The 228,591-nt window shown below is 66.1% G+C and carries 219 protein-coding genes, 3 tRNA genes and 2 pseudogenes (2 of these 224 cut by a window edge); 133 read left to right on the top strand and 91 right to left on the bottom strand.

Features of this window, described 5'->3' with window-relative positions:
* On the top strand, positions 1–915 hold the 3' portion of the coding sequence (hpxO, locus tag ACT9TC_RS09230) for an FAD-dependent urate hydroxylase HpxO (protein WP_458040234.1). It extends 279 nt beyond the left edge of the window; only the last 915 of its 1,194 coding nucleotides appear in the window; its start codon lies beyond the left edge, outside the window; its stop codon occupies positions 913–915.
* Positions 916–1,119: 204 nt separating this feature from the next.
* Here hpxO and ACT9TC_RS09225 read toward each other — a convergent pair whose 3' ends face one another.
* The gene (locus ACT9TC_RS09225; protein WP_458040233.1) at positions 1,120–1,650 is read right to left on the bottom strand and encodes an adenine phosphoribosyltransferase; all 531 of its coding nucleotides are present in this window, start codon (positions 1,648–1,650) and stop codon (positions 1,120–1,122) included.
* Positions 1,651–1,740: 90 nt separating this feature from the next.
* Here ACT9TC_RS09225 and ACT9TC_RS09220 point away from each other — a divergent pair, with 90 nt between their 5' ends.
* The 8 genes from ACT9TC_RS09220 (at position 1,741) to ACT9TC_RS09185 (ending at position 10,876) form a co-directional block, all read left to right on the top strand.
* Positions 1,741–3,432 carry a glycoside hydrolase family 13 protein gene (locus tag ACT9TC_RS09220; protein ID WP_458040232.1) on the top strand — a complete coding sequence of 564 codons (1,692 nt, stop codon included), beginning with the start codon at positions 1,741–1,743 and terminating at the stop codon, positions 3,430–3,432.
* Positions 3,433–3,440: 8 nt separating this feature from the next.
* Positions 3,441–4,481, top strand: coding sequence for a LacI family DNA-binding transcriptional regulator (locus ACT9TC_RS09215; RefSeq protein WP_458040231.1), 1,041 nt, complete (start codon positions 3,441–3,443; stop codon positions 4,479–4,481).
* Positions 4,478–5,692, top strand: a complete 1,215-nt coding sequence (locus ACT9TC_RS09210) for an amidohydrolase (RefSeq protein ID WP_458040230.1) — start codon at positions 4,478–4,480, stop codon at positions 5,690–5,692. Before ACT9TC_RS09215 ends, ACT9TC_RS09210 begins: the two co-directional genes overlap by 4 nt.
* A 265-nt stretch (positions 5,693–5,957) precedes the next feature.
* A complete protein-coding gene (locus tag ACT9TC_RS09205; RefSeq protein WP_458040229.1) occupies positions 5,958–6,458 on the top strand; it encodes a hypothetical protein in 501 nt (166 codons plus the stop codon).
* A 77-nt stretch (positions 6,459–6,535) separates the two neighbouring features.
* Positions 6,536–8,569 (top strand): APC family permease, encoded by a 2,034-nt coding sequence (locus ACT9TC_RS09200; protein WP_458040228.1) that lies wholly within the window; start codon positions 6,536–6,538, stop codon positions 8,567–8,569.
* Positions 8,566–9,885, top strand: coding sequence for an aminotransferase class V-fold PLP-dependent enzyme (locus ACT9TC_RS09195; protein ID WP_458040227.1), 1,320 nt, complete (start codon positions 8,566–8,568; stop codon positions 9,883–9,885). Before ACT9TC_RS09200 ends, ACT9TC_RS09195 begins: the two co-directional genes overlap by 4 nt.
* Positions 9,882–10,325 (top strand): Fe-S cluster assembly sulfur transfer protein SufU, encoded by a 444-nt coding sequence (gene sufU / locus ACT9TC_RS09190; RefSeq protein ID WP_458040226.1) that lies wholly within the window; start codon positions 9,882–9,884, stop codon positions 10,323–10,325. Before ACT9TC_RS09195 ends, sufU begins: the two co-directional genes overlap by 4 nt.
* A 104-nt stretch (positions 10,326–10,429) precedes the next feature.
* A complete protein-coding gene (locus tag ACT9TC_RS09185; RefSeq protein ID WP_458040225.1) occupies positions 10,430–10,876 on the top strand; it encodes a hypothetical protein in 447 nt (148 codons plus the stop codon).
* Positions 10,877–10,964: 88 nt separating this feature from the next.
* Here the strand turns inward: ACT9TC_RS09185 and ACT9TC_RS09180 are convergent, their stop codons facing one another.
* From ACT9TC_RS09180 to ACT9TC_RS09165, 4 genes are all read right to left on the bottom strand, one after another.
* Positions 10,965–11,942 (bottom strand): SRPBCC family protein, encoded by a 978-nt coding sequence (locus ACT9TC_RS09180; protein ID WP_458040224.1) that lies wholly within the window; start codon positions 11,940–11,942, stop codon positions 10,965–10,967.
* A gap of 1 nt (position 11,943) precedes the next feature.
* Complete coding sequence (locus tag ACT9TC_RS09175) at positions 11,944–12,327, bottom strand: ArsR/SmtB family transcription factor (RefSeq protein ID WP_458040223.1); 384 nt, start codon at positions 12,325–12,327, stop codon at positions 11,944–11,946.
* Positions 12,328–12,483: 156 nt separating this feature from the next.
* Positions 12,484–12,951 carry a MarR family winged helix-turn-helix transcriptional regulator gene (locus ACT9TC_RS09170; RefSeq protein ID WP_458040222.1) on the bottom strand — a complete coding sequence of 156 codons (468 nt, stop codon included), beginning with the start codon at positions 12,949–12,951 and terminating at the stop codon, positions 12,484–12,486.
* Positions 12,948–13,589: an alpha/beta fold hydrolase gene (locus ACT9TC_RS09165; RefSeq protein WP_458040221.1), complete on the bottom strand. Its 642-nt coding sequence runs from the start codon at positions 13,587–13,589 to the stop codon at positions 12,948–12,950. The genes ACT9TC_RS09170 and ACT9TC_RS09165 overlap by 4 nt, the downstream gene beginning before the upstream one ends.
* Positions 13,590–13,884: 295 nt before the next feature.
* On the opposite strand from ACT9TC_RS09165, the gene purL reads away from it, so the two are divergent.
* The 6 genes from purL to ACT9TC_RS09135 all read left to right on the top strand — a co-directional run bounded on the left by purL (position 13,885) and on the right by ACT9TC_RS09135 (position 20,797).
* Positions 13,885–16,272, top strand: coding sequence for a phosphoribosylformylglycinamidine synthase subunit PurL (gene purL, locus ACT9TC_RS09160; RefSeq protein WP_458040220.1), 2,388 nt, complete (start codon positions 13,885–13,887; stop codon positions 16,270–16,272).
* Between the two features lie 7 nt (positions 16,273–16,279).
* Complete coding sequence (locus ACT9TC_RS09155) at positions 16,280–16,411, top strand: hypothetical protein (protein ID WP_458040219.1); 132 nt, start codon at positions 16,280–16,282, stop codon at positions 16,409–16,411.
* Between the two features lie 38 nt (positions 16,412–16,449).
* The gene (locus tag ACT9TC_RS09150) at positions 16,450–17,454 is read left to right on the top strand and encodes a hypothetical protein (RefSeq protein ID WP_458040218.1); all 1,005 of its coding nucleotides are present in this window, start codon (positions 16,450–16,452) and stop codon (positions 17,452–17,454) included.
* 37 nt (positions 17,455–17,491) lie between these two features.
* The gene (locus ACT9TC_RS09145; protein WP_458040217.1) at positions 17,492–18,415 is read left to right on the top strand and encodes a hypothetical protein; all 924 of its coding nucleotides are present in this window, start codon (positions 17,492–17,494) and stop codon (positions 18,413–18,415) included.
* Positions 18,412–19,491: a hypothetical protein gene (locus ACT9TC_RS09140; protein WP_458040216.1), complete on the top strand. Its 1,080-nt coding sequence runs from the start codon at positions 18,412–18,414 to the stop codon at positions 19,489–19,491. The genes ACT9TC_RS09145 and ACT9TC_RS09140 overlap by 4 nt, the downstream gene beginning before the upstream one ends.
* Positions 19,492–19,705: 214 nt before the next feature.
* A complete protein-coding gene (locus ACT9TC_RS09135; RefSeq protein ID WP_458040215.1) occupies positions 19,706–20,797 on the top strand; it encodes an IS630 family transposase in 1,092 nt (363 codons plus the stop codon).
* A gap of 7 nt (positions 20,798–20,804) precedes the next feature.
* Here ACT9TC_RS09135 and ACT9TC_RS09130 read toward each other — a convergent pair whose 3' ends face one another.
* Positions 20,805–21,371, bottom strand: a complete 567-nt coding sequence (locus ACT9TC_RS09130; protein WP_458040214.1) for an AAA family ATPase — start codon at positions 21,369–21,371, stop codon at positions 20,805–20,807.
* A 72-nt stretch (positions 21,372–21,443) separates the two neighbouring features.
* Between ACT9TC_RS09130 and ACT9TC_RS09125 the strand changes: the two genes are divergently transcribed.
* The 4 genes from ACT9TC_RS09125 to ACT9TC_RS09110 all read left to right on the top strand — a co-directional run bounded on the left by ACT9TC_RS09125 (position 21,444) and on the right by ACT9TC_RS09110 (position 23,031).
* Positions 21,444–21,689, top strand: coding sequence for a CopG family transcriptional regulator (locus ACT9TC_RS09125; RefSeq protein WP_458040213.1), 246 nt, complete (start codon positions 21,444–21,446; stop codon positions 21,687–21,689).
* Complete coding sequence (locus tag ACT9TC_RS09120) at positions 21,683–22,030, top strand: type II toxin-antitoxin system PemK/MazF family toxin (protein WP_458040212.1); 348 nt, start codon at positions 21,683–21,685, stop codon at positions 22,028–22,030. Before ACT9TC_RS09125 ends, ACT9TC_RS09120 begins: the two co-directional genes overlap by 7 nt.
* Complete coding sequence (locus ACT9TC_RS09115) at positions 22,030–22,458, top strand: hypothetical protein (RefSeq protein ID WP_458040211.1); 429 nt, start codon at positions 22,030–22,032, stop codon at positions 22,456–22,458. The genes ACT9TC_RS09120 and ACT9TC_RS09115 overlap by 1 nt, the downstream gene beginning before the upstream one ends.
* Positions 22,459–22,566: 108 nt before the next feature.
* Positions 22,567–23,031, top strand: coding sequence for a phage tail protein (locus ACT9TC_RS09110; RefSeq protein ID WP_458040210.1), 465 nt, complete (start codon positions 22,567–22,569; stop codon positions 23,029–23,031).
* A gap of 15 nt (positions 23,032–23,046) precedes the next feature.
* On the opposite strand, the gene arfB is transcribed toward ACT9TC_RS09110, so the two are convergent.
* Positions 23,047–23,484: an alternative ribosome rescue aminoacyl-tRNA hydrolase ArfB gene (gene arfB, locus ACT9TC_RS09105; protein WP_458040209.1), complete on the bottom strand. Its 438-nt coding sequence runs from the start codon at positions 23,482–23,484 to the stop codon at positions 23,047–23,049.
* Positions 23,485–23,645: 161 nt separating this feature from the next.
* Between arfB and ACT9TC_RS09100 the strand changes: the two genes are divergently transcribed.
* A complete protein-coding gene (locus ACT9TC_RS09100) occupies positions 23,646–23,963 on the top strand; it encodes a YbjQ family protein (protein WP_458040208.1) in 318 nt (105 codons plus the stop codon).
* On the top strand, positions 23,963–24,628 hold the full coding sequence (locus ACT9TC_RS09095) for an SDR family oxidoreductase (protein ID WP_458040207.1): 666 nt from the start codon (positions 23,963–23,965) through the stop codon (positions 24,626–24,628). Before ACT9TC_RS09100 ends, ACT9TC_RS09095 begins: the two co-directional genes overlap by 1 nt.
* A gap of 154 nt (positions 24,629–24,782) precedes the next feature.
* On the opposite strand, the gene ACT9TC_RS09090 is transcribed toward ACT9TC_RS09095, so the two are convergent.
* The 3 genes from ACT9TC_RS09090 to ACT9TC_RS09080 are packed head-to-tail and all read right to left on the bottom strand — an operon-like array spanning position 24,783 to position 28,087.
* Positions 24,783–25,694: a glycine betaine ABC transporter substrate-binding protein gene (locus ACT9TC_RS09090; RefSeq protein ID WP_458040206.1), complete on the bottom strand. Its 912-nt coding sequence runs from the start codon at positions 25,692–25,694 to the stop codon at positions 24,783–24,785.
* Positions 25,695–25,754: 60 nt separating this feature from the next.
* Complete coding sequence (locus ACT9TC_RS09085) at positions 25,755–26,756, bottom strand: ABC transporter permease (RefSeq protein WP_458040205.1); 1,002 nt, start codon at positions 26,754–26,756, stop codon at positions 25,755–25,757.
* Complete coding sequence (locus ACT9TC_RS09080; protein ID WP_458040204.1) at positions 26,756–28,087, bottom strand: quaternary amine ABC transporter ATP-binding protein; 1,332 nt, start codon at positions 28,085–28,087, stop codon at positions 26,756–26,758. The genes ACT9TC_RS09085 and ACT9TC_RS09080 overlap by 1 nt, the downstream gene beginning before the upstream one ends.
* 315 nt (positions 28,088–28,402) lie before the next feature.
* Here ACT9TC_RS09080 and ACT9TC_RS09075 point away from each other — a divergent pair, with 315 nt between their 5' ends.
* Positions 28,403–28,795, top strand: coding sequence for a GntR family transcriptional regulator (locus ACT9TC_RS09075; protein ID WP_458040203.1), 393 nt, complete (start codon positions 28,403–28,405; stop codon positions 28,793–28,795).
* A pseudogene (locus ACT9TC_RS09070) lies at positions 28,792–29,025 on the top strand (ATP-binding cassette domain-containing protein); the annotation flags it as partial. The gene ACT9TC_RS09075 and the pseudogene ACT9TC_RS09070, both read left to right, overlap by 4 nt.
* Positions 29,026–29,050: 25 nt before the next feature.
* On the opposite strand, the gene ACT9TC_RS09065 reads toward ACT9TC_RS09070, so the two are convergent.
* Positions 29,051–29,350 carry a chorismate mutase gene (locus tag ACT9TC_RS09065; protein WP_036296758.1) on the bottom strand — a complete coding sequence of 100 codons (300 nt, stop codon included), beginning with the start codon at positions 29,348–29,350 and terminating at the stop codon, positions 29,051–29,053.
* 81 nt (positions 29,351–29,431) lie between these two features.
* Between ACT9TC_RS09065 and ACT9TC_RS09060 the strand changes: the two genes are divergently transcribed.
* Positions 29,432–30,547, top strand: coding sequence for an AI-2E family transporter (locus ACT9TC_RS09060; RefSeq protein WP_458040202.1), 1,116 nt, complete (start codon positions 29,432–29,434; stop codon positions 30,545–30,547).
* A gap of 139 nt (positions 30,548–30,686) precedes the next feature.
* On the opposite strand, the gene ACT9TC_RS09055 is transcribed toward ACT9TC_RS09060, so the two are convergent.
* Together ACT9TC_RS09055 and ACT9TC_RS09050 are read right to left on the bottom strand one after the other, a co-directional pair.
* The gene (locus tag ACT9TC_RS09055) at positions 30,687–32,012 is read right to left on the bottom strand and encodes a lactonase family protein (RefSeq protein WP_458040201.1); all 1,326 of its coding nucleotides are present in this window, start codon (positions 32,010–32,012) and stop codon (positions 30,687–30,689) included.
* A 1-nt stretch (position 32,013) separates the two neighbouring features.
* The gene (locus tag ACT9TC_RS09050) at positions 32,014–33,300 is read right to left on the bottom strand and encodes an adenylosuccinate synthase (RefSeq protein WP_458040200.1); all 1,287 of its coding nucleotides are present in this window, start codon (positions 33,298–33,300) and stop codon (positions 32,014–32,016) included.
* A gap of 89 nt (positions 33,301–33,389) precedes the next feature.
* Between ACT9TC_RS09050 and ACT9TC_RS09045 the strand changes: the two genes are divergently transcribed.
* From ACT9TC_RS09045 to argG, 3 genes are all read left to right on the top strand, one after another.
* Entirely contained in the window at positions 33,390–34,112 is a 723-nt protein-coding gene (locus ACT9TC_RS09045; RefSeq protein ID WP_458040199.1) for a Pr6Pr family membrane protein, read from the top strand.
* A gap of 43 nt (positions 34,113–34,155) precedes the next feature.
* Positions 34,156–34,797: a peptidylprolyl isomerase gene (locus ACT9TC_RS09040; protein ID WP_458040198.1), complete on the top strand. Its 642-nt coding sequence runs from the start codon at positions 34,156–34,158 to the stop codon at positions 34,795–34,797.
* Between the two features lie 75 nt (positions 34,798–34,872).
* The gene (argG, locus tag ACT9TC_RS09035) at positions 34,873–36,315 is read left to right on the top strand and encodes an argininosuccinate synthase (RefSeq protein ID WP_458040197.1); all 1,443 of its coding nucleotides are present in this window, start codon (positions 34,873–34,875) and stop codon (positions 36,313–36,315) included.
* A 17-nt stretch (positions 36,316–36,332) separates the two neighbouring features.
* On the opposite strand, the gene mnhG is transcribed toward argG, so the two are convergent.
* The 7 genes from mnhG to ACT9TC_RS09000 form a co-directional block, all read right to left on the bottom strand.
* Complete coding sequence (gene mnhG, locus ACT9TC_RS09030; RefSeq protein WP_458040196.1) at positions 36,333–36,704, bottom strand: monovalent cation/H(+) antiporter subunit G; 372 nt, start codon at positions 36,702–36,704, stop codon at positions 36,333–36,335.
* Positions 36,701–36,967 carry a monovalent cation/H+ antiporter complex subunit F gene (locus tag ACT9TC_RS09025; RefSeq protein WP_458040195.1) on the bottom strand — a complete coding sequence of 89 codons (267 nt, stop codon included), beginning with the start codon at positions 36,965–36,967 and terminating at the stop codon, positions 36,701–36,703. The genes mnhG and ACT9TC_RS09025 overlap by 4 nt, the downstream gene beginning before the upstream one ends.
* Positions 36,964–37,566: a Na+/H+ antiporter subunit E gene (locus tag ACT9TC_RS09020; protein ID WP_458040194.1), complete on the bottom strand. Its 603-nt coding sequence runs from the start codon at positions 37,564–37,566 to the stop codon at positions 36,964–36,966. Before ACT9TC_RS09020 ends, ACT9TC_RS09025 begins: the two co-directional genes overlap by 4 nt.
* Complete coding sequence (locus ACT9TC_RS09015; protein ID WP_458040193.1) at positions 37,563–39,116, bottom strand: Na+/H+ antiporter subunit D; 1,554 nt, start codon at positions 39,114–39,116, stop codon at positions 37,563–37,565. The genes ACT9TC_RS09020 and ACT9TC_RS09015 overlap by 4 nt, the downstream gene beginning before the upstream one ends.
* Positions 39,113–39,652: a Na(+)/H(+) antiporter subunit C gene (locus tag ACT9TC_RS09010; RefSeq protein WP_458040192.1), complete on the bottom strand. Its 540-nt coding sequence runs from the start codon at positions 39,650–39,652 to the stop codon at positions 39,113–39,115. The genes ACT9TC_RS09015 and ACT9TC_RS09010 overlap by 4 nt, the downstream gene beginning before the upstream one ends.
* Complete coding sequence (locus ACT9TC_RS09005) at positions 39,652–42,576, bottom strand: Na+/H+ antiporter subunit A (RefSeq protein ID WP_458040191.1); 2,925 nt, start codon at positions 42,574–42,576, stop codon at positions 39,652–39,654. The genes ACT9TC_RS09010 and ACT9TC_RS09005 overlap by 1 nt, the downstream gene beginning before the upstream one ends.
* Before the next feature lie 107 nt (positions 42,577–42,683).
* Positions 42,684–43,769 carry a LacI family DNA-binding transcriptional regulator gene (locus ACT9TC_RS09000; RefSeq protein WP_458040190.1) on the bottom strand — a complete coding sequence of 362 codons (1,086 nt, stop codon included), beginning with the start codon at positions 43,767–43,769 and terminating at the stop codon, positions 42,684–42,686.
* An 83-nt stretch (positions 43,770–43,852) separates the two neighbouring features.
* Between ACT9TC_RS09000 and ACT9TC_RS08995 the strand changes: the two genes are divergently transcribed.
* Positions 43,853–45,133 (top strand): MFS transporter, encoded by a 1,281-nt coding sequence (locus tag ACT9TC_RS08995; protein WP_458040189.1) that lies wholly within the window; start codon positions 43,853–43,855, stop codon positions 45,131–45,133.
* 21 nt (positions 45,134–45,154) lie between these two features.
* Here ACT9TC_RS08995 and ACT9TC_RS08990 read toward each other — a convergent pair whose 3' ends face one another.
* Positions 45,155–46,537, bottom strand: a complete 1,383-nt coding sequence (locus ACT9TC_RS08990; RefSeq protein ID WP_458040188.1) for an LLM class flavin-dependent oxidoreductase — start codon at positions 46,535–46,537, stop codon at positions 45,155–45,157.
* A 176-nt stretch (positions 46,538–46,713) separates the two neighbouring features.
* Between ACT9TC_RS08990 and ACT9TC_RS08985 the strand changes: the two genes are divergently transcribed.
* From ACT9TC_RS08985 to ACT9TC_RS08960, 6 genes are all read left to right on the top strand, one after another.
* Positions 46,714–47,751 carry a methionine ABC transporter ATP-binding protein gene (locus ACT9TC_RS08985; RefSeq protein WP_458040187.1) on the top strand — a complete coding sequence of 346 codons (1,038 nt, stop codon included), beginning with the start codon at positions 46,714–46,716 and terminating at the stop codon, positions 47,749–47,751.
* Positions 47,748–48,485 carry a methionine ABC transporter permease gene (locus ACT9TC_RS08980; RefSeq protein WP_458040186.1) on the top strand — a complete coding sequence of 246 codons (738 nt, stop codon included), beginning with the start codon at positions 47,748–47,750 and terminating at the stop codon, positions 48,483–48,485. The genes ACT9TC_RS08985 and ACT9TC_RS08980 overlap by 4 nt, the downstream gene beginning before the upstream one ends.
* Positions 48,486–48,521: 36 nt before the next feature.
* Positions 48,522–49,439, top strand: coding sequence for a MetQ/NlpA family ABC transporter substrate-binding protein (locus ACT9TC_RS08975; RefSeq protein ID WP_458040185.1), 918 nt, complete (start codon positions 48,522–48,524; stop codon positions 49,437–49,439).
* Positions 49,440–49,527: 88 nt separating this feature from the next.
* The gene (gene nucS, locus ACT9TC_RS08970; protein WP_458040184.1) at positions 49,528–50,223 is read left to right on the top strand and encodes an endonuclease NucS; all 696 of its coding nucleotides are present in this window, start codon (positions 49,528–49,530) and stop codon (positions 50,221–50,223) included.
* A gap of 75 nt (positions 50,224–50,298) precedes the next feature.
* Positions 50,299–50,973, top strand: a complete 675-nt coding sequence (locus ACT9TC_RS08965) for an HAD hydrolase-like protein (RefSeq protein ID WP_458040183.1) — start codon at positions 50,299–50,301, stop codon at positions 50,971–50,973.
* A gap of 93 nt (positions 50,974–51,066) precedes the next feature.
* Positions 51,067–53,076, top strand: coding sequence for a bifunctional lysylphosphatidylglycerol flippase/synthetase MprF (locus ACT9TC_RS08960; RefSeq protein ID WP_458042906.1), 2,010 nt, complete (start codon positions 51,067–51,069; stop codon positions 53,074–53,076).
* A 69-nt stretch (positions 53,077–53,145) separates the two neighbouring features.
* On the opposite strand, the gene ACT9TC_RS08955 is transcribed toward ACT9TC_RS08960, so the two are convergent.
* Positions 53,146–53,352 carry a cold-shock protein gene (locus tag ACT9TC_RS08955; protein WP_036296657.1) on the bottom strand — a complete coding sequence of 69 codons (207 nt, stop codon included), beginning with the start codon at positions 53,350–53,352 and terminating at the stop codon, positions 53,146–53,148.
* Positions 53,353–53,648: 296 nt separating this feature from the next.
* Here ACT9TC_RS08955 and ACT9TC_RS08950 point away from each other — a divergent pair, with 296 nt between their 5' ends.
* The gene (locus ACT9TC_RS08950) at positions 53,649–54,293 is read left to right on the top strand and encodes a GntR family transcriptional regulator (protein ID WP_458040182.1); all 645 of its coding nucleotides are present in this window, start codon (positions 53,649–53,651) and stop codon (positions 54,291–54,293) included.
* Between the two features lie 76 nt (positions 54,294–54,369).
* Here ACT9TC_RS08950 and ACT9TC_RS08945 read toward each other — a convergent pair.
* Positions 54,370–54,456: transfer RNA gene (locus ACT9TC_RS08945), tRNA-Leu, on the bottom strand.
* Between the two features lie 234 nt (positions 54,457–54,690).
* Here ACT9TC_RS08945 and ACT9TC_RS08940 point away from each other — a divergent pair.
* From ACT9TC_RS08940 to pknB, 7 genes are all read left to right on the top strand, one after another.
* Positions 54,691–55,434, top strand: coding sequence for an FhaA domain-containing protein (locus ACT9TC_RS08940; RefSeq protein ID WP_458040181.1), 744 nt, complete (start codon positions 54,691–54,693; stop codon positions 55,432–55,434).
* Positions 55,431–56,003, top strand: coding sequence for an FHA domain-containing protein FhaB/FipA (locus ACT9TC_RS08935; RefSeq protein WP_458040180.1), 573 nt, complete (start codon positions 55,431–55,433; stop codon positions 56,001–56,003). Before ACT9TC_RS08940 ends, ACT9TC_RS08935 begins: the two co-directional genes overlap by 4 nt.
* Positions 56,004–56,006: 3 nt before the next feature.
* Positions 56,007–57,254 carry a PP2C family protein-serine/threonine phosphatase gene (locus ACT9TC_RS08930; RefSeq protein WP_458040179.1) on the top strand — a complete coding sequence of 416 codons (1,248 nt, stop codon included), beginning with the start codon at positions 56,007–56,009 and terminating at the stop codon, positions 57,252–57,254.
* Positions 57,255–57,304: 50 nt separating this feature from the next.
* Positions 57,305–58,657, top strand: a complete 1,353-nt coding sequence (locus ACT9TC_RS08925; RefSeq protein WP_458042905.1) for an FtsW/RodA/SpoVE family cell cycle protein — start codon at positions 57,305–57,307, stop codon at positions 58,655–58,657.
* On the top strand, positions 58,654–60,111 hold the full coding sequence (locus tag ACT9TC_RS08920; protein WP_458040178.1) for a peptidoglycan D,D-transpeptidase FtsI family protein: 1,458 nt from the start codon (positions 58,654–58,656) through the stop codon (positions 60,109–60,111). Before ACT9TC_RS08925 ends, ACT9TC_RS08920 begins: the two co-directional genes overlap by 4 nt.
* On the top strand, positions 60,108–61,862 hold the full coding sequence (locus ACT9TC_RS08915) for a serine/threonine-protein kinase (protein WP_458040177.1): 1,755 nt from the start codon (positions 60,108–60,110) through the stop codon (positions 61,860–61,862). The genes ACT9TC_RS08920 and ACT9TC_RS08915 overlap by 4 nt, the downstream gene beginning before the upstream one ends.
* 79 nt (positions 61,863–61,941) lie before the next feature.
* Positions 61,942–63,648, top strand: a complete 1,707-nt coding sequence (gene pknB, locus ACT9TC_RS08910) for a Stk1 family PASTA domain-containing Ser/Thr kinase (RefSeq protein WP_458040176.1) — start codon at positions 61,942–61,944, stop codon at positions 63,646–63,648.
* 31 nt (positions 63,649–63,679) lie between these two features.
* On the opposite strand, the gene ACT9TC_RS08905 is transcribed toward pknB, so the two are convergent.
* Genes ACT9TC_RS08905 through ACT9TC_RS08895 form a run of 3 tightly spaced genes read right to left on the bottom strand, consistent with a single transcriptional unit; the run spans position 63,680 to position 65,342 of the window.
* A complete protein-coding gene (locus ACT9TC_RS08905) occupies positions 63,680–64,321 on the bottom strand; it encodes an anthranilate synthase component II (RefSeq protein ID WP_458040175.1) in 642 nt (213 codons plus the stop codon).
* Positions 64,318–64,473 carry a hypothetical protein gene (locus ACT9TC_RS08900; RefSeq protein WP_036296682.1) on the bottom strand — a complete coding sequence of 52 codons (156 nt, stop codon included), beginning with the start codon at positions 64,471–64,473 and terminating at the stop codon, positions 64,318–64,320. The genes ACT9TC_RS08905 and ACT9TC_RS08900 overlap by 4 nt, the downstream gene beginning before the upstream one ends.
* On the bottom strand, positions 64,473–65,342 hold the full coding sequence (locus tag ACT9TC_RS08895; protein ID WP_458042904.1) for a class E sortase: 870 nt from the start codon (positions 65,340–65,342) through the stop codon (positions 64,473–64,475). Before ACT9TC_RS08895 ends, ACT9TC_RS08900 begins: the two co-directional genes overlap by 1 nt.
* A 60-nt stretch (positions 65,343–65,402) precedes the next feature.
* On the opposite strand from ACT9TC_RS08895, the gene ACT9TC_RS08890 reads away from it, so the two are divergent.
* Positions 65,403–65,636 (top strand): cell division protein CrgA, encoded by a 234-nt coding sequence (locus ACT9TC_RS08890; RefSeq protein ID WP_458040174.1) that lies wholly within the window; start codon positions 65,403–65,405, stop codon positions 65,634–65,636.
* A 61-nt stretch (positions 65,637–65,697) separates the two neighbouring features.
* Here the strand turns inward: ACT9TC_RS08890 and ACT9TC_RS08885 are convergent, their stop codons facing one another.
* Entirely contained in the window at positions 65,698–66,294 is a 597-nt protein-coding gene (locus tag ACT9TC_RS08885) for a rhomboid family intramembrane serine protease (protein ID WP_458040173.1), read from the bottom strand.
* A gap of 258 nt (positions 66,295–66,552) precedes the next feature.
* Positions 66,553–67,110, bottom strand: coding sequence for a peptidylprolyl isomerase (locus ACT9TC_RS08880; protein WP_458040172.1), 558 nt, complete (start codon positions 67,108–67,110; stop codon positions 66,553–66,555).
* 107 nt (positions 67,111–67,217) lie between these two features.
* On the opposite strand from ACT9TC_RS08880, the gene ACT9TC_RS08875 reads away from it, so the two are divergent.
* The 4 genes from ACT9TC_RS08875 (at position 67,218) to ACT9TC_RS08860 (ending at position 70,654) form a co-directional block, all read left to right on the top strand.
* Positions 67,218–67,802 carry a DNA helicase gene (locus ACT9TC_RS08875; RefSeq protein ID WP_458040171.1) on the top strand — a complete coding sequence of 195 codons (585 nt, stop codon included), beginning with the start codon at positions 67,218–67,220 and terminating at the stop codon, positions 67,800–67,802.
* Positions 67,795–68,274 (top strand): aminoacyl-tRNA deacylase, encoded by a 480-nt coding sequence (locus ACT9TC_RS08870; protein WP_458040170.1) that lies wholly within the window; start codon positions 67,795–67,797, stop codon positions 68,272–68,274. The genes ACT9TC_RS08875 and ACT9TC_RS08870 overlap by 8 nt, the downstream gene beginning before the upstream one ends.
* A gap of 237 nt (positions 68,275–68,511) precedes the next feature.
* Positions 68,512–69,717 (top strand): DNA cytosine methyltransferase, encoded by a 1,206-nt coding sequence (locus ACT9TC_RS08865; RefSeq protein ID WP_458040169.1) that lies wholly within the window; start codon positions 68,512–68,514, stop codon positions 69,715–69,717.
* Position 69,718: 1 nt separating this feature from the next.
* Positions 69,719–70,654, top strand: a complete 936-nt coding sequence (locus tag ACT9TC_RS08860) for a NotI family restriction endonuclease (protein WP_458040168.1) — start codon at positions 69,719–69,721, stop codon at positions 70,652–70,654.
* Between the two features lie 85 nt (positions 70,655–70,739).
* Here the strand turns inward: ACT9TC_RS08860 and ACT9TC_RS08855 are convergent.
* A tRNA-Ala gene (locus ACT9TC_RS08855) sits at positions 70,740–70,812 on the bottom strand.
* Between the two features lie 11 nt (positions 70,813–70,823).
* Positions 70,824–70,900 (bottom strand) — tRNA-Ile (locus ACT9TC_RS08850).
* Positions 70,901–70,989: 89 nt separating this feature from the next.
* On the opposite strand from ACT9TC_RS08850, the gene ACT9TC_RS08845 reads away from it, so the two are divergent.
* On the top strand, positions 70,990–71,712 hold the full coding sequence (locus ACT9TC_RS08845; RefSeq protein WP_458040167.1) for a VIT1/CCC1 transporter family protein: 723 nt from the start codon (positions 70,990–70,992) through the stop codon (positions 71,710–71,712).
* 1 nt (position 71,713) lies between these two features.
* Here ACT9TC_RS08845 and ACT9TC_RS08840 read toward each other — a convergent pair whose 3' ends face one another.
* From ACT9TC_RS08840 to dnaA, 7 genes are all read right to left on the bottom strand, one after another.
* A complete protein-coding gene (locus tag ACT9TC_RS08840) occupies positions 71,714–72,118 on the bottom strand; it encodes a DUF3566 domain-containing protein (protein WP_458040166.1) in 405 nt (134 codons plus the stop codon).
* A complete protein-coding gene (gene gyrA, locus ACT9TC_RS08835) occupies positions 72,115–74,694 on the bottom strand; it encodes a DNA gyrase subunit A (RefSeq protein ID WP_458040165.1) in 2,580 nt (859 codons plus the stop codon). The genes ACT9TC_RS08840 and gyrA overlap by 4 nt, the downstream gene beginning before the upstream one ends.
* Before the next feature lie 49 nt (positions 74,695–74,743).
* Positions 74,744–76,771 (bottom strand): DNA topoisomerase (ATP-hydrolyzing) subunit B, encoded by a 2,028-nt coding sequence (gyrB, locus tag ACT9TC_RS08830; RefSeq protein WP_458040164.1) that lies wholly within the window; start codon positions 76,769–76,771, stop codon positions 74,744–74,746.
* A gap of 122 nt (positions 76,772–76,893) precedes the next feature.
* Positions 76,894–77,385 (bottom strand): DUF721 domain-containing protein, encoded by a 492-nt coding sequence (locus tag ACT9TC_RS08825; RefSeq protein WP_458040163.1) that lies wholly within the window; start codon positions 77,383–77,385, stop codon positions 76,894–76,896.
* 16 nt (positions 77,386–77,401) lie between these two features.
* The gene (gene recF / locus ACT9TC_RS08820) at positions 77,402–78,580 is read right to left on the bottom strand and encodes a DNA replication/repair protein RecF (protein ID WP_458040162.1); all 1,179 of its coding nucleotides are present in this window, start codon (positions 78,578–78,580) and stop codon (positions 77,402–77,404) included.
* 1 nt (position 78,581) lies between these two features.
* On the bottom strand, positions 78,582–79,730 hold the full coding sequence (gene dnaN / locus ACT9TC_RS08815; protein WP_458040161.1) for a DNA polymerase III subunit beta: 1,149 nt from the start codon (positions 79,728–79,730) through the stop codon (positions 78,582–78,584).
* Positions 79,731–80,234: 504 nt separating this feature from the next.
* Positions 80,235–81,677 (bottom strand): chromosomal replication initiator protein DnaA, encoded by a 1,443-nt coding sequence (dnaA, locus tag ACT9TC_RS08810; protein WP_458040160.1) that lies wholly within the window; start codon positions 81,675–81,677, stop codon positions 80,235–80,237.
* A 322-nt stretch (positions 81,678–81,999) separates the two neighbouring features.
* Between dnaA and rpmH the strand changes: the two genes are divergently transcribed.
* The 8 genes and pseudogenes from rpmH (at position 82,000) to ACT9TC_RS08770 (ending at position 87,694) form a co-directional block, all read left to right on the top strand.
* Positions 82,000–82,137, top strand: a complete 138-nt coding sequence (gene rpmH / locus ACT9TC_RS08805) for a 50S ribosomal protein L34 (protein WP_081766188.1) — start codon at positions 82,000–82,002, stop codon at positions 82,135–82,137.
* A gap of 9 nt (positions 82,138–82,146) precedes the next feature.
* Positions 82,147–82,479, top strand: coding sequence for a ribonuclease P protein component (gene rnpA, locus ACT9TC_RS08800; protein ID WP_458040159.1), 333 nt, complete (start codon positions 82,147–82,149; stop codon positions 82,477–82,479).
* Between the two features lie 20 nt (positions 82,480–82,499).
* Positions 82,500–82,835 (top strand): membrane protein insertion efficiency factor YidD, encoded by a 336-nt coding sequence (gene yidD / locus ACT9TC_RS08795; RefSeq protein WP_458040158.1) that lies wholly within the window; start codon positions 82,500–82,502, stop codon positions 82,833–82,835.
* A 3-nt stretch (positions 82,836–82,838) separates the two neighbouring features.
* A pseudogene (yidC, locus tag ACT9TC_RS08790) lies at positions 82,839–83,846 on the top strand (membrane protein insertase YidC); the annotation flags it as partial.
* 245 nt (positions 83,847–84,091) lie between these two features.
* Complete coding sequence (locus ACT9TC_RS08785; protein ID WP_458040157.1) at positions 84,092–84,613, top strand: Jag family protein; 522 nt, start codon at positions 84,092–84,094, stop codon at positions 84,611–84,613.
* 18 nt (positions 84,614–84,631) lie between these two features.
* A complete protein-coding gene (rsmG, locus tag ACT9TC_RS08780; protein WP_458040156.1) occupies positions 84,632–85,273 on the top strand; it encodes a 16S rRNA (guanine(527)-N(7))-methyltransferase RsmG in 642 nt (213 codons plus the stop codon).
* Positions 85,274–85,751: 478 nt separating this feature from the next.
* Positions 85,752–86,705, top strand: a complete 954-nt coding sequence (locus ACT9TC_RS08775) for a ParA family protein (protein WP_458040155.1) — start codon at positions 85,752–85,754, stop codon at positions 86,703–86,705.
* Entirely contained in the window at positions 86,705–87,694 is a 990-nt protein-coding gene (locus tag ACT9TC_RS08770) for a ParB/RepB/Spo0J family partition protein (protein ID WP_458040154.1), read from the top strand. Before ACT9TC_RS08775 ends, ACT9TC_RS08770 begins: the two co-directional genes overlap by 1 nt.
* Before the next feature lie 97 nt (positions 87,695–87,791).
* Here ACT9TC_RS08770 and trxA read toward each other — a convergent pair whose 3' ends face one another.
* The 4 genes from trxA to ACT9TC_RS08750 all read right to left on the bottom strand — a co-directional run bounded on the left by trxA (position 87,792) and on the right by ACT9TC_RS08750 (position 93,165).
* Positions 87,792–88,115: a thioredoxin gene (gene trxA / locus ACT9TC_RS08765; protein WP_458040153.1), complete on the bottom strand. Its 324-nt coding sequence runs from the start codon at positions 88,113–88,115 to the stop codon at positions 87,792–87,794.
* Between the two features lie 71 nt (positions 88,116–88,186).
* Complete coding sequence (gene trxB, locus ACT9TC_RS08760; RefSeq protein WP_458040152.1) at positions 88,187–89,182, bottom strand: thioredoxin-disulfide reductase; 996 nt, start codon at positions 89,180–89,182, stop codon at positions 88,187–88,189.
* Positions 89,183–89,315: 133 nt separating this feature from the next.
* Complete coding sequence (gene murJ, locus ACT9TC_RS08755; RefSeq protein ID WP_458040151.1) at positions 89,316–90,911, bottom strand: murein biosynthesis integral membrane protein MurJ; 1,596 nt, start codon at positions 90,909–90,911, stop codon at positions 89,316–89,318.
* Complete coding sequence (locus tag ACT9TC_RS08750) at positions 90,904–93,165, bottom strand: DUF6049 family protein (RefSeq protein ID WP_458040150.1); 2,262 nt, start codon at positions 93,163–93,165, stop codon at positions 90,904–90,906. The genes murJ and ACT9TC_RS08750 overlap by 8 nt, the downstream gene beginning before the upstream one ends.
* Before the next feature lie 183 nt (positions 93,166–93,348).
* Between ACT9TC_RS08750 and ACT9TC_RS08745 the strand changes: the two genes are divergently transcribed.
* Entirely contained in the window at positions 93,349–94,896 is a 1,548-nt protein-coding gene (locus ACT9TC_RS08745) for a DUF7059 domain-containing protein (RefSeq protein WP_458040149.1), read from the top strand.
* Between the two features lie 31 nt (positions 94,897–94,927).
* Positions 94,928–96,355 (top strand): CCA tRNA nucleotidyltransferase, encoded by a 1,428-nt coding sequence (locus ACT9TC_RS08740; protein ID WP_458040148.1) that lies wholly within the window; start codon positions 94,928–94,930, stop codon positions 96,353–96,355.
* Positions 96,356–96,459: 104 nt separating this feature from the next.
* Here ACT9TC_RS08740 and ACT9TC_RS08735 read toward each other — a convergent pair whose 3' ends face one another.
* The gene (locus ACT9TC_RS08735) at positions 96,460–97,119 is read right to left on the bottom strand and encodes an FMN-dependent NADH-azoreductase (RefSeq protein WP_458040147.1); all 660 of its coding nucleotides are present in this window, start codon (positions 97,117–97,119) and stop codon (positions 96,460–96,462) included.
* A gap of 79 nt (positions 97,120–97,198) precedes the next feature.
* Between ACT9TC_RS08735 and ACT9TC_RS08730 the strand changes: the two genes are divergently transcribed.
* From ACT9TC_RS08730 to ACT9TC_RS08710, 5 genes are all read left to right on the top strand, one after another.
* The gene (locus ACT9TC_RS08730; protein ID WP_458040146.1) at positions 97,199–97,540 is read left to right on the top strand and encodes a winged helix-turn-helix transcriptional regulator; all 342 of its coding nucleotides are present in this window, start codon (positions 97,199–97,201) and stop codon (positions 97,538–97,540) included.
* Positions 97,541–97,596: 56 nt separating this feature from the next.
* On the top strand, positions 97,597–98,937 hold the full coding sequence (locus tag ACT9TC_RS08725) for a GAF domain-containing protein (RefSeq protein WP_458040145.1): 1,341 nt from the start codon (positions 97,597–97,599) through the stop codon (positions 98,935–98,937).
* Between the two features lie 189 nt (positions 98,938–99,126).
* Complete coding sequence (exaC, locus tag ACT9TC_RS08720) at positions 99,127–100,674, top strand: acetaldehyde dehydrogenase ExaC (protein WP_458040144.1); 1,548 nt, start codon at positions 99,127–99,129, stop codon at positions 100,672–100,674.
* Between the two features lie 126 nt (positions 100,675–100,800).
* Positions 100,801–101,190, top strand: a complete 390-nt coding sequence (locus ACT9TC_RS08715) for a DUF779 domain-containing protein (RefSeq protein WP_458040143.1) — start codon at positions 100,801–100,803, stop codon at positions 101,188–101,190.
* Between the two features lie 58 nt (positions 101,191–101,248).
* A complete protein-coding gene (locus ACT9TC_RS08710) occupies positions 101,249–101,695 on the top strand; it encodes a cupin domain-containing protein (RefSeq protein ID WP_458040142.1) in 447 nt (148 codons plus the stop codon).
* 25 nt (positions 101,696–101,720) lie between these two features.
* Here the strand turns inward: ACT9TC_RS08710 and ACT9TC_RS08705 are convergent, their stop codons facing one another.
* Positions 101,721–102,491: a hypothetical protein gene (locus ACT9TC_RS08705; RefSeq protein WP_458040141.1), complete on the bottom strand. Its 771-nt coding sequence runs from the start codon at positions 102,489–102,491 to the stop codon at positions 101,721–101,723.
* Positions 102,492–102,866: 375 nt separating this feature from the next.
* Positions 102,867–103,868: a hypothetical protein gene (locus ACT9TC_RS08700; protein ID WP_458040140.1), complete on the bottom strand. Its 1,002-nt coding sequence runs from the start codon at positions 103,866–103,868 to the stop codon at positions 102,867–102,869.
* Positions 103,869–104,028: 160 nt separating this feature from the next.
* Here ACT9TC_RS08700 and rpsF point away from each other — a divergent pair, with 160 nt between their 5' ends.
* Genes rpsF through rplI form a run of 4 tightly spaced genes read left to right on the top strand, consistent with a single transcriptional unit; the run spans position 104,029 to position 105,697 of the window.
* On the top strand, positions 104,029–104,409 hold the full coding sequence (gene rpsF, locus ACT9TC_RS08695) for a 30S ribosomal protein S6 (RefSeq protein ID WP_458040139.1): 381 nt from the start codon (positions 104,029–104,031) through the stop codon (positions 104,407–104,409).
* 5 nt (positions 104,410–104,414) lie between these two features.
* On the top strand, positions 104,415–104,927 hold the full coding sequence (locus ACT9TC_RS08690; protein WP_036294260.1) for a single-stranded DNA-binding protein: 513 nt from the start codon (positions 104,415–104,417) through the stop codon (positions 104,925–104,927).
* Positions 104,928–104,981: 54 nt separating this feature from the next.
* Positions 104,982–105,236 carry a 30S ribosomal protein S18 gene (gene rpsR, locus ACT9TC_RS08685; protein ID WP_036294263.1) on the top strand — a complete coding sequence of 85 codons (255 nt, stop codon included), beginning with the start codon at positions 104,982–104,984 and terminating at the stop codon, positions 105,234–105,236.
* Between the two features lie 8 nt (positions 105,237–105,244).
* Positions 105,245–105,697, top strand: a complete 453-nt coding sequence (gene rplI, locus ACT9TC_RS08680; protein ID WP_036294267.1) for a 50S ribosomal protein L9 — start codon at positions 105,245–105,247, stop codon at positions 105,695–105,697.
* 108 nt (positions 105,698–105,805) lie between these two features.
* On the opposite strand, the gene ACT9TC_RS08675 is transcribed toward rplI, so the two are convergent.
* Both ACT9TC_RS08675 and ACT9TC_RS08670 read right to left on the bottom strand, forming a co-directional pair.
* Positions 105,806–107,299: a chaplin family protein gene (locus ACT9TC_RS08675; protein WP_458040138.1), complete on the bottom strand. Its 1,494-nt coding sequence runs from the start codon at positions 107,297–107,299 to the stop codon at positions 105,806–105,808.
* Between the two features lie 88 nt (positions 107,300–107,387).
* The gene (locus ACT9TC_RS08670; protein ID WP_458040137.1) at positions 107,388–108,467 is read right to left on the bottom strand and encodes a hypothetical protein; all 1,080 of its coding nucleotides are present in this window, start codon (positions 108,465–108,467) and stop codon (positions 107,388–107,390) included.
* Between the two features lie 573 nt (positions 108,468–109,040).
* Between ACT9TC_RS08670 and dnaB the strand changes: the two genes are divergently transcribed.
* The 20 genes from dnaB (at position 109,041) to ACT9TC_RS08570 (ending at position 128,317) form a co-directional block, all read left to right on the top strand.
* Positions 109,041–110,411, top strand: a complete 1,371-nt coding sequence (dnaB, locus tag ACT9TC_RS08665) for a replicative DNA helicase (protein ID WP_458040136.1) — start codon at positions 109,041–109,043, stop codon at positions 110,409–110,411.
* A gap of 320 nt (positions 110,412–110,731) precedes the next feature.
* Positions 110,732–111,715, top strand: coding sequence for a bile acid:sodium symporter (locus ACT9TC_RS08660; RefSeq protein WP_204947467.1), 984 nt, complete (start codon positions 110,732–110,734; stop codon positions 111,713–111,715).
* A 7-nt stretch (positions 111,716–111,722) separates the two neighbouring features.
* Positions 111,723–112,058, top strand: a complete 336-nt coding sequence (gene cmtR, locus ACT9TC_RS08655; RefSeq protein WP_067165134.1) for a Cd(II)/Pb(II)-sensing metalloregulatory transcriptional regulator CmtR — start codon at positions 111,723–111,725, stop codon at positions 112,056–112,058.
* Complete coding sequence (locus ACT9TC_RS08650) at positions 112,055–112,399, top strand: hypothetical protein (protein ID WP_048809235.1); 345 nt, start codon at positions 112,055–112,057, stop codon at positions 112,397–112,399. The genes cmtR and ACT9TC_RS08650 overlap by 4 nt, the downstream gene beginning before the upstream one ends.
* Positions 112,396–114,501, top strand: coding sequence for a heavy metal translocating P-type ATPase (locus tag ACT9TC_RS08645; RefSeq protein ID WP_458040135.1), 2,106 nt, complete (start codon positions 112,396–112,398; stop codon positions 114,499–114,501). The genes ACT9TC_RS08650 and ACT9TC_RS08645 overlap by 4 nt, the downstream gene beginning before the upstream one ends.
* Before the next feature lie 215 nt (positions 114,502–114,716).
* A complete protein-coding gene (locus ACT9TC_RS08640) occupies positions 114,717–115,169 on the top strand; it encodes a hypothetical protein (protein ID WP_045246905.1) in 453 nt (150 codons plus the stop codon).
* Between the two features lie 92 nt (positions 115,170–115,261).
* The gene (locus ACT9TC_RS08635) at positions 115,262–115,930 is read left to right on the top strand and encodes a DsbA family protein (RefSeq protein WP_045246904.1); all 669 of its coding nucleotides are present in this window, start codon (positions 115,262–115,264) and stop codon (positions 115,928–115,930) included.
* A gap of 11 nt (positions 115,931–115,941) precedes the next feature.
* Positions 115,942–116,949, top strand: a complete 1,008-nt coding sequence (locus ACT9TC_RS08630; protein ID WP_231902747.1) for an NAD(P)-binding domain-containing protein — start codon at positions 115,942–115,944, stop codon at positions 116,947–116,949.
* A gap of 13 nt (positions 116,950–116,962) precedes the next feature.
* Positions 116,963–117,679 (top strand): copper resistance CopC family protein, encoded by a 717-nt coding sequence (locus tag ACT9TC_RS08625; protein WP_048809232.1) that lies wholly within the window; start codon positions 116,963–116,965, stop codon positions 117,677–117,679.
* A complete protein-coding gene (locus tag ACT9TC_RS08620; RefSeq protein ID WP_045246902.1) occupies positions 117,676–117,951 on the top strand; it encodes a TFIIB-type zinc ribbon-containing protein in 276 nt (91 codons plus the stop codon). Before ACT9TC_RS08625 ends, ACT9TC_RS08620 begins: the two co-directional genes overlap by 4 nt.
* Positions 117,952–118,028: 77 nt before the next feature.
* The gene (locus ACT9TC_RS08615) at positions 118,029–118,562 is read left to right on the top strand and encodes a signal peptidase II (RefSeq protein WP_045246901.1); all 534 of its coding nucleotides are present in this window, start codon (positions 118,029–118,031) and stop codon (positions 118,560–118,562) included.
* Positions 118,559–118,894 carry a DUF6804 family protein gene (locus tag ACT9TC_RS08610; protein WP_045246900.1) on the top strand — a complete coding sequence of 112 codons (336 nt, stop codon included), beginning with the start codon at positions 118,559–118,561 and terminating at the stop codon, positions 118,892–118,894. Before ACT9TC_RS08615 ends, ACT9TC_RS08610 begins: the two co-directional genes overlap by 4 nt.
* Positions 118,891–119,490 (top strand): TlpA family protein disulfide reductase, encoded by a 600-nt coding sequence (locus tag ACT9TC_RS08605; protein WP_045246899.1) that lies wholly within the window; start codon positions 118,891–118,893, stop codon positions 119,488–119,490. Before ACT9TC_RS08610 ends, ACT9TC_RS08605 begins: the two co-directional genes overlap by 4 nt.
* Entirely contained in the window at positions 119,487–120,242 is a 756-nt protein-coding gene (locus ACT9TC_RS08600; RefSeq protein WP_458040134.1) for a cytochrome c biogenesis CcdA family protein, read from the top strand. The genes ACT9TC_RS08605 and ACT9TC_RS08600 overlap by 4 nt, the downstream gene beginning before the upstream one ends.
* Positions 120,223–121,911, top strand: a complete 1,689-nt coding sequence (gene resB / locus ACT9TC_RS08595; protein WP_045246897.1) for a cytochrome c biogenesis protein ResB — start codon at positions 120,223–120,225, stop codon at positions 121,909–121,911. Before ACT9TC_RS08600 ends, resB begins: the two co-directional genes overlap by 20 nt.
* Positions 121,908–122,849, top strand: a complete 942-nt coding sequence (locus ACT9TC_RS08590) for a cytochrome c oxidase assembly protein (RefSeq protein ID WP_045246896.1) — start codon at positions 121,908–121,910, stop codon at positions 122,847–122,849. Before resB ends, ACT9TC_RS08590 begins: the two co-directional genes overlap by 4 nt.
* Before the next feature lie 3 nt (positions 122,850–122,852).
* The gene (gene lnt, locus ACT9TC_RS08585) at positions 122,853–124,472 is read left to right on the top strand and encodes an apolipoprotein N-acyltransferase (protein ID WP_101305216.1); all 1,620 of its coding nucleotides are present in this window, start codon (positions 122,853–122,855) and stop codon (positions 124,470–124,472) included.
* A gap of 313 nt (positions 124,473–124,785) precedes the next feature.
* A complete protein-coding gene (ccsB, locus tag ACT9TC_RS08580; protein WP_045246027.1) occupies positions 124,786–125,802 on the top strand; it encodes a c-type cytochrome biogenesis protein CcsB in 1,017 nt (338 codons plus the stop codon).
* 129 nt (positions 125,803–125,931) lie between these two features.
* Positions 125,932–127,911 carry a cytochrome c oxidase assembly protein gene (locus tag ACT9TC_RS08575; RefSeq protein WP_045246025.1) on the top strand — a complete coding sequence of 660 codons (1,980 nt, stop codon included), beginning with the start codon at positions 125,932–125,934 and terminating at the stop codon, positions 127,909–127,911.
* A gap of 10 nt (positions 127,912–127,921) precedes the next feature.
* A complete protein-coding gene (locus tag ACT9TC_RS08570) occupies positions 127,922–128,317 on the top strand; it encodes a DUF4307 domain-containing protein (protein ID WP_045246023.1) in 396 nt (131 codons plus the stop codon).
* Positions 128,318–128,356: 39 nt separating this feature from the next.
* On the opposite strand, the gene ACT9TC_RS08565 is transcribed toward ACT9TC_RS08570, so the two are convergent.
* Positions 128,357–130,393 carry a heavy metal translocating P-type ATPase gene (locus ACT9TC_RS08565; protein ID WP_048809453.1) on the bottom strand — a complete coding sequence of 679 codons (2,037 nt, stop codon included), beginning with the start codon at positions 130,391–130,393 and terminating at the stop codon, positions 128,357–128,359.
* A 78-nt stretch (positions 130,394–130,471) separates the two neighbouring features.
* On the opposite strand from ACT9TC_RS08565, the gene ACT9TC_RS08560 reads away from it, so the two are divergent.
* Complete coding sequence (locus ACT9TC_RS08560; RefSeq protein ID WP_045246029.1) at positions 130,472–130,804, top strand: ArsR/SmtB family transcription factor; 333 nt, start codon at positions 130,472–130,474, stop codon at positions 130,802–130,804.
* Between the two features lie 274 nt (positions 130,805–131,078).
* On the opposite strand, the gene drmC is transcribed toward ACT9TC_RS08560, so the two are convergent.
* The 3 genes from drmC to ACT9TC_RS08545 all read right to left on the bottom strand — a co-directional run bounded on the left by drmC (position 131,079) and on the right by ACT9TC_RS08545 (position 134,349).
* Positions 131,079–131,789, bottom strand: coding sequence for a DISARM system phospholipase D-like protein DrmC (gene drmC / locus ACT9TC_RS08555; RefSeq protein WP_330170736.1), 711 nt, complete (start codon positions 131,787–131,789; stop codon positions 131,079–131,081).
* Positions 131,779–133,743 carry a DrmB family protein gene (gene drmB, locus ACT9TC_RS08550; protein WP_458040133.1) on the bottom strand — a complete coding sequence of 655 codons (1,965 nt, stop codon included), beginning with the start codon at positions 133,741–133,743 and terminating at the stop codon, positions 131,779–131,781. Before drmB ends, drmC begins: the two co-directional genes overlap by 11 nt.
* 261 nt (positions 133,744–134,004) lie before the next feature.
* Positions 134,005–134,349 carry a MarR family transcriptional regulator gene (locus ACT9TC_RS08545; protein WP_330172064.1) on the bottom strand — a complete coding sequence of 115 codons (345 nt, stop codon included), beginning with the start codon at positions 134,347–134,349 and terminating at the stop codon, positions 134,005–134,007.
* Between the two features lie 259 nt (positions 134,350–134,608).
* Between ACT9TC_RS08545 and ACT9TC_RS08540 the strand changes: the two genes are divergently transcribed.
* From ACT9TC_RS08540 to ACT9TC_RS08525, 4 genes are read left to right on the top strand one after another with little or no spacing between them, the layout of a single operon-like run.
* Complete coding sequence (locus ACT9TC_RS08540; RefSeq protein WP_330170735.1) at positions 134,609–135,331, top strand: TnsA-like heteromeric transposase endonuclease subunit; 723 nt, start codon at positions 134,609–134,611, stop codon at positions 135,329–135,331.
* Positions 135,328–137,445, top strand: coding sequence for a hypothetical protein (locus ACT9TC_RS08535; protein WP_330170734.1), 2,118 nt, complete (start codon positions 135,328–135,330; stop codon positions 137,443–137,445). Before ACT9TC_RS08540 ends, ACT9TC_RS08535 begins: the two co-directional genes overlap by 4 nt.
* A complete protein-coding gene (locus ACT9TC_RS08530) occupies positions 137,442–138,560 on the top strand; it encodes an ATP-binding protein (protein WP_330170733.1) in 1,119 nt (372 codons plus the stop codon). Before ACT9TC_RS08535 ends, ACT9TC_RS08530 begins: the two co-directional genes overlap by 4 nt.
* On the top strand, positions 138,557–140,950 hold the full coding sequence (locus tag ACT9TC_RS08525; RefSeq protein WP_458040132.1) for a TniQ family protein: 2,394 nt from the start codon (positions 138,557–138,559) through the stop codon (positions 140,948–140,950). Before ACT9TC_RS08530 ends, ACT9TC_RS08525 begins: the two co-directional genes overlap by 4 nt.
* On the opposite strand, the gene ACT9TC_RS08520 is transcribed toward ACT9TC_RS08525, so the two are convergent.
* The gene (locus tag ACT9TC_RS08520) at positions 140,904–141,188 is read right to left on the bottom strand and encodes a helix-turn-helix transcriptional regulator (protein ID WP_458040131.1); all 285 of its coding nucleotides are present in this window, start codon (positions 141,186–141,188) and stop codon (positions 140,904–140,906) included. The genes ACT9TC_RS08525 and ACT9TC_RS08520 overlap by 47 nt on opposite strands.
* A gap of 144 nt (positions 141,189–141,332) precedes the next feature.
* Here ACT9TC_RS08520 and ACT9TC_RS08515 point away from each other — a divergent pair, with 144 nt between their 5' ends.
* From ACT9TC_RS08515 to ACT9TC_RS08500, 4 genes are all read left to right on the top strand, one after another.
* A complete protein-coding gene (locus ACT9TC_RS08515) occupies positions 141,333–143,111 on the top strand; it encodes a DUF4209 domain-containing protein (protein ID WP_330170730.1) in 1,779 nt (592 codons plus the stop codon).
* A 141-nt stretch (positions 143,112–143,252) separates the two neighbouring features.
* Positions 143,253–144,035: a TIGR04255 family protein gene (locus ACT9TC_RS08510; RefSeq protein ID WP_330170729.1), complete on the top strand. Its 783-nt coding sequence runs from the start codon at positions 143,253–143,255 to the stop codon at positions 144,033–144,035.
* Positions 144,032–144,661, top strand: a complete 630-nt coding sequence (locus ACT9TC_RS08505; protein ID WP_458040130.1) for a hypothetical protein — start codon at positions 144,032–144,034, stop codon at positions 144,659–144,661. The genes ACT9TC_RS08510 and ACT9TC_RS08505 overlap by 4 nt, the downstream gene beginning before the upstream one ends.
* A gap of 6 nt (positions 144,662–144,667) precedes the next feature.
* A complete protein-coding gene (locus ACT9TC_RS08500; protein WP_330170727.1) occupies positions 144,668–145,345 on the top strand; it encodes a hypothetical protein in 678 nt (225 codons plus the stop codon).
* Positions 145,346–145,952: 607 nt separating this feature from the next.
* On the opposite strand, the gene ACT9TC_RS08495 is transcribed toward ACT9TC_RS08500, so the two are convergent.
* From ACT9TC_RS08495 to ACT9TC_RS08475, 5 genes are all read right to left on the bottom strand, one after another.
* Positions 145,953–147,050: a glycoside hydrolase family 172 protein gene (locus ACT9TC_RS08495; RefSeq protein WP_242087622.1), complete on the bottom strand. Its 1,098-nt coding sequence runs from the start codon at positions 147,048–147,050 to the stop codon at positions 145,953–145,955.
* A 28-nt stretch (positions 147,051–147,078) separates the two neighbouring features.
* A complete protein-coding gene (locus ACT9TC_RS08490; protein WP_251454956.1) occupies positions 147,079–147,942 on the bottom strand; it encodes a carbohydrate ABC transporter permease in 864 nt (287 codons plus the stop codon).
* Entirely contained in the window at positions 147,942–148,868 is a 927-nt protein-coding gene (locus ACT9TC_RS08485; protein WP_458040129.1) for a carbohydrate ABC transporter permease, read from the bottom strand. Before ACT9TC_RS08485 ends, ACT9TC_RS08490 begins: the two co-directional genes overlap by 1 nt.
* 53 nt (positions 148,869–148,921) lie before the next feature.
* Positions 148,922–150,247: an ABC transporter substrate-binding protein gene (locus ACT9TC_RS08480; RefSeq protein ID WP_458040128.1), complete on the bottom strand. Its 1,326-nt coding sequence runs from the start codon at positions 150,245–150,247 to the stop codon at positions 148,922–148,924.
* Positions 150,248–150,341: 94 nt separating this feature from the next.
* Positions 150,342–151,370, bottom strand: a complete 1,029-nt coding sequence (locus ACT9TC_RS08475; protein ID WP_458040127.1) for a LacI family DNA-binding transcriptional regulator — start codon at positions 151,368–151,370, stop codon at positions 150,342–150,344.
* 317 nt (positions 151,371–151,687) lie between these two features.
* Between ACT9TC_RS08475 and ACT9TC_RS08470 the strand changes: the two genes are divergently transcribed.
* Positions 151,688–152,899, top strand: a complete 1,212-nt coding sequence (locus tag ACT9TC_RS08470; RefSeq protein ID WP_168914865.1) for an IS4 family transposase — start codon at positions 151,688–151,690, stop codon at positions 152,897–152,899.
* Between the two features lie 174 nt (positions 152,900–153,073).
* Here ACT9TC_RS08470 and ACT9TC_RS08465 read toward each other — a convergent pair whose 3' ends face one another.
* From ACT9TC_RS08465 to ACT9TC_RS08455, 3 genes are read right to left on the bottom strand one after another with little or no spacing between them, the layout of a single operon-like run.
* Complete coding sequence (locus tag ACT9TC_RS08465) at positions 153,074–153,340, bottom strand: putative quinol monooxygenase (protein ID WP_458040126.1); 267 nt, start codon at positions 153,338–153,340, stop codon at positions 153,074–153,076.
* Positions 153,337–154,275: a carbohydrate kinase family protein gene (locus ACT9TC_RS08460; RefSeq protein ID WP_458040125.1), complete on the bottom strand. Its 939-nt coding sequence runs from the start codon at positions 154,273–154,275 to the stop codon at positions 153,337–153,339. Before ACT9TC_RS08460 ends, ACT9TC_RS08465 begins: the two co-directional genes overlap by 4 nt.
* Positions 154,276–154,324: 49 nt before the next feature.
* Positions 154,325–155,323 carry a LacI family DNA-binding transcriptional regulator gene (locus ACT9TC_RS08455; RefSeq protein ID WP_458040124.1) on the bottom strand — a complete coding sequence of 333 codons (999 nt, stop codon included), beginning with the start codon at positions 155,321–155,323 and terminating at the stop codon, positions 154,325–154,327.
* 129 nt (positions 155,324–155,452) lie between these two features.
* Between ACT9TC_RS08455 and ACT9TC_RS08450 the strand changes: the two genes are divergently transcribed.
* From ACT9TC_RS08450 to ACT9TC_RS08435, 4 genes are all read left to right on the top strand, one after another.
* The gene (locus ACT9TC_RS08450) at positions 155,453–156,694 is read left to right on the top strand and encodes an ABC transporter substrate-binding protein (protein ID WP_458040123.1); all 1,242 of its coding nucleotides are present in this window, start codon (positions 155,453–155,455) and stop codon (positions 156,692–156,694) included.
* Between the two features lie 65 nt (positions 156,695–156,759).
* The gene (locus ACT9TC_RS08445) at positions 156,760–157,701 is read left to right on the top strand and encodes a carbohydrate ABC transporter permease (protein WP_458040122.1); all 942 of its coding nucleotides are present in this window, start codon (positions 156,760–156,762) and stop codon (positions 157,699–157,701) included.
* The gene (locus ACT9TC_RS08440) at positions 157,698–158,552 is read left to right on the top strand and encodes a carbohydrate ABC transporter permease (protein ID WP_458040121.1); all 855 of its coding nucleotides are present in this window, start codon (positions 157,698–157,700) and stop codon (positions 158,550–158,552) included. The genes ACT9TC_RS08445 and ACT9TC_RS08440 overlap by 4 nt, the downstream gene beginning before the upstream one ends.
* Positions 158,553–158,589: 37 nt before the next feature.
* Positions 158,590–159,972, top strand: coding sequence for a family 43 glycosylhydrolase (locus ACT9TC_RS08435; protein ID WP_458040120.1), 1,383 nt, complete (start codon positions 158,590–158,592; stop codon positions 159,970–159,972).
* 250 nt (positions 159,973–160,222) lie between these two features.
* Here the strand turns inward: ACT9TC_RS08435 and ACT9TC_RS08430 are convergent, their stop codons facing one another.
* From ACT9TC_RS08430 to ACT9TC_RS08385, 10 genes are all read right to left on the bottom strand, one after another.
* Positions 160,223–161,845 (bottom strand): hypothetical protein, encoded by a 1,623-nt coding sequence (locus ACT9TC_RS08430; protein WP_458040119.1) that lies wholly within the window; start codon positions 161,843–161,845, stop codon positions 160,223–160,225.
* A gap of 130 nt (positions 161,846–161,975) precedes the next feature.
* The gene (locus tag ACT9TC_RS08425) at positions 161,976–165,056 is read right to left on the bottom strand and encodes a type III restriction-modification system endonuclease (protein WP_458040118.1); all 3,081 of its coding nucleotides are present in this window, start codon (positions 165,054–165,056) and stop codon (positions 161,976–161,978) included.
* 5 nt (positions 165,057–165,061) lie between these two features.
* Positions 165,062–167,002, bottom strand: coding sequence for a site-specific DNA-methyltransferase (locus tag ACT9TC_RS08420; protein WP_458040117.1), 1,941 nt, complete (start codon positions 167,000–167,002; stop codon positions 165,062–165,064).
* Between the two features lie 18 nt (positions 167,003–167,020).
* Positions 167,021–167,686 carry a DUF4391 domain-containing protein gene (locus tag ACT9TC_RS08415; protein WP_458040116.1) on the bottom strand — a complete coding sequence of 222 codons (666 nt, stop codon included), beginning with the start codon at positions 167,684–167,686 and terminating at the stop codon, positions 167,021–167,023.
* Complete coding sequence (locus ACT9TC_RS08410; RefSeq protein ID WP_458040115.1) at positions 167,683–170,922, bottom strand: helicase-related protein; 3,240 nt, start codon at positions 170,920–170,922, stop codon at positions 167,683–167,685. The genes ACT9TC_RS08415 and ACT9TC_RS08410 overlap by 4 nt, the downstream gene beginning before the upstream one ends.
* Before the next feature lie 20 nt (positions 170,923–170,942).
* Positions 170,943–171,128, bottom strand: coding sequence for a helix-turn-helix domain-containing protein (locus ACT9TC_RS08405; protein ID WP_458040114.1), 186 nt, complete (start codon positions 171,126–171,128; stop codon positions 170,943–170,945).
* Between the two features lie 28 nt (positions 171,129–171,156).
* A complete protein-coding gene (locus ACT9TC_RS08400) occupies positions 171,157–171,987 on the bottom strand; it encodes a hypothetical protein (protein ID WP_458040113.1) in 831 nt (276 codons plus the stop codon).
* Positions 171,980–172,384: a hypothetical protein gene (locus ACT9TC_RS08395; RefSeq protein WP_458040112.1), complete on the bottom strand. Its 405-nt coding sequence runs from the start codon at positions 172,382–172,384 to the stop codon at positions 171,980–171,982. The genes ACT9TC_RS08400 and ACT9TC_RS08395 overlap by 8 nt, the downstream gene beginning before the upstream one ends.
* A gap of 28 nt (positions 172,385–172,412) precedes the next feature.
* Positions 172,413–172,808 (bottom strand): hypothetical protein, encoded by a 396-nt coding sequence (locus ACT9TC_RS08390; protein ID WP_458040111.1) that lies wholly within the window; start codon positions 172,806–172,808, stop codon positions 172,413–172,415.
* 52 nt (positions 172,809–172,860) lie between these two features.
* Positions 172,861–173,214 (bottom strand): MarR family transcriptional regulator, encoded by a 354-nt coding sequence (locus tag ACT9TC_RS08385; RefSeq protein WP_458040110.1) that lies wholly within the window; start codon positions 173,212–173,214, stop codon positions 172,861–172,863.
* A gap of 252 nt (positions 173,215–173,466) precedes the next feature.
* Here ACT9TC_RS08385 and ACT9TC_RS08380 point away from each other — a divergent pair, with 252 nt between their 5' ends.
* From ACT9TC_RS08380 to ACT9TC_RS08365, 4 genes are read left to right on the top strand one after another with little or no spacing between them, the layout of a single operon-like run.
* Positions 173,467–174,189, top strand: a complete 723-nt coding sequence (locus tag ACT9TC_RS08380) for a TnsA-like heteromeric transposase endonuclease subunit (RefSeq protein ID WP_458040109.1) — start codon at positions 173,467–173,469, stop codon at positions 174,187–174,189.
* Positions 174,186–176,303, top strand: a complete 2,118-nt coding sequence (locus ACT9TC_RS08375; protein WP_458040108.1) for a hypothetical protein — start codon at positions 174,186–174,188, stop codon at positions 176,301–176,303. Before ACT9TC_RS08380 ends, ACT9TC_RS08375 begins: the two co-directional genes overlap by 4 nt.
* Positions 176,300–177,421: an AAA family ATPase gene (locus ACT9TC_RS08370; RefSeq protein WP_458040107.1), complete on the top strand. Its 1,122-nt coding sequence runs from the start codon at positions 176,300–176,302 to the stop codon at positions 177,419–177,421. The genes ACT9TC_RS08375 and ACT9TC_RS08370 overlap by 4 nt, the downstream gene beginning before the upstream one ends.
* A gap of 37 nt (positions 177,422–177,458) precedes the next feature.
* The gene (locus ACT9TC_RS08365; protein ID WP_458040106.1) at positions 177,459–179,813 is read left to right on the top strand and encodes a TniQ family protein; all 2,355 of its coding nucleotides are present in this window, start codon (positions 177,459–177,461) and stop codon (positions 179,811–179,813) included.
* 8 nt (positions 179,814–179,821) lie between these two features.
* Here ACT9TC_RS08365 and ACT9TC_RS08360 read toward each other — a convergent pair whose 3' ends face one another.
* The 3 genes from ACT9TC_RS08360 to ACT9TC_RS08350 form a co-directional block, all read right to left on the bottom strand.
* Positions 179,822–180,106, bottom strand: a complete 285-nt coding sequence (locus ACT9TC_RS08360; protein WP_458040105.1) for a helix-turn-helix domain-containing protein — start codon at positions 180,104–180,106, stop codon at positions 179,822–179,824.
* Between the two features lie 78 nt (positions 180,107–180,184).
* Positions 180,185–181,378 carry a hypothetical protein gene (locus tag ACT9TC_RS08355; RefSeq protein WP_458040104.1) on the bottom strand — a complete coding sequence of 398 codons (1,194 nt, stop codon included), beginning with the start codon at positions 181,376–181,378 and terminating at the stop codon, positions 180,185–180,187.
* Positions 181,379–181,861: 483 nt separating this feature from the next.
* Positions 181,862–182,095 (bottom strand): hypothetical protein, encoded by a 234-nt coding sequence (locus ACT9TC_RS08350; RefSeq protein WP_458040103.1) that lies wholly within the window; start codon positions 182,093–182,095, stop codon positions 181,862–181,864.
* 424 nt (positions 182,096–182,519) lie between these two features.
* Between ACT9TC_RS08350 and ACT9TC_RS08345 the strand changes: the two genes are divergently transcribed.
* The 3 genes from ACT9TC_RS08345 (at position 182,520) to ACT9TC_RS08335 (ending at position 187,030) form a co-directional block, all read left to right on the top strand.
* On the top strand, positions 182,520–185,306 hold the full coding sequence (locus tag ACT9TC_RS08345) for an RCC1 domain-containing protein (RefSeq protein ID WP_458040102.1): 2,787 nt from the start codon (positions 182,520–182,522) through the stop codon (positions 185,304–185,306).
* Positions 185,307–185,529: 223 nt separating this feature from the next.
* Complete coding sequence (locus tag ACT9TC_RS08340) at positions 185,530–186,120, top strand: hypothetical protein (RefSeq protein WP_458040101.1); 591 nt, start codon at positions 185,530–185,532, stop codon at positions 186,118–186,120.
* 499 nt (positions 186,121–186,619) lie between these two features.
* Positions 186,620–187,030, top strand: coding sequence for a hypothetical protein (locus ACT9TC_RS08335; RefSeq protein WP_458040100.1), 411 nt, complete (start codon positions 186,620–186,622; stop codon positions 187,028–187,030).
* A 64-nt stretch (positions 187,031–187,094) separates the two neighbouring features.
* Here ACT9TC_RS08335 and ACT9TC_RS08330 read toward each other — a convergent pair whose 3' ends face one another.
* On the bottom strand, positions 187,095–188,504 hold the full coding sequence (locus tag ACT9TC_RS08330) for a phytoene desaturase family protein (RefSeq protein ID WP_458040099.1): 1,410 nt from the start codon (positions 188,502–188,504) through the stop codon (positions 187,095–187,097).
* Between the two features lie 31 nt (positions 188,505–188,535).
* Complete coding sequence (locus ACT9TC_RS08325) at positions 188,536–189,417, bottom strand: UbiA family prenyltransferase (RefSeq protein WP_458042903.1); 882 nt, start codon at positions 189,415–189,417, stop codon at positions 188,536–188,538.
* Between the two features lie 175 nt (positions 189,418–189,592).
* Between ACT9TC_RS08325 and ACT9TC_RS08320 the strand changes: the two genes are divergently transcribed.
* The 3 genes from ACT9TC_RS08320 to ACT9TC_RS08310 all read left to right on the top strand — a co-directional run bounded on the left by ACT9TC_RS08320 (position 189,593) and on the right by ACT9TC_RS08310 (position 193,777).
* On the top strand, positions 189,593–190,684 hold the full coding sequence (locus ACT9TC_RS08320; protein WP_458040098.1) for an FUSC family protein: 1,092 nt from the start codon (positions 189,593–189,595) through the stop codon (positions 190,682–190,684).
* 22 nt (positions 190,685–190,706) lie between these two features.
* Positions 190,707–192,596 (top strand): BCCT family transporter, encoded by a 1,890-nt coding sequence (locus ACT9TC_RS08315; RefSeq protein WP_458040097.1) that lies wholly within the window; start codon positions 190,707–190,709, stop codon positions 192,594–192,596.
* A gap of 80 nt (positions 192,597–192,676) precedes the next feature.
* On the top strand, positions 192,677–193,777 hold the full coding sequence (locus tag ACT9TC_RS08310; RefSeq protein WP_458040096.1) for a YihY/virulence factor BrkB family protein: 1,101 nt from the start codon (positions 192,677–192,679) through the stop codon (positions 193,775–193,777).
* Between the two features lie 17 nt (positions 193,778–193,794).
* Here ACT9TC_RS08310 and ACT9TC_RS08305 read toward each other — a convergent pair whose 3' ends face one another.
* Positions 193,795–194,724 carry a DMT family transporter gene (locus ACT9TC_RS08305; protein WP_458040095.1) on the bottom strand — a complete coding sequence of 310 codons (930 nt, stop codon included), beginning with the start codon at positions 194,722–194,724 and terminating at the stop codon, positions 193,795–193,797.
* Between the two features lie 279 nt (positions 194,725–195,003).
* The gene (locus ACT9TC_RS08300; RefSeq protein WP_458040094.1) at positions 195,004–195,843 is read right to left on the bottom strand and encodes a formate/nitrite transporter family protein; all 840 of its coding nucleotides are present in this window, start codon (positions 195,841–195,843) and stop codon (positions 195,004–195,006) included.
* A 58-nt stretch (positions 195,844–195,901) separates the two neighbouring features.
* Here ACT9TC_RS08300 and ACT9TC_RS08295 point away from each other — a divergent pair, with 58 nt between their 5' ends.
* Positions 195,902–196,408 (top strand): 2'-5' RNA ligase family protein, encoded by a 507-nt coding sequence (locus ACT9TC_RS08295; protein WP_458040093.1) that lies wholly within the window; start codon positions 195,902–195,904, stop codon positions 196,406–196,408.
* 69 nt (positions 196,409–196,477) lie between these two features.
* Here the strand turns inward: ACT9TC_RS08295 and ACT9TC_RS08290 are convergent, their stop codons facing one another.
* The 3 genes from ACT9TC_RS08290 to ACT9TC_RS08280 are packed head-to-tail and all read right to left on the bottom strand — an operon-like array spanning position 196,478 to position 199,397.
* A complete protein-coding gene (locus tag ACT9TC_RS08290) occupies positions 196,478–197,812 on the bottom strand; it encodes a carboxylesterase family protein (RefSeq protein ID WP_458042902.1) in 1,335 nt (444 codons plus the stop codon).
* A 44-nt stretch (positions 197,813–197,856) separates the two neighbouring features.
* Positions 197,857–198,855 (bottom strand): magnesium/cobalt transporter CorA, encoded by a 999-nt coding sequence (gene corA, locus ACT9TC_RS08285; RefSeq protein WP_458040092.1) that lies wholly within the window; start codon positions 198,853–198,855, stop codon positions 197,857–197,859.
* Positions 198,856–198,857: 2 nt separating this feature from the next.
* Positions 198,858–199,397, bottom strand: coding sequence for a pyridoxamine 5'-phosphate oxidase family protein (locus ACT9TC_RS08280; RefSeq protein WP_458040091.1), 540 nt, complete (start codon positions 199,395–199,397; stop codon positions 198,858–198,860).
* 80 nt (positions 199,398–199,477) lie between these two features.
* Here ACT9TC_RS08280 and ACT9TC_RS08275 point away from each other — a divergent pair, with 80 nt between their 5' ends.
* Positions 199,478–199,873, top strand: coding sequence for a VOC family protein (locus ACT9TC_RS08275; protein WP_458040090.1), 396 nt, complete (start codon positions 199,478–199,480; stop codon positions 199,871–199,873).
* Here the strand turns inward: ACT9TC_RS08275 and ACT9TC_RS08270 are convergent.
* Both ACT9TC_RS08270 and ACT9TC_RS08265 read right to left on the bottom strand, forming a co-directional pair.
* Entirely contained in the window at positions 199,861–200,487 is a 627-nt protein-coding gene (locus ACT9TC_RS08270) for an HD domain-containing protein (protein WP_458040089.1), read from the bottom strand. The genes ACT9TC_RS08275 and ACT9TC_RS08270 overlap by 13 nt on opposite strands.
* A 108-nt stretch (positions 200,488–200,595) precedes the next feature.
* Positions 200,596–201,627, bottom strand: a complete 1,032-nt coding sequence (locus tag ACT9TC_RS08265; protein ID WP_458040088.1) for an isopenicillin N synthase family dioxygenase — start codon at positions 201,625–201,627, stop codon at positions 200,596–200,598.
* A gap of 151 nt (positions 201,628–201,778) precedes the next feature.
* On the opposite strand from ACT9TC_RS08265, the gene ACT9TC_RS08260 reads away from it, so the two are divergent.
* Entirely contained in the window at positions 201,779–202,549 is a 771-nt protein-coding gene (locus tag ACT9TC_RS08260) for a siderophore-interacting protein (RefSeq protein ID WP_458040087.1), read from the top strand.
* Positions 202,550–202,568: 19 nt separating this feature from the next.
* Here ACT9TC_RS08260 and ACT9TC_RS08255 read toward each other — a convergent pair whose 3' ends face one another.
* Genes ACT9TC_RS08255 through ACT9TC_RS08235 form a run of 5 tightly spaced genes read right to left on the bottom strand, consistent with a single transcriptional unit; the run spans position 202,569 to position 206,765 of the window.
* Entirely contained in the window at positions 202,569–203,051 is a 483-nt protein-coding gene (locus ACT9TC_RS08255) for an S-ribosylhomocysteine lyase (RefSeq protein ID WP_458040086.1), read from the bottom strand.
* Complete coding sequence (locus ACT9TC_RS08250) at positions 203,051–204,220, bottom strand: aminotransferase class I/II-fold pyridoxal phosphate-dependent enzyme (RefSeq protein WP_458040085.1); 1,170 nt, start codon at positions 204,218–204,220, stop codon at positions 203,051–203,053. The genes ACT9TC_RS08255 and ACT9TC_RS08250 overlap by 1 nt, the downstream gene beginning before the upstream one ends.
* Before the next feature lie 3 nt (positions 204,221–204,223).
* The gene (locus ACT9TC_RS08245; RefSeq protein WP_458040084.1) at positions 204,224–204,892 is read right to left on the bottom strand and encodes a methionine ABC transporter permease; all 669 of its coding nucleotides are present in this window, start codon (positions 204,890–204,892) and stop codon (positions 204,224–204,226) included.
* A complete protein-coding gene (locus tag ACT9TC_RS08240; RefSeq protein WP_458040083.1) occupies positions 204,889–205,920 on the bottom strand; it encodes a methionine ABC transporter ATP-binding protein in 1,032 nt (343 codons plus the stop codon). Before ACT9TC_RS08240 ends, ACT9TC_RS08245 begins: the two co-directional genes overlap by 4 nt.
* Positions 205,917–206,765 carry a MetQ/NlpA family ABC transporter substrate-binding protein gene (locus ACT9TC_RS08235; RefSeq protein WP_458040082.1) on the bottom strand — a complete coding sequence of 283 codons (849 nt, stop codon included), beginning with the start codon at positions 206,763–206,765 and terminating at the stop codon, positions 205,917–205,919. The genes ACT9TC_RS08240 and ACT9TC_RS08235 overlap by 4 nt, the downstream gene beginning before the upstream one ends.
* A 155-nt stretch (positions 206,766–206,920) precedes the next feature.
* On the opposite strand from ACT9TC_RS08235, the gene ACT9TC_RS08230 reads away from it, so the two are divergent.
* On the top strand, positions 206,921–207,340 hold the full coding sequence (locus tag ACT9TC_RS08230) for a GNAT family N-acetyltransferase (RefSeq protein WP_458040081.1): 420 nt from the start codon (positions 206,921–206,923) through the stop codon (positions 207,338–207,340).
* 23 nt (positions 207,341–207,363) lie between these two features.
* On the opposite strand, the gene ACT9TC_RS08225 is transcribed toward ACT9TC_RS08230, so the two are convergent.
* Positions 207,364–208,182 carry a shikimate 5-dehydrogenase gene (locus ACT9TC_RS08225; protein ID WP_458040080.1) on the bottom strand — a complete coding sequence of 273 codons (819 nt, stop codon included), beginning with the start codon at positions 208,180–208,182 and terminating at the stop codon, positions 207,364–207,366.
* A gap of 80 nt (positions 208,183–208,262) precedes the next feature.
* Between ACT9TC_RS08225 and ACT9TC_RS08220 the strand changes: the two genes are divergently transcribed.
* The gene (locus ACT9TC_RS08220) at positions 208,263–208,997 is read left to right on the top strand and encodes an acyl-CoA synthetase (protein WP_458040079.1); all 735 of its coding nucleotides are present in this window, start codon (positions 208,263–208,265) and stop codon (positions 208,995–208,997) included.
* The gene (locus ACT9TC_RS08215; protein ID WP_458040078.1) at positions 208,994–209,287 is read left to right on the top strand and encodes an amino acid transporter; all 294 of its coding nucleotides are present in this window, start codon (positions 208,994–208,996) and stop codon (positions 209,285–209,287) included. The genes ACT9TC_RS08220 and ACT9TC_RS08215 overlap by 4 nt, the downstream gene beginning before the upstream one ends.
* Here ACT9TC_RS08215 and purB read toward each other — a convergent pair whose 3' ends face one another.
* Both purB and ACT9TC_RS08205 read right to left on the bottom strand, forming a co-directional pair.
* The gene (gene purB, locus ACT9TC_RS08210; protein ID WP_458040077.1) at positions 209,288–210,670 is read right to left on the bottom strand and encodes an adenylosuccinate lyase; all 1,383 of its coding nucleotides are present in this window, start codon (positions 210,668–210,670) and stop codon (positions 209,288–209,290) included.
* Complete coding sequence (locus ACT9TC_RS08205; RefSeq protein WP_458042901.1) at positions 210,667–211,137, bottom strand: low molecular weight protein-tyrosine-phosphatase; 471 nt, start codon at positions 211,135–211,137, stop codon at positions 210,667–210,669. Before ACT9TC_RS08205 ends, purB begins: the two co-directional genes overlap by 4 nt.
* A 206-nt stretch (positions 211,138–211,343) precedes the next feature.
* On the opposite strand from ACT9TC_RS08205, the gene ACT9TC_RS08200 reads away from it, so the two are divergent.
* Both ACT9TC_RS08200 and ACT9TC_RS08195 read left to right on the top strand, forming a co-directional pair.
* A complete protein-coding gene (locus tag ACT9TC_RS08200; protein WP_458040076.1) occupies positions 211,344–211,667 on the top strand; it encodes a hypothetical protein in 324 nt (107 codons plus the stop codon).
* A complete protein-coding gene (locus tag ACT9TC_RS08195; RefSeq protein WP_458040075.1) occupies positions 211,660–213,036 on the top strand; it encodes a hypothetical protein in 1,377 nt (458 codons plus the stop codon). Before ACT9TC_RS08200 ends, ACT9TC_RS08195 begins: the two co-directional genes overlap by 8 nt.
* Here the strand turns inward: ACT9TC_RS08195 and ACT9TC_RS08190 are convergent.
* Positions 212,999–213,400: a phage holin family protein gene (locus ACT9TC_RS08190; RefSeq protein ID WP_458040074.1), complete on the bottom strand. Its 402-nt coding sequence runs from the start codon at positions 213,398–213,400 to the stop codon at positions 212,999–213,001. The genes ACT9TC_RS08195 and ACT9TC_RS08190 overlap by 38 nt on opposite strands.
* A gap of 63 nt (positions 213,401–213,463) precedes the next feature.
* Here ACT9TC_RS08190 and ACT9TC_RS08185 point away from each other — a divergent pair, with 63 nt between their 5' ends.
* The 6 genes from ACT9TC_RS08185 (at position 213,464) to ACT9TC_RS08160 (ending at position 219,627) form a co-directional block, all read left to right on the top strand.
* On the top strand, positions 213,464–214,576 hold the full coding sequence (locus tag ACT9TC_RS08185) for a histidinol-phosphate transaminase (protein WP_458040073.1): 1,113 nt from the start codon (positions 213,464–213,466) through the stop codon (positions 214,574–214,576).
* A 5-nt stretch (positions 214,577–214,581) separates the two neighbouring features.
* The gene (locus tag ACT9TC_RS08180) at positions 214,582–215,712 is read left to right on the top strand and encodes a thiamine pyrophosphate-dependent dehydrogenase E1 component subunit alpha (protein ID WP_458040072.1); all 1,131 of its coding nucleotides are present in this window, start codon (positions 214,582–214,584) and stop codon (positions 215,710–215,712) included.
* Entirely contained in the window at positions 215,709–216,692 is a 984-nt protein-coding gene (locus ACT9TC_RS08175; RefSeq protein WP_458040071.1) for an alpha-ketoacid dehydrogenase subunit beta, read from the top strand. The genes ACT9TC_RS08180 and ACT9TC_RS08175 overlap by 4 nt, the downstream gene beginning before the upstream one ends.
* 28 nt (positions 216,693–216,720) lie before the next feature.
* A complete protein-coding gene (locus tag ACT9TC_RS08170; RefSeq protein WP_458040070.1) occupies positions 216,721–218,046 on the top strand; it encodes a dihydrolipoamide acetyltransferase family protein in 1,326 nt (441 codons plus the stop codon).
* 184 nt (positions 218,047–218,230) lie between these two features.
* Complete coding sequence (locus tag ACT9TC_RS08165) at positions 218,231–218,782, top strand: type IV toxin-antitoxin system AbiEi family antitoxin domain-containing protein (RefSeq protein ID WP_458042900.1); 552 nt, start codon at positions 218,231–218,233, stop codon at positions 218,780–218,782.
* Positions 218,779–219,627, top strand: a complete 849-nt coding sequence (locus ACT9TC_RS08160; RefSeq protein WP_458040069.1) for a nucleotidyl transferase AbiEii/AbiGii toxin family protein — start codon at positions 218,779–218,781, stop codon at positions 219,625–219,627. The genes ACT9TC_RS08165 and ACT9TC_RS08160 overlap by 4 nt, the downstream gene beginning before the upstream one ends.
* 384 nt (positions 219,628–220,011) lie before the next feature.
* Here the strand turns inward: ACT9TC_RS08160 and ACT9TC_RS08155 are convergent, their stop codons facing one another.
* The gene (locus ACT9TC_RS08155; protein ID WP_458040068.1) at positions 220,012–221,745 is read right to left on the bottom strand and encodes an FAD-dependent oxidoreductase; all 1,734 of its coding nucleotides are present in this window, start codon (positions 221,743–221,745) and stop codon (positions 220,012–220,014) included.
* Positions 221,746–221,882: 137 nt separating this feature from the next.
* Between ACT9TC_RS08155 and ACT9TC_RS08150 the strand changes: the two genes are divergently transcribed.
* From ACT9TC_RS08150 to ACT9TC_RS08115, 8 genes are all read left to right on the top strand, one after another.
* Entirely contained in the window at positions 221,883–222,860 is a 978-nt protein-coding gene (locus ACT9TC_RS08150) for a sugar-binding transcriptional regulator (RefSeq protein ID WP_458040067.1), read from the top strand.
* 58 nt (positions 222,861–222,918) lie between these two features.
* The gene (locus tag ACT9TC_RS08145; protein WP_458040066.1) at positions 222,919–223,917 is read left to right on the top strand and encodes a metal ABC transporter solute-binding protein, Zn/Mn family; all 999 of its coding nucleotides are present in this window, start codon (positions 222,919–222,921) and stop codon (positions 223,915–223,917) included.
* Positions 223,914–224,729 (top strand): metal ABC transporter ATP-binding protein, encoded by an 816-nt coding sequence (locus tag ACT9TC_RS08140; RefSeq protein WP_458040065.1) that lies wholly within the window; start codon positions 223,914–223,916, stop codon positions 224,727–224,729. Before ACT9TC_RS08145 ends, ACT9TC_RS08140 begins: the two co-directional genes overlap by 4 nt.
* Positions 224,726–225,616, top strand: a complete 891-nt coding sequence (locus ACT9TC_RS08135; protein WP_458040064.1) for a metal ABC transporter permease — start codon at positions 224,726–224,728, stop codon at positions 225,614–225,616. The genes ACT9TC_RS08140 and ACT9TC_RS08135 overlap by 4 nt, the downstream gene beginning before the upstream one ends.
* 9 nt (positions 225,617–225,625) lie before the next feature.
* On the top strand, positions 225,626–226,039 hold the full coding sequence (locus ACT9TC_RS08130; RefSeq protein WP_458040063.1) for a Fur family transcriptional regulator: 414 nt from the start codon (positions 225,626–225,628) through the stop codon (positions 226,037–226,039).
* Positions 226,026–226,943, top strand: coding sequence for a TIGR03943 family putative permease subunit (locus tag ACT9TC_RS08125; protein ID WP_458040062.1), 918 nt, complete (start codon positions 226,026–226,028; stop codon positions 226,941–226,943). The genes ACT9TC_RS08130 and ACT9TC_RS08125 overlap by 14 nt, the downstream gene beginning before the upstream one ends.
* The gene (locus ACT9TC_RS08120; protein ID WP_458040061.1) at positions 226,933–228,396 is read left to right on the top strand and encodes a hypothetical protein; all 1,464 of its coding nucleotides are present in this window, start codon (positions 226,933–226,935) and stop codon (positions 228,394–228,396) included. Before ACT9TC_RS08125 ends, ACT9TC_RS08120 begins: the two co-directional genes overlap by 11 nt.
* Positions 228,397–228,467: 71 nt before the next feature.
* Positions 228,468–228,591: the start of a DNA-3-methyladenine glycosylase gene (locus ACT9TC_RS08115; protein ID WP_458040060.1), read on the top strand. 551 nt of this gene lie beyond the right edge of the window; the window shows 124 of its 675 coding nt (coding positions 1–124); its start codon is at positions 228,468–228,470; the stop codon falls past the right edge of the window.

Raw genomic sequence — 228,591 nt, 5'->3', positions numbered from 1 at the left:
ACCGGGCAGCGGCCCTACCCGATCGCGCGGGCCGACCTGCAGGCGCTGCTCATGGAACGGGTCGGGATGGACCGCATTCATCTGTCGATGAGACTCGTCGGCATCGACGACGACGGCACCCGGGTGACCGCGACCTTCGCGGACGGATCGACCGACACAGCCGACCTGCTGATCGGGGCGGATGGGGCACGCTCGATCACTCGCGACTACGTCACAGCGGCGCTGGGGCTGCCGACGATCGAGCGGACGTACTCGGGATACACGAACTTCAATGGGCTCGTCCCGGCGAACACCGACATCGGGCCGCTCGATCAGTGGACGACCTATGTCGCCGACGGCAAGCGCTGTGCCGTGATGCCGGTCGCTGGTGATCGGTTCTATTTCTTCGTCGATGTGCCACAACCGGCCGGGGTGCCCTACGACCGGTCCGACGGTGCGGCGCCGCTGCGCGAGGCCTTCGCGGGATGGGCGCCCGGGGTGCAGGCGTTGCTCGACTCGATCGACCCAGCGGTGTCGCTCAACCGCGTCGAGATCTGGGACATCGACCCGTTCGACACCTGGGTGCACGGGCGGGTCGCGATCCTCGGCGACGCGGCGCACAACACGGCGCCCGACATCGGTCAGGGTGCGTGCTCGGCGCTCGAGGACAGTTTTGCCCTCGGCATCCTGTTCGCAACCAACACGCTGGGTGTCGAAGACACGCTGCAGCGGTACCAGCAGGTGCGCACCGAGCGCGCGGGCGACCTGGTGATCCGAGCACGCAAGCGCGCGTGGGAGACACACGCTTTCGATGTGGCCGCGACCCAGGAGTGGTACGAGCAGCTCCGCACCGAGGACGGCACGGGCGTCATCCGGGGCATCGTCGGCAACATCGTGGATTCTCCGGTCAACCTCGGCGGCGGCATCCGCGTCTGACGCGACCCCTCCGCGCCCCCTCGCGAGAGTGCCCGTTCCCGACGAGAGTGCCCGTTCCCGACCGCGAAAGTGCCCGTTCCCGACCGCGAAAGTGCCGCTCCCTATACCGAGGGTGCTCGTGCCCTACAACCGGCACCCTCGCGCGGCAGAAAGGGCACCCTCGCGCGGCAGAACAGGCACCCTCGCGTGGAGCAGGCGCGGTCGTCAGGCGTGGAAGACGGCGTGGATGTCGGAGCCTGCGACAGCTCGACCGCCGAGGCCGTCGAGCTCGAGCAGCACGGCGGTGCCCGCAACGCTGCCCCCGAGCCGCTCGACGAGCGTTCGCGCGGCGGCGATCGTGCCGCCCGTCGCGAGCACATCGTCGAGCAGCAGGACGCGTGAGCCGTGCGGCATGTCGTCGTGCGCCTCGATCTCGGCCGTGCCGTACTCCAGCGCGTAGGACACGGATGCCGCGGGCCGGGGCAGCTTGCCCGCTTTGCGGATGGGGATCAGGCCGACGCCCGCGGCCATCGCCGCGGCCCCCGCGAGGAGGAAGCCGCGCGCTTCGATGCCTGCGACCACGTCGTACGTCCCCGCGAAGGGTTCGATGAGGGCATCGATCGTTGCACGGAGCGCCGCGTCGTCCGCGAGCAATGGCATGATGTCGCGGAAGAGGATGCCTGGCTGGGGGTAGTCCGGGATCACCGCGATGAGCGACTCGGCGCGAACAAGGGCGTCGGGGCTGGGCGTCTGCACGGGGTTCACCCTAACGCCCGCGCGCTCCGACCGCCCCGCGGCGAGGACCCCGATGTGCGCGTGCGCAAGCGCTTGCACTAGCGTGGACGGATGACTTCTCTCGCGCAGAGCGCCCAGCCCGAGTCCCGCCTGCCCTCCGCCCCCGGATCCGAGTGGTGGCGTTCGGCCGTGATCTACCAGATCTACCCGCGTTCGTTCGCGGATGCGTCGAACGACGGCATCGGCGACCTGCCCGGCATCACGTCCAAGCTCGACGACCTGCAGGAGCTCGGCATCGATGCCCTGTGGCTCTCGCCGTTCATGACGTCGCCGCAGAAGGATGCCGGCTACGACGTCGCGGACTACTGCGACGTCGACCCCATTTTCGGAACCCTCGCCGACTTCGACGCGATGCTCGAGGGCGCCCATGCCCGCGGTATCCGGGTCATCGTCGACCTCGTGCCGAATCACTCATCAGATCAGCACGTCTGGTTCCAGGCCGCCCTGGCGGCAGCACCCGGAAGCCCCGAGCGCGCCCGCTACATGTTCCGCGACGGTCTCGGAGAGAATGGCGAGCTGCCGCCGAACAATTGGGAGTCGGTCTTCGGCGGACCCGCCTGGACGCGGGTCGTCGAGCCCGACGGATCACCGGGCCAGTGGTACCTGCACCTGTTCGACACCTCGCAGCCCGACTTCGACTGGTCGAATGAGGAGGTGCGGGAGGGATTCCGCGGCGTGCTGCGCTTCTGGCTCGACCGTGGCGTCGACGGGTTCCGCGTGGACGTCGCCCACGGACTCGTGAAGAAAGACGGTCTGCCCGACTACACGCCCCCCGCAGATGCCGCGTCGATGGGTGGTGCAGAGGCCGACGTGCCGTACTGGGGTCAGCCCGGCGTTCACGAAATCTACCGGGATTGGCATGTGCTGCTCGCGGAATATGAGGGCGATCGTGCGCTCGCCGCCGAAGCCTGGCTGCCGACGCCGGCCAAGACGGCGCTCTGGGTGCGCTCGGACGAGATGCACCAGGCCTTCAACTTCGAGTACCTCGAGACGCCGTGGAACGCGCCGAAGCTTCGGGCGGTCGTCGCCGAATCGCTCGCCGCATATGGCGCCGTGGATGCCCCGAGCACCTGGGTGCTGTCGAACCACGACGTGATTCGCCACGCCTCCCGGCTTGCGCTCACGGGCGATGTTCCGCAGGGAACCGGCATCGGCCCGCTGTCCGAGGTGCAGCCGATCCCCGAGCTGGGCCTGCGACGCGCACGTGCGGCGACCACGATGATGCTCGCGCTCCCCGGCTCGGCGTACCTCTACCAGGGCGAAGAACTCGGCCTGCCCGAGGCCGTCGACCTGCCTGACGACGCCCGGCAGGACCCGACGTGGTTCCGGACCCACGGCGAGCGCTACGGGCGGGACGGATGCCGCGTACCCATCCCCTGGACCGCGGATGGACCCTCCTACGGCTTCAACGCGTCCGGGGCATCCTGGTTGCCGCAGCCGGCGCAGTGGGCGGAACTCGCCCGCGACGTGCAGCGCAACCGGCCCGACTCGACGCTCTCGCTCTACCGCAGTGCCCTGACCGAGCGCCGCGCACACGCGCTCGGCACGGGCGAGTTGCAGTGGGTCGATGGCTATGGCGACGACGTCGTGGCGTTCCGCAACGGCGACATCACGGTGATCGCGAATGTCGGCGCGACGCCGGTGCCGCTGCCCACCGGCGCGACCGTCGTGCTGACGAGCGCATCGCTCGAGGACGGCGCGATCGGATCCGACACGACCGTCTGGCTCGAGGGCGCGCGCTAGGCCGCGACATGGTCGGCATCGACGAGGTTGCTCGTGCGGCCGGCGTTTCGACCGCGACCGTCTCGCGCGCGCTGAGCGGTCGTGGTCGGGTGTCGGCGCCGACACGGATGCGCGTGGAGCAGGCGGCGGAGCGACTCGGCTACGTCGTCCAGGCGTCGGCATCGAGCCTCGCCTCGGGCCGCACCCGCAGCATCGGCGTTTTGGTGCCGTTGCTCGATCCGTGGTTCTTCAGCACGGTACTCGGCGGAATCGCCGACGCGCTGGCACGTCGCGGATACGACATCACGCTGTACGTGCTGAGCGAGGATGCCGAGGCTCGGCGCACGATGTTCGGCACCTTCCTGCGCCGGCAGAGGGTAGACGCCGTCATCGCGATGTCCATCTCGCTCGGCGAGGACGAGACGGACGCGCTCATCGGGATCGGGGTACCCGTCGTCCGGATCGGCGCACCCCGGGCGGGCCTGACCAGCCTCACGGTCGACGACGAAGCGGTCGGGGCGCTGGCGACCGCGCACCTGTTGAAACTCGGACACCGCGTTATCGCGCACATCGGGGCGGCACGCGAGAGCGACGGCGATTATCGCGTGCCCGCGCAGCGTCGCCGGGGACACGAGCAAGCTCTGGTGCAGGCCGGGGTCACCCCCCAGCCGGACTTGTTCGAGCCGGCCGACTTCACCATCCTCGGCGGTGGGGCGGCGGCGCGGCGGCTTCTCGAAAATGGTGGATCACGCCCGACCGCGATCTTCGCGGCAAGCGACGAGATGGCGGTCGGGGCGATCCTGGCGGCACGCGAATTGGGCGTTCGCGTACCCGAAGATCTGTCCGTGGTCGGCGTCGACGGGCACGAGCTGGGCGCCTCGCTCGGGCTCACGAGCGTCGACCAGTTCCCGCGCGAGCAGGGCGTGCGGGCTGCCGAGACCGTGCTCGATCTGCTCGAGCCCGGTCCGACGACGGATGCTCCGCCGCCCCACGGCGGGCTCCGCTTCGAGCTCGTGGTGCGCGCATCGACCGCGCCGCCGTCGTCCGCCCACGTAGGCTCGGGCGCATGACGATCGATCTCGAGGCGCTCTACATCGACCTGCACGAGCACCCGGAGCTGTCGTTTCAGGAGACCCGCACGGCGGCGATCGCGGCCGGGCACCTCCGTGATCTCGGGCTCGAGGTCACCGAAGGCGTCGGCGGCACGGGTGTCGTGGGCGTCCTCCGCAACGGAGCTGGGCCGACCGTCTGGCTCCGCGCCGACATGGACGGCCTCCCTGTTGAGGAGCAGACCGGGCTGCCGTACGCGAGTAGCGCGCGCGGTCTGAACCCGCAGGGCACCGAAGTTCCGGTCATGCACGCGTGCGGACACGACATGCACGTCGCCGCGATGATCGGCGCGATCGAACAGCTCGCGAGCACGACGGATGAGTGGGCGGGCACGATAGTTGTGCTCATTCAGCCCGCCGAGGAGTTCGGTGCGGGCGCTCAGGCGATGATCGCCGACGGTGTGCTGACGCGCTTCCCGCGCCCCGACATCGTGCTCGGGCAGCACGTGACCCCGCTGCCCGCGGGGGTTGTGGGAGTGCGTCCGGGAACGCAGATGGCTGCGTCGGATGGCCTGACCATCACCCTCCACGGCCGCGGCGGCCACGGCTCACGACCGCACGCGACGATCGACCCGATCGTCATGGCCGCCGCCACCGTCATGCGCCTGCAGACGGTGGCATCGCGCGAGATCGACCCGCGCGAGATGGCCGTGGTCACGGTCGGTTCGATTCATGCGGGCCTGAAGCACAACATCATTCCGGCCGAGGCGCGCCTCGAGCTGAGCCTGCGCTACGCGGACGACAGTACCCGCGCGAAGGTGCTCGAGAAGGTGGAGCGGATCGTGCGCGCCGAGGCCGAGGCATCCGGTGCTCCCCTGCCGCCCACGATCGAGACCGACCACACGCTGCCCCCGACGATCAACGACGCGGACGCGACGGCCCGACTCTCGGCCGCGTTCGACCGCGAGATCGGCGCTGGGACCGTGCTCGACCCCGGGATGTTCACCGGTAGCGAGGATGTCTCGTGGTTCGCGCGCGAGGCGGGCGTGCCGCTGGTTTTCTGGTTCTGGGGCGGGGTCGACCCGGCCGTCTATATGCGCGCTCAGGCAGAGGGCACGATCGACCGCGACATCCCGACGAACCATTCGCCGTTCTTCGCGCCGCTGTTGCAGCCGACGCTCCGCAACGGGGTGCAGACGCTGACGGTCGCGGCGCGGGAGTTCCTGGGCTGACAACAAGAGTTCTCTGATCTTTACGCCCGCGACGAGTCGAGACGCTGTCTTTCGTGAAGATGAGTGGATGAGACATCCGAGAGCCGGAGTCGCTCTTGCAGGCACAGCCATCCTCTTGGCGCTCGCTGGCTGCGCGCCCGCTACGCCAACGACCCAGGCGTCCCCGAGCGAAATCACCGTGTCTTCCTCAACGCCAACGCCAACGCCAACGCCAACGCCAACGCCAACGCCAGAATCGTTCATCGTTACAGCAACGGAGATGTCCGTGCTGGACTCTGACGGAACGATCCGCTCGAGTGTCGCCTTCTCCGGCGAAGACCCCGCTGCATTCGCTGCGGCTCTCGGAGAGTCGTTCGGCGTGGCGGCAGCCGAGAGCACGACGGCAGGCGGCTTTGAAGGCGCGGAGTTCACCACAGAGTACGCGTGGGACGGCCTCGTGATCTCGTCAGGATTCTCCCCCGGGCAGACGTGCGGCACGCGAATAGACTGCCGCGGAACTTTTGTTTACTTCACCGTTCCCTCCATAAACGACATCTCTCTCGGCACAGCGGGAGGGATCCACGTTGGCGATTCCGTGGTCGCAGCTATGGACCTGGGCGCTCGTCCTACCTCGGAGATCCCTCTCGCCGCCGAGCCGGAGGACCCATCGGTCTTCGAATCCCAGGCCGAAGCGACTCGCATCGTCCTTCTCGATCTGGACGACGAAGGAGCTTCAATCGTCAGAATCCGGGCGAGCGGCTGGTTCCAGACCTTCGGCAACATCTGACCTTCTGCCTGGAGGATGTCGTGTAGCCGGGGCACGCCGCTTGCACGCTTCGTTCTGCGGGCGTAGTGTCGCCGCTCGTGGCTAACGACAGTCGCGGCGAGGGCCCGAGCTCTCCTCCCGTGAAACGCTGGATTCTCGGCGAACCCCTCCATACCGAACAGCTCGACGGGCAGCTGCTTCCGAAGCGACGGGCCCTGCCGATCTTCGCGTCCGACGCCCTGTCGTCCGTGGCCTACGCGCCGCAAGAACTCTTGATGATCCTGCTGACCGGCGGTCTCGCGTTCCTCGCCTTCAGCCCAGCTGTCGCGGCGGCGGTCGTGGTACTGCTGATCGTGGTCGTCGTCAGCTACCGGCAACTCATCAAGGCGTACCCGTCGGGCGGCGGTGACTACGAGGTCGCGTCGAAGAACCTCGGCGAACCCGCCGCCGTGGTCGTGGCATCCGCTCTTCTCGTCGACTACGTCTTGACGGTAGCCGTGTCGATCGCGTCCGGTGTCGACAACATCATCTCGGCCATCCCCGAGCTCAACCCGTGGCGCATCGAGTTCGCCGTCGGCTTCGTCGTGCTCATCATGGCCGCGAACCTGCGCGGCGTGCGCGAATCGAGCAAGGCGTTCGCGATCCCGACCTATGTCTTCATCGGGTCGGTCGCCGTCATGATCGTCGTCGGACTCGCCCGCGTCGCGCTCGGCGACCCTCCCATCGCGTCCAGCGCCGAGTTCGCCGTGCAGGCGGAAGACCTCTCGCAGGCCGCGGTGATCCTGCTGGTGCTGCGGGCGTTCTCGAGCGGATGCTCGGCCCTCACGGGCGTCGAGGCCGTCTCGAACGGGGTTCCCGCCTTCCGCCAACCGAAGGTGAAGAACGCGCAAGCGACTCTCACGCTCATGGGCGGCATCGCGATCCTGCTGTTCGCCGGTCTGACGGCGCTCGCCCTCTTCGCGGGCGTGCACTACGCCGAGAACCCCTGCAACCTGGTGGGTTTCGACTGCACGACCCCGCAGCCCAGCCTCATGGCCCAGGTCGCGAGTGCGACGTTCGGGATGGGCAGCATCCCCTTCTTCATCATCCAATCGGCGACAGCCTGCGTTCTGCTTCTGGCGGCGAACACCGCGTTCAACGGCTTCCCCCTGCTCGGGGCCGTGCTCGCGCGTGACGGCTACGCGCCGAAGTCGCTCAACACCCGCGGCGACCGCTTGGTGTTCTCGAACGGGATGATCGCGCTCGGCCTCGCCGCGATCATGATCCTCGTGCTCTACCAGGCGAGCCTCACGAGCCTGATCCAGCTGTACATCATCGGCGTTTTCGTGTCGTTCTCGCTCGGACAGATCGGGATGATCCGGCACTGGCGCCGCGCAATACGCACGGGTGCGTCGGGCGCTGACCTCCGCGCGGCGCGCATCGGGCTCGCGATCAACGGCGCCGGCGCGGCACTGACCGTCTTCGTGCTGATCATCGTGACGATCACCAAGTTCACCCACGGCGCGTGGATCGTGTTCCTCCTGATCCCGATCCTCGCGACACTCATGATCGGCGTGAACCGCTACTACCGCGACGTTGAGCACGAGATCGAGATCGACGACGCGACGCACTTCGGTTCGCGGGGCGACGTGGCGATCGTGCTGGTCGGGCGTCTGCAGAAGCCGGTCGTCAAAGCGATCGATTACGCGCTGGCCGCCAAGCATGACAAGACCATGGCCGTGCACGTCTCGGTTGATCCCGAGTCGACCGACCGTCTGCAGGCCGAGTGGCGGGAACATCGGATGCCGGTGCCCCTCGTCATCGTCGACTCGCCCTATCGCGCCTTCGCGCATCCGGTGCGGGAGTTCATCCAGGCCTATCGCCAGAAGAACGGCTCGGCAGTCATCACCGTGTATCTGCCGCAGTACATCGTCGGGCACTGGTGGGAGAGCTTCCTACACAACCGTCGAGCCAGCCGTATCGCGCACAATCTGATGCTCGAGCACGGCGTCTCGATCACGCTCGTGCCGTGGCTGCTCGATTCGACCGAGATCGTTTATGGCCGACGGTCGCGCCCCCTGCCCGGAGGCGACCGGTCGGGCTTGCCGCCCGAGGCCTCCAACCGGGTGCCGCGGCGTAGCCTGGAGGAGTGAATCTCCCGGCTGTGCCCCGCGACGCGGCAATCCTCGATGCGGCGCCTTTCGACGTCGCGTCCGTCCGCGCCGCCTTCCCGATCCTCGGCGAGCGGGTCAACGCGTCATCGCTGGTGTACCTGGACTCAGCGGCCACGAGCCAGAAGCCACTCGCCGTACTCGAGGCCGAGGCATCCTTCCTCGCCCGTGGCAACGCCGCCGTCCACCGCGGCGCACACACCCTCGCCGCCGAGGCAACGGAATCATTTGAGGATGCCCGGGCCGCCGTTGCGGCTTTTATCGGCGCCGAGCCGGACAACATCGTGTGGACCTCGGGTGCGACGGCAGGGATAAACCTGATCGCATACTCGATCGGGAATGCGTCGCTCGGGCGCGGGGGCGAAGCCGCCCGGCGGGTGGCGCTGAAACCGGGCGACGAAATCGTCGTGACCGAGTCCGAGCACCACGCCAACCTGATTCCGTGGCAAGAGCTCGCCGCCCGAACGGGTGCACTGCTGCGCCATATTCCCGTGCAGGAAGATGGCCAGCTCGACCTGGCCGTTGCAGGTGCCCTGATCGGGTCACGGACGCGGATCGTCGCCTTCCCCCATGTGTCGAACGTGCTGGGCATCGTGAACCCCGTCGCCGAGATCGTGACGCTTGCGCGCGAGGTCGGCGCGCTCACGGTTCTCGACGCCTGCCAGTCCGCCCCCCACCTCGCACTCGACCTGCCGGCCCTCGGGGTCGACCTGGCGGTGTTCTCGGGGCACAAGATCTTCGCGCCCTATGGCGTGGGCGTCCTGTACGGACGGTCAGAGGTACTCGAAGCCCTGCCGCCCTTCCTGACCGGGGGCTCGATGATCACGACCGTCACCCTCGACACCGCCGAGTACCTGCCTCCGCCGCAGCGGTTCGAGGCCGGCACGCAGCCCGTCTCGCAGGCGATCGGCCTGGCGGCAGCCACGCGGTACCTCGGCGAGCTCGGGCACGATGCGATCGCGGCACGCGAGGCATCCCTCGAACGTCGCCTGCGCGAGGGGCTGCTCGAGGTGGCGGGTGTCCGCATGCTCGGCGACGCGTCGGGCGCCGAGCGAGTTGCCCTGGCGTCGTTCGACGTCGACGGAGTGCACGCGCACGACGTCGGCCAATTCTTGGATGCACGCGGTGTCGCCGTGCGCGTCGGGCACCACTGCGCGCAGCCGCTGCACCGCCGTTTCGGCATCACCGCCAGCGTTCGGGCGAGCGCGGCGTTTTACAACACGGAGGAGGAGATCGACATTTTCCTTGATGCGCTCTCGGGCGTAAGCGCATTCTTCGGCGTGGAGGGCACCCGATGAGCGGGCTCGAGTCGCTGTATCAAGAGCTGATCTTGGATCACTCGAAGCATCCGCACGGCACTCCTCTCGCACCGGAAGAGGGGGCCCACGCGTCGTCGTACCAGCGCAATCCCGTGTGCGGAGACGAGTTGACTCTGCGCGTGCGGCTCGATGATGCGGGCGCGATCCGCGATGCGACCTGGGAGGGCGCCGGTTGCTCGATCTCGCAGTCGTCGGCGTCGATGCTGTCGGATCTCGTCGCCGGGATGCCCCGGGCCGACGCATCCGTTCTCGTCGAGGGTTTCCGCGAGGCCATGCGCTCGCGCGGCAAGCTCGAGCTCGACGTCGAGGAGTATGGCGACGCGGCCGCCCTGTCGGGTGTCTCGAAGTACACCGCCCGGGTCAAGTGCGCCATGCTCGCGTGGGTTGCGCTCGAGGACGCGCTCGCCCGTGCATCCTGACCTTCTCGGTCAAGTTCTCCTCCCCGTGTAGGGGATCAAGCCGGCTATCCACCGTTCCCCCGAACTCCGGGACGGGGTTGCGGCGGGCCCACCAGGCTGTGCCCATGCCCACAGAACTCGCTGATGTCCCACCGCTCCGCGACGATGCCGCTCTCGAACACTGGCTGTTCGATCTGCTGATCGGCGCCACCCACCCCCAGCTCTGGCTGTTCTTTCTGGACGATGACGACCGCCCCACCGGACCGGTCATGCCTTGCGATGAGCTGCCGGATCACCCCGACGGCGTCACCGCGAACGAAGACCTCGGCGCCCTGCCCGTCGTCGAACTCTTCGCCCATCGCTTCGCGAACCTCATGCGCGAGTTCGACTTCGCACAGATCGTGGTGGTGTGGGAGCGCTGCGGTGGAGACCAGATCACCGACCTCGATCGGGCGTGGGCGCGGCTCGGCGATCACCTGGTCCGACAGGGCGTCCGCGTTCGTGCCCGCTTCTTGCTCCACGAAGCCGGCATGCGCATCTTCACCCCGGACGACCTGCCCGCCGCGGCGTGAGGTTCGTTCGGGAGGGCGTGGTCATTCGGGAGGGTGTGACGGCCGCATCCGGTCCTCCCGAACAACCATGCCCTCCCGAACGACCGCCTCAGCTCGAGATCACCCGCTCGAGTCGGGCGTAGCTCGTTTCCATCCCGTCGGTCATGCCGGTCGCCAGCACCATGTCGCGGGTGTCCTTGTCGGGGTACTCGATCAGCAGAGTGATGAGCGTGGCACCGTCCTCTTCGCGCAGCGACAGGTCGTTGAGCGTCGAGGGAAAGTCAGTGTCGGTCATGTGCTCGGTCGTGACCGTTCTCTTCGGGGCGTCGATGACGAGGGTTTCGCCGTTGAACCCGAAGGGTTCGCCCTCCGTCCCGGGCTCGGGTGCCCAGGCGTAGCGATAGGTGCCACCGACTCGTGGGTCGACCTCGCAGATCGTCATGCGCCAGCCATCCGGCCCGAGCAACCACTTCTTCATCAGCTCGGGCTCGGTGTGCGCGCGCCATACGAGCTCGCGCGGACCCTCGATCAGCCGAGTGATGCGCACGTGCGTGTCGTCGAGAATCTCCGTTTGCGTGCCCTTGCCCTCTGCGTAGGCACGCAGACCCGCGAGCACGCGGTCGAGCTGGTTGAACGCCAGCGTCGAACCCTCGACCGCCCCGAACGCGATGATCTGCTGGAGCGCGTCCGCCGAGTCGAAGTAGCTGACGTTCGTCAATCGCGTTCCGGTCGCGGTCGCCTCGAAGTCGAACGTGACGCGCATCACGGGCGTGCCGTCGAGAACATCGCCTTCTTCGTTGGCGAAGGCGTCGAGCACCTCCAGGCGTCGGGGCGCGTCGATCTTCAGAAACTCCCACGACCCGCGCGACTTCTCGCCCTGCGGGCTCGTCATTTCGTAAGCCGCGCGGCCGCCGACCGTGAGGTCGAAGGCGGTGAAGGTTGCCGGCCATCCGGGAGGGCCCCAGAAAAGTTCGAGTTGGCTCGGGTCGGTGAACGCCGTCCAGACGCGCTCGACGGGGGCCGCAAAGTCGGCGACGAGCGTCATCGTCAACACTTCGGGGTCGGTAGTGACGTCGGTGACGGGCATGTCACACTCCTTTTGTGGGTGGATCAGTGGGTTTCGCTGACGCGAGCAAGAGATCGAGGCGGTCGATCCGCGCCCGCCAGAGTTCTTCGTACTGCGCCAGCAGGGCATGGGCCCGCGCGATCATCGTCGGATCCGCGCGAACGAGCCGCTCGCGACCCTCGGCGCGCTTGACGACCAGCCCCGCCGCCTCGAGAACGCCGATGTGCTTCTGAACGGCGGCGAAGGACATGTCGTAGTCGAGAGCGAGGGTCGAGATCGACTGCTCCTGCTGAATCGTGCGGCGCAGGATGTCTCGGCGCGTCGCCGCGGCGAGCGCCTGAAACACGCGGTCAATCTCGTCATCGCTCAGCTCATTCGCTTCACCCTGCGCCGTTTGTGCAACCATTTGGTTGTACGTTAGCGCTGTCGCATTGCGAGGTCACCCCCCCCCCCCGCGGGGAAAAGGATTCCGTCGCACGGCCGACTTTCGGTTCGAGGAGCCGTGAAACGAACCACCGCGAAACGCCCGCCCCGACTCTTCAATGGCCATGGCTGATGCACATCATCGGGGGCGGGACGCAGCGGCCTTCTTTTCCTCAATCGCCTCGCCTGCGGGACGACCGTCAACCAGGGCACGCAGGACATCGGATGCGGCGGCCATGCGGCGGGCATCCACCGCCGCGACGATCGTGGCGTGCAGCACCGCCTCCGCGGCACGAGCCCGGCCCGCAGCATCCTTCCCCGCGTCGGTGAGGGAGAGGATGACGCTGCGCCGGTCGCCCGGATCCTGCTCTCTCTTCACAAGCCCAGAGAGAACGAGGGTATCCACGAGGCGACTGGGCGACCCCATTTCACACACCAGTCGGGAGCCAAGCTGACGCAGCGACAGGCTCGCGGCGTCGTCGATCGTGATTATCGCTTCCGCCTGCGCGGGAGTGAGAGCCTCGGGCTTCAGCAGGTCGGCGTAGATCCGATTGCCTTCGCGTTGAGCGGCGAGGATCAGGTAGCGGAATTCTTCGGCGGGACTCATGCTTGGGCAGGCGTCTCGGTCATGATCTCCTCGAGGAATCGAGCGGTGGCGTTTCCGTAAGCGTGAGGGTGGGTGAAGCGGAACATGTGTCCCGTCTCAGGCAAGACGACTTCCCGCGCCGCGGGCAACCCGTCGACGAGGTCCCGTACGGCACCGTGTCCCACTAGACGGTCATCCTGGGGAGTCAGGACGAGCGTCGGTACCTTCACGTGTCCGAGCTGGGCGCGTACGTCGAATTTTCTGACAGCAGAGACGCGCCGGGCATAGCTCTCCCGCGGCGTGTTTTCGAGGAAGAGCGATCGGTAGTCGGACTTTCGCTGGGGAACCTCGGCGGTTGTGTCGAACGTCGACGCGAGCTGGGATGCGTGGAAGCGGAGCACTCCGTTTCGGTACACGGCGTCGGGGAGAAACCCTGCCAAACCTGCCATCGCGGACTTCCACTGCGGAAGGGGATTCGCCGCGAAGCCGCCGGAGAGCACCAGCGCGCGCAGACCCGCGGGCTGCCGCAGGGCAAGCGCAAGGCCCAGGACCGCCCCGAACGAATCGCCCACGAGCACGTACGAGGCGAGATCCTTCACCTGCCCTGCGACGAAGTCCGCGTACCCGTCAACGGTAGAGACACCCTCGGGAAGGCGCATGGTCCGCAGAGGGAAGCCGTGAAGGTCGGACAACGGCGCGAAGTCCCACGGGGCGCCGGAAAAGCAGGGAATCGCAACAACAGTAGGTGTTGCGTCATTAGTTGACACATCACGAATATACATCGTCTGCGTTCCACCCACTCCCCTGACGCGATATGTCGGGGCGGCGGGCGTTTGGCGACACATTGCGACAGGTGAGCGGAGCAACGGCGACATATTGCGACAGCGGAGCAGGCCCGAACCCCCGACTAGACTGGGCCAGTCCGGCATCCCGCGATTTTTGGAGCTCAGCCGCGTGACGACAGCCACCCAGAACGCCACCCCGAATGCGGCAGCGACGCCCGTCGTCGACACTGTCGAGAACGCCGCGGCGACGCCCGAGCGAACCCAGCCGTTCGCGGCGCTGGGCCTCAAGCCCGACGAGTACGACCGCATCCGCGAGATCCTCGGCCGCCGCCCCACCAGCTCCGAGCTGGCGATGTACTCGGTGATGTGGTCGGAGCACTGCTCGTACAAGTCGAGCAAGATCTACCTGCGCGAGTTCGGCCGCCACATGACCGACAAGATGCGCGAGAAGCTCATGGTCGGCATGGGCCAGAACGCCGGCGTGGTCGACGTGGGCGAGGGATGGGCGGTGACCTTCAAGGTCGAATCGCATAACCACCCCAGCTACATCGAGCCCTTCCAGGGTGCGGCGACGGGTGTCGGCGGCATCGTCCGCGACATCATCTCAATGGGCGCGCGCCCGGTCGCCGTCATGGACCAGCTTCGCTTCGGCGCAATCGACCACCCCGACACGGCGCGCGTCGTGCATGGCGTCGTCAGCGGCATCTCGTTCTACGGCAACTGCCTGGGCCTTCCCAACATCGGCGGCGAGACGTTCTTCGACTCGGTCTACCAGGGCAACCCCCTCGTGAACGCCCTCGCGGTCGGCGTCATGCGCCACGAGGACATCAAGCTCGCCAACGCGAGCGGCACCGGCAACAAGGTCGTGCTGTTCGGCGCCCGCACCGGCGGCGATGGCATCGGCGGAGCATCCATCCTCGCCTCCGACTCGTTCGACAGCACCGGCCCCACCAAGCGCCCCGCCGTGCAGGTCGGCGACCCCTTCGCCGAGAAGGTACTCATCGAGTGCTGTCTTGAGCTCTACCGTGACGAGCTCGTCGAGGCGATTCAGGATCTCGGGGCCGCGGGCATCTCGTGCGCCACGAGCGAGCTCGCCGCCAACGGCGGATCGGGCATGAAGGTCGACCTCGAAGAGGTACTGCTGCGTGACCCGCGCCTCACGCCCGAAGAGATTCTCATGTCGGAGTCGCAAGAGCGCATGATGGCGATCGTCGCGCCCGAAAAGCTCGACGCCTTCCTCGCCGTAACGGCGAAATGGGATGTCGAGACGAGCGTTCTGGGCGAGGTCACGGGTGACGGGCGCCTCGTCATCCACTGGCACGGTCACGAGATCGTCAACGTCGACCCCGCCACCGTCGCGGTCGATGGCCCCGTCTATGAGCGCCCCGTCGCGTACCCCACGTGGATCGATGCCTTGCAGGAGGATTCGGCGAGCGCCCTCCCCCGCGCGACCGACCCCGAGACGCTCCGCACCCAGTTCGCGCAGCTGCTGTCGAGCCCGAACCTGGCCGACAAGTCGTGGCTGACGAACCAGTACGACTACTACGTCATGGGCAACACGGCCCTGGCCTTCCCCGACGATGCCGGCATGATCCGCGTCGACGAGGAGTCGGGCCTGGGCTTTGCCATCGCGACCGACTGCGACAGCCGCTTCTGCCAGCTCGACCCGTACGAGGGCGCACGTCACGCGGTCGCCGAGGCGTACCGCAACGTCGCCGTCGCGGGCGCGGTTCCGACCGCGGTGACGGATTGCCTCAACTTCGGCAGTCCCGAGAACCCCGAGGTGATGTGGCAGTTCCAGCGTTCGGTGCAGGGAATCGCGGATGCGTGCCGTGAGCTCGAGATCCCCGTCACGGGCGGAAACGTCAGCTTCTACAACCAGACCGGTGACCAGCCGATCTATCCGACTCCCGTCGTCGGGGTGCTCGGCGTGATCGACGATGTCGCGCGTCGCGTGCCGAGCGGTTGGCAGGACCAGGGCGAGAACATCTACCTTCTCGGCGTCACGTCCACGGAGCTCAGCGGCTCCGAGTGGGCGGGCGTCGTGCACGATCACCTCGGTGGTCGGCCTCCGCGCGTCAACCTCGGCGACGAGAAGACCCTCGCCGAGCTGCTGCGCGCCGCATCCCAGCAGGGGCTCATCTCCAGCGCCCACGACCTGTCGGGCGGCGGCCTGGCGCAAGCGCTCGCCGAGAGCGTGATCCGCTTCGGCGTCGGCGCGCGCGTCTGGCTGCGCGAGATCATCGAGCGCGACGGCGTGGATGCCTCGGCAGCACTGTTCTCGGAGTCCACCGGCCGCGTGCTGGTGAGCGTCCCGCGCGAGGACGACGTCAAGTTCCAGGGGCTGTGTGACGGACGCGGCTACCCGGTGTTGCGTATCGGTGTGACGGACGTCGCTCCCGCGGGTGGCGCCGAGCTCGAGATTCAGGATGTCTTCACGATGGGTATCGACGAGTTGAACCAGCTCTGGCGCGGCACCCTGCCCGCCGCCTTCGGCGCGACGATCGGCGAGTTCGAGGTCACAAGCACCGCCCCGACCACTCCCCCGATGGCGTAGGAGCGACATGTCGAACGACGATCTGGAGAACTACGGCGCGACGCGTCAGAAGCGTGTGCGGATCGTGGCGTGGGTCGTGATCATCGCGCTGCTCGTGACCGGCGGCGGCGCGACGGTTCTGGCGCTCATCTTCGGCTGACCCGCGGCGCGTTCAGGGCGCACGGTTAGCATGGCGGGATGGACCCTTTCTTCGCGTTGGCTGCGGAGTTGTGGTGGCTGGGGCCCACCGTGATCGCGGGCGGTGCGGCGTCATTCGCCGGGATTCGCTATGGCCGCCGGCAGCGCGCGCGCGCGCTCGAGTACGCCGGCGCAAAGCACGAACTGGCGGTGGCGCGGGTGCGCCTGTTCACCGCCCGGGCCCAAGCGAAGAGCGCGCAGGCGACGCTGCTGGTCGCGAAAAGCGCGCGCCAGAGTGGGCGCGGGTCGGTCGGCGAAATCGAGGCTGCCCGACACGCGGTGAACGAGGCTCAGCGCGAACTGCGTTCGGCGCAGACCGGGCTGCGCGGCCGCCGCGTTCAGGTCAAGGCCGCCAGGGCATTGATGCGCCGGATGCCTCGGGGGGACGAACATCTTCCGCTCTCACGGCTCGTGGCCGAACACGATGCGGTGCTGGCGAGCTGGATGGCCTACGAGACCGATCCGGCCAAGGCGATCGCTTTCCCCACGATGAGCGATGCCCGGGTGCCTGCGACGGCGGCGCTGCTGACCGCGATGGACACCGCCCGCTGGCTCCGGCCGCGCCCCGGCAAACCCGCGCTGACACCCGAAGAGTTCGCGCGATACCGTGCCGCGGTGACCGAGCTCGAGGCCGCATTCCACGCCGCCGAGGCGGCCGCGTGGCGCGCGGCGGGGGCATCCGGACGTCCGCCGGGTGGGGCATCCGACCGCCCATTCGCCGATGGCGCCGGTGTGCCACCGCAGCTCCGCGGGGCATGGGATGACCTGGTCGAGAACGCTCGCACCGCGGCGGTCACTGCCGCGACCGCCGCGGCCGAGTCGGCGCGCGAGGCGATCTGGCGGGCGAGGAAGCGTTCACCCGAGTCCGATGCGCCGACTCCGAGGACGGATGCGCCGCCCCGACCATCCGCTCCGCCCAACCCCGCCGAGACTCCCCCGCCGGACAAGCCCGCGAGCGACAAGCGCGGTCCGATCTGGCCGATCCCGCGTCGCTCGTCCGACTGACGCCCGCGCCGCCGCGTCCCGCGCGTAGCATGACGGGATGAACCCCTGGGAATTCTTCGGCTCCTACTGGTGGCTGATTTTCCCCCTGATGGGTGTAGCGGGGGGCGTCGGTCGCGGGTGGCAGAAGGCGCTCGAGCGTCGGCACGCGCGCAGGCTCGAGATCATGCGGGCCAAGAGCGAGCTGCACGCGGCCCAGATCGCGGCAAGTACGCAACCTGTCACGACGGGGCGTTCGGACTCGCGCCCGAGCGACAGCGACAGCCCAACCGCCCGACTGCAACGTCTGTTCGACGCCCACGACGCCGTCACATCCCGCTGGCTCGAATATGAACTCGACGTCGCCAAGCTGATCGCGTTCCCCGCGATGAGCGATGGACGTCAGCCGTTGACCGCCGCGTTCCTGCGCGCCAAACGCAAAGCGGACGGGCTGCGGCCCGATTCGCCTAAGGCCCGGATCGGTAAGGATGAGCTCGCCGAGTACCGCGACGCCGTGAACGAATACGAGGCCGCCTTCGATATCGCCGAGCGCGACGCGCGGCGACTGCGCGACCACTCGTTCACCGAGACGGAGCGCAAACGCCTCGATACCGCGAAGCAACTTCTGAGCGTCGCGGTCGACCAGGCAGCAACCCCCGCAGAACGCCAACTCGCCTATCGACGCGTTCGCGAAGAGCTCGACGGCCTGATCTCGGTGTCGGACGAGGCGATCGAGGTTCTCGAGAACCGTGTCGCTCTGGAACTGACGGTGGGCGAGCAAGCGACGGATGCCTCGCACGGACCGCCGGCGTCCGCCACCCTTCCCCCCAAACCAAGCTCATCAGAACCCGGAGCACACAGCCCGGGTTCGTCCGAGCCCACCGCCTCCCCGGAATCACCCCCGGCGTCGGGCTCGCGGCCCGTCCCCGCACGCGGCGCTACCCCGGCGCCGGGCCGAGTCACGCGGCCGCGCCCGCACGCATGACCGCGCCGCGGGTACCCTCCACCGAACTGGTCGCGCAGGTTCTCGCCCTGTTGACCGAGCTCGACCCCTACGGCCTCGAACCAGGCAGGCCCGGTGGCACTCCCGCCGACGAGTACGACATCGAGGCCCGGCCGCTGGCAGACATCCTGGCTCAGTACGGTCGCGTCACGGCCGAACAGGTCAACGAGCTCTGGCAGCACTATTTCGGCGAACCGCTCAGCGCCGTCGTCGGCGACGGTCGCCTTGAGGAGCTGACTGCCGAGCTCAATCGGCTCTCGTCCGGCGTACGACTCCCAGCGCCACCCGACCGCCCCGCGGACCTCGACGAGTACTTCGCTGACGGACCGTCCGCGCGCTGGTGGGTGCCGCACTACCTGCCGCACTGGACGACGCCCGACCGCTCGGAAGCCCGGTTCAGCGCGACTCCCGGCGCACTTGAGTTGAGGATCGAGGCAGGCCAGCTCGATTGGCGCCCCGAAGACGCACCTTTGCGGGTCTCCAACCTGCAGACGGGCACCTACTCGGGGCCCGTCGGATCCGCCGTCGGGACTCATCGTCACCGCGATGATGACCTTTTCGTTCGTACCGAGACGCCTCTGCGTCTGTTGTTCGCACCGTCGCGAGGCCGTGTCGATGTGACGGTTGCGGCGAGTCGAGACCGGGGCTGCATGCTCGCGGCGTGGCTGGTGGGGAGCGAGCACCTGTCGCCGGAGGACTCCGGAGAGATGTGCGTCTTCGAGATCGATGCCGACGCGATCGGCGTGGAAACGACCGTCCGGTCTGGCATCAAGGCGCACCACGATCCGCGCCTGGTCACCGACATGGCCGAGATCGCCGTGCCCCTCGACGCCAGCCAGCCACATACCTGGACCGTGATCTGGAATGACCACGAAACGATCATCGGTTGCGAGGGAGTCGTTGTGCGACGGATGCCTCAGGCCCCGAGCTATCCGCTGTTCCTCATGATCGACCTGTTCGAGATAGGTCCGGCGGACGGGGAGTACCCGAAGGCCGCGACCATCCACCGCGTGCGAGGGTGGGATCTCACCGGAACGACCAGCGACGCTGATCTGTAGCGCGCCACTGTCGGGGCATGGTGACGGGCTGGGACAATGCGAAGCCATCAGTCAGTCGGGTCGCCGCCGCCGCGCCGCAGGCCGTCTACGAGTACGCCTCAGACATCCGAAGTCTTCCGCGGTGGGCCGCGGGCCTACACCTTGGGCATCAGCACGTAGCTGGCCCCTAGTGTCGGGCGCCAGTAATTCGTTGTCTATGTTTTAGAGTTCGGGTATGGCACGAATGGGTCGTCCGAAGGTTGATCTGGTTCTCACGGATGATGAGCGTGAGCAGCTTGTCCGGTGGGCTCGGCGGCGTAAGTCGTCGCAGGCTCTGGCGTTGCGTTCGCGGATCGTGTTGGAGTGCGCGGCGGGGGACGCGAACACGGTGGTGGCTGAGCGGCTCGGGGTCAGCCGTCCCACGGTCGGGAAGTGGCGGTCCCGGTTCTTTGAGCACCGCCTGGACGGGCTCGTTGATGATCCGCGGCCTGGCCGACCGGCGACGGTGACCGCCGAGCAGGTCGAGGACGTCGTCGTAGCGACGTTGGAATCCACCCCCGCGAACGCGACGCACTGGTCGCGGTCGAAGATGGCCGAACGCACCGGATTGTCGAAGTCCACGATCGGTCGGGTCTGGAAGGCGTTCGGCCTCAAGCCCCATCGCACGGACGGGATCAAACTCTCCAACGACCCGTTGTTCGTGGAGAAGGTCTACGACATCGTGGGCCTCTACCTCGACCCCCCTGAGTGCGCCGTCGTCCTATCCGTGGACGAGAAGTCCCAGGTTCAGGCGTTGTCCAGATCGCAGCCCGCTTTCCCGATGATGCCTGGAATGCCAGAGAAGCGCACCCACGACTACTTCCGACACGGCACGACGAGCCTGTTCGCTGCGATGAACGTTGAGGACGGCACCGTGATCGCGTCCACGCACCGCCGTCATCGGGCGACGGAGTTCAAGAAGTTCCTGGTCAAGATCGATCAGAACGTGCCTGAGCACCTGGACATCCACGTGGTCTGCGACAACTACGCCACCCACAAGCACCCCACAGTGAAGACCTGGCTGGAGAAGCATCCTCGGTTCCACATGCACTTCACGCCCACGTACTCCTCGTGGATCAACCAGGTCGAACGACTCTTCGCCGAAGTCACCCGTGATCTTCTCCAGCGCTCCGATCACCGCAGCGTCCAGGCCCTCGAGAAGGACCTCCGAGCGTGGATCACGGCATGGAACGAGAACCCCAAGCCATTCATTTGGACCAAGACGGCCAACCAGATCCTCGAATCCCTCGGACGACTACTACAACGAACTAACGGCGCAGGACACTAGCTGACCGCTAGCCAACCGACTCGACCAGCGGACCAGCGAGCCAGAGCTCGACCTCACGCGGGGTCTTCACGCGCACGATCCGAAGATGCGAATACTCCTGTTCGAGCCGCGGAACCCGCTCGCGGTACTTGTTTCTCGTCGAGATCGCCCAGCGAACGATGTGCTCACGATCGATAAAGAAGGTGCGCAGGGGCGGTTCGATGTTGCCGTTCCAGAGCACTTCCCGTCCGAGGCGCCGCCGGAACGTACGTCGGATGACTCGGGGCAACGTCACCGTCAGAAAGGGTAGGTCGAGCCACACCAGCAGGTCGGCTCGCTCGGCCAGCAGTGAGCGGGCGCTCGAGTACTGCCACTCGGTGGTCCATGCGTCGTCGGCCGTGAAGTTCCGCACGTCGTCGAGGAAATCTGCCCGTGGAGTCCAGTTCGGGCCGTGGTAGAGCGCGTCGATCTCGGTGTGCGGGGCATCGGCGAGCGCGGCGATTCGAGCGGCAACCGTGGTCTTGCCCGTGCCGGATACTCCCGCCACGATGATGCGTCTGGGCCGCGACGGGAGCGGATCGTCGTAGGCAAGCACGGTGAGCATCCTATGCAGCGCGCGCTTGATTCCGATTCGGTGCGCACAGGTATAACGAGTTATACTCGCTCGATGAAGACCGCGATCTCGATCCCCGACGGCGAGTTCGAGCGCTTCGAGCGGCTGGCGGCTCGTCACGGCATGAACCGGTCGGAGTTCTACCGGCTCGCCGGTAGACGCCTGGCCGCGGAGCTCGAGGGTGAAGCCGAGCTGACCGCCCTGGCTAACACCGTCATCGCCCGTGTCGGACAGCCGTCCGCGGGCGATTCCTTCTTTCGCGAGTCGGAGCGCGCGATGCTCGAGGGTACGGAGTGGTGATTGCGCACGGCGATGTCGTATGGGTGGATTTCGGCTCGCCCCGCGGCTCCGAACCCGCGAAGCGACGTCCCGCGATCGTCATGCAAGAGGACTGGCTTCTCGCAAGCGACATCGCGACTGTTCTCGTCGTGCCACTCACATCCAACGTCGCACTCGAGGCGTTCCCGGGAAATGTGCTGGTCCCGATCGACGCGTCGGGTCTCGATCGGGACTCGGTCGCGGTCGTCTCGCAGGTCGGTCCGGTGAGCCGGGAGTTCCTCGAGGCGTATCCGACCGGCCACCTGCCCCGCTACGTGCTCGCCAGGATCGGCGATGGCATCCGACTCGTCCTGGGCATCTGATGACCACCCGACGATGGGTGACGACGATTATCGGCGCCGCGGCAATCGTGGCAGTCATCGTGGGCGGCCTGTGGTTTGGGCGTCTCATCTTCGATTCTCAGTGGACGCTGACATTGCACGATGTGATGAACAGCGAACCCGACGCGGACGACCCGACGACGGATGTCTCCGAGGTCACCGCCGTCGTGTGCACATCGGCAGTGCCGTGCGTCGAGGCCTACGACACGGCCGAGGCCACCTATCTGCGATTCGGCTCGCGCGACGAAGCCGCCGAGTACGCGTCGTCGATCGAAGACGGGTTCGTGTCGAACTACATCGTGATGAACTTCGCAGGCAAGGACGACGTCTCGAAGGAGAGACAACTCTGGGCCATGCAGCACCTCGCCGGTACGTGGCAGGACTATGAGGGCGACTTCCCCGATCGTTGACCGCCGTACCGCGGACTCATTGACCAATTTTCGAGAAACGCAACGCGCGCTCGGTCACTACATTTGAGCGATCGGCCCTCCCGCAGCACGTCACGCAAAGGAATGCCCATGTCCTACATCGTCGACTTCGCCGAGGTATCGACCATCGGCCTCGAGTCCTCCCCCGTCGTCGCGGCACTCGCGGGGCTCCGCGCGAACGAGGCGCGCTACTTCGCGAACAAGTACGAGCACGTGTTCACGGTCGACCCGGCCAGCGATGCTGCCGAAACCATAGACTGGGTGCACGGCATCCTGAGAGACGAGCGCGACCTCGTCATTGCCTCACCGGCCCTCGAAGCGACGGAATTCGAGGCCGGAGGCATCCGCTTCGCCTACGTGTTCTACCAAAGTGGCCTCTCGATCAACGTCATGTACACGCTCGAAGAGGGCGGAAAGCGAGCCGTCGGCTTCAAGCTCTCCGACGGAATGGATGTCCCCGAGGAGCTGGCCGCGCGCTTCACATTCGCACGGCAGAAGTCCAAACTGGCGGGAACCATCCGCGGCTCGTACTTCGTTATCAAGGGCGAGCACTGACCCCAGTCGCCCGCGTCAATCGAGGGGTCGGCGTCTCAATTGCTTGGTGGTCGTACGCTGCTTCTTCGCGGTGAGGCGCCGCTCTTTCGAGCCTCGGCTGGGCTTCGTCACTCGCCGCGACGGCGCGGGTGGTCGCACCGCGTCGGCCACGATCGCCACGAGCCGCTCGCGCGCCGCGTCACGATTGCGTATTTGTGCACGGTGTTCGGATGCCGCAACCGTCAGCACTCCGCCCACGAGACGCCCGTCGAGGCGCTCGAGCAGCCGCTCGCGTTGCACCGCCGAAAGCGCTGCCGAACCCTCGGCATCCCACACGAGTTCCACGCGAGAGTCCGCGGTGTTCACGCCCTGCCCGCCGGGGCCCGACGATCGCGAGAACCGCCAGGACAGCTCGGACTCGGGAATCGTCAGCCCCGAAGTGACCCGCAAACCGGGGCGATGGGCGGCAGGCATGCCTCCATCCTCGCCCGCGGCGCCGACAATAGGCGAACGACGGCGGGATCGGGTCATCGCCCGCGCCCACGCGATCACGCAGCGTGCATCTTCCCCACTCGGCTCCCGCACGCTAGCTTGATCAAGGCATCCGCCCCTTCCCCGCAGGTCAGGAGATCCCCATGCTCGTCACCACCATGAACGACGTCCCCGGCAGAACGATCACGTCGGTCATCGGCGAGGTCAGCGGCCTGACCGTCCGTGCCCGCAACATCGGCGCCCAGATCGGCGCCGGCTTCAAGGCGCTCGGCGGCGGTGAGCTAAAAGGCCTGACCCTGCAGCTCGAGCAGACCCGGGCCGAGGCGGTGGCACGCCTCGTCGAGGCGGCCCAGGCGCAAGGCGCGAATGCCGTCGTCGCCATGCGGTACGACTCGAACGAACTCGACCAGAACTTCCAAGAGGTCGTCGCGTACGGCACCGCCGTGGTGCTCTCGAGCTGATGCCGCGCGCTCTCGTCACCGGTGCCGCACGCGCCAACAGCATCGCCGCCGGCGTGGTTCCGCGCCTCGTCGCGGACGGCTGGGAGGTGTTGACGAGCGACCTCGAGACCGGCGACTATCCCTGCGATCTCGCCACGGTTGAAGGGCCGACATCCCTCGTCCAACGCGTCGTCGCAGACCACGGAAGCGTCGATGCGCTGGTGCTCAGCCACGCCCACGATGTCGAGTCGGGGATCCTCGACACCACAGCCGAGAGTTTCGATCGACACGTCGCCGTGAACGCCCGTGCCTCGCTTCTGCTCATCGCGGAGTTCGCGCGGCAGATCCCGGCCGATGGCGGGACGATCGTTGCCTTCACGAGCGACCACACGACCGGCAACCTGCCATACGGTGCGTCGAAGGGCGCGCTCGACCGAATCGTCATCTCCGCCGCCCGGGAACTGGGGCCCCTCGGCATCTCGGCCAACGTGGTGAATCCGGGCCCCATCGACACGGGATGGATGGATGACGCGCTCCGCGAAAGCCTGACCGCCCACCATCCGCTGGGCCGACTCGGCACGCCGGCCGACATCGCGGCCATCGTGTCGTTCCTCGTGAGCCGCGAGGGGCGCTGGGCCTCGGGCCAGTTGATCAACACCGACGGTGCTTTCTCCGCTCGCTTCTAAAGCTCCATCACCCCAGAACAGGAGACCTGCCCAGAACAGGACGGTTGCCGCGGAATCGTCCTGTGTGGGAAGGATCTCCTGCCTCGGGCGATGGCTCTCACCACGAAAGCGGGCCCCGGCCGAAGCCGGGACCCGCTCAGGTGACGCGGCGAGATCAGTCGGTGATGATCGTGTCGAACGCGTCGGGGTACTCGGCGAGCCATGCCTCGACGGCCTCGGCTTCCTGACCCTCTTCGTACTCGTTCACAACCATGTCCTCGAGAGCGGCATACTCGGCGTCATCCAGCTGGATGCCGGCGATCAGCTCGGCGGCCTCGGGGAAGCGCTCGGAGAAGTCGCTGGTGCCCAAGAAGTGCAGGCCCTCGGGATCGCCCATGGCGCCGAGCGGGTCCTCGAGATCGCGCAGGTTGTAGGCGTCGTTGGCCCAGAACGGGCGCCACGACGTGACGACGATGTTCTCTTCTGCCGCGATCGCGTTGTCCAGCTGCGTGAGCATCGCCGCGGTCGATGACGTGACGAGCTCGTAGGTGTCCTCGAGTTCGTAAGCGGGGATCATCGAGTCCTGCGCAACGCCGGTGAGGCCCGCCCCGGGCTCGATGCCGTAGATCTCGCCACCGAACATGTCGGCGTTGGCGGCCAGCTCGTCGAGCGAGGTGATGTCGACGTAGTCGGGCACCGCGATCGTGAGCACGGCGCTGTCGTAGTAGGTTCCGACGTCTTCGATGTCGTCGCCGTACTCTTCCATGAAGCTCGCGTGCGTCAGCTCGGGCCAGGCCGAGGGGTACATGTCGACGTCACCCTGGGCAAGACCGGCGTAGAGCGGGCCGGGCTCGGTGAGTTCCTGCATCTCGACGGTGTAGCCGAGCTTCTCGAGCTGGTTCTCGAGCAGGTATGCGGTGCTGAGGCCATCCGTCCACGAGGGCAGGAATCCGAGCGTGATGGTCCCCATCTCGTCCGAACCCACGTCGCCGTTGCCGTTGTCGCCCGCCTCGCCGCTGCAACCCGCGAGTGCGAGGGTGGCTACCGCGCCGGTGGCCAGTAGTGCTGTGATTCTGCGATTCTTCATCGTGATTCCCTTCGTTGTGTATCTCTTCGTGCGTTTCGTATGGGTCTTCAGTTGTGGTCTTTAGTGGATCGGCGCCCGGTGGGGTGATGCCGCGCTGCGCTCCGCCTCTTCGGCTGCGATCGCGGTCGAACCTCGACGACTTCCGCCGCCGCCCCCTCGACGACTTCCGCCGCCGCCCCCGCCACCAGTACCGCCGCGCCGGCCTGAGATGGTCGCGGCCAGTGAGGAGCGGTATGCGCCGGGATTTCCGAGCGACGCCGTGACGCGGTCGAGGAACACGGCGAGGATGACAACGCCCAGGCCCGCTTCGACGCCCTGTGCGAGGTCAACGGTCGAGATGGACTGAACGACCTCTTGCCCGAGCCCCGGAGCCCCGGCGATTCCGGCGACAACGGCCATCGAGAGGGCGAGCATGATCACCTGATTGACGCCCGCCATGATGGTGGGCACAGCCAACGGCAACTGGATGCCGCGCAGGATCTGGCCCGGCTTCGCACCGAAAGCGTGCCCGGCTTCGACCGTCTCGGAGTCCACACCGCGGATGCCCAGCTCGGTGAGCCGCACCCCCGGGGGCAACGCGAAGATCACGGTGGCCACTACTCCGGGGACGACCCCGATGCTGAAGAAGGTGATCGCCGGGATCAGGTAGACGAAGGCTGGCATCGTCTGCATGAAGTCCAGTACGGGCTTGAGGATCGCACGCACCGTGTCGTTTCGTGCCGACCAGATCCCGAGGGGAATCGCGATCACGAGCGCAACCAGAGCCGCGATCAACACCAGCGCCAGCGTCTGCATCGACGACTCCCACTGGTCCATCCCGACGATAAGTGTGAACGAGATTGCTGTGCCGAGTGCGAGCTGCCACGAGCGCACCAGCCATCCGATCAACGCGAAGATGATGATGACGACGGGGATCGGCGTGATCACCAGCACGTCGGTGAGCGAGTCTACGAGCCACCGCGCCACGAACGCGATGGTGTCGAGCAGCCATTCGAGGTTGTCCCTGATCCAGTCGACCCCGGTGTCGATCCACAGACCGAGCGGAATGCGAAAACCATCCATCAGCGCACCCCCTCGGCGTCGGCCATGCCCGTGGTCTGGGCAAGCACCTGATCGATCACGGTCGTCGGAACCGGCTGCTCGACGATCTCGATCTCACCGGTGGCGGGCGTTCCGGGCGTCAGCGCGGCGAGCAGGGTGACCCGGGGAATCACGCCGACGAGGCGGCCCGCGGCATCCGTCACCGCGAGCGGCAGTCGAGATTCGACGGCGGGCACGAACAGGTTCATCAGCACCTCGTCGTCGCGCACGCTCTGCGGTGCGGGGCCGAGCACCGACGACAGGGAGGTCGCGTTCTTGCGCACGAGCTTCAGCGCGTCGTGGTCACTCACGATGCCGACAAGGCGGCGCTCGCGATCGACCACGTACGCCGCAGACATGTATGCGTCGCGCATCTGTTTGAGTGCGGTGCGGGGACCCGCGGTCTCACCCACGACGGGAAGTGCCGGCTCCATGACGTTGGCCGCAGTGAGCACGCGGGTGCGGTCGACGTCCTGCACGAACTGCTCGACGTAGTCGTTCGCCGGGTCGGTCAGGATGTCTTCGGGCGTGCCGATCTGCACGATGCGACCCTCGCGCATGACCGCGATGCGGTCGCCGAGAAACATGGCCTCGTTGAGGTCGTGGGTGATGAAGACGATGGTCTTCTTCAGCTTCTGTTGCAGCTGGAGCAACTGCTCCTGCATTTCGCGCCGGATGAGCGGGTCGAGCGCGCTGAAGGCCTCGTCCATGAGCAGGATGTCCGTGTCTGCGGCGAGCGCGCGTGCAATGCCGACGCGCTGCTGCATGCCACCCGAGAGGGCCGACGGCAGTTTGTCACCCCACCCCTCGAGACCGACCAGCGACAGGATCTCGTCGGCTTTCGCCAGGCGTTCGGCCTTCGCGACGCCTCGCAGCTCGAGCGGGTACGCGACGTTGTCGGCCACCGTCCGGTGCGGCAACAGAGCGAAGTGCTGGAAGACCATCGACACGCGATCGCGCCGGATGTCTCGCAGCTTCGCCGCGGGAATGTCGGTGATGACCTCACCCTGCACGGTGATCTTCCCCGCGGTCGTGTCGTGCAGGCCGTTGAGCATGCGGATGATCGTGGACTTGCCGGAGCCAGAGAGACCCATGATGACGAAGATCTCACCCTGATCGACCGTGAAGCTGGCGTCGATCACCGCGGCGGTTCCGAGGCCTGAGACCGCTGCTTGGCTCGCGCCGGCGGCGAGCCGCTTGACCGCCTGCTTGGGGTTGCGGCCGAAAACTTTGTAGAGGCCTTGGGCCTCAATCGCATGCGCAGTTGACACGGTGGTACCACCTCGGCGGTCCCAGCGCTCACGGGATCGCATCGGTCACGCCCGGGTGGGCGATCCTCGGCCTGCGGGAATCCCGTTCGGGACTCTCGCGACACCGGCGGTTGACATCGGGTCTACCGCCCAGATCGCCGACCGTACGCTTCGCTGACACACCCATCGGGTTGGGGTCTAACGAGCGCGGACTGGTCGTGAAGGCCGTGTGGCCTCTGGTTCCAGACCATCAGACATGGGCACATGGGGCAAGTCCGAGCGGCCGCGAAACGGTTGAATTCGGCCGTCTCTTGACAGACTTTGTGTTCTATGGTTACTTACTTATATATTTAACCAGTCCACTGGGCGGAGGAACGTGTGATCGAAGAGGGCCGGGCTTTGTTCCTGCAGATCGCCGAGAGCATCGAGGACCAGATCGTCGACGGCAGCCTCGCCGAAGAATCCCAGGCCCCGTCTACAAACGAGCTCGCTGCTTTCTACCGAATCAACCCCGCGACCGCGGCGAAAGGAGTTTCGATGCTCGTCGACCAGGGCGTGCTCTACAAGCGACGCGGCATCGGCATGTTCGTCGCCGCGGGCGCCCGCGATCGGGTGCTCGCGGTCCGGCGTGGAGCGTTCTCGGATCGTTACCTTGACCCGCTGCTCGCCGAGGCCCAGAGGCTCGGACTCGGCCCCGATGACCTCATCGCGCTCATCCGTGAGCGCGCCAGCGACACCACTCCCGTTCCTTCCGAAAGGACCATGCCATGAACCCCGTGATCGAGGTGCAGAACCTCACCAAGCGATACCGTGACACCCTCGCGGTGGACGATGCGTCGTTCACGATCGAGAAGGACGTGATCTACGGATTGCTCGGACGCAACGGTGCCGGAAAGACCACCGTGATGTCGATGCTCACCGCGCAGAACTTCGCCACGAGCGGCGACATCCGCATCTTCGGCGAGAGGCCGTACGAGAACGCGCGGATTCTGCAGCGCATGTGAATGCTAGACCGAGGCGGCCGTGTCAGCGCCCGTTGGCCGCCTGCTCGTGGTGGTGGATGACCTCGGCGACGACGAAGTTGAACCACTTCTCGGCGAAGGCGGGGTCGAGGTCCGCATCGAGCGCGAGGCGCCGCAGACGGGCCACCTGTTCGATCTCGCGCGTCGGGTCAGACGCCGGCATCTCGTGGGTCGCCTTCAACACACCGACTTGCTTGGTGCAGCGGAAGCGCTCGGCCAACATGTAGACGAGCGCGGCATCGATGTTGTCGATGCTCGCACGCAGTCGCAACAGCTCGTTGCGCGGGTCGCTTTCGTGGGTCACGGGGCCCTCCTTCCCCATGAGGCTACCGGGCGGTCATGCCGCGTCGCTGGCCGCGACACCGCCCGCCACTAAGGTGTGACCATGCGTAAGCCCCCGACCGCCCCCGTGCCCCCGGCATCCGCAGCTCCCGTCTCGGGCGCACGCGCATTCTGGGCAAGAATCGACCAGCCGTTCGCCGTCGGTTTCACCCTCACCCTGGGCGGACTAGCCGCCCTCCTGCTGGGGCTGGCGATCAGCAATCTGGCGACCGTCATCATCTACATCGTGCTGGCGCTCTTCGCCGCGCTCGGGCTCGAGCCGGCCGTCGACTGGTTGATGCGCCGCGGCGTCAAGCGCGGCTGGGCCATCGCGATCGTGTTCCTGGCCGTCGCACTCTTGCTCGCCGGAGTGCTGTGGATCATCCTCCCCACGGTGATCGCGCAGATTTCGCAGTTCGTGCGCGACATCCCGAGCCTGATTAATTCGGCCGAGCAGTCGGATTGGTTCGCATACCTGCAAGGCATGTTCGGCGCCGCGGTTCCTGACCTCCTCAACAACCTCGAGACCTTCATTACCGACCCCGGCAACATCGCCGCGATCGGTGGCGGTGCCGTGCAGCTCGGCATCAACATCGTTTCGGCCATCTCGGGCGGGTTCATCACCCTCGTGCTGACCCTGTACTTCATCGCCTCGATGCCCGCGATCAAGCAGGCCTTCTACCGACTCGCCCCGGCCCGCAACCGCGTGGGGCTCGCATCGATGACCGAGCAAATCACCGGATCGATCGGCGGATACCTGATCGGAATGGTCATTCTGGCCACCGCCAACTCGATCTTCGCCTTCATTCTGCACATCGTGCTCGGGCTTCCCTTCCCCGCGCTGATGGCGGTGATCGCGTTCCTGATCACCCTGATCCCGCTCATCGGTCCGGTGCTCTACTGGATCATCGCGAGTGTCATCGCGCTATTCTCGGACCCCCTCCTCGCTCTGCTGTTCGCGGTCTTCTACCTGCTGTACATCCAGATCGAGGCCTACGTGCTGACGCCCCGGGTCATGAACCGGACGATCGAGATCCCCGGGGCGCTCGTCGTGATCGGGGCGCTCGTGGGTGGCACACTGCTCGGGCTGATCGGCGCGCTCGTTGCGATTCCCGTATCGGCATCGATCCTGTTGATCATCAAACAGGTGTGGGTGCCACGCCAAGACGCCAAGGTCTGACACCGGGACGCCCGGCCACCCGGCCACCCGGCCACCCGACTGCCCGCCCGGCTCACCGAAACACCCCTCACGCGACGAGAAACCCCGTGACGGGTGGGGTTTCGCCACGCAAGTGGTGTTTCGGTGAGTGGCGGCGGCGTCAGTCGCGGGCGCGCAGGGTGCGGGTCGGCGACGGGACGCTCGTGCGCTGGCGCACCCGGCTGGGCACACCGGTGCGGATGTCGAGCGACAACGACACGACATCGTTCGAACGCTGCCCGGCAACCAGCAGGGTGTCGCGCACGACCAGGTGATGCCGGGGCCAGGTCACGCCCGACTCGGCGAGCGCCACCGGCTCGAGGCTGCTGCCATCGCCCACGACGCGCAGCACGGCGATCGTGTCACTCCCCCGCAGTCCGGCATACAGGAACGCACGATCGTGGGATGTCGCGAGTTCCGCGCCCGCGTCATCCGGGAGCGTAAGCGCCGCGGCCGGGACGCTGCCGCGGACGGTCCACTGCCCTGCCCGGTCGGCGCCGAGCACGAAGACCTCGGTCGAGTGCTCCGTCAGCACGTAGACGAATCCGCTCGGATGCACGACCAGGTGCCGCGGCCCCGAGCCGCGCGGCAGGGTGACGTCGTGATCGGGCAGCATCCGACCCCCGACCGTGCGCCAGATCCGCACGAGGTCGAAGCCGAGGTCCGTCGTCAGCGCCCGCCCGTCGGGCAGGAACGCCGCGGCATGGGCGCGCGAGGTGCGCTGGGGCGCATCGACATCGACATCGACCGCCCGCGCCAGCAGCGTCCCACCGCGCACGTCCGGCTCGGTCGGTCGGTCGTGGTCCGGGATCAGATGAGCGAACTCAGCGCCGGCGGCCGCTCGGAGCGCGGCCGCGGCGTCGGCGAGACCGATCGCGGCCTCGCGCCGATCGGCATCCCGGTCGGCGGGTGCCCGCGACATCCGCTCTTCGCGGCGTTCCGCTGCCACCCGCGGATCTTCGGGTTCGTCGTCAACATCCTCGTGGGGCATATGGCGCGGGTCCACACCGCCGTGCGTGCCATACGGGTCCCGCGCCGCCTGCGCAACGGCACGTCCGGTCGGGCGTCCGCTGCCATCGAGGGCGATCCGTACGACCCGGCCGTCGCCGCCCCAGCAGCTCGCGAGCAGATAGTCCCCGGCGGGGCTGACCGCGACATGGCACACCGCTTCGCCCGCCTCAACCGACGAGCCCAACGCACTGAACGACGTGTCGCCCGTGCGCGCGAGCGCGGCCACGCACCCTTCGCCCTCGAGCGCCGCGTAGACGACGTCCAGGCGGGGGTGTGCCGCGAGCCACGACGGCGACGCCAGCTCCGGACGCACCGCCCCGCGAAACGAGAGCGGGCCGGATGCGAAGGGCGAGCCATCCTCACCGACGGTCAGCAGGCCGATACCCTCGGCGGTGCCGTCCATGTCGGAGGAGTATCCCCCGACCCAGAACCGCATGTCAGTCCACGAGGTCGTGTCGCACGATGACCTGGTCGCGCGCGGGCCCGACACCGATCACCGAGATGCGTGTGCCACTCATGCCTTCAAGGGCGAGCACGTAGTCGCGCGCCGCGACCGGAAGCTCCTCGAACGTCCGCGCCTTCGAGATGTCTTCCGACCAACCCGGGAAGTACTCGAGGATCGGCGTCGCGTGGTGGAAGTCCGACTGGTTGATCGGCACCTCGTCGAATCGCTCGCCATCCACGTCATAGGCGACACAGACGGGAACCTGCTCGAGTCCGGTGAGGATGTCGAGCTTCGTCAGCACGAGGTCGGTGATGCCGTTGATGCGCGTGGCGTATCGGGTGATCGGGGCGTCGTACCAGCCGACGCGACGCGGGCGGCCCGTGGTCGTGCCGAACTCGAACCCGCGCGAGCGTAGCCAGTCGCCCTCGTCGCCGAACAGCTCGGTAGTGAAAGGTCCGGAGCCGACGCGCGTCGTGTACGCCTTGACGATCCCCACGATGCGGTCGAGACGGTTCGGGCCGACGCCCGAACCCGTAGCCGCGCCGCCCGCGGTGGCGGACGATGACGTGACGAATGGGTACGTGCCGTGGTCGACGTCGAGCATCGTGGCCTGGCCACCCTCGAAGACGACGACATCGCCCGCATCCAGCGCATCGTTCAGCAGAAGCCCGGTGTCGGCGACCATCGGCCGCAGCCGGTCGGCATACGAAAGCAAGTCCTCGACGACCTCGTCGACCGAGATCGCGCGTCGGTTGAAGATCTTCACCAGCAGGTGATTCTTGTGGTCGAGCGCACCCTCGACCTTCTGGCGCAGGATGTTCTCGTCGAAGATGTCCTGAACCCGAATGCCGACGCGGTTGATCTTGTCGGCGTAGGCCGGGCCGATTCCGCGGCCCGTCGTACCGATCTGACGCTTACCGAGGAAGCGCTCGGTCACCTTGTCGAGCGTGCGGTGGTACTGCGTGATGATGTGCGCGTTGGCGCTGACCCGCAGCTTGCTCGTGTCGACACCGCGCGCGGCGAGCGCCCCGAGCTCGGCGAACAGCACCTCGAGGTCGACGACGACGCCGTTGCCGATCACGGGGACGACGCCGGGCGACAGGATGCCGGAGGGCAGCAGGTGCAGCGCGTACTTCTCGTCGCCGATGACGACGGTGTGGCCGGCGTTGTTGCCGCCGTTGAACTTCACGACCCAGTCGGTACGTTCGCCCAGCAGGTCGGTGGCTTTTCCCTTGCCTTCGTCGCCCCACTGCACGCCGACGATCACGATTCCTGGCATGGTGGACCCCCGGCTTTCTTGTCAGGACGGGTAAGACACCATCCTACCGGCGTCGTCCTTCCGGGACTTCTGGTCGCTAGGGTGAGCGCATGCTTCGATCCCCCGCCTGGGCCCACTTCTGGGCCACCGTGCGCATTCTCACCGCCGTCGCGGGTGTCGCCGCGATCATCGCCCAGCTCGTTCGCACCATCTCCAATGCCGAGGCGGCCGGGCAACCCGTCGGCACGGTCGTCGCCAACTTCCTCAGCTTCTTCACCATTCAGTCCAACGTCGCGGCCGCCGTGACCCTGACGATCGGTGCGCTGCTGTTCTGGACGCAGGGACGACGAACGGATGTCGAACCGCGCTGGTTCGCCGTCCTGCTGGTCTGCGTCACCACCTACATGGTGATCACGGGCACCGTCTACAACCTGCTGCTGCGGGGCATCCAGTTGCCGCAGGGCGAAACGGTGGCGTGGTCGAACGAGGTGATGCACGTCGTCGTTCCGATCGTGCTTCTCTTCGATCTGCTCCTCGCGCCCCGTCGACGTCCGCTGCCCTGGCGCGCGATCTGGATCATCGTGATCTACCCCATTGCTTGGGTGATCTACACGCTCGTACGTGGCCCGCTCGTCACCTCTCCCGGCAACGGCGAGCCGTACTGGTACCCGTACCCCTTCCTGAACCCGAACAATCCCGCGCTGCAACCGCCCGGATACGCCGGCGTCGCGGTGTATGTCGTCGCGATCGCGGCAGGGATCATCGCGGTCGGGGCGCTCGCGGTGTGGATCGGGCGTGCGCGGGCAATCCGGGGCACAAGCGACGGGGTGTAGCAGTCCTCCGCGCTGAGGACGTCGCTCCACCTAATCTGTATCCATGCGTTCGCGTCTGCTCTCCCTTTCCCTTGTCGGCTTCGCAATCACGATGCTGGCGGGGTGCGCCGCGGGCACACCGGACGCCGCTCCTGCAGAGACGGAAGGCTGCTCCTACGTCAAGGCCGCCGGGGGCGTGCGAGACGTGTCGGTGCCGAGCGATGACGTCACCGGCGTGATCGAAGCCACGCTGCAGACCACGGCGGGAAACCTTCCGCTGACGCTCGATGCCGGCCGCACGCCGTGCACGGTCGGCAGCTTCGTCTCGCTCGCCGAACAGGGCTACTACGACAACAGCCCCTGCCACCGGCTGACGACCGAGGGAATCTTCGTGCTGCAGTGCGGCGACCCCTCGGGCACGGGCATGGGCGGGCCGGGCTACTCGTACGCCGACGAGCTGGACGGCGCCGAGACATACCCGGCTGGCACGGTCGCCATGGCGAACGCCGGACCCGACACGAACGGCTCGCAGTTCTTCCTCGTGTACGAGGACACCGAACTGCCGGCCGCTTACACCGTCTTCGGAATGCTCTCACCCGAGGGCCTTGCGGTCGTGCGGCAGATCGCGGCCGCCGGGGCCGAGGGTGGCGCCGCCGACGGGGCACCCGCCACACCTGTGACGCTCACGGCCGTCTCGCTGGGCTGATCCGCGGGCCACCGCTCAGGAGCGCGCGCTGCGGACCGGCGGGAGGCGACATGCCGCGTCAGTAGAATCGGAACCATGTCGAAGGTTCTCCAGTCCCTGCCCGTCGGCGAGCGCGTCGGCATCGCCTTCTCCGGTGGCTTGGACACCTCGGTCGCCGTCGCGTGGATGCGCGACAAGGGCGCCATCCCCTGCACGTACACCGGTGACCTCGGTCAGCCGGACGAGCCGGATGTCGAGGCGATCCCCGGCCGCGCGCTCGAGTACGGCGCCGAGGTCTCGCGCCTCGTCGATGCCAAGGCGGCGCTCGTCGAAGAGGGCTTCAGCGCTCTCGCGTGCGGTGCCTTCCACATCCGCTCGGGCGGACGCACCTACTTCAACACCACGCCTCTCGGCCGCGCTGTCACCGGCACCCTGCTCGTGCGCGCCATGAAGGAAGACGGCGTCGACATCTGGGGCGACGGCTCCACCTACAAGGGCAACGACATCGAGCGGTTCTACCGCTACGGCCTGCTCGCGAACCCCCGTCTGCGCATCTACAAGCCGTGGCTCGACGCCGACTTCGTGACCGAGCTCGGCGGACGCACAGAGATGAGCGAGTGGCTCGTCGCACACGGCTTCCCGTACCGCGACGCGGCCGAGAAGGCCTATTCGACCGACGCAAACATCTGGGGTGCGACGCACGAGGCCAAGACCCTCGAGCACCTCGACGTCTCGCTCGAGACCGTCGAGCCCATCATGGGCGTGCGGTTCTGGGACGAATCCGTCGCCATCGCCACCGAAGACGTCACGATCACGTTCGAGGCCGGACGCCCGGTCGCCATCAACGGTCAGGAGTTCACCGACGCCGTCGCGCTCGTCCGCGAGGCGAACACGATCGGTGGACGCCACGGCCTCGGCATGAGCGACCAGATCGAGAACCGAATCATCGAGGCCAAGAGCCGCGGAATCTACGAAGCCCCCGGCATGGCGTTGCTTTTCACGGCGTACGAACGACTCGTGAACGCGATCGTCAACGAGGACACCCTCGCGACGTACCACGAGCAGGGTCGTCGCCTCGGTCGCCTGATGTACGAGGGCCGCTGGCTCGAGCCCCAGTCACTCATGCTGCGCGAGTCGATCCAGAAGTGGGTCGGCTCGACGATCTCGGGCACGGTCACCCTGCGCCTGCGCCGCGGCGAGGACTACACGATCCTCGACACGACCGGCCCCGTCATGTCGTACGGGCCCGAGAAGCTGTCGATGGAACGTGTCGGCGACGCCGCCTTCGGTCCGACCGACCGCATCGGTCAGCTCACGATGCGCAACCTCGACATCGCCGATTCGCGCACCCGCCTCGAGCAGTACGCCGCGATGGGGATGATCGGCGGGGCAACTGCGGCGCTGGTCGGCAACCTGAAGGCCGGCGAGTCCGCCGAGATCACCGAGCACGCCGCTCCGTTCGACCCCGCCCGCGAGCGCCTCGCCGATGCCGTGGACGAGGCATCCGAAGCCGCCGCCTTCGACTCCGGCACCGACTGACGCTGCTTTCTGAACGCTCAGCCGCCCGCTGCGGGGGGCGTCTCGCGCGACTCGCGCAGCTCGTCGACGATGAGTGAGCTCTGGTCCAGCGTTCCGTTGCGGTACGCCGCGCGGCCCACCATGTGTGCCGACAACGGCGCCGTGGCGAGCTGAATGAGGAACACCGGGGCCACGAAGGCCGCGACAGGCCATGCGCGCAGCGACAGCGCGATCGCGATGCAGATCAACAGCAGCCCCAGCACCTGCGGCTTGGTGGCGGCGTGCAGGCGGGCGGGCACGTCCCGGAGCCGCAGCAGACCGATGGATGCGGTCAGGCACAGCAACGCACCGGCCAACACCAGGACGAGCGCGGTGGTGTCGGCGATGGCCAACCAGTCGATGTCGATCATCGGGGATTGTCCCTCCTCGCGACGAAGCGGGCGACCGAGATCGAACCGAACACACCCACGGCCGCGATGATGAGCAGAACGGGAAGCGAACGGGTGTGCTGGTTGATCACCATGTCGGCCCCGAGGATGCACATGATCTCGGTCAGGAGCACGTCGCTCGCGACCACGCGGTCGAGGATCGAAGGTCCGATCACGATGCGAATGAGCGCGAGCAGAGCCGCGATCGCGAAGACGACGAGGATGACTGCGACGAGGACGTTCATACGGGGGCCCTGCCCTGTCGGGGCGTGTCGGGGCTGTTGACCGACGCCGCCGAGTCCCGGATGACGCGTAGTTGTTCCCGCGAGCCGACCGCGCGGACGATCCGGGCTTCCCACCCGAGCACGGCGCGGCGCTGGAGCTCGACGTCGGTTTCGTTTCGGACACCCAAGACGTGCAGGTACAACACCCGGCGGTCTCGATCGGCCTCGAGGATGATCGAACCCGGGATGAGAGAGGCCGTGACAGCCGTGTGACTCATGATCAGATCGTCGTCGGTGCGGAGCGGGACGGCGATGACCGCAGCGCCGGGTTGTTGACGCACGTCGAGCACCTGCCAGGCAACGATCAGCGAACCCCGCACGAGCGCGGCGAGGAAGGTCGCAACAAAGACGAGCCCGTACCAGGGGTTCAGCCGGCCGGACAGGTCGACGGGCGGCAGCCGGAAGATCCGCGTGACCAAGAGAGCGACGATCAGGCCCGTGACGAAAGCCAGCACGGTGAACTGGCCCCACAGCAACATCCACAGGGCGATCAGCCAACCGAAGAACGGCAGCTGGGCCCAGATGTGACGCGCGTGCGAGGCGCGGGAGTCGGGGCTCATTCCTCTGCCTCCTCATCGATCTGGGTGATGGTGACAGGTTGCGTGAGCAATTCACCCGCACGCACGCAGATCTCCAGCAGCGGCCCCGCGAAGATCGTCAGGGCGAGGGTGACCGCAACCATCCCTCCGGTCGCTACCGTCATGATGCGGGGGATGACACGTCGCTCGGTCTCGACCGCAGCGCCCGTCGACCGGCCCAGATGCGCGATGCGCGCCTCCGTCTCGGAAGAATCCTCTTCTTCTCGCCAGAACGAGAGGTTCCAGGCGCGCATGAGCGCGTAGAGGGTCAGCAGCGAGGTGACGATTCCGCCGACGATCAGCACCATGACGACCGGCGTCCCGACCTGCGCGCCGGCGTCGAACAGGGCGAACTTGCCGATGAATCCCGAGAAGGGTGGCAGGCCACCGAGGTTCACCGCGGGGATGAAGTAGAGCACGGCGATGACCGGCGCCACCCGCATCAGACCCTTCACCCGCAGGATCGACGTACTGCCCGCGCGGCGCTCGATCAGGCCCACCGCAAGGAAGAGCGTCGTCTGCACGATGATGTGGTGGACGATGTAGTAGATGGTCGCGCCGTAGGCAGCCGCGGTGCCGATCGCCAGCCCGAAGATCATGTACCCGACGTGACTGACGAGCGTGAATGACAGGATGCGTTTGAGTTCCGCCTGCGCGACTGCGCCGAGGACCCCCACGATCATCGTGGCAAGCGCGACCACCATCAGCAGCAGGTTGATGTCGTTGTTCGGGAAGATCTGCGTCTCGGTCCGGATGATCGCGTAGACGCCGACCTTCGTCAGCAACCCGGCGAACACCGCAGTAACCGGGGCAGGAGCGGTCGGATAGGAGTCCGGTAGCCAGAACGAGAGCGGGAACACCGCCGCCTTGATGCTGAAGGCGACGAGCAGCAGCATGTGCAGAACGAGCTGGACATCCTGTGGCAACTCGCCCATCCGCGCGGCGATCTGTGCCATGTTCACGGTGCCGAGAGAAGCGTAGATCGCCGCGATCGCCGAGAGGAACAGGATCGACGAGACGAGCGAGACGACGATGTAGACGACGCCCGTGCGAATGCGCGACTCGGTGCTGCCGAGCGTGATGAGCACATACGAGGCGACCAGCAGGATTTCGAATCCGACGTACAGGTTGAACAGGTCGCCGGCGATGAAGGCGTTGAAGATACCCGCGGCGAGGATCAGATACGAGGGATAGAAGATCGAGACAGGTGTTTCTTCATCCCCGTCTGCGGCACCCTGGCCGATCGAGAAGAGCAGGACCGCGATCAGGACGATGCTGGAAACCAGCACGAGCAGCGCGGCGAGTGGATCGACGTACAGCACGATTCCGAAGGGGATCGGCCACCCGCCCACCGAGACGGCGAGGGGGGCGCCTTGGTCGACGGCCACGAGAAGGACGGCCGCGATCACAAGGACAGCCACGAGGGTCACGACCGAGATCGCCACCTGGAACCGGCGCCGACGCCCGAAGATCAGGGTGAGGGCAGCGCCGATGAGGGGCAGCGCGACGAGCAGGGGAACCAGCGAGCTCACGAGTCCTCACCCCCGTCCGACCGGCGCCGAGTCGCGGGCTTGTCGGTCGGCGCGTCGTCCACGAGCCCCGGGAAGTCCCGGCTGTGCAACACGGTGATGGGGGCGGTCTCGACACCGACGAAGTCGGTCGGAGCCTCGGCATCCGCTGAACCTTCGTCATCCATCGCGTCCTCGGACTGCACGCCGCGCTCACGCAGGGCAACGTCTTCCTCGTCGTCCATGACGGTGTCGGCCTGTCCGAGCTGCCACGAGCGGTAGATCAGGGCGAGCAGGAATGCCGAGATGGCGAATGTGATCACGATCGCCGTGAGCATGAGGGCTTGCGGCAGAGGATCGGACATTTCGGATGTCTCGCCCGAACCGTAGAACGGGGCGATGCCGGGCTGGCCCATGACGATCAACAGCAACAGGTTCGCGGCGTTGCCGAGCAGGAGGAATCCGATCAAGACGCGCGTGAGGCTGCGCTCGAGCATGGCGTAGACGCCGCACGCGAAGAGCGCACCCATGACGATGATGAGGGTCAGTGAGGCGTTCATCAGCTGACCACCTCTCCCACGCGAACGGGCTGGCTTTGCCGGTCGACCTCGGCGCCGAGGCTCCGCAGCACATCGAGTACGAGGCCCACCACGACGAGGTACACGCCGATGTCGAAGATCGTGGTCGTGACGAACTCGACGTGACCGAATACGGGCAGTTCGGCCTCGATGAAGGCGCTCGTCAGCGGCGGAGCACCGAAGAAGAGGGGCACCACGGCACAGGCGACGGCGATCGCCATGCCCGCGCCCAGCAGGCGACCAGCATCCGTCGGGGCGGCCGCTCCCAACTCGTAGCGCCCACCGGCCACGTAGCGCATGACGAGCGCCATGCCCGCGACGAGGCCGCCGGCGAACCCGCCGCCAGGCAGGTTGTGCCCCGCGAAGAGCAGGTAGATCGACACGACGATGATCGTGTGGAACAGCACGCGCACGATGACTTCGAGGATGATCGAGCGATTCTCGGGGCGCATCCGCTGGCCACCCACGAGCCACGTCTGCGGGCTGCCCGCGTTGGCGGCGGACTGCGGCCGCGGGCCTGCGAGCGTTTCGACGAGCGGGCGACGCCGGCGCCGAGCGGGCATGATCGGTACGCCCGACGTCAGTCGCTGCAGGTTATCGGCACGATCGGTGACGAAGACGAGGGACGCGACACCCGTCGCCGCGAGGACGAGCACCGAGAGCTCGCCCATGGTGTCCCAGCCGCGGATGTCGACGAGCGCCACGTTCACGACATTGCGGCCCTGCCCCAACTCGTAGGCGAGCGGCGGCCACGATTCCGAGGTCGGCGCCTCGATGCGCGCCCCCGTCGCGATCGCGGCGACCATCGCCATCGTCACGCCCACACCGATGGCCAGGATGGCTCGGGGAACCCGGGCGACGGAGGCGTTGTGATCGCCCATCTGCGCGGGGAGACGCCGCAGTACGAGAGCGAAGGCGACGAGCGTCACGGTCTCGATGAGGATCTGCGTCAGAGCGAGGTCGGGCGCCCCGCTCGTGGCGAACAGCAGCACCATACCGAGCCCTGTCACCGACACCAGCACGACACCGGTGTACCGCTTGCGGGCGAGCACCGCGGCGATGCCTGCGCCGATCATCAGCGGCGCGGCGACGAGCTGGATGGGCGACTGCCACGCGTCGAGCTGGGCCCGCCAGGTCGGTGACGCGAGCATCACGGTCGTCTCGGCGGCGACGAGCACGACAAAAATCGTGCCGACGTAGATGGGGAGCGATCCGCGCTGGGTGAGCGTCGTCGTGGCCACCGAGAGGCGGTCGACCTGTCGAACGACCTCGTAGTAGGCATCCGACGCCGTGAACCGCACGAGCCGCCGACGGGTATCCCAGCGCGTCGCCTGCGCGAGAGCAAAGACGAGCGCTCCGCCGACGAGCGTCGCGAGCGAGAGGAACAGGGCGGGCTCGAGCCCGTGCCAGAGCGCCAGGCGGTAGGCGTACTCGGGTGCCGCGACGCCGGGCGTCGATGCCGGCGCGGTGTCGGCGTAACCCTGCAGCGCCACGTCGACCCACGGTGCCGCGAAACCGCCGACGATCGACAGTCCCGAGAGAACGATGGGGGCAGCGAGGAAGCCGATCGGCGGGTCGGGCCATTCGGTCACCGGCATGTCCCGCTTGCGGAAGAAGGCGCCCCATAAGAATCGGGTGCCGTAGGCGACCGTGAATACGGATCCGAGCACGACTCCGAGCAGGGCGACGAGACCCCATACCGAGCCGCCCTGAGCCTCATCGAGAAGGGCCGTGAGCACGCCCTCTTTCGCGACGAAGCCGAGCGTAGGAATTACCCCGGCCATCGATCCGATCGCGATGAACGCGAAAGTCGTCATGACGGGAGCCTGCCGGCCGAGGCCCGACAGTTCCGAGATATCGCGCGTGGAGAGCTGGCGGTCGATGACACCGACGATCAGGAACAGGCTGGATTTGAACAGGGCGTGGGCCAGCAGCAGCGCAAGGCCGGCGAGCGCCGCGTCGCGCGTACCGAAGCCGAGGACCACGGTCAGGAACCCGAGCTGGCTTACGGTACCGAAGGCCAGAATGCGCTTGAGGTCGCGCTCTCGCAGCGCCTGGATGCCTCCGATCAGCATCGTGAGGACACCGAGCGAGATGACGATCGGGCGCCAGGGCGGGGCATCCGCGAAAACGGGCGCAAGGCGGGCGAGCAGATAGATTCCCGCCTTCACCATCGCGGCGGCGTGCAGATACGCGCTCACCGGGGTCGGGGCGGCCATCGCGCCCGGCAGCCAGAAGTGGAAGGGGAAGATCGCCGACTTGCTGAGCGCGCCGACGAGCAGCAGGACGAGGGCGGCATCGACAACCGGTCCGCTCGGCGCGATCTCGAGGATGCCGGACAGGCTCGACGTACCTGTGTCGACCACGAGCAGCACGACGCCGATCAACATCACGAGCCCGCCGAGGGTCGTGACCAGGAGGGCCTGCAGGGCGGCGCGGCGGCTGCCGGCTCGACGGTGGTAGTACCCGATCAACAGGTACGACAGGATGCTGGTGATCTCCCAGAACATCACCAGCACGACGATGTCGTCCGTCAGCACCAAGCCGTACATTGTTCCGGCGAAGGCGAGCAGGACCGCGGCGAACTGCCCGAGCCCCTCGGGCTTGTCACGGAAGTACCAGCGGCAATAGAGCAGCACGAGCGCGCCCACGCCGGTGACGACGAGGGTCATGACCCACGCGAGGGTGTCCATGCGCATCGAGAGTGAGATGCTGAGCGCGGGGATCCATTCGAACGACTCGAAGGGCGTCCGATCGGCAAGGACGTCGGGCGTACGCAGAACCGCTTCGATGAACGCCACCGCCGACATCGCCGCGGCGATGTAGAAAGCCCGCGATCCGAGGGTCCGAACGAGCCACGGCATTGCCAGCGAGATGACGGCGAACGCGGCGAGGATCAGCAGCACGGGCGTCTCCTCGGTCGTGTCGGCCGGGGCGGCTCAGGGAATGGACAGTGGTCCTATCCTACGGTGCTCCGACGCGCGGGCCTCTGGATGTAATCCGCACGAATGCCTCAGCCCGGCGGGGGTCCCGTCGTGTTGCCCTGCCGGAACGTGCACGTGAAACTGATCGATGCGGCATCCAATCCCTCGATCATCCGCGTGACGATCGTGCCTGCGGCGCGACCCTTCTCCGCCGCGGGTTGCACCAGCGTGGTGAGTTCGTAGGGGGCGAATCCGTCGACGGTGATGCCGTCGAATCCCGTCACGCTGACATCTCCCGGCACCGCGAGCCCGAGTTCCTCCGCGGCGCGGACGACGCCCGCCGCGAGAAGGTCGCTCTGCGCGATGACAGCGGTGGGGCGACTACGGGCGTCGGTCAGAATGGCGCGGCCCGCCGCGAGCCCCTCGTCGATCAGGCTGCCACCCGCCGCGTAGACGCGAGCCGCGGGGAAGACATCGCGGGCACCCGCGAGTCGTTCGCGCGTGACGTCCACGACCGGGACGCGCGAGTCGTCCGCAGCAACCCATCCCCGCCAGCGTCCCGCGTCGAAGGGGAGCGTCAGCACGGCGACATTCTCGTGACCGAGCGATCGCAGGTGACGCGCTGCGTGGCGCTGAGCTTCACGGTTATCCAGCTCGACGCGTGGGATGCCGGGGCCGGCATCGCCCTCGATGACGACAACCGGGATACCTCGACCGCGGACGGCCTCGAGCGAGTCCGCGAGACGGCCGCTGCATCCGACCAGCACGATGGCGTCGACGGGGGCCGAGCGCAGACTCGGCGCGCTCGCGCCGTTCGGAACGACACCGGGATCGTCTCTGACGACACCGGCATCATCGCGAAGCAGCAGCAACCCGGCTCCGAGCGGCGAGACCCCTTCGGCGAGCCCGTCCATCATGACGGCCGTGATCGGATCGCGGAACGCTGCGCCGAGGTGTTCTTCGAAGACCACGCCGACGATGCCGCTACTCCCGCGACGGAGCGACGCTGCTCGAGGGTCGGGACCCGTGTACCCGAGAGAGGCTGCGGCCTCGAGCACACGGGCGCGGGTCGCATCCGTCACGGACGCCTTGCCGCTGAAGACCACGGACGCGGTCGACGGCGATACCTGAGCGACACGCGCGACATCGGTGATCGTGGGCCTTCCGGCAGCCATCGCTCCTCCGGGTTCGGGGTTGGTCCACCGATGGTACATCGTGCGGGCCGGGCATCGCCGAATCGATTCGATAGACTCTGCTCATGTCCGAACTCGCCGCACCGCTCGACCACCGCGCGCTGCTGCGCTGGCGCACGGCGGTCTTCGCCATCTTCACGGCGAGCGGACTCTCGATCGCCACGTGGGCGTCGCGGGTTCCGGCGATCAAAGAAGCCCTCCAGATCGACAACATCCAGATCGGCTTCGTCCTGCTTCTCGCGGGAGTCGCGTCGATCGTCGGACTGTCCCTCAGCTCCGTCGTGCTCGCGCGTTTCGGGGCACGACGCGGCATGTTCGTTGCGATGATCGTGATCGCGATCGGGGTCGCGATCATCGGAATCGGCACGGATGCACTGGGTTCCTACGGCGTCGTCGTGCTGGGACTTGCCCTCTTCGGCCTCGGCAACGGATCACTCGACGTCATGATGAACGTCGACGGCGCCGTGATCGAGAAGCAGATCGGCAAGACACTCCTCCCCCTCTTCCACGCGTTCTTCAGCTTCGGCACCGTGCTGGGCGCGGGCATCGGAGTGCTCGCCGTGACGTGGGGCTTGAACGTCCTGGTGCACACCGCCGTGCTCGGCGGCGTCATCCTCGTCATCGCGTTCGTCAGCATCGCCAACGTGCCGGCCCGCATGGTCGCCCTGGATCCGGCGCCGTCCGAGGGGACCGCCCCCGACTGGAAGGCCCGCCTGCACGAGTCCCTGTCGGCCTGGCGCGAACCCCGCACCTACACGCTCGGCATCGTGATGCTCGGAATGGCCTTCGCCGAGGGCGGAGCGAACGACTGGCTCGCGCTGACCGTGGTCGAGGGCCACGGTGCCGACCAGGCGCTGGGCGCCGCGGGCCTCGCGGTCTTCTCGGTCAGCATGACCGTCGTCCGCATCGCGGGTGGGCCGCTCGTCGACCGCTTCGGTCGTGTCGCTACCCTCCGCGTTCTCGCGGCCGCCGCGGCCGGGGGGCTCTTGCTGTTCATCCTCGCGCCGTCGATCCCACTTGTCTTCCTCGGCGCGGCACTCTGGGGCGCGGGCGTCTCGCTCGGCTTTCCGCTCGGCATGTCCGCGGCCGCCGACGACCCCGCTCGCGCAGCGGCCCGCGTGAGCGCCGCCGCGACGATCGGTTACATCGCGTTCCTGTGCGGTCCGCCGCTGCTCGGCTTCGTCAGCGAGCACATCGGTCTACTCAACACCCTTTACATCCTGGTCGCGCTCATCGTCGCGTCGGGCTTCGCATCGGGCGCCACTCGCCCGCTGCCGGGAGCGCACGTCGGTCAAGGGCGTCGCCAGGAGGAGCGGTCGGCATCGAACCAGCCCTCCGCCTCCTGACGATTGCTCACGGCGTCGGCGTCACGAGGTGATGAGCGAACCCACCCGGTAACCAGCGCCCTTGTGGTCGGAGGGCAGGCGGTCGCCCTTGCCGTGCAGCTTCTGGCGCAGCGTTCCCTCGGCGTAAGAGGTCGGGTACGCACCCCGCGCGCGCAGTTCGGGGATCACGTAATTCACGATGTCCTCGAAGGTTCCCGGCGTGATCGCGTACGCAAGGTTGAACCCATCGACATCCGTCTCCGCCACCCATTCCTGCAGCTGGTCGGCGACCTCCTTCCCGGACCCGACGATCGTGGGCCCGAGGCCGCCGATGGCGCTGATGCGGGCGATGTCTCGCACCGTGAACGTCTCGCCGTGCGCCGCGGACTCCTGGTAGTTCGCGATGACGGACTGGATGGCGTTGCTCTTGACGTTGCCCACGGGCTCGTCGAGCTCGTACTGCGACAGGTCGATGCCCATCCATCCGGACATGAACACGAGCGCGCCCTCGTGGTTCGCGTATTGCAGGAAGTCCTCGTGCTTCGCCTGCGCCTTCTCCGGCGTCTCGTCGGTGATGATCGTGAGCAACGTGTAGATGCGGGCCGAGTACCGATCGCGACCGGCGCCCTCGAGGGCGTCGCGGATCTTGCTCACGGTGTTCTTGAGGACGGCCTTGGTCGGAGACGCGACAAAAATCGCCTCTGCGTTGCCGGCCGCGAACTCGATGCCGCGCGGCGAAGCGCCCGCCTGGTAGATCACGGGGGTGCGCTGGGGCGACGGCTCGGAGATATGGATGCCCGGCACGCTGAAGTACTTGCCCTCGTGGCCGATCTCGTGCACCTTCTGCGGATCGGTGAAGACACCGGACTCACGGTCGCGAATGACCGCGTCGTCCTCCCATGAGCCCTCCCACAGTTTGTAGAGGACCTCGAGGTACTCGTCCGCGTGCTCGTATCGCTCATCGTGCTCGAGCTGGTCGTCGTTGCCCATGTTGCGGGCGGCGGACGGGAGGTAGCCGGTCACCACGTTCCAGCCGACGCGACCCTTGGTCAGGTGGTCGAGCGTCGACATCCGCCGCGCGAACGGATACGGGTGCTCGTACGCGGTACCGGCCGTCACGCCGAATCCGAGATTCTGGGTGACGGCCGCCATGGCCGAGACCAGCAGAACCGGATCGCCGACGGGAACCTGCGCGCCGTGGCGGATGGCGGCTTCGTTCGTGCCGCCGTAGACGTCGTAGGTGCCGAGGACGTCGGCGATGAAGATCCCGTCGAAGGTTCCGCTTTCGAGCAGCTGAGCCAGGTCGGTCCAGTAGCTCAGGTCCTTGTAATTCGCGGAACGGTCGTCGGGGTGGCGCCACATGCCCGACGACTGGTGGGCGACGCAGTTCATGTCGAAGGCATTGAAACGGATCTGTCGAGTCATCGGGCAATCGTCGGGCACGCGCGTTGCCTACGCCAGTGCTGGCAACACACAACGTCACATGGTTACGCCGTGCGTCACGTCGTTACCCACTACGTCACGGGGGCTGTGCCGAGGTGACGCCACGCCCTTACGGTCATCGGCATGCCTTCCTCCCCTGACCCACGTCCGGTGCCGCGATGATCCGCCTCGAGCAACTCACCAAGACCTTCGGCGGCACCACTGTGCTCGACCGTCTCGACTTCGCCGTCGCAACCGGCGAGATCTTCGCGGTCGTCGGCCCGAGCGGCGCGGGCAAGAGCACGCTCGCCCAGTGCGCGACGCTGCTCGAGGCGCCGACCTCGGGGGCCGTCATCGTCAACGGCGACAACCTCTCGCACCTGAACGCGACGCAACTGCGCGTCGCCCGGCGCAAGATCGGCACGATCTTCCAGCACGACGGCCTCTTCAGTCGCCGCACCGCCGCCCAGAACGTGGCGCTTCCGCTGGAGTACCTCGGCGTCACCGCCCTCGAGACCAAGCGCCGGGTGGCCGAACTACTCGATCGAGTCGGTCTCGCCCACAAGACGAACAGCTACCCGCACGAACTGTCGGGCGGACAGCGTCAGAGGGTCGGCATCGCACGCGCCCTCGCACTCCGGCCTCGCGTCCTGATCTCGGACGAGGCGACGAGCGGGTTGGATCCCGAAGCGACCGCGTCCGTGGTCGACCTGGTCAAAGAGCTGCGCGACGATCTCGATCTGGCGATCATCTTCATCACGCACGAGATGGACACGGTACGGAGCATCGCCGACTCGGTCGCGCGCCTCGATCACGGGCGCATCGTCGAATCCGGCCGTCTGGTCGAGCTCTTGCACAACGCCGACTCCGAACTGGGCCGGGCACTTCAACCCCGCCGAGCGCACGCCGCAGCGCGCGAGTCCGAGACGACGTGGGTGGTTTCGTATCGCGCCGCAGACGTTTCGACGGATTGGATATCCCGGCTCGGCGAGACGCTGGGCGTTCCCGTATCCCTCCTCGGCGCATCCGTCGAGGTCCTCCACGAATCGACCGTCGGGTCCGCAGTGATCGGCATCGCTCACGCCGACGGCGAGCGCGTGCATCGAACATTGGAAGACCTCGGCCTCGACGCTCGACCGGAAGAACCGGTCCGCGTGGGTGTTCCCGCCGGCGCGGTTTCGTCCGAGGCGGCTTCTTCAGGGGCGGTGTCGACATGAGACGTATCGATAACGTCCCCCTCGCGGACATTCCCGCCCTGATCCTCCCGGCTCTTCTCGACACGCTGATCATGGTCGGCATCGTCATGACCATCGTCGTCATCGTCGGGATCCCGCTCGGGGCGCTCGTGCACAACCTCGCACCGCACGGCCTGTTTCCGCGGCCGCGGTTGCACGCCATCCTGAGTGGAATCGTGAGCATCGGTCGTTCCCTGCCGTTCCTCATCCTGATGGCCGCCATTGTTCCGTTCACGCGATTCGTCACGGGCACCAACATCGGCATCGCGGCTGCGGTCGTTCCGATGTCGATCGCGGGCATCGCCTTCTTCACCCGCATCGTCGAGAACTCGCTGCGGGGCGTTCCGGCCAACCTCGCGCGCGTCGCGACGGCGAGCGGCGCATCACCGCTCCAGATCATCCGCACGGCGCAGCTGTCCGAAGCCGTGCCGAGCATCATCGGCGGCATCACCATCAACACGATCGCCATGATCGAGTACTCCGCGATCGCGGGAAGCATCGGAGCGGGCGGAATCGGCTACGTCGCCGTCACCTACGGCTACCAGCGCTTCGACAACGGGGTCATGTTGGCGACGATCATCGTGCTCGTTCTGCTCGTCGCGGCCGTGCAAAAAATCGGCGACACCCTCGTCTTCCGCACGACGCCCCACGCTCGCACGCGGCGTTCTGTTCAGAAGAGTCATCTTCAGCCCAGTCATCTTCAGCCCACCCCCTAACCCCAAACTCGCACAACACCCCAGGAGAGCTCTGCCATGACAACCACACAGGACACCCGTACGACGCCGCCGAGCGACGATCACGGGTTCGAGGTCAAGACCCGTCGGCGCTGGCCATGGATCGTCGGCGGCGCGGTCGTCGTCGCGGCAATTGGCGCCGCCATCCTGGTTCCGCTTCTCAACCCGGCCAAGTCCCCCAACGAGATCGCCGGCGCAACGCTCGAGATCGCAACCGCTGAGGGCAACGCCTCGGAGCAGGCCCTCGTGGAGTTCATCGCGAAAGAGGTCGCCCCCAAGTACGGGCTCACGATCGCCTTCCGCGGTCTGGCCGACAGCAACACCATCAACCGCGCCGTCAGCGAGGGCGAGGTGGCTGGCACGATCTACCAGCACAAGCTTTGGCTCAGCCAGGTGCTCGAGGCGAACCCCGACTTCAAAGAGACGGCGGCGGTTCCCGTCTTCCGGTGGGGCTTCGGCGTGTGGTCGGACAAGTACGACGACATCAGCGAGATCCCGGATGGCGGAAAGATCTCGCTGTACTCCGACCCGGCCAACGAGGCACAGGGACTCTGGGTCCTCGAGCGCGCCGGTCTGATCACCCTCGACCCGTCGATCGACAAGGCCTACGCGACGCAGGACGACATCGTCGCCAACCCGAAGAACCTCACATTCGTGCTGCTGGACTTCGCGGCGCAGTCTCGCGCCCTGCCAGACCTCGACGCGGCGGTGGGCTACACCGAGTACTACCTCGCGGCGCAGATCGACATCGACAAGCAGATCTACGCTCCGGCAGCGCCGGACGAATTCGCGGGACAGCTCACGATCGGCTCGGACTACGCCGACACCGACAACGTCAAGAAGCTCGTCCAGGCATTCCAGGACCCAGCCGTGCAGGAGTTCTTGCGGACCGACCCCTCGGTCAAAGACATCCTGCTGCCGATCGACGCGCGGTAACCATCCGCCCTGGGGGGCGGGTTCTCAATCCCGCCCCCCCACGCACCGTCTGGCGAGGCACGGCGGCACCGACGGGTACCGTGGACGGGTGCGTCTTGTCATCGCCCGCTGCTCCGTCGATTACTCCGGCCGTCTCAGCGCGCATCTCCCCCTCGCCACCCGTCTTTTGGTTCACAAAAGCGACGGAAGTCTGCTGGTGCATTCGGATGGCGGCAGCTACAAGCCGCTCAACTGGATGAGTCCGCCCTGCTCGCTGGTGTCGCAGCAACCGGACGACGATGCCCGTGACGTCGGCGTGATCGAGCAGTGGCGTGTCACGCACGCGAAGTCGGGCGATGCCCTGCTGGTCAACATCTACGAGATCATCCACGACACCTCACACGAGCTCGGAGCCGATCCCGGACTGCAGAAGGACGGCGTCGAGGCTGATCTGCAGCGCCTGCTCGCCGAGCAGGTCGAGCTCATCGGCGACGGCGTCACGCTGGTGCGACGGGAGTTCCCGACGGCGATCGGCCCGGTCGACCTACTGCTGCGCGACCCCGCGGGCGGAACGATCGCGGTTGAGGTCAAGCGCCGGGGCGACATCGACGGCGTCGAGCAGCTCACCCGCTACCTGGCCCTGCTCGGTCGCGACCCCCACCTCGCCCCGGTCACGGGAGTCTTCGCGGCGCAGGAGATCAAACCGCAGGCCCGTGTGCTCGCGACGGACCGAGGCATCCGCTGCGTCACCCTGGACTACGACGACATGAAGGGCATCGAGTCGGGGGTCCCCCGCCTGTTCTAGGGATACTCGGTCATTGTGCGAGGTCCGCAGAGCCGAGACGGAGTGACCCCTCACCCGCCCCGTAGGCTGGATCCCATGCCCGACATCTGCCCCTGGTCCTGCATCCTCTGGGATGTCGATGGCACGATCGTGGATGCCTCGGACGGCATCCTGCGCCGACTGACCATCACACTCGAGCACTTCGGCCGCCCCGCGCCTACCCGCGCCGAGCTGGTGCACTGGATCGGTCCGCCGATGTTCGAATCGTTCCAGGCTCAGGCCGGCATGTCCCCCGAAGAGGCCACCACGGCGGTCTCGTGGTATCGCGAACTCGGGGCGCGCGACGGCTACACGACCGGCGCGCGGACCTTCCCCGGCATCGTCGACCTGATCCACGACCTGCATCGCGATGGAGTACCCCAAGCGACCGCGAGCAGCAAGCCCGAGAACCAGGTGCGAGAGCTGATGCAGTTCTTCGGGCTGACGGATGACTTCACCACCATCGTGGGCGCCACCCCCGACGAGCGGACGCTGAGCGCCAAGTCCGACATCGTCGCCGAGGCTCTGCGCCGACTCGAGGCCGCGGGAGTCGACACGTCTCGACCGGTGCTCATCGGTGACCGGCACCACGACGTCGACGGGGGCGCGGTTCACGATGTGCCGGTCATCTTCGTGCGCTGGGGCTTCAGCTGGCCGCACGAATCCGAGGGTGCCTCCGCCGTCGCGGACGACATGGACGCCCTTCGCGCGCTCCTGCTTCCCGGCGCGTAGGGCCCGGCGGCGGGCATCCCTCGCTAGCCTGACAGCGTGAGCGACCCGACACCCCCGCATCCCGCACGCTTGTTCGGGCGCCTCGTCCGCGCCATGCCGGCGACGCTGACGCTGCTCGTACTCCTGATCGCGGTCGGCATCGTCGGTCAGGGTCTCTGGCGTCCGGTCACCGAACAGCCCTGGTTCGAGGCGGTCGCGTACGGCCTGCCCGCGCTCGAAGCGGGCCGGTGGTGGACGCCGTTCACCGGCACCTTCTTCGTCGCGCATCCCGTCGTCTACATCCCCACGCTTCTGAGCCTGGCTGGCCTCGGCTTCCTCGAGATGAAGCGGGGTACACGCATCGCGCTGCTGTACTTCGGTTTCGGTCAGCTCTTCGCGATCTTCGCTACGGCGGCCTTCCTGATGTTCGGGCGCCTGCTCCCCTGGCCGTGGGCGACAACCCTCGCTGGGCAGCTCGATGTCGGCGCATCCGGCGGCACGATGGCCTGCATCGCCGCCTCCATAGGACTGCTGGCGGCACCGTGGCGCCAGCGCGGCTGGGTCATCGTCTTCGCCTACGCAGCGATCAGCCTGTTGCTGCTCGGCTCACTCGCCGATGTCGAGCACGCCTTCGCGATCACGCTGGTGCTCGTGATCGACCGTTCATTCCGCATCCAGCGCACCACCGTTCGCGAACAGCGGCTGCTCGCGTTCGCGGTGATCCTCTCGCTCGCGGTCATCCAGATCCTGTCGTTGCTCCTTCCCACCAACGGGCCGTTCGGGCCGACCGCGCCGCTCGATGGGCCCTGGCTCGACGTAGCGATCGACACCGTCGTGGTGCTGCTGGTGTCGCGCGGGCTCCGTCTCGGCCGCCGGTGGGCGTGGATTCTGAGCGTCCTGTGGGCGGCAGTGAACCTGCTGGTCGCCGCCGCGATCATCGCCCTGTTCGCGCTCTTCCCCGCTGAGGTCTACGACGTTTACGGCGATCCGGATGTCGCGCTCGCCACCTCGCTGCTGTGGGCGCTGTTCTTCGTCTACCTGATCATCGTCCGCCGGGCGTTCCGGGCCACCCGCCGCCGACGCATCGGGGAGGGGACCGCGGTATCCACCGACGACGTCCGCGCACTGATCCGCGCGGAGGGCGGCGGCAACCTCTCGTGGATGGCGACATGGGAGGGGCTTCGCTACCTGCGCACCGGCGACGGCATGGTCGCCTTCCAGCCGCGGCTCGGGGTTGCGATCGCCCTCGCCGATCCGCTCGGGCCCCCGGCATCCGTCCCCAACTCGGTGAGCACGTTCGTCCGCACGACGGAAGGACAGGGGCTCATCCCGTGCTTCTTCAGCTGCAGCCAGGTCACCCGCGATGCGATGCCGGACGGATGGCGCGCGCTGGTCATTGCGGACGACACGATCGTCGATCTGCCCGGGCTCGAGTTCACCGGCAAAGCCTGGTCGTATGTGCGCCAGGCACTCAACCGCGGCGAGCGCGACGGGATGATCTTCCGCCTCACTACTTTGGCCGAGGAGCCCTGGGGTGTTCGACAGCAGTTGCGCGCGATCTCGGAGTCATGGGTCGGCGACAAGGGCCTGCCCGAAATGCGGTTCACACTCGGCACCCTGCAAGAGGCCGAGGATCCCGACGTGCGACTCGCGCTCGCGCTCGCACCGAATGGCGACGTCGACGGGTTTCTGTCGTGGCTTCCGGTGTACGGACCCGGTGGCACCGTGCATGGCTGGACCCTGGACCTCATGCGCCGACGCGAGGGCGGGTTCGGCCCGGTCATGGAGTTCTTGATCGGATCTTCCGCGCGGGACTTCGCGGCCGAGGGCGCACTCACGCTCTCGCTGTCGGGCGCACCACTCGCGCACGAGGTGACTCCGGATGAGGGCTCGATCGCCCAACTACTGGGCTCACTGTCGAGCGCGCTCGAGCCCGTCTACGGATTCCGATCGCTGCACCGGTTCAAGACGAAGTTCAACCCACGGTACGAGCCCATCTACCTGCTCTACCGGGACGAGGGCGACCTGACCCGGATCGCGGCGGGTCTCACCCGTGCGTTCCTGCCGGACGCGACCCTGCGCCAGTTCGCCGCTGCCGGAGTCGACATGCTGCGCCACGGCTGACGCGCGCCGGAAAAGCAGAACGCACCCCAGAGCGTGAGCTCCGGAGTGCGTCCTTATGTGATTCGCTCCCTAGACGGGGCGGATGTTCTCGGCCTGCAGACCCTTCGGGCCCTGAGCCGTCTCGAACTCCACGCGCTGGTTCTCCTCGAGCGAGCGGTAGCCGCCCGCCTGGATAGCGGTGTAGTGCGCGAAGACGTCGGCGCCACCCTCATCGGGGGCGATGAAGCCGAAGCCCTTTTCGGCGTTGAACCACTTGACGGTTCCCGTGCTAGACATACTTGCCATTCTCTTCAGTCGCAAGGCCGAAAGCCTCGCGGGTAATAAGCCGCACCACCGAAGTAGAGCGGGGTTGTGGTACCACGCTACCCCGACGGGGGTGACATCGCGCAATGCCTTCGAAAGAAGGAGACACAAACGTTGCCCGAACGTGATCAGAGAATTCCTCTCGCGGTGCTGCTCCCCGCGAGGAAAGGTGACCCTCACTGCCGGTTTCTGGTATGCCGTGCGTAAGATGTCTCGCACTATTCGAGCGGCGGGTTTCCGCCGTGCCTTACCCGAAAAAGGCACCCGAAATGCCCCTTGATGCACCCGCTGAGCGTCTGGAGGCCAGCGGTTCTGCGCTGGCAGACGACGTCTACGCCTTGCTCGCCCGCGCCATCCTCGACGGCCGCCTCGCCCCCGGCGAACGCATCCGTGATGTCGAGATCGCCGATCTGTACGGGATTTCCCGCACGCCGGTCCGCGAGGCCATCCAGCGCCTAGCCAGTCAGGGCCTGCTCGAAGTAGCCGCGCACCGCTATACCCGGGTCACCACGCCCGACGAGTCCAGCCGTGCGGAGGCAATCGAATACATCGGACAGCTCAGCGGCATCGCGGCCCGTCTCGCAGTGATGCGAGCAACCGATGAGGAGCTCGCGGAGATCTGCGCACTCCTCGATCAGGTCGCGGCCGCCACCTCCGAAGCCGATCCGCGTGAGCTGTCGGCGCTCATGGTCGCGCTGTTCCGGCGAATCACGCACGTATCGCGAAATCGGATGCTCATCCAGACGCTCCGCGATATCCACCTGCCCGTCGCGCGCCTACTCGTCGGGTGGACCCCGCACCCCGGTGATCCGATCCTGCGAGCCGATTCGTTCGTGCGCCTGTGCGACGCTTTCCTTGCGCGCGATGCGGACGGGGCCGAGCGGATTGTGCGCGAGCAGCATCCGCTCGCCTGAAACGACTCTGGCCCAGTAATCCCGAAGGATCCTGGGCCAACTGCGACACCGGATGTCTCGAACGTCGAGAAATCTCTGGTGCGCGAGGGGGGAGTTGAACCCCCACGCCCTTTCGGGCACTGGCACCTGAAGCCAGCGCGTCTGCCTATTCCGCCACTCGCGCGAATTTGGGACATACGCCCCAAAACTCAACCTGCCGAGAATATCACGGGTGCGCGGCGACGCGAGACGAGGATCACAGGGCCAGAGGAGGACTCGGGCACAACAGAGTTCTCCTCTCCGCGCCGATCTCCTCCGGCGACGAAGAGCGTTATCCCGCACAACTCCCCGATCGTCGGGGCCTATCCAGCCTCGCTGACTACGATGGGCCTACCATCCGCCCCGCCTGAGGAGCCCCGTGGGTCTACTTGACAGCTTCGAGAAGGGTCTCGAGCGCGCCGTAAACGGTGCTTTCGCGCGCACCTTTCGCAGCGGCATCCAACCGGTCGAGATCGCCTCCGCCCTGCGCGGCGAGCTCGACAAGAAGGCCGCGGTCGTCAGCCGCGACCGCATCCTCGCGCCCAACACCTTCGTCGTCGAACTCTCGCCCGCCGACCACGCCAAGATGGCGGCGCTCGGCGACACGTTACTGACCGAGCTCGACACGCTCGTGCAGAAGCACGCGAAGGCACAGGGCTACACGTTTGCGGGTGCCGTCAGCATCCGGCTCGGCGTCGATCCCAATGTCGCGGCGGGAACGCTGCGCGTCAGTTCCACGACAGAAGAGGGCCGCGTTTCGTGGCGCGCCGTCGTCGATATCGATGGCAAACGGCACCCCCTGACTTCGAGCCGAACAGTAATCGGTCGGGGCAGCGACGCCGACATCACAATCCCCGACGCCGGCACGAGCCGAAAGCACGTCGAGATTCTGTGGGACGGCGAACGCGCCATGGTCCGCGACCTCGGATCGACCAACGGGTCCTCCCTCAACGGCCAGCGCGTCACGCAGGCCGCGCTCGAGCCGGACTCGACGATTCGGATCGGACGCACTGACATCGTCTTCCGCGTCGTCGCGCAGGCGCGACCCCCGAAGCCTCCGCCACCACCGCCCGCCGATGTGACCCGTGCGTTCGACGCGCTCGGTGGAAGCGGGGCGCGATGAGCGAGCTCACCCTTCTCCTGCTGCGGATCGGCTTCCTGCTCCTGCTGTGGGCCTTCGTCTTCGTTGTCGTCTACTCGATGCGCGCGGATCTCTTCGGCGTGCGCGTGCGCCGCATGCCTGAGCCCGCAAGTGAAGCCGCAGGCGCCCCGGGAGCCGCCGCAGCTTCAGCCACCGCGCAGGCACCCCCGACCGCGCCACCCGCCCCGTCGACCCCCGCGCCGGCGGCAGCCCCTGCGCCCTCACGAGCCGGCAAGAAGGGCGGCGCCGCAACGACCGAATCGGTCCAGCGCATCGTCATCACCTCAGGGCCGAAGGCCGGGCTCGAGCTCCCCCTGACGAACGAACCGCTCACGATCGGCCGCTCGAGCGAATCGGGTCTGGTGATCCGAGACGACTACACCTCCAGCCATCACGCACGCCTGGTGCTGTGGGGCGAGCAGTGGATGATTCAGGACCTCGATTCGACGAACGGCACCTGGCACGATGGCGCCCGCGTGCAGGCCCCCACACCGGTGACGATCGGCGCGCCCATCAAGGTCGGCGCGACCACCTTCGAGCTGCAGAAGTAGTTGATGGTCTTCGAGGGTTCCGCGGCGGCCTTGTCCCATACGGGCAAGGTCCGCTCCAACAACCAGGACTCGGGCTATTCCGGGTCCAACCTCTATGTCGTCGCCGACGGTATGGGTGGTCACGCGGGCGGTGATGTCGCGTCATCGATCGCGATCCGTCACCTCGAAGGCCTCGATCGGCCCTTTGCGAGCACGGCCGAGGCCGAGCGCGAGCTGCGCGACACGATCACCGAAACGGCATCCGCCCTGATCGATACGGTCGAGCAGCGGCCCGAACTCTCGGGGCTCGGCACCACGGTGAGCGCGCTCTTGATGATCGACGATCACGCGGTCATCGCTCACATCGGCGACTCGCGCATCTACCTCTACCGCGACGACCAGCTCACACAGATCACGACGGACCACACGTTCGTGCAGCGCCTCGTCGATTCGGGCCGCATCACCGTCGAGGAGGCGCGCTTCCACCCCCGGCGCTCCGTGCTGATGCGCGTGCTCGGCGACATGGACGCTCACCCCGACGTCGACACATTCATCATGGCGACTCAGCCCGGTGACCGGTGGCTGCTGTGTTCGGACGGCCTCTCGGGCGTCGTCGACGATCCCCATACGGCGAAGGCACTCGCGCAGGGTCTCACACCCCAACGCACCGCCGACGTGCTTCTGAAGCAAGCCCTCGACGCCGGCGCACCCGACAACGTCACCATCGTGATCGTCGACGTCGGCGGCTCGCATCCCGTCGTGGTGGGAACGCCGACCATCGTCGGCTCGGCGTCGACCCCGCTCGACTTCGATGTTCCCGCCGCACGCCCGGGACGCAGCAGCTGGCTGCACCCCAATCGTCAGGCTGCGAACGAACCGACACACTTCGAGCCCGCAGCCGAGTTCCTTGAAGAGCTCATCGAAGAGGACCGTCGCCGTGCCCGTCGCCGTCGTATCGGCTGGATCGTCGGCGCGGTGGTCGTGGTCGCGCTGCTCGTCGTCGGCGCACTCCTCGCGTATTCGTGGACGCAGACGCGATTCTTCGTCGGTGCCGATCAAGAGATGGTCGTCGTCTACCGGGGCATTCAGCAGGACATCGGCCCGATCTCGCTGTCCGAGGTCTATGAAGAGACGGGCATCGATCTCGACGACCTGGACGAGTTCACGCGACAGGCGGTCGAATCGACCGTTTCGGCGGGGTCGTTGACCGAGGCCCGTGAGATCGTCGAGCGCCTGCGCGCCACGACCGAACCGTTGGGGGTGAACCCGTGACCTCGACCAAGCAAGGCGACACCGCCGAACTCAAAGCCGACACGACCGTCATGAAGGCGCTCCGCACGCTCCGGATGCCTCAGACCCAGCGCAACCGCGAGCTCGGTCTTCTGCTGCTCGCCTTCGCGGTGAGCGGATCCGCGGTCGCCCTCGTGCAGCTCGGCGCGCTCGGTGGTATCGAGTGGACGATCCTGTACTACTTCGGAGCCCTCGCCGTCTTGGTGCTCACGCTGCACATCGTGCTGCGATTCCGGGCACCCAACGCGGACCCGATCGTCGTACCGATTGCAACAACTCTCACGGGCCTCGGTCTCGCGATGATCTACCGGATCGACATCGCGAAGGACGCCGTGGGATGGGATGCGGCATCCACACGCCAGATCGCCTGGACCGGCATCGCCGTGGCCGGTGCCGTCGCCGTGGTCATTCTTCTGCGCAACTACCGCGTGCTCTTCCGCTACACCTACGTCTCGGGGTTCGTCGGACTCATCCTGCTGCTGCTTCCCGCGATCCCCGGCTTGGCCGCGGAAGGCACGGGCGCCGCTGTGTGGGTCTCGATCGGCGGTCTGTTCACCTTCCAGCCCGCCGAACTGGCGAAGATCGCCCTGGCGATCTTCTTCGCTGGCTATCTCGTGCGGACGCGCGAGAGCCTCACCTCGACCGGGCATCGCTTCCTCGGCATGGCCTGGCCGCGTGCGCGCGAGATCGGGCCCCTGCTGATCATCTGGGTCGTCTCGCTCGCGATCATCGTGCTGCAGCGCGACCTCGGCACCGGCGTGCTGATCTTCGGCATGTTCATCGCCATGCTCTACACAGCGACGGGCCGCACCAGCTGGGTCGTGATCGGGCTGGCCCTCGCGTTCGCTGGCGTGTTCATCGCCTCACAGGTCATGACATATGTCGGATCCCGCATCTCGGCCTGGTGGCACGCCTTCGATCCCGAGGTGATCGATCGCACGGGGGGAAGCTTCCAGCTCGTCGAGGGCATCTTCGGACTCGCGCAGGGCGGGCTGATCGGCACGGGGCTCGGCCAGGGCCGTCCCTATCTGACGCCGCTGTCGCAGAGCGACTACATCGTCCCGAGCCTCGGCGAAGAGCTCGGGCTGATCGGTGTTTTCGCGATCCTGTGTCTGTACATGCTCTTCGTCAGCCGAGGCATCCGCATCGGACTCGCTGGCCAGGATGACTTCGGCAAGCTCCTCGCGACCGGGCTGGCATTCACGATCGCCCTGCAGGTCTTCATCATGGTCGGCGGAGTGACCCGCTTGATCCCGCTGACGGGACTGACGACTCCGTTCCTCGCTGCCGGTGGTTCGTCGCTCGTCGCGAACTGGCTCATCGTGGCTCTTTTCTTGCGCGTCTCGGACGCCGTGCGCTCTCGTCCCCGGGTGGTCATCGGATGAACAAAGAACTCCGTCGCCTTTCGGTCGTCATCCTGGCGATGTTCCTTGCCCTGTTCGGCGCGACGAGCTGGATCCAGGTCGTCCAGGTCGACACTCTTGCCGAGAATCCCGCGAACACGCGCGCACTGTACGACGCGTACCAGGTTCAGCGCGGGGCGATCATCGCGGATGGCGCGGCCATCGCCTACTCCGTGCCGTCGGATGACATCTACTCGTTCCAGCGGGTCTACACCGATGCGGCGATGTGGGCCCCCGTTACGGGATACATCAACCCTCTGCTGAACTCTCGAACCGGGCTTGAGAGCGCGATGAATCAGGATCTCAGCGGCACATCCGGATCGCAGTTTCTGCAGCGCCTCGATCAGATCATCACGGGCCAGAAGCCGCAGGGCTCGAACGTCGCCACGAGCCTTCTGCCGCGGGCGCAACAGGCCGCCTGGGATGCCCTGCAGGGCTACGAGGGCGCGGTGATCGCGATCGAGCCGTCCACCGGCCGCATCCTCGCGATGGTCACGACCCCGAGTTTCGACACCAACCTGCTTGCCGCACACAGCTCGGCCGAGGTCAACGACGCCTACGCGGCGCTCGATGCCGACCCCCTGCGCCCGCTGTCGAATCGAGCCATCGCGGGAACCCTGAACCCTCCGGGTTCGACCTTCAAGCTCGTCGTCGCATCGGCGGCGCTGGCTTCGGGTCGCTACACGCCCGAATCGACCTTCGCGAACCCCGCTCAGTGGCAACTGCCGGGATCATCCGACTTCATCAACAACTCCGGTGGCGGTACGTGCGGGCCGGGCGAAACCGTCACGTTGGCCGACGCTCTCCGCCTCTCGTGCAACATCCCGATGGCCCAGCTCGCGGTCGAACTAGGCGACAACGCGATCCGCGAAGAGGCCGAGAAGTACGGCTTCAACTCGTCGTTCGCGATGCCCCTCGAGTCGACCGCATCGACGTACCCGCGCGCGCTCGAGGATGCCCCGACCGCCCTTACGGGCTTCGGCCAGGGCGATGTCCGCGCGACCCCGCTCCAGATGGCGATGGTTTCGGCCGGGATCGCAAACGAGGGCGTCGTGATGAACCCCCGCATGGTCGACCGCGTGATCGGCCCCGACCTGTCGGTGCAACAGACCTTCGACAACGAAGAGTTCGAACGTGCCCTGAGCGAAGAGGATGCAGCGACCATGACCCAGATGATGGTGGCGAATGTCCAGAACGGCGTGGCGTCGGGTGCAAGAATAGACGGCGTAGAGGTGGCCGGAAAAACCGGCACGGCGGAGAACGGTGCGACCGCTCCGTACACCCTCTGGTTCACGGGCTTCGCGCCCGCGGATGACCCGCAGGTTGCGGTCGCGGTTGTGCTGGAGAACGGCGCAGGGCGGGGCCAGCAAGGCGGATCGAATCTGCTCGCGGCCCCGATCGGCAAGGCGGTCATGGAGGCGGTGCTGGAGCGATGAGACCCACACAGGGAGTGTCCTTCGGCGGCCGCTACGAACTGATCTCGCGCATCGCCATCGGTGGCATGGGCGAGGTCTGGGAAGCCACCGACCACGTCATCGGCCGTACCGTCGCGATCAAGATCCTCAAAGACGAGTACATGGGCGACCCGGGCTTCCTCGAGCGCTTCCGCGCCGAGGCCCGGCACGCGGCCCTGGTCAACCACGAGGGCATCGCCAGCGTCTTCGACTACGGCGAGGAGAACGGCAGCGCCTTCCTCGTCATGGAACTCGTTCCGGGCGAGGCCCTGTCAACGATCCTCGAGCGCGACGGCACCCTGTCGACCGACAAGACGCTCGACATCGTCGCCCAGACATCCGCTGCTCTGCAGGCGGCCCATGCGGCCGGCCTGGTGCACCGCGACATTAAGCCGGGCAACCTGCTGATCACGCCCGATGGACGCGTGAAGATCACCGACTTCGGCATCGCTCGCATCGCCGACCAGGTGCCCCTGACGGCCACGGGCCAGGTCATGGGTACCGTTCAGTACCTCTCGCCCGAGCAGGCATCCGGACATCCCGCCTCGGCCGCGACCGACATCTACTCGCTCGGCATCGTCGCGTACGAGTGCCTCGCCGGCAAGCGCCCCTTCACGGGTGAGTCGCAGGTCGCGATCGCGATGGCGCAGATCAACGAGCAGGCGCCTCCGCTTCCGCCGACCGTTGCGGTTCCGGTACAGAACCTCGTCTTCGCCATGATCGCGAAGAAGCCGGACGACCGCCCGAGCTCGACCGCGGTCGTCGCGCGCGCCGCTACGGCTCTGCGTCGCGGGGACATCGTCGCGGCCGCGGCTGCGATCCCCGCGATCGCGACGGGTGTCGTGGCGACGGATGACGCAACCCAGCTGCTCACGTCGGCGGCACCGCTCGACGCGGCAACACGTCTGCTGACCCCGTCCGCCGCGACGGGTGCGACAGCAACCGTCGTTGACGAGGCACCGCCGCGGAAGCGTAGCCCGTGGACCTGGCCGCTGATCGCGCTGATCGTCCTGCTGCTGCTCGTGCTCGGCGGTGCCGTCTGGGCGCTCCTGGCGAACCAGGGCGGGAGTCCCGATCCGTCCGACTCGACTACGTCGACGGCACCGACTCCGTCCGCACCTTCGACCGAACCCGCCCCGACGCCGACATCTGTCGATGTCAGCGCTCTAGATCTCATGGGTGTTGACTGCGAGGCTGCCCGCCAGACCGCACTCGATGCAGGCATGGAGACAGTTACGTGTACGGCTGGAGACGCGGCCGCCTCACAAGACGAGGTCGGCACTGTCTACCGCATCGAGCCGCAAGGCAACGTTCCCAAGTCGCGCGAGCTCGTGCTGACGTACTACGGCGACATCACGCCGATGAACGCCCCTGGCGCCCCCACCATCCAAGACGGTGGAACCCCCGTGACGACCGTCACCGCGGGTGACACCGTGGACGTGCAGTGGTCGGGCTACAGCTGCGCCACCGGCACCGGCTCTGTGCTGTCGTACAACCTGACCGCTTCGAATGGCCTGTTCTCGAACGGACAGTCGTCGATCGTGATCGCCGCCAACCAGCGGACCGCGCCGATCGAGGTCAGCGAGAACGCGGGCCAGTCGCTCATCGTCAAGTACACGGTGACGTGCACGGGCGGGCCCGGTGGCGATCGCACGTCGCCGGAGTCGGCCGAGGCAGCCGCGACGATCACCCCGGCACCGGCAACGCCATCAACGCCACCGGCGGCACCCTGACCGTCGCGTCGCCGCCATCCGATCCATAGCCGCCGCCTAGGCTAGGAAGTCCCCCTTCCCCATCGACGAGGAGTACCCCGTGACGACTGAGCCACGCGTGCTGTCCGGTCGATATCGCATCGACGAGATCGTCGGTCGCGGGGGAATGGCATCGGTCTACCGGGGCTATGACCTGACACTCGGTCGCGCGATTGCGATCAAGATGCTCAAGCGCGAGCTGGCCGACGATGCGGCCTTCCGCACGCGATTCCGCCTCGAGGCTCAAGCGGCATCCCGGATGGCGAATCCCACGATCGTGCGCGTTTTCGATGCCGGAGAAGAAACCGAGCGCGACCCGGATGGCTCGACGCATCCGGTCCCGTACATCGTGATGGAACTCGTCGAGGGTGCCCTTCTGAAGGACGTCATCGACGCCGGGCCGGTGCCCGAAGCCGACGCCGTCCGCTATGTCGACGGAATCCTCGAGGCGCTGGAGTACTCGCACCGCGCCGGTGTCGTACACCGCGACATCAAGCCCGGCAACGTGATGATCACCGACCCAGGTCACGTCAAAGTCATGGACTTCGGCATCGCGCGCGCTGTCTCGGATTCGTCGTCCACCGTCGCGGACACGACCGCGATCCTCGGTACGGCGGCGTATTTCTCTCCCGAGCAGGCAAAGGGCGAGGCCGTAGACGGCCGCGCCGACCTGTACTCGACGGGTGTGGTGCTTTTCGAGCTGCTCACCGGTCGCGCTCCTTTCCGGGGCGAGTCCCCGGTCGCCGTGGCCTACCAGCACGTCAGTGAGACACCGGATGCTCCGTCCGAGCTCAACCCCGACGTCTCGCGCGCCCTCGACGCGGTCGTGCTGCGCGCCCTCGCCAAGGATCCCTTCCAGCGCTACCAATCTGCCGAGCAGTTCCGCGCCGCGCTGGCCGCGGCCGTCGGCGGCGCCGCCCCCAGCAAGCGCCAGCTCGGGGCACTCACCACCGAGCTGTACGGTGCGAACCCTCGCCAGGCCGCCGAAACGGCACGCTCGCTGCGTCAGCTGAGCACCGACGAGACCATGGCCCGCACGCAGAGCGGACCGCCCGCGGCGTGGATCTGGACCGGTGTCGCCGTGCTCGCCGTGGTGATCATCTCGCTCTTCTTCTGGATCGTCACGATCCAGCCGCAGTCGGAAGTCCCCTCCACGGCCCGCGTCGTTCCCCCGGTCGTCGGTCAGACGTACGAGGCAGCCAACAGCGCCCTGGCCGAAGCAGACCTCAACGCGGTCCGCCGCGATGAGGCGAGCGACACAGTCAGTGAGGGTTCAGTTGTGCGGACCGTCCCCGCGGCGGGGGTCGGCGTCACCGAGGGCCAGGACGTGACGGTGTACGTCTCCACGGGTGCAGAGACGACGCTCGTACCGCCTCTCGAGGGGTTGTCCGAGGCAGACGCCCGCGCCGCGATCGAAGCAGCCGGGCTCACGGTCGGGCAGATCAGCTCGCGAAGCGTTCCGGGCAAAGCCGAGGGCACAGTCATCTCGTCGTCGCCCGCCGCGGAAGAGAGCGTCATCGTCCGATCCCCCGTCAATCTGGTGACGGCGACCGGACGTGTGCCGATCATCAACTATGTCGGGTTCACCCTGCAGGCGGCGACCGAGAGCATTCAGGGCCCGAGCGTCGGGCTCACCGCAAGTCGGATCGAGGACCCGAGTTGTCCCGCGACCGATCCCGAGACCGTCACACAACAGTCGATTGCGCCGGGCGAAGCGGCGGTCGGTTCAACGATCGCCCTCACCGTCTGCACCGCCCCCGCACCGTAGCGTTCGGCCGGCTGGTCGAACAGACGAGTCGTTAGGCAGATCCGACAAGCGGATGCTTGCCCTCTGCCGCGGCGAGAGCCTCGGGCATGCCCGCCTCGGCGAGCCAGTTCGCGAGCAGGCGGTGGCCACCCTCGGTGAGCACACTCTCGGGGTGGAACTGAACGCCGCGCAGAGGCGCCCCACGATGTTCGAGCGCCATGATGACGCCGCCATCGGTTCGGGCGGTCACGCGGAGTTGTGAGGGGAGTGAATCCTCCGTCACCGCGAGCGAGTGATACCGCGTCGCCGTGAACGGTGCCGTGATGCCCTCGAACAGCCCGGTGCCGTCGTGCACGACGCTCGAGGTCTTGCCGTGCATCAGCTCGGCGGCCGTGGACACGACGCCACCGAAGGCCTCGGCGATGGCCTGATGCCCGAGACAGACACCGAGCAGGGGAATCCGCATCCCTTCGGCGGTGCGGACGATCTCGATGGAGGCGCCGGCCTCGCCTGGTGACCCCGGTCCCGGCGAGAGCAGAACTGCGTCGTGCTCGCCCAAGATCTGCCGACCGGATCCGACCGGGATATCCCGACTCCGCACGACCTCAACCCCCGCGCCGAGCTGGACGAGGTAGTCGGCGAGCGTGAAGACGAAGCTGTCGTCGTTGTCGACGACCAGCACCCGGAAGGTCACTGGACCGTGACCTCTTCGGGTGTGATCCAGACCGCGACGACGGGGAAGACGTAGAAGAACAGGGCGTACACAATCGCCGCGGCAGCCACGAGTAGAATCAGCGTCCGAATCCACCACGGACCCGGCAGTACACGCCAGAGTGCGCCGTACATCAGGACACCACCGCCCCGGGAACACCCTCGGGAGGCCCGTCGGCACGGGGCCGGAAGGATTCGAAAAGGGAGTACGCGATGATGCGCTCGGCGATCGTGTTCTTGGGTGAACAGCTCGTCATGGTCAGGTAACGCCCACCCGCGCCCGTGAGCGTGTTCTGCGGGACAGGAGCCAGCACGTTTACCGCCGAGGGCCGAACGTACTCGAGCGTGCGGAAGCGGTACGTGTACCAGCCGTCCTGGGTCTCGATGATGATCGAATCGCCGACACGCAGCTCGTCGATCGCGTAGAACGGCGCCCCACCGAAACCGGTGCGGTGAGCGGCGACGGCGAAGTTGCCGACCTCGCCCGGCATCTGCGTTCCCGGATAGTGCCCGATTCCGATCGTGTCGAGGGTGCGAGCCCGCGAGACGCCGCCACCGATGCGGGCGGCAAAGTCCGCGCCGAAGCGGGGGACGTACATGATGCCGAACACCTCGCCATCGCCAGGTTCGGGCGCGATCACGGGCGCGATCACGGGTTCGACCGGCGCGGCGGGCGCGGCGGGCGCGGCGGGCTCTTCGGGGGCCGCCGACGCAGACGGATTCGGGTCCGCGATCGGTGGCGAGTCCTGCCATTCCTCGGCGAGTGCTAGCGCATCGGCCCTGTTCTGGGCCGATGCGATCTGATCGCCGATCCACATCTGCCACCCCACGAACAGCAACACGAAGACGCCGGCCGTCAGAAGCAATTCGCCGGCGACTCCGATGACGGAGATTTTTCGCCCGCGGCGGGCGCGACTTCGCCGCGTGTCCGAAGCTTCGGGGCTCATCGCCGCCTCCGGGCGCGTCGGCTCATCAGCTGCTCGCTGTTCCCCCGGTTCGCGCATATCCACGCGCCGATCTTAGGCCACCGTGCTGTGTGCGGGCTCCCCGCTAGAATGGCTGTCATGTCCCGATCTGACGACGTCGACCCCGGCGCGCCCCGTCGCGACGTCGACGCCCCCAATCCCGTTTGGTTCCTGCCGGTCATGATCGGCTTCATGCTCCTAGGCCTCGCCTGGGTTCTCGTCTTCTACCTGAGCAACGGCACGCTGCCCGTTCCGGGTATCGGCGCATGGAACCTGACCATCGGCTTCGGCATCGCTCTCATCGGTTTTTTGATGACGACGCGTTGGCGCTGAGAGCACTACTTACACGCGTGTAATTCTCCACACCTGTGCAGAACCCTGTGGACAACGGCTCTCAGCCGATGATCGCGGGCACCGCGCAGAGCGCCAAGAGCACCGCGGCGAGCCCGGCGAGCAGTCCGTACTGCAACCCGCGCTGATCGGCACGACGGGTCCGTGCGAAGATCAGTCCCGCGAGCGCTCCGGCGGCTAGCCCGCCGACGTGCGCCTGCCACGAGATCGAAAAGCCCGGCAAGAACCCGACTACCAGGTTGATGCCGACGATGATCAGGATGCCGGTGATGTTGGCGCCGATGTGTCGGCCGATCACGAGCAGCGCTCCGAGCAATCCAAACACGGCGCCCGACGCTCCGATCACGGACGTGAAAGGCGCGAGCAGTGCGACCGCGACCGAACCCGCCAGACCCGACAGCAGGTAGAGCAGCAGGAATCGGATGTGGCCGAGCAGTGGCTCAAGGCTTCGGCCGATCATCCAGACGGCCAACATATTGAGCCCGACGTGCCAGAGCCCGGAGTGAGCCAGCATGTCGGTGAACACTCTCCACGGCTGGAAGAATCCGAGTGAAGGATCGAGGTAGGCGCTGTTGAATAGGAACAGGCCCGTCAGGTCGAGGCCGGGGATGTAGTCGAGCACGAACAGAGCGACAGTCACCCCGACGATCCAGTACGTCACCAATGGACGACCGCTGATCGCGCGCACAGAGGCGCGCGCACGTCGGACTGCCGGCGGCGTATTCGCGCGCTGCTCTTTCATGCATTCGGGGCAGATGACCCCGACCGCTCCCTGTGTCTGGCACTCGGGGCAGATGGTGCGCAAACAGCGCTGACAGAGCACGTAGCTCCGGCGATCGGGATGCCGGTAGCAGAAGTCCTCGGGATTACGTGCCCCGTCAGCGCTCACGCGAGTGCGTCAGACCGTGACGATGTCGACCGACTGCAGCACGACGGGCTCGATCGGCCGGTCGCCGCCCGCGGTGGGAACGGCGCCGATGGCGTCGACCACGGCGCGCGAGGCGTCTTCCGCGACCTCACCGAAGATCGTGTGCTTGCCCTGCAGCCACGGGGTCGGGTCGGTCGTGATGAAGAACTGCGAGCCGTTCGTGCCTTCGGCCTTGCCCGTGATTGCGTTGCGGCGCAGCCCGGCGTTCGCCATCGCCAGGATGTACGGCGCGTTGAAGTTCAGCTCGGGGCTGATCTCGTCGTCGAAGTTGTAGCCCGGTCCTCCGGTACCCATCCCGAGCGGGTCGCCGCCCTGGATCATGAAACCGGGGATGATGCGGTGGAAGACCACATCCGTGTAGAGGGCGCCTTCGCCGGGCTTGCCCGTGGCGGGGTCGGTCCATTCGCCGGTTCCGTCGGAGAGCCCGATGAAGTTGCGAACCGTGCGGGGAGCGTGGTCACCGTAAAGGTTGACGACAATGTCGCCGTGGTTGGTGTGGAGTGTGGCGACAGCGGTGTGATGCGGCATTGATCCATTCTGGCATAGGAGTTTGCCGCGAACTCTGGCCTGACCGGCTCACCGTGGCAAGATGGGGAGGGGCGCATCGTCGTCCCCCGACGAATAAGGAGGCAGCCGTGAGCCTGAGTCGTAAGCGCAAGAAAGAGCTCCGCAAGCTGCAGGATTCCGCCAACAAGGTGTGGCAGACGCAGCAGGTACTCGTAGGAGAGGCCGCGGGCATCGCCCGCGAAGCCGGCCGTCAGCTCGGCCACTACTCACGCGAGCAGGTCGGCCCCGCCGTCCAGTCGACGTACGAACACCGCGTCGCCCCCATCGTCGACAAGAGCGCGAAGGTCAGTCGCGACGTCCTCGAGCACCGGGTCGTCCCGGCCGTCGGCGGCGTCGTTGGTGGGGCCCTCTCGGTCTGGGACGCGGCCAACGACACCCGATCCCGCCTGGCGAGCGGTCGCGGGTTCGCCCTCCCGGACGCCCGCAGCTTCGGCAAGAAGGCAGATTCGTACAGCAAGAAGGCCACCAAGGCCATGTCGAAGAAGCTGGCCGTGCTCGAGCCCAAGAAGCCCGGCATGAGCACCGGCAGTGTTATCGCGGTCGTTCTCGGCGTGATTGCCGCCGCCGGTGTGCTGTACGCCGCGTGGCAGACGCTGCGTGCCGACGACGAGCTCTGGGTTGCTGACGACCCCCTTCGCTCCCCCGATGAGTGACCCGGATGCCGCCACCGCACGTGTGCGCTCGGCGGCATCCGATCTGGGTCTCGATATCGAGATCCGTGAGCGACCGGAAGCGGGCAGCCTCGATGAGGCTGCCCGCTTGCTCGGCATTGAGCCACGAAACATCGTCAAGACCCTCGTCGTGAAACGCAGCGACGACACCTACCTCTTCGCCTTGATCCCCGGGGATCGGCAGATCGCGTGGGCGAAGCTGCGCGGCGTCGTGGGTGTGAACAAGCTACAAATGCCCGATCCAGAACGGGCACTCGCTGCGACCGGATATGAACGCGGGACGATCGTTCCCCTCGGGAGCTCGACCGCTTGGCCCGTGTACGCCGACGACACGATCTCGGGGCGTGTGGCACTCGGAGCCGGCGCTCACGGCTACAGCGTTTTTGCCGACTCGGACGCGCTTTTCGCTGCGCTCGGGGCTACGGTGGCCGACATTTCACAGCCGATCGGCTGATGCAGCAGGCGGAGAATGCCACACGCTCCACGTCGGACACATTACTTCCGATCGGAAACAGTGCAGACTGCAGTTCAGTACCCTGAATGGACGGATAGTCACGTCAATGTCGGTCCTGCCCAGTAAGTTAGCCGTACTGGTTTGGCCAGGATCTCATCCCCAAAGGTGGACACGCTCTAGACGTTACGCCTCACGAGATCTTTGGCCCGTACTCTCAAGTAACGAAGGGGATCACGCATGTCCGAACTCACGATGGTCGACCTTTTCGCTGGGGCCGGAGGGCTCTCGGAGGGTCTGAGCGAAGCAGGTTTTCATACACTGTATGCGAACGAGTTGATCCCTACTTATGCTGCGACGTTTGCCCTCAATCATCCTGAAGCGACAGTGGACAGCCGCGACATCCGCGCCGTCGACGCGGGCCGGATCCGCAAATCGCTCGGCCTGAAAAAGGGGGAGCTCGACCTGATGGCAGGTGGACCGCCGTGCCAAGGTTTTTCCATCAACGCACCCACTCGCTCTACTGATGATCGTCGAAACCATCTGTTCAAGGAGTACTTGAGGTTTGTCGAAGAGTTCGAACCCCGGGCCGTCCTGATCGAGAACGTTCCCGGCCTTGTTTCATTCGAAGGCGGCGCTACGCTCGCGGCTATTCTCGAATCACTCAAAGACCTGGGCTACCAAGCGGACGTTCAGATACTGTACGCGCCGCACTACGGAGTCCCGCAGATGAGGTGGCGCACTGTCGTTCTTGCGCTGCGCGACGGAACCGAGGCGATCACTGCATTCCCCGACCCGGTTCGGCACGCGCCCATGCGGGTCAACTTCACATCTCGCTTCGATGGGCGCAACATCGTCGCACTTGCGAAATCAGTCGAGTTGCCCTCTTTCACTTCGGTTCGACAGGCTATCGACGATCTGCCGGTGCTGTCGAACGGCGAAGCGGGCGAAGCGATCAAGCCGTACCGGACGGACGCAACCAACGACTACCAGCGAGCGCTGCGCGGAGGAAGCGATGGAGTCCACAATCACGAAGCGGCGAGGCTGACGAGGATCAATCTGGATCGACTCGCGCACATCCCACAGGGGGGCAACTGGACGGATATTCCGTTCGAGCTGCTGCCGAAGGGGATGAAGGACGCACGCCGTTCTGACCACACCAAACGCTACGGGCGAGTTCACCCCGATGGGCTCGCATCGACCATTCTTACGAAATGCGACCCGCACTGGGGGGCGTATTTCCACTATGAGCAAGACCGTGCGTTCACTGTGCGCGAGGCCGCTCGTATCCAGTCATTTCCCGACACCTATCGCTTCACCGGATCTCGAGTAGACCAGTACGAGCAGGTGGGGAATGCGGTGCCGCCGCTCTTGGCCGTGGCGGTCGGGCAGTCTGTGTCGGCAGCACTCGGCGTGAATCGCGCAGAACTACACCGGGCGGTGTGATTTGGCTGGAACGGTCTACGAAATATTTGGTTATCGCGCCGGAGACCGTTCAGCCGAGGCCGCCGCCGCCGCACACCGTCTTCATTGTCCTTTCCTTGGCGAGCGTTGCGAGAAAACTCTCAGCGACGGACTCGTTTCCGGTGCATGTTCCATTAAGCCAGTCACCTCCGCCCCTGTTATCTGCTGCCCAATCCGTCTGTACGCGGATGACTACAGGATCCTTCGGGACGTAGCCGACCGCGCGTTTACCCCCGGTCTCCCACTGAGTCCCGGTCGGAAGGCGGTCTCGGATGCGCGGGAGGCAGGCCAGGCAACCGTGGCTGTGTTTGGAAAGCGGTGGGGTGGGGAGCTCCGCCTACCGCAGAAGGACGGGATTAATTCGTACTTCGTTGATTGGATCCTTGCTCTACTGGATGGAGAGGGAACCCTCGTTGAGTTCGTCGCGATCGAGGTCCAGACGATCGACACCACCGGTAACTATCGGGCTAGCCGCGCGGCTTTGCTCACCGACGAGCGGGACATCGCCCAGTCGTCGGTCGGGCTCAACTGGGAGAACGTCAACAAGCGGATCCTTCCGCAGCTGATCTACAAGGGGCAGATTCTCCAGCGCGAGGAACTCTGCCGTAAGGGCTTGTTCTTCGTATGCCCGACCCCGGTGTACGACCGCATCATGCGCCGGCTGGGCGGCGCAGACGGCCTGGTGCGCTACGCGCTTCAGCCTGCGTCAATCACCTTCCTGGCCTACGACCTGGACATATTCGTGCCCGTCAACGACGGAACGCCGCTGCCACTCAAGCCTGACAGGGAGCGCTCGACCACGGTCTACAAGGTTCAGGAGGCTTTCAACAACGTGACCTTGCCTGACGAAAACGTCTACATGACGGCGATCGAGACTGCACTCGATTCTGGCTCTTCGACGATACTTCCGTTCGTCTAACGCAACGCGGAACTCAGATCATCGATCCACGTCAGACCTTGTCGAAATGAAAGAAATCTGAGGCGCTGACTCGCTGCCAACTATGTGGAGCCTAGGAGAATCGAACTCCTGACATCCTGCTTGCAAAGCAGGCGCTCTACCAACTGAGCTAAGGCCCCGCGGGACGGATTGGTGGGGCTACCAGGACTTGAACCTGGGACCTCTTCATTATCAGTGAAGCGCTCTAACCGCCTGAGCTATAGCCCCGCAACCTCCAAGACTTTACCCGACCCACGCGCTTGGCGCGAATCGCGGGTGGCATTGTCGTTTGCGTGTCGAAGCGATTGACTGAGGCCATGACAGATGAGGCAGCCGGTCACGTCGGCGAAGCACACGCGGGCGGTATCGGCCAGCGCCTCAATTGGCTGCGTGCCGGAGTCCTCGGCGCCAATGACGGCATCATCTCGGTCGCCTCGCTCGTGGTGGGTGTCGCCGGTGCCACAACCGATTCATCCGCTCTCCTCGTCGCCGGAATCGCGGGCCTCGTCGGTGGAGCGATCTCGATGGCGCTCGGCGAGTACGTCTCGGTGAGCAGTCAGCGAGACAGTGAGCGGGCGCTGATCGCAAAAGAATCGGCCGAGCTGCGCGACATGCCGGAGGAGGAGTTCGAAGAACTCGTGGGGCTCTATCGTTCGCGGGGGATCACGGATCAGACTGCCCGGCAAGTGGCGCGAGAACTGACCAACCACGATGCCCTCGCGGCGCACCTGGAGATCGAACTACACCTCGATCAGGACGACCTCGTGAGCCCGTGGCAGGCCGCACTGTCGTCCGCGGTCGCCTTCACCGTAGGAGCATTGCTCCCGCTTCTGGCGATTCTGCTGCCACCCGTCGGCTGGCGCGTGCCGGTGACGTTTGCGGCCGTCCTCGTCGCCCTCGTCGTAACGGGCTGGATATCTGCCGCCCTGGGCGGGTCCAAGCGCGGCAGAGCGATCGTGCGACTCGTCGTCGGTGGATCGCTTGCCCTCGCGGTGACCTGGCTGATCGGATCCTTGCTGGGAACGACGGGAGCCGTCTGAATCAGTTCGAGGTGAATCCGACGAGCAAGCCACCCGTGATCTTGACCGCGAGGTTGTAGATACCCGCGACCACCGCGCCCAGCACCGTGACGACGATCAGGTTGAGGATCGCAACCACGGCGGCGAAAGCCATGACCTGCGGCAGACCTACGAGATCGGAGATCCCGACGCCGTTCTCGGAGAAGCTCTGGAAGAACTCATCGAACTGTCCGATCAGGCCCGTCGTCTGCACGACCATGAAGATCAGGAAGAACGACACCACGGTCACGATGGCGATCGCGACCGCAGCGAGGAACGACAGCTTCACGGCAGACCAGAAGTCGATGTAGACGAGTCGCAGACGGACCTGTTTGGAGCTTCCCTGTCGGCTCGACTTCTTGGCCAGCTTGTCGGCAACGGTGCTCATGCGTCAGAACTCTCTTCCGTGGGCGTAACGGGTGTCGACTCCGCGATATCGGTGGGGATGGGTTCGACCGGCTGCTCCACGTCGACGCTCCTCTCCCCGTTACGGGCGATCGCGATGATCCGGTCGTCGTCGCCAGGACGCGCGAACACGACTCCCATCGTGTTGCGACCCTTGGCAGGCACCTCGGCCACGGAGGAGCGTACCACCTTGCCGCTGGCAAGAACCACCAAGACCTCGTCATCCTCGCCGACGATCAAGCCGCCCGCGAGCACACCCCGATCGTCGCTCAACTTGGCTACCTTGATGCCGAGTCCGCCGCGTGATTGACCGCGATATTCGGCGACCGCGGTGCGCTTGGCATAGCCCCCGTCGGTCACGACGAAGACGTAGTGACCGGCAGCTCCGCCGTTCTGCGGGGCGACACTCGCCGACAACAGACTGTCGTCCCCGCGGAACGACATGCCCTTGACCCCGGCGGTCGAGCGGCCCATGGGTCGCAGTGCATCGTCATCCGCGGTGAATCGCAATGACATGCCGTGACGCGAGATGAGCAAAATGTCGTCGTCCGCCTCGACCAACAGGGCGCTCTCGAGCTCGTCTCCCTCGCGCAGGCTGATCGCGATGATGCCACCCTGGCGGTTCGTGTCGTACTCGGTCAGACGCGTCTTCTTCACCAGCCCACCGCGCGTGGCCAGCACCAGGTGGGTCGCGACGCTGTAGTCGCGGATGTCGAGCACCTGCGCGATTTCTTCGCCCGGCTGCAGCGCCAACAGGTTGGCGACGTGCTGACCCTTTGCGTCGCGTCCGGCCTCGGGGAGCTCGTACGCTTTGGCCCGATACACGCGGCCGCGGTTCGTGAAGAACAGCAGCCAGTGGTGGGTCGTGGTGACGAAGAAGTGCTCGACGACATCGTCTGCGCGCAACTGCGCACCCTTGACACCCTTGCCACCGCGATGCTGCGCGCGATAGTTGTCGCTGCGCGTGCGCTTGATGTATCCGTCGCGCGTGACGGTGACCACCATCTCCTCTTCGGGGATGAGGTCTTCCATCGACATATCGCCATCGAAGCCCATCAGGATTTCGGTGCGACGGTCGTCGCCGTGCTTCGCGACGATCTCCGTGAGTTCATCGCGGACGATCGTGCGCTGACGCACGGGGCTGGCCAGGATGTCCTGGAAGTCGACGATCTGCGCGGTGATCTTCTCGGCCTCGTCGATGATCGCTTGGCGCTCGAGCGCGGCGAGGCGTCGCAGCTGAAGCTCGAGGATCGCACGAGCCTGCAGATCGTCGATGTCGAGGAGTTTCTGCAGCCCCACACGCGCGTCGTCGGCCGATGGCGAACGACGGATGAGTGCGATGACCTCGTCGAGCGCGTCGAGCGCCTTGAGGTACGCGCGCAGGATATGCATGCGCTCTTCGGCCTTGCGCAGGCGATAGGTCGTGCGGCGGACGATGACCTCGATCTGGTGCGAGATCCAGAGCGAGACGAACGCGTCGAGCGAGAGCGTGCGCGGCACGCCGTCGACGATCGCGAGCATGTTCGCGCCGAAGTTCTCCTGCAGCTGCGTGTGCTTGTAGAGGTTGTTCAGCACGACCTTCGCGACCGCGTCGCGCTTGAGCACGATGACGAGACGCTGACCGGTGCGGCCAGAGGTCTCGTCGCGGATGTCGGCGATGCCTGAGATCTTGCCGTCGCGGGCCAGGTCGCGGATCTTGATCGCCAGGTTGTCGGGGTTCACCTGGTACGGCAGCTCGGTGATGACCAGGCACGTACGGCCCTGGATCTCTTCGACCGAGACGACGGCGCGCATCGTGATCGACCCGCGTCCTGTGCGGTACGCCTCGTGGATGCCTCGGACACCCAGAATCTGCGCGCCGGTCGGGAAGTCGGGTCCGTGTACCCGCTGAATCAGGGCTTCGAGCAGCTCTTCGCGCGACGCATCCGGATTCTCGAGCGACCACAGCACACCATCGGCGACCTCACGGAGGTTGTGTGGCGGGATGTTGGTCGCCATGCCGACCGCGATGCCCACGGAACCGTTGACCAGCAGGTTCGGGAAGCGCGCGGGCAGAACCGTCGGTTCTTGCGTGCGACCGTCGTAATTATCGGTGAAGTCGACGGTCTCTTCTTCGATGTCGCGCACCATCTCGAGCGCGAGCGTCGCCATCTTGGTCTCGGTGTACCGAGGGGCGGCCGCACCCATGTTGCCGGGCGAGCCGAAGTTGCCCTGACCGTCGGCGAGCGGGTAGCGCAGCGACCACGGCTGGACGAGACGCACGAGCGCATCGTAGATCGGCGAGTCACCGTGCGGGTGGTACTGGCCCATGACCTCGCCCACGACGCGGGCGCACTTCGAGAAGCCCTTGTCGGGACGGAAGCCGCCGTCGTACATGCCGTAGATCACACGACGGTGCACGGGCTTTAGTCCATCGCGCACGTCGGGCAACGCACGCCCGACGATGACGGCCATCGCGTAGTCGAGATAGCTGCGCTGCATCTCGGACTGCAGGTCGACCTGGTCGATTCGTCCGTGATCGTGCGCGGGCGTGGCGTCGGGGCGGTCTTCGTCAGTCATGGCGTCTTCTCTTCGTGTGCGTCAGGTTCGTCGGGATCCGGTGTCGGACCTAGATGTCGAGGAAACGGACATCCTTAGCGTTCCGCTGAATGAACGTGCGCCGGGATTCGACGTCCTCGCCCATCAGGGTCGAGAAGATCTCGTCGGCGGCCGCGGCATCCTCGATCGTCACCTGCAGGAGCGTGCGGGTCTGGGGGTCCATCGTGGTCTCCCAGAGCTCCTTGTCATTCATCTCACCGAGACCCTTGTAGCGCTGGATCGCGTTGTCCTTCGGGATCCGCTTGCCCGCGGCAAGGCCGGCGGTCAGCAACGCGTCACGTTCACGGTCGCTGTAGACGTACTCGTGCGCCGAGTTCGACCACTTCAGGCGATACAACGGCGGCTGCGCGAGATAGACGTAACCCGCCTCGATGAGTCCACGCATGTAGCGGAACAACAGGGTCAGCAGCAGCGTCGTGATGTGCTGACCGTCCACATCGGCATCGGCCATCAAAACGACCTTGTGATACCGGGACTTGCCGATGTCGAACTCTTCGCCGATACCCGTGCCGAAGGCCTGGATCATCGCCTGGATCTCGTTATTGCCGAGAGCACGGTCGATACGCGCGCGTTCGACGTTCAGGATCTTTCCCCGGAGCGCGAGGATCGCCTGCGTGTGCGGGTCGCGTCCCTGGACGGCGGAACCGCCGGCTGAGTCACCCTCCACCAGGAAGATCTCGCTGATCGAGGGATCCTTGCTCGTGCAATCCTTCAGCTTGTCGGGCATCGAGGCCGACTCGAACACGCTCTTGCGTCGCGCGGTCTCGCGGGCCTTGCGAGCGGCAAGTCGCGCGGTGGCGGCGTCGATCGCCTTGCGGATGATGTTCTTCGCCTGCGTCGGGTTGCGGTCGAACCAATCGCCGAGCTGGTCGCCGACGACCTTCTGGACGAATGCCTTCGCCTCGGTGTTACCGAGCTTGGTCTTCGTCTGACCCTCGAACTGCGGCTCGGAGAGCTTGACCGAGATGACGGCGGTGAGACCCTCGCGGACGTCATCGCCCGACAGGTTCTCGTCCTTCTCCTTGAGAAGGTTGTTCGCTCGGGCGTACTTGTTCACGAGCGTTGTCAGAGCGGCGCGGAAACCCTCTTCGTGCGTACCGCCCTCATGCGTGTTGATGGTGTTCGCATAGGTGAAGACGTTCTCGGTGTAGCTCGTCGTCCACTGCATCGCCATCTCCATGGCGATCTTCTTATCCGGGGCCTCGGACTCGAAGTCGATGATGACATCGTTGACCGCTTCGGCCTTGCGCGCCCTGTTGAGGTACTCGACGTAGTCGACGAGGCCGCGCTCGTAGAGGAAGCTATCGGTCGGCTGCTGCAGAACCAGCTGTCCCTCGACCTCTTCGTCGTATGCCTTTTCGGGACGCTCGTCGTGCAGGTCGATACGCAGGCCCTTGTTCAGGAACGCCATCTGCTGGAACCGGGTGCGGAGAGTGTCGTAATCGAAGTCGACCGTCTCGAAAATGGTCTCGTCCGGCCAGAACGTGATCGTCGTTCCTGTTTCGGAGCTCTCTTCCGCGCGTTCGAGTGGAGCCTTGGGCACGCCACCCCCGCCATAGGACTGCCGCCAGACATAGCCCTGACGGCGAACTTCAACCTCGAGGCGCGACGAAAGCGCGTTGACGACGGACGATCCGACACCGTGCAGACCGCCGGACACCGCGTATCCGCCTCCGCCGAACTTGCCACCCGCGTGCAGAACGGTCAGGACGACCTCGACGGTCGACTTTCCTTCGGTGCGGTGGATATCGACGGGGATGCCTCGACCGTTGTCGATCACGCGGACCGCACCGTCGGGCAGGATCGTGACGTCGATCGTGTCGCAGTAACCGGCCAATGCCTCGTCGACGGAGTTGTCGACGATCTCGTACACCAGGTGATGCAGACCTCGAGGACCCGTCGAACCGATATACATGCCGGGGCGCTTGCGTACCGCTTCGAGCCCTTCGAGGACCTGAATCTCGTCCGCGCCGTACGCGTGAGGTTCGGGGGCGGTGTTGCTGCCGGATTGAGCGCCATCGAATGAGTCAGAAGTCATAGAGAAGAAGCGCTCCAAATAGGGAAAGTCGTCGGTTCCAGTCTATCGGAGCGAGGACCGATATTTCGCATCACACGCCTCTCTCCGGGGAGGAAATCACCTACGGCACCCCAAATGCTCATTCAGCCGTAGGTATCGCGAGGACCGCGCCCTGGAATAGTCCTGGGGCCCCATTTCCACGAGGGAACGTCCGGCCCCACAAAGCGGACCGCTGTGATACCCGCGTCGGGGTGCTCGCGGATGATGCGCGTGAGGATGTCGGCGCGCAGACTCGAGAGCTGCCGTGCCCATGCCGTCGAATCACACTGAACCGTCATGATTCCGCCCTCGAGCGAGACAGGGCGAGCGTGTTCCGCGGTCTGAGAACCGGCGACATCCGCCCAGCGACGCAGCACGTCCTCGCTCGCCAGGTGCGTATTCCACCCGGCCTCGCGGGTGAGGTCGGCCATGACATCCCCGAGACCGTGCGGATCGCGTCCCGGCGCGAACGGGACGTTCTCGCCCTCGGCATCCCGGAACCTGCGACGCTTCCGCGACCGAGGCGCCGCGATCCCTCGCAGCCGCAGATACGTCGCGACCGTCAGTGAAGGAGCATCGACCGTCTCCTCCGCCACTGCGGGAGATTCGTCCTCAGACACCGGGTGCCTCGTCCGGCTTACCGGAGGGCTCGGGAACGATGCGCCCGTTCTCGATCCGGACCGTCCGTCGTCGAAGGGCCTCGGGGACGTCCTCCCACACCGCCGCTGTCACGATGACCTGTTCGAACTGAGCCGTGAGGTCCGACAGTCGGGCGCGCCGCTGAGCATCGAGCTCTGCAAAAACGTCATCGAGGATCAGCACAGGATCTCCGCTGCGCGACTCGGCGCGCAGGAGCTGTGCCGATGCAAGCCGCAGGGCGAGCGCGACCGACCACGACTCCCCGTGCGACGCGTAACCCTTGACCGGCAGACCGCGGATACTCAGACGGAGGTCGTCGCGATGCGGCCCCACCAGCGTGAGCCCTCGCTCCAACTCAGCGGTGCGTTTCTGGGCCAACGCCTCGCGGAAGAGTTCCGCTGTTGCCCCGATCGGCGCCGCGCTTCCGGCTTCGTCGCCGTCTTCGGGGTCCGCGCCGCGGACCGACAGAGCCCACTCGAGCTCCGGGTGGTGATCTTCGCCGGCAATTGCGGCATAGGCCGCCTCGATCGGTGCCGCGAGTTCGTTCGCAAGAACCTGACGCGCGTCGATGATCTCCGAGCCGAGCGCGACGAGCTTGTCATCCCAGACCTCCAGGGTCGAGAGCGCGTCCCCACGGATGCCTCGGGCCCGCGCGGACTTCAGGAGAGCCCCCCGCTGCCGCAGGACCCGGTCGTAGTCCGAAAGGACCCCGGCCATCCTCGGGGAACGCTGCACGAGCAGTTGGTCCGCGAATCGGCGTCGGGCCGAAGGATCTCCGCGCACGATGCCCAAGTCTTCCGGGGCGAAGACGACGACCTGCGCATAGCGCGGAAGTTCGGCCGGGCGAACATCGACGCCGTTCACCCGCGCTCGATTGCGTCCGGTCCGATTCAGCTGAGCCTCGAGCTGGACGCTGCGCTCGGCGTGCGCGACACGGATCCGCAAAATGGCGGATTCTGCGCCCGCTCGAACGAGTGCCTGGTCGCCCGAGACGCGGTGCGAACCCAGGGTGGCGACGTAAGCGATCGCCTCGGCAAGGTTGGTCTTGCCCTGTCCGTTCCGACCGACGAACAAATTGGGTCCCGCGACCAGTGCAACATCCGCGCTCGCGTAGTTGCGGAAATCGACCAGGCTGACGTGCTCGACGATCACGTCAGCGCAGCAGCAGATTCGGTTGCAGGAGGTACTTGAAGGTGTCGGCTCCCGCTTTGTCGACCGACGTCTGACTTGTGATCAGCACCGGGCTCAACTTGTTGGCGTTATCGGACGACGTGAACGTGATGCGGACGAACTCACTGCGTACCGCCGTCAGCGCCTCGAGAAGGTACTGCGGGTTGAGACCGAGAACGACATCTTCACCGTCGAGGTGCGCGTCGACCGACTCGGATGCCCGCGCCTGATCGCCACCCGAAGCATCCATCGTCACGCCTTCCGACGAGAACGTGAACCGGAGAGGAGCAGAACGGTCGAGCACGATCTGCATGCGCCGCACGGCTTCCATGAGTTCGCCCGTGTTGACCACGGCGTGGTGCGCATTTTGGTCCGGGAAGAGCCGACGAACGGGCGGGAAGTTCCCCTTGATGAGCAGAGAGGTGACAGTACGGTCACCCGACGAGAACGCGATGATCTCGCGATCCCCCGAGCCCGAGAAGGCGATGCGGATGTCGCCGCCATGCGCAAAGGTCTTGCCCACTTCCTGCAGGGTGCGTGCCGGAACGAGCGCGGACGCCTCGCCTTCCAGCGCTGCAGCACCATCCCACGGGATTTCACGCAATGCGACGCGGTATCGGTCGGTCGCGACGAGGCTCAGTGTCGTTCCCGAGACTTCGAGCTGCACACCCGTCAGCACCGGAGTCACATCATCACGTGAGGCGGCGAATGCGACCTGAGCGATGGCGGTCGCGAAGTCCTCGGCCGGTACAAGTCCCGGCTCGGCGGTAACTTCGGGAATCGCGGGGTACTCCTGGACCGGCATGCCGGGAAGGGTGAAGCGTGCCGAACCACAACTCAGGACGATTCCGCCGTCTTCGTCGACGACGACCTGGATCGGTGCGCTGGGGAGGCGGTTCGCGATCTCCGACAGCAGACGACCGTGAACGAGGATCGTGCCCGGACTGTCGACGGTCGCCTCGATGACCGTGCGCGCGGAGGCCTCGTAGTCGAACGCGGACAGGGAGAGACCCTCAGGACCGGCCTCGATCAGGACTCCGGCCAGGATCGGCTGAGGGTTGCGCTGCGGGAGCAGCTTCACGACGAAAGAGACCGCGTCGCTGAAGACATCGCGATTCACGTGGAACTTCACGGTCACTCCTTTGTCCTGTGGAGGTTTGTCCTGTGGAGGTTTGTCCTGTGGAGGTTTTGTCGTCCCAGGTCTGGGCTTACCCATGCTAGTGCCGGGTCATCGATGTCGTGAGTCGTCGTTCGTTCCACAGCCTGCGCCGTAAAGGTGAGGGGAATCGATCTCTCAGAAGAAGAAGTAGTTGATGGTGTTAACGCCTGTGGATCATGTGGATAACTCGGGCGTTGCCTGTCGAGAGTACGGAACTACACGCGTGTGAGTTGTGGACGAGCTGCGGATGCCCGGGTTTACGCGGGAGCGGTGCTTGCTCGTCTTTCACGGACTCTCCACAGGCGAACGCCAAGAGTGCACAAACTGGACGTATTCCGAGAGGCTTATCCACAGGTTATCCACACTGTGAAAACGGCATCTTGGCCGGTCGGATCGTGGTGTGTCAAGCGCGAACTTCGGCATATATGGCAGCACGAAGCGTGACCGACGAGGCATCCGTCGGTCACATCGCGTGTCTCAGCGGCCGGCGCGACCGATGATCGTCGTGATCTCGGTGACCTGGTTGTACAGCGAGCGACGTTCCTTCATCAGGTCGCTGATCTTCTTGTAGGCGTACATGACCGTGGTGTGGTCACGGTTGCCGAAGAGCTGGCCGATCTTGGGTAGCGAGAGGCTCGTCCGCTCGCGGCACAGATACATCGCGATCTGCCGGGCGGTTGCGACTGCTTGCGAGCGGCTCGAGCCGTACAGGTCGTCGACGGAAAGCTTGAAGTACTGCGCGGTCGCCGTGATGATGTCCGTCGGCGAGACGACGTTCGCGTCGTCCTGGTCGACGATGTCGCGCAGAACGGTCTGAGCCAGTTGCACGTCGAGGGAGGAGCGGTTCAGGTTGGCGAATGCCGAGACGCGGATGAGCGCGCCCTCGAGTTCTCGGATGTTGCTCGACACCTTCGTGGCGATGTACTCGAGGACGTCGTCTGGCACTTGCAGGCGCTCACTCTGAGCCTTCTTACGCAGGATGGCTTCGCGCGTTTCCAGGTCGGGTGCCTGCACGTCAGTGATGAGACCCCACTCGAACCGGCTGCGCATCCGGTCTTCGAACCCGGTGAGGTGCTTCGGCGGCAGGTCACTGGTGATGACGACCTGTTTGTCGTGGTCGTGCAGCGTGTTGAACGTGTGGAAGAAGGCTTCCTGGGTCTCGGCTCGGCCCTGCAAGAACTGGATGTCATCGATGAGCAGGATGTCGACGTCGCGGTATCGGGCCTGGAATGCCGAACCTCGGTTGTTGGCGATCGAGTTGATGAAGTCGTTCGTGAATTCTTCGCTCGAGACATAGCGAACACGAATGCCCGTATAGAGGTTGAGGGCGTAGTCGCCGATCGCGTGCAAGAGGTGGGTCTTACCGAGGCCGGACTCCCCATAGATGAAGAGCGGGTTGTAAGCCTTCGCCGGTGCTTCGGCGACGGCGACGGCGGCCGCGTGGGCGAATCGGTTGGACTGTCCGATCACGAAATTGTCGAAGGTGTACTTGGGGTTCAGACGAGTGTCGTTGCGCGAGGCGGAAGCGGGAGTCTCGGGCGGGGCGTCGACGTAGGACCGTAACCCTGACTGAACCGGGGCGGGGGCCGGTGCGTCCGGTGTGGTCTGTGCGGCGGGGCTGGAGCGGGGAACGACGTGGGCCTCGGCGAGATCGGGGTTCACGACAACCCGGAATGTCACGGCGCCGGATGGGTGATCGATACGAGAGAGCGCCTCGAGGATGGAGGGGCGCATCCTCTTACTGAACTGCGCGGCCGTCAGATCATTGGGAACGTCGAGGTACAACGTTCCCGCCATGACTCCCTGGGGGACGGCGAGGCTCAAGAAACCATAGAGCTGTGGGGTGATCCGGTCGTCCTCTGTGAGGGAGTCGAGCACGGCCGCCCAGATCGAGATGTCTGGAACATCGTGCTGTGACATGGGTCCCCCGGGATTCGCGGCTATCTGTCAGCAACCTTGTTCGGGGGCGAAAGTGCCATCTCCGAACCTGTGGATAACTGTCGCGCCCACGCTAGCCAGGCGGTGCGGCGGAGCAAAATCCACTGTAGGACCTGGCGGCGTGTCGGTGCCACGTCCGAGTTCGACGGGTAGGGATAATGCCCCGCGATCGCGCCCGGTTTGTGACCTGCTCCCGAAGGACGTATTCTTACCAGGTTGACTTGTGCCCTTGCGGCATCCTTCTTCCGCCTAGCATCGTCTCCGGTCGCCTCGTCCCGGCGACTCGTCTCCCGGAGTGACTCTTATGACCAAGCGTACTTTCCAGCCCAACAACCGTCGTCGCGCCAAGAAGCATGGCTTCCGCGCTCGTATGCGTACCCGTGCGGGACGTGCCATCCTTTCGGCGCGTCGCACCAAGGGTCGCACCACCGTCTCGGCCTGACCCGTCCCGGTGCTCTCCCGAGCGAATCGTCTCACCCGCGGTGTCGAATATCGATCCGTCGTCCGTCGGGGCACTCGCTGCGCCGGGGCACACACGGTGACGCACGTCATGGCGCGATCAGATGACGACGTGCGCTTTGGGTTCATTGTTTCCAAGGCCGTCGGTAATGCGGTCGTGCGGAACACGGTGCGCCGTCGATTGAAGGCCGTGTGCCATGAAGCTCTCGCTGAGCTCGATCCCGGTCGGGACGTCGTGATCCGTGCTTTGAATCCCTCGGCCGGTGCTGATTTCGCGACGTTGCGAGCTGAAGTACTGCGTTGCCTGCGACGAGGTCGGGCATGAGTGCCCCATTACCTACGGCGATGACCGGTAATGGTCATCTCGATGTGGCTCACGGTTGGCGCGCCACCTGTCTGGTCCCTCGTAATGCCGCGATTGCCGCACTGATCGCGTATCGCGCGACGATTTCTCCGATTTACGGGGATGTCTGTAAGTACTACCCCACGTGCTCGGCCTATGCCGTCGGTGCCATCCAGCAGTACGGCGTCGTCCGTGGTTCGGTCATGGCCGCCACTCGATTGGCACGATGCCACCCGTGGGCGCAAGGTGGCATCGATGATGTCCGCCCGCGCACTGACTTCCGGGACGCGCTGACCCTCCACGGGTTCGTCGTCCCGTCGCCCCGAAGAAAGGACTGATCCGTGCCGGATCTCATCGGAATCGTCCTCTGGCCACTCAAATGGGTGGTCGAGCTGATCCTCGTCGCATGGCATTGGGTGTGGACCTCTCTGGGGTTCGGCGCTGCGGATGGCATCACCTGGGTGCTGTCGATCGTCGGGCTGGTGATCGTTGTCCGAGCAGCCTTGATCCCCCTCTTCGTGAGGCAGATCAAGAGCCAGCGAAAGATGATGGAAATCGCTCCTGAACTGCGAAAAGTTCAAGAGAAGTACAAGGGCAAGCGAGATCAGCTGTCCCGCGAGGCGATGAGTCGCGAGACCATGGCCCTGTACAAGAAACATGGCACGACACCGGTCTCGAGCTGTCTTCCGCTCCTGGTTCAGATGCCGATCTTCTTCTCGCTCTATTCCGTGCTGTCGTCCATCGGCACGCATGTGGACGAGGGTGTCGGTGGCGTGGGTGTTCTGACCTCCGAGCTGACCCAGCAGTTCTTCGACGCGAAACTGTTCGGCGTCGCTTCCCTTCACGACACTCTCGCCGGTGCGTGGGAGACACGTCCGGAGGGCTGGGAAGCCACCGTCGGAATCCTGGTCGTTCTCGTGATCCTCATGATCGCGTCGCAGTTCTTCACGCAGCTGCAGATCATCTCGAAGAACCTGTCGCCCGAGGCCAAGTCGGGCCAGGCGTATCAGATGCAGAAGATCATGCTCTACATCCTTCCCCTGGCGTTCATCTTCTCGGGTGTCTTCTTCCCGCTCGGTGTTGTCATCTACTGGTTCACGAGCAACATCTGGACCATGGTTCAGCAGTTCATCGTCATCCGCGAGATGCCCACACCCGGGTCCGATGCGGCCAAGGCGCGGGAAGAGCGCTTGGCTCGCAAGGGCAAGGCAATCAACTCCGAGGGCAAGATCGTCTCGATGGAGCGCTACGTCGAGGAGCAGGCTCGCCTGCTGGCCGAGGCGGAAAAGAAGAAGGCCGTGGCCCCCAAGCGCCAACAGCCGGTGGGTAAGCAGCGTGCAAAGAAGCAGACGCGCCCGGGTACGCCGGGCACGGCATCCACTCCCCCGGCGCCGTCCGCTTCCCATGCGGCACCGGCTTCCGCCGGGGCAACGGTGGGTGGATCACCCACCGGCTCGGCGTCCGAAAATGCGAATGTGGCGGACGAGTCCTCGTCGCTGACGCCGCCCCCGGTAGGAGGACAGGCCGGTTCTTCCGCGAAGAACGCCAAACAGAACCCCAAGAAGCGCCGTTGACGGCGCGAGGAGCTCACGACATGACGACTACATCTGACGCACAGATTCCCCAGGAATCCGCTCCCGAAGAGCCGGCTTCGCTTGCCCATCTCGAGCAGGAGGGCGATGTGGCGGCCGATTACATCGAGGAGCTGCTCGACATCGCGGACATCGACGGCGACATCGAGCTCGATGTCCGCGCAGGTCGCGCATATGTCTCCGTGGAAGCACCGGAGGGCGGCACCACTCTGTCGGTGCTGTCCGACCCCGAGACCGTCCGTTCCCTTCAGGAACTGACCCGCTTGGCCGTGCAGAACAAGACGGGTCGCTTCTCCCGTCTCATCCTGGATGTCGGCGGGTCGCGCGACACACGTCAGGGCGAGCTCGAGCAGTTGGTGAGTCGCGCCATTGAGCGCCTCGAGGAGGGTGCCGGACAGGCATCCCTCCCGCCGATGTCGAGCTATGAGCGGAAGCTCATTCACGACATCGTGGCTGATCGTGGTTTCGTCTCCGAGTCGTATGGCGAAGGAGCCGACCGGCACACCGTCATCCGTCGTTCCTGATCCGTTTCACGTGAAACGGTGAGTGACGTAGAAGCTGAGCCGACGGCCGCCACTGAGATATTCGGCGATCGCATGGAACTTGCTCGTTTGTTCGCGGCGCAGCTCGCAGAGCACGGTGAGCAGCGCGGACTCATTGGTCCGCTCGAGCCGCCACGCCTGTGGTCACGACACATCCTGAACAGTGCGGTCATCGGCGGCGCGTTTGACGCTGAGACTCGAGTCGCAGACATCGGGTCGGGTGCGGGGCTACCGGGAATCGTTTTGGCGATCGCTCGGCCGGATGTCGCGTGGACTCTGATCGAGCCCATGGAGCGTCGCGTGGCGTGGCTCGACGAGCAGGTCGAGCTGTTGGGACTTGAGAATGTCGACGTGGTGCGGGCGCGCGCCGAGGACTTTCCCGCGAAGGCCGGCTTCGACGCGGTGACGGCGCGAGCGGTGTCCGCGCTACGGACGCTGATTCCTCTCACCGCTCCCCTGGTCGCTTCGGGTGGCCAGCTTGTGTTGATGAAGGGCGCCTCGGTCCGGTCGGAGATCTCCGCCGCTGAGAAGCAGATCCGACGCTTTCGCATCAGTGAGCCGCGCGTCGAGTTGTGGGGTGAGGGTCTCCTGGACCAGCCGACCACGGTTTTCCGCGCGAGGGTGGGCTCTGCCGCGCATTAGTGGCCTGTGACGTTTCACGTGAAACACGACGTCGCGGGTGTCGCGATCGGAGCCACTCGCCCCGGTGGTGGCGTTTCATGCGCTGCGCTTGCGCGACGAACATGCGTGTGGCAGATCCGATGACGGGGGCGGCGTTTCACGTGAAACGGAGCGGCGGCAACATTCTGTTTCGCACCGCTCGACCCGTGCAAGCTGTGTCGGTCACCGCTGGTGGCGCAGGGGGTCGTACGCCCGATTCGATCCGATCCCATCCGTGTCGTAAGTGTCTGTCGTCCTGCTTTCGTCTCGCATCGCTCTGACGTTGGAGTACGGCGGACAAACTCCCCCAAAAACATCGACACGCCGCGTTTCACGTGAAACGCCGTGCGACCAGGGATGACGTTCATGAGGGAAGTCTCATGATGCGCGGATGTGATTTTCACGCGAAGTGCGCACCTAGAGTAGAGGTCGTCCCCCTGCCGCGAGTGGAGCGTTTCACGTGGAACATGCCCGACGTTCGGATGTCCGATCATCCGCACACCTGATAGATGACACCCCGCTGGCACGGGAGATCGCAGACCTCAGCGCACGCCGCCGAGCTTTGGAGGGAGTCGCGATCGAACTACCGAACAAGACACGCGTCCTGACCGTTTCCAACCAAAAGGGCGGGGTCGGCAAAACGACGAGCACGGTCAATGTCGCCGCTGCCCTCGCTTCCCTAGGTGCACGAGTTCTCGTGATCGACCTTGATCCGCAAGGAAATGCGTCCACGGCTCTCGGTATCCCCCATGACCCTGATACCCCGAGTGTCTACGACGTGCTCATTGATGAGTTCCCGCTCGCCGATATTGTGCAGGTCAGTCCCGAGTCACCGAATCTGCTGTGCGCGCCGAGCACGCTTCACCTCGCGGGCGCTGAGATCGAACTCGTTTCTCAGGTCGCGCGCGAGCACCGGCTTCGCGGGGCACTCCAGGACTACCTCGCGACGAGTGCTCTTCCGATCCACTACGTGTTGATCGACTGCCCGCCGTCGCTGGGTCTGCTGACAATCAATGCGTTCACGGCAGCGGACGAGGTTTTCATTCCGATCCAGTGCGAGTACTACGCGCTGGAAGGGCTCACGCAGCTTCTCGGAAGCGTTCGCATGATTCAACGTCACCTCAACCCGGGCCTGCAGGTGTCCACCATTCTGCTCACCATGTACGACGGACGCACCCGCCTGGCTCAGCAGGTCGCTGACGAGGTGCGCGCGCACTTCCCCGGTGAGGTTCTACAGACGGTGATTCCCCGGTCGGTACGGGTTTCGGAGGCCCCCAGCTTCGGGCAGACCGTCATTGCGTACGACGGCCAGTCGGCGGGCGCCGTCGCCTACCGCGAGGCCGCCATTGAGATCAGCAAGCACGTTCCCGCGGCATCCGGCGCTGAGAACACCAACGAGGAAGGCACGCTCTGATGTCCACGAAGAGAACGGGACTCGGCCGCGGTATCGGTGCCCTGATTCCGACCAGTGACGCTGAGAGTCGCCCGGTCGACGTCTTCTTCCCCGGAGCTCGTCGTCTCGAGGCTGTTGAGGCGCTGCCCGCACCGGAAGACACCGTCGAGGAGCAGCGCTTTGCAGAACTCGTGGCCGTGCCGGGCGCTCGTTTGGCTCACATCAATCCGGTCGAGATCGTCCCGAACCCGCGCCAGCCGCGCACGCACTTCGATGCCGATGACCTGGCGGAACTCGTCCACAGTGTTCGGGAGTTCGGTGTGCTGCAGCCGGTCGTCGTGCGGCCGCGGGCCGAGGATGGCACGTACGAGCTCATCATGGGCGAGCGGCGAACCCGCGCCGCTCGTGAGGCGGGGCTGGCGAGCATCCCCGCGATCGTTCGAGACACCGCCGACGAGAACCTGCTGCGCGACGCGCTGCTCGAGAACCTCCACCGCTCTCAGCTGAACGCCCTCGAAGAGGCTTCTGCCTATCAGCAGCTCCTCGAGGACTTCGGCATCACGCAAGAAGAACTGGCGACACGCATCGGACGATCGCGTCCGCAGATCAGCAACACGATCCGGCTCCTGCGCCTACCGGTTCCGGTGCAGCAGAGGGTAGCGGCGGGCGTTCTCAGCCCGGGCCATGCTCGTGCGCTCCTCGGCCTTCCCGACGACGCGGCCATCCAGCGCCTCGCTGACAAGATCGTGAACGAGGACCTCTCGGTTCGTGCCGCCGAGGCCATCGTCAAGGGGCGTCCGGATGCTCCCCAGCGGGCCACGAAGCCTCAGGCAGGTGCTCGCCGTGGGCACCTGGACGAGGTTGCCGGTCGGCTGGGTGATCGCCTCAACACCCGCGTACAGATCTCCCTGACTGCCAGAAAAGGCCAGGTCAAGATTGATTTCTCTACAATCCAGGACCTCAACCGAATCTTGAGTGAGATGGGTGTCGACGGTTTCGGTTCGGACTGATTCGGTCGGCACCATTGTTGCCACAAAAACAGTCGCTCCACGAGAAATGCCCCGGCTCTCTGAGCCGGGGCATTTCTCGTGACTACTGATGTCGATATCAGCCGATGAACGCGGCGAGATCCTTCTCGAGCGCGAACTTCGGCTTGGCGCCGATGATCGTCGTCTTCACTTCGCCGCCCTGGAAGACCTTCATCGCCGGGATCGACGTGATCTGGTACTTCACGGCGAGATCGGGGTTCTCGTCGACATTCAGCTTGAGGATGGTGATCTTGTCGGGGTGCTCGGACTGGATCTCGTCCAGAACCGGGGCGACCATGCGACACGGACCACACCACTCAGCCCAGAAATCGACCAGGACGGGACCCTCGGCGTTGAGAACGTCCTGCTCCCACGTGCTGGAGGTCGTGGCTTTGGCGGTCATACTCTTCTCCTTTTGTCGGAAGTCTCAGGTGAGGCAACGCCGAGACGTGCTCGAATGTTCCTGGGCTGGACTCAGCCGACGCTGACGGGGTCTGCCTCGGGTAATCCGTCGATCTGCGCAACATCCGCTTCGGGCGCTCCGGCGTCGTCGAGTGCGGCTAGGTAGTGCTCCGCGTCGAGCGCGGCGACAGTGCCCGAGCCGGCGGCCGTCGCGGCCTGTCGATAGGTGGGGTCGATGACGTCGCCGGCGGCGAAAACACCGGGTACAGACGTGCGTGACGACCGTCCGTCGACCCAGATCGTGCCCTCGGGGGTGAGTTCGAGCTTGTCGTGGACGAGGTGCGTGCGCGGGTCGTTGCCGATTGCGACGAACAGTCCCTCGAGTGGCAGTTCGCGAGTGGTGCCATCCGTCGTGTCGCGCAGCACGAGGCCGGAAACAGCATCGTCACCGAGGATATCCGCGACCTCGGCGTTCCAGATGAACTCGATCTTGGGGTTCGCGAAGGCGCGCTCCTGCATGATCTTCGACGCCCGCAGTGTGTCCTTGCGATGGATGACGTAGACCTTCGACGCGAAGCGCGTCAGGAAGGTGGCCTCTTCCATCGCGGAGTCGCCACCACCGACGACGGCGATGACGCGGTCGCGGAAGAAGAAGCCGTCGCACGTGGCGCACCATGAGACACCGTGTCCGGACAGGCGCTCTTCACCCGGCAGCCCGAGCTTGCGGTACGCCGAACCGGTGGCGTAGATGATCGCAGCGGCCTCGTGCTCTGCGCCGCTGCCGAGCTTGACCTTCTTGACGGGTCCGTCGAGCGAGAGCTCTACGACGTCGTCGTACAGGATCTCGGCGCCGAACTTCTCGGCCTGCTCCTGCATCTTGGCCATGAGTTCGGGGCCCTGGATCGCCTCGGGGAAGCCCGGGAAGTTCTCGACCTCGGTCGTATTCATCAGCTCGCCGCCGACCTCGACCGAACTCGCCACGACGAGGGGTGAGAGGTTCGCGCGTGCCGCGTAGGTAGCCGCGGTGAAGCCCGCAGGACCCGATCCGATGATGATCACGTGACGCACTGTGTTTCTCCCTTTTGCTTGTCTCTGGGCTTCAACCCATGGTAGTCCGGCGGCATTCCGGGCCTCGGTGAATTCCACGTGCTGGAACGCGGCGTGATCACCGTTCTCGTCGCTCAGCGCCGCCGCAACCGACTCAGCGTCGTCGCAACCGGCGGAGGAGAGGCGCAACCACCGCGAGCTCGGGCGCCCGCATAACCGCCAGGATCGCGATGTACACCGCCAGCGTCACTCCACCGACGAGCGCCGCGCCGCCGACGCCGAGATAGATGGACGAGGTTGTCCACCCATCGAACCCCCCGAGCAGCAGGAAGAGCCCCCAGCCGATGGCGGAGGCGGGCACCCCTGCGATAAAAAACCGGCCTAGCGCTCGTGCCGGTGCACCTAGGCCCAGCTGGCCGAGACGGGCACGGAGCAGAACGACGGCGATTACGAGCTGAACGATGCCAGCGAGTGACTGGCCGAGGGCGATGCCTGCGGCGAGATATTCCAGCGGAAGAATAGCGCCGGCGAGCAGCGCGGTCACGACGACGAGCACGGCCTGAACGAGCGTGAAGACGAACGGGCGAAAGGTGTCTCCGTATGCGTAGAACGTGCGCTGGATCACGTACAGGATCGACAAAGGCACCAGGCCCACGAGGTAGGCGCCGAGCACCAAAGCGGTGGCCGCGGCATCCGATGCACTGTTGCTGAAAATGCGCGACACGGGAACCGCGGCTGCGACGACGGCGGCGAGGGCACCCACGAGGAAGAAGCTGATCGTCCGGATGCTCGTGCCGAGGTCGGCAAGCACTTCATCGTCTCGTCCCGCCGAGGCATGCTCGCTGAGTTGCGTGAAGTACGGGGTTCCGATGGACACGGCGATGACCGAGTACGGGAGGATGAAGATGAACCAGGCGAACGCCATGGTTGCTGCGGAGGCAGCGACTTCAGAGGCCGCGCTGACGACACGGGTCTGAACGAGGCCGGCGAGCTGCCCAACCACAACCATCCAGAACGTCCACCACGCGAGGGTGCCCATGGTGCGCAGGCCCATTCCACGCCAGGCGAAGTCGGGCCGAAAGTGCAGGCCGGAGCGGCGCCAGAACAGCAGCAAAACGCCAGCTTGCACCGCGATTCCGAGCGTTGCCGTTCCCCCCAACAGGGTGATCATGTCGGGCGTCCACGTGAGGACGTCGTTGCGCTCAGGTCCGAACAGGAGGACGAACGTGAGGAAGCCTGCGATAGAGACGACGTTATTGACGATCGGCGCCCACGTATAGGGACCGAAGACGCGGCGCGCGTTGAGAGTCTCGCCAACGAGGGCGTAGAGCCCGTAGAAGAAGAGTTGCGGTACGCACCAATAGGCGAGTGCGATTGCGAGTGCTAACTGCTCGTCCGTGAACCTTGCGTACAGCTGCACGAGCACGGGCGCGGCGAGCGTTGCGATCCCGGTCACGACAACGAGGACGACGGTACCGAGCGTCAGGAGCTTGGAGACGAAAGCGCCCCCACCATCCGCATGCTTCGCCGCGCGCACGATCTGGGGTACGAGCACCCCGGTCAGGATGCCCGTCGAGATGATTGCGTAGATGTTGTTCGGGAGCTGGTTGGCGATGGTGAAGGCATCCGCGGCACCACTTCCGACCGAGCCGAGGGCCGTCACGAGCACGATCGAGCGCACCACCCCGGTCAGGCGCGAGACAAGAGTGCCCGCTCCGAGAATCGCGCTGGCGCGGCCGAGACTACTCATTGTGCCCATCCGTGGGTCGATCACCGTCGGACCCCTCGAGGCCTGCATCTTCCGCCGCGGCGCGGGTGCGGCGACGCCTGCGGATCGTGCGGATGAAGCCTGCACCGAGCAGCAGGAAGACGATGGAGCCCAGCCCGATGATGCCGATCCGCTCCCACTCGGCGCGTACGGTCACCTGAGCCCGTTGGACGGGCCCGACCTGCTCGAAAGTCGGGCTCAGCAGGCGCAGTTCGATCGTCACCTCGCCGCTGCCCACCCGCGCGCGCACGGGCACCTCGACCCGGGTGTTGACGCCGGGCTCGGCTGTAACCGTGAGCGTCCGTTCGACATCGAGGCGCAGACTGCCGGGCGTCGAGACGAGGACGACGTTTGCGGCGAACGGCAGATCGTTGCGGACGAAGAATGGCAGAACGGCCTCGGGACTGAGCAGTTGTACGGTGCTCGGCTCTTGTATCGCCACGGACGTGAGTGTGGTCGCCGTCGCCTCGGCATGCGCGATCAGGGCGGCCTGCCATGCGTCCGGTTCGTCGCGCCAACCGGCCCCGATCAGCTGCAGGATGGCGGATCGTTCGGGCGCGGTCAGCAGAGACGGGTCGTCGATGATCGATGAGAACTGGAGGATGCTCGCCTCGCCCGCCAGCAGCATGTCCAACCGCGTCACGGCGTCCTCGTCAGGCTGTGCAGTGCTCTCCGCGCCGGTGGGCTCGGCGTTCAAGAGAGTGCTCAGCGTCGCGGGAACGACGCCGGGGTAGCCGAAGACCGTGTCGATCGCGGCACGTAGCGACGTGGCGCTGAGTTCGGCCATGCGCTCCGTTGTGATCAGGAGAGGACCGCTCGGGCTCGACGCCTCGAGCGCAATCTGTGCAGAGATGAGAGCCGACGCGGCCTGACTACTGCCCTCCGCTGCCCCGGCCGTCGCCCGTACCGCGTTCGATGAACCCGCTTCGTACACCAGGAGGGGTGCGCCCTCGGCCGTGGAAGCGGCAGCGCGGGCCTCGGATCGCTCGGTCGCGGCAGAGCTGAGCAGGATGGTCGCCGGAGAGCCCGTCGCCGAGGGTTGCTGAGCCAGCACACTCAGGGCATTCGCGTCGGCACGGCCCTGCGCGGGCCAGTACATCGTGGCCCGAGCGCTGGGTACGGCCAGGAGCTCGTCGAGGTCGGGCAACGTCACGGTATTGCCGCCGTCCTCGTCCTCGGCGTCCGCGGTTGCAGAGGGACCCGGAGTGGGGGTAGCCGTCGCATTAGCGAAATCGTCCGCGGACACGGCGTAGTCGAGGCTCGTGGGCTGGAGCAGGGTGGTGAGTCCCGCATCGGCCTGGATCGAGACATCCGCGTCCCCGAACTGCAGGGCGAAGCGCTCATTCGGGAGGGCTGCGAGCCGGTCCAGCCACGCGAGTGCGCTCGGTGGCGCGGAATCCCCGAGAACCCGGATCGATGCGAGCAGTGCGGGGTCGACCGCGAGGATCGCGGACGTTCCGGCAACACCCGACAGGATGTCGCTCAAGCGACCGTCGGTGCCTGTGAGCGTGGTGAGTTCTTGCGCCGTGAGGAGCCCGTCTGTCTGTGGGGCGGCGGTCACGGCGACGATCACGCCGATTGTGGCGGCGGCGGGGGTGTCGCCTGGGAGCACGATTGCGCTCCGTGAGACGAAGTCACCGCCATAGGTGGCCGACAGCGCATACACACCCGGCCCGCGACCCGCCAATGCCTCGATCGCAACCGTTGACACGACGATCTCGCTGTCGCCGGCGACGACCGTGGGTGCGGTGGGACGATCGATCACGGATGCATCGGCGACGAGTTCGCCGTTGTCGATCCACTCCTCCAACTCGGCACTCGAGGTGAGTGGGCCGTTGCTGAGCTCGAGCGTCAGTGACGTCGGCGCGAGATCCGTGGATGTCGGGTTTGAGACCTCGATCGTGGCAGTGAGCGCGGCTCCGGCGGCGACGACCCCGTGGGCGAGTGGTGCGAGAACGAGAGTCGGTTCGGCGGGTGTGGATGTGGGCGTCGGGGTGGGCGCTGCGATAGCGCCCGACGCACCGACGAGAACGAGGGTCGCGGAGGCAGTGAAAAGGGCAGCCAGACGGTGCAGACGCTTCACGCCACTACGCCTGGCGGAGACGCCAATGCGCTTGTGGATCGTGTCTGGCCGCACGTCGAGCCCTCCGGGCGCGGAACCGCGCCGCACGCCGGAGCCGAAGAAGAGGTGCTTCACGGTGTGTCCGGGGTTGTCATCGAGTGCGGGAGTTCGCACATTCGGCCCGATTCTACGGCGCCCTCCTTCGCGACCCCGGTGCATCGCCGGGCGGCAGCGGGGTTTGGTTGACCATCGCGGGCGTGGTTCCTCGGTGGGTACGGTTCTTCCGCGGGCAGGGGTTGGTGGCGGGCAGTGTTCTCCGCGGGCAGGGTTTTCTGGTGGACACGGTTGAATGGAGGGATGATCCCCGAACCCGATCCGGACCTGGCGCGCTCGCTCGCCGATGACCTGTCCGCAGCCTGCTACACCGGCGCGCGATTGCGTGCGCTCTGGGGTGTCGCGGCGGACGAGGCGATCGGGCGCGGGCGGGCGCTTCCGGCTCGACGAGAGGTCGCCGCGACGGATTCTGCGGTCGCCGTTCTTGCCCGGCTCTTCTTTCTCGGGAGCCCGGTTCTCGAATCCGAGGCGAGTTCAGCCCTATCGAACGTCACGATCGCCGGTGCCGAAAAGCTCGGCCTCGTTCGATCGAGCGCGGGATCCGTCACGCCGACCGTGATGATACGGCCGCAGGCATACGTCGATGAACACGGTGCGGGCGAGTGGTGGATCGCGAGCGACATCGACGAGTCCGTGCGCCCGGGACCTCTGCCGGAGGATCACGTTCTCGGCGTGGGAGGGGCTTCCCTGACACTCGCGGGACTGCAGCTCCCGACATCCGCCGCTCGCGTTCTGGATCTAGGTTCCGGTTGCGGCATTCAATCACTGCGTGCGCGCCGCGACAGTCCCGAGGTGACGGCGACGGATATCTCCGAGGCCGCACTACGTTTCACCCGCCTGAATGCGCAGCTCAACGCGGTGGATGGAATCCGTACCCTGCGCGGTAGCTTGTTCGATCCGGTAGAGGGTGAGCTCTTCGATCGGATCGTGTCGAATCCGCCCTTTGTGATCACACCGCGCGGCGCGGATGTTCCCGCGTACGAGTACCGCGATGGTGGCCTGACGGGTGACGCCCTCGTGCGGGACATCGTGACCCGGGCCGGGATGCACCTCGTGCCCGGCGGAACTTCGCAACTGCTCGGTAACTGGGAGTACGTCGACGGGCAAGACGGGCTTCACCGAGTGCGCGATTGGGTCGCGGCATCTCCGGTGCCCCTGGACGCCTGGGTCATCGAACGGGACCGCATGGACCCCATCGCGTACGCCGAACTGTGGATCCGCGATGGAGGAACCGTTCCCGGCACAGACGAGTTCGAAACGATGCTGGCGGCCTGGTTGGACGACTTCGAGGCGCGGGGCGTGCGCGAGGTCGGCTTCGGATACATCCTGCTTCGTCGACGGGTGGAAGGAAGCCCCGCACTCCTGCGATTCGAGCAGGTGGAGGGTGCGATCGGTCCTAATGCCGCTTTGGGAATGCATCTTTCCGAGAGCCTGCGCGCACACGATCGCCAGGCTGAGCTGAGCGACCGCGAGCTGGAGAAAGCGGTGCTGTTGGTTGCCGGGGATGTCACCGAAGCACGGCACTATCTGCCCGGCGCGGAGGATCCGAGTGTCATCGAGCTGCGACAGGGTGGAGGCTTCGGCCGCACTCTCGCGGTCGACCCGGCTCTCGCCGCGCTCGTCGGGGCAAGCGACGGGGACCTGCCCGTGGGGCGCCTGATCGCGGCGATCGCGGAGTTGCTCGAGGTGGACCCCGAGGCCCTGCTCGGCGATCTCCTCCCCCGCGTTCGCGGTCTGCTCGACGACGGATTCTTGACCTTCGCCGAGGGTGCCGCATCGCCGTCCGCATAGGTGTCGGACCCGCCTCGGTAGGCTGGTTGACATGGTGAGTATGGCCGAGGGCCTCGGCCGACTCGCGAGTCTTGCGGCGTCGCCCGTTGTGGCGGAGTTGTCCGCAGCATTCGAGCGCGCCGGGTTCGAGCTCGCGATCGTGGGCGGGCCGGTGCGCGACGCACTGCTCGACCGACCCACGCACGACCTCGACTTCACGACGAATGCGCGACCGGATGACATCCTGCGCATCGTGAAGCCGATCAGCACGGCGCAGTGGGACATCGGCCGTGCGTTCGGCACGATCGGCGCCCGCGTGCGCGGCGAACAGGTCGAGATCACGACCTACCGCGCCGACGAGTACGACGGAGAGACGCGCAAGCCGGTCGTCGAGTTCGGGGACAGGCTCGAGGACGACCTGCTCCGCCGCGACTTCACCGTGAACGCGATGGCGCTACGGGTTCCCGGACCGCAGTTGGTCGACCCGACATCCGGGGTCGAGGATCTTCTCGATCAGGTGCTGCGCACACCCGTCGCCACGGCCGTCAGTTTCGGTGACGATCCGCTCCGGATGCTTCGGGCCGCGCGGTTCGCTGCCCAGCTCGGCTTCATCGTCGCCGACGACGCGATAGACGCGATCACGGCGATGCGAGACACCCTCTCGATCGTCAGCCCGGAACGCATCCAGGCCGAGCTGGTACGGATGCTGCAGACGAAGGATCCGGTGCGAGGCATCCGCCTGCTTGTCGAAACGGGACTCGCGGGCGTATTCCTTCCCGAACTGCCAGCCCTGCGCCTTGAGGTGGACGAACATCATCACCACAAGGACGTCTACGAGCACTCGCTGACCGTGCTCAAACAGGCGATCGACCTCGAGGGTGAGCGACACCCGGGTGCGGCGCCGGATGTCGCGCTTCGCCTGGCGGCTCTGCTGCACGACATCGGCAAGCCCGCGACGCGCAAGCTCGAGTCGGGCGGTGGGGTGACGTTCCACCATCACGACGCGGTCGGGGCGCGGCTTACACGCAAGCGCCTGCAGGCCTTGCGGTTCGATTCGGACACGATCACCGCCGTCACCCACCTGGTCGATCAGCATCTGCGCTTCTTCGGGTATTCGGAGGGCGCCTGGACCGACTCGGCCGTGCGGCGATACGTGCGCGACGCCAGAGACCAGCTCGAGCGCCTGCACATTCTCACCCGCGCTGATGTCACGACGCGCAACAAGCGCAAGGCCACGCGGCTGCGCACCGCCTACGACGACCTGGAGCGGCGGATCGCCGTGCTCGAGGCCGAAGAAGAGCTGCAGTCGATCCGCCCCGAGCTCGACGGCAATCGCATTCAAGAGGTGCTGGGAATTCCCCCGGGGCGCGAGGTGGGAGAGGCGTACCGCTTCCTGCTCGATCTGCGCCTGGACGAGGGCATCCTCGGCGAGGCCGAGGCGGAAGCGCGGCTGCGCGCGTGGTGGGCCGCTCGGTCCTGAGTGAGGCGTTGGCTTGCGCAAAGTGGGGCAGGTTAGATGCTCCGGGGCAGATTCTGCCGTGCCCCACTGCAGCCAACCTGCCCCAGAGGGAAGGTGGCTCCCGTTCAGCTCCCGGACGCTGTGGCGAGTTCCGCGATTTCGCGTCCGGACCGGACGGCGTGGGTCTCGGCCGTCTGCTTCAGGTCCGCGGCGACATCGGCGAACCCATCGAGGGCCGGGTTCACGCCGACGAGCGTGAAGGGGCGCTCCACGACCCGCAGGTCGAGGCCCCAGACATCCTCGAGAACGCGACGCAACCACGTGGTCGAGTGGTCCCAGCCCTCTTTCGGTGTTCCCGGGGCGTAGTTGCCGCCGAGGACCGTCACGAGGGTGGCGGGCTTGCCGTGCAGCGAGGTGCCCTGCGGGTCGATGCGGGGATCGGTATACGCCAGGTCGAACCACGTCTTGAAGTGCTGCGAAACTCCGTAGTTGTACAGGGGAACGGCGAAAAGCAGGGCGTCGGCGTCGACCAGTTCGTCGGCGATCTCTGTGGCGAGGGCACGTGCCGCGCGCTGCCGTTCGGTGCGGTCTTCGTCCGCGATGAAGTTGGAGGTCACGGCATCCGCCCACGCTGTCGCGGGAATCGGTTCGACCGAGAGGTCGCGACGGACGACGACGGACGACGGATGCGTCGAGAGCCACTCCGTTTCGACGAGGTCGGCCAGCGCGCGGCTCGAAGAGGTGGTGGGAAGGATGCTGGCGTCGAGTCGGAACAAGGTGGTCATGGGATGTCCAATCTGAAATTCAAAGTTACTCAGGAAAACATAGCGACTCTGGAGACTGTAGCACCCGTACGATGGAGTCATGACCGATTCTGAGCACGGGCTTCATGTCTGCGATGCAGCCGTGACTCTCGCGTTCTCAGTACTGGGCAAGCGATGGAACGGCATGATCGTTTCTTCCATCGGGAGCGGCGCATCCACCTTCGGGGCCCTCCGCCGGGCGGTACCGGGCATCAGCGACGCCGTTCTGTCGGATCGTCTCGCCGGACTTGCCGAGGCGGGGCTCGTCGTACGTACGGTCACCGCTGGCCCCCCGACCGCCGTCGCCTACGCGTTGAGTGACAGCGGCGAGCGACTGCTGCCGATCCTCGGTCAACTCGGACAGTGGGCGGCGGGCAACCTGGTCGAGTCCTCGCAGGCCTAGGCGCGTGCCCCCTCCGGCGGTAGCCTGTGCGGACCGTCAACGCAGATGGGGTTCGCATGTCGTCGCCGTGGTCGTCCCGCCGCGAGGTCTCTCCTGAGACGTCTCGTCTGCTGATCGAGCGCGCACACGACGACCTCGTGCAGGGAAATCTCGCGGAGCAGCGCCTGCTGGATGTCCGTCCTCTCGTGCGTGACTCGTGGCGGCGCTCTCTCGCGGGTCTCGTCGGGGCCGAAGCCCTTCCTCCCGTCGCCCTATCTGCAGCCGAGCTCGACGAGTATCGGCGCGCCCACCCCCTGGCGGACGTGCTGGAGATGATCCGCGCCCTCTTATTGCCCGGCGACGCGGCGGAGTCCGGTGTCGCGGTGGCCGTCGGCGATGCCGCGGGTCGCCTGCTGTGGGTGGAGGGCGACCGGCACGTGCGTTCGCTGACCGGCGAGATGGGCTTCGTCGCCGGCACGAACTGGTCGGAATCCGCCGTCGGGACGGCCGCCCCGGGCACCGCCCTCGCGTTGGATCGCTCGGTGCAGATCCACGGGGCGGAGCATTACAACCGGCTCGTGCAGCCGTGGAGTTGTACGGCGGCTCCCGTGCACGACCCCGAAACGCGGCGAATCCTCGGGGTCATCGATGTGACCGGTGGGTCGAGCGCGGTCACCCCGCAGGCGCAACTCTTGGTCGATGCGACGGCCCGCGCGGTCGAGGGAGAGTTGCTCGTGGCACGGTTGCGGGCCCGGGCTGCCGCTCCCCCGCACGTTGCCGAAGCGCGGCGCCCGCGCCGCCGTGCCCCGCGCCCAGAGGCCGTGCGCTCGACGTTGCGTGTGCTCGGCAGGGATCGTGCGCTGCTCGAGATCGCGGGCGACGGCTCGGAACGGATGACTGAGCTCAGCGCTCGTCACGCCGAGATCCTCCTGATGCTGGCGACGCATCGTCAGGGGCTCTCGGCGGACCGGCTCGCTGAGCTGGTCTATGGCGAAAGTGCGTCGGCCGAGACCTTGCGGCCCGAGATGGTGCGCCTGCGGAAGGCGCTGGAGCGAACGGCTCCGCACCTCGTCCCGGCATCGCGGCCGTATCGGATCGGACCCGAACTGGAGACGGACGCCCAACACGTACTGTCGCTGTTGGACCGCGGCGCGCATCGGGTTGCGCTCGCTGCCTACCGGGGCGCGGTGCTCCCGGATTCCATCGCTCCCGGGGTGGAGATAGTGCGGGAGAGCGTTCGTCAGGCGCTCCGCGAGGCCTTGATCGCCGAGGCATCCGTCGATGTGCTGCTCGCGTATGCCGACACCGAGGACGCCACCGAAGACGTCGAGGTATTGCGGCTCTGCCTCAGCTTGCTGCCGGCGCGTTCCCCGCGGCGCGCGGGGCTGGTCGCCCGGATCGCCCGCCTCGAGGGCTGAGTGTCGCGGGCGTTTCGTCTCGCTTCGCTCGCTCAACGACCGGGTCAGCGCCGGTCGCCCCGCGAGGAGCGTAGCGACGAGTCGAACCGGGGGCGGGGGCGCAACGCGATGCAACGTTGCGCGGCCTACCGTCGACGCAGATCGCGGCAGCGCCTGCCGCTCACTCATGACACGTCGAAGGAGACAGACATGACCATCGTCGAAGAGGGCGTCTCAAGCGTCTACGCAGCACCGGGCCAGCGCGGAGCGCTCGCCGAGTATCGCAGCAGGTACGGCCACTACATCGGCGGCGAGTTCGTCGAACCCGTGAAGGGCCAGTACTTCGAGAACCTGTCCCCCGTCAACGGGAAGCCGTTCTGCGAGGTCGGTCGCGGCACGGTCGAGGACATCGATCGAGCGGTGGATGTCGCGTGGAAGGCCTTCGAATCGTGGAAGCGCACGACGCCGGCCGAGCGCGCCAACATCCTCAACAAGATCGCCGACCGCATCGAGCAGAACCTCGAGAAGATCGCCGTGGCCGAAACCTGGGACAACGGCAAGCCCGTGCGAGAGACCCTGGCCGCCGACATCCCCCTGGTCGTCGATCACTTCCGCTACTTCGCGGGTGTGCTGCGGGCCCAGGAGGGATCGCTCAGCCAGATCGATGAGGACACCGTCGCGTACCACTTCAACGAACCGCTCGGAGTGGTCGCGCAGATCATCCCGTGGAACTTTCCGATCCTGATGGCGACGTGGAAGCTCGCGCCGGCCCTCGCGGCCGGCAACTGCGTCGTGCTGAAGCCGGCCGAGCAGACACCGGCGTCGATCATGTTCCTCTTCGACCTGATCGGTGACCTGATCCCCGCGGGTGTGGTGAACATCGTCAACGGGTTCGGCATCGAGGCCGGTGCGCCACTCGCGCAGCACAAGCGGATCCGCAAGGTCGCCTTCACGGGCGAAACCACGACCGGGCGCCTGATCATGCAGTACGCATCGCAGAACCTGATCCCTGTCACGCTGGAACTCGGAGGCAAGAGCGCGAACGTCTTCTTCGAGGATGTGGCCCGCGCCAAGGACGACTACTACGACAAGGCACTCGAGGGCTTCACGTTCTTCGCTCTGAACGGCGGCGAGGTGTGCACCTGCCCCTCTCGCGCCCTGATTCAGAAGTCGATATACGACGGGTTTCTGAGCGACGGGCTGGATCGCGTCGGGAAGATCGTGCAGGGAAACCCGCTCGACCCTGCCACGATGCTCGGGGCCCAGGCATCCAATGACCAGCTCGAGAAGATCCTGAGCTACATCGACATCGGCAAGGCGGGTGGGGCGAAGCTGCTCACCGGAGGCGAGCGCGTCGATCTCGGCGGCGACCTGACCGACGGCTTCTACGTGCAGCCGACCGTTTTCGAGGGTACGAACGACATGCGGATCTTCCAGGAAGAGATCTTCGGGCCGGTCGTCTCGGTCACGTCGTTCGACGACTTCGACGGGGCGATCGACATCGCCAACGACACCCTCTACGGCCTCGGCGCCGGCGTGTGGAGTCGTTCGGGCGACATCGCGTACCGCGCGGGCCGGGCGATCGAGGCCGGGCGCGTCTGGACCAACACGTACCACCAGTACCCCGCGCACGCGGCGTTCGGTGGCTACAAGCAGTCCGGCATCGGGCGTGAGAACCACCTGAAGATGCTCGACCACTACCAGCAGACCAAGAACCTGCTGGTGTCGTACGCCGAGGGGCCGATGGGCTTCTTCTGAGCCACCCGCTCCATCCGGTGTCCCACTTTCGCCCGCTATCCAGGCTTCATTCCGGGCGAAAGTGGGACACGAAACGAAGAACGCGGGACATGGCGGTGCCGAGGACACGGCGAAGGGAGCGAGGGCATGAGCACACCCGGTAGGAGCGAACGGGTTGCGGTGACGGATGCCGCGGCCACCATGGTGCGCCAACTGACCGTGCAGCACGGGCCCCTGATGTTCCACCAGTCCGGCGGATGCTGCGACGGGAGTGCACCCATGTGCTATCCCGTCGGCATGTTCATCACGGGGCCGTCTGACGTGCTGCTCGGCACGATCGATGTCGGCCTGGATGATCCGGTCGAGGTGTACATGTCGGAGTCGCAGTTCGAGTACTGGAAGTACACCCACCTGACGATCGACGTGGTGCCGGGCCGGGGCGCCGGGTTCAGCGTCGAGGGCCCGACCGGGATGCGGTTTCTGATCCGGTCGCGGATGCTCACCGAGTCCGAGCTGGAATACTTCGAGCTGCGCTGAACTCCCGGCCCGGACCATCCGAGGCCGTGCATTTCTCGCGGATCAGGAGTGCACGGACATGAGCGAAATCGCGTCGCCCGACGACCGTCCCGAAACGGCGCGACGGTTCGATCTCGCGCCGCATCCCGAGGGCGGATGGTTTCGCCGCACCTGGGCGTCGGACGTTCCTGTCGAGACCGCGGGCGGCGAGCGACCGGCCGCGACGTGCATCCATTACCTGCTGACACCCGGCGAAGAGAGCGCGTGGCATGTCGTCGCGAGCGACGAGATCTGGCTCTGGCACGGACCCGGCACGCTCGAGCTGCGCCTCGGTGGCACGGGAGACGAGCCGGGCGATGGTGAATCGATCGTGCTGGGACCCGACCACTCGGAAGGTCACGTCGCGCAGGGCATCGTGCCCGCCGGGACGTGGCAGACGTCTCGCCTCGCGGGCGATGCCGAGGTGCTCGTGACGTGCATCGTGTCGCCCGGTTTCAGCTTCGACGACTGGCGCCTGGCGGGGTAGGCGCCGGCCCCCAACGACCGGCGGGTCAGAAGAAGATCGTGACCACCCAGATCGCCACGAACACGACGACGGCGATGATGCTGAGCACCGAAACCCTCCGCTTCAGGCGTCGGCCCTCGGGCGCGACGCCCGGCGGTGGCCGGAGATCCGGCGCCGCCGCGAACGGATCGGCTATGCCGCCCGCAACGGCACCCGTGGCCACGGCGCCGGTCGCGCGGACCGAGGCATCCGCTGCCAGTCGATCGTCCCGCCACCGTGACCACTGCGCGAACTTCTCCAGCAGCGCCCCGACCGTCGCAAACAACCACGCCCACGTCGCGGGGTCGAGAGTCGACAGGTCGCGCTTGGCGTAGAGAAACAGCCAGTCATCGACGATCTCGACATCGAGCTCGGCGGCGTTGTCGATGAACCGGGCCATGATGTCCGGCGTGAACAGGTAAAGCGCGTCGCGCTCGTACCCGCGGGGGCAGAAGAGTGAGAAGTACTTATCGAAATCGCCCTCGAGGCTCAGTCGCTGATCGCGATCGAACGACGTCGGCAGGTTCGAGCCGAACAAGCCGTTGTTTCCGACCGCGTCGAGCAGGATGTGCGGCAACGGCACGTCGAGCTTGATGGCGACGTAGCCCCATTTGTGCGTCGACTGGTTTTTTCCCGACCCGGTCACATAGCGGTAGTTGGCGAACTCGACGAAGCGCGGCTGTGCACCGCGAACGAGGTCGCGGGCCGATCGCGAATCCCCCTGGCTGAAGATCATGCCCGGGAGTCCGGGGTTCGCGAGGGTCGGGACGTACGACATCCCGTTCGCGTCGGCGAAGCGCGCCAATCGGTACCAGCGCTCGCGTCCTCCCCGGTACAGGGCGGATGACGAGCCACACGATTCCGCCGATCGCGGCGAGGACGAGCAGAACGGGCAGGACGAACAGCCACCCGACCGAACCGCTGGTCATCATCGCGCCGGCGATGGTGCCGAAAATGCTCAGGAACACCAGGGCGAAAACCCCGCCGACCACGATCAGCAGAACGAACTGCACACCCTGGGTACCCGAAAACGGTGATCCCAAACGGCCCTCCGCACGCAGACGATTCGTGAATGCCCGGATGTCGGCGGTGCGGACGGGCTCGATCAGCGGACGAGCATCGAAGGGAACGGATGCCGCGGGCCCGGCACCGCTCACCGGTTCACCTCATCGCCGTCCCACGTGAGGTCGGCACCCTCGCGGAGGGGAAGCGCCTCGAGTCCGGGTGCCGCGCAGATCGCCGCGATCAGGTCGGCCGATCCCGCAACGATCGTGGAGTCGAAGTCGATCTCGCTGACGACCACCCAGGCCCGGTCCGCGGGCCACAGGATGTTCGGCGACTGAGCCCACGCATGAGCCTCGTCGGGGCCGACCCATGGCGCGAGATCGGGCCACGAAGCATCGGCGAATGCGGACGCGCCCGCCGAGAACAGGACGTAGGACCGCTGCGGCAGCTCGAAACGCGGGCCGCGAGAGATCTCGTCCGAGAGGATGCCTGGCTGCCACGTGGGCTTGCGGAACACATTGTTGAAGGGGTCGCGCGTGCTCGCCTCGAGCATGGCGCGGTGGCGATCCTGCAGCGACGCGTCGTCATTTGCGGTCGGATCCGCCGAAAAAGTCAGGACCGCGCGGGACGGTGTCTCGCCCATGAACCCGACGAGACCGCCGTAGCCGTCCCACACTCCCGCATACCCGTGGTGGGGAGTCGTGGTCGCTGCGGCGAGCAGCCGGGCGAGCGAGGCAACTTGGGCGACATCCATCCGGCCATCGCCCGGGGCGTCGTATTGCCAACCTTCGGGTCCGCGGACCTGCTGCCACCCCTGCTCGAGGTCGTGAGCGCCGACGATCCGGTTCCACTGCGCCTCGGGATGCATCTGCGTTCCGAATGTCGCCGCGGTCTGCGCCCACGTGACGTTCTCGGTGTCGATCTGGGGTTGCGAGCGCCCGAATGCCGCCCACGCCCGCGCGTGATCGTCGTAGGGAAGAGGCGGCCAGGGCTGCCCCACCGGCCGAGAACGCGATGCCGGGTGGAAGATCCGCGCGTAGGCGGCGAAACCGCGGGGCACAACGGTGTGCATGCCCGAGGCATCCGTCCACTCCGCATCCAGCCGATCGCGCAGCCAGTCCCCCGGCGAGGTGTCCGCTATCCAGTCCATGGAGGCCACGCTACCCACCAGTTGGGCCCGACGCCGCGCATCCGCTAGACTACGAAGGTTGTCCGGCCGCGGCCCGTCCGCGAAACCGTGACGACATGCACACACCCTCCTGCTGTCGAGAGATGCTCGGCAGCCGTTCAAGTCCGAAGGAGGTGGGTTAGTGACGCACCAGTACGAACTCATGGTCATCCTCGATCCCGAGATCGACGAGCGCACGGTCGCCCCGAGCCTCGACAAGTTCCTGAAGGTCATCACGAACGATGGTGGCTCGATCGACAAGGTCGACATTTGGGGCCGCCGCCGTCTCGCTTACGAGATCCAGAAGAAGAACGAAGGCATCTACGCCGTCGTCAACTTCACGGCCACCAGCGCCGCCACGCAGGAGCTCGACCGTCAGCTGAAGCTGTCCGAAGCCGTCATGCGCACCAAGGTGCTGCGTGCGGAAGAGGGCTTTGCTCAGGTTGAGGCCGAGAAGAAGCGTGCTGAAGAGAAGGCCGCCCGCAAGGCTGCCGCACCCGCCAAGGCCAAGAAGGACGCGTAACCGCGATGGCCGGCGAGACGATCATCACCGTCGTGGGTAACCTCACGGCCGATCCCGAGCTGCGTTACACGCAGAGCGGGCTCCCCGTCGCGAACTTCACGATCGCGTCGACGCCGCGCAACTTCGACCGTGCCTCCAACGAGTGGAAGGACGGCGAAGCGCTGTTCCTTCGCGCATCGGTATGGCGCGAATTCGCCGAGCACGTCGCGGGTTCGCTGACGAAGGGCATGCGGGTCATGGCGACCGGCCGCCTCAAGCAGCGTTCCTATGAGACGCGCGAGGGTGAGAAGCGCACCTCGATCGAACTCGAAGTCGATGAAATCGGCCCCAGCTTGCGTTACGCGACCGCTCAGGTCACGCGTGCCGCCAGCGGTGGCGGCGGAGGCGGTCAGGGTCGTCAGCAGGTTGCTGAGGAGCCCTGGGCAACGCCTTCCGCTTCCTCGTCTGCTGGCACCGGCAACGCCGGTGGCGAAGCCTGGAGCGCTCCCGGCGCTTACGGCGACGACACACCCTTCTAAGCACTTCGGATGCCTGTGGCCCAGGCATCCCACCACAACCAAGGAAGACCACTTATGGCTGGAAAGTCGAGCGGCGACCGCCGCAAGCCTCGTAAGGGCGGGAAAGTTGTTGCTCCCGCCAAGGCGATTCGCGTTGGCATCATCGATTACAAGGATGTCCCGACGCTTCGCAAGTTCATCTCGGAGCGTGGGAAGATCCGCGCCCGTCGTATCACCGGTGTCTCGGTGCAGGAGCAGCGTCTGATCGCCACCGCGATCAAGAACGCGCGCGAAATGGCGCTCCTGCCTTACGCCGGCGCGGGTCGTTAAGGAGCACCATGTCGAAGCTGATTCTCACGAACGAGGTCGCCGGGCTCGGTAGCGCCGGTGACATCGTTGACGTCAAGGCCGGGTACGCCCGGAACTTCCTCATCCCCCAGGGATTCGCCGTGGCGTGGAGCCGCGGTGGCGAAAAGCAGGTCGCGTCCATCCGGGCCGCCCGCGAGTCGCGCGCGATCCACGACCACGAGTCCGCCGTCGCCCTGAAGGACGCCCTCGAGGGCGCCAAGGTGCGCCTGGCCGTCAAGGCTGGTGCCGAAGGGCGCCTGTTCGGTTCGGTCAAGACCGGTGACATCGCGGATGCCGTCAAGGCCGCCGGTCTCGGTGACCTCGACAAGCGCAAGATCCAGATCACCTCGGCGATCAAGTCGGTGGGCGAGCACGAGGCGACCGTTCGCCTGCGTGACGACCTCACCGCCGTGATCACCCTCCAGGTGGTTGCTGCCAAGTAGTACCGCAACGCGCGGGAACGGATGCCGCGGAACCAGCCCTTTCGGGTCGGTCCCGCGGCATCCGCCTTTGGTGTGGGCGCGTACCCCCCCGGTCACACGCCCACACGGTCAGACCCGCGCGGTGCGACGGCGGAGCGCCGCCGTACCCGCGAGCGCCGCGCCCGTGATGAGCGCGAGTAGTGCGATCCAGAGTCCACCTGTCGTGGAACCCGTCACGGCCAGCGCCGAGACCGACAGGCCAGCGGGGGCCGCACCGACGCCGGCGGCAGAGCCGATCGTGGTGACGCCCGTCGTCGACATGCCGTCACCGGGCTCTTCCGTTCCCGGGGTGCCGGGCTCGGTCGGGTCGGTGGGGTCCGTTGGGTCCGCAGGGTCCGTCGGCACAACCGGGCCTGTCGGGCCGGTCGTGGTGCTGTCGCCGACCACCGATACGGCGTTTCCGCCGAGCGTCAGAGGCAGGCTGATCGGAGCGACGATCTGGCTGCCGCCGAGGATTCCCTCGGTGCCGCTCGTGGACGGACCGTCGGTGCCCGCGGACGTCGGGGCGGCGATCATTGATCCCGACGACTGGCTGTCGCCGAGCACGGAGATAGCGTTGCCGCCGAGCGTGATCGGCGCCTGAACGGGAGCCTGCACCTGGGTACCGCCGGCAATGCCGTCGCTACCTGTGGTGTTTGCGTCCGTTCCGGTTCCGGTGGTGCCGTTCGTGGTTCCGGCGTCGGTCGACTGGCTGTCGCCGAGCAGTGAGATGGCGTTGCCGCCGAGCGTGATGGGTGCTCCGATGGGCGCAATCACCTGGGTGCCGCTGGCGATGCCGTCGTTACCTGTGGTGGTTGCACCGGTTCCGGTTCCGGTGGTGCCGTTCGTGGTTCCGGCGTCGGTCGACTTGCTGTCGCCGAGCACGGAGATCGCGTTGCCGCCGAGCGTGATGGGTGCTCCGATGGGCGCGATCACCTGTGTGCCGCCGGCGACGCTGTCGTCACCTGTGGTGTTTGCGTCCGTTCCGGTTCCGGTGCCCGTGGTGCCGTTTGCGGCACTCGCATCGGTCGACTGGCTGTCGCCGAGCACCGAGATCGCGTTGCCGCTTACCGCAATGGGAACCTGGATGGGCGCGATCGCCTGCGTGCCGCCCAAGGTCGCGTCCTCACCGGACGTGCCGGGCGCGGGAGCAGGCTCGGTGGCCGGAGCCGAAGCCGGCTCCGGCGCGGGTGCCGGAGACGGCGCGGGTGCCGAGGCATCCGCTGACCCGCTGTCCCCGAGTACCGAGATGGCGTTGCCGCCCACGGTAACCGGCACGGCGACGCTCACGACGCCCTGGGTGCCCGATGCGATGCCGTCCGTGCCGCCGGTGGTGACACTCGGCGTGGCCGGCGCCGGGGCGGCTGCGGGCGTCTCGGCTCCCGAGCTGGACGAATCGCCCAGCACCGAGATGCCGTTGCCGCCGATCGTGACCGGCAGGGTGGCGTTGATGAGTGCCTGGGTGCCAGATGCCGCGCCGTCGTCTCCGGATGTCTCCGCAGCCTGGGCGACGGTCGCCCCGGCGAAGGCGAGCCCGCCTCCGATGAGCGCACCGAGGAGCGCTCGTTTGATGGTCCTACGCATGATGAATCTCCTGACTGAATGGGGAAGTCAGCGCGCCGAATGGCGCACCGGATCGTCTGCCGCGCACGAGTGCGCGACGCGATCCCCGTCAGTCAGGAGAGACGTCGGTTGCGAAGACGGGCGCGCCCGGAAGGGCGTCGTCCGAGAGAGAGCGGATGGCGGCGCCGTGCGCGTGCACACGCCACGAGAATTCGACGAGAGCGGCCCACAGCGTCGCCGCGGCCGATATCCCGGCCGAGAGCACCCCGCACGACCCAGCGGGCGCAGACGGCGCGTGAGGCCATCCCCAGCGCCCCGAGCCGGCCGACGATGCGGACAGGATCGGCACGACCGATCCGATGACCAGTGCGCCGGCGAACAACCCGCCGAACACCAACGCTTGTTGTGCCGTGAGCGGCGCAGCAGAGGGCACCGACTGCACGACCGGTATCGGTTGGGTTTCTTCGCCGGGAAACAGGGTGCCGGGAAGCAAGGTGTCGGGAAGAGGAAGGATGGCTCCGGTGCCCGGTTGCGCCGGGTTGCCGACGATCGCGGTGGTCGTGCCGGTAACCGCCGTGAGGAGCTGGTCCACCACGGAGATCGTCGAGCCCACGGTGTCCGTCAGGCCCGTGCTCGAGGTCACCGAACCGAGCAGCGGGAGCCCATCGATCGCCGCGAGCAGCGGATCGAGGGCCTCTCCGATCGAAACGTTCGAAACGATGCCGGTGGTCGTGTCGGCCACGACTCCCGCGAGTGCATCGACCGTGTCGGCGGTGCCATGAAGAGCGGATGTCGTGGCGCCAGTCACTTCAGAGACGGCCGTGGTCGCGACATTCGCGACGCCCTGGACGAGCGGCGCGACGATCGGAGCGTGGGTGGCTGCGGGATTGTGGGCGCCGGAGGCGGGTGCCTGCGGCGCGGGCGCGGGGGCCGGGGCCGCAGGGACGACAGTCTGCACCACGTCGACCACGACGGGTTCGACGGTGTCGATCACGTTGGTGACGGCGGATGTCGTGTGCTGCACCGTCGAACTGACGACTCCGAGCAGACCGCTCGGATCGTCTTCTGCGGCTGAGGCGCTGGTCGACTGACCGAAGGTCGTGAGAGCGCACCACGCAAGACCGACTCCGCCCGCGAGCAGGAGCAAACGTGACCATCGACCCTGTCGTGGTTCAACGTCAACGTTCATGTCCTCACCCCCCGGTTGGACAATCTGGTTTGCGCATCAATGCCTATGTAGCCAGCGAGAATACGCCGGGGAGCGATGTTCGTAAACCCCCGTATCGCAAAACGCCCCCAGGTTGTGCACACCCCGACCCTCAATGACGAACCTTCAAGCAGGGCTTCAAACACATCCTGTTTCCACAGGCTGTGCAGATACGACACCCTGATCAGAGTGCATAAAAAAGACTACATGAGATGCCTCTCATCTAGTTCTCCACAGGCTTCATACACAGGCATAGCGGCGTGTCTGCCCGAGTTTCCACAAAGTTATCCACAGGCCGTGTTGCGGGTGAATCTACGTCCCCATACCGTGAGGGAGCGCACTTCGGGGGAGGCTGGAACAGGACGTTCCGGGCGAGTGTCGGAGGTGTCTGATCTGCTGTCGGGGGACCCGGCGATCAGACACACCCGCTCGGCGTTTTCCGAAAGAGATGCGCTCGTCAGGGCTGCATGACGTACTCCGCGCCCCGAGACGGGCCGGACATATTTCCACTGGTGTGACGCGAGTGGTGGGCCGGTTTCGGCGGAAGGGAGCGCGGTGTCGATAGCTGACATCTCGGAAGACCGCATGGGTGGAGCCCCCCGCGGCCCCGAGCGGACTCCCCCGCACGACACGCTCGCCGAACAGTCCGCGCTCGGCGGCATGCTGCTGTCGAAGGATGCCGTCGCCGACGTTATCGAGACGCTCCGCGGCCCCGATTTCTACGTGCCGAAGCACGAGCTCATCTTCGACGCCATCCTTTCGCTCTACTCGCACGGCGAGCCCACCGACGTGGTCGCTGTCACCGATGAGCTCATCAAGACGGGCGAGCTGCAGCGCGCCGGCGGCGCGGACTACCTGCACACGCTCACGTCGATCGTGCCGACCGCGGCCAACGCCGGGTACTACGCGTCGATCGTTGCCGAGCGTGCCCTGCTTCGCCGCCTGGTCGAGGCCGGCACGCGCATCGTGCAGATGGGCTATTCGGGCCAGGGCGAGGCGCTCGACCTGGTCAACAATGCGCAGGCCGAGATCTACTCGGTCAACGGCAACGAGAACACCGAAGACTACGTTCCCCTGACGGTCGCCGTCGACGCGGCTGTCGAAGAGATCGAGGCTGCCCGCGGCCGCGACGGTCAAATGATGGGCGTTCCCACGGGCTTCGCCGACATGGACGACCTGACGAACGGCCTGCACCCGGGCCAGCTGATCATCATCGCTGCGCGACCCGCCCTCGGTAAGTCGACGCTGGCGCTCGACTTCGCTCGTGCCGCCTCGATCGGTCACAACCTTCCGACCATCTTCTTCTCGCTCGAAATGGGTCGCAGCGAGATTGCGATGCGTCTGATGAGCGCCGAGGGTGCGGTGCCGCTGCACACGATGCGCAAGGGCACGCTCGACTCGCGTGACTGGACGACGATCGCCGCGACCCGTGGCCGCATCAACGACGCTCCGCTCTACATCGACGACAGCCCGAACATGACGCTCGTCGAGATCCGGGCCAAGTGCCGTCGCCTCAAGCAGCGCGCCGACCTGAAGATGGTGGTCATCGACTACCTCCAGCTCATGACGAGCGGTAAGCGCGTCGAGAGTCGTCAGCAAGAGGTCAGCGAGTTCTCGCGTGCGCTCAAGCTGCTCGCCAAGGAACTTCGCGTACCGGTCATCGCGCTCTCGCAGCTGAACCGTGGCCCCGAGCAGCGGCAGGACAAGAAACCGGCCCTGTCGGATCTACGTGAGTCCGGATCGCTCGAGCAGGATGCCGACATGGTCATCCTGTTGCACCGCGAGTCCGCCTACGAGGCAGACAGCCCGCGCGCCGGCGAGGCCGACCTGATCGTGGCGAAGAACCGTAACGGTCCGACGCGTACGGTGACGGTCGCCTTCCAGGGCCACTTCTCGCGCTTCACGGATATGGCGCCTGCCGGCTGATCCGTTTGTAGGTTTTTTTTGAAGTTGTCCTTTTCGCAGATGAAATGTCCACGGTGTGTCCATATGGACATTTCGGCTCGGCGGTCATCGTGTAGGTTCTCGGCGAAGATGGCGGATTCTTAGATGAAGTGGCGGACAAGTGGCGGATCCGAAAGATTGGTGAGAACGATGCGTGTAAGTGCCGTGTCGGTTCCTATCCGAAATGACAGATTCCGCGGGTAGTTGGCATGCACCTAGCAGTCCTGCCATTGGCTGGGGGTGAAGGGTTACTCGCTCACTCGATTAGGGGCGAACCGGCTACATTCGACAGGCTTGTGCTCGTGTGCACAGCTGTGGAGTGGTGGGAGCGGCATCAGGTAGTGCTCTACCTCGCAGCGATCGCCGTGGGTGCGGTGGTCGGTCTACTCGTGCCGGCGGTGGCGGATCCGCTCGAGTCGGCGATCAATCCCGTGCTCGGGTTGTTGCTGTACGCGACGTTCCTGGGGGTGCCGTTCACGGCGATCGGCCGGGCCTTCACGGATTGGCGGTTCCTGGGCGTCGTGCTCGTCCTGAACTTCGTCGTCGTGCCGGTGGTCGTGTTCGGGTTGAGTCGCGCCGTGGCGGCTGATCAGGCGGTGCTCGTTGGGGTGTTGTTCGTGCTGCTGACGCCGTGTGTGGATTACGTGATTGTGTTCACTGGCCTGGCTGGCGGTGCACGTGCGCGGCTGCTTGCTGCCACGCCCCTGCTGATGCTTCTGCAGATCGTGTTGCTGCCGGTGTACCTGTGGCTGATGGCCGGCGCCGAGGTGGTGGGTGCGTTCGACCCGCATCCGTTCGTGGAGGCATTTCTGTTGTTGATCGTGCTGCCGCTCGTTCTCGCCGCCGCCACGCAGCTGCTGGCGAAACGGTTCCGTGCCGGCCGCGCGATCGAGGGCGTGGTGCTGGCGGCAATGGTGCCGCTGATGATGCTGACTCTCGCCGTGGTGATCGGCTCGCAGGTCTTCGGCGTGAGCAGCGCTCTCGGCCAGCTGCTAATCGCGGTTCCCGTGTTCGTCGTGTTCGTCCTAATCGTGGCACCACTCGGTGCGCTCCTCGGGAGCGCGGCACGCTTGGATGTTCCCAGCCGCCGGGCGGCCACGTTCAGCGGGGTCACCCGCAACTCGCTGGTCGTGCTCCCGCTCGCTCTCGCGCTGCCGGCATCTTTCGCTCTGACGCCGTTGGTTGTAGTGACTCAGACCTTGGTGGAGCTCGTCGCAATGGTGGTCATGGTCGCCGGGGTACCGCGACTCATCCGCCCTCGCATTAGTACAGCGGAGAATGTATAGTCAGCCTGTGCTGACTCTTACTTCTCGCCTCGATGTGATGAACCGGCTGGGTCGGGCGATGGCCGACCCGACCCGTTCCCGGATCCTCCTCACACTGCTGGACGCTCCCGGCTACCCGGCTGAGCTGGCACGAGATCTCGAGCTGACCCGCACGAACGTCTCGAATCATCTGACGTGCCTGCGGGGCTGCGGGTTGATCGTCGCCACACCGGAAGGTCGGCGCACCCGGTATGAGATCGCCGACCCGCATCTGACCCAGGGGTTGCGACAGCTGCTCGAGGCGGTCGTCGCCGTCGACGAGGGCGCCCCGTGCATGGACGATCAGTGCGAGTGCTGCGCATGAGCCTCATCGACCGTGACCTGCTGCCGGTGGCCTGCACGCTGACGCCCGGCGCTGGTGCTGCACAGCTAGCCGCGTGGCAGGAATTCAACGACGACTACCTCCTCGACATCGACAGGACGGCCGCCCAGATCACCGTCCACTACCCAAAGATCGACGACGCGACCGCCCGGCTGACGGAGCTGGTCCGCACCGAGCAGTCCTGCTGCGCGTTCGCGACTTGGGCGATCGACACGACCCACCCCGACCTGCGCCTTTCCGTTACCGGCACCGATGACGCACTGGCCGCGCTCACGTTCCTAGAGCAGACGCCCGCCCCCGCAACGAAGGAGAGCGTGCAGTGAGCGAAGAGTGTTGCGGCCCCAACGAGCCGCGCAAGCCCGGTACGGTCCGGCGCATCGAACTGTCCCGGCCGCTCTCGACCGGTGACGCCTGCTGCGCCGCGGAACCCTCCTCCAAGACCGCGGCGCCAAGCGCGGTGCACGATGCGGGCGATGCCTGCTGCGGCCCCGACCTCGCCACCACCCCCACCGAGGCGGACGAGGAGCCGGAGGTCCGCCCGCCCTGGTGGCGCGACTTCGCGTTGCTTCCCTCCGCGCTGTCCGGGCTGTTCCTCCTCGCCGGATACACGTTCGAGTGGACTGGTCTGCACATCCCGGCGCTGGTGCTGCAGTGGGCGGCGCTGCTCGCCGGCGCCTACACCTTCGTCCCCGGCGCGATCCGCCGCCTCATCCGCGGTCGCCTCGGGGTCGGGCTGCTGATGACCATCGCCGCGATCGGCGCGGTCCTGCTCGGCCACGTTGGCGAGGCCGCGACCCTGGCGTTCCTGTTCTCCCTGGCCGAGGCGCTTGAAGACCGGGCGATGGACCGCGCCAAGGAAGGCTTGCGCGCCCTTCTGTCCCTCATCCCCGACACTGTCCGCGTCTCCCGCCTAACCAGCGACGTCACGATCCCCGCCGCGGACGTGCGTGAGCTGGACATCCTCGTCATCGGTGCCGGCGATCGCATCGCCACAGACGGCGTGGTCGTGGAGGATAGGTCGAGCCTGGACACGTCGGCGATCACGGGCGAGTCGATCCCGGTCGAGGTCGGCCCCGGCGATCCGGTCGCCGCCGGTTCGGTCAACGGGGCGGCGACGTTGCGGATCGAGGCAACTGCGGACGGCCGCGACAACTCCCTCACCCAGATCGTCGCCCTCGTGGAGCAGGCCCACGCCCGCAAGGGCAACCGGGCACGCCTCGCCGACCGGATCGCGAAGCCGCTCGTTCCCGTCGTCCTGATCGCCGCTGCCGTGGTCGCCCTGTTCGGGCTGCTGGTCGGCGACCCGTGGACCTGGATCGAACGCGCCCTCGTCGTCCTGGTTGCGGCATCCCCGTGCGCGCTGGCCATCGCGGTGCCCGTGACGGTGATCAGCGCGATCGGAGCGGCGTCAAAGTTCGGCGTCGTCATCAAGTCAGGTGAAGCGTTCGAGCAGCTCGGCACGATCCGCGCCGTCGCCCTCGACAAGACCGGCACCCTCACCCGCAACGAGCCCACCGTCGTCGACGTCCAGCCCGCACCCGGTATCACCCGCGACGACCTGCTCGCCTGGGCCGCCGCCGTGGAGGCCACCAGCACCCACCCCCTCGCCGCGGCCATCATCGCGGCCGCACCCGTCGCCAGCCCCGCAACGGAGGTGGTCGAGGAGGCCGGGCATGGCATCACCGGGACCGTCGACGGCCGGGCGATCCGGGTCGGCAATGTCCGCTGGCTCCATCCCGCCGGCCAGCAGTTGAACGCGGAGGCGATTGCCGCGCAGGGCATGACCGTCGTCGTGGTCGAGGCGGACGGGCAGATCGCCGGCCTGATCGGCGTGCGGGACGAGCTGCGCCCGGAGTCGGCCGAGACGGTCCGGATGCTGCAGTCGCAGGGCATTGAGACCATCATGCTCACCGGCGACAACACCCGCACCGCCCACGCCATCGCCGCCGAGGCGGGCGTAACCGACGTTCGCGCCGAGCAGCTGCCCGCCGACAAGGCCGCCGCGATTGAGGCGCTCGTCACGCAGCAACCGACCGCGATGGTCGGCGACGGCATCAACGACGCCCCGGCACTGGCGACGGCGACGGTCGGGATCGCGATGGGTGTGAAAGGCTCCGCGGCGGCGATCGAGTCCGCCGACGTCGCCTTCATCGGCCACGACCTCCGCCTCATCCCCGGCGCCCTCGCCCACGCCCGCCGCGGCCGACGCATCATGACCGCCAACATCGGTCTGGCTCTGGCGATCATCGTCGCGCTGTTCCCGCTCGCCCTGTTCGGCATCCTCGGGCTCGCCGGCGTCGTGCTGGTGCATGAGATCGCCGAGGTCGTCGTCATCCTCAATGGCGTCCGCGCCGCCCGTCGCCCCGCTGCGCTACGGCAACTCGCCACGGTGCCCGCTCGCCAGCCCGAACCCGCCCACGCCTGACCACCGACCCCTCGCCCCGCGGTGGCAGAACACCGCCCGACTTGGAACCGGCCCTTGTGAAGACCCCCATCAAAGCCACCTTCGCCACCGTTGCCGTCGTCATCGTCCTGGTTGACCGGCTAGCCGCGCCGGACCCGGCCGGCGCTGCCGGCGCTCCCGTGCTCGGGTGAACCGGGCTCCGAATGGGTTTAGGTGCGCACGGTAGGCTGTGGGCGATGGTCTCTTCGGCCCGGACTCCGCGCTCCACGACGCTGAATGAGCAATTGTTGATAATGAGGCTCATTACCAGCGTCGGTTTGGCGCTGCTGCTGATGTTGGGTCTGGCAGCGACGGGTCACACAGAGGCGGACGGTTCGACTCCTGTTCCGCTGGTGATTTCTGGGTTCATGGACCCCCACGTCGAGCCCGTGGCAGACGCCCCAGTCGAGCATGAGGCGGTCGCCGGTGGCGTCGTTTCTGGGCCGAACGCGTTGGTGGGCGCTGCGCTGTGCATGTTGGGCGTGTTGTGCGGGCTGACGTTCATGGTGGTGCTGCGGGGGTTGTGGCGTCGGCGGATGCCTCCGGTTCTCGGTGACGGGCCACGGATGCCTTCGCTGCTTCCGGCGCCGGCTGCCCGTGCTCACCCGATTGTCTTTTCGTTGACGCAGTTGGGTCTTTCCCGAACCTGACATTGTGGCACGCCACCCTTTCCGGGTGGCGCTTCGTCCCGGGCTGCGTGCCCGGGTTCTGTCCTGTGCCGTGTCTTGGTTTGGAGTACCCGATGAAAACCCCTGTGAAGGCGACGCTCGTCACCATTGCCGTTGTGGTGGTGATGGTGATCGCCGCGTTGATCTATGTCCTTGTCAATCAGAGCCAGTCCGCTCCACCTTCATCTGGGGGCGGTGACGCATCCCCGCAGGTGGTGCGGGAGAGCTCGCATGTCCTCGACGACGGCGGGGAGGGCGCTGTCACCCTGGTGGAGTTCCTCGACTTCGAGTGCGAGGCGTGTGGCGCGTTCTTCCCGATCGTGGAGGATATGCGGGAGCAGTTCGCTGGGGAGATCACGTATGTGGTCCGCTACTTCCCGCTGCCCGGTCACTTCAATTCGAAGAACGCGGCGGTCGCGGCGGAAGCGGCCGCGCAGCAGGACCGGTTCGAGGACATGTATGTCCGGTTGTTCGAGACGCAGGCGGAGTGGGGTGAGGCGCAGGAGTCTCGCGCCGACCTGTTCCGTGGCTTCGCGGAGGAGATCGGTCTGGACATGGCCGCCTATGACGCCGCCGTGGCGGACCCGGCTACGGCGGAGCGGGTGGAGCTGGATTTCGAGGAGGGCCAGGCGCTCGGGGTGAGCAGCACGCCGACGTTCTTCCTCGACGGTGAGCTGCTCGAGCTGCAGGAGTGGGACGACCTCGAGAACGCCATCCAGGCTGCGGTGAACGGTGGCCGGTGATGCGGGCGGGTTTGACGCATCGGCGGGCGATCATCGTCGGCGCCGGGCAGTCTGGGCTCGCGGTTGCCGCGGCTCTGGCCGCGGAAGGGCTGCGGCCGCAGCACGAGTTTGTGGTGATCGACGCCGCCAGCACGGGGCAGCGTTCCTGGTCCTCACGGTGGCATTCGATGGAGCTTCTCAGCGACGCCCGGCATAGCGCGCTGTCTCCGCGGCGGCTGCTGGGTGACCAGCGCCGGCATCCGCGAGTGGACGAGATGGCGGACTACCTCACCTTCGTGGAAGCCGGGCTGGGCGTGGAGACGGTCTGGGGCATCCAGGCGACCGGGGTGGAGCATCGCGGGAACGGCTCGACTCTGCTGCTGTCGACGACGGCAGGGGAGGTGCAGACCCGCAACGTGATCTGCGCGACGGGCGCGGCCGCGCACCCGCGGATTCCGGAGTGGGCGTCTCTGCTGACGATGCCCGGGGTGGTGCTGCACAGCAGCGAGTACCTGTACCCGAAGCAGATCCCCGTCGGCGACGTGCTCATCGTGGGCGGCGGGAACAGCGGTGTGCAGCTGGCCCGCGAACTGTCCGCGTCGCACACCGTGACGCTGTCCGTGCGAACCCGGCGGCAGCATCGCCCCGCGATGAGCTATCCCGCCGCGGCGGGGGAGAGGGTGCCGCTGTTCTCGCGGGAGCGTCGCCCCGAGCCGATCTTCGGCGACAGCTATGAGCAGCTGCGCCGCGTCGGGGTCACGATCGCAGCTGCGGTGCAGGACGCGGCCGGCGCCGGGGTGACCTTCGCCGATGGCACGCAGGCATCCCCCCGCTCGGTGATCCTCGCCACCGGCTACACCCCTGGCGACGACTGGCTCCCGGAACCGGCCCGCGTCGACCGGCCGCGGCGCACCCTGACCGGCCTGCCCGGGCTGTTCGTGGCGGGGATGCCGCAGTACGGCGGCCGCGGCTCCGACACCCTCGCCGGGGTCTGGAAAGACGCGACGACGATCGCCCAGCACATCATCAACCGGCCCTGAAAGGACCACCGCCTTGACCACCGTCACCGACCACGAACACCCGCACCGATCCGGCTCACGGAGACGCATCCTCCTCCTGTCCACTCTGACGACGCTGCTGCTGGCCGCCGGGCTCCTGTTCGCCACCGCGGCGCCCGCAGCCGCGCACGATGAGATCGTCTCCTCCTCCCCGGAAGCCGGATCCACGGTCAGCGTGGTCCCGGAGGAGATTTCGCTGACGTTCAGCGGCGAGATCCTCACCGATTTCAGCGCCGTGATCATTGAGGTGGTCGCCCCGGACGGGCAGAACATCGCATCGGGGGATCCGGTCATCGACGGGACCACGGTCACCCAGGCGGTGACGCCTGGTCAGGCGGGCGTGTACACGGTGCGGTGGCGGGTCGTGTCCAGCGACGGGCACCCGATCAGCAACGAGTACCAGTACACCGTCGAAGCGGTCACCGTCCCCACCAGCGCCCCTACCCCCGAAGCGACCGAGGAGCAGACACCCGACCCGTCTCCCACATCTGCCGCCAATACGTCCGGAGAGGTTCACAACGGGCCATCCGGAGGTGGGGAACTCCTCCCCGTCCTTGCGGTCCTGAGTGGCGTAATCGTGCTGGGCGGCGCGCTGGTGGTCGTGCTCATGGTGGCCAGAGAGCGTCGTCGCCGCGACCGAGCAGCCGCGGCCGCGGCCGCCGCGGATGGTGGAACCGCCGACGACCAGCAACAGAAGGAGAACCCCTCATGAAATGTCCGGTCGACGGGACCGCCCTGCTGATCACGGAACGCTCCGGGGTCGAGATCGACTACTGCCCGCAGTGCCGGGGCGTCTGGCTGGACCGTGGCGAGCTCGACAAGATCATCGACCGCGCCGCCGACCTTGCTGGCGGCGGCCGGCAAACCAGCACCGCCCCCTATCCGCGCGAGGGCGACCACCGTTCTGACCGCGACAGGGATCATCACGGTCGCTCCGGGCGTCGGCGGAAGGAAGGGTTCCTCGGTGACCTCTTCGACTTCTGACACCAAAAACCTCTTCCTGATAGCCGGTCTGATGACCGGGTTATCAGCGGCCCTCGCGAACGCAGGAGGAGCCGCTGATGGTTCGTGAGCAGACCCGGCGGTTCGCGGTCGCGTGCCTGGCCGCCGCTGTGGTGGTCCTGGTCGACCAGGCGACGAAGGCGGCCGCACTGGGAGGGTTGAGTCAGGAGGAGCGGATCCCGCTGCTGGGGGATCTGCTTGGGCTGCAGCTCGCGTTCAACCCCGGCGCGATCCTCTCCCTCGGAGCCGGGGTCACCGGGCTGCTCACTCTCCTCGGGGTCGGTGCCGTGGTGCTGCTGGTCGTCGCCGCCGCGCGGGCGCGGACCGGATGGTGGGCGATGGGGATCGGCCTGATCCTCGGGGGCGCGATCGGGAACCTGATCGACCGGCTGTTCTCCCCCCCTGGGTTCGGGGTCGGGCACGTCACCGACTTCCTCGCCTACGGGAACCTGTTCATCGGCAACCTCGCCGACGTCGCCCTCGGTGCCGGCGTCATCGTCCTCGGCCTGAGCCTGTGGACCCGACACCGCCGCTCCCGCGTCAGCGCGGACAGCGCGGCGCCTGCGACGGGCTCCGTGGTGAGCGGGTCATGATGGCGAAGCAGCGGACCTCGTCCGTATACCAGCGCAACGCGTTCGCGCCGGGGCTGCTCGCGGCGGCGGTGTTGTTCCTCGCGCCGGTACTGATGGGCGGGGACTGGTTCACCGTTGTGCTGTTCGTCGCCGCGATCTTCGCGGTCATCGTGGGGTGGTTCGCGATCCAGGCGCGGCAGTGGTGGTGGTTGCCTGTGTTCGTCGTGATCGCCGTGATTTGGAACCCGGTGTTCCCGTTCCCGTTCACCGGCCCGGTGTGGACTGCGGCGCAGCCGGTCGCCGCGGTCGTGTTCCTGGTCGCCGGCGCCCTGATCAAGGTCAAGCGCGCATGATCCGCCGCCGCGTCCTTGCCGCCATGACGCTGGTCGCGGCGCTGCTGCTGGCCGGGTGCACGTCCAGCGACTCGCTCGCGCAGCAGTACCGGGACGGAAGCGAGAAGGGCTACATCGCCGGTGACTTCCAGATCGTCGAGATCCCGGATGCCGACCGCGGGGAGCCGGTGGTGTTCGAGGGCGTCACCGAGACCGGGGAGACGGTGTCCAGTGACGACTACCGCGGCGGGGTGCTGGTGGTGAACTTCTGGTACGCCGCGTGCGGGCCGTGCATCGTCGAAGCCCCGATGCTCGAGGAGGTCTGGCAGGAGTATCAGGACCAGGGCGTCGCGTTCCTCGGGGTGAACACCTACGACCAGCCAGCCACCGCACTGTCGTTCGCCCGTGACAACAACGTCACCTACCCGAGCGTGATCGACGTGAACGACGGACGGGTCAAGCTCGCGTTCGCGCAGGTCACTCCGATCCAGGCCACCCCCACCACCTTGGTCATCGACCAGGAGGGGCGGGTCGCGGCGCGGATCATCGGGCAGTTGGCCAGCGCGTCGATCCTGTCCACCCTGGTCGCCGACACCCTCGCCGAGGACACCTCATGAATCCGGGAGCGGTGATCGTCGACGGCGCCCTGTGGGTCGCGATCCTCGCCGGGCTGGTGTCGTTCGTGTCCCCGTGCGTGCTGCCGCTGGTGCCTGGCTACCTCGGCTACCTCGGCAGCACCACCACGACGACCGCGGCCCCCACGCTGGACGGGGGGCGCACGGTGACGGCGGAGCGCGCGCGGCTGCTGCTGGGCGTGACATTGTTCATCGCCGGGTTCACCGTGGTGTTCGTCGCCGTCACGATCCTCGGCGGCACCTTCGGGTACCTGCTGCTGCAATACGCCAATGTGCTCACTCGCGTCTTCGGGGTCGTCATCATCGCCCTCGGCCTGGTGTTCCTCGGCTTCTTCGGCATTGCCCAGCGCACCCTCCGCCCTCGCGCCCAGGGTAGGACCGGGCTGATCGGGGCGCCGCTTCTCGGGTTCGCGCTCGGCGTCGGCTGGACCCCCTGTATCGGCCCGACGCTCGCAGCGATCATCTCTATGTCGTGGAACCTCGGTGACCCCGCCCGCGCGGGCCTGCTCGGGCTCGCGTACTCGCTGGGCCTGGGCATCCCGTTCCTGATCCTCGCGGCCGGATGGGGGTGGGCGTCCCGATCGGTGACGTTCCTGCGCCGCCACATCCGCGCCCTGAACATCATCGGCGGGGCCATGCTCATCGCCCTCGGCCTGCTGATGGTGACCGGGCTGTGGACGGCACTGATGTCGCAGCTGCAACAGGTGGTGATCAATGTCCCCCTCCCGCTCTGACACCGGCATCGACGTCACCGCCGACCCGCTACGCCCCGGCGACCACGCCGACAGCGAATCCGCGACGGAGATCACCCAGCCGGCGCTGGGCATCACCGGGTGGTTGCGGTGGGCATGGCGGCAGCTGACCAGCATGCGCACCGCATTGGTCCTGCTGCTGTTCCTCGCGATCGCCGCCGTCCCCGGGTCCCTGTTCCCGCAGCGCAGCGCCGACCCCAACGGTGTCATCCAGTGGGAGCGGGACAACCCTGACGTGTTCCCCCTCGCCGATGCGGTCGGCCTGTTCGACGTGTACCTGTCGCCGTGGTTCTCCGCGATCTATCTGCTGCTGTTCACCTCCCTGATCGGCTGCGTGATCCCGCGCGCCAAGCACCACTACAAGGCGCTCCGCTCCCGCCCCCCTCGCACCCCGGCCCGGCTGTCGCGGCTCTCGGAGTACCGGGAACTGACCTTGCCGAGAGAGGAAGGGAGGACCGACCCGGCCGCGCACGCGATCGACGTCGCGGCAGAGCAGCTGCGCAAGGCCGGATACCGGGTGGAGCGATACGACGCCCGCGGAGCCGCGTCGGTGTCGGCCGAGCGCGGCTACCTGCGCGAGACCGGCAACCTGATCTTCCACGTCGCCCTCGTCGGCGTGCTGGTCTCGGTCGCGATCGGCGGGTCGTTCGCGTATACCGGGCAGCGGGTGGTGGTGGAGGGCACCACGTTCGTGAACGCGCTCAGCGACTACTCCTCGTTCAACCCCGGCCGTTTCGTCGACGGCACGGGCCTTGCCCCCTACTCGCTCACCCTCGACGACTTCCAGGTCTCCTACCGGCTGCCCGGCACCCCCGGCGCAGGCCAGGCCGGAGACTTCTCCGCCGACATCACCATCCGCCAACCCGGGCAGGACGATCGGGCGCAGAGCGTGATCGTGAACTACCCGATCACCGTCGACGGCGATCGCATCTACCTGCTCGGCAACGGCTACGCCCCCACCCTCACGATCCGCGACGCCGCCGGCGAGGTGGTGTACAGCGAGTCGCAGCCGTTCCTGCCGCAGGACTCCAACATGACCTCGCTGGGCATCATCAAGATCCCGGACGGGCTGCCCGAACAGGTCGGGCTGGTCGGGTTCTTCTACCCCACCCAGGGGGTGTTGCCCTCCGGCGCGTTCACCTCCGTCTACCCGGACGTGGTCAATCCGGTGCTGACTCTCAACGTGTTCAGCGGGGATCTCGGCATCGACGACGGCACTCCGAGGTCGGTGTACACGCTCGAGGTCGACGGGCTCACCCAGCACACCGGCGGCGACACCGCCGCCGACTCCCTTGAGCTCACCCCCGGCGCCACCGTCGACCTGCCGAACGGGTGGGGCACGATCACCTGGGAGGAGGTCACGGCGGAGGAGCCGGTGAAGCGGTTCGCGTCGCTGCAGATCCAACGCGACCCCAGCAGCGGCTGGGTGCTCGCGTTCTCCGTGCTCGCCACCCTCGGCCTGTTCGCCGGCCTGTTCGTGCCCCGCCGCCGGCTCTGGGTGAAAGCCCGCACCACCCCGGATGGTGTGCACGTCGAGTACGCGGGACTGGCCCGCGGCGAAGACCCCGCTTTGGCGCGCGCCGTCGACGAGTTCGCGACCCGCCACGCGCACGCCCTCGGCGTAGACCAGCCTGCGAAGGACACACCGTGACGACCGTGTGGATCCCGGACGCCCCGCCGACCCTCGGCGGGTTCCTCACCCCGGCCCCGCTTCCGGCTCCGGTGCTACCGCTCCTCGCGGGACTCCTCGCGGTCGCCTACCTGGCCGGTGCGATCCGGATGTGGGTCCGCGGCCGCGGCTGGCCGGTGTGGCGGACGGTCAGCTTCCTGCTCGGCTGCGTCGCCCTCGCCGCGGTCACCGGCCTGGCGGTGGAGAACTTCGGGTACGCCCTGTTCTCGGTGTTCATGTTCCAGCAGCTCACCCTGATGATGGCGATCCCGCCGCTGCTGGTCCTCGGCTCTCCCGGCACCCTGCTGCTGCGCGCCACCCCGCACCACGGCCCAGGTCTCCTGGTGCTCCGCGCCGCGCACGCCGGGCTACGCAGTCGCACCGCACGGTGGCTGCTCAGCCCGTGGCTGGCGGTGCCGCTATACCTGGCCGCGTTTTACGGTCTGTACCTGGCGAACTTCGCCGATCCGATCCTGTCCACCGTCACCGGCCATACCCTCCTCGAGGTCGGGTTCCTGGTCGCCGGGATGCTGTTCACCATCCCGATCCTGTCGTCGGACCCGCTGCCGGTGCGGATGAGCCACGGCGGCCGCGCCCTGGACGTGTTCGCCGAGGCCGCCCTGCACGCCTTCTTCGGCGTCTTCCTGATGATGGCCACCACTACCCTCATCGACGGGTTCGCCGGCCCGACGAGCGCGCTGGGCATCGACCCGATCGAAGACCAGCGCCTCGCCGGCGGGCTGGCCTGGTCCTACGGCGAGGCCCCCACCTTGCTGATGCTCATCTACGTCATGCACCGCTGGTTCCGCGACGACACCGCCCAAGCGGTCGCCGCCGACCGTCGCGCCGACGCACACGGCGACCCTGAGCTCGACGCGTACAACGACTACCTCACCCGACTCCACCAGAAAGACACCTGACCGATGCGCACGCCTTTGCCGACACCCGCCCCGGCCGCCGCGCCGGAGCAGGAGACGCCGCGCCGCACCGTGGCGGCATGGTCGCTGCCGGTGTGGGCGGCGGTGCTGGCATCCGCGGCCGCCGGCCTGCTGCTGGATCTCGCCTCCGCACCGGTGGGGTGGTGGCCGTTGACGTTCGTGAGTGTCACGGTCGCCCTGGTGGCCCTGATCGGCCGCAGCATCGGCGGGGCGCTGCTGGTCGGCACTGTGTTCGGCGCCGTGTTCTACACGACCCATCTGGTGTGGGTGGGGGAGTTCCTCGGCCCGGTGCCGTGGCTTGCCCTCGCCGGGCTGGAAGCGGTCCTGTTCGGCGCGGGCGCGGTGCCGATCGCGCTCGCCTACCGGTGGACCGCCCGCTATCCGGCCCGCGGCCTCGTGCAGCTGCTCGCGGTACCGCCGCTGATCGGGGTTCTGTGGACGGCCCGTGAGGTGGTGATGGGTGCGTGGCCGTACTCCGGGTTCCCGTGGGCGCGCCTCGGGATGACCCAGGTGGGCGGCCCGCTCGCGGAGGCCGTGTCGTGGACGAGCGTGACCGGCCTGTCCCTGCTGATCGTCATTCTGTGCGCCTCTGTGGTGCAGTGGATCCGCGCCGGCGGCATCCGCTTCATGCTCGGGTTGCACCCTGCTGTGAGCGTCGCCGCTCTCCTGGTGATAGCGCCGCAGTTCCCCACCGCGCCGGCCGGGGAGTTCCGCGTGGGATGGGTGCAGGGCAACGGCCCCACCGGGTACTTCGACGACAAGGTGCCCGGCGACGTCCTGGCCGCGCAGACCGCCGCCACGGTGCCGCTGTACGGGCAGCCGATGGATCTGCTGGCCTGGCCGGAGGGCGGCGTCGACGCCGACCCGCTCAGTGATCCCGCCGCCGCCGAGGCGTTGGACCGGGTCGTGCGCTCGGCCGGGGCGCCGTTGCTGATGAACGCCGCCACCACCCGCGGCGACGATGTCTTCAACACGTCCCTGCTGTGGACCGCGGATCCCACGGGCCGGCAGTGGCACGACAAGGTCAACCCGGTCCCGTTCGGCGAGTACGTGCCGGACCGGTGGTTCTACGAGCTGATCGTCCCCGACCTGGTGGGCTTGATCCAACGCGAATACACCCCCGGCAGCAACCCGCCGCTCGTGCAGGTCGGCGACGTCGGGGTGGGGTTGGCGATCTGCTTCGACGTGATCTACGACGCCGTGATCTGGGACGGTGCCCGCGCCGGCGCAGAGGTGTTCGTGTTCCAGACCAACAACGCCGACTTCCGCGGCACCGACGAGAACCTGCAGCAGCTCGCGTTCGCCCGGATGCGCGCCATCGAAACCGGCCGCGCGGTCGTCAACGTCTCCACGGTGGGCACCAGCCAGGTCATCACCCCGGACGGCACCACCGTCGACAGCATCGGCGTCGACACCGTTGACGCGTCGATCACCACCGTCCCGCTGCGCACCGGACTCACCCCGGCGGTGATCCTCGGTCCCTGGCTCACCGCTCTCATCGTCCTCGCTGCCGCCGGCGCTCTCACCGCGGCGGGGTTCTCCCACCGTGCCCGCACGCGTGCGGCCGCCGCAGATCGTTCGACTGATCCGGGGAGGCACCCATGAACACGCCACGGATGAGGCCTGCCGGAGGTCGACTGGCCTGGTCGCTGCGAACGCTGGCGACGGGCAGCGATCTCACCCTTCCTGGTGACCTGACGGCGGAGGAGTGTGGGTGCGCGCCCACGCCCGCGGAGAGCCGCGCATTCCGGGCCGGGGTGAGCCGGCGCACTCTGCTGACGGCGGGAACATTGAGCGCGGCCGTGGACTCGCTGGCCTGGCTGGAAGCGAACGCGGGCTGACCGATGTGCACGGATCTACCGCGCCACCCCGCTCGCGGGCACCCCCTGACCGCAACGACGAAGAGGACGACCCTGCCATGACCGGAACCGACGCGCTCTCCCTCGACGGCATCTCACTGCTGCTGGTGTGGACGGCGATCGCCACCTACCTGCTCGCGTTCATCGCGTACACCATCGACCTGGCCGGGCGCTCCGTCCCCGCCAGCGTCCCGCAGCGGGAGCCGGTCCTGGCCGGCGCTACCGCACGGGCGGGCCAGCAGACGGACAACGCCCAGAGTGGGTCGGTGGACAGTGTTCGCACGCCGCCCGCGCAGCGTCAACGGCTGCTGTGGGCGCGGATCGGGACGTCGCTGACGGTCCTCGCGTTCCTGTTCCACCTGGCCGGCACCATCCTGCGCGGCATCGCCGCGGAGCGGGTGCCGTGGGCGAACATGTACGAGTTCGCGCTGACCGGCACGGTCTTGATCGTGGCCGTCTACCTGCTGGTGCTGCGCCGCTACGACCTCCGCTTCCTCGGTGCGTTCCTGATCGGCATGGTGGTGCTGCTGCTGGGTGGCGCGACGGTCTCGTTCTACGTCGAGGTCGTTCCGCTGATGGATCCGCTCAAGAGCGTGTGGCTGGTCATCCACGTCTTCGTCGCGTCCCTGGCCACCGCCCTGTTCGCGATCGCCTGCGGCATCTCCATCACCCAGCTCCTGCAGGCCCGCCGGGAGCGCCGCACCCGAGCATCCTCGGACACTGCCCGCGCCGACGGTCTTGGGTTTCTGCGCACTCTGCCCGCCGCCGACGTGCTCGAGTCCCTCGCGTACCGGTTCGCGATCGTGGGGTTCGTGTTCTGGACGTTCACCCTGATCGCCGGCGCGATCTGGGCCAACGACTCCTGGGGTCGCTACTGGGGCTTCGATGTCAAGGAGGTGTGGACGTTCGTGATCTGGGTGCTCTACGCCGGCTACATCCACGCCCGCGCGACCCGCGGCTGGCGCGGCACCCGCTCCGCCTGGCTGTCCATCATCGGGTTCGTCGCGGTGCTGTTCAACTTCACGATCGTGAACATGTTCTTCCAGGGCCTCCACTCCTACTCCGGGCTCACATGACCCCGCACCCCTGCCCCGCCCTCTTGCCCGAGCCGAAAGCACGCACATGACCCCGATACTCTCGATTCCCGCCACCACGGGTGCGGATGCCACTGAACGCGGACAGCGGTCACTCCGACCGCGACAGGAATGACTCCTCGCGTCTTGCGGGTCGCAGGGCCTGCGATCCTCGGCGGGGTCGCACTCATCGCCTTGGTCGGGGCGTTGTGGTTCGGTGGGGGTGCTGCGCAGATCCCACTCGGCGACGCCGGCCCTGTTGTGCGCTGGGGGCTTCCGGTCACGAAACTGGTCGTGAATCTCGCCGCCGCGGGCATGGTCGGTGTGCTCGTGACCGCCTTGTTCACGCTGCGGGCCGGTGAGCGCGAGTTCGACGTCGCCCTCGATACCGCGTCGATCTCTGCAGCCCTGTTCACCGTGGCCGCGGGCGCGACCGGGTTCCTCACGCTTCTCAGCGTGTTCAACCCGGCCATCGACGCAGGCCCCCAGTTCGGTGCCCAGCTCGGCCGGTTCCTCGTCGAGCTCGAGGTCGGCAGGACATGGCTGATCACGACGGTCGCCGGCGCCGCCCTCACCGTCCTGACATTCGCCGTGCGGTCCTGGGTCGGGACGCTTCTGGTCGCCCTGGTGGCGGTGGCCTCGCTCGTGCCGATGGGCACGCAGGGGCACTCCGGCGATGACGCCTTCCACCACGAGGCGATGATGGCGCTCATCCTGCACATCATCGGCGCCGCGGTGTGGCTCGGCGGGCTCCTGCTGCTCATCGCCGTCCGTCCAGCCCTCGACCGTCGCCGCATCCCCGATCTCGTCGCCCGCTACTCGAGCATCGCTCTGGCCGCGTTCGTGCTCGTCGCCGTGTCCGGCACGGTGCGCGCCGCCATCGGCCTGCAGGAGTGGTCCGATCTGCTCTCGCCCTATGGCGCGATCTTGGGCATCAAGGTCGTCGCGCTCGTCGGCCTCGGCCTCTTCGGGGCGTGGTACCGCACCCGCCTGATCGGCAGGATGCGCAGCTCCGACGCGGCATCCCGCCCTTTCTGGATGCTCATCGCGTTCGAGCTGGCACTGATGGGTGTGGCCAGCGGCGCCGCCGCAGCGCTGGCCCGCACTCCGCCACCGAACCCGGCCCCGCTTCCCGAGATCCCCTCGCCGGCAGAACGCCTCACCGGTGCCCCGCTGCCCCCGGAGCTCACGATCGAACGGTGGGTCACCGCGTGGAACGTGGACATGTTGTGGGCGGTGCTCGCCGGGTTCGCGATCTTCTTCTATCTCGCCGGGGTGTGGCGGCTGCGCCGGCGCGGCGACGCGTGGCCTGTGTATCGCACGATCATGTGGGTCGCCGGCATGGTGCTGCTGGTCTGGGTCACCGGCGGCGTCGTCAACGTCTACCAGGACTACCTGTTCAGCATGCACATGGTGGGGCACATGCTGCTCACGATGGCGATCCCGGTGCTGCTGGTCGCCGGCGCCCCGGTGACCCTCGCCGCCCGGGCGATCCGCAAACGCGACGACGGCACCCGCGGCGGGCGGGAGTGGATCCTGTGGGCGGTGCATTCGCCCGTCGCCCGCATCCTGACGAACCCGTTCGTCGCGGCCGCCCTGTTCATCGGCTCACTGTGGGTGTTCTATTACACCGACCTGTTCCGCTGGTCGCTGTACGACCACCTCGGCCACCAGTGGATGATCGCGCACTTCCTCATCACCGGCTACCTGTTCGCGCTCTCCCTGATCGGCATCGACCCGGTGCCGTGGCGGCTTCCCTACGCCGGCAGGCTGCTGCTGCTCATCGGTGTGATGGCGATGCACGCGTTCTTCGGCATCGCCATCATGATGCAGTCGGGGCTGATGGTCGCCGACTGGTTCGGGTCGATGGGTCGCACCTGGGGTGTCACACCGCTCGAGGATCAGTACACCGGCGGCGGTATCGCGTGGTCGATCGGTGAGATCCCCACCCTGATCCTCGCGATCACGGTCGCGATTCAGTGGAGTCGCAGCGACGACCGCGAGACCAAGCGGCGAGACCGGCACGCCGACCGCACCGGCGAAGCCGAGCTCGAGGCCTACAACGCACGCCTCACCGAGCTCGCCGACCGCGATGCTCGCAGCCGCAGATAGGGCGCACTACGTGACGACGAAAGAGGAGCTCGCCGACCGCTACGGTCGGGGACCGCGGCCCATCCGCCGCCGCGTGTTCTGGGTCACCGTCGCGACGGCGGCAATCCTGTCTGTCGCCGGGCTTTCGTGGCTGACTGTCTCGAACTCGCTCGACGACGTCGGATTCGACGAGACCGGATACGAGCTGGTCGATGCGCGCACCGTGACCGTATCCTTCCAAGCCACGCCACCCGCTGGGACGTCGTTCGCATGCGCGGTGCAGGCATTGGATGAGGACTTCGGCATCGTCGGTTGGCGGGTCATCGAGTACCCCGCGTCCGAGGAGATCACACGAGCACTCGTGGAGACCATCCCGACCGTCGCGCAGGCAACGACCGGCACCGTGCAATCCTGCTGGGCCACATAGCCGCGCAAGGGAGGCCGTCGCCTGCGCCGGCTGAGTCTCTCAAGCGGTGGGCCTGTCTTCGTGGTCGATGCCGTGGTGCTCTTTGCCGCGCTCGAAGTTGAGCAGGCGGAGTGCGTTGCCGACGACGATCAGGGTGGAGCCTTCGTGGATGAGTACGACCGCGCCGATGTTCAGGCCGAGGAAGGTGGCGAGGATGAGGAACGCGACGATCGCGAGGCTGGCGATGAGGTTCTGCCGGATGATGCGGCTGGTGGCGCGGCTGAGCCGCACGGCGAACGGGACGCGGCCGAGGTCGTCGCTCATCAGCGCGATGTCGCAGGTTTCCAACGCGACGGTGGAGCCGGCGGCGCCCATCGCGATGCCGACGTCGGCGCGGGCCATCGCGGGGGCGTCGTTGACGCCGTCGCCGACCATCGCGATCGGTCGGTGGGTTTCGGCGAGGCGGGTGATCTGAGCGACTTTGTCCTCGGGGAGCAGTTCGCCGATCGCGGTGTCGACGCCGACTTCCCGGCCGACCGCGTCGGCGACGCGCTGGTTGTCGCCGGAGATCATCACGAGCTGCCCCACGTTCGCGCCCCGGAGCGCGCTGAGCACCTGGGCGGACTCCGCGCGGGACGCATCCATCACGCCGACGATGCCGAGGAACCGGTCGCCACGGCGGATGATCATCAGCGTCTGCCCGGAGTCCCGCGCCTGCGTGTACGCGTCGGCGAGCGTGCCGGTCAGCGCGAGTTGCTGCTCGTCGAACATGCGCAGGTTGCCGACGTCGACCCGCTCGCCGTCGATCGTCGCCGTGACGCCACGCCCGACGACCGCGTTCAGGTCTGTCGCGGTGAGGCGCTCGGCCTGGGGGACGCGGGGCTCGAGGTCGCGGACGATCGCCTCGGCCAGCGGGTGATCGCTGAGCGCTTCGACAGCGACCAGAGTGCGGATCAGCTCGGACTCGGGCACGTCGGCGGCGGGGGTGACGGACGTCACCCGGGGGGCACCCCAGGTCAGGGTGCCGGTCTTGTCGAACGCCATCGCCTTGACCCGCCCGAGCGTCTCGAGCGGGGCGCCGCCCTTGACGAGCACCCCGGCACGCGCAGCACGGGCGACCCCTGCCAGCACCGCGGCCGGGGTTGCGATCGCGAGCGCGCAGGGGCTGGCGGCGACGAGCACGGTCATGGCGAGGTAGAACGCGTCGGGGAACGGTTGCGCGAACGCGAGCCAGGAGATCAGGAGGGTGACGGCGACCCCGAGGATCACGGCGGGCACGTACCAACGCTGGAACCGGTCGATGAACTGCTGTGTGGGGGAGGCGGCCTGGTCGGCGGAGCGGACGAGCTCGACGACCTTGCTGAGCGTCGAGTCCGCGGAGGTCGCGGTGACCTCGACCTCGAGCACGCCGGACCCGTTCACGGTGCCGGCGAACACACGGTTGGCGGCGGGCAGGGTGTCGACGGTGCGCATCGCCCGCTCCGGGTCGGCCACCGGCTCCTTCTCCACCGGAATCGACTCCCCGGTGACCGCGGACTGATCCACCGCGGACACCCCGGAGATCACGAACCCGTCTGAGGGAATGCGGGAGTTCGGGCGGATGACGACGATGTCCCCGACGACGATCTCCTCCACCGGCACCTCCACCGGCTCGTCCCCGCCGCGGCGCACCAGGGCGCTGCGGGGAGCGAGCTCGGCCAGGGACTCGATGGACTTGCTGGCACGGCTGAGGGCGTATTCCTCGAGCGCGTGGCCGAGGCTGAACAGGAACAGCAGCACCGCCCCTTCCGCCCACCGGCCGATGAGGGCGGCGCCGATCGCGGCCACCAGCATGAGGAAGTCGACCTCGAACTTCCCTCGCATCGTCGAGGCGATCGCGGTGCGGAACGTGAAGAACCCACCGAAGAAGTAGGTGGCGAGGAAGAACACCAACGGCCACCCGACCATCGGCAGCCCCAACGCGAACTCGGCGATCATCCCGCCGGCGTAGGTCACGCCCGCGGCGATCGCGAACCACAGCTCCCACCGGGCCGAACCGTGGGAATGGTCGTGCGTCTCCGCAGCGGGCGCGGTAGTCGTCGGGGAAGAAGCAGTCATGCGACCAGGATACATCACAAGATCATGATATATTGTAGTTGTGAATGATTATCGTGGTCGGAGGGCACAATGGTGAGCATGGCCGGTACTGAGACGCGTCGGGAAGCAGGCACCCTGTCCGTAGCGGATGCTGAGCGTCTCGCCGAGATCATGCAGGCACTGGCGTCACCTGTGCGGCTGCGCATTCTGAGCGCGCTGAGTGTTCAGCCGAGCACCGTGACCGACCTCAGCGAACAGCTGCACATCGGACAGACGACCACATCGAACCATTTGCGGCTGCTGCGGCATCTGAGCCTGGTCCTTGGCACGCGCGACGGCCGGCACATCCACTACTCGCTCTTCGACGACCACGTCTCCGAACTGCTCGAGGAGGCCATCGGGCACCTCGAGCATCTGCCCGGCGGAGGATGACGCCTGCCGGAGCTCCCCGATTGACGAGAGTATTCCCGTTCACGTCGGGGGGCGCTGCTGCGGCCGGGGAGAGCGCGTCGCTGCCGGTTCGGACACGCTGCATGGTGTGTAGCCGATCGCCGCGACGGCCATGAGCTCTTGTAAGAATCCGCCACTACTCGCGGAATCCTGAACCCGAAACCCCAGCCAACTACCGTGGAATCGCGGCATTCCTCGCCATCTCGAGCGGGAACCTACACATCGGCGATCTCGTGCCTCTGGTGGCGTTGACGGATCAGGCGTTGATGAGCTCGTAGAGCGACCCATGCTTGCTCGTCATGGCGGACTCGACCGACGTGGCGAGGGCAGTATCGCGGACGAGGATGCCGAACTCGACGTTGCGGTTCTCGGCGGAGTAGCTGAAGTTCGCACTGGTGATCAGGAGCAGCTCGTGGTCGACCACGATGAACTTCGCGTGGCTGACGACCTGCTTGCCGTTCGGCAGGAGCGCAGAGCGGTACACCGTGGCTCGTGGGAGCTGCGCCTTGACCGTCGAGGCGCCGGCGACTGCGGCGTCGACGTAGACGGTGACGACGACGCCGGGCTGCTCGGACGCTGCCTTCAGCGCCGTCCACATCTGTGACGTGTCCTGGAAGTTATAGGTCGCCGCCGTAACCGACTGCCGTGCTGCTCCGACGATGCGGTGGAACTCGCTTGTCAGGTGGCCGGTGTTGGCTTCGTTGCCGGGCATTGTCCATACCGGGGTCAGCTCGCGCAGAACGGTCTTTGCGCCGGCGATCGCGCGCAGGACACTGGTGGAACGTTCGCGGTCGCCGGGTCCAAACCCGGAGGCGGCGAGCAGGTCCTTCACCTGTTCGCGCCGGCTGATCGCGATCTCGCGGACGGCGACGCTGACGGGCGTGCCGGTCTCGAACTGCAGGGCGAGCCGCTCCGCCTCGGTTGCGGTGAGGAAGGTGCCGAGTTCGGCAAGCGGGTCAGAGGCCATAGTTGCCGAAGAACCCTGGCACGGTCGGTCCGTTCGCGGTCGGGAGGTCGAGCAGGAACCGTCGGTCGAGGAAGCGGTTGGCCTTCTCACACGAGGTTTCGGAGGCAAAGCAGCAGGTGTGGCAGGCGGCGCCATGAAGGAAGTCCTCGGGGTCCGACGGCGTGCGCTGGGCGCAGACCGGGTCAGAGGAACAGCGCCAAGCCCGGCGAACCGCCGAGAGCACGATGCCCTGAAGCTGCTCCGGCTCCGACAAGGCCACCAGTCCGCCGAGAGTGCCTTCGCTGTCGGAGGCGGTCGTGCAGATGAGCAGTCCCGCCGCGGCCTCGCGTCCGGGCTCGTCCCGCCATGCGTAGATGCGCTCGGTCAGGCTGGCAGCACCATAGCCTGAGTACATGGCCATCTCGCGGATGAGGATGTGCGACAGGGTGTGGACGAGCCAGTAGCGCGGCCCGGGCAGGCGGGTGTCGGGGTTGATGGTGGCGGCGGTCTCGGAGAAGCGGCGGGCGAAGTTCCGGCGGTGGGCTTCGAGGTGGGAGTTCCAGAGCGGGGTGGTCTCGATGTGCCGTTCCCACTGAGAGACGGCGTCGAGGTCGAGTTGCAGGAAGATGCCTTCGCCGCGGTCTTCCGTGGCGGGGACCCAGGTGGGCTTGCCGATGCGGGTCAAGTCGACCAGGCGGGATGCGACGTCGTTGACGCGATCCATCTCGTCGAGACGCGTGAACCCGAGGACGGCATTGACCCGCTTCATCCGGTTGACGCCGACGACGCGCTTGACGCGGGGGTGCAGCTCTGTGCCGCGCTGCATCTCGGTGACCATGAGTCCGGTGTTGTTCTGCTGTTCGGGGAACAAGGCCGGCTTCTGGAGGTAGCGCCATTCGGGGATGAGTAGTTCGATCGGGTCCCAGTTGGCGCGGCGCTCCTCCCGGTCTTCTTCGGACTCGGGCGGTGCAAGCACGTCCGCGACGGCGATGGCGATGTCGTCGTCGGTGAGTCCGGTGACGTCGATGTTGCGCGCGCCCGCCAGTGCGCGGATGACCGGGATCTGGTCGGCGAACTGCCGAATTTGGTCGATGCCGAGTTCGACACGAAGGTGGTCGGCGAGTGCTTCCTTCTGTTCGGCGTCGGAGCGCGGCATGACGATGATGCTCTGCGTCGAGGGGAACCACAGGTTCGAGGCTCCCATCATGATGAGCGCGGGCCGCGCCTTGCAGCCGGGGAAGAATGCGCCGAGGTGAGGGTGGCGTCCCCGGCACGTCTGGGGCAGCTTGAGCCGCCCCTTCGCTCCTTGGGCCTCGGCCATGCCGCGTGTGGCGCTGCACGACTGGCAGATGATCGTGGAGCCGACGCTCTTGCCGACGTTGGCGTCACGCATCTTCAGGTCGGGATTCTCAGCGTTCGGGCACCTCTGGCCCCGGTGAACCCAGAGCGTGTAGGGGAACTCGTCGAGATGTCCGTTGGTGCAGGTCAGCAGGTGCTGTGCAGGGACGGCGGGGCTTCCCTCGCGGCGTCCTCGACCGCCGCGACCAGGGCAGGGCTTGTGAGTGAACTGGGCGAGGTCGGGCCGGAACGGATGGGTGTTCGTGTAAGTGAATCGCGTGAGTGGGCCGAGGTAGTCGCAGCCAGTGCATCGGAACCACTGTGGGAACACCCGCGCGGGAAGGCCGAGGTCCGAGCCCTCGGTCGACATCGCGCCCTTCTTGGGCTGCCACGGGAACGGCCGCAGCGCGTCGACCTGCGGCCCCAGGTGCAGACGGACGACGTTGAGCAAGCGCGGTTCGAGGATCGTCGGGACGACCTCGCGGCGTTTCCAGATCGGCTCCCACGATGTCGTCGTGTCCGGGGATGAACGAGATTGTTCCGAGCCTGGTCCAATAGCTGATGAGCCAGCGCTGGAGAAGGTCGGCCTGCTCGTGGCGTTCGAGGAGTGTGCGTGCCGGGTCCGCGATCGCGGCATCCCAGTCGTCGATCTCGAAGACGGCGTCGATGAGTTCAGCGCGGGTTGGTCCAGTGCCATGCTGGTCCCACCACGCGAGAGTGAGCAGGCCGGCTCTGTTTGCGGTCGAGGCGCCCGCCGGCTCTTCGATCGTTCCCAGGAGCGCGCCCAGGTAGGGGTCCTCCGCGGCGGTCGAGAACGATTCGTAGCGATCCTCAACGACGCCCATAGAGGAAGGATGCCATACCAATTAGGCATTCCGGTGCTCGGTAGCAGGTCGAGCTACCGCCCCGCCGTCGTTGGCTCCCACTGGATCGTGAAGGTTCCGGCCGCGCGCGCGTCAGCCTCGGCCTCGAGTCGCAGTGCGTAGTCCCATGTCGGGTGCACCGCACGCTGGTAGATCCTGATCCGCTCAGGAGTGACCTCGTCGGTCCGCCGGACAAGTCCCAGCTGCTTGAGGCGCTTCAGCAAGGCGTGGATCGTACTGGTCGACAGCCCCGTGGCATCTGCCACGGACGGCGTGGAGAACTTCCCGTCGGGAGAACGCGCGATCTCGGCCATGAGCGCGAGCATGTGGTTGCTGCCGAAGGCAAGCTTCGAGAGCTCCTCGCTCTGTTCGCTCGGCATGGTCTCCACCGCCTCATTTTCGCATGAGGCGCTCAGCGCAGGAGGAGCATCGCAGGGCGAAATCCAACGGCGTGGCGCGTGTTGTGTAGCTGACGCCCCCAGCGTAAATGTCACATTCACTACCCGCATCCTTCGGCGTGCGAGAAGCCTCAAACACGAAGGACTCGGACCGCGTGTCGAAGCTGCGGAACGTAGGTGACCTCCGTACGTTAAGAGTCAAGAATTATGACTCTAGGCTCGTGACTTTTAGGAGGTCACCATGACGACGTCATTGCCGGGTTACACGCTGAGATTCGATCGGGATGACCTCGAACGGGGCGAGCTATCGGACCTGGACGCCCCCCATGTCTTCGAGGCCGAGCCTCGGCGGACGTTCCGCTGGCATCGCGGACAGCGCCACTACCCGGGGCGCTACTGGTCGGCAACGACGGAGGGCTTCGTCGGGTACGAGAGCCGCCTCGAACTCGCGGCGCTACTCCTGGAGGACTTCGACCACCGGGCCGTTCGCATCGCCTCGCAGCCGTTCGAGCTGATCGCCGACCGCGACGGTGTCGAGCGAAGCTACGTGCCCGACTACCTGATTGAGCACGACGACCACCGATTCACGGTCATCGAAGTCAAGCCCAAGCGCCGGCTCGAGGATCCTGACATCGCGGGTGCTCTCCGGTGGGCGGGCGACATCATCCAGTCGCGCGGGTGGGCATACCGGATCGTCACAGAACCCGCCCCTGCACTGCTCTCCAACATCCGGTTCCTCGCGGGCTACAGGCGTCGCTGGCAGTTCCCTCAGCGAGACGTCGATCTGGTCGAGGAAGCCACTCGCGAGGCACCCACACTCGGCGCGGGTCTGCGGAGTGCTGGCGCCGCCTTGAGTGACGCTCCCTATGCGCGAGCGGTCGTGCTGCACCTGCTCTGGCGCCGCTTGATTCTCTGCGACCTCACCTCCGCCCTTGCCAACCACACCCAATTGGAGATGCCATGAGCCACAACTTTGAAATCCGGGTCGGCAGCACCGTCTCGTACGACGGCTGTCTCTGCACCGTCATCGAGATCGCCGGCGATGCCGTCGTCCTCGTCGACGGCGCCAAGAGAACCCGACGGGTTCGACTCGTCGAGCTCCTTCGCGACGCGATGGACGCATTCGGACTGCCGTCGGAGGAGGTCGCACTCACACCGCTCGCGCTGATCTGGGCGGACGCGACGGAAGCGCAACGCGATGAGGCGCGAACAAAGGCCGCGCACATCCGCGAGATGCGCACGGGCTTTGCGTCGGGGCTGCCGACGCTCGCTCAGCCGCACGAGCCTCGACCGGAGTACAACCCGAAGCTCACAACCATTCACCAGCGTCGTCGTACCAAGGCTGCAGAGCTCGGAGTCAGTCCGAAGACGTTGAAGCGCTGGGACGATCGGTTCGACGAGGGCGAAGATCTCGCGCTGCTCGACTTCCGGAAGACATCGTGGACGCCGGCGCTCTCCGGCCTCGATCCGCGCTGGGTTGACATGTGCCGGCGCGTCGTTGAGGAGAACGTGCGCGGCGCCAAGCGCAGCGTCACGACCACGCTCGCGATCGTGCTGGCAAGGGTCAACCGGGAATACCCGGATGCCGATGTGCGGATCCCCTCCGATTCGACCGCTCGCGACGCGGTCGCCGAACTCACCCGTGGCAAGGGGACGTTCGGCGCGAGCATGCGCGCGCAACGATCCATCGACACACGGCCGCCCGTGCCGTACGGACGGTTGGTCGCGACAAGACCCGGTGAGTACGTCGTCCTCGACACCACACCCCTCAACGTCTTCGGCGTCGCGCCGGTCACCGGCAAGTGGATACGCGCCGAGCTGACCGTTGCCCTCGACCTCTACGACCGGTCGATCCTCGGGCTTCGCCTTGCGCCCGTCTCGACCAAGGCGGTGGATGTCGCGGGAGTGCTGATGGAAGCGCTCATGCCGCGCGAGATGCCGGCGGAGTGGGGCGACCGAGCGACCTGGCCGTTCCACGGCGTACCCGAGAACATCGTTATCGACGTCGAGAACCTCAAGGCGCTGCGGTTCCGCCGACCCGGCATCCTTCCCGACACGATCATCATCGATCACGGTAAGCCATTCATGTCGATCCACGTGGCGAGCGTGTGCCAGCGACTCGGGATCTCCATCCAGCCCGCGCACGTCTATACCGGCACCGACAAGGCGTGGGTGGAACGGTGGTTCCGCACCATCAACGAGGTGCTGCAAGAGCTACCCGGCTACAAGGGCTCAGACATCGCCTCGCGGGGTGAGGCGCCCGAGGTGGAAGCCGTCTACACGATCCCGCAGCTGGAGCAGATCCTGCGGGAGTGGATCGCGACGATCTACCACGTTCGCCCGCACGACGGACTTGTCGACTCGCAGCTGCCGGCGGCCAAGATGAGCCCCGCTCAGAAGTTCGAGCAGGGGATCGCGGTGGCCGGCCGCATCCGTGTCCCATCGAACCCGAACCTGCTGCTCGAGATGCTCCCCGTCGTGAAGCGCAAGTTCAACCACTACGGCGTCGAGGTCGGCACTCTCCGCTACAACGGCGACATCGTCGGGAAGTACTACGACCGATCACGGGCGATGGCAAAGAGCAAGCGGAAGTGGCAGTTCTCGGTGAACCCCGACGACTTCTCGCAGATCTACTTCAACGACCCCGACGACAACTCCTGGCACGTGCTGCGCTGGGAGCACGCGCCGAAGGTCCCGGTGCCGTTCAGCTTCGACGCCCTCGAGTACGCCAAGGGCATCGCTCTCGACCGTCGCAACGGTGTGAATGTGTCCGAAGTGCTCGGTGAACTCCTCGAACGGTGGGGTGCCGGCCGTGCGAGCACGCCTGCCGAGAAGCGCATTAGCGCGCGACTGGCTGCCCAGCTCGCCGAGACCGCGGACGGCCCAGACAGCCCGTTCTTCCCGCACATCGCCAAGCAGATCGCGCAGCAGACGGCTGGACCGGATCTGAGCGAGGAGCTGGGCATGGTCTCGTTCTCACCAGCACAGGCGAGCGAAAACGACGATCCGCTCGCGCTCACCGCCGACGAGCTCATCGAAGAGGACCTCGACGACATCGACCTCCTGGAGGACCTGTGATCCTTCCGCTCGAGCGCGACGAACTCCTCTCTCGCTGGGAGGGGTGGCGGGACTTCGCCGAAGCGCCAGCCCTTGAGCAGCCCGAGCGGCTGTCGGCGAGACAGATCGAGGAGCTCAGCGAGGACGAGCGTGTCGCCTACGACTACCACCGCGAGCGATATCACGCGAACTTCCTGGTGAAGACTCCGCAGGTCGTGAGGCTGAACGGACGCCTCTGGGACCTGCTCGATGCGAACCAACAGGGCCCGTCTCGGGTGAAGGGCGCCGCGGTCATCGACTCGCCGCCCGGGCTCGGCAAGACCACCGCCGTCGACGCGTTCGGGCGGGCGTTTCACCAACGGCAGATCCTGCGGCACGGACGTGACTTCGACGACGGGCAGACGCTCCACATCCCCGTCTGCAGGGTGGCGTTTTCCGGGAACACGACGACGCGTGCGTTGAACGAGTCCATCCTGAACTTCTACAACCATCCTTCCGCCGACGCCTCGAGGAGCCGATACCTGCGCAACCGAAACCTGGCTGCGCTGGCAGCCGAGTCGGTTCGCCGTCACGGCACGCGGTTGATCATCGTCGACGACGTGCACTTCCTGAAGATCCACACCGACGAGGGAGTCGCGCTGGCCAACGAGCTGAAGTGGCTCGCCAACGAGTACCCGGCGACCTTCCTCTTCACAGGCGTCAACATGAGCAGCACAGGGCTGCTCAGTGAAAGCAAGACCGACAAGAAGCTCGCGATGTCGCAGATCGCGCGGCGTTGGACACGCCTGACCCTCCCGCCATTCGCGCACCCGGTCGGTGAGCACCGAAAGACCTGGATGACCTTGCTGGGCGCGATCGACGCGCGCCTTGTGCTGGCCAACGCGCGACCGCACATGCTCCGTGAGCAAGCGGACTACCTCTACGAACGCTCAACCGGAATGATCGGCTCGCTCTTTAAGCTGATCACCCTCGGTGCTGTGCACGCCATGCGTGACGGCACTGAGGAACTGACCCGTGCGGTGCTGGACGAGATCGACATCGACGTGGCAGCCGAGGATGCGCGGGAGGTCGTTGCAATGGAGCTCGAGGAGAAGAAGCTCGCGGCCAAGCGGAGCAAGCCTCGGTCCGTCGCATGAGCCTCCGGCGCCTGCTCCACGTCGCGATGCCGCTCCCGGATGAACCTTTCGATTCCTGGGTCGAGTTCATGGCCCACAGTTATGGGGCGACTGTCGGCGAGATGGCTCGAGCGCTCGGACTGATCGGGAGCGACGAGGTTCCCGCCGCTGGATCCCAATCTTCACGGGCCTGGTCCACTGCGCTCGAACCTCAGCAGCTCAGCAACCTCGAGCTGGCGACCGGCCGGTCGGGCGACGAGTTCCGCGCGATGACCCGCACCACGTTCGCCGCGAACGCCATCCGCCTCACGCCTCAGGGACGCATCAGCGCGTCCTGCCCGGCCACGGGAGTAGCCGCCCGCTACTGCCCCGAGTGTCTCGCCGACTCGGGAGGCCGCTGGCGCCTGTCCTGGCAGTTCCCGTTCGGCTTCGCCTGCCAACGCCACAAGCGTCTACTCGTCGACCGGTGCCCGGGTTGCGGCCAACCGCCCCGGCTCCTCGCCCATCCCCTCACGATCGTTCCGGAACCCGGGCACTGTCACAACAGACCGCCGACCGAGCCGCCGATGTTAGGCGCGCGCTGCGGAGTCGATCTCACTTCGAGCGAGGAGTTCGTGGCGGCGGACTCCGAGACTCGCGAAGCGCAACGTGCGATCTTGAGGGTCATCGCTACCGGCGTCGGCGAGTTCGGCATCTACGCCGGCGGTCGACCGAGCACCGTCCAGGTGCTGTCCGACATGCTGCTGCTGTCACGCGCGGCACGACAAGCGCTCGTCGACGGAGAGCATTTCGAGTGGATGCCTGCGGGCCAGGTTGACGTGAGACCGATCGCGTCTCACAAGCGCACCGGCAAGGTGGATCTGCGGCCAAGCACTGCCCGAGAAGTTGCTCTCGGCAACACGATCGCCTTCGTTGCGCTGCAGTCGGGCGACCGGGTCACTGACCTGCTGCGCGGACGCGTCAGCGTCCACACCGCGCTCGACCACTACTCCCCGCCACTGCGCGACCACGTAAGCCGTGCGCTCGGTCGAATGAGGCGTCCTACTGCGACCCTTCAGGCGGTGACGATGTCGGTGGTGGATCCGGCCGCGAGAGCCGCAAAGCTTCCCGCCGTCCTGTGGCCCGAATGGACCTCACGCCTCGCACCACGGCGCCTGGATGCGGAGATCGCCGGCGGTGCGCTGGCGGCAGCCGTGGTCTTCGTGGGCACCCGCCTCACTCACGGCTCGGCCATCAAGCTCCTCGATCCCGCAGCACAGGGACGCCAGGTCAGCCACGTCATGCGGTCTCTCGGCCGCAACGCACCCGAGGCCGACACTATCCGCGCGATCGCTCGGCTTGTCGCGTTCCTCGATGAGACCTCGACGCCGATCGACTTCGCACGCCGGCGGGTCATCGATTACTCCGGCATCCTGCCCCGCGACGAGTGGCGCGAGATCTGCCGGATGGCGAACGTCCTGCCCGGTGGGGATCGGCGGTGGCAGACGGCCCGCGCGCACCTCTACGCCCTACTGAGCGGCAATCGCGTGGCGCGGGCGCCCTTCGCTCAAGAGGCCGGCTTCCCCTCGTTCGCCGAAGTTCGCTCGTTTCGCGACGGATTGCCGGAAGTCGTTTCCCGTGAGCTCAACGACTCGGCGACTGCATTCCTGAAGGCGCGGCACATCGATGAGCCCGTGGAATGGATGCCGGACCTCGACCTCGCCGGCGTGATTGTAGATGTCGCCGCATCGGGCGGGGGCGAATGGCCGGAAGCTCGCCCCGCCCGGGCCGCAGTGAAGCCGACCCGCGCGGTCGCGGCGTACTCCGCGGGGCAGTCGGTGAGAGAGATCGCCTTCGAACACGGGGTCGCCCGTCAGACCGTCAGCCGCGTGCTCGAGGAGGTCGGCGTCGAGATTCGCATCGGTCGACGGAGGGCTGACATCGATGTGGAGTGGCTGCGGCGCCGCTACATCGACGAGCGCCGCACCATCCCTGAGATAGCCGCGGAGGTGGGCGTGACGATGACCACGATCAACCGCCACCTCGAGGCCGCTGGGATCCCGCGCCGAGTCCGCGGCAGCGCGAGCCGAGCGACCGCGATCCGGGTTGACCCACGCGCCGGCGACTCGCCGCTACTGCGCCGGATCCTCGTCGGACAGGACGCCACACAGCGCGCCGATCGATTCCTCGTCGTCGCCCGCCACGGCACGATGACGGCCGCCGCGACCGAGCTCGGAGTGACGCTGAGCATCCTCGCGAACCAGATGAGACGGATCGGGGTGGATGCCGGTGGCCCGCTGATCCACCGTGCGTTCCGAGGTCAGCCACTCGCCCTCACCGCGCTCGGCGCCGACGTGCACCGTGAGTTGTCGCGCGCCTTCGAGTTCAGCGAAGCCGAAGGTCGGGCGCGTCGGGCGGAAGAATCTCAGTGAGATCGACGTCCAGCGCCTGCGACATCGCGAGCAGCGTGCGGATCGTCGGATTCGCCGGCGTTCCCGGCTTCGACTCGCCCTTCTCGTACTTCTGGTACGTGTAGCGCGTCAGGCCGGACCGGTATGCGACGTCCTCCTGGCTGAGCCCGCGCTCGTGGCGGAGCCGTTGAAGGTTCGTGGCGAGCTTGCCCGCGTAGTGGCTCCAGGCCGCATCCTCGGGTCTGGTTCGCTTCGACACTGATCCAGCGTTTCCGCGGACGGGCGTCGGTGTGGCCTAATCGGTATGGCATTCCTCGCGTAGCGGAGATCTAAGTCCATGACGGCCGTGACCGGCTGCTCGGGCGTGTCGCCGGCAGTCGGCCAGACTCGATACGCTCGGCCGGTGACGAAGACGGCACGAGAGATGTTCGCTGCGATCGATGTGGATGCAATCGTCGGCGACGACACGCTAATCGACGCGCACAGTCGCTTCCAGGCGCTCGCGGATGACCTCGACAGCGAGTCCGCAGGGGCGCACGCGTATCGGAGCCTCTCGGCAATTGCCGGGATGATGCTCGACGGGTCTGACTGGGATAGCCCGTATACGCCGCTGATGTCACTCGGAGGCAAGCGCACGGCGTTGCCCGACGACCTGGACAATGAAGCGCTCGAGTTCTTTGGCCTACTTCTTGAAGAGGTTCCTCCATCCGTGCTCGCGGCGCGCATGTGCGACATCTTGTTAGTTCGAGAGAGCGATCGGGGTCGGCGATTCTCACTCGCCAAGCAGCACGCCGAGATTGTTGCGGCACTTTCACTGCTACCCGACCCCGACGACCAATTGATGCAGATGTGGATCCGCGCCGCTGAGATAGCGGGTCGCTACCGCCTCAATGACGGCGTTCAGGCACTTACAGCCCGGGCGCTCGAAGCCTTTCGAGGCGGCAAGCCCATCGCCGCGTGGCACGTCGCGCAGGCGATGCGACGCGCCCGCTACTTCAACGGCCACTCCGCAGAGATCGCCGACAGGCTCGACGCGCTGGCGAGCGCCGAGCTCACTGCCCATGCGAAGGTTCAGCTCCTCGAAGAGTCGATCCGGTGGCGACGGGGCAATGACGCCGACGCGTTAGCGGCACCGAGTCGAGAGGCGATCGGCGATACGTGGTGGCAAGAAGCAAAGCGACGGAGAGACTCGAGTCTCGTCGCGCGAAACTTCCTAGGCAATGCCTACAGCTCCTACCGTGAGGTTCCGCGGCACCTCCGAAGTGAGCGCACACGAAAGCGTGTCAGGAAGCTCCCGAGGTTGATTCGGGTGGCTGGCGAGCGCGCGCTTGGCGAGATGCAGAAGGTCCGCAGCGGTCCGATCGACCTGTCTCCGATCGTCGAGCAGGCGGAAGCAATCGCGAACGACACCGACCTCATTCGAGGTCTCGCTAGGTGGTTTTCGGCGGCCCCGCTCCAGACCTTCGAAGACGCGCTCCAGTCCTCCAATCAGACGGGGCTCTTGAACATCGTGCCGAGCTCGACAATTACGGACGATGCGCGGAAAGTCCACAGCACAGACGAAGACAGGCTTCGCTCCGGCGTCGATCCGAGTCGATGGGCGCAGATGGTGAAGAACCACTCACTGCACGTTGCTGCGATCGCGACCGCGCACATCCGGCCAGCGGTGATGCAATTCTCGACGAACTACCGACTCGACATCCGGGACTTCGAGGTGATCGTCTCCGCCTCAGGGTTCGTGCCGGCGGACCGCAAGAGCCTTTATGCCCGCGGGCTCCATCACGGCTACTACGGGCGGGTGACCGAGTCACTGTTCATACTTGCTCCCACGATCGAAGCCTGCGTGCGGGGCGCACTGCAGGCGAGCGGAGTTGAGACGCGCAACCTGAAAACCAATGACACGGAGATGGAGCCAGGGCTGAGCGCGCTCATGGAGCTTCCGGAAGCGAATGAGGTTCTCGGTGAGGACCTCGCGTGGAACATTCGAGCCCTCTTCTGCGGGCCGACCGGCCCGAACCTGCGCAACCGCGTTGCGCACGGTCTCCTGGATGAGGCTGAGTCGGGCGGTGATGCGGCACTGTACGCGTGGTGGATGGCGTTCTTGCTCGCGTTCACGCCCTACTATCACGCCGTTCGAGCAGAATCGACTGATGACGTTGATCGCATGGATGACGAGAGCTGACGTTGACGCCGGGCGGCGACGCCACGGAGGTGTTCCCTGGCGTCGCAGCCACGTTGGCCTTCGGGCGTGGGGGCGCTAGTGCTGCTGAATCACCAACGTTGTTGGTATCACTTTCAGTTTCTATTCCGGTAGCATCGAGCCATGGCCGACCGGGAGATCTATCCTCACGCGCCCATCGCTCTTGTCGTTGCGGAGATCCGACATCCTGTGCGCCGGAAACTGTCGGCCGCCGAGGTAGAAGCGGTAGGTGCCGTGTTGCGCGACGCGCTACCCATTCTTCGGGTGGAGCAAGTCGTCGATGTTGAACTGCCATCGGGCAAGCAGCAGGTCTCGCATCATCCGCGCTTCGTCTCACGGAGTCTTCACCAAAGCGTGACTCTGCGACCTGATGCCGTGGCGGTAGAGACGACGAGGTACGAGGGCTGGGAGGCTTTCAGCGCATTGGTCGCGACCGCCTTGCACGCCCGGAACGACATCGCGCCTCTCGATGGAGTCGAACGCATCGGTCTGAGATACATCGATGAGCTTCGGGTTCCCGCGGAAGCAGGGGCCACCAACTGGTCGGAGTGGGTTGCTCCGGAATTGCTCGGCCCGCAGGGATTGTCAAATGTTCTCGGCGCTCCGATTCAGGAGACGCAAGGCGTCACGATCGTCAAGACTGAGCCCGGCTTGTCCTATACCGTTCGATACGGCATAGGCGATGGACAGGCAGTCGCCTCTTCACCGAATCTGGTTCGGCCCGCTGAACGATCAGGGCCGTTCTTCCTCATCGACATGGATGGAGCGTGGCAACCCATCAGTCGCGGTGTCCCGGAGTTCGATCCTCTGTTCGTGACGGACACGCTCGACGCGCTACATGTCCCCATTAGGTCTGTGTTTGAGTCCCTTATCACTGAGAAACTGAGACAGGAGGTTCTTCGATGACATCGTTGTCAGCGACAGAAAGGCTTGCCCCCACGGGTGGATACGTCGGCCTTCCTGAGGTCGGTGAGACACGAACAACGTTGAGTCAGCACGTCGGAACCATTCGTCAGCAGGTACGTCACCTTGATGGCGATACGCGGGAACTGCATCGGCGTGCGTGGGAAGACGACCTTTCTCAGAGTTGCCAGTTGCTTGGTCGGCAGCGCCCAGCCGACCTGCTTGGGCGGCTTAACGACTGGGGATTCGCCTGGCGCGACGTGGCACGCCTCACCGGAGTTTCGGTACCCGCGCTTCAGAAGTGGCGGCGGGGAGAGAACATCACGGGCGAGAATCGCCTGAAGCTTGCTTACGTCGTGGCAGTGGTAGAGAAGATCGAGCAGGAGATGCTCGTAAACGACCCCGCGTCGTGGTTCGAGATGCCGGTGGCGCGTGGAGTCGCGGTCAGTCCGATCGACCTCGTCGCTAGCGGTAAGGCGCACCTTGTGCTCGACCTTGCGAGTAACCACAGCGCAGTCGATGAAGCGCTCGACGCGTTCGATCCCGACTGGCGTGAGCGATACATAGACCCTGCGTTTGAAACCTTTGTCGCCAACGACGGGATGGTTTCGATTCGGCCGAAGGACTGAGCCGGGGTGACTGTCGATCTCGAGACACCTGCTGTTCCTGAGCTGATCTTTATGGCGAAGGGAGCCGAGGTCGACCCGACCCGTCCGATCTTCACGGGCGACGTGTTTCGTAGGCGGGACGGTTCGACCATGTGGGCCGTTCTTCAGCACCCTTGTGCGTTGCGCCGCGAGGGCTCGGACCTGCTCGAGCAGATTCTGGTAGCGCGGGTGGTGGAGGTTCAAGGCCACAGGTCGAGCTGGTCGAAGGAGGCGTATCGGCGAATGCCCTTGCCTGGGTTGCAGGAAGGCCACGAGAAGCACTCGATCGACTTTCTGGCGCTAGATCTGCTTGGCCCTGACGATCTGCTCGATGGATGTGAACGCATCGCCGTCCTGAGTGAGCAGGGCGTAAATCTCTTGCTCCAACGATGGGTTCATCACAACAGCAGGGTGGTTGTGAAGACGATCACCTTCAACGAGCAGATCTCAGGGCCATTCGCGGAGGCAGACTTGCAGGCCGAGTGGATGACGGACCTCGAAGGAACTGATTCAGCCACGTCGGCTGCCTTCCACGAGTGGATCCGTGCGGGCGCCGAGGGTGGCGCCGGCGTCAACCGACAGACGTTGCTCGATGATCCTCAGACGCGAGCCGGGGTTCGGCGGCAGATGCGAGTTGAGATTAAGGCTCGACTTGCCGCCGAGTGACGCGTCCATGTCCATGCTGGTCACCAGACGTAGGAATGTGCGTGTAGCCGCTCAGTCTCAGCCATCCGGATGGACAAGTTGCTGGATGTAGCCGACGACGCGACGTGGACATATCGCTCCGGAGGGTCGCACGATTCCGCCTCCGACATGGACATTTCTGAGCGGTTCCTACACCGTTCATGTAGGTCTTTTTTGAAGCTGTCCATTTCGCAGATGAAATGTCCACGGTGTGTCCATCTGGACATTTCGACCTCGCGGGCCGGCAAAAGCAGCGAGGGCGGTCGTGCTGTTGCGGGGACGAAAACTCAGCCGCTTCAATGCGTCATCGGAGCAGTCAGCCGGTACTCGCCCAACTGGAAGGTAGAGTGTGTCGTCCGCGGCGGGGCCGTGAGGGTTGTAAGGACTTTTCTGGAGTGTCCTTTTCGCGGGTGAGATGTCCACGCGATGTCCATCCGGACATCTCTCGATGTGCCCGGTTGGTCGGGTCCTCGAGCGCCGCGACGAAACGAAACCGGCCGCTCGACCGGGGTCGAGCGGCCGGTGTGACGGAGATCGCTCAGTCATGGACGCACGCGGTGCGCCGGAGCGGGCTTGGGTATTCGGGTTGTCAGCGGGGTGTGCGGTCGGGAGCCGTGGGGAGTTGCGGGAACGCCTTGTTGATGTCTGTCTGGTACCAGTAGGCCGTGGTCGAGATGTCATCGGATCGCTCAAATAGGCCGTGCTGCCAGGTTCCGATCTGCTGGACGGTGACGCGGAGTCGTTCCTGGAAGTAGATGGGGTCGGGCAGGTGCCAGCGGTAAAGGCCGTGCATGGGCATCATGGCAGTGGAAAACTCAGAGGCCTTTGTGGTGTCGGTGGCGCTCGCGAACGGGTATCCGAAGTAGGGGGCGCTGAAGGTGAGGATGTTGGGTTCGGGGTCTGCGCGGAGCGCGTCTTGGAATGCCCACGCGCCGCCGGCGTAGTCCTCGAGGCCGGTGCTGCAGAGTGTGGGCAGGGTGGTGTCGTCGTCAATGTAGAACTTCACTTCCCCTTCTCCCCACCAGTAGCGGTGCAGGGAGGCGAGAGCGACGTAGGTGCCGATGTATGTGCCGGAGCCTTCGACGCCGTCGAGGATGAGGTGGTCTTCTCCGAGCGCGGTGGTGCCGTTGCTGCGCCGCCATTGGGCGTGGAAGTAGCCGGGCCACTGGTCGAAGTCGTCACCGGTGGTGTAGTCGATTTGGAAGAACACGTGGCCGAGGTCGCCGCCGTGTTCGCTGGTGAGTTCGATGCGCGCGCCGGTGCGGAACGGCATGGGGAAGTAGGAGTTCATGCCGCCGGTGGGCGCGACCACGATCGGTTCTGAGGTGACGAGGGTGCGTTCGCCGAAGCCGTTGCAGAAGAAGTCGCCGAGGGGGACTTCGACGGATGGGTGCGGCGAGTTGTCCCAGTAGGCGCGGAGTACGAGGTCGCGGAGGACGAAGGGTCCGGCGGGGGTCTTGTCGGTGACGGTAATCCAGATGTGGCGGATCACGCCAGGGCCGGTGATCTCCGCGAGGGTGAGGGTCTCTCCGGCGGGAAGCTCGTACCAGGCGCTTCCTTTTCGGCCGGGGCCGAGGTGGGAGCTCGCGGTGCCGGCGGATCCGGGCGCGCCGGTGGGGTTCTCGGCGTTGATGGCGCGACTGCGGAGGGTTCCGTTGTTGCGGAGGGTGTTCCACTGGGTGGGCATTGCGATTCTTTCGGTTCGGCGGAATGACTTACTTGACGGCGCCGGCGGTGACGCCGCGGCTGATGGTGCGCTGGAAGATGAGGAAGAACACCAGCGTGGGGATGAGGGACAGGAGCGAGCCGGCGTTGATGACCGTTATGTCGATGGAGTGCTGCCCGCGCAGTGTGGACAAGGCGATGGGCACGGTCTGGGAGGCGGGGTCGCCGAGCAGGATGAGCGGGATATAGAACTCATTCCATGACCAGATGAAGATGAACACGACGAGCACAGAGAGAGTGGGGCGGACGATGGGGAAGACGACCTGCCAAAGGATCCGCCATCGTCCGGCTCCGTCGATCGCAGCGGCTTCCAGCACTTCTCGCGGGAACGTGGACATCACGCTGGAGAGGATGTAGGTGCCGTACGCGGCCCAGAGGATGGTGAAGACGATGATGATGGACCAGATCGAGTTCAGCAGTCCGGTTGCCTGGGCGCCGTAGAACATCGGGTAGATCAGCGCCTCGTGCGGCACCATGGTGGCGATCAGGAGAAGCGCGGTGATCGCGGTGTTGGCCCGGATCCTGCCGATCCCGATCGCGTAGGAAGCGAGCAGTGCGAGGGCGGTCCCGGCGAACGCGATGATGGTGGAGCTGAGGATGGAGTTCCACAGCGCGCGGGGGAAGTCGACGCGGTTGAGGTAGCTCACGAACGCGTCGAGTGTGAAGGTTGTGGGCCAGGCGAGGGGTCCGTTAGTGGAGTAGTCCGCACCGGTCTTGAAGGCGTTGAGCACGAGCAGCAGGAACGGTGCGGCCATCACGACGGCGACGAGAATGGCCAGCCCGAGCATGAGCCAGTTCAGCGGGGTGCGCCTCGTCTTGTTGAGGGGCAGCGTGTGGGTGAGCGTTGCGGTCATCAGCGGTGCTCCTTCCGGGTCTCGCGGTGCTGCCAGGCGAGCATCACAGCGGCGACGACGAAGATGACGATGGACATCACGGTCGCGATGGTTGAGCCGTAGCCGACACGGGACAGCTCGAAGAAGTTGCGGTATGCGTAGTACGACGGCACCACGGTCGAGTTCTCCGGCCCGCCGCCGGTGAGGATCAGGATCGGAGCGAACACCTTCAGCGCAGCGATTGTCGCGGTGAGGACGACCACGAAGATCTCGGGCCGGATCTGGGGGATGGTGATTGCCTGGAATCGGCGCCACCATCCGGCGCCATCGAGTTCTGCGGCCTCGTACAGCTCCGGATCGACCCTCTGCAGCGCGGACATGAAGATCACGACCGGATACCCGATCTGGAGCCAGACCAGCATCAGCATGACCGAGTAGATGGCGATGTTCGGATCGCCCAGCCAGTCGGGTGGGGACTGGATCCCGATGCTCTTGAGCATCAAGGTGAGCGAGCCCTGCTGCGTGTTGAGGATGGTGGACCAGATGAACCCGGCGACAGCGATCGGCAGGATCTGCGGCAAGTAATAGGTCGCCCGGAGGGTGGCGATCGCCTTGTCGCCATAGCGGCGGCCGAGGTAGTCGAACAGGAGCGCGGCGAGAAGGATCCCGATGATGGTGGGGATGATGGTGATCGCGACGATCATCGCGATGCTGTTCTGGAAGGACCGCCAGAAGGTCTCATCGGTGAACAGCGTCAGGTAGTTCTCCAGCCCGGCCCACCGCATGGGTGCTTGCCCACCTTTCCAGTGGAACAGACTCGTGTAGACGTTCATCGCGAACGGCACGGCGACGACGGCGACGAATCCCGCGGCGAGGGGCAGTAGGTAGAGCCAGTAGCCGCCGCGACGTTCGAGTGTGCGACGGGTGTTTTTCAGAGGTATATCCATGGTGGTTTCTCCGGAAGGTGGGGGCCCCGCCCCTGGGCGGGGCCCCCACGGGTTTAGCCGGCGAGGGCGATCTCGCGGCCTTCGTCATAGAACTCTTGAAGGTCCGCGGTCCACTCCTCTGCGGTCATGTTGCCGTTGGACATGGCCTGCATGCCGGACTGGATGAAGTCCAGGAACCCGGGAACGGGGTAGTCGGGGTAGAAGCTCAGCGTGTCGGCCTCGAGCAGCTCGTTGAACCGTTCGGTGTACTCCCGGGTGAGGTCGTCCTCGATGGTGGACGCGTCACCGGCGAGCGGGAGGCCGCCGAGTTGACCGATCTTGTTCTGCACTTCTTCGCTCAGCGTGATGTCGATCCAGTCGTACGCGAGCTCCTTGTTGGTCGCGTTGGCGGGCACGCCCCACAGGTGGCCGCTGGAGCCCATCTGCATGTTGGCGCCGGGAAGGGTGAAGTAGCCCCACTCGAAGGGTGCCTGCTCGCGGATACGAGCGAACTCGCCCTGGTTCCAGATCAGCATCGCCTTCTCGCCGCTGAGGAAGTTCACGGTGGCCTGCTCGAAGTTCAGGCCACCGAGCTCGGTGCCGACGTAACCCTTGTCGATCCATTCCTGGAACCTCTCAGCGCCGTCTCCCCACGGGCTCGCGGAGAAGTCCACCGGCTCGCGCAGGAACATGAAGTCGTCGATCGATTCCCGGTCGGCGCCAGCGGAGACCAGGGAGTACCACACCCACATCTGGTTGAATCCCTGGCTGGTCGCTGCGGACGAGGAGATCGGGGTGATGCCGGCGGCGAGAAGCTTGTCCATCGCCGCTTCGAACTCGTCCAGGTCGGTCGGTTCCTCGGTGATGCCCGCCTGCGCGAACAGGTCCTTGTTGTAGTAGAACATCACGTACTCGCCGATGTTCGGGATCCCATACCAGTCGCCGGAGCCGGCCAGGCCCTGCTCGTCGTACTTCGCGAAGGCCTGCATGCTGCCGGTGATCTTCTCGTCCCACCCGTACTCTTCGACGGTGTCGGTGAGCGGTGTGAGCAGGCCCTGCCCGGCGAGCTGGCCGCCGTCGGCGTTGCCCTTGTTGAACTCGATCACATCGGGCACGTCATTGCCGGTGAGGGTGATCTTCGCGTTCTGGCGCATCGCGTCGAAGCTGGTGGTCTGGAAGTCGACTTCGACGTCCGGGTGCTTCTCTTTGAAGATCTCCAGCGCCAGTTCCCAGCCCTGGCCCTGCGCGGTGTCGGGGTTCTCGTACTGCAGGATGGTGAAGGTGTTGTCTCCTTCGGCGTCGCTGCCGGAGCCGGCGCAGCCGGCTAGGGAGATCGCCACGGTGGCTGCGGCAGCAGCGCCGACGGCCGTGCGCATGATGTTGCGCTTCGTCGTTATCATCTTTCTTCTCCTCGGTGGATGGTGGCGCAGGAGCGCGCCGGGTACCGGTCCCTCGTGCTGTGAGACCGGACGATTCGGATGCTGTTGTCGTGCGCTAGGTGCTGGGTGGCGGTGCAACCGATGCGCGAACCACCAACGGGCACGGGATCTTCTGGGTCTGCGGGGCGCCGGTCTCGTCACCGTGCACCCGGTCGATGACTCGCTTGGCCGCCCACGCGCCCAGGTCGTGATGGGGCAGCCGAACCGTGGTGAGCCCCGGTCGCAGCGCGTCTGCGATGAAGCGCTGATCGTCGAAGCCGATCACGGAGAGATCTTCGGGGATGCGCAACCCGAGGTCATTGGCAGCCTGGTAGACGGCGAACGCGATCTGATCTGAGAAGCAGAACACCGCGGTGGGACGATCCGGACGCTCCAGCAGCGCCCGCATCGGTCCGTAGGCGGCAGCGGTCGCGGTGTCGTCAAGGAACAGGTGGAGGCCAGGGTCGGGCTCCACGCCGTGGTCTCGAAGCGCCGCCTCATAACCGGCGTGCCGCAGCTTGGACGCCACGAACACGTCGCCGCCGATGTTGCAGAAGGCGATGCGGCGATGCCCTGCCTGGGCGAGGTGATGCGTCGCGTCGTATGCGCCGCCATGCTCGTCGGGGACGACACCGTCTGCGATGGCGTCGCCAGCGGGGACTCCGTCGAGGATCATCACAGGGATGGTGGGGGGGACGGCGGGGACTTCCACAGCGCGGTGATACTCCGCAGCGATGATGAGCGCGTCGATGTCGCGCTGGAGCAGAGACCGGGAAGACTGGTCGAGAAGCTCCGTTCGATTGGTGGTGTCGATGATCATCGCGAGGTACCCGGATTTCCACGCCACGCTCTGAACGCCCTCGAGCATGCGGCCCGCAAACGGCACACTGGCGACCTGATCGGTGAGGACGCCGATTGTGTGGGTCCGCTTCGTCTTCAGACCCCGCGCGAGCTGATTGGGGATGTACCCCATGTCCTCCGCCGCGTGGCGGATCCGCTCGGCGGTCTCCACGTTCACACGGCCGGTGTGGCGGTCATTAAGGACCAGTGACACCGCAGAGGGTGAAACCCCTACTGCGGCGGCGAGGTCCTTCAACGTGATCACAATGACTCCCTTGGCATCAATCGTTTAACTTGCGGTGCGGACGCCCGCGTCAAACGTTTGATGTGACGGTAAGGACGTCAAACGCGTTGACGCAAAACCCGTTACTTAACCGTTACCTTTTGGTTGCGCCTAGGTCGCTCGTGCCGGGCGCTGTCCGTCCCCGTTGCGCCGGCGGCCCGAACCACTTGAATTCGAACGCGGGAGGAACTCAGGGCACGCGGCGGAGGAACGTCAGTTCGCTGGCTGGTTCGACGATCAGGGGCGTCAGTTTAGCGGCAATACCGTTCAGTTAAGGGTTCGTGCGGTAGTTTTGGGGTATGCCTCGTTCTGGTTGGGTGAAGCCGGTTTCTGACCGCCGGTTGTCGGATTTGGTGTCGGTGGGTTTGCTGACACGGGTGTTTCCTGCGGAGGTTGTTGATCAGGTGATTGCTGATGCCGGGCGTACCGAGCAACGGAATCGGTCGTTGCCGGCGCGGGTGATGGCGTATTTCTCGATCGGGATGGCGTTGCACTCGGAGGGTTCCTACGAGGATGTGTTCGCCCAGCTGACGGATGGGCTGGCATGGTCCTCGGGCTGGGCCGAGTCATGGTCGCCGCCGTCGAAGTCGGCGATCTTCCAAGCCCGCTCCCGGCTCGGATTCGAACCCGTGCGTGACCTGTTCACCCGGGTGGCGCGCCCGCTGGCCAGGCCGGCGACACCGGGTTCGTGGTTGGCCGGACGAAGACTGGTCGCGATCGATGGCACGGTCTTGGATCTGGCTGACACGCCGGCGAATGTCGACTTCTTCGGCCGCCCCGCGTCGAGTCGGGGTGAGCATGCCGCGTTTCCGCAGGCCCGGCTGGTGGCGTTGGCCGAGTGCGGCACCCATGCCATCCTCGACGCTGAAATCGGCCCATGCACCACTTCGGAGATCGCGTTGTCTCGGGAACTGCTCGACAGGCTGGAGCCTGGAATGCTGGTGCTCGCCGACCGAGGCTTCTACGGGTTCACACTCTGGCAGCAAGCCGCGGCCACGGGTGCAGACTTGCTCTGGCGGGTCAAGACGAACCTGCGCCCGCGGTTTCGGGAAGCTCTACCCGACGGGTCATGGTTGGCGGAGATCATCCCCACCTCCGGCACCGACCGGAAGTCGACACCGCCGCTGAAGGTGCGGGTCATCGACTACACGATCGAGGACGGGAGGGAGAACCCCGAGTCGTATCGGCTGCTCACCACGATCCTGGATCCAGCCGAGGTGACCGCCGAAGACCTCGCTGCGGCCTATTCCGAGCGGTGGGAGATCGAGTCCACCTTTGACGAGTTGAAGACACATCAGCGTGGCCCCAGGGGCGTGCTGCGCTCCAAGTCTCCCGATTTGGTCCAACAAGAAATCTGGGGGCACCTGTGCTGCCACTACGCCATCCGCACCCTCATGGTCGACGCCGCCGCCCACGCCGGACGGGACCCCGACCGGGTCTCGTTCGTCGCAGCGCTACGCATAGCCCGCCGCTCAGTCGCCTCGGGCTCTTTTTCCCCCTCAGCGCCCTGACACTGCCGTCGCCGCATGGCGTCACGCCATCCTCAGCCTTCTCAAACGCCTGAACCCTGCGCGCCGACAGCGCTCAAACCCCCGCGTGATCAAACGCAAGATCTCCAAATGGCTTGCCAAACGCGACCACCACAGTCGTTGGCCACAACCCGCGAACAGTCCCCGAGTTCACGTTCAAACCCTTAACTGAACGGTATTGAGTTTAGCGGTGAACGCCTGTCCGGCGGGGGCGTTGAGGTGCTCACGGAATGCTTCTTCGTCGAAGTAGGCCTCATAGACGAAGAAGCGCTCAGGAGTATCCCGCACCAGGTTGACTTCGAACATAAGGTTCCCGGGCTCTTGCTGGACAACCCGGGCATATTGACTGATGAGGCGTGCGACGCGACGCTCCTCGCCCGCTCGAGCGGTGAAGGTCGCGTGCAAGATGACGGGTTCGCTCATCGCAGGGTCTCCTTCGCCGCAACTCCTGATTGCGATTGGAGTGCGGCGTGCACGTCCTTCGTCGTAGGGAGATCAGCTCCTGCTCGTTGCACGGTGATGGACGCTGCGATGACTGCAAAGTGAACCGCGCGGATCAACTCGGACTCAGACGTGCTGTGCAGGAGGTCTGGTTGGGTGACGAGACGGTGGATGAGCGCAGCCATGAACGTGTCGCCTGCACCCACGGTGTCCACCACGGGCACCGTGGGTGCCGCGATCTGTACGCGGTGGTCCCGCGTGGCGGCAGCGGCCCCAGCCCCGCCCAGGGTGAGGGCGACGAGCGTCGCGCCACACTCGAGAAGATGGTCGAGGACCTCGTCCGAGGAGGCTGCCGGCCACAGCCAGCTGGCGTCCTCGTCGCTGAGCTTGACGACGTTCGAGCGTGAGGCGAGATGCTCGACACGGGCGACCGCACTCGCGTGCGATCCGACGAGAGCTGGCCGGATGTTGGGATCGAAGGTCACCATCGCCTGCCCCTGCAGCTCGTCGATGAAGGCAGTGAGCGTGTCCGCTCCGGGAGGCAGGAAAGCAGCAATCGATCCGAGATGGACGACTTGCGCAGCAGCCAGCTGAATCGGCGCTGGCACGTTCCATTCGATGTCAAACTCGTACTGTGCCACGCCCCGTGCGTCGATGAGAGCCGCTGCCGTCGCGGTGTGCTGAAGCGACCAGGATGCCGGATCGATTTTGACCCCGGACCGTTCCAGCAGTTCAGCGATCCTGTGGCCGCGGGCGTCATTGCCAAGAGCAGTCAGCAGCCGGGGGGTCGTTCCGAGTCGCCCCATCCCGAGCGCCACGTTCGCGGGGGAGCCACCCACGACTTCGACGCCGGGCTCGCCCACCGTCCGGACGATGTCGATCAAGCTTTCGCCCACCACGAGGACCTCTTCGCTCATATCGTGAACTCCCTGCTGGATTGTAGGTGTTGCCGTCATCGTCGGTGAGCTAGCGGATGACGAGTTGAGTTGGCAGCTCTGTCACCGTTGCCGGGTCGGTGAGCCCCTCAAGCCGATCGAACAGGCGCCGGGCAGCGGTTTCGCCGATGACCGCGGGATCCTGGGCGACGACCGTCATCGGGTGGGCGAGCAGATCGAACAGCTCGTGGTCGTCGAATGCGACATGCTCCAGACCGCTCGGGAAGTTCGCGGCGCGGAGTGTCGCGATCGTATTGAGGCTGTTGCCCGTGAACAGTGCCGTTGCCGGCTCGTCTAGGGTCAGGACGGCCGAGAGCGCCGCTTCAGACCGGGAGGAGTTGGGTTCACCGAGGTGGACCAGGCGATCGTCGTAGGGGATGCTCGCTTGCGCAAGCGCATCGCGATAACCGGCGAGCCGGTCGCGTCCGGTGTGCACGCTCTCAACGTTGCCGATGAAAGCGATGCGCCGGTGGCCGCGTTCGATAAGGTGCCGGACACCCATCAGAGCGCCGTCGCGATTCGCGCTGAGAACAGTGTCAGCAACCAGGCCTTGAGGTGGTCGGTCGGCGAACACGATCGGCAAGCCCCCGGTCAGCTCCGACTGCAGGTATCCGTGGTCAGCGGGGGAGGGGACGATGATCAAACCATCGACTCGTCGGGCAATGAACGACTCGCTGAGGTCGCGCTCGTGCTGAGGGTCCCCCGACGATGACGCGGTGAACACGAGGCTTCCCTGGCGCCGCGCGACGTCCTCGACGGCGTGGGCGATGGTGGCCTGAATCGGTTCGGAGATGTCCTCCAGGATCAGCGCGATCGTGGACGACGAGCCGTTGCGCAGGCTGGCGGCGCTGGTATTGCGCTGGAATCGAAGCTGCGAGATCGCTCGCTCCACCACTTCCCGCGTCTCGTCGCTGACGTGCTTCTCGCCGTTCACGACTCGCGAAACGGTCTTGATGCCGACGCCGGCGAGGGCGGCAACATCCTTCATCGTGGGCCGTGCCGCACGCACGCCTGATGGCTGCTGAGTCATCGGTCACAACCTCCCTTCTGACAACGTTATCGGATTTTGCTTGCGACAGCAGGAAATCTATGCCAGCATCGCTCCGACAACGTTGTCGGTCGCACTAGAAGCGGCCACCGACACAAGAGAGGCACATCAATGAAGAGTGGAAGAATCGTCGGGTCCGCCGCAACTGCGGCGATCGGCGCGGTCCTGCTCGCTGGTTGCGCGGGTGGAGGGAACGAGGCAGCCAGCGACGGCAACGTCGAACTTCGCTGGATCATGTCGGCCGACTCCCAGAAGGAAGTCGACGTCTGGAATCACCTCGCGGACATGGTGCACGAGGAGTTCCCGAACATCACGGTGACGTTCGAGAGCACGCCGTTCAAGGACTACTACAACAAGCTCACCGCTCAGGCGGCCAGCAACGACCTCGCCTGCATCGCCGGACTGCAGGCGCAGCGCGTACCCGACGTCGGGTCGCTGTTCACGGACCTGACGCCTTCCTTCGAGACCACGGGCTTCGACATTGACGAGTACGCGCCGTCGATCGTCGAAGGCCTCCAGCAGGACGGCAAGCAGCTGGCGGTGCCGTACGACCTCGGGCCCTACGTCCTCTACTACAACAAGGACATGTTCGACGCGGCCGGCGTCCCGCTTCCCACACCCGGATGGTCAGTGGAGGAGTTCATGTCGGCGGCGAAGGCGCTGACGAAGGACGGCAAGTACGGGTTCGTGGCCGACGGCACCCCAGACATGTGGCTGCCCTACGTGCTCAGCATCGGCGGCACGTACATCAAGGACGGCAAGCCCGACCTGACCAACGACAAGGTCGTCGAGGGCTTCACGTGGGTGACAGACCTCGCCACGCAGGAGAAGGTCGCTCCGGCGCCGCCGGCGTCCGGTGCTTCCAACTGGCCGGCCGACCAGTGGCGCAGCGGCAACGCCGCGATGTACGTAGACGGTCCGTGGCAGCTGATCAACGCCAAGGAGAACGTCCCGTTCACGATCGGCCTGGCCACCACCCCCGCCTTCGATGGCACCTCGATCACGACGATGTCCGGAACGGGATTCGGCGTCACCACCTCGTGCGAGCACCCGGAGGAGGCGTGGCAGGCCATCTCGGTCATCATCGGCCCTGAGGCACAGAAGTACATCGCTGACGCCGGCCGCGGTTTTCCCGCATACCTCGACGCGCAGGCGAACTGGTACGAGGTCGCCGGTGTCGATGGCGCCAAGGAAGCGATCGACACGGCGCTGGCGACGGTCGACCCGTACCGCACCACTCCGAAGTGGAACGAGACCTCGGCGCTGCTTCAGCAGTACGGCGTCCAAGCCTTCAACGGCAGCGAGTCACCTGAGACCGTCCTCGAGCAGGTCCAGGCGCAGGTCGCGCCCTGACGAATCTCATCTTCGGAGGGGGCCGAGCCACCGCGCAGGCCCCCTCCAATGAGGAGCACAACATCATGCACACCACGCTCGTGAAGCCATCCGCGCCGCCCACTCAGAAGACACCGCCCGTGCGTCGTCGCAGGCGCAACAACGACACTCGATCAGTACTGGGGTTCCTCACCCCGAACCTGTTCGGCTTTCTTTGCTTCACGATCATCCCTATCGGGGCTTCGCTCGCACTGAGCTTCTACGAGTGGCCGATGATCGGCGAAGCCGTCTTCGTCGGCTTCGACAACTTCATCCGGCTGTTCACGAAGGATCCAATCTTCTGGCAGGTCGTCGGAAACACGATCTACTTCGTCGTGGGATACGTCGTTCTGAACCTCATCGTGTCGATGTCGCTTGCGATCTGGCTCACGTCGAAGGTGAAGGCGAAGGGCTTCCTGCGGTTCGTGTTCTTTCTCCCGGTCGTCAGCCCCATGGTCGCGAACGCCGTGGTGTGGCGACTGCTCTACGCCCCAGAAGACGGGCTGATCGCCTGGTTCTTCGAGACCTTCACCGGCACGACCGGGCCCAACTGGCTCGGGAGCTCCGAGTGGGCGATGCCGGCCGTCATCCTCATGTCGGTGTGGGCCGGGTTCGGATACAACATGATCATCTTCATCGCGGGCATCGAAGGGATCCCGCAGTCCCTCTATGAAGCGGCAGCTATCGATGGGGCCGGCTGGTGGCGACGGCTTTGGAGCATCACCCTTCCGATGCTGACGCCCAGCATCTTCTTCGCCACCGTGATGACGATCATCTCCTCGCTGCAGGTCTTCGCGCAGCCGTTCGTGCTGACCGGCGGTGGCCCGGGATCTTCGACCACGACGCTCGTCTTCTACCTCTATCAGAAGGGCTTCCAGTCCTACGAGATGGGCTACGCCTCCTCGATCGCCTGGTCACTGTTCGTCCTGATCATGATCATCACCTTCGTCCAGTTCCGTAGCCAGAAAAAGTGGGTGCATTACTCATGAGCGTCGCCCCCGTCTCCGGACACGTCATCCGACGCAAAGTCGGACTGGGCATCTCCCAGGTCTTTGTCGTCCTCGCGGCCGTCGTCACACTGATCCCCTTCATCTGGATGGTGTCCACCGCTCTCAAGCCGGCCTCAGAGGTCTTCTCGAACCCGCCGGCGTTGGTGGGTTCGTCGATCGAATGGGGAAACTTCGCCGCCGCGTGGAACTACCTGCCGTTCGGCCGGTTCATGCTCAACGGCCTCATCGTGTCAGGGATCGGCACCCTCATCGTGGTCCTTACCTCCGCGATGGCCGCCTACGCGTTCTCGCGCTTGAAGTGGCGGGGACGAGACGGCACCTTCCTGATCTACCTCGGCACCCTCATGGTGCCGCAGGAGGTGCTCATCGTCCCGATGTTCATCCTCATGCGCAACCTGGGGTGGGTGAACTCCTATCAGGCGCTCATCATCCCGTGGGCCTTCACCGCGTTCGGCACCTTCCTGTTGCGGCAGTTCTTTCTCACCCTCCCCGACGAGCTCGAGGAAGCGAGCCGCATCGACGGCGCCAGCCGGTGGACCTCGTTCACGCGCATCATCCTCCCGCTAGCGACACCCGCGCTGGGAACGCTCGCGGTATTCACCTTCATCGGGTACTGGAACAGCTTCCTCTGGCCGCTTCTGATCGTCAGCGACGTGAACATGGCCACGGTGCCGCTCGGGCTCAACATGTTCCTCGGTCAGACCGGCAACCAGTGGAACCTGCTCATGGCGGCCTCCACTATCTCCGTCATTCCCAGCGCAATCATCGTGATCGCTCTGCAGCGCTACCTGGTCTCGGGCATCGCGCTCAGCGGCATGGGTGGCCGCTGAGCCCGCTCCGACTTCCCTCACAATCGAAAGGAAACCCGTGCACCGCATCTACTACCAGCCCGAAGGGGTGTGGTTCGGCGACTGCATGCCGTTCTTCGCGAACGGCGAGTTCCATCTGTACCACCAGCGCGACACCCGCAAACCAGGACCGTTCGGTGAACCGTTCGGGTGGGCGCTGGCGACCACGACCGACTTCGTGTCCTACAAAGACCACGGCGAGTCCCTGCACAAGGGTGCAGACGAGGACCAAGACCAGTTCATCTTCGCCGGCAGCGTGTTCGAGGCCGACGGCACCTACTACGCGATGTACACCGGCTACAACCGGGACTATCCCGAGCAGGGCAAGGCATCCCAGGTCCTCATGATCGCCGAGAGCGACGACCTCCTCACCTGGCGAAAGTCGGACCGGAAGCTGGTCCCGCCGCAGCCGGGCTACGACCCGAACGACTGGCGCGACCCGTTCGTGCTGTGGGACGAAGACGCCTCCAACTACCTCATGATCCTCGGCGCCCGCAAAGCCGGCGAGAAGGTGCTCACCGGTTCGACGGTCGCGTTCCGATCGGACGATCTGGAGGACTGGCGTTTCGAGGGTGACTTCTGGGCCCCCGGCCTCTACAGCATGCACGAAATGCCCGACCTGTTCCGGATTGGCGACTGGTGGTATCTGCTGACGACTGAGTACAGCGACAAGTCCAAGACTGTCTACCGGATGTCCCAGTCGCTGGACGGCCCCTGGGTCGCACCGGTCGACGACGCGTTCGACGGGCGCGCCTACTACGCCGCTCGCTCCGCGACCGATGGCGAGCGTCGCTACCTGTTCGGATGGGTGCCCACCCGTACCGATGGTCAGCCGCGCGGCAACTGGGAGTGGGGAGGCACGCTTGTGGTGCACGAGGTATATCAGCGCCCCGACGGGTCGCTCGGCGTCGCGCCCCCAGCCGGAGTCCGCGCCGCATTCGGTGAGAGCGTGCACCTCGACGCGGTACAGGCTGCGAACGTGGACGGCGTCGCGGAACAAGAGATCGCCACCGACTCCAGCAACCTGTTCCGGCTCAGCGGGGAGCTGAAGTTTGCCGAGGGGACGCGTTCCGCGTCGATTCGGCTCTTTGAGGACGCAGCCACGGGGCAGGGTTACGAGTTCCAGCTGCTGTTCGGCGAGAACAGGCTCCTGTTCGATCGCCGCCCGAACTACCCCTGGTACCGATACGACAACCGCGGCTTGGAGCGTCCCATCACCTGGGAAGCCGGCCGTGACTACCGGTTCGAGATCATCGTCGACGGCGACATTGCGACGCTCTACGTCGACGGTGTCGCTCTCAACGCGCGCACCACCGACACTCCGGGCGGATCGATCGTGCTGAGCGCAGTGGAAGGATCCGTCCAATTCGACGATCTGGAGCTCGCGCGCGGCCTGCGGTGAACCACATCGGGCGTGTCGGGTGGTTAGCCACTCGACACGCCCGAGCCTGAGATGGCGACTGTGGACATCTCGACCGGCGCCCGCGAGCACTGCCCATGGACATTTCGCACCTCGTGGGGCTGGAACTGGTACACAGTGGTGGACATTTGCTGCTGATCCCTACACGTCTGTAGGTTTTTTTTGAAGATGTCCATTTCGCACGTGAAATGTCCACGGTGTGTCCATATGGACATTTCGGCCGCGCTGGCCCCTAACGATGCACAGGGATGCGACTAGATTCAAGCAGCGATCGCCACGCATCACGGCTGATGTACTCCGCTTGGATCAGAGTCGCCATCGGCATCGTGTAAGGGCGAAATTGGACGACGTAGCCGGTCCCGTCCGGTAAGGAATCGGGTGTCCACCCATCGAGCCACGCGAGGAGATACTCCAGCTCATCGCCGCCCATCGCCGCGATGTCGATGAGAGCCTGGCGCAACTCGAGGAATTCCCGAAGCTCGGCGGTTGACTTCATCGCGCCTACGACCATGGCGAATGACTGAACGGGGAGGGCGGTAAAGGCGACATCACCGTCCTCGGCCAATGCGCGAACGTTCCATGCTTCGCCCGAATAGTCGTGCAGCGAGACGACGAATCCATCGGCCGGGTTGTCGGAGCCGCCCTGCCTCTCTCGAATCCAAGCACCGCCTCTGAGCCGGGTCACGCGGCGGTCGACTTGCTTGTGTGCCGCTTGAAGATCGTTCAGGAAGCTGTTCGCCGCCGCAGCTGAGTCGCGCGCTGGTAAATAGGACTTGCACTCCAACACCACGTCGACGTGCGCGCCAGCGATGTGAACATCAACCTCGTCACCCTTCTGCATCCCCTTCATGTCGACCACCAAGGAGTCCCGGTGGATCTTCGCGTCGCGCGGTCCGATGCGTCGGCAGATGAACGCACATACAAACTCAAAGGCGTCCCCCTGGGCGTCGGAGCCGAGCGTCGACCGAATCGCAGAGAACAGCGTTAGGTCGAGGTTGAAGACGAATGCCGTCGCGTTACCAATACGGGGACCTTCATCGCCGGGCACCAGAGGATAGAGCTCTGGCTCATGGCTTTCGAGCAGCGACTCGATACGGCTGGGGTCCTGACGTTTCGCGATAAGAGCGTCTCGCACCACGGGATGTAGCGAGTCTACGACGGCGGTGTTGAGCATCCAGGGATCGGTGCCGTCAATCAGGCGCGCGACTGCGCTGGTCTGACCATGTCCTAGACACGTCGCGGCGAGACCGCCTCTCGCTGACGCCCAAGCATCGACTCCGTCGGCGATGAGCGTCGAGATCCAGTGGAACTTTGTCGAGCCGAACTCATTGCGGGTGTGCGATGTTCGGCCGGCGACAGCGAGTCGGTGAGACTCCTGGGAAGTGACGCAGAGCAAGATCAGAGACTCCGCATGCCATCGTGCACCTGCTTCGAGGCAGTGTCTCAGCGCGCTCGGGAACTCGTTACGACCCGACGCAGTGGTCGAGACCAACCAAGCAAGCCGAGCATACGACGGGCCAGAAGCGGGAAGTTCGACTTTCGGAAGGTGCCGGACGCACTCGGGATGAGCCTCGGTGAGCCGCTTCTTCAGGTTCGCAAGTGCTTCCGCGATGCCGACCTTGGCCCGTCCCTCAAGCTTTTCGAGGACGCGAGCCTTGCGACTCTCCAGCGCGGCCCGTTCGGCGGCTGATCCCGGTTCGTTTGAGTTCATGGAGTCCAGGATCTCGATCTTCGTAACGCAGTCGAGGAAGCGCTCAAATAGCGCGCGTGAATGCTCGCTCGCAGCAGCGGTGAGTCGGAGCATCTCCGACTCACGGGACGACGCCTCTAGGCCGGAATCTCGGATCTTCACCATGGCCCACACGACATCCGGTGGGGCTTCGCCTTTTCAGCGGCTGAGTCACTACTCCACCGCCCGCTCGAACGCACCCCGCACAAAACTGTTCGAGGATCACCAGCGTCCTGCTTCTGCACTGCTAGTGCGTTCAATCCATCACCAACTGCATTAGTTCGGAGTAGTCGGAAACGACGTCGTAAGTGACGTCTCGATCGGTCTTCGCGTTGAGCGCAGCAAAGAACTTGCGGGCACACTCGATCTTGGCGTTCTCGACGCCCTTGAGCTGAAGAGTCGAGAGCGACCCTTTCGTTTCGGCCACAAAGTAGACGTGCTTGATCTTCGTGTCGTCATCGCGGAATGCAATCGCCCAGTCGGGGTTGTAGTCGCCGACCGGCGTCGGTATGAAGAAGCCGCGCGGGAGCTTCGAGTAGACGACGACCTCGTCGCTGACGTCCAGCTTCTCGACGAACGAGCGCTCGACCTTGGAGTCGGTGACCACGTACTCGTAGACGCTCTTCTTCAGTTTGTCGCCGGCCTTGGACAGGTCCTGCGCGGTCTGGTTCTCTGTGAAGATCGACGATTCGTAGCGGTTGTCGAGCGGGTCGTAGCTGAGGTGCTCGACGATGGCACTCGCCTTCTGCTCGTTGATGAGTCGGGCGGCCTCGGTGATGAACTGCTCGGGGTTCTGCTTGAACTTCGCAAACGTACCCGGGTGGATGCCGGTGAGTATCGACGCGCAGGTGCGGCGGGTGAGCTGCGTCTTCTCCGCGATCTCTCCCAGAAGGTCGTACTTGACGGTTGATCCTGCCGACACGGCCGAATGCTCGATCTTCGTTTCGGAGACTTTGAAGCCTGTGCCGGCCTCCAGTTGTTCCATCTCGAGGCCAACGACTTGCTTGCCGCTCTCGACGAGGTACTGCATGACGGTGACGTTGAGCGAGGTGTCGAGCACGCGAATGCAGTTGTCGATCAGCTCTTTGGAATCGAACTCGACCTGGTAGACGGCCTTGTGGTTGATGCGTCCCCAGAGCTCCTGGAACTCGCGCTTGTTGAAGTTGGCTTCGTTGAGCGGAATCCTCTTCGGCTTGCGTCCGTCGGTTGGCTTCGGCACGTCGAGGTACAGAGCGTCGACGAGCGGCCAGACGAAGTCGATGACGGGTTTGAGTATCTCGGAGGTCGGTACGGCGAGGGTTCCGTCGGCTCGCGCATCCTTGTATGCCTGCGTGACCAGGCCGGACTCGTCGATGTAGTCGTTCTTGATCAGGTGAAAGTAGAGAGCCTGCGCGACTGTCTTTTCGAGGGCGCTCGTTGAACCGTCGCCCAGCGTGATCGGCTTGCCCACGAAGTAGTCGACGCTTGCTTTGCGTGGCCGCGCCGACAGCGACTCGATGATTTCCTTCTGGAGAGCGGTCACGAAGTCCGTGTAGGACTCGTCGGTGACGACGGTCAGTTCGTTGATGTCGTGGACGGTGACGGGATTATCCATCCGCTCTCCGTGCTGATCCACGGAGAGTCGCAGACCACGGCCGATCTCCTGTCGTCGTGTCGTCGTGTTGTCGCTCTTCTTGAGCATGCCCATGACGAACACGTTCGGGTTGTCCCAGCCCTCGCGCAGCGCGGAGTGCGACCAGATGAATCGGACGGGCTCCTCAAAGGAGAGCAGCCGTTCTTTGTCTTTCAGGATCAGGTCGTAGGCGTCGACGTCGTCCGATTGGCCTGCGAAGTCGCCGCGGGCTGCGATCTTGCCGTCGATGAACTGCTTGGACTTCTTGTCGATCGAGAAGTACCCCTCGTGGGTGGAGCGCACCGGGATCGCCTGGACATGGTCACGGTAGCGTTCCACCGCCTCATCTAGGTCGAGCTCACCGAGGTAGTCGGCGAGCACAGCTTCATACTCTTCCTCGAACACTCGGGCGTACTCGCCGAGAGTGTCCTCGCGCTCGTAGTCGCGGTACTTGGCGACCTCGTCGATGAAAAACAACGATAGAGCCTTGATTCCTTGCGAGAACAGCTCGCGCTCCTTGCCCAGGTGGGCACGGATGACCTCACGGATCTGGATGCGTCGCTTCTGGTCTTCGGCTACGTCCTCGGTAACCTCGCCGGCGCCGATGATGTCACCGTTGCTCAGCTCGATGATGTCGCGGTTGGCGTCCACGTCGCGAATGAAGAGGCCCTTATACGCCTCGATGCCGCCAGAGATGTCGTGCAGGTTCGTCCCGTGGCTGAGGCGCTTCACTTGCCGCTTGATGCCCTGAGCGGTCTGCACCTCCAGCTCGACTCGTGCCTTCGGAAAGTCGGCGCCTTTCCCGATCTCGAGGCCGTCCACATACAGGTAGGCGCTGTTGCCGGCCAGGTGCTTGACGGTGATGCCGCGCACCGCGATCTTCTTCACCAGCTTCTGGTTGTAGGCATCGATGGCGTCGAGACGGTGCACTTTGGTGCGTTCGATTCTGTGCGTCGCGGAGTATCGCAGCGCAAAGAGGGCATTGAACGAGGTCAGCGCTTCCAGCGACTTCGAGGGCTTCTTCGCGTCACCTTCGATCTTCTGCGGCTCATCGATGATCAGGATCGGCCTATTCGCGGCAAGCACGTCGATCGGCTTGCGTGACTGGAAGTCGTCCAGCACCTCGTATATGCGGCGGGCCTCCTTGCCGGTGGCATTGAACGCCTGCACATTGATGATCATCACCTGCACGCCCGCGTCTGATGAGAACCGCTCGATCTCGTGCAATCGCGACGAGTTGTAGATGAAGGTGCGTGGTTTCGTGCCGTAAAGCTGCTGGAAGTGCTCGCCGGTGATGTCGAAGGACTTCTTCACACCCTCGCGGATCGCGACCGACGGCACGACGATGATGTACTTCGACCATCCGTATCGATTGTGCAGCTCCATGATCGTCTTGACATAGACGTACGTTTTTCCGGTACCGGTCTCCATCTCGATATCGAGATTGATCGGCGCCGCGGACTTCTTGACGTGATCCCTGAGGTCCTTCGACAACTCCAGCCCGCGTGCCTGCTGCACCTGATGCACGTTGGCCAAGAGCTGTGGCGCTGTCAGCGCGATCTCCGCGTTGCGAAGTCCCGCGTCAGCCAGGAGCGTGGGCGACGCGTCCTTCCCAGGATCGATGCGGTACTTCACCCCGTCGGCGTAGGGCTGGCCACCAAACACGTCGACCACAGCACTTACAGCTTCGGTCTGGTACTGCTGAACCTTGAACTGGAGCTTCATTAGAGTCAGATGACCTTCACATCAGTCGACGGTGAGAGTTCTTTGAAGATCTGCTCCGCGTTGATTCGTGCGTCGTCTGAAGGAAAACCGGAATCACTAAAGACTGCGCGCAAAGGCTCCTTTCGAGCTAGGGCCTGGACGACATCCTGAGTGACGCCTTCCTCGAAGCAGGCGACGAGTGCACCATCATCGACCACAAAGAATTCTTGGCCTCCCACGTTCTCGACGGAGACAGGCAAACTCGGTTCAAGCCCGGACTCGAGAACCACTTGGAACAGGAGGTCTTCGCCGGTGCGTCCTGGCTTGATGCCGTCCTCAAGTTCAGCGAGCTTCAACTGCTCGGTCTCTTCGGGGGTGCGAAGTACTTCTGAGAAGTTCGACGAGTCCACCTTTAGTACCCGAAAACCCAGGTCAAGCTGGCCACCGGTTAGCCCGACCTGCTCCCCGACTTTGACCGATGCTCGGGCAATCCTTTCTCGGCACAGCTCAGCGATCGACGAAAAGCCCGCATTGGCAGCGTCGCTTTGGACGTCTAACTCTTCGGCGATCTGAACACAGATGAATGTCCGCCGCCCGCCGTCCGCAGCGTTTTGCTCCATGACGGCGTGGGCAGTCGTCCCGGACCCTGCGAAAAAGTCCAGCACGAGCGCGTCCGGATCAGCGATCCACGCCAGCAAGCGACGCACCAGTTCGGGCGGCTTTGTGTAGTCGAAGTACTTCGCCATACCCAAGGCCGCAAGGGCCCGTGCCCCCTGGTCGTTGGTTACGCCATCCAGAAAGTCTCGCGGCCGCTTGCCGTCAGCGAGGCGGTCTTCCAGATAGTACTTTGTGTACACGTTCCACTTGGATTGATGGCCCTCCCCATTCTGAAGCGGGCTGGTTGCCGTCTCTTTGAATACCAGCAGATCCTTCTTCTGCTGGTAAGTGTCGTAGCTCCAGCGCCAAACGCGATCCTCGCGAGACTCAGGTGGCCGGTTCGCGGCGTCTACGACGTCCTGCGGACGGCGGGGGCCCGGCGGTAGAACGAACGATCCATCGGGGCACTCGATCCAGTAGCGCTGATTTGAGCACCCTCGCAGCGGGTCCAGGCTCGCTTGATAGAGGCCGACCGTCGCAAATGCTCCGCGATCGTCGATCGCCGAGAACTTCCGCCGATACGCCTCGTCGACTTCGTCCATCAACGGACCTACCGCATCGGCGTTCCGCGCGATGGTAACCAGATAGTCCTTCGATGGCGCGAAGTGCGTTCCCTTGTTCGAAGTCTTCTTTGTAACGCGCGCAACGCTCGCTAGGTAGTTGGTCGAACCGAAGATTTCCTTACAGATCTCGACGAGCCCGGCATGTTCGCCATCATCGATCGAGATCACGATGACGCCGTCTTCGGCAAGCAGATTCCGAGCGAGCTTTAGGCGCGGGTAGATCATGCTCAACCAGTTCGAGTGGAATCGTCCGTTCGTTTCAGGGTTGGCGACTAAGCGTGCCCCAGCAGCATCGCTCTGTCCCGACTCAACCAAGAATCTGGCAGACGATTGCATGAAGTCATCGTCGTAAATTAGATCGCTCCCCGTGTTGTACGGAGGGTCGATGTAGACGAGCTTGACCTTGCCGAGGTAAGGCTCCTGTAGGAGCTTCAGGGCATCGAGGTTGTCGCCCTCGATGAAGAGGTTTTTCGTCGTATCGAAGTCGACCGACTCCTCGCGCACCGGGCGCAGTGTCTTCGCGATCGGTGCGTTCGCAGCGAATGCGGCGGCACGTTTGCCGGGCCAATCGAGCTGGTAGCGCTCCTGCGACCCTTCGACGACGTAGTCGGACAATTCCTGTCGCAGCAGATCGAAGTCGATCGCTCGGGTTGGCTCCCCGTCGGCGTCGAGTGCTTCCGTGACGACCGCAGGAAAGAGGTCTGCGATCTTGTCGATGTTTACTCGGGTGAGATCGGGGGATGTCATTCGCAGTCTTTCCATGGCTTACCTTGTCTGGTCCAGTTCGGCTTGTTTGGCTTTCAGTTCGCGACGCAGCTCGACCTTGCGATTGAGTTGCGGTTCGGACCGGAGCTTGCGTTCCAGGGCGCTGATCTCGCGCTTGAGTCGGCGCACGGCATCCAGCCGCTCGCTGACGACGGCAGGACTCTCCCCAGCCCGAGGCGCGAGTGGCGTGAGTGGACCGATGAGCGCCGAGTACAGCGCAGTCATCGTGATTGCGGTTGGTAGCGGGCTACGGGGGGAGTCGCCTCGCATCCAGCCCGTTGAGAAGTAGGCGCTGGGTTTCGGTGCCGGGGAGCCAACTGGGTTGTGCGCTGCCGTCATGCGCACGCCGCCGCCGTGGGCATCGTCGCGGCAAACCTCGAAGATCACCGGATTCGGTATCGCCTTGTCAATCGACGCAAGTACCTGGGCGCTGACGTCGTTCGACTTGGCGTCCACCTGAATGACTTCGATCTCGGGCACTTCCGGCGATCCGGGGAGGTTGATGGTCTCGGCAGCAAGCTTGTAGGCCCAGCTGATGCGGCTGACCTCGGCGACAAACTTTTCACGCAGACCGGATGTCGATGCGGTGCGTTCATAGAATCGCTCCTTGGGTACGCGCGCACCAAAACGTGCACCAGCCGGCCACTGGTAGAGGATGTCGATCACGTGGCACCTGCCGCGTCAACGACAGCGATGAACGCGATCAGCTCGAAGTCGTCGAGCCCCGCGATCTGCTGCGTGAGCGCAGTGGTGTGCCCACCGCTGAACAGGCTGTCGACGTCGCGTTCTTCGGTGACGTCGATCATCGAGTGGATGGCATCCGTCAGCAGCGCCGAGTACTTGCTCATGTCTGCGCCCTCGCTGGTGGTCTCGTTGAAGGCGCGGGTGACGTCCGCCACTGGTTCATCGTGTGGGCGAGAGCCGGCACGGACGAGGTCGAGTAGCCGCTTCGCCTCGGTGTGGTCGGCGATGACGTCGCCATCCTCATTGACGTAGACGAGGTAATGCGGGTGGAGCCGGTTGCCCCGATTCACCGCAGGGTCGGCGTTGACGTTCTTCAGGGCGAAGATCACGCCGGGTAGGAGTCCGATCGCTGGGTCTGCGGGAACGACGGCATGCAAGCCGCGTGGGGCAGTGGCGATGTCGCCGTACTCGTTCATGTAGGCGAGCAGGTCCATCCGGAAGTCGTTGAGGCCGAGATCCGTGATCGAGACCCCCGCGCGAACATCCTCGAGTTCGATGCTCTCGCTCTGGAGTTTGCGGAGCTGCTCTTTGCGGAACGCGGCATCCGAGTCCTCAGGGTTGAGCACGTTGTCGTCGGCCGAGCCGGCGAGGTCGGCGATGACCATTCGGTTCTCGACACGCTCCTTGAGATTGATGTACTCGTCGAGCGAGATGTCGGGCCAGAAGTTGACGAGCTGGATGACCTCGTTCGTCGACCCGATGCGGTCGATACGACCGAAACGCTGGATGATCCGCACGGGGTTCCAGTGGATGTCGTAGTTGATGAGGTAGTCGCAGTCCTGCAGGTTCTGGCCCTCGCTGATGACATCGGTGCCGATCAGCACATCAATGTCGCGGGTTTCCGTGGGCATCGTGAGGTGCCGTTGCTTGGATCGCGGCGAGAACATCGACATGATCTGCTGGAAGTCAAAGCCTGTGCCGATCGTGGACTTGGCGCCGTGGCTACCGCCGGTAATCACGGCGCATTCCAGTCCAGCCTGCCGGAGCGCCGGTGCGAGCTCGCGGTAGAGGTAGTTCGCGGTGTCGGCGAAGGCGGAGAAGATCAGCACCTTGCGGTTATCGGGGTTCAGCGGATGCTCTGCCTTCTGCTCGACCAGGTGCCGCAGCTTGCGCAGCTTAAGGTCATGGCCCGGAGTAACTTTGCGCATTTCGTCCAGAAGCTCGCGTAGCGTTTCCCGATCGTGCCAGAGATCGCGCTGCCACGACTCGACATCGATGTCGTTGATGTCGATGCGAATCTTCTCACCGAACGTGAGGGCCTCGACGTTCGCGTCGTCCTCATCGTCGAGATCCAGGTCGAGGTCAGTAAGGTCTGCGTTGACTTCCGCCATTGACCCTGCGTGGCCGTCCACACGCGCGAGCGTGCGGTCGACGGCGTTCTCGATTTTTGCCAGCGTGAGCCGGAACGCTTCGACCGAGCTCTCCAGCCGTTTGAGCAGGTTCACCGTCATCAGCTTCTTCAGGCCTTCTTCACGCCCCTTCTGACCAAGATTGGAGCGGGCATTGCCGGTGGTGACGTTGTAGAGGTCCTCATACTTGCTGAGACGGCTCGGGAACACATACGCAAGAGGCGTATAGACGGCAAGAGTCAGGACTTGTAGCTGCTCGAAGATGTCGTTGAACGGAGGAATGTCGTCGAGATCGGTCAGCGGCTCGCGGATGGATGCCGGACGAAGGCGAGCGGGGAACGCGCCAATCTCGCTCATGTCGTAGAACGCCTGAATGTGTTTCCGGGAACGAGCGATAGTCACGGCATCGAGCAACTCGAAGAAGTCGAAGTCGAGCATCTGCAGGATGCGATCCGCTGTGCGCTCGTCGGCGGGCAGCTTCGACCACTCGTTAAAGATGGCCTGCGCGTCGCGGAACACTCGTTCGATCGACGTGGAGAGGTTGAGCTTGTCGGACAGGTTTTCGGACTCGCCCTCGTAGGCGAGCTGAAGTTGGTTCTTGAGGTCGTTGAACCGGTTGTTGACGGGTGTCGCCGACAGCATCAGCACCTTCGTCTTCACGCCTTCGCGGATGACCTGCCGCATGAGTCGCTGGTAGCGCGACTCCTTCTCTTCGGCGTAGTCAGCGTTGCGGAAGTTGTGCGACTCGTCGATGACGACGAGGTCATAGTTGCCCCAGTTGATGCGATCTAACCGGAGGCCAAGCGACTCGCCCCGTGTGCGGGACAGGTCGGTGTGCGCGAGGACGTCGTAGTTGAACCGGTCGCTCGCGAAGATGTTCGTCGTAAGGTTCGCGTTGTAGTTCGTCCAGTTCTCGGCGAGCTTCTTCGGCGCAAGAACCAAGACGGACTTGTTGCGGAGCTCGTAGTACTTGATCACCGCCAAGGCGGTGAATGTCTTTCCAAGACCGACACTGTCGGCCAGGATGCAGCCGTTGTAGGTCTCGAGCTTGTTGATGATGCCCGTCGCGGCATCCCGCTGGAAGTTGTAGAGGCTCTGCCAGACCTTGGTGTCCTGATATCCCGTGCGGTCGTTCGGGAGCACGTCCTCACTGATGTCGTCGAGGAATTCGGCGAAGAGGTTGTAGAGGATGAGGAAGTAGACGCGCGCCGGCGAGTTCTCGGCGTACACGCTCGCGATGTGGTCGTAGACCGCTTGCGTGACATCGTTCAGCTGGCCGGGGCTTGCCCAGATCTGATCGAAGAGGTTGAGAAAGCTGCTCGCCTCAGGCGTACCTTCGAACTTCGTGACCATATTGGAGACCGCATTGCCGCGCTCGTACCCGAGGTCGGCCGTGGTGAACCCTTGCAGCGGCATGTAAGCGGCTCCGTCGTCGACGACGGCGAACTGCTGCATCTGATGACCGCTGGCATTTGATCTGAACGTGACCTTCTCGCGTACCCAGGCGGCGCACTCGCGGGCGATCGCGCGCTGCGTCAGCTTGTTGCGGAGGCGGATCTCAAACTCCGACCCGTAGAGCGATGACTCTGCCTGCGGGATGAAAAACTCGCGACGATCCTTGCGCAGCTTGTCCGTAGCCTGACCGTTGCTGAACGACGGCGACGTGAAGATGAACTCGAGTTCCTCGATGTGCTCGAGTTCCTTCCGCAACGCCTCGAAAGCGAAGATCGAGAAGGTCGAAGCGGCGATGCGCACCTTCGAACCGCGGTTGATCACGGACTTCAGGTCGTCGCCGAGAAGGTCAGACACGTTGTTGATGATCCGCATCTCTACGCAGCGCCTCCGGCGCTACCGCCGCCACGCACCCAGGCATCGACCTCGCTCGCCTGGAACTTCCACAGACGTCCGACCTTGTGGGCCGGCATCCCCTTCTCGGCTATCCAGGCGTAGATCGTGTCTTTGGTGACGGCCAGGTGCTCGGCGATGTCGTCGGCAGAGAGCCACGGCTCTGACATTCACGCCCCCATGCGGATTGAGCCGGATTTATCCGGGTATGGCCGATCCTATCGGGACACCGCGCCCGCGTCGCCCTTGGTGTGCCATTGCCTCGTCAACCGCCGTCAGCAGTTCCTCGAGGTGCATGTGGAGATCGTCGTACGCCTGCATGTAGAACATATGGTTCATGTGGGACGGAGATGTGTTGTCCAGGTCGGCGAGGACTGCTCGAGCCTCGCGGATCGCTGTCTGGAGGCGGGTCTCGATTCCTGGCAGGCTCTGGATCCAGGTGTCGATAACGCTGAACGGGATCGGTGCGAAGTCGTGGGCGTCGACGCCGGCATGGAACTGGTGGCCGTTCGGGCCGTGGTCGCGGGCGTGCGTGTGTCCGTGGAGGAGCGGGATGCCGTCGTCCCAGCGCGGGCGATGCGACGTGTGTCGATCCTGTTCCTGGCTATCGCCGCGGTAGGGATAGTGCGAGGCAATGATCCTGTAACCGTGGCGGGTTCCTTCGATGACCTCTGGGAGGATCTCCCAGCCCGCCGCTTCGTACATGGGCACGAATCGCTCGATCGCCTGTTTCGACTGGGTCGCGGGTGAGACGCGATCGTGGTTGCCGGGTACGAGCAGTCGACGCCCGTTGAGCTTCGCGGTGAGCGCCATAGATTCTTCGATCGGGCCGAGAGCTACGTCGCCGAGGTGGAGGACGACGCTGTCGGGCGAGACCATGTCGTTCCACCGGCGCATAAGTTCGTCGTTCATCTCGTCGACGGTGGAGTACGGCCTATCCGCGAGTTCGCTGATGCGGGCGTGGCTGAAGTGGGTGTCGGACGTGACAAAGTCGACCTGATCGAAGTCGAACGTCGGATAGTCAAGCATCGCGAACCTCATCGTCGCCGTTCATGTCGAACGCGCGCAGGAGGAGTCGCTCCGCATCGCCCACCGGCTCAGGAGGAAGGTCCTTCATCTCGTCGCGGAGTCGGTCCAACGTCTGTTCGATCAGTGGGCGGTGTTGGTCGCGCCATGCGCGGATCCCAGGATCCCGCAGAAGGCCTGACTCTCTGCTCCCTTCATAGCCAAGCAGCAGCTCGGTGTCGATCACCGACGCCATGACACGGGCATCGAGGTTGGGCGACGAGCGCAGGCTCGACAGGTGGGTGAAGGCATCCGAACCAGACACGTCGATGCGGTAGCGCTGAATGTCGCCATACTCAGTCGTCTCAGTGTCGACGTGCGTGACCCGAAGGGAGCGGCCGCCGATGACGATCTCGCGCATGCATCCTCCTCGATCCGAGCCCGCCGGCTCAGCGACGCTCGTTACTTTCGGCGTCGACTGTCACGACCACGCGGCCAGGCCTGATGACGTCATCATGCCCTGGGATGTAGGAGATCGTTCCGAGTCGGCTCCAGTAGCTGATCAGCCAGCGGTGGAGTAGGTCGAGTTGCTCGTTGCGTTGGAGAACCATCCGTCCCGGATCGGGGATGGCAGTGTCCCAGTCATCGACCTCGAGGACGGCCTCGATGAGCTCAGCACACGTTGGACCAGTTCCGTGCGTGTCCCACCACGCGCGAGTCACGAGGCCGGCGTGGTTGGCGGTCAAAGTCCCATCGGGTTCATCGATCGTCCCGAGCAGAGCCCCGAAGTAGGGATCCTCTACTGCGGTCGCAAATGACTCATAGCGATCCTCACCGACGCTCATACAGGAAGGATGCCATACAGAATAGGCATCCATGGCAAGTCTTGCGCGTGTACTACCGACCCGCTGTTGCCGCTTCCCACTGAATCGTGAAGGTTCCTGCAGCGCGCGCGTCGGCCTCGGCTTCGAGCCGCAGTGCATAGTCCCACGTGGGGTGGACGGCTCGCTGATAGATTCTGACCCGTTCGGGGGTGACCTCGTCGGTTCGGCGGACAAGTCCCAACTGCTTGAGTCGCTTCAGCAGGGCATGGATCGTGCTGGTCGACAATCCCGTCGCGGCTGACACCGAAGGCGTGGAGAATTTTCCGTCGGAAGAGCGCGCGATCTCCGCCATAAGCGCGAGCATGTGGTTGCTCCCGAAAGCTAGCTTCGAGAGCTCCTCGCTCTGCTCGGTTGGCACGGTCTCCACCGCCTCATTTTCGCATGAGGCGCTCAGCGCGGCAGGAGCATCGCGGGGCGTGATCCGACTGCGTGGCGCATTGTTGTGTATCTGACGCACCCCAGCGTAAATGTCACATTCACTACCCGCATCCTTCGGCGTGCGAGAAGTCTCAACGCGAAGATCTCTGCCCGCGTGTCGAAGCTGCAGAACGAACGCCATCTCCGTACGTTAATGAATCAAGAGTTATGAGTCCTGGTTCTCGATTCGTAGGAGATCATCGTGCCAACGCCGCCACCCCGGTACACGTTGCGATTGGATGGGAATGATCTCGAGCGGGGCAAACTGGCGGACCTCGAGGCTCGACACGTTTTCGAGGCCGAGCCTCGCCGGACGTTCCGCTGGCATCGAGGACAGCGGCACTATCCGGGCCGCTACTGGTCCGCGACCACGGAAGGCTTCGTCGGGTACGAGAGTCGCCTCGAGCTTGCGGCGCTGCTCCTTGAGGACTTCGACGACCGGGCGGTTCGGATCGCCTCTCAGCCGTTCGAGCTGATCGCCGATCGAGACGGTATCGAGCGAAGCTATGTGCCCGACTACTTGGTTGAGCACGGTGACCATCGATTCACAGTGATCGAGGTCAAGCCGAAGCGCAGACTGGAAGACCCGGAGATCGCTGGTGCCCTCAGTTGGGCGGGCGACATCGTCCGTTCGCGCGGATGGGGGTACCGGATCGTCAGCGAACCGGAGCCTGCTCTGCTTTCAAATATCCGCTTCCTCGCGGGGTATCGACGCCTCTGGCAATTTCCAGAGCTCGACGTCGAGATGGTCGAGGCGGCCATCCGCGCGTCAGCCACGCTCGGCTCCGCCCTCCGGAGCGCCGGATCCGCCCTGAACGACTTTCCCTATGCCCGAGCGGTCGTGCTGCACCTGCTCTGGCGCCGCTCGATTCTCTGCGACCTCACTTCCGCCCTAGCCACCCACACCGTATTGGAGTTGCCATGAGCCACACCTTCGATATCCGCGTCGGCAGCACTGTTTCGTTCGACGGTTATCTCTGCACCGTCATCGAGATCGCCGGCGACGCCGTTGTCCTCGTCGACGGCGCGAAGAAGACCCGACGCGTGCGGCTCGTTGAGCTTCTCCGCGACGCCACGGACGCGTTCGGTCTTCCGTCCGAGGAAGCTGCACTCACACCGCTTGCGCTGATCTGGGCGGACGCGACGGAAGCGCAACGCGACGAGGCGCGACGAAAAGCGGCCCACGTTCGAGAGATGCGAACCGGTTTCGCGTCGGGGATCCCGACTCTCGCGCAGCCGCACGAGCCAAGACCGGAGTACAACCCGAAGCTCACCACCATCCACGAACGCCGTAGAACCAAGGCCACGGAGCTTGGTGTGAGCCCGAAAACGCTCAAGCGCTGGGACGATCGCTTCGACGATGGCGAAGATCTCGCGCTGCTCGACTTCAGGAAGACGTCCTGGACGCCGGCGCTCTCTGGCCTCGACCCGCGCTGGGTGGACATGTGCCGACGCGTCGTCGAGGAAAACGTGCGCGGCGCCAAGCGTAGTGTGACGACCACGCTCGCGATCGTGTTGGCGAGGGTCAAGCGGGAGTATCCGGATGTCGACGTCCGGATCCCATCCGAGTCAACCGCTCGTGACGCGGTCGCTGAGCTCACCCGCGGCAAGGGAACGTTCGGCGCCAGCATGCGCGCACAACGATCGATCGAAACGCGCCCGCCCGTGCCCTACGGCCGACTTGTCGCCACGAGACCCGGCGAGTATGTCGTGCTCGACACCACGCCCCTCAACGTCTTCGGCGTCGCACCCGTCACTGGCAAGTGGATGCGCGCCGAGCTGACAGTCGCACTCGACCTCTACGACAGATCTATCCTCGGACTCCGCCTCGCACCCGTCTCTACCAAGGCGGTCGACGTCGCGGGAGTGCTGATGGAGGCGCTGTCACCCCGCGAGATGCCGGCCGAGTGGGGCGACCGAGCTACCTGGCCCTTCCATGGCGTGCCCGAGAACATCGTCATCGACGTCGAGAACCTCAAGGCGTTGCGATTTCGCCGACCCGGCATCCTTCCCGACACGATCATCATCGATCACGGTAAGCCGTTCATGTCGATCCACGTCGCGAGCGTGTGCCAGCGACTTGGGATCTCCATCCAGCCCGCACATGTCTACACCGGCACCGACAAGGCGTGGGTAGAGCGTTGGTTCCGGACCATCGACGAGATGCTTCAGGAACTGCCTGGATACAAGGGCAAAGACATCGCGTCCCGCGGCGAGGCGCCGGAGAGCGAAGCTGTTTACACGATCCCGCAGCTTGAGCAGATCATTCGCGAGTGGATCGCCACGGTCTATCACCTCCGCCCGCATGGCGGACTTGTCGACTCCCAGCTGCCCGCAGCGAAGATGAGCCCGGCGCAGAAATTCGAGCAGGGGATCGCGGTGGCCGGCCGCATCCGTGTCCCGTCGAACCCGAACCTGCTGCTCGAGATGCTCCCCGTCGTGAAGCGCAAGTTCAATCACTACGGCGTCGAGGTCGGCACGCTCCGCTATAGCGGCGAGATCGTGGGGAAGTACTACGACCGGTCGCGGGCGATGGCAAAGGGCAAGCGGAAGTGGCAGTTCTCGGTGAATCCCGACGACTTCTCGCAGATCTACTTCAACGACCCGGACGACAACTCCTGGCACGTGCTGCGTTGGGAGCACGCACCGAAAGTCCCCGTGCCGTTCAGCTTCGACGCTCTCGAGTACGCCAAGGGCATCGCACTCGACCGCCGCAACGGGGTCAATGTGTCCGAAGCGCTCGGCGAACTCCTCGAACGATGGGGTGCTGGCCGTGCGAGCACGCCCGCCGAGAAGCGCATCAGCGCGCGACTTGCCGCCCAGCTTGCCGAGACGGCGGACGGCCCCGACAGCCCGTTCTTCCCGCACATCGCCAAGCAGATCGCGCAACAGATGGCGGGACCGGACCTAAGCGAGGAGCTGGGATTGGTATCAGTGACGCCGCCTCCGGTGAGCGAGAAGCACGATCCGCTTGCGCTGAGCGCGCAGGAGCTCGTCGGCGAAGACCTCGATGACTTCGATCTGCTGGAGGACCTGTGATCCTGCCTCTGGAGCGCGACGAGCTCCTTTCGCGTTGGGAAGGATGGCGGCACTTCGCAGAAGATCCCGCCCTGGAGAAGCCGCAGAGCCTGTCCGCCAAGCAGATCGAAAAGCTCAGCGAAGACGAACGTGTCGTCTACGACTACCACCGCGAGCGGTACCACGCGAACTTCCTTGTGACGACACCGCAGGTGAAACGGCTCAACGTTCGGTTGTGGGACCTCCTCGATGCCAACCAGCAGGGCCCGTCACGGGTCAAGGGCGCGGCGATCATCGACTCGCCGCCCGGACTGGGGAAGACCACGGCGGTCGACGCGTTCGGACGAGCGTTTCACCGCCGGCAGATCTTGCGACACGGGAAGGACTTCGACGAAGGGCAGACGCTGCACATCCCGGTTTGCCACGTCGCATTCAAGGGCAACACGACCACGCGTGCCCTCAACGAATCCATCCTGAACTTCTACAATCACCCCTCCTCCGACGCCGCGAATACCCGCTATCTGCGGAACCGCAACCTGGCCACTCTCGCTGCTGAGTCCGTCCGTCGTCATGGCACCCGGCTGATCATCGTCGACGACGTGCACTTCTTGAAGATCCACACCGACGAGGGTGTAGCGCTGGCCAACGAGCTGAAGTGGCTCGCCAACGAGTACCCCGCCACGTTCCTATTCACGGGTGTGAACATGGCCGACACCGGGCTCCTCAGCGAGAGCAAGACCGACAAGAAGCTCGCGATGTCGCAGATTGCTCGACGTTGGACCAGGCTTACCCTTCCGCCGTTCGAACACCCCGTTGGTGAGCACCGCAAGACCTGGCTGTCGCTGCTTGGCACGATCGAAACGCATCTTGTGCTCGCGAACGCGCGGCCGAGGATGTTGCGCGAGCAGTCGGACTACCTCTACGAGAGGTCCACGGGCATGATCGGCTCACTCTTCAAACTCATCACTCTCGGTGCCGTCCACGCGATGCGCGACGGTACTGAGGAGCTGACCCGTGAAGTGCTCGACGAGATCGACATCGACGTCGCAGCCGAAGACGCGCGTGAGGTCGTCGCGAAGGAGCTCGAGGAGAAGAAGCTCCGCGATGCCAAGCGCAGGAAGCCGGGAGCGGCAGCATGACCTGGGCGGCCGGCCCGCGGCTCATCAAGGTCGGAGCGTGACGGTGCGTCGCCTGCTGCACGTCGCGATGCCGCTTCCTGACGAGCCGCTCGACTCGTGGGTCGAGTACATGGCGCATGACTATGGGGCCACCGTCGGGGAGATGGCACGTGCCCTGGGCCTCATCGACGCCGACGGCGTACCGGCGGCAACCCCCCAGTCCGCGCGAGCCTGGTCGACCGCGCTCGAGCCGCAGCAACTCACGAACCTGGAGCTGACGACAGGCCGGCCCGCCGACGAGTACCGTGCGATGACGCGCACCGTGTTCGCCGCGAACGCCATCCGCCTCACGCCGCAGGGACGGATCAGCGCCTCGTGTCCGAGCACCGGAGTCGCCGCCCGGTACTGCCCCGACTGCCTCGCAGACTCCGGCGGCAGGTGGCGGCTGTCGTGGCAGTTCCCGTTCGGATTCGCGTGTCTGCGCCACAAGAGGTTGCTCGTCGATGCGTGCCCGACGTGCGGGCAACCACCCCGCCTCATCGGGCATCCCATCACCCTCGTGCCCGAGCCGGGCCATTGCCACAATCGACCCTCGACAGAGGCGCCGGCCATCCGCTCGCGCTGTGGGGCCAACCTCACTGCCACTGGCGAGCTTGTCTTCGCGGAAGACGCGACGCGGGAAGCGCAGCGAGCAATTCTGAAGGTCGTCGCATCCGGCGTCGGCGAGTTCGGCATCTACGCCGACGGCAGGCCGAGCACCATTCAGGTCCTTTCCGACATGTCGCTACTGTCCCGAGCGGGGAGACAGGCACTTGCTGATGACCAGCGATTCGAGTGGATGCAGGTGGATTCGATCGACCCCAGCGTGATTGCAGCGCAACCGCGCACCGGTAAAGTCGATCTAAGGCCGAGCACCGCGGCGGAGGTCGCGCTCGGCAACACGATCGCGTTCGAGGCGCTACAGGCAGGTGAACGAGTCGCAGACCTGCTGCGCGGTCGAGTCAGCGTCCATACCGCTCTGGACCACTACTCGCCGCCGCTTCGCGATCACGTGAGTCGGGCGCTCGGCCGGGTCAGGCGACCGACGGCAACGCTCCAATCACTGAAGTTGTCAGCTGCAGATCCGGAAGCTCGCGCAGCGAAGCTGCCGGCGGTGCTCTGGCCCGAGGTGACCGCGCGACTCGCTCCGCGTCGGTTGGATGCTGAGATCGCGGGCGGCGCGCTTTCGGCAGCCGTAGTCTTCGTCGGCACTCAACTAACGCACGGCTCCGCGATCAAGCTTCTTGACGCCGAGGCTCGCGGCCGTCAGGTCAGTCACGTGATGCGATCCCTCGGGCGAAACGCACCAGAGGCGGACACCATCCGCGTGATCGCTCGACTCGCCTCGTTCCTGGACGAGCAGTCCACGCCGATCGACTTCGCGCGTCGCCGGTCTCTCGACTATGCCGGCATGTTGCCGCGTGACGAGTGGGTAGAGATCTGTCGGATTGCGAACGTGCTGCCGGGCGGTGATCGGCGTTGGCAGGCCGCTCGCGCTCATCTCTATGCGCTCGTGAGCGGCAACAGGTTGTCTCGTGCGCCTTTCGCCGATGATCCCGGGTTCCCCTCCTTCGTAGAGGTGGCTCAGTTCCGGTCGGGGATGCCAGGCACCGTCGCGGACGCACTTGCTTCAGCCGCAGCTGACTTCATCCGGGACCGAGGCGTTGACGAGCCCGTCGCGTGGTTGCCCGGCCCTGAGGTTGTCGGCGGACTTCCCGATGCCGCCGACGTCATTGATGGTCGTTGGCCGACTGCACGACCGGCCCGAGCCACGGTGAAGCCTGCGCGAGCGGTCGCCGCGTACTCGGCTGGTCGGTCGGTGCGCGAGATCGCAATCGAGCACGGCGTTGCGCGACAGACCATCGGTCGCGTGCTTGCTGACGAGGGAGTAGAAACGCGTAGCGGAAGGCAAGGAGCTGCAATTGACCCGGAATGGCTGAGTCAGCGATACCTCGTCGAGCGCCACACAATCCCGGAGATCGCTGCGGAAGTGGGAGTGACGATGACCACCATCAATCGTCACCTCGAGACGGCAGGCATCCCGCGACGTGCTCGCGGAGCCGCGAGTCGAGCTACGGCCATTCGCATTGATCCGCGCGCTGGGAACTCGCCGCTGTTGCGTCGGATCCTCGTTGGCCAGGACTCTTTGCAGCGCGCGGAGCGGTTCCTTGTTGTCGCGCGTCATGACACGATGACGGTCGCCGCTCGCGAGATCGGCGTGACGCTCAGCATCCTCGCCACTCAGATGAAGCGACTCGGAGCCGACGCGGGCGGCCCGTTGATCACCCGGGCAATGCGAGGTCAGCCGCTCGCCCTTACTGAGCTCGGCGCCGCCGCGCGGCGTGAGCTGGAACGTGTCCTCGGCGAAGGGTGAGCTCGCGCTTAACGAAGGCGCAGATCCGGAATCTTCGCGGGAAGGATGTCCATGAGCGAGACGCCCAGCGCCTGCGACATCGCGAGCAGCGTGCGAATCGTCGGGTTCGCAGGCGTCCCCGGCTTCGACTCGCCTTTCTCGTACTTCTGGTACGTGTAGCGAGTGAGTCCAGAGCGGTACGCGACGTCCTCTTGGCTCAGGCCTGCTTCCTGGCGTAAGCGGCGAAGATTCGTAGCGAGCTCACCGGCGTAGTCGCTCCAGGCCGCGTCCTCGGGTCTGGTGCGCTTCGCCACCGATCCAGCGTCGCCGCGAAGACGCGTCGGTGTGGCCTAATCCGTATGGCATTCGGAGAGCTGTCGACGCTCGCGTCACTATCCATCGATGTCGACGAAGCCCACAAGATCCAAACTGTCTTCCCGCACTAGGACGACTGTGTCGACGTAGCGCCGTGAAGACGGGAACGTGCGGGCCTGCACAACCAACTCGTCCGCAAGTTCAACAATTCCGAAGTCTCCTAGAACATGGACGCCTCCGACATGCTCGACGAGGAACCCAGAGCGCAGCGCCTGTGTCGACAGGGTGCGGCTAAGTGTTCTAGGGATTGCGTATCCGACATCGATTCGACGGTAGGGAGTTACTCGAAGTGGGCGGTCGCCCGTCGCAAGCATGTTCAGCACGCTGACTTCGTCGCCGATTTGAACTAGGAGTCGGTAGTTGGCGTTACCGAGGATGTGAAACCCCTCACCGGCCCGTACGTCGTCGACAGTAAGCACTGGTCCGATCGCCCGGTGGAGCGACTCGTCGAGCGAAGAAGGCTCACCAAACTCGGTGATGATGTTCTCCGTGAATCCATTCGAACGGCGTTCGAGGTGTGTCGTCGCACGTATGAAGTCCGGGACCGGTGACTGGCCGTAATTCACGAGGTGAACAGAGGATCTTGCGACGGTGCGCGAGTACGGCGCGAGCGTCTCAAGGATCCCTTCACGCGCGGAGTCGATCCACTGGTCTCCGTCCCCGAACCCAACCTCCCGTGAGACGAGGCCGACCTCGCCAAGAGATACCGCGAACTGGCCGTTTCCGGCGACGATCGCTGTCGCGGGGGCCGCGTGAACCTGAAGTAGTGGAGCGCCCTCGTCGTACCGAGAGTCGAACTGTGTCTCGAAGACACCAGCGTCACTCGTGGTGAATAGCCTGTTGCCGTAGGCGACAGTGTCGGTGAGGTTACCGGGCGTCGCCTCGATGTAGGCCTGCCGAAAATCAGAGACGTCGATTGGGACCACGACTTCGGCACTCGCGGTGAGTGGCGCGAAGAACTCCCGCCGCACCGACGGAATTGCGAGCAAGTTCTGAAACTCGTGCGAGGACTTCCGCTCGCTTCGAAAGACGAGGTGTTCTGCGAGAACTGCGTGGTGGTGATCCTGCGCCTGTGTGACACGGTTCCGAAGGGCGTCGACCGGAACGTAGTAGAGGTGTCCTCGACGATCCCAGACGAGGAGGTTCTCTCTGTAGAGCCAGGCATCTTCCCATTGGCCTGGAATTCTTACCGTGAGGCGACGCAGGTCCATCACATCACCTGCTTACGAAGCTTCTTCGCGAGTGCATGTGACACCAACCCGTCGGCTTCCCACGCCGTGATGACATCACCTGGAGCGGTCTTCGTCGTGCCTGGGCTCCCCCTGCCAACGGGATGACCATGCCAATCGGCGGAGCCGGATTGCGGCGGCATGAATCGAGCAAGGACTTCGCCCCTAGTGCCAAATGGCTGGGTGAGGTCAGCTGCTACGGCCCATACCTGCGATGGGGCCGCGACCTTCGCCGACTCTCTCGTCTCGGTGTCGCAGAATACGTGACACTCGACCTCGTCGCTTATCGCCCAGATCGACTTCGCGGCCGACATCCCTTGGTCTCGGTGATGAGGATGGCTGAAGTAGCTACGACCGTTGCATGTCGTGAACCGCGAGCCAGGCGGATTGCTGAGGCGGAGGTGGGTCATGCCGAGATCACCACCCATCGGGAAGGGCGCAATGCCCGCTGCCAGTGCAAGGAGGCTACCAGTCCGGCTTTCGAGCAATAGGAACTCCCCAGTCGCGGGGCGCGTCGGCGGCGTTCGAGAGTTGGAGAATCTCACCGTCCCGGTCGGCCTCGATACACGTCGGCGGGTGGCCCGGATTCGCGAGATGCTGATCGTCGAGGTGGCAGCTCAGCACGTGTGTGTTCAGCGACGCGGGTAGCACGAGCAGGTGCACGACGATGTGGCTCTGGTCATGGTTGGTCGCGCTCACCCAAAAGCCAGCTAGCAATACTCCTTGCATGTCTCGAGCGAGATTCCGTCGGACCGTGCTCTCTACGCGTCCTCTCTCAACTCGGCCCATCTAGCCGATTTGAGTCGATGAAGTTGCTCGCGCTACGCGTCCCACAGAGTCCCATTGAGAGCCGAAAGAAGCGCCGGATTGTGGGAGACTGCGGTCGACCGTATCGCGGCCAGCGCACACGGATGCCCACTGGGGAGGCACGTTGAGATTTTGTCCGGATTGCGGCCAGAAGCTGTCGTTTAGCGATCTCGATCGGTGTTCCAGTTGCGGAGTTGATCTCGCTCAGTATCGACCGAAGGCGCACGTTCGTTCTGCTGCTGGCGATTTGCCTCTAGTTGAGTCGCTGACGGACGGGACGCTGCGTGACGGCAGCGGGCAATCAGACGCGTCGCTTGTGGACGGCGCCCTTACTGCATTTGCTCCGGAAGCGGACGACGGGCCGGTGGTTCTATCTCACGATCCAGATCAAAGGCGCCAGCAGGCCGAAGACCCGACATCTCCAGAGGAACTGCTAGCACTCCTCGCGGCGGACACGGACCCGGCCACCAGAGGTGCGGTTGCCGCCAATGCGTCGGCACCTGCGCGAGTACTTGAGACTCTCGCGGACGATGTCAACGACCAGGTGAGGTACTGGGTGGCCCGAAACGCTGGGCTTTCGGCAGAGACCGCCGAGCGCCTCGCGGCCGACCCGGCCGTGCTGGTCAGAGCCGGAATTGGTCAGAATTCTGCCGCCCCGGTCGGCGTGATTGCTGCACTCGCTCAGGATTCATCTGCGCTTGTGAGACAACGCGCACGAGAAAATCCACTCTTCAATGGCGACGATACTTCGCATGAGGAGACGGCTTTGCAGACTACGCCGTCGAGTGCGACCCAAGCGCCCGGCGACGTGACAGACGAAGGCGCGAGCGCAACCCGCCAAGGAGCTAAAGCGATCGCGGTTGGATACAGCCACTGCCTCGCCATAGCGGCAGATGACACGGTCGTCGCGTGGGGGAGCAATGACGACAGCCAACTGGACGTACCTCACTCCACCGGCGAGGTCGTCGCGATTGCGGCCGGCGCCTATCACTCGTTGGCGTTGCGCACGGATGGAACTGTTGTGGCCTGGGGTGAGTGGAATCACGGATGCACTGAGGTGCCGGAGGATCTCGAGGATGTCACCGCAATTGCCGCGGGTCGCGACTTCAGCCTTGCGCTAAAGAAGGACGGGACGCTTGTCGAGTGGGGTCACGCGTTCCCCGAAGAGGCGAACATCGCGGCCTCTCTGACTGATGTGATTGCAATCGCTACGGATGTTGGGAATCGTCTCGCCCTCCGAGCGGATGGATCAGTCGTTATCTGGGGGGCTCTAATGCGCGGTCAGACGCCGCCTGAGCGGCTGATCGGAGTTCGGAGCGTAGACGTTGGTTGGGAGCACGCCATCGCGCTCAGAACCGACGGCGAAGTCATCATTTGGGGGGAAGGCGGCGCCCCGAATGAGGCCATGGTGCTGCCCGAACCACTACGGAACGTCGCGTCGATTGCGGCCTTTGGGTCCGATTGCTTTGCTGTTCTAAATGATGGGACGGTCGTCGCGTGGGGTGCCGAGTTCTCGGACAACATTCGGGTGCCCGCCGGTCTTTACGGCGTCGAGTCGATTGCCGTCAGCAATGGTTGCGCCATGGCGTTGAAGTCGGACGGGTCGATCGCCGTATGGGGACGCTCCAACGATGGTCAGCACAATATCCCTGAACGACTCTTGGTCAAAAGAGTCCTTCGGGATGCGGAGCGCGCAATCCAGATTGCCACCGGTTTGGAGCACGCGCTTGCCCTTCGCGCCGACGGCAGCGTCGTGGGCTGGGGTGGGAATGGCCACGGGCAGACCGATATCCCTGCAGGCTTGGATGGAGTCATTTCGATTGCAGCGTGCTGGCTTCAGAGCATCGCGCTGAAAGGCGATGGCACCGTAGTTACCTGGGGAGACAGCGAACGAAGAGCGGCAACTCCCGTCGGCCTATCAGACGTCGTCGCCGTATCCGCGGGCCGCGCACACTACCTGGCACTCAGGCGAAATGGAACCGTCGTCGCGTGGGGCTACGACGACGAACGGATCAAGGTTCCCGCGACTCTCACAGACGTCGTCGCCATCGCCGCCGGCGGCGACCAGAATGTCGCATTGAAGAGGGACGGGACAATCGTCTCGTGGGGTGATAGTCGATTCGGTGGGCTGAAGATCAAGACCGATCGGAGGGATCTCGTCTCCGTTGTCGCTGGTTTGCACCCCGGGATGTCGCAGCACTTCGTGGGAATGACTCGTTCAGGAGAAGTGAGGAAAATCGCAGCGACTACCTTCAACGAGGAGGGGGATGTTCCAGATGGACTGTTCGCGATCACCGCGCTTGCTGCCGGCGCCGCACACACGATTGCGCTCAGGGCGGACGGCACGATTGTCGCCTGGGGCAACAGCACTCACGGTCAACTCGACGCACCAAGCGGACTCGTGAAAGTGATCGGCATCGCCGCACACACTACGCACAATCTCGCGCTGACGACCGAAGGACACATCATCGCGTGGGGGACCAACAAGTCGGGCGCACTCGCTGTCCCTGCAGAGTTCCGGCCCGTAGTAGCCATCGGCGACGAAGAAGAGGCTCGCCACGCCGATGAGGCAGACGAGTCGAGTGAGCCCGCGCCCATCGTGGAGGCGAACGACGGGCGCGTGTCATTTCTCCAGGGCGCCGGAAGTGCGTGGAACCCCTTCAAAGTCAGTTGGCGAGATGAACCGTTCCCAGACGTCGACTCTCTCGAACGCGTCCAACTCGCCCGTAGAGCGATGACTCGCGACAGCGACTGGGAACATTACGCGCACGGACGCGCATCAAGCAATCTGGCTGCCGCCTACACGGCATCAGGTCGACTGGACGCAGCTTTGAGCGCCATTCAAGAGGCAGAAAACCGGTTCACTGACATGCTCAACGCGCGCAATCCGTATCCGGAGGATCTGACGTGGATGGGTCTTGCCATCGCGCGGTACAACGCGAGCTACATCTTTTTTGTCGCGGGCGACGCGGGCCGAAATCTCGAGTATGCGGAGGTGAACAGGCAGGCCGCCCGTCAAGCCCTCGCCGAGATCAATGTCAGGTCAAACTCGTGGGGTCTCGTGAGCCGCGCGGTTGAGTCGTTGTCGCCTGTCGGCAAGTAGATCGAGTCAACCCAGCGGAGTTTGGTCTTGATGAACCGCGCATTGGTGGAGCGAGCGCCAGGCTCAGCACATCCGTCGTGGTACAGGTGCCGGTGACGCGACTCTTTCGCTTCACCGGGCGGCGTAAACACCTGGATGCTGAAATCGACCGATCGTGCGAGCGAAGTTCGAGAGTCCGAAGTGGCAGCCAACGTCGTAGGCTCGGGCATTGGGGAGAAGATCTATGGCGAATAAGAAGGAACCGACAGTCCGGCAGTTCATCGTCGACGCGGAAGCGCTTGACGGAGACGGCGCGGACATCTCGGACGCGCAGTTCGGCTCAGGCGGAGCTCGGCGCGCGGATGGCACCCTCATCAATCAGTACAAGAATCCACGCCCGTACGATCCTGGCACCCCAGAAGAAGACAGGGAGTTCGACGCCTGGCTCAACAGTGAGAGCGAGGCTCGCACTAGACGTGAGGAGTCGGAGTCGCAGGCAGCTTACGATCGCCGGGTTCAGCAAACCGCGGACGGAATCCTTTGGGTCCTGCGCGAGGTCGTCGCGCCCATAGCGCAGGCGTACTGGGATGCGCGTGGCAGGGAGGACGTGCAGCGCTTCGGCCAGTGGGTGACGAGTCGGGTCCGTCGAGGCTCGCGCGGGACAACGGCGGAGACGCGTCCAACTGACGAGGCGACTTTCCCTGTGGCCATCTCGGGGGCGTCCGCAACCACGATTGACACGCCCGTCGGCGTAATCAACCTTGAGGACTATCGGGGCCGACGCGGCGCCAACGTGAAACGCGCGGAGAACGGCGAGGAAGTCACGACAGCGTAGTCGGAGGCCCGTTGCGCGGGCGGGCATCGAGAGGTGGATTCGCGCGCCGGGGCCGTTCTGCGGTTCGAGGCGTCGAAGCCGAGCGACTGGTGCGCTGGTGGCCTCGCCGATCCGTGGTGGACAAGTCGGTTGCCAGAGAACGACACTTGGCGAAGACATTTCGTCTCTCTCGCGAGCGGAATTACACCATCGTCGGGGACATCTCTCAGCAATCCCTACAGTTCAGTCGGACTTCTCGAGCTGCAGGCTCAGGAGTTCGGATAGGTGCCCCCAGCTTGAAGTAGCGCGATGCTCCGCCTGCTGAGGTTCGCGAGGCGCTGGTCGAGCAGCGACCGCGCTTCGCTGGTGAGCCCGTGGTCGCGAACCTGCTTGAGGACGCGGGCGATCGGCGGCAGGGCCGTCGTGCGCCACAGCGGAGTCTCGGCCGAGCGCCTTGTCGGGATCCGCGAGGCGCTCGGTGCGGTTGCCTTGCTCCTTGGCCCCGCGGTGGCGGGCACTCATGGTGCTGTCCGATGGATCGACCGTGCTGTGGGTTACCGCCGCGACGTCGCTCGCGGTGGCCTTCCTGACCCTTCTCATCCCGCACCGCGTCGGGCGGATCGACACAACGAACGCTCGAAAGGCGGCAGTCGCGAGCAGCGGTTGGGCGCAACTCCGGGATGGTTGGCGAGTGCTGTTCCGCAGCCGATTCCTCGTCGTGACGACGGTGCTCAGCGCCGTGTCTCTCATCGTGATCGTGGAGGATTTCGCGGCGGAACTCGCCCCCGTTCTTCTCAACGAGCCGGACCCGCTCGAGCTCGGAAAGTCCGCGAGCCTGCTGAGTGACTACACGACGGACGTCCTGAACGAGCAACAACAGCGAGTTCTCGACCAGCTCGCCGCGATGCTCGAGCAGACCGCGCCGCGATAGGGGCGGGGTCAGCCACGCCACGGACACGGTGACGAGTCAGCCACGCCACGGACACGGTGACGAGTCAGGCAGGGTGCTTCGCGAGGAGTTTCGAGACGGCGATCATCGCCCCGCCGAGCACCGCCGGTATCCCCCCGCCAGGGTGAACGGATGCCCCCACCCGCCAGAGCCACGGCGTCCGCAGATCGTGGTGCGCCGGCTGGTGCAGCGGCCCGCTCATCCACAGCGGTCGTGCAGCGCCGTAGAGGGCGCCGTGCGGTTCGCCGAAGGAGCCGTAGTACTGGGGGTCGAGGACGATGTTCCCGACCATGCGGTCCGTCAGCGGGGCATCGAGGCCCAGGGTGGTCGAGATCCGTTCGATCTCGCGGCGCACGAACGGATGCTCGAGCGTGTAGCCCCTCGCGTCCGCGGGGCTGGTCAACAGGATGCCGAGGGTGCTCCGCTCATTCGGATAGATCTCCCCCGCGCGGTAGTGACTGACGAACGCCATCGTGTCGGCAGGCTCGTCCCCGGCCGCCAGGCTGCGGTGCAGCGCCGCCGGCTTGCTCGGGAGGATGACGCTGTGCGCGGCGATGTCGTCAGGCAGGGCTTCTTGCAGCACGCCATAGATCGCGATGGCGGAGCACGAGAGCGTGCGGGCACTTCGAGAGACGGACCGACCCAGCAGCTCGTTGAGGCGATCGGCGTCCAGCGCGCTGACGACGAGGTCGGCTGGATACTCGGCAACGGTCGTCGTGACCCGTCCGCGGTCCAGGCTCGTCACCGCCTCACCGGTGCGCAATTCGACGCCCGCGGCATTCGCTAGTCGCTGCAAGGCAAGGACGATCTCGTAGATTCCGCCGCGGGGCACCCAGGCGCCGGTCTCGGCCATGATCGCCGGCATGCTCGCATACAACGCCGGGGTGCGTGCCGGCGAGACGCCGGCGTTGAGGGTGTGGATGGCGATGATCTCGCGGAGGCCGTCCGGCAGCCACCCGAGACTCTCGAGGTAGGAGCGAGTGTTCAGCCGCGTGCCGTAGACAGCGAGCAACCGACGCAGAGCAGGCAGAGAAGCACGGTCGAGGGGATCAGCGAGCAGCAGTGCGGTGACATCGTCTGCGAGAGGGGCGTGCAGATCACTGAAGCGCTGCCAGGCCGGATACCACGGATGCGCGGGCGGCACCGGCAGCGGGACGACCTCGCCGTCGTGGTAGTAGCGGCCGATCTCGGGCAGCCGCACGAGATCGAGCGCGCCGATGTGCGCTATCGGGGGGCGCCCCGCATCCAGCCGGCGCAGCAGCTCGCCCCATACGCCCGGGAAGGTGAAGAGAGACGGGCCCGTATCGACTCGTTCGCCGTCGAGCTCCACACGCCGACTCTTGCCGCCCACGGTGGGAGCGGACTCCAGCAGGGTGACTCTGTGTCCTGCTCGAGCGAGCAACGCGGATGCAGCGAGCCCCCCGAGCCCGCCGCCGATGACCACGATCCGGCTCACGACCGCACCCCCCGAGCCCCGCCCGCCCGCGTCATGGGTACGTCCCGAAAAAGATGCCGGCAAGGATGAGCCCGCTCGCCACCGAGCCGGCGATGTACGGAAATGCAACGGACAGCGGATAGAGGCGCCGCCCGGTCGCGGGGGACGGTCGACGCATCAGCCAGACGATCAGGATGCCAGCGATCACGAGGTTGACGGCGGCGACGGGCAGACTGACCGCGGCGAGAAGCACGGTGGACACGAGCCACCACGCACCGCTCCAGACGGCCGTCCCGCGCGGTCCGAGCCGCACCGCCGTCGTCATGATGCCCGATTCACGATCCTCTTCGATGTCCTGAACCGCGTCGAAGGCGTGCTTTGCGACGCTCCAGGCGAGCAGCCCGAGCACTGCGGGCCATACCGGCGGTGCGCCGAGCGCGACAGGCACGATCAAGAGGGGCAGCGCATAGGCAGCGTTGCTCAGGGAATCCAGGAACGGGCGCGTCTTGAATCGGAGCGGGGGCGCGGAGTAGAAGACGAACACGCCGGCGTAGAGCAGCATCAGGGCGACCGCGAGAGGCGGAAGCGCGACGACGAAGTAGACGAAGAACGGCAGGTTCGTCACGGCGACCGCCCACGCGATCAGTCGGACCTCTCCCGGATCGATGCGCGCCCCCTCGATGGACCCCTTCCGAGGGTTCAGCGCATCGGTTTCCTGGTCGTAGATGTCGTTGACGCCATAGATCAGCAGATTGAACGGCAGCGTGAGCCAGAGCAGGATCGGGAGCGCCTGCGGGTCGAACAGTTGGCCGGTCAGCCACATACCGACGACACCGGTACCGATGGTGTTGATCCACAGCACGGGCCGAGAGATATGGATCAAACGGGCGACACGCGACCATGCCCGGAGGTCTCGCGTCCGGGGTTCGTCGATGGCACTACCCCTCGAGCTAAAAGTTGGCGAGTCCGACGATGCGTACTCCGTCATTTTACGGTGGGTCCGGCGCTGAGGGGCCGGCGCGGGCACTTCAGGACCAGTGCTGAAGCCGCAATCGACGTTTCGCGCAAGGCCCAAGACACACAACGCGTCCCGTCGCAGAATCGATCGCATGACCTCACGCGCGATCACGACCCCGGCCCGGTGGGTGCGGGCGATGACGGAACCGAGCCGGCTGGTGCTGGCGGGTAAGACGGCAGCCGCGGTCGTTGTCGCCTGGTACCTCGCTCCGCTGCTGCCGATCGCAGACGATCAGTACGCGTACTACGCGCCGCTCGGGGTGCTTGTGAGCATGTACCCGACCGTCGCGGAGTCCGCCCGTTCCGGACTGCAAGCGCTGATCGGGCTCGCGATCGGAATCACCCTGGGTCTGTTGGGTCTCGCGGCGCTCTTCGCAGGGGTGCCGGTGCCCCTCATTCTCGCTGTCGTTCTCGGGGTCGGCATGCTGTTCGCGGGAATCCCGATTCTCGGTGTCGGGCGCGGATGGGTGGCGATCGCCGCCCTCTTCGTGCTCCTGGTCAGCGGCAGGGACCCGGAGAACTTCTCGTTGTCGTACCTCATGACGATGGCGCTCGGCGTCGTCGTGGGTCTCGTCGTGAACCTCGTCGTCGCGCCGCCGCTGTATCTCGATCGCGCGGGTCGACGACTGTCGGAGCTACGCACGAGCCTCACCGCGGCAATGGACTCCCTCGCCGACCACGTCGAGGAGGGCACGGTGGATGCCGAGACGTTCGACGCGGCGATGAGCCAGCTAGACCGGGCCACCGCCGATGTGCGTCGAGAGGTCTATGAAGCCGACGAGAGCAAAAAATCGAACCCGCGCCGAGCGCGTCGGCGCTCGGAACCTCGGGAGAACCTTGCCCGTCTGCACGCCCTCGAACGGTCCGTGCTTTACGTCAGAGACCTCGCCGATGTGCTGGCAGAACGTCAACGAGAGGATGATGCGAATCTCGGGCGCGACGTGGCCCCCGCGCTCGCGCACGCAATTCGAGCATGCGGCGCCGTCGTGGGTACTCCTCTGCGCGCCGAGGACTCGTCCGCACGGCTGGAGGAGGCTAACCAGTCGCTCGAACGGTATCTCGTGACTCTCGTCCAGGCCAGTGGCGGCATGGCCGCGACCAGAGCGGAGGAATTGACGCCAGCCGCTCTTCTGCGTCGGACCATCGATGTGTCGCTGCAGTTCGCCGGCTCTGATGACGGCTGAAGGGTCTCGCTAGGGTGGACGGATGACGACCACTCAACGGTCGGCGCCGGTGGCATCCGGCGGTCGTCCCTCCACGATCAAACGCTGGGTGTTCTGGCCCGCAGCGGTCGTCGCCCTCTCGTTCAGCGCCTTCGCCCTCCTCGCTCCGCATCTCGCCGAGGAGTTCTTCGGCGCGGTGCAGTCGAGCATCATCAACGCGTTCAACTGGTACTACGTGCTGATCGCGGCCTTCTTCGTGGCCTTCGCGCTGGTCATCGGATTCAGCAGGTTCGGCGACATCCGTCTCGGGGCAGACGATGACAAGCCCGAGTTCTCACTCGGTGCGTGGTTCTCGTTGCTTTTCGCGGCGGGCATGGGAATCGGCCTGGTGTTCTATGGCGTCAGTGAACCCCTGAGCCACTTCGTCTCGCCTCGACCCGGGGTATCGGGGACGCCCCAACAGCTGGCGCAGTCTGCGCTCAGCCAGACCTACCTGCACTGGGGCGTTCAGGCGTGGTCGATCTACGTCGTTGTGGGACTGGGTCTGGCCTACGCGATACATCGGCGCAAGCGTCCGATCTCCATCCGCTGGTCGCTCGAACCTCTTCTCGGCAAGCGCGTGGAGGGCGGATGGGGCAACGCGATCGACGTCGTAGCGCTCGTCGGCACCCTGTTCGGGGTTGCGACCTCGCTCGGTCTCGGTGTGCTGCAGATCAGTGCAGGACTGGATGCCGCGGGCCTGGCCGAACCGACCGTGCCGGTGCAGATCGGCATCATCGCCGTGATCACCGTGCTGGTACTCGCATCCGTTCTGTCCGGCGTGACCAAAGGCATGAAGTGGCTGTCGTCCTTCAACCTGATCCTCGCCGGCCTGCTTGTGATCTACCTGCTCGTGTTCGGGCAGACGGGGTTCCTGCTGCGCGAGTGGGTGCAGTCGATCGGCAACTACATCCAGAACTACATCGGCCTGTCGTTCAACGTCAGTGCCTTCCAAGGCGCCGCCGGCGAGGCATGGCAGGCGGGGTGGACGTCCTTCTACTGGGGCTGGTGGATCTCGTGGGCGCCGTTCGTCGGCATCTTCATCGCACGCATCTCACGCGGCCGCACCGTGCGGCAGTTCGTGATGGGCGTCATCCTCGTACCGACACTCATCACGATCCTGTGGTTCAGCGTGCTCGGCGGATCGGCGCTGTACATCGAGCTGACCAACCCGGGCGCCCTCACGCAGCCCGACGGCAGCGTCGACCTCAACACGGCGCTGTTCCAGATGCTCGCGTACATCCCCGGCACTCCGGTTCTCACGATCGGCGTGATCGTGCTGATTACGGTCTTCTTCGTGACGTCGTCCGACTCGGGCGCGCTCGTCATGGGCATGATCGCGACCGGTGGGCAGATCAACCCGCGCCGCTGGGTGCGGGCCTTCTTTGCCGTGACGAGCGCCGTCCTCGCCATGGGGCTGTTGCTCGCGGGTGGACTGCAGGCCCTTCAGACCGCGGCGATCATCATCGCTCTGCCCTTCAGCGTCGTGATGCTCCTGATCTGCTGGTCCACCGTCGTCGCGTTCAACCGGGAACGCCGGGCGTACGACCGTGCCGCGCGGGCGCAGTTCGTCGACCACATCGGCGAGTACTACGGCCTTGAAGTCGAAGAACCCTCGGCTGAAGGTGCGCTGCACGAGCCGATGTGGATGCGCAGACTCGCGTACCGTATCGGCTTGCAGCAGGAACCGCGGGTACGAGGAGGCATGACGGACGTGTCGGAAGGACCCGGGCGCACGGCATCAACGAGAGCCCTCCATGCCCAGAATGCGGAGCCGGAAGGCGTGCCCACAAGTGATATCGATCGCGTGGTCGAGCACGACCCTCGTGCGGCCGAGGACGTCGACGCTGTTCCCGATCGCGAACTCGACGACGGCGGAGACCCGCTCCGGTAGGCGTCATCAGCTCGCCCGACCGGACAGGAAACCGACGGGAGTGGAGCAGGCGATCAGCATGCCCGGATAGCGTGAAGTGCATGCCGGAATCGTCGCCGAACGACCTATCCGCCCGAGCCTCTCGTCCCACGCAGATTCGAGCGCAGACGTGGTCCTACGTTTCCCGCCGCACCATCCAGGAGTTCATTCAGGACGGATGCGTCGACGCCGCCGCAGGTCTGACGTTCTTCGCCGTCCTCTCGGTCTTCCCCGCGGGCCTGGCCATCGTCGCGCTCGTCGGAGTCCTCGGCGACAGTGAGACAGTGCTCGACCGGCTCTTCGCGCTGCTGAGCCAGGTCGCACCGGCTAGCGTGACAGACACCCTCCGAGGTCCGTTGAACGACATCGCCGGCTCCTCGACCGCCGACACCGCACTCATTATCGGTATCGCCACCTCGGTGTGGTCGGCATCTATCTACGTCGGCGCATTCGGTCGCGTCATGAATCGGATTTACGGAGTGCGCGAGGGCAGGCCCTACTGGAAACGGAAACCGGCTCAACTCGCGGTCACGGTCGCGCTCATGATCCTGGCTCTCGTCGTGATCGCGGTCGTGGTCTTCTCTGGGCCGGTCTCACGGGCGATCGGCGACGTCTTCTCGATTGGCGACACGGCGCTCGCCGCGTGGAACATCGTCAAATGGCCGCTTCTGGCACTCTCGGTCGTCGCGATGGTGACAGTGCTCTACAAGGGAACGTCCAATCTCGACCAGCCTCGATTCCGCTGGCTGAGCCTCGGAGCAATCCTGGCGATCACCGCACTCGGCGTGGCATCGTTCGGTCTCGCGATCTATGTCGCCAACTTCGCCAGCTACAACCGCACGTTCGGGACGCTGGCGGGTGTGGTGGTCTTCCTGATCTGGCTGTTCATCATCAACCTGGCTCTCTTGTTCGGAGCGGAGTTCAACGCCGAGCTCGAACGGGGCAGACAGCTGCAGGCCGGCATTCAGGCGGAGACGGATCTTCAGCTTCCGCCCCGCGACACGACCACGAGTGACAAGGTGATTCGGTCGGTGCAGATCACTCAGGAACGCGGAGAGATGCTGCGCACGGGCGAGGATCTGCCACCGAGATCCGACACCATGATCAAGCGAACGCTTCGGTTCGTTCGCCGCACCTGGGAACGCCTGACGCGCCGCGGATAGGACTTCCCGATGGCCGGCTATGACGGTGCCGCAGCCTCTGCTTCATCGCTGTGCGAGTCCTCCAGCTCCGTGCGCTTACGAGGGTTGAGTTCGCTGACGATCGCGCCGGCGACGATGAATGCAGCGCCGAGGATCGCGATTGCCGGTAGTCGGTCGCCGGCGATTCGGCCGATGATTCCCGCCCACACGGGCTCGCCCGCGTAGATGATCGTCGCCCGCGTCGGCGAAACCGATCGCTGGGCCCAGTTCATCGTCAACTGGATGATGCAGCTCGCCGCGCCCAGGGCGAGCGCGGCCACGACCCAGACCCACGAGAATGCGGGCACTGCCTCGCCGACGACCGGCATGGTCAGCATCGCCAAGAGTCCAGCGACGAGCAGCTGCACGACGGTTACGCGGCCGATGTCGACCTTGCGGGCGAACACGCTGATCAGGATGATCTCGCCTGCGATCGGAAGTGTGCTGACCAGCGTCATGATCTCCCCCTCGCCGAACGTGAAGCCGACGCTGGTGGGATCGGCGATCAGCATCAGCCCCGTGAACGCCAGCGCGACGCCGATCCAGGTGAGAAGGCGCGGAGCCTTGCGGAACACGATCCACTGCAGCACCGGCACGAGCGGGACGTACAGCGCGGTGATGAATGCCGAGGTACTGCTGCTGATCGTCTGCAGCCCGACGGTCTGCAGGCCGTAGCCGAGGTAGATCATCACCCCGATAGCCGAACCGGCGCCGATCTCTCTCCAGCGCATGCCTGGCAGGACGCGCGCGAAGATGACGGCGCTGATCACGCCGGCCGCGAGAAACCGCATCCCGACGAAGAACCAGGGCCCGCTGTACTGCACGGCGACGTGCACGACGAGAAACGTCGAGCCCCACACCGCAGTAACCAGGACGAGGGCAAGCTCTTGCTTGGTCAGCGGCCGCTTGCGCGTCCCGATTTTTGGCACGCTTCACACCCTATGGCGCAGGAGGGGTAGGCAGATCTCGGCGTGGGTGGGCATTGCCTGCATGCGATGGGAGAGGGCCGGAGCCCCGTGCTGCAAATCTGAAAGGAATCTCGGGTCCCGAGGGGCCACAGGGGCTCGATTGCGGCCGACTCGGCCCAGAATTCCTTCCAGATTTACGCAATGGACGAGGGCCGGCGGCGAGGCCGCCACGCCGGGGATGCCGGCCAGCGCCGTATAGACGGGCAGGCCGCGCTCGCGAGCGATCGCGACATCCGGAGCCTAGCCGCGCTCGCTCGCGTTCTTCCGGCGCCGCAGACGGAACAGCTCGCCCGTGCGAACGATACGCAGGAGTGTGACGAGCAGGAGCCCGCCGGCCAGATTGAGCAGGAGCACGGGCAGGAACCAGAGGAACCATTCGAGGTACGTGATCGGGGCGCCGCTGATGATCGCGCCGAACGCGAACAGGGAGTCGAGGATGGAGTGGAACAGCTGGAAGCCCGCGAGCACGAAGCCCCCGGCCACCGCGGCCACGATCTTCGCGGGCTCGGATTCTGTTCCGGTCTGCATGCGGGTCATGAGGGTGATGACGGCTCCGCCGAGAAGCGCGAGAGCCACGAACTCGGGCGTGATCGGCGCGTCGATGAAGTGCACGGCGGTCTCGGCGAGGACCGCGTGCCAGTCGGGGAAGGCCAGCACAATGATCGCCATGATCAGCCAGCCGCCGATGAGGTTTGCCACGAGGGTGCCACCCCAGAGCTTCGCCAGTTGAAGCACGGTGCCCTCGCGCGCGACCAAGGCCGCGATCGGCATCAGGAAGTTCTCGGTGAAGAGCTCGCTGTGCGCCAGGAGAAGTGCGATCAGGCCGATGCTGAAACCGAGACCCGCGAGCAGCTGGTCACCCGTCTCGTACAGGATCCCGAGATAGACGAGAACGCCGATGCCGACCTCGACGCCGCCCAGGAAGCCGGTGACGAGGGTTGCGCGGAAGGTCCGGTGCAGCCGCTCGGCGCCCTCGCCGACGATCTCCTCGAATTCGATCTCGATCTCTTCTTCGACGGCCTCGTCATTGGCACCGTCCCGGCGGCGCTGCTCGGCCCGCTCCTCGCGCGAATCGCTCATCGTGCCATCCTCGCAGTCGCCCGTCCTACCCGGGCCGCGGGATTGATACCGTTCGGAGGTGGGCGATGTCGTGAGCATCGAGCTTCTGCTCGACGACGAGACGGAAGGCTCGGTCCGCGCAGACTGGGAGCGGCTGGCGCAGGCTGGGCACTCGAGCCTTGCCGCACACACCGCGGCCAGCAATCGTCCGCACATCACCCTGCTGGTGCGCCCGTCGCTGCCGATCGTCGACTTCGCCGAGGCCTCGGCGCTGTTGCCTGTCAGCGTGACGCTCGGGGAGCCCATCGTGTTCGCCCACGGGGATCGCGGCGTGCTGGCCTGTCCGATCGTGCTCGATGAGCCGCTCCGCGCCGTCTACAACGCGGTGCGGGCTGCGGTGCCGCCGGGCGAGGATGCGCCGCACACGGATCCGGATTCGTGGACCCCGCATGTGACGCTGGCCCGGCGCCTCCGGCTCGCGTCGCTCGATGATGCCCGCGCCCTGCTTGGCCCCGAGCGGGTGGGGAGGGCCGTCGGGCTGCGGCGGTGGGATTCGCGGACGCGGACGGTAACGACGCTCACCTGAGTGCAGATCGCACCCATGCCCCCTTCGACGGGCTCAGGGCGCGTGCGGGCTGAACGAGCGTGCAGGTGCTCAGGCAGCGTGTACGCGGCGGACGTCGAGAGTACCCGGCACCGACACGCGCTCGCCGAGGTCCGCGCCCCGCGCGAAGCGCCCCCACACGGCGCGGACCTCACGGCCGGACGCATCGATATCGGCCCACGGCGTGCCCGTCACGAGCGCGGCAGCGCGCCAGGCATCCGCGTCCCCGAACAACAAAGGCAGGTCGACGGTGTGCGCCGACCCCCAGCCGCTCTTCGGCGCCGACCAACCGATGACGTAGTGGTGCGCGCGGCCGCCTGCCCGCACGTGACGACGAGCGAACTTCCCGCTGTCCCGCGAATAGACCAGGCGCGTCACGAGCGACACGAGGGTGCGTCCGACGAGTTTGCCGAGCAGGGGAATCCGCAGAACACCCTGCAGGCTCTGCAGGCGAGGCAGGAACAGCGCGGCCTCTTCGGCCGTGTGTCCGATCAGGATGTCGATGTTCGGCGCCGCGGCATCCCAGGCGGCGTCCAGCTCGGCCTCGGCGGGCAACGGCTCCTGCCCGTACTGCGTGCCGAACGCCATGCCGCTCTTCAGGCCGAAGCGCGAGGCGGCCGTGTCGACGGCGGACTGCATCTTCAGAATGTCAGCGGCCGAGGCATCCGGAGCGACACCCGCGAGAGCCTCGCCGAACACGTCGTTCATCGCGGCCGACATCTCCGCCCGGCCCCGCGCCAATCCGAGGGGCGCACTCTGAATGATCGCGCGCGTGAAGAGCCCGGCTGCTCCGGGCGTCGCCATGAGGTGGGCGACCGCATCCCCTCCGGCGGATTGACCGAACGCCGTGACCCGGCGCGGGTCGCCACCGAAAGCCGAGATGTTGCGCTGCACCCAGGCGAACGCGGCGAGCTGATCCCGCAGACCGAGATTGGCGGGACGCCCGGGCACTCCCCCGAGAAAGCCGAAGAGCCCGAGGCGATAGGTGACGGTCACGACGATCACGTTCTGTTCTGCGACGAGCGCCGCCGGGTCCATGATCGGCAGGTCACCCGCGCCCGAAACGTATGAGCCGCCGTGGATCCAGACCATGACCGGCAGGTCGTCGCCGGGTGCCGTGCCCGCGGGCATCGTGACCGACAGGCGCTGGCAGTCCTCGTCGAGGCGGCGCTGGTCGAGTCTGCTGCCGAGCACCCTGTCCAAGAACGGCATCGCCCGCTGCGGGCACGCCGGCGACCAGTCCGTCGCGTCGAACGGCTCGCGCCAATCGGGAACGACGGATGGCGCGGCGAACCGGGAGGCGGATGCGTACGGGATGCCGGTGGCCCGCGCCACGCGCCCGTCCGTCCAGCCTCGAACCGGCCCGCAGGGCGGTGCGAACGCCACTCCGCTCGCCGGGCCGCTCGCCGGGCCGCTCGCCGGATCTCCTGTCACAGCCAGCGCTTCTTGCGGAACACGACGTAGAGCGTGATGCTCGTCGCCGCCATCAGCCCGAGGGCCATCGGGTAGCCGTAGGCCCAGTGCAGCTCGGGCATGTCGTCGAAGTTCATGCCGTAGACCGTGCCGACGAGCGTCGGTCCGAACAGGATCGCCGCCCATCCCGAGATCTTCTTGACCTGTTCGTTCTGCACGAGGGCCGTCTCGGTGTGGCGTTCGCTCACGAGAGTGGAGTTGACGGTGAGGGCGTTATCGAGCAGGGAGCGGAAGGTGGTAAGGCGATCCGTCGTCGACAGCGTGTGGTCGTGCACGTCTCGAAGCGACCGCTGCAGTTCGATGTTGACGTTGTACTTGTCGGCACCTTTGAGGAGCGCTTCGAGCATTTCGGCCAAGGGCTGGGTGGCGCGTTGGAAGCTGATGACTTCGCGCGACAGCTCATAGATGCGCTGGGACAGCGACGCACTTCCGCCGCCGAACAGCGTGTCCTCGATTTCGTCGATGTCGTTCTCGACACCGGCGACGACCGGCCGGTACTCATCGACGACCTCATCGAGAATCGCGTAGAGCACCGCCTCGGGACCGAGGGCCAGCAGATCGGGCTGCGACTCGAGTCGGTGCCGCACCCGGGCGAGGTCCGGGGACTCGGCGTGCCGGATCGTCACGACGAAGTCGGGCCCGACGAAGACGTGCAGCTCACCGAATTCCACCGTTTCGGTGACGTCCATGTAGCGGGCGGGTCGCAGCACCGTGAACAGGATGTCGCCGTAGCGCTCCAACTTGGCCCGCTGATGACCGGTCAGAGCATCCTCCACAGCGAGCGGATGAAGCGAGAACTCCTCCGCAACCTGACGGATCTCTTCGGGGGTCGGTCGGAACAGCCCGATCCACGCCATGCCCCCTCGTCCCCGCATGTACTCGAAGGTTTCGCGCAGACTGGCCGGGTTTTCGATCCGGCGGCCGGCCACATACACCGCGTTGTCGACGATAGGCATGGTCAGAGCCCCGGCAGTCCGTCGATGCTGACGGCGTTCTTCTCGGCACGGTACGCATCCATCCCGTCCGGGCCCTTCTTTTCGGCGTGCAGCCGGATGAGGTCGCGCTCTTCCCGCACCTCCATGACCGGCACGCCCCAGCCGCACGAATCGCTGACGCGCGTGACATCGACCGCGATCACGGCCCGGGTGCTCGGATTGTCGGGATGCCGTGAAACCACGTCGTCGAACCCCGCATCGCCGGGGAGCAGAACCGTTCCGGTGCCGTGCAGTCGGACGATCCGGGGTCGGCCGTCGAAGGACGTGAACATGAGGCAGATGCGGCCGTTTTCGCGGAGGTGCGCGATGGTTTCGACCCCGCTACCGGTGTAGTCGACCCATCCGACGCGGTTCGGTTCGAGCACGGAGAAGGTGTCGTGGCCACGGGGCGAGACATTGACGTGGCCGTCCTCGGCGAGGGGCGCTGTCGACACGAACCAGAGTGGCTGCGCCTCAATCCACTCCGCGAGTTTCGGATCGATCGTGTCAAAGACTTTGCCCATGGACCTCACGATATAACCGCCCGGTGAACACCCCGGGCGGCGCTCTGGCCGATCGTCGGCCGGAGTCCTAGGCTCACACGATGACCGCACCGGTGCCGTACCTGAAGTTCGATGGCCGCGCGCGTGAGGCGCTCACGTTCTACCGCGACGTCTTCGGCGGCGAACTGGAGATCCACACGTACGCCGACCTCGACAACGAGCAGGGGCAGCCGGATGCTGTGGCCCACGGCATCCTGAGCGGCCCCGTCTCGTTGTTCGCCTCGGGCGTGGCGGGTGACGAGGCGCCGTTCGCCGCGGCCGGGTTGATGTTCGCTCTCCTCGGCGCGGGCGATCCGGCGACACTCGAGGCGGGGTTCGCCGCGCTCGCCGAGGGCGGCGCTGTCACCGATGCCCTACAGGAGCGCCCGTGGGGTGCCCACGACGGGCAGGTCACTGACCAGTTCGGGGTGCCCTGGCCGATCGGCTACGAGGAGTGAGGGTCGGCCGTCGCAGCCCAGGCGGCATCGCCGCGCGCGATCCGCCCCGACGCGTGCAGTCTCGCCGCGGCGGACGAGGGTTTGCGACAGGCCTGAGCCTCGATCGCCGCAGCGAAGCCTGGCCCGAAGTCCAGCCGGGGAACGAGGGCCGACACGTCGCGACGAAGCGCCGCATCCCACTTCTCCGGATCAGCGTGGGCAAGGTCGAGGCTCGTCGCAGCCTCGAGCAGGAAACCCTCGGGGTCTTCGTCGACATCGACACTCACCCACATGTGCCGCTCGATCACCTGCATGACGCGCTCACGCCGCGGGGCCGACCACCCCGCGCCCGCAGCGAACGTCCACGCGGCCGCGCCGCCGGATGACTCGAACGGCATGGCGTGGGCGTCGAACGGGTCGGTCACGCCCAGGTCGTGCAGCATCGCCGCGACGAACAGTAACTCATCGTCGACGGATAGGCCGAGCGACTCCCCCAGCGTTGTCGCCCACAACCACGACCGCAGGCAGTGGTTGACGAGCGCCGGGCTGCACCACTCGCGGGCGACCTCGAGTGCGCGCGCGGCGGTTGCGGTCGGCGGCTCGAGCAGCCGTACCGGGTCGAACGGTGAAGACATCCCGACTCCTTCTCTCGAAGGCGACGGTAGCGCCGGGCGAACGTCCTCGCGCCTCAGAGCAGCGTATGCGTCCGGATCAGCGGGAAACGTGGCAGTTCTGAGGCTGGATCAGCGCTGGGCTGCCAGCGCGTCGGCGAGCAGGTCCGGGTGGTGGATCTCGGCGACATCCGGGTGGGCACGCAACCGAGACTTCAGCTGGTTTTCGCCGTACGAGCCGTGGATGACGTTCGAGGGATCCTGTTCGATCCCGCGCGCAGCGGCGCTGTACTCGGGCTCCATGTTCAACCGGGGCACGACGGCGTCGAGGCGCGGGTTGAAGAAGAACGGAACGGAGATGCGCTCGGAACCCTCGGCGGGTGCGATGACGCGGTGCACGGTGGCGCGCAGATAGCCGTCGGTGGCCCACTCGAGCAGTTCACCGATATTGACGATCAGGGCACCGGCCTGCGGGGGCACGTCGTGCCACTCCCCCTGGTATTCGACCTGGAGGCCGCCCGCATCCGGCTCGATCCACAGGAGTGTGAGCACTCCGGCATCCTTGTGGCGGCCAACACCCTGACGAGACTTCGCGTTCTCAGGCACTCCCGGGTATCGGGCGACTTTGATGTGAATCGATGGCTTGTCCGCGAAGATCTCGAGGAGCTGTGCGGGATCGGAGCCGAGCGCCTCGGCCCATGCCGCGAGGAGCCGTCGACCGATCTGTTCGAGGCGCTCCCGCCACTCTTCGATCACGGGGCGGAGTTCGGGAAGCGCGCTCGGCCATTGATTCGGGCCGTCGAGGCGCAGGTAGGCGGGGTCGTCGGGTCCGAGCTCAGGCGCCTCGCGACCGGGACCGATGTCGATCTGTTCGCGCCAATCGACTTTGCCCTGCGTGAGCTCGCCGCCCACCCGCGCGTAGCCGCGGAAGTACGGGGACTTGAGGTTCTCGATTTCGAGCTTCTGCTCGTCGGGCAACGCGAAGAACGCGCGGGACGTCGACAGCAGACGCGCCTGTAGGTCGTCGGGGATGCCGTGGCCCACCAGGGTGAAGAAGCCCACCTCGTGCGTCGCGCGGCGCAGTTCGTCACGGAACTGCTCGGCCGCCGCGGGCCCCTGGTCGAGCAGCGAGAGGTCGAGAACGGGAATCGGCGTGGCACTCATGCATACGACGCTAGTTCGCCGCGGATGGGCCGCGGCGAATTGTTTCAGAGAGTGACGTTCGAGTCGCACTCGCAGATATCGGATGCGTCGAACCGGGTCGTCCCGCCCCGCGCGCGTCCCGTTCACCGCTCGGCGGCGCTAGCGTCGAGGAATGGCCCTCTCATCCCGCACCTCGAACCGCGCCCCGCGACCCTCGGTCGATCTGACCGTCGTGGCGAGCACGTGGCTCACCCCGCAGCTGGTGCGTCTGACGCTCGGCGGAGCCGGATTCGCGTACTTCGAGGATCGGCCCGAGACCGACAAATACGTCAAGCTCATGTTCACCGACGCCGACTCGCTCATTGTCACCCGCACCTACACGGTGCGTCGGGTGAACCACGAGGCGCAGACGCTCGACATCGACTTCGTCGTGCACGGAGACGAAGGCCTGGCCGGTCCGTGGGCGGCTACGGCGGCGCCGGGGGCCTCGCTTCGGCTGATGGGTCCGGGCGGCGGGTACACGCCGAACCCCGAGGCATCCTGGTGTTTGTATCTGGGCGATCTCTCGGCTGTGCCGGCCATTTCCGCCGCGCTCGAGGCACTGCCCGCCGACGCCGTCGGGGTCGCCTACATCGAGGTCGATTCGGACGATACGTCCCTCGCCCTCGAAGCCCCGGCGGGTGTGGAGGTGCACTGGGTCGTCAATGCGGAGCACGCCACGGAGGCACTCGCCGACCGTGTTCGTGCCATGCCGTGGCGCCAGGGGGCGGTCGACGTCTTCGCCCACGGAGAGCGGGAATCGATGAAGGCTCTCCGTCGTGCGCTGTTCGACGATCGCGGGCTCGATCGCGGCCAGGTTTCGCTCTCGGGTTACTGGGCGCGCGGGCGTACGGAAGACCGCTTCCAAGCCGAGAAGCGCGAGCCGATCGGGCAGATCCTCTAACCGCGGGTCTGGCTCGGGTTCAGACGCCGACGCGGGCGAACGCGTCCTGGCTGATGCCCCGATCGAGCACGACCTTCGCCCACTCGCGGGCGCTGTGCAGCGAGTGATCGCGGAAGTTGCCGCACTCGATAGCCGAGACACCGGGGATGTCCGCCTCGACGGCTTCGTCGGCGATGAAGCGCAGGCTGCCGGTCAGCGCGGCCACGACATCCGGAATCTCGGGCTCGCCCCACATCAACAGGTGGAAGCCGGTGCGGCAACCGAACGGCGAGATGTCGATCACGCCGTCGATGCGGTCGCGCAGGAGCCCCGCGAGCATGTGCTCGAGCGTGTGCAGGCCCGCCGTGGGGATCTCCCCCGCGTTGGGCTGGACGAGACGCACGTCGAAATTCGTGATCGTTCCGCCGCCGGCGACCTGGGGACCGTGCTCGACGCCGATGCGGCGCACGTAGGGCGCCAGCACCGCGGTGTGGTCCAGGGTGAAGCTCTCGATCTCTGCCATCAGTTCCTCCTTGCGAACGCCGCGAGGCGCTCGATCAATTCTCGCAGCGTGTTCTCATCGTGCACGAGTCCGAGGCGGATGTGCCCGCGGCCCCGGGTGCCGAAGCCATCCCCGGGCGCGACGGCTACGCGCTCCTCGTCCCGAAGTCGTCGGGCGAAGTCGACGGCGTCCTGATCTCCGGGCAGGCGGACCCACACGAAGAACGTGCCCTCGGGCGCCGCGACATCCCATCCGATCGCGCGTAGGCCCTCGACCACGACGTTGCGGCGACGCTGGTAGAGCGCGACGAGGTCTGCGGCGGCGGACTGATCACCCTCGAGCGCGACGGCGGCGGCCTCTTGCGACGCCCCGAACATGGTGCTGAACGCATGCGACTGGTACCGCTTCATAGCGGCGATGATCGAGGCGTTGCCGGTGGCGAACCCGACGCGCCACCCGGCCATGCTGTACGTCTTCGACAGCGTCTGCACCTCGACCGTGACCTCGAACTCGCGGTCGACGGCCAGCGCAGACAGGGGCCGGGTGCCGTCGAACCCGAGCGACGAGTACGCGAAGTCGTGCACGAAGGCGGCGCCGGTGCGCTCGGCGAAGGCGAGCGCACCCTCGAAGGTTTCACGCGAGGCAAGGGCGCCCGTGGGATTGTTCGGGTAGTTCAGCACCAGAACGCTGGCCGCCGAGAGGTCTGCGAGGGCCGCGAAGTCCGGCTGGTAGCGCGGCTTCTCGAGGGGAATCGGAACGACGGATGCCCCGGCCAGGTCGGCCGCCGAGGTGTAGATCGGGTACCCGGGATCGGGCAGCACGACGTTCGTACCCGGGTCCGCGATGGCGAGCACGGCCGCCATGAAGCCCTCGTGCGATCCGTGGAAGATCGCGACCTCCGACTCGGGATCGACGACCACACCGTGATCTTCGCGGTAGCGGAGCGCGATCCCGGCGCGTATGCCGGGACGCCCGGCATACGAGGGATAGCGGTGGTTGCGGGGGTCCGCCACTTCGCGCTGCATCGCCGCGACGATGTGCTCGGGTGTCGGCTGATCCGGGTTGCCCTTCGAGACGTCGATCATCGACGGGCCGGGCTCGGCCGAGAGGCGGGCGATCTCGCGGTCCATCCCTCCCCAGAAGTTGACCGGAAGGGCTGCGACGCGGGCGGCGGGGGTGAATTCGCTCACGGGCTAACGCCTTCGGTAGCGCCGGGCCACGCCCGTGCCGATCGTTTGCAGGCCCTGCACCAGGATGATCAGGGTCACGGCGGTGATGACCATCGCGAATCCGTCGTAGCGCTGGTAGCCGTACGACAGGGCGAGGTCACCGATTCCGCCGGCACCGACGGTTCCCGCCATGGCTGTGGCATCCACGAGCCCGACGCTCGCGATGGTGAGGGCGAGGATCAGCGAGCTGCGCGCCTCGGGTAGCAGAAAGCGCCAGAAGATCTGGAACGGCGACGCGCCCATGGCGCGAGCGGCTTCGATCACACCCTGTGGCACCTCGAGCAGCGAATTCTCGACGAGTCGGCCGATGTACGGCGCGATCATGACGGTCAGTGGCACGATTGCGGCCCACACGCCGATGCTCGTGCCGACGAGCAGGCGCGTGAACGGCAGGATCGCGACGAGCAGGATGATGAACGGCAGCGAGCGGATCAGGTTGACGACGATGCCGAGGATCAGGTTGACGGGCCGGTTGGGCAACACTCCCCCGGGTCGCGTCAGCGCGAGGACCGTGCCGATCGCGATGCCGAGCACCGAGCCGAGCGCGAGCGCGACGCCCAGCATCTGCAGTGTCTCACCGAGGGCCGTCAGGAAGACCTCGGGGGTGATCAGGGTCCACTTGTCGTCGTTCATCCCACGACCTCCTCGACGTGAGTGACGCGGGCCGCCAGGAACGTGTGCGCGGCGGCGACCTGCTCGGGCGAGCCCGTGACCTTCAGGATCATCTGACCGACCGTATGGTCGCGGATCTCGGTCATGTCGGCGTGCAGCATGTTGATCGAGACGCCGATGCCCGTGATCAGGTCCGAGACGAGGGGTTGGGTGACCTGGTCGTCCACGAGCAGCAGGCGCCAGAGCCCGTCGCCGCCCAGGTGCTCGACGACGCGTTGCGGAATTCCCTGGGGAATGACGGTGGTGACGAAGTCTCGGGTGATGTCGGCCTTCGGGTGCAGGAACGTTTCCAGCACGGTGCCCTGCTCGACGACCTCGCCCCCGGCCATCACGGCGACCTCTTCGGCGAGATCCTTGATGACATCCATCTCGTGCGTGACGACGAGGATCGTCGTGCCGTACTCGCGGTTGATGCTCCGCAGCAACTCGATGATCTGTCCCGTCGTGGTCGGATCGAGGGCGCTCGTGGCCTCGTCCGACAGCAGAATCTTGGGGTTGCGCACGAGTGCTCGCGCTATTCCGACGCGCTGCTTCTGCCCGCCCGACAGCTCGCCCGCGTGGTTGTCGGCTTTGCCGCCGAGCCCCACGAACTCGAGCACCTCGTCGGCCCGGGCGCGGGCCGCGGCCTTGCCCACGCCGTCGAGGCGCAGCGGCAGGGCGACGTTGTCGCGCACCTTGACGGTCTCGAGCAGGTTGAACTGCTGGAAGATCATGCCCGTGCGCTTCTGGGCCGTCCGCAGACGCGACCCCTGCAGCGATCCGATGTCGACCCCGTCGACGACGACGCGTCCGGACGTCGGATGCTCGAGGCCATTCACCAGCCGGATCAGCGTCGACTTGCCGGCGCCGCTGTACCCGATCACCCCGTAGATCGTGCCGGGTGCGATCTCGAGAGAAACGCCGCGAAGGGCCGCGGTATCCGCGGCCCTTCCGGTGAACGTCTTCGAGACATCCTCGAAGACGATCCTTCCCTCCGCGGGAGCGCTCAACTGAACCAGGCCGGCAGGTTGTATCCGTCGTACTGCGGGTTCGATTCGATGTATTCGATGAACTCGGGCGACTCGTACGCGGCCTTGATCGCGAGAGCCCAGTCCGACTGGAGGTCGTCCGCACGCACGGTCACGACGTTCGAGAACTCGATCGGCTGGTCTTCGAGCGCCAGGGCGTCGTCGTAGTCCAGGCCGCCGGCCACGATGAAGTTGCCCTGGATCGTGGCGTAGTCGACGTCCTGCAGAGCCGGAACCTGCTGCGCGTTCTCGATTGCGGTGATCTGGATGTTCTTCGGGTTCGACGTGATGATCGACAGGGTCGCCTCGTTCGGGTCGTCGACGTCCTCGAAGTCGATCCATCCGATGTCGCGCAGGATCAGCAGGCCGCGATAGAGGTTCGCGGGCGAGTTCGGCACCGTCACGGTCGCGCCATCCTCAACATCGTCGATCGACGTCGACTTGCCGCCGAAGAGTGCCATGCGGGGCGTCGGGATCTGCACGAGCGCGGCGTTGTCGATGCCCTCCTGGGCGTTCACGAAGTCCATGTACACCGGGTGCTGCATGATGTTCGCGTCGATCTCGCCCGACGAGACGGCGACATTCACGACGATGCCGTCGGTGAAGTCCACGGACTCGACGCTGTAGCCCTCGTCCTCGAGGATCGGCAGGATGCCCTCTTCGAACATCTGCTGGTACGGGCCGGGGTTGAAGCCGATCTTGATGTCGGTCTTGTCGGCGGCGGGTGCACCGGACTCGGACGTCGTCGCTCCCCCGCTGCACGCGGCGGTCGTCAGGACCAGTGCCGCGGTGGCGGCGCCGAGCAGGGCGGTACGGATGAGCTTCATGGTCGTCCTTTGCTGTGTGGGTTCGCGGTGCCTCGATCCCAGGCTTGCTGGGACACCGGCGCGCTGAAACCGTAACCGGCCGAGCACTTCGCGAGGGATTCGGGTCGTCACACTCGGCAATACAACGCTCACGTGGTCCTCGATAGCCTCGGTTCATGGACGCGCGCTTCCGCTTCTCGGACGATCCCGACGACATCGACCGCGAGCTTGTACACCGCTGGCTGAGCCAGCACGCCTACTGGGCTCTGGGGCGTGCGCGCGATGTTCAGGAGGCCGCCATCGATGCATCCCGCAACTTCGCGGTGATCGATACCGTGACGGGAGCCCAGGTCGCCTATGCGCGGGTCGTGACTGACGGCGTCACGTTCGCGTGGCTGTGCGACGTGTTCGTCGATCCGGAGGTGCGTGGTGAAGGCGTCGGCGTCGGACTGATCGAGGGCGTCGTTGCGGCCTGGGAACCCCTGGGACTGCGTCGCATTCTGCTCGCGACGGCCGACGCGCACGGCCTGTACGAGAAGTTCGGGTTCGCCGCGCTCGTCCAACCCGAGCGATGGATGGCGCGGCTGCAGAGCTGACGGTCAGACGACCGAGCGGACGGTCATGCGGGTAGTCGCGAGAACGCTGCCGCGCGGTCGACCTGGTCACGGCTCGGGATGACGCCCGTGTATCGCTCGAACTGCCGGGCAGCCTGCAGGGCGACGACCTCGGCGCCCGAGATGACCGCGAGATCCCGCTGGCGTGCCGCGCGGATCAGCGGCGTTTCGGACGGGAACGCCACGACATCGAAGACGGCGGTGGCCGCGGCGATGTGGTCTTCCGAGAAGGACAGGGCTGAGGCATCCGCTCCGTCCATGCCGAGTGGAGTGACGTTGACCAGGAGCGCGTACCCGGGCGCGGGATCCGTCGCGACCCAGCGGTACCCGTATTTGTCGGCGAGCGCGCGCCCGGCGACCTCGTTGCGTGCGAGCACCGTCAGGTCATCGAAGCCACCGCCCCGGAACGCCGCGACGACGGCCTTGGCCATGCCGCCCGATCCGCGCACGAGCACCGACTGTGCCCGGTCGACGGCGTGCTCGGAAAGGAGGGCTTCGACGGCTTCGTAGTCGGTATTCGAGGCGGTGAGCGTGCCCCCGTCGTTCACGATCGTGTTGACCGATTCGATCGCTTCGGCAGAGGGTTCCATCGCGTCGACGAGCGGGATCACGGCCTCCTTGAACGGCATCGACACCGAGCAGCCGCGGATGCCGAGGGCCCGCACTCCCCCGATCGCACCGACGATGTCGTCGGTCGTGAAGGCCTTGTAGACGAAGTTCAGTCCGAGCTCGTCGTAGAGGAAGTTATGAAAGCGGGTACCGAGGTTGGACGGACGGGCGGCCAGAGAAATGCACAGCGTCATGTCTTTGTTGAGGATCGGCATGGGTTCATTCTGGCCCCAGGGACAGGCGCCGCCCGACGATCTAGACTGGGAGTATCCCCGCTTCGAAACCAGGTTCCACCGTGTCCATCGTCACTCCCGCACCATCGGCAGCCGCGCCGCGCTTCGCGCTGCGGCACGTGCAGCTCTCGCGCGCCGGAATCGCCGCCATCGCCGCGATCATGGTCACGTTTTCACCTGACCACTCCGCGGCCGTCGGGCTCTCGGTCTTCAGCGGGTTCGCCATCGTCACGGGTCTGATCGAGCTGGTGTCGGCCTGGCTGACCTATCCGGCTGGGCGCCGCGCCGTGCCTCTCACGCTCGGTGCGCTTTCGGCCGTCGCGGGGATGCTCGCCGGGATCCTGGTCTGGCGCTCCACGACCTTCTTCTTCGCTCTGGTGATCTCGTGGGCGCTCGTCACGGGGTTGATCGAGGCGATCGGGGCACTACGCGAGCGCCGCTCCCCCGCTCTCCGGGCCGAGGCGCGCGATTCGCTCGTCACTGGCGCCGTCACGGTGCTGCTCGGTCTCGGGCTGCTGCTGGTGCCCGCGCAGTACGTTCTGACCTACAGCATCGAAAACCCGACCACTCAGGCGAACGACGAGTTCACCCTGACCGGGATCATCATTGCGGTCGGGATCTTCGGTGCCTACGCGGCGATCGTCGCGGTGTTCCTCGGAATCGCGGGCTTCTCGCCCCGTCGGGATGGCATCGACGGTCGATCCCTTGAAGGTTCATCCCTTGACGCGGATGTCGCGGGCACAGCTGAGCCGGCTGTCCGCACTGCGCCGACCCGGCGCGAGGAGGAGACGGCATGACCGATCGACCCACCCGCCGCGAGCTCATGCGACCGGTACAGCTGCTCGGCGTCGCGTTCGTCTGCGCGGTTTTCGCCGCGGTTGTGACCTTCGTATCGACCGGCGGGTTCCAGGCCGAGGTGGGCCTTCTCGCCCTGCCGCTCACCGCCGTCATCCTCGGTATCACGTTCATCGTCGTGTTGCTGGGGCTCTCGCTTCTGCTGCTCGCGGTCGATCCCGCGCAGGTGCAGAAGCCGATCGATCGCGCCGTGCTTCTGGACGACGAGCCCGGCGAGAACGACCCGCGCTGATCAGACCTCGCGGTCGATGAGCTCCGCGGCCAAGCCCGTATACGTCGCCGGCGTGAGGGCGAGCAGCCGGGTGCGGGCGTCTTCGCCGATGTCGAGCCCGCGGACGAACTCGGCCAGGTCTGCCGCGTTCACGCGACGGCCCCGGGTCAGCTCCTTCAGCAACGCGTAGGGGTCAGAGATCGTCGAACGACCCGAGACGACCTCGGCCCGCACGACCGTCTGAATCGCCTCGCCGAGCACCTCCCAGTTGGCGTCGAGGTCGGCCGAAAGCAGGTTCTGCGCGAGCGCGATCTCGTCGAGACCGCGGCGCAGGTTGTCGAGCGCGAGAAGCGAGTGGCCGAACGCGACGCCGATGTTGCGTTGCGTCGAAGAATCCGTGAGGTCGCGCTGCAGGCGGCTCGTCACGAGCGTCTGCGACAGTGAGGCGAACAGCGCGCCCGCGATCTCGAGGTTCGCCTCGGCGTTCTCGAAGCGGATCGGGTTGATCTTGTGCGGCATGGTCGATGACCCCGTGGCGCCCGCGATCGGGATCTGCGTGAAGTATCCGAGCGAGATGTACGTCCAGACATCCGTCGCCAGATTGTGCAGGATGCCTCCGGCGTGACGGGCTCGGTCGTACAGCTCGACCTGCCAGTCGTGCGACTCGATCTGGGTGGTCAACGGGTTGAAGCCGATGCCCAGCGATTCGACGAACTCGCGCGCTACGAGCGGCCAGTCCACATCGGGTCCGGCGGCGAGGTGCGCGGCCCACGTGCCGGTCGCGCCCGAGAACTTTCCGAGGTACTCGGAAGCCTGAATCGCCCGTTCGACCCGCGCCAGGCGAGCCGCGAACACGGCGATCTCTTTGCCCATCGTCGTGGGCGTCGCGGGCTGTCCGTGCGTGCGCGAAAGCATGGGCGCCTCGCGGTGCTCGACCGCCAGCTCATCGAGGCGCTCGCGCACCGCGGAGAGGGCCGGCAACCAGACGCGCTCGACGGCGCGCTGCACCGTGAGGGCATAGGCGAGCGAGTTGACGTCTTCGCTCGTGGCGGCGAAGTGCGTGAGCTCGGCGATGCGGTCGAGCCCGAGTGCGGCCAGGCGGTCGCGAACGAGGTACTCGACGGCCTTCACATCGTGGCGCGTGATCGCTTCGCGTTCGGCGAGCCAAGCGATCTCATCCGCACCGAACGAGCGGTAGAGCTCGCGCAGCGCGTCGCGCTCGGAGGCCGCCAGCGGCGATGTTCCGAACAGGGACCGGTCGGTGAGAGCCAGCAGCCATTCGACCTCGACCTCGACCCGTGCGCGGTTCAGCCCTGCCTCGGAGAGGTACTCCGCGAGGGGTGCGACGACGCCGCGGTACCGGCCGTCGAGGGGGCTCAGGGGCTGAGGGGGAAGGGACGTCACGAGGATGCTCCGAACGGGAAGGCGGCGGTGCGCGATCCCGGGCGGAGGGCGGGTTCGAGCTGGCGGAAGAGCGACCGGGTCGCCTCCTCGATCATACCGAGCACGTCGTCGAACATTTCGGTGGCCGCGTAGTACGGGTCCGGAACATCCAGCGTCGTCGGGCTGGGGAGGAATCCCAGCAGCAGGGCGACCTTGTCGGCATCCTCTTCCGTGCGGGCCCACCCCCGCAGGATGCGCTCGTGGCTCCGGTCGAGTGCCACCACGAGGTCGTTGACGTCGAACGTGTCGGCCGTGAACTGTCGGGCGCGGTGGCGGCTGCCGTCGTATCCGCGGCGCTGCAGGGCAGCGAGCGTGCGCTCGTCGCCCCGCTCGCCCACATGCCAGTCGCCCGTGCCCGCGCTGCTCGAGGCGACGCGCGCGCCGTGCCCCGAGGCATCCGCGAGCTGCCGAAAGACGACCTCGGCCATCGGAGAGCGGCAGATGTTTCCCGTGCAGACGAACACGACGCGGAAGGGCGCTGAGGCGTCCAGGTTCCGCGTCACCCGCCCATTCTGCCCGCCCGGCTGTCTCCGCGCACTGTTCGCATCTCCTCCCCAGGCGAGGAGGGTGCCCAGAATCCCCCATTCGGGTGCGATAGACGGGGGCGGGGGCCCGGCCCGGCCACGCTGAACGGGTGCCCGCCGCCGTCTTCTCCCGCTCCCCGCCGCCCGATCGCGAGTACGACGCGTCCGATGCGTGGCTCGCCGATCTCGCGACGGCGGCGCTCACGCTCGTCCGGGCCGTCGCGGTGGAGTCGGAATCGGTCGCTGCCGCCCTGCTCGCACTCGAGGGGCGGGTGTCGTGGGAGGGTCCGGCCGCCCGAGACTTCCGGCGGCGCGCCGGTGCCCTCTCCGCCGACGGGTTGGCCAGCGCGGCGGCGCTGGACGCGCTCGTCGCTGACATTCGGGCGCTACGCAGTCGAGTGTGGACGCTGACGCAGGAGGCGCCCCATGGCTGATGAACTCGACATCCGCTCGAGCGGTTCCGCCGCGATCGACACGTCTAGTTTGCGGAGCGCCGCCGACGCCGGGCGCGCACTGGCCAACCGGCTGCGCTGCATGCACGCACCGCTCGATCTCGCCGCGGGATTCATCGCGTCGGTGCCGGGCCTGCGTGCGGCTCGCGAGGTACAGCACGAGCTGGCTCGCGAGGCGCGACGAGTCGAAGGGCTGGCCGAGGACTCCGAGCGGCTCGCTATCGCCCTCGACCAGGCGGCCGACCTGTACGAGCTCGTGGAGGTGCATGCCGCGTGGCAGCTCTCGCAGCACGGCGAAGCCGAGCACACGGCACTCGAAGCCCGCGCGGGGGTGCTGGGCGCGCGGCTGTGGGGTGTCTCGGGGTCGGATGCCGCGTTCGGCATGCTCGTGCGAACGGGTGCCTTCAGGGGCGGCGACGGCGGAGCAGCGCTCCGGATGCAGGCCGCCCTGGGCGCGGGTCTGGTCGGCGGATGGTGGGCGGCGCCGTTCGGGTTCGCGCTCGTCGCCGGTGTGCAGGTCGGCGCGGCGCGCGCCAGCGAGGTCCGTGCAAATGCCGGTCGGGTGCCCGCCGCATCCGCTCCCCCGCCGACTGCCGAGCGCGCGGGGGTCACCGTCACTCCCCTGCGCCGCATGGATGCCGCGCCCGTCGCGGGATTCGCCGACGCCGGGAAGCGCCTCTCGGGTCCGGAGGGCGCGCGTATCCGGGTCGAGCGCTACTCGATGCCGAGCGGCGGCCGCGAGTGGGTCGTATACGTCACGGGCACCCAGAGCGTTGCGCTCGATGGACCCGAGCCGTTCGACATGCAATCGAACCTGGGGCTGTACTCCGGTCAGGATGCCGCGGCCAGTGCGGCCGTTCGCGCCGCGTTGGCCGATGCCGGGGTAGGCCCTGGAGAGCCGGTGCACGCGGTTGCCCACTCGCAGGGTGCGATGGCGGCCGAACTCCTCGCGCGTCAGGGTGAGTATGACGTCCGCACGCTCGTGACCTTCGGCGCCCCGACGACGGACCCCCTCCCTGCGGACGTGATGGCCGTCACGATCCGCCACACCGACGATCCCGTGGTCGCGCTTGCCGGCTCGATTCCCGCCGCGGAGCGCGGCGCGCAGGGCGGCTTCGTTGCCGAGCGCGTGGCGGACCCGCTCCCGGGCTTGCGCGACATCACGATGCCCGCGCACGCTCTCAGCGCATACGTCGAAACGGGCGCATTACTGGACGCGTCCGCTGATCCGCGCGCGCGCTCGATCGACGAGCTGTGGGATCGACTGGGAACGGCGGATTCCGTGCAGGCGACCGAGTACGGCGCGCGACGCGTCAGTCGCGACGACGCTGGCGCTGGGGCCGCAGGATGACGCCGAAGATGCCATTGATCACGGCGATGATCAGGGCAGCCAGAACGCCCCACCAGAAGTCACCGACGGTCAGGCCGAACCCGAACCACGACGTGACCCAGGCCGTCAGCCATAGCAGGAATCCGTTGATGATCAGGGAAATAAGGCCGAGCGTCAGGATGTAGAGCGGGAAAGCGATGATCTTGACCACCGTGCCGATCACGGTGTTCACGACCGCGAAGATTGCGGCGACCAGCAACAGCGTCAGCACGAGCTGGAGCGTCTCCCCTGGAGCAAAGGGGGTGACCCCTACCTGCAGATCGGGAATCAGCGTCACGACCCAGATCGCGAACGCATTGATGACGACACGGACGATGAATCGCATGTCCCCGAGTCTCCCACGGCGGGCATCCGCGCGCCTCCCCCACCTCCTCGTAGACTCGACCGGGTGACCGACTCCCCCGCCGCTCCCGTGCGACTCCGCCCTGAAATCGCTGCGTTGCCGGCGTACCGACAGGGCAAGCAGGCGGATGGCTCGGCTCACAAGCTCTCCAGCAACGAGAACCCCTTCGGTCCACTTCCGGGGGTGCTCGAGGCCGTAGCCGCAGCGTCCGGCATCAACCGGTACCCGGACGCCACGGCCGGTCGTCTCCGAGCCGCGCTCGCCGCACGTTTCGGGGTCGACGAAGACCGCGTGCACGCGGCCGCGGGAAGCGTGGCGATCCTCGCGCAGCTGATCGCTGCGGCCGCAGGACCCGGCGACGAGGTGCTCTACGCCTGGCGGTCGTTCGAGGCATATCCCTCCCTCGTGACGGTTGCGGGCGCCACGAGCATCACCGTGCCGCTGACGGCCGACGGGCGCCATGACCTCCCGGCGATGGCCGCCGCGGTTACCGAGCGGACCCGTGTCGTGATCGTCTGCACGCCCAACAACCCCACCGGGCCCACTGTCGAGCGGGAGGAGTTCGAGACCTTCCTGGCTGCACTCCCCCGCGATCTGCTGGTCTTGCTCGATGAGGCGTATGCCGAATTTGTGACGGACGCCGGTGCGGTGAATGGCCTCGGCGCCACCGGATACCTCGACCGCCCGCAGGTGGTGGTGCTCCGCACCTTCTCCAAGGCCTACGGCCTGGCGGGACTGCGGATCGGCTACGCGGTGGGCGATGCGTCGATCCTCTCCGCCGCGCGCAGCACGGCCATCCCCCTGTCCGTTACCGCGCAGGCCGAGGCCGCCGCCCTGGCCAGCCTCGAAGCCGAACCGGTTCTGCGCGGTCGTGTTGCAGAGCTCGTAGAGCGGCGTGATCGCCTGGCCGATGGATTGCGAAGTCTCGGCTGGCGCGTGCCCGAAGCGCAGGGCAACTTCGTCTGGCTGGCAACCGGACCGGAGACGGCTCGGACGGCCGAGGCGTTCGAAGAGGCCGGTCTGATCGTGCGGCCGTTCGTCGGCGAGGGCGTGCGAATCTCGGTCGGCGAAGAGGAATCTGTCGAGAAGGTCCTACGGGTCGCGGCATCCGTTGTGCAGAACCTCCCGGAAGCCCATCCGGCGCGGACGTTAGCGTAGGGCAGGTGGATCCGCTCGAAGCACCCGACGTCGTGCGCGTACTCGCCGCAGACGGAACGTTCTCCCCGACCGAGTCGGCCGAGCCCTACCTGGCCGTGATCGATTCTCTCTCCGAAGAAGAGTTGCAGGGCTTCTACCGCGACATGGTGGCCATCCGCGCGTTCGACCGCGAGGCGACCAACCTGCAGCGTCAGGGCCAACTCGCGCTCTGGCCGCCGAGCTTTGGCCAGGAAGCGGCGCAGGTGGGATCCGCCCGCGCGACCCGCCCGCAGGATCACGTCTTCCCCTCGTACCGGGAGCACGCCGTGTGCATGATCCGCGGAGTCGACCTGGTCGACATCATCCGCGTCATGCGCGGGCACTCGCACGGCGGCTGGAACCCGCGGGATCCCCGCAACGGCAACACGAATATCTACACGCTGGTGCTCGGTTCGCAGACTCTGCACGCGACGGGCGTCGCGATGGGCTTCGGACTCGACGGGCTGAGCGGCTCGGGTGACCCCGAGCGCGACCAGGCCGTCATCGTCTACTACGGTGACGGTGCGTCGAGTCAGGGCGACGTTCATGAGGCGATGGTCTTCGCGGCGAGTTACGCGACGCCCGAGGTCTTCTTCCTGCAGAACAACCGGTGGGCCATCTCGGTGCCCGTTGCGACGCAGTCACGGACGCCACTGGTGAATCGCGGCGCGGGGTACGGGATGCCGAGCATCCAGGTGGATGGCAACGATGTGCTCGCCAGCTACGCCGTCACCCGTGTTGCCCTGGACGAGGCGCGCTCGGGGCTGGGTCCCCGAGCGATCGAGGCGATGACGTACCGGATGGGCGCCCACACGACGAGCGATGATCCGACGAAGTACCGCACGGGCGACGAAGAATCCACGTGGGCCGGACGCGATCCCATCATGCGGATGCGGGCATATCTCGAGGGTCGCGGAGCATCCGACGCCTTTTTCGCCGACGTCGAAGAGCAGGCTCACGCGCTTGCCGAAGACACGCGCTTGCGGACACCGACGCTTCCGCTGCCGACGGTGGCGTCGATATTCGAGCACGTATACACCGAGCCGCATCCATTGATGCAGGAGCAGCTCGCCTGGGTTCAGCAGTACGAAGCCTCGTTCGAGGAGGGTGACGCATGAACGCGCCCCAGAACATGCCGCTGAGCAAGGCCCTCAATGCCGGGCTGCGCGCAGCCATGGAGCGCAGTGACCGCGTGCTCATGATGGGCGAGGACATCGGGCCGCTGGGCGGCGTCTTCCGGATCACCGAAGGACTCCACGCCGAGTTCGGCTCGAATCGCGTGATCGACACCCCGCTCGCCGAGTCCGGAATCGTCGGAACCGCGATCGGCCTGGCGATGGGCGGCTTTCGTCCGGTGTGCGAGATCCAGTTCGACGGATTCGTCTACCCGGCATTCGATCAGATCACCTCACAACTGGCGAAGATCACGAACCGCTTGCAGGGTGCCGTCAGCATGCCCATCGTGATCAGGATCCCCTACGGCGGACACATCGGCGCTATCGAACACCACCAGGAGAGCCCCGAGGCATACTTCACGCACACCCCGGGCCTGCGCGTGGTGAGCCCGTCGACGCCGAACGATGCCTACTGGATGATTCAAGACGCGATCTTCTCCGACGACCCCGTGATCTTCCTCGAGCCGAAGAGCAAGTACTGGCAGAAGGGCGAGGTCGACCTGACTTCGCGTCCCGTCGGCCTGCACGAGAGCCGTCTCGTGCGGCGGGGGACCGATGTGACCCTCGTCGGGCACGGCGCCATGGTCACGACCCTCCTGCAGGCCGCGGCTCTCGCCGAGGCCGAGGGGGTCAGCTGCGAAGTGATCGACCTGCGTTCTCTCTCGCCGGTGGACTACGCACCGATCCTCGATTCGGTGCGTTCCACGGGACGCATGGTCTATGCGCAAGAGGCGCCGGGATTCACGAGCCTCGGCAGCGAGATCGCGGCAACCGTCACCGAACGTGCCTTCTACTCCCTCGAGGCGCCGGTTCTGCGCGTGTCGGGCTTCGACGCGCCGTTCCCCCCGGCAAAGCTCGAGGGCTCATACCTCCCCGACGCCGACCGCGTCCTCGAGGCCGTCGACCGGGCCCTGGCATACTGAGCCCTGGTTCCCGCGGAAAGGATCCCGCATGAGCACGCAGACGTTCCTCCTCCCCGATGTCGGTGAGGGTTTGACCGAGGCCGAGATCGTGAGCTGGCGGGTCGCGCCGGGCGACGAGGTGAAGGTCAACGACGTCCTGGTCGAGATCGAGACCGCGAAGTCTCTCGTCGAGCTGCCTTCGCCGTTTGCCGGCACCGTGGGTGAGCTGCTCGCGGGGGAGGGCGACACGGTGAACGTCGGAGCCCCGATCATCACGATCGGCGAGGCGGGTGCCGATGCGCCACGGCCGAGCACCGCGCCCACCGAGGTGGGGGAGGCCACGGGCGGCGCCGTGCTCGTCGGTTATGGCACGGGCGGCGCGGTCACGTCGCGCCGTCGCAAGCCGGCGGAACGTCCCGTCGCCGCATCCGTCGGTGTCGTCGCCAAGCCGCCCATTCGCAAGCTCGCTCGCGACCTGGGCGTCAATTTGAGCGATGTCGCGGCCAGTGGGGACGCGGGGGAGGTGACGCGCGAGGATGTCGTGCGGCACGCGTCGCAGGCGAGCGTCTTCCGCAACATCGAAACCCCCGAGTGGGGGGCCGTGCGGGAAGAGACGATTCCGGTTCCCGAGGCAGCCGCCGCACCGACCAGTCCGAAGGCAGCACCGGCGGATTCCCGAGAGGAGTCCATCCCCGTACGCGGCGTGCGCAAGGCCACAGCCACGGCGATGACGAGCAGCGCATACACCGCGCCGCATGTATCGGTGTGGGTCGACGTCGACGCCTCGCGCACGATGGAGCTCGTCAAGCGCCTGAAGACATCCCCCGACTTCGCGGACGTCAAGGTTTCACCGCTCCTGATCATGGCGCGCGCCGTCATCTGGGCCGTTCGTCGCACACCCATGGTCAACGCGGCATGGGTCGACACGGACGAGGGCGCGCAGATCCGCGTGCACCATTACGTGAACCTGGGCATTGCGGCCGCGACACCGCGCGGATTGCTCGTCCCGAACATCAAGGAGGCCCAGGACCTGAATATGCGCGAATTGGCACGTGCGCTCGAGAAGCTCACGATGACCGCGCGCGAGGGCAAGACGACGCCCGAAGATCAGCGCGGGGGAACGGTCACGATCACGAACATCGGCGTCTTCGGCGTCGACGCCGGAACCCCGATCATCAACCCCGGTGAGGTCGGGATCGTCGCGCTCGGCGCGATCCGCCAGAAGCCGTGGGTCGTCGACGGCGAAGTCCGCCCGCGCTGGGTGACGACGGTCTCGGGATCCTTCGACCACCGCGTCGTGGATGGTGATGGCGTGTCGCGGTTCATCGCCGACATCGCTTCGGTGCTCGAGGAGCCCGCGCTGCTGCTCGACTGATGTCGGCGGCCCGTCGAGTTGGATAGGCCGCGCGACATCTGTGCGGGGGACGGGTGCATGCTGCTCTTTGCGCCGCTGCACGCGACCCGCGGGAACGGCGCGATCTTGTGACGGGCATCCGTTATTACAAAACGTTATTCGATAATCTTACCGTGATACGTTTTGTACCACGGAGGTGCTTGAGATGAAGGCGATTACACCCAGTGCATCAGACAGTCCTGCGCGCAACGAGCTGTCCCGGGGGGCGAGAGCAGGACGCTGGGAACGTATCGCGCGCGGCATCTACATCCCTGCAGATGCGCCGCCCGCAGACTGGGACCAGATCGAAGCGGCAACCCGCAGATCCGACGCCACCATCTGTCTCATCTCGGCGCTCTCGCACTACGAACTGACGGATGCCATTCCCCGGTCGCTGGACGTCGCTATCCCCAGCGGCTCACGCCGTCCGGCCACCAGCGGCGCCATTACATGGCACCTGTTCGACCGAGGCACATTTCAACTCGGTCGCGCCGAGACGTCGATTCCAGGAACGACGCAGAAGATTGGCCTGTACAGCGCTGAGCGCACAATCGCGGACGCGTTCCGCTTGCGTGGGGCGCTCGGTTACGAAACCGCGCGCGACGCACTGAAGGAATGGCTGCGGCGCGGTGGGAAGCCCTCGAAGCTCATAAAGATCGCGACACAACTCCCACGCGCCAAGGCGCCCATCTTGAACGCGCTAGACATGATGACGTGACAGCCTCAGACATCTACAAACAGCTGCAACGCGCTGCGCGATCCGAAGCGGACAAGAAAGGTGTCGCGCCGAACGTTCACGCATATCTGCTGCGGCACGCGCTGGAATCCTTCCTGTTCCGCCTCAGCAGAACCCCGCACGCTGATGACTTCGTGCTGAAAGGTGGACTGTTGCTGGGCGCGTACGGGGTGCGGCGACCCACGAAGGACGCGGACTCCAATGCGGTCGGCGCCAACGTCACTCCCGAGCATCTCGCGGTGGTCGTCGCTGACATCGTGGCCGTGTCCGTCGATGACGGGGTCGCCTTCGATCTCGACACGCTCGACGTGCAGGTGATCCGGGACGGAGCCGAGTATCCGGGGATGAGAGTGACCGTCGCAGTCCGGATCGCGACCTGGGTCGGGAAGGTTGTATGGGACGTGTCCACCGGTGACCCTATCGTCCCAGCGCCACGGCGAGTCCTATTGGACCGGGTTATTGGTGACCCAATCAGCCTGGTCGGATACGCGCCGGAGTCAACGGTGGCGGAGAAGGGTGTCACGATCCTCGAGCGCGGCATCAGCAGCACGCGCTGGCGCGATTACGTGGACATCGTCACCCTCGACGGAGCCGGATTGGACTTCGGACAGCTCCTCGACGCTTCGCGAGCCGTCGCAGACTACCGGGACGTGTCGCTCGCCCCAATCGGACCAGCCGTGGAAGGGTACGGTGCGGTTGGTCAGGCGAAGTGGGCTGCCTGGCGGAAGAAGGAACAACTCGAGAGCGTATGTGAGGAGAATCTCGACGATCAGATGGTGCGCGTCGCGGCCGTCCTGGACCCGGTCTTCGGCCAAGGGAATGGCTAGTACGAGAGCCGTAGGTTAGGAACGACGTCGACCAAGGGGCCGTTGGCGAGCGGAGTCCTGAGGGAGTGGCTCTCCGTCCGCGGGCAAGCGGACCGTGTACGTGGGCCAGCGCCCACGTAGATCGTAGCCTGACCGCATCCGGAAGGCTTCTCGGCGCTCACCAGATCTGGGCCCGCGAGGGGGCACCGGGGGTTCAGTGGCAGGTTTCTGATAGCAGTCCCGCACTGGAGCAAGTCGGATGACTCATGGGTGTTGAGGCGGGCTGCCTTAAGCCCCGTGTTTCCGCGGAGCAAGTACAGGGCATCGGGTGCAACTTGAGGGTCGCCTCATAACTGATGTGAGCCGCCCCGCAACCCTGCTGCAGTTCGCGAATGTCCCGATGCGTCAGGCGCTCGGAAGCGGACGCAGATCCTTGGCCTCCGCGCGGGTGCGCGATGCGGCCGCATCGTCGGCCTCGAGCACGGCGGACTCGTACGCCTCGACCGAGGCGCGGTACGCCTCGAGCTCGAGGCTCATGGCCGCGTCGGTCCAGTCCAGTTCGGTCTGCGCGACCTGTGCGACCTCTTCGGTGGCGGCGAGGCCGAGGTGGGCGTACTCGTAGCTGATCCGCGTGCGGCGATCGAGGAGGTCGTCGAGATGCAGAGCGCCCTCGTAACGGATCGCGAAGATGATCTCCGCGCGAAGGTAGGCCGGCGCTTCCGCGAGGGGAGTCGCGGCATCGGGTACCTCGCGGCAGATGTCGGCAATGACCTCGACATCCGTGCCGTATCGGTGCGCGAGGTGATCATGCATCGCTCTGCTGAGACCGAACTCAGCCCCGACGCGCGCGGCGGCGTGGGCGGAGTGGGGCGCGTCGGCCGCGCCGGCGAGGGGAACCCGGGTCGTGCGCGAGGGCCGGGACTTCGCCGCGGCGCCCAGGGCAAAATCGACGGCGTCCTCCGCCATCACCCGGTAGGTGGTGAGCTTGCCGCCCGCGATCGCGACCAGGCCGGGCACAGGGGAGGCCACCGTGTGCTCGCGTGAGACCTTGGCGGACGCCGTCCCGGCCTTCGTCCCCGGCTGCAACAGGGGTCGAAGCCCCGCCCACGTGCCGATGATGTCGTCTCGGCTGAGGGGCTCCACGAGCACCTTGTTCGCTTCGGCGAGGACGTAGTCCACGTCTCGGGACGTCGGCACCGGATGCGTCAGGTCCTCCGTCCACGGAGTGTCGGTCGTGCCGATCACCCAGTAACGCGACCAGGGGATAACGAACAGCACACTCGATGCCGTCTGGAGGATGAGGCCCGGGTCTCCCGTGATGCGGTCCCTCGGGACGACGATGTGGATGCCCTTGGAAGCGAGCACCTTGAGGCCGCTGGATGTCGCCATGGACTGGGTGCGTTCGGTCCATACCCCCGTGGCGCTGATCACTGTCTTGGCGTGAACATCGAAGTGCTCGCCGGTTTCGAGGTCTTTCAGGGTCGCGCCGATGACCCGCCCGGTTTCGTCTGTGAGCATCGCCGTCGCCTGCACGCGAGAGGCGGCGAGGGCCCCGTGCCCGGCCGCCGTGCGCAGGAGCGTGACGACGAGGCGGGCGTCGTCGACCGTGGCGTCCCAGTACTGGATCGCGCCGACGGCCGCATCGCGGCGGAAGCTCGGGAACGCGCGGGACACCGCGGAGCGGCTGAGGTGGCGATGCCAGGGGAGAGGGCGCGGAGCTCGTTGCAGCGAGGCAAGCGCGTCATATAGGCCGATGCCGGCCCCGATGAAGAGGCGATCCCAGATCGGGCGCTTCAGGGGATACAGGAACGCCGCGGGGCGCACGAGGTGCGGTGCGAGCCGCGTGAGCAGCAGGTTCCGCTCGGTGAGGGCCTCGCGGACCAGTTTGAAGTCCAACATCTGCAGGTATCGCAGCCCGCCGTGCATCAGCTTGCTGGAGCGGCTCGAGGTGCCGGACGCCCAGTCCTGTCCGTCGATGACGGCGGTCCGCAGGCCCCGGCTGGCCGCGTCGAGCGCGATTCCGGCCCCGGTGACGCCACCGCCGATGACGAGCACGTCCAGCTCGTCGTTCGCTGAGCCGTTTTTCATGCCGCGGAGCGCGGCCTGTCGAGTGTTGCCGTCCATACGGTTTTCGCGCATCAGATGGGCCACCCTCTCGTGTCCTGGTGATTCATAGAGTGGACGCGAACCGTCACGCCTCGGAGCCACCGTACGGCGCTGTCGGTGAGCGATGAACCTTCTTGCGTCGTACTTGCACATATGTGCACATTGGAGTCATGGAGAAACAGGAGCACATGCTCGCGGCCGCCTCGATGTACTACCTGCAGGACCTCAAGATGGAGGCCATTGCGGCCCGGCTGCACCTCTCGCGCTCGAGCGTCTCGCGCCTGCTGAAGGAAGCGCGGGCTCGTGGACTGGTCGAGATCACGCTCCGCCCGCCCCCGACGGCAGCCCCGGAGGTAGGGCGAAGGATTCAGCATGCGTTCGGCATCACAACCCATGTCGTTCCCCTGGGGGCCTCGGCGAGTTCGACCGAACGGCTCGAGCAGGTGGCCCTGACATCCGCGCGACTGATCGGTGGCTGGTTCGACTCGGGCATGACCATGGGCGTGGCATGGGGAACGACGATGGCCGCCATCACGCGGCATCTCGCGAAGAAGCCGACGCGGGGGAGCGCGGTGGTGCAACTGAACGGGTCGGCGAACACGCGGACGTACGGCGTGGAGTTCGCGGGCGAGATGATGGTGCGATTCGGGGAAGCTTTCGATGCGCGTCTGCACCTCTTTCCCGTGCCCGCGTTCTTCGATTACGCCGAGACGCGCCAGGCGATGTGGCGTGAGCGGTCGGTCGCCCGCGTGCTGGATCTACAGCGCACCGCCGATATCGCTCTGTTCGGCGTGGGCGCCCTGACCGGGGAGGTTCCCAGTCATGTGTACTCCGCGGGCTATCTCGAGCAGGACGATATCCGCGCACTCACCCGGGATGGCGTCGTCGGCGACGTCTGCACCGTTTTTCTGCGCGCCGACGGCACCTATGAGGATCTCGATCTCAACAGACGAGCGACCGGGCCGACGCCCGCGGAACTGCAGGCGGTGCCCCGGCGGGTGTGCGCCGTGGCGGGTGACAACAAGGCCGCCCCGCTGCTCGCCGCGCTCCGTTCGCGGGCGGTGACGGACCTGGTGGTGGACGAGATCACGGCCCAGGCGCTGGTCGAGGTGATGTCGCCGTCCGAGCACGCCGCCGCGCTTCGGTGAGAGGTCACGGCGATCGAGCCATTTTGATAATGATAATCATGCGGGTTACGCTGACGGGGTGAACCCGACACGTCGTCTTCTTCCGATCATCGCCCTCTCGGCCGCCTCGGCGCTCGTCCTTGCCGGATGCGCGGGTGCGACCCCCGGCGGTGAGTCCGCGGGGGACGGCCGCCTTCAGGTCGTCGCGTCGACGAACGTCTACGGCCAGATCGTCGAGGAGATCGGGGGGGATGCGGTCGACGTGACGTCGATCATCACCTCCACCGGCCAGGATCCGCACTCGTTCGAGGCGACCGCGGGGGACCAGCTCGCGGTTTCGCGCGCCGACCTGATCATCGAGAACGGTGGGGGGTACGACTCGTTCATGGAGTCGCTCGTCGAGTCCAGCGATGCCTCGGCGCACGTGATCACCGCCGCCGAGTTCTCCCACCACTGGCCGGAGGACGAGCACGCCGAGGACGAGCACTCGGAGGACGAGCACGCCGAGGACGAGCACTCCGATGAGGAGCACGCCGGGCACGACCACATCGTAGGCTTCAACGAGCACGTCTGGTACGACCCGCACACGATCGAGCACGTCGCCGAGGCGATCGCCGAAGAACTGAGCGAACTCGACCCCGAGAGCGCCGCGACGTTCGAGATCAACGCGGCCGCATTCGTCGAGCAGATCGGCGGTCTCGAGACGTCGCTCGGCGAGATCGAGGCATCCGGCGCCGGCGCCCAGGTCTTCGTCACCGAGCCCGTCCCCGTGTACCTGGTCACCGCTGCCGGGCTCGTGAACGTGACGCCCGAGGCCTTCAGCGAGGCCGTCGAAGAGGGCCAGGACGTCCCGCCCGCAACACTCCTCGAATCGCTCGACCTGGTCGAATCGGGCAGCGTGCGCATCGTGATCGCGAACTCCCAGACAGGCGGAGCGGAGACCACCCAGGTCATCGACGCTGCCGAAGCTCAGAGCATCCCCGTCCTGGAGTTCTCCGAAACGCTCCCGGAGGGCCAGACTTACATCTCGTGGATGCAGCAGAACGTCGAAGCCCTATCGGGCGGCCTCGCGGGGTGAATGCTGCCCCTCCTCTCCTCATCGAGAATGCGGCGCTCCGACGGGGCGACCGAGAGCTGTGGTCAGGCCTGAACCTCGACGTGTACGCGGGGGAGTTCATCGCCGTTCTGGGGCCGAGTGGCTCGGGCAAGACGACCCTGTTGCGCGCCATTCTCGGGCTCGATCGTCTGAGCGAGGGCACGATCACCGCCCTGGGTGAGCGCGTGCGCCGACCGGGTAATCGGCGCATCGGCTACATCCCTCAGCAGCGTCCGCTCGCCCGTGACGCGGCGTTGCGGGGCCGAGACCTCGTTGCGCTCGGCGTCAACGGGCACCGGTTCGGGCTCCCGGTCCCGCGCAAAGCCGACCGGGCACGCGTCGACGAGCTGATCCGGGCGGTCGGTGCGACGGGTTTTGCGGACCGTCCCGTCGGGGAGCTCTCCGGTGGCGAGCAGCAGCGTCTGCGGGCGGGTCAGGCGCTCGCCGACGAACCCCAACTGTTGCTCTGCGACGAACCGCTGACGAGCCTCGACCTGGCGAATCAGCAGGCCGTGACGTCGCTGATCGATCGGCATCGACGCGAGACGGGCGCGGCGGTGCTCTTTGTCACCCACGACATCAACCCGGTGCTGCGTCACGTCGACCGCATCCTCTACCTGGCCGGCGGGCGCTTCACCCTGGGAACCCCCGAAGAGGTGATGGACTCCGGCGTTCTGTCTGATCTCTACGGCACCGAGGTCTATGTCCTCCGGGCGGGGGATCGGGTCGTGGTCGTCGGCGCGCCCGATGCCGGTGATTCCCACCATCACCACCACGACGAGGACGAGTCGTGAACTGGACAGACGTCTGGGAGGCCATGTTCGGCGGCCTCGCGGACTATGGCGACATCCTCGCGCTCGTATCGAACTCGGTCATCGCGGGCGCGGTGCTGGGGCTCGTCGGTGGCCTGGCCGGCGTCTTCATCATGCAGCGCGACATGGCCTTCGCCGTCCACGGCATCAGCGAACTCTCCTTCGCCGGGGCCGCCGCAGCTCTCCTGATCGGTGCGGACGTCGTGCTCGGCTCGATTTTCGGTTCGCTCATCGCGGCGGGATTGATCGGATGGCTGGGCGCCCGTGCACGCGACCGCAACTCGATCATCGGGGTGCTGATGCCCTTCGGGCTGGGGCTGGGCATCCTGTTCCTCTCGCTCTACAGCGGCCGGAGCGCGACGAGGTTCAGCCTGCTGACGGGTCAGATCGTCTCCGTGCAGTCGGGGCAGCTGAGCCTGTTGATCGGCATCAGCCTGGTGGTCCTCGCCGGAATCGTGCTCATCTGGCGTCCGCTGCGCTTCGACTCGCTCGACCCGCAGTCGGCCGCGGCGCGCGGGGTGCCGACGACCGCTGTCTCGCTGCTGTTCATGCTGCTGCTCGGCCTGATCGTCGCCGTCAGCGTGCACATCATCGGTGCCCTGCTGGTCATGGCCCTGCTCGTGACCCCCGCGGCCGCGGCCATGCGCATCGCGTCGGGCCCTCTATCCGTTCCCCTCCTGGCCGCGACCTTCGGTTTCGTCTCGGCGGTCGGCGGCATCCTTCTCGCGATCGCCGGAACGCTCCCCGTGAGTCCGTACATCACCACGATCTCGTTCGCGATCTACGTCGTCTGTCGACTCGTCGGACGTCGCCGGGAGAGGGTCACTCGGGCGCCGCGTTCGGGAACCTCCAAGCCGGCACGCGCCTAGACTTCTCGAATGGCCAAGCGCAACACCTGGCAGCGCGAACGCGTGCGCGACGCCCTGGACGAATCCCCGGGCTTCGTCAGCGCGCAATCCCTGCACGCACTGCTGCGCGACGAGGGCACGGGCATCGGCCTCGCGACGGTCTACCGTGCGCTCGCCGACCTCGCGGCCGAGGGTGATGCCGACAGCCTGCAGAGCCCCGAGGGCGAGAGCCTCTACCGTGCCTGTCAATCGCCCGGTCATCACCATCACCTGATCTGTCGTTCGTGCGGCCTGACGGTCGAGATCGAGGGCAGCGACGTCGAAGAATGGGCGCATCGCACCGCCGCACAGAACGGATTCACGGAGGCGGCGCATATCGTCGACATCTTCGGTTTGTGCGCGGCCTGCACGGTCGCGCGTGCGAGCGAGCGTGACGCGCAGTAGCGAGACGCGCGGTCACGGGCACACCCACCTCGCGGGGGTACCGACTGTCGGTCGACCGCGTCGCGCCGCCCTGATCGGGACCGCGATCGGCCTGGCCACGATCGCGGCGTTGTTCGCGATCGACGCGTGGGCGCCGCAGCTCTTCCCGAGTGCCCTGCCAAGCCGCGCGCAGGACGGCTTCACGCTCGCCCTGTCGGTGCTGATCGAGTCCCTGCCGTTCATCATCCTGGGCGTTCTGCTGTCGGTCGTCGTGCAGGTATGGGTGCCCCCGGGTTTGATCGAGCGATGGATGCCTCGCCGCGCCTGGGCTCGCCGTGCCGTCCTTTCCACCCGCGAGGGTGCCCGTTCCGTCCGCCAGGGTGCCCGTTCCGCCGGCGAGGATGCCGGAGCGCGCCCGGTCGCGCTCATCGCGACCGGCGTCGGTGCGGTGCTGGCCTCCGGTCTCGTGGTGCTCGCCGTCGTCATGCCCCCGGCATCCCTCTCCGCCGAACTCGCGCTCGCCCGCTCGAGCGGCGCACCGCCCGTCTTGTCGACCTCGGCGACGCTCGCGCTCGCGACATCCGACGACACCTCCGCTTTCGGCATCGCCGAATGGGCGTCGCTGCTGTCGACGACGACCGACCCGGCACGGTTCGTCGGTGAGAAGGCCACGCTCACCGGCTTCGTCGGTCCCGATGGCGACAGCGACGGGTTCGCCCTGACCCGCCTCGTCATCGTGCACTGCGTGATCGACGCGCAGGCCGCCAACGTTCCGGTCGCGGAGCTCGCGGGCGGCGAGGACCTGTCTCCCGGCCAATGGGTCGAGGTCGAGGGTGAATTCGTGCGAGACGACGGGGGCGCGCTCGTGCTGCAGCCCGCGAGCGTGACGGCGATCGATGAGCCCGGGGATCCGTATGGGTACTGACGCCCCCCGTTCTGTCCGCGCCACACGGGATCAGACGCGGGGTGCCGCTCGCCGGGATCGTGAACACCGCCGCGCACGCTCCTCGTTCACACGTTCGCTCGCCGTCGTGATCGCCGCGCTCGTCGTGGTGGGCGCGGGCGGCGCGGCCTACAGCCTGACGCAGGGGCCTCGCGTCAGTACGGTCGCAATCGACGCTCTCTCGGTGGCCGAGGCCGCGGGGCAGCGACTCGTGTTCACCACCAATCAGCCCTTGGCTCCGATCGACCCTTCGCAGGTCACGATCGAACCGGCCGCCCCGTTCACGATCGAGGCATCCGGCCGCAACGTCGCCGTTCAGTTCACCTATCCGCTCGATGCCGCGACCGATTACACGGTTTCGGTCGAGGGCGTCGAAAGCGCCTCGGGGGGCCCCACCGCGACCATCTCGCACGACTTCGAGACGGGCACACCGCCGATCTACGTGCTGCAGCGGCGCGACGGCGACGACGATGCGGTGTTCCTCACGAACCTCACCGGCGATCAGGCGGTCCCCGTTTTCACGCACCCGCAGATCGAGGACTACCGGGCTTCCCGCGACGGCCTGGTCGTCGAGACGACGGATGGTTCGGGTGCGGCGTCGCTCACGGGCATGGCGCTCGACGGGTCCGACCCCACGCCGTTGGTCGTGCCCGGCGAGGGCACGATCGCGGGCCTGCAGATGGCCGACCACGACGGGCTCGTGGGGTACACCTATACCGACCTGGACATCTCGGCGACCTCGGGGATCGAGTCCGCGCTGTACGTCTCGCGGCTCGGTGACCCCGACGCCGAGCCGCAGCGCATCGAGGTCGGCGCGGATCCGCGGGTGGTGGACTTCCTGTTCGTGCCGCAGACCTCGTCGCTCGTGGTGCTGACCTTCGATGGCCAGTTGCGCCTCGTCGACACCTCTCGGCCGGACGCGGAGCCCGTTCTGTTGGGCGGTGCCCTCGGGCTGTCGGGCATCGAGCGGGGGAGTGGCCGCGTGATCGCGGAGCAGTCCGACGGCACGGTGCTGATCGATCTGACCGACCTGAGCGAAACGCCCCTCCCGCAATCGGCCGAGCTCGACGCGCTCGGAATCCCCGGACCCGTCGTGCCCACCGTGCAGGGCAAGAGCCTGCGCACCTTCACCCAGATGGGCGAGGACGGGTACCCGGAATCACAGGCCGTCGGTCTGGTCGATGAGGCCGGAATATTCGAGCCGGTGTTCGGGCTGGAGGACGGCGGCGACGCGGTCATGCAGACGTGCGCCTCGCCGAGCGGGAGCCACGTCGCGGTGATCGTCTCGCCCGATCTCGCCGACAACCCGTACGACACCTACGCCCGCCCGCTTCCGTCACGGCTCGAGACGCACATCGTCGACGTGCGAACGGGGGAGGAAGTCACGGTCATCGAGGGCACCGATATCTCGTGGTGCTCCGTCACGATCGGATGAGTCACGATCGGATGAGTCACGATCGGATGAGTCACGATCGGATGAGTCACGATCGGATGAGTCACGATCGGATGACCGACTACCGCCCGGCGACGCGGGAGGATCTGCTCGAGACCGCCCTCGTCGTCGCGCCCCGCTTGCTCGGCGCCCGGCTCACCACGCTGGTCGACGGGCAGCGCGTCTGCGTCCGCATCA

The organism is Microbacterium sp. HM-570 (assembly GCF_054165885.1).
This window is presented reverse-complemented; position numbering and strand designations above follow the sequence as displayed.

Coding starts and splice junctions, on each gene's coding strand:
- ACT9TC_RS09220 (WP_458040232.1), top strand. CDS start 1,741: ATGACTTCTCTCGCGCAGAGCGCCCAGCCCGAGTCCCGCCTGCCCTCC.
- ACT9TC_RS09215 (WP_458040231.1), top strand. CDS start 3,441: ATGGTCGGCATCGACGAGGTTGCTCGTGCGGCCGGCGTTTCGACCGCG.
- ACT9TC_RS09210 (WP_458040230.1), top strand. CDS start 4,478: ATGACGATCGATCTCGAGGCGCTCTACATCGACCTGCACGAGCACCCG.
- sufU (WP_458040226.1), top strand. CDS start 9,882: ATGAGCGGGCTCGAGTCGCTGTATCAAGAGCTGATCTTGGATCACTCG.
- ACT9TC_RS09185 (WP_458040225.1), top strand. CDS start 10,430: ATGCCCACAGAACTCGCTGATGTCCCACCGCTCCGCGACGATGCCGCT.
- ACT9TC_RS09180 (WP_458040224.1), bottom strand. CDS start 11,942: ATGCCCGTCACCGACGTCACTACCGACCCCGAAGTGTTGACGATGACG.
- ACT9TC_RS09175 (WP_458040223.1), bottom strand. CDS start 12,327: ATGGTTGCACAAACGGCGCAGGGTGAAGCGAATGAGCTGAGCGATGAC.
- ACT9TC_RS09170 (WP_458040222.1), bottom strand. CDS start 12,951: ATGAGTCCCGCCGAAGAATTCCGCTACCTGATCCTCGCCGCTCAACGC.
- ACT9TC_RS09165 (WP_458040221.1), bottom strand. CDS start 13,589: ATGCGCCTTCCCGAGGGTGTCTCTACCGTTGACGGGTACGCGGACTTC.
- ACT9TC_RS09155 (WP_458040219.1), top strand. CDS start 16,280: ATGTCGAACGACGATCTGGAGAACTACGGCGCGACGCGTCAGAAGCGT.
- ACT9TC_RS09150 (WP_458040218.1), top strand. CDS start 16,450: ATGGACCCTTTCTTCGCGTTGGCTGCGGAGTTGTGGTGGCTGGGGCCC.
- ACT9TC_RS09145 (WP_458040217.1), top strand. CDS start 17,492: ATGAACCCCTGGGAATTCTTCGGCTCCTACTGGTGGCTGATTTTCCCC.
- ACT9TC_RS09140 (WP_458040216.1), top strand. CDS start 18,412: ATGACCGCGCCGCGGGTACCCTCCACCGAACTGGTCGCGCAGGTTCTC.
- ACT9TC_RS09135 (WP_458040215.1), top strand. CDS start 19,706: ATGGCACGAATGGGTCGTCCGAAGGTTGATCTGGTTCTCACGGATGAT.
- ACT9TC_RS09125 (WP_458040213.1), top strand. CDS start 21,444: ATGAAGACCGCGATCTCGATCCCCGACGGCGAGTTCGAGCGCTTCGAG.
- ACT9TC_RS09115 (WP_458040211.1), top strand. CDS start 22,030: ATGACCACCCGACGATGGGTGACGACGATTATCGGCGCCGCGGCAATC.
- ACT9TC_RS09110 (WP_458040210.1), top strand. CDS start 22,567: ATGTCCTACATCGTCGACTTCGCCGAGGTATCGACCATCGGCCTCGAG.
- arfB (WP_458040209.1), bottom strand. CDS start 23,484: ATGCCTGCCGCCCATCGCCCCGGTTTGCGGGTCACTTCGGGGCTGACG.
- ACT9TC_RS09100 (WP_458040208.1), top strand. CDS start 23,646: ATGCTCGTCACCACCATGAACGACGTCCCCGGCAGAACGATCACGTCG.
- ACT9TC_RS09095 (WP_458040207.1), top strand. CDS start 23,963: ATGCCGCGCGCTCTCGTCACCGGTGCCGCACGCGCCAACAGCATCGCC.
- ACT9TC_RS09090 (WP_458040206.1), bottom strand. CDS start 25,694: ATGAAGAATCGCAGAATCACAGCACTACTGGCCACCGGCGCGGTAGCC.
- ACT9TC_RS09085 (WP_458040205.1), bottom strand. CDS start 26,756: ATGGATGGTTTTCGCATTCCGCTCGGTCTGTGGATCGACACCGGGGTC.
- ACT9TC_RS09080 (WP_458040204.1), bottom strand. CDS start 28,087: ATGCGATCCCGTGAGCGCTGGGACCGCCGAGGTGGTACCACCGTGTCA.
- ACT9TC_RS09060 (WP_458040202.1), top strand. CDS start 29,432: ATGCGTAAGCCCCCGACCGCCCCCGTGCCCCCGGCATCCGCAGCTCCC.
- ACT9TC_RS09055 (WP_458040201.1), bottom strand. CDS start 32,012: ATGCGGTTCTGGGTCGGGGGATACTCCTCCGACATGGACGGCACCGCC.
- ACT9TC_RS09050 (WP_458040200.1), bottom strand. CDS start 33,300: ATGCCAGGAATCGTGATCGTCGGCGTGCAGTGGGGCGACGAAGGCAAG.
- ACT9TC_RS09045 (WP_458040199.1), top strand. CDS start 33,390: ATGCTTCGATCCCCCGCCTGGGCCCACTTCTGGGCCACCGTGCGCATT.
- ACT9TC_RS09040 (WP_458040198.1), top strand. CDS start 34,156: ATGCGTTCGCGTCTGCTCTCCCTTTCCCTTGTCGGCTTCGCAATCACG.
- argG (WP_458040197.1), top strand. CDS start 34,873: ATGTCGAAGGTTCTCCAGTCCCTGCCCGTCGGCGAGCGCGTCGGCATC.
- mnhG (WP_458040196.1), bottom strand. CDS start 36,704: ATGATCGACATCGACTGGTTGGCCATCGCCGACACCACCGCGCTCGTC.
- ACT9TC_RS09025 (WP_458040195.1), bottom strand. CDS start 36,967: ATGAACGTCCTCGTCGCAGTCATCCTCGTCGTCTTCGCGATCGCGGCT.
- ACT9TC_RS09020 (WP_458040194.1), bottom strand. CDS start 37,566: ATGAGCCCCGACTCCCGCGCCTCGCACGCGCGTCACATCTGGGCCCAG.
- ACT9TC_RS09010 (WP_458040192.1), bottom strand. CDS start 39,652: ATGAACGCCTCACTGACCCTCATCATCGTCATGGGTGCGCTCTTCGCG.
- ACT9TC_RS09000 (WP_458040190.1), bottom strand. CDS start 43,769: ATGGCTGCCGGAAGGCCCACGATCACCGATGTCGCGCGTGTCGCTCAG.
- ACT9TC_RS08995 (WP_458040189.1), top strand. CDS start 43,853: ATGTCCGAACTCGCCGCACCGCTCGACCACCGCGCGCTGCTGCGCTGG.
- ACT9TC_RS08990 (WP_458040188.1), bottom strand. CDS start 46,537: ATGACTCGACAGATCCGTTTCAATGCCTTCGACATGAACTGCGTCGCC.
- ACT9TC_RS08985 (WP_458040187.1), top strand. CDS start 46,714: ATGATCCGCCTCGAGCAACTCACCAAGACCTTCGGCGGCACCACTGTG.
- ACT9TC_RS08980 (WP_458040186.1), top strand. CDS start 47,748: ATGAGACGTATCGATAACGTCCCCCTCGCGGACATTCCCGCCCTGATC.
- ACT9TC_RS08975 (WP_458040185.1), top strand. CDS start 48,522: ATGACAACCACACAGGACACCCGTACGACGCCGCCGAGCGACGATCAC.
- ACT9TC_RS08965 (WP_458040183.1), top strand. CDS start 50,299: ATGCCCGACATCTGCCCCTGGTCCTGCATCCTCTGGGATGTCGATGGC.
- ACT9TC_RS08960 (WP_458042906.1), top strand. CDS start 51,067: ATGCCGGCGACGCTGACGCTGCTCGTACTCCTGATCGCGGTCGGCATC.
- ACT9TC_RS08955 (WP_036296657.1), bottom strand. CDS start 53,352: ATGTCTAGCACGGGAACCGTCAAGTGGTTCAACGCCGAAAAGGGCTTC.
- ACT9TC_RS08950 (WP_458040182.1), top strand. CDS start 53,649: ATGCCCCTTGATGCACCCGCTGAGCGTCTGGAGGCCAGCGGTTCTGCG.
- ACT9TC_RS08935 (WP_458040180.1), top strand. CDS start 55,431: ATGAGCGAGCTCACCCTTCTCCTGCTGCGGATCGGCTTCCTGCTCCTG.
- ACT9TC_RS08930 (WP_458040179.1), top strand. CDS start 56,007: ATGGTCTTCGAGGGTTCCGCGGCGGCCTTGTCCCATACGGGCAAGGTC.
- ACT9TC_RS08925 (WP_458042905.1), top strand. CDS start 57,305: ATGAAGGCGCTCCGCACGCTCCGGATGCCTCAGACCCAGCGCAACCGC.
- ACT9TC_RS08920 (WP_458040178.1), top strand. CDS start 58,654: ATGAACAAAGAACTCCGTCGCCTTTCGGTCGTCATCCTGGCGATGTTC.
- ACT9TC_RS08915 (WP_458040177.1), top strand. CDS start 60,108: ATGAGACCCACACAGGGAGTGTCCTTCGGCGGCCGCTACGAACTGATC.
- ACT9TC_RS08900 (WP_036296682.1), bottom strand. CDS start 64,473: ATGTACGGCGCACTCTGGCGTGTACTGCCGGGTCCGTGGTGGATTCGG.
- ACT9TC_RS08895 (WP_458042904.1), bottom strand. CDS start 65,342: ATGCGCGAACCGGGGGAACAGCGAGCAGCTGATGAGCCGACGCGCCCG.
- ACT9TC_RS08890 (WP_458040174.1), top strand. CDS start 65,403: ATGTCCCGATCTGACGACGTCGACCCCGGCGCGCCCCGTCGCGACGTC.
- ACT9TC_RS08880 (WP_458040172.1), bottom strand. CDS start 67,110: ATGCCGCATCACACCGCTGTCGCCACACTCCACACCAACCACGGCGAC.
- ACT9TC_RS08870 (WP_458040170.1), top strand. CDS start 67,795: ATGAGTGACCCGGATGCCGCCACCGCACGTGTGCGCTCGGCGGCATCC.
- ACT9TC_RS08865 (WP_458040169.1), top strand. CDS start 68,512: ATGTCCGAACTCACGATGGTCGACCTTTTCGCTGGGGCCGGAGGGCTC.
- ACT9TC_RS08845 (WP_458040167.1), top strand. CDS start 70,990: ATGACAGATGAGGCAGCCGGTCACGTCGGCGAAGCACACGCGGGCGGT.
- ACT9TC_RS08840 (WP_458040166.1), bottom strand. CDS start 72,118: ATGAGCACCGTTGCCGACAAGCTGGCCAAGAAGTCGAGCCGACAGGGA.
- gyrA (WP_458040165.1), bottom strand. CDS start 74,694: ATGACTGACGAAGACCGCCCCGACGCCACGCCCGCGCACGATCACGGA.
- gyrB (WP_458040164.1), bottom strand. CDS start 76,771: ATGACTTCTGACTCATTCGATGGCGCTCAATCCGGCAGCAACACCGCC.
- dnaA (WP_458040160.1), bottom strand. CDS start 81,677: ATGTCACAGCACGATGTTCCAGACATCTCGATCTGGGCGGCCGTGCTC.
- rpmH (WP_081766188.1), top strand. CDS start 82,000: ATGACCAAGCGTACTTTCCAGCCCAACAACCGTCGTCGCGCCAAGAAG.
- yidD (WP_458040158.1), top strand. CDS start 82,500: ATGACCGGTAATGGTCATCTCGATGTGGCTCACGGTTGGCGCGCCACC.
- ACT9TC_RS08785 (WP_458040157.1), top strand. CDS start 84,092: ATGACGACTACATCTGACGCACAGATTCCCCAGGAATCCGCTCCCGAA.
- ACT9TC_RS08770 (WP_458040154.1), top strand. CDS start 86,705: ATGTCCACGAAGAGAACGGGACTCGGCCGCGGTATCGGTGCCCTGATT.
- trxA (WP_458040153.1), bottom strand. CDS start 88,115: ATGACCGCCAAAGCCACGACCTCCAGCACGTGGGAGCAGGACGTTCTC.
- murJ (WP_458040151.1), bottom strand. CDS start 90,911: ATGAGTAGTCTCGGCCGCGCCAGCGCGATTCTCGGAGCGGGCACTCTT.
- ACT9TC_RS08745 (WP_458040149.1), top strand. CDS start 93,349: ATGATCCCCGAACCCGATCCGGACCTGGCGCGCTCGCTCGCCGATGAC.
- ACT9TC_RS08740 (WP_458040148.1), top strand. CDS start 94,928: ATGGTGAGTATGGCCGAGGGCCTCGGCCGACTCGCGAGTCTTGCGGCG.
- ACT9TC_RS08735 (WP_458040147.1), bottom strand. CDS start 97,119: ATGACCACCTTGTTCCGACTCGACGCCAGCATCCTTCCCACCACCTCT.
- ACT9TC_RS08730 (WP_458040146.1), top strand. CDS start 97,199: ATGACCGATTCTGAGCACGGGCTTCATGTCTGCGATGCAGCCGTGACT.
- ACT9TC_RS08725 (WP_458040145.1), top strand. CDS start 97,597: ATGTCGTCGCCGTGGTCGTCCCGCCGCGAGGTCTCTCCTGAGACGTCT.
- exaC (WP_458040144.1), top strand. CDS start 99,127: ATGACCATCGTCGAAGAGGGCGTCTCAAGCGTCTACGCAGCACCGGGC.
- ACT9TC_RS08715 (WP_458040143.1), top strand. CDS start 100,801: ATGAGCACACCCGGTAGGAGCGAACGGGTTGCGGTGACGGATGCCGCG.
- ACT9TC_RS08710 (WP_458040142.1), top strand. CDS start 101,249: ATGAGCGAAATCGCGTCGCCCGACGACCGTCCCGAAACGGCGCGACGG.
- ACT9TC_RS08705 (WP_458040141.1), bottom strand. CDS start 102,491: ATGTCGTACGTCCCGACCCTCGCGAACCCCGGACTCCCGGGCATGATC.
- ACT9TC_RS08700 (WP_458040140.1), bottom strand. CDS start 103,868: ATGGACTGGATAGCGGACACCTCGCCGGGGGACTGGCTGCGCGATCGG.
- ACT9TC_RS08690 (WP_036294260.1), top strand. CDS start 104,415: ATGGCCGGCGAGACGATCATCACCGTCGTGGGTAACCTCACGGCCGAT.
- rpsR (WP_036294263.1), top strand. CDS start 104,982: ATGGCTGGAAAGTCGAGCGGCGACCGCCGCAAGCCTCGTAAGGGCGGG.
- rplI (WP_036294267.1), top strand. CDS start 105,245: ATGTCGAAGCTGATTCTCACGAACGAGGTCGCCGGGCTCGGTAGCGCC.
- ACT9TC_RS08675 (WP_458040138.1), bottom strand. CDS start 107,299: ATGCGTAGGACCATCAAACGAGCGCTCCTCGGTGCGCTCATCGGAGGC.
- ACT9TC_RS08670 (WP_458040137.1), bottom strand. CDS start 108,467: ATGAACGTTGACGTTGAACCACGACAGGGTCGATGGTCACGTTTGCTC.
- ACT9TC_RS08650 (WP_048809235.1), top strand. CDS start 112,055: ATGAGCCTCATCGACCGTGACCTGCTGCCGGTGGCCTGCACGCTGACG.
- ACT9TC_RS08640 (WP_045246905.1), top strand. CDS start 114,717: ATGGTCTCTTCGGCCCGGACTCCGCGCTCCACGACGCTGAATGAGCAA.
- ACT9TC_RS08635 (WP_045246904.1), top strand. CDS start 115,262: ATGAAAACCCCTGTGAAGGCGACGCTCGTCACCATTGCCGTTGTGGTG.
- ACT9TC_RS08620 (WP_045246902.1), top strand. CDS start 117,676: ATGAAATGTCCGGTCGACGGGACCGCCCTGCTGATCACGGAACGCTCC.
- ACT9TC_RS08615 (WP_045246901.1), top strand. CDS start 118,029: ATGGTTCGTGAGCAGACCCGGCGGTTCGCGGTCGCGTGCCTGGCCGCC.
- ACT9TC_RS08610 (WP_045246900.1), top strand. CDS start 118,559: ATGATGGCGAAGCAGCGGACCTCGTCCGTATACCAGCGCAACGCGTTC.
- ACT9TC_RS08605 (WP_045246899.1), top strand. CDS start 118,891: ATGATCCGCCGCCGCGTCCTTGCCGCCATGACGCTGGTCGCGGCGCTG.
- ACT9TC_RS08600 (WP_458040134.1), top strand. CDS start 119,487: ATGAATCCGGGAGCGGTGATCGTCGACGGCGCCCTGTGGGTCGCGATC.
- resB (WP_045246897.1), top strand. CDS start 120,223: ATGTCCCCCTCCCGCTCTGACACCGGCATCGACGTCACCGCCGACCCG.
- lnt (WP_101305216.1), top strand. CDS start 122,853: ATGCGCACGCCTTTGCCGACACCCGCCCCGGCCGCCGCGCCGGAGCAG.
- ccsB (WP_045246027.1), top strand. CDS start 124,786: ATGACCGGAACCGACGCGCTCTCCCTCGACGGCATCTCACTGCTGCTG.
- ACT9TC_RS08575 (WP_045246025.1), top strand. CDS start 125,932: ATGACTCCTCGCGTCTTGCGGGTCGCAGGGCCTGCGATCCTCGGCGGG.
- ACT9TC_RS08565 (WP_048809453.1), bottom strand. CDS start 130,393: ATGACTGCTTCTTCCCCGACGACTACCGCGCCCGCTGCGGAGACGCAC.
- ACT9TC_RS08560 (WP_045246029.1), top strand. CDS start 130,472: ATGGCCGGTACTGAGACGCGTCGGGAAGCAGGCACCCTGTCCGTAGCG.
- drmC (WP_330170736.1), bottom strand. CDS start 131,789: ATGGCCTCTGACCCGCTTGCCGAACTCGGCACCTTCCTCACCGCAACC.
- drmB (WP_458040133.1), bottom strand. CDS start 133,743: ATGCCGCGATCGCGGACCCGGCACGCACACTCCTCGAACGCCACGAGC.
- ACT9TC_RS08545 (WP_330172064.1), bottom strand. CDS start 134,349: ATGCCGAGCGAACAGAGCGAGGAGCTCTCGAAGCTTGCCTTCGGCAGC.
- ACT9TC_RS08540 (WP_330170735.1), top strand. CDS start 134,609: ATGACGACGTCATTGCCGGGTTACACGCTGAGATTCGATCGGGATGAC.
- ACT9TC_RS08535 (WP_330170734.1), top strand. CDS start 135,328: ATGAGCCACAACTTTGAAATCCGGGTCGGCAGCACCGTCTCGTACGAC.
- ACT9TC_RS08525 (WP_458040132.1), top strand. CDS start 138,557: ATGAGCCTCCGGCGCCTGCTCCACGTCGCGATGCCGCTCCCGGATGAA.
- ACT9TC_RS08510 (WP_330170729.1), top strand. CDS start 143,253: ATGGCCGACCGGGAGATCTATCCTCACGCGCCCATCGCTCTTGTCGTT.
- ACT9TC_RS08505 (WP_458040130.1), top strand. CDS start 144,032: ATGACATCGTTGTCAGCGACAGAAAGGCTTGCCCCCACGGGTGGATAC.
- ACT9TC_RS08495 (WP_242087622.1), bottom strand. CDS start 147,050: ATGCCCACCCAGTGGAACACCCTCCGCAACAACGGAACCCTCCGCAGT.
- ACT9TC_RS08490 (WP_251454956.1), bottom strand. CDS start 147,942: ATGACCGCAACGCTCACCCACACGCTGCCCCTCAACAAGACGAGGCGC.
- ACT9TC_RS08485 (WP_458040129.1), bottom strand. CDS start 148,868: ATGGATATACCTCTGAAAAACACCCGTCGCACACTCGAACGTCGCGGC.
- ACT9TC_RS08480 (WP_458040128.1), bottom strand. CDS start 150,247: ATGATAACGACGAAGCGCAACATCATGCGCACGGCCGTCGGCGCTGCT.
- ACT9TC_RS08470 (WP_168914865.1), top strand. CDS start 151,688: ATGCCTCGTTCTGGTTGGGTGAAGCCGGTTTCTGACCGCCGGTTGTCG.
- ACT9TC_RS08465 (WP_458040126.1), bottom strand. CDS start 153,340: ATGAGCGAACCCGTCATCTTGCACGCGACCTTCACCGCTCGAGCGGGC.
- ACT9TC_RS08460 (WP_458040125.1), bottom strand. CDS start 154,275: ATGAGCGAAGAGGTCCTCGTGGTGGGCGAAAGCTTGATCGACATCGTC.
- ACT9TC_RS08455 (WP_458040124.1), bottom strand. CDS start 155,323: ATGACTCAGCAGCCATCAGGCGTGCGTGCGGCACGGCCCACGATGAAG.
- ACT9TC_RS08450 (WP_458040123.1), top strand. CDS start 155,453: ATGAAGAGTGGAAGAATCGTCGGGTCCGCCGCAACTGCGGCGATCGGC.
- ACT9TC_RS08445 (WP_458040122.1), top strand. CDS start 156,760: ATGCACACCACGCTCGTGAAGCCATCCGCGCCGCCCACTCAGAAGACA.
- ACT9TC_RS08440 (WP_458040121.1), top strand. CDS start 157,698: ATGAGCGTCGCCCCCGTCTCCGGACACGTCATCCGACGCAAAGTCGGA.
- ACT9TC_RS08430 (WP_458040119.1), bottom strand. CDS start 161,845: ATGGTGAAGATCCGAGATTCCGGCCTAGAGGCGTCGTCCCGTGAGTCG.
- ACT9TC_RS08425 (WP_458040118.1), bottom strand. CDS start 165,056: ATGAAGCTCCAGTTCAAGGTTCAGCAGTACCAGACCGAAGCTGTAAGT.
- ACT9TC_RS08420 (WP_458040117.1), bottom strand. CDS start 167,002: ATGACATCCCCCGATCTCACCCGAGTAAACATCGACAAGATCGCAGAC.
- ACT9TC_RS08405 (WP_458040114.1), bottom strand. CDS start 171,128: ATGTCAGAGCCGTGGCTCTCTGCCGACGACATCGCCGAGCACCTGGCC.
- ACT9TC_RS08400 (WP_458040113.1), bottom strand. CDS start 171,987: ATGCTTGACTATCCGACGTTCGACTTCGATCAGGTCGACTTTGTCACG.
- ACT9TC_RS08395 (WP_458040112.1), bottom strand. CDS start 172,384: ATGCGCGAGATCGTCATCGGCGGCCGCTCCCTTCGGGTCACGCACGTC.
- ACT9TC_RS08390 (WP_458040111.1), bottom strand. CDS start 172,808: ATGAGCGTCGGTGAGGATCGCTATGAGTCATTTGCGACCGCAGTAGAG.
- ACT9TC_RS08375 (WP_458040108.1), top strand. CDS start 174,186: ATGAGCCACACCTTCGATATCCGCGTCGGCAGCACTGTTTCGTTCGAC.
- ACT9TC_RS08355 (WP_458040104.1), bottom strand. CDS start 181,378: ATGGACCTGCGTCGCCTCACGGTAAGAATTCCAGGCCAATGGGAAGAT.
- ACT9TC_RS08340 (WP_458040101.1), top strand. CDS start 185,530: ATGGCGAATAAGAAGGAACCGACAGTCCGGCAGTTCATCGTCGACGCG.
- ACT9TC_RS08335 (WP_458040100.1), top strand. CDS start 186,620: ATGGTGCTGTCCGATGGATCGACCGTGCTGTGGGTTACCGCCGCGACG.
- ACT9TC_RS08320 (WP_458040098.1), top strand. CDS start 189,593: ATGACCTCACGCGCGATCACGACCCCGGCCCGGTGGGTGCGGGCGATG.
- ACT9TC_RS08315 (WP_458040097.1), top strand. CDS start 190,707: ATGACGACCACTCAACGGTCGGCGCCGGTGGCATCCGGCGGTCGTCCC.
- ACT9TC_RS08310 (WP_458040096.1), top strand. CDS start 192,677: ATGCCGGAATCGTCGCCGAACGACCTATCCGCCCGAGCCTCTCGTCCC.
- ACT9TC_RS08300 (WP_458040094.1), bottom strand. CDS start 195,843: ATGAGCGATTCGCGCGAGGAGCGGGCCGAGCAGCGCCGCCGGGACGGT.
- corA (WP_458040092.1), bottom strand. CDS start 198,855: ATGCCTATCGTCGACAACGCGGTGTATGTGGCCGGCCGCCGGATCGAA.
- ACT9TC_RS08280 (WP_458040091.1), bottom strand. CDS start 199,397: ATGGGCAAAGTCTTTGACACGATCGATCCGAAACTCGCGGAGTGGATT.
- ACT9TC_RS08275 (WP_458040090.1), top strand. CDS start 199,478: ATGACCGCACCGGTGCCGTACCTGAAGTTCGATGGCCGCGCGCGTGAG.
- ACT9TC_RS08270 (WP_458040089.1), bottom strand. CDS start 200,487: ATGTCTTCACCGTTCGACCCGGTACGGCTGCTCGAGCCGCCGACCGCA.
- ACT9TC_RS08265 (WP_458040088.1), bottom strand. CDS start 201,627: ATGAGTGCCACGCCGATTCCCGTTCTCGACCTCTCGCTGCTCGACCAG.
- ACT9TC_RS08260 (WP_458040087.1), top strand. CDS start 201,779: ATGGCCCTCTCATCCCGCACCTCGAACCGCGCCCCGCGACCCTCGGTC.
- ACT9TC_RS08255 (WP_458040086.1), bottom strand. CDS start 203,051: ATGGCAGAGATCGAGAGCTTCACCCTGGACCACACCGCGGTGCTGGCG.
- ACT9TC_RS08245 (WP_458040084.1), bottom strand. CDS start 204,892: ATGAACGACGACAAGTGGACCCTGATCACCCCCGAGGTCTTCCTGACG.
- ACT9TC_RS08235 (WP_458040082.1), bottom strand. CDS start 206,765: ATGAAGCTCATCCGTACCGCCCTGCTCGGCGCCGCCACCGCGGCACTG.
- ACT9TC_RS08230 (WP_458040081.1), top strand. CDS start 206,921: ATGGACGCGCGCTTCCGCTTCTCGGACGATCCCGACGACATCGACCGC.
- ACT9TC_RS08225 (WP_458040080.1), bottom strand. CDS start 208,182: ATGCCGATCCTCAACAAAGACATGACGCTGTGCATTTCTCTGGCCGCC.
- ACT9TC_RS08215 (WP_458040078.1), top strand. CDS start 208,994: ATGACCGATCGACCCACCCGCCGCGAGCTCATGCGACCGGTACAGCTG.
- ACT9TC_RS08205 (WP_458042901.1), bottom strand. CDS start 211,137: ATGGCCGAGGTCGTCTTTCGGCAGCTCGCGGATGCCTCGGGGCACGGC.
- ACT9TC_RS08195 (WP_458040075.1), top strand. CDS start 211,660: ATGGCTGATGAACTCGACATCCGCTCGAGCGGTTCCGCCGCGATCGAC.
- ACT9TC_RS08190 (WP_458040074.1), bottom strand. CDS start 213,400: ATGCGATTCATCGTCCGTGTCGTCATCAATGCGTTCGCGATCTGGGTC.
- ACT9TC_RS08175 (WP_458040071.1), top strand. CDS start 215,709: ATGAACGCGCCCCAGAACATGCCGCTGAGCAAGGCCCTCAATGCCGGG.
- ACT9TC_RS08170 (WP_458040070.1), top strand. CDS start 216,721: ATGAGCACGCAGACGTTCCTCCTCCCCGATGTCGGTGAGGGTTTGACC.
- ACT9TC_RS08165 (WP_458042900.1), top strand. CDS start 218,231: ATGAAGGCGATTACACCCAGTGCATCAGACAGTCCTGCGCGCAACGAG.
- ACT9TC_RS08155 (WP_458040068.1), bottom strand. CDS start 221,745: ATGCGCGAAAACCGTATGGACGGCAACACTCGACAGGCCGCGCTCCGC.
- ACT9TC_RS08150 (WP_458040067.1), top strand. CDS start 221,883: ATGGAGAAACAGGAGCACATGCTCGCGGCCGCCTCGATGTACTACCTG.
- ACT9TC_RS08130 (WP_458040063.1), top strand. CDS start 225,626: ATGGCCAAGCGCAACACCTGGCAGCGCGAACGCGTGCGCGACGCCCTG.
- ACT9TC_RS08120 (WP_458040061.1), top strand. CDS start 226,933: ATGGGTACTGACGCCCCCCGTTCTGTCCGCGCCACACGGGATCAGACG.